Source organism: Thauera propionica (assembly GCF_002245655.1).
GTDB lineage: Bacteria > Pseudomonadota > Gammaproteobacteria > Burkholderiales > Rhodocyclaceae > Thauera > Thauera propionica.
In genome coordinates this window covers 620519-847132 of record NZ_NOIH01000003.1, presented here as the reverse complement: position 1 = coordinate 847132, position 226614 = coordinate 620519, and the positions used below count along the sequence as shown (strand labels likewise).

At 66.3% G+C, this 226614-nt stretch carries 197 protein-coding genes, 1 pseudogene and 1 riboswitch (1 of these 199 running past the window's edge); of the genes and pseudogenes, 106 read left to right on the top strand and 92 right to left on the bottom strand.

Annotated features, from left to right (window positions below):
- Positions 1-57: 57 nt before the first annotated feature.
- Complete coding sequence (locus tag CGK74_RS05220) at positions 58-957, top strand: nidogen-like domain-containing protein (protein WP_240498619.1); 900 nt, start codon at positions 58-60, stop codon at positions 955-957.
- A 146-nt stretch (positions 958-1103) separates the two neighbouring features.
- On the opposite strand, the gene CGK74_RS05215 is transcribed toward CGK74_RS05220, so the two are convergent.
- The 9 genes from CGK74_RS05215 to CGK74_RS05175 form a co-directional block, all read right to left on the bottom strand.
- Positions 1104-1955 carry a ParB/RepB/Spo0J family partition protein gene (locus tag CGK74_RS05215; protein WP_094267396.1) on the bottom strand — a complete coding sequence of 284 codons (852 nt, stop codon included), beginning with the start codon at positions 1953-1955 and terminating at the stop codon, positions 1104-1106.
- A gap of 14 nt (positions 1956-1969) precedes the next feature.
- Positions 1970-2740: a ParA family protein gene (locus CGK74_RS05210; RefSeq protein ID WP_004261854.1), complete on the bottom strand. Its 771-nt coding sequence runs from the start codon at positions 2738-2740 to the stop codon at positions 1970-1972.
- 116 nt (positions 2741-2856) lie between these two features.
- Positions 2857-3510, bottom strand: coding sequence for a 16S rRNA (guanine(527)-N(7))-methyltransferase RsmG (gene rsmG / locus CGK74_RS05205; protein WP_094267395.1), 654 nt, complete (start codon positions 3508-3510; stop codon positions 2857-2859).
- Positions 3507-5438 (bottom strand): tRNA uridine-5-carboxymethylaminomethyl(34) synthesis enzyme MnmG, encoded by a 1932-nt coding sequence (mnmG, locus tag CGK74_RS05200; RefSeq protein WP_094267394.1) that lies wholly within the window; start codon positions 5436-5438, stop codon positions 3507-3509. The genes rsmG and mnmG overlap by 4 nt, the downstream gene beginning before the upstream one ends.
- Positions 5439-5602: 164 nt before the next feature.
- A complete protein-coding gene (locus CGK74_RS05195; RefSeq protein WP_094267393.1) occupies positions 5603-6406 on the bottom strand; it encodes an enoyl-CoA hydratase-related protein in 804 nt (267 codons plus the stop codon).
- 11 nt (positions 6407-6417) lie between these two features.
- Positions 6418-8601, bottom strand: coding sequence for an acetate--CoA ligase family protein (locus CGK74_RS05190; RefSeq protein WP_094267392.1), 2184 nt, complete (start codon positions 8599-8601; stop codon positions 6418-6420).
- 1 nt (position 8602) lies between these two features.
- On the bottom strand, positions 8603-9385 hold the full coding sequence (locus CGK74_RS05185) for an enoyl-CoA hydratase/isomerase family protein (protein ID WP_094267391.1): 783 nt from the start codon (positions 9383-9385) through the stop codon (positions 8603-8605).
- Between the two features lie 191 nt (positions 9386-9576).
- Positions 9577-10548 (bottom strand): TAXI family TRAP transporter solute-binding subunit, encoded by a 972-nt coding sequence (locus CGK74_RS05180; RefSeq protein ID WP_094267390.1) that lies wholly within the window; start codon positions 10546-10548, stop codon positions 9577-9579.
- 77 nt (positions 10549-10625) lie between these two features.
- Positions 10626-11720 (bottom strand): substrate-binding domain-containing protein, encoded by a 1095-nt coding sequence (locus tag CGK74_RS05175; RefSeq protein WP_094267389.1) that lies wholly within the window; start codon positions 11718-11720, stop codon positions 10626-10628.
- Positions 11721-11828: 108 nt separating this feature from the next.
- Between CGK74_RS05175 and CGK74_RS05170 the strand changes: the two genes are divergently transcribed.
- Complete coding sequence (locus CGK74_RS05170) at positions 11829-12656, top strand: ABC transporter substrate-binding protein (protein WP_094267388.1); 828 nt, start codon at positions 11829-11831, stop codon at positions 12654-12656.
- 73 nt (positions 12657-12729) lie between these two features.
- Here the strand turns inward: CGK74_RS05170 and CGK74_RS05165 are convergent, their stop codons facing one another.
- A complete protein-coding gene (locus CGK74_RS05165; protein WP_206186185.1) occupies positions 12730-13197 on the bottom strand; it encodes an Lrp/AsnC family transcriptional regulator in 468 nt (155 codons plus the stop codon).
- A 170-nt stretch (positions 13198-13367) separates the two neighbouring features.
- Between CGK74_RS05165 and leuA the strand changes: the two genes are divergently transcribed.
- The 5 genes from leuA to CGK74_RS05140 all read left to right on the top strand — a co-directional run bounded on the left by leuA (position 13368) and on the right by CGK74_RS05140 (position 19115).
- A complete protein-coding gene (leuA, locus tag CGK74_RS05160) occupies positions 13368-15080 on the top strand; it encodes a 2-isopropylmalate synthase (protein WP_094267386.1) in 1713 nt (570 codons plus the stop codon).
- Positions 15081-15198: 118 nt separating this feature from the next.
- Positions 15199-16011 (top strand): DUF3025 domain-containing protein, encoded by an 813-nt coding sequence (locus CGK74_RS05155; protein WP_094267385.1) that lies wholly within the window; start codon positions 15199-15201, stop codon positions 16009-16011.
- A 19-nt stretch (positions 16012-16030) separates the two neighbouring features.
- The gene (locus CGK74_RS05150; RefSeq protein WP_094267384.1) at positions 16031-17284 is read left to right on the top strand and encodes a transporter substrate-binding domain-containing protein; all 1254 of its coding nucleotides are present in this window, start codon (positions 16031-16033) and stop codon (positions 17282-17284) included.
- Positions 17233-17814, top strand: a complete 582-nt coding sequence (locus tag CGK74_RS05145) for a GGDEF domain-containing protein (RefSeq protein WP_094267383.1) — start codon at positions 17233-17235, stop codon at positions 17812-17814. Before CGK74_RS05150 ends, CGK74_RS05145 begins: the two co-directional genes overlap by 52 nt.
- Positions 17815-17900: 86 nt before the next feature.
- Complete coding sequence (locus CGK74_RS05140; protein ID WP_094267382.1) at positions 17901-19115, top strand: MFS transporter; 1215 nt, start codon at positions 17901-17903, stop codon at positions 19113-19115.
- 31 nt (positions 19116-19146) lie between these two features.
- Here CGK74_RS05140 and CGK74_RS05135 read toward each other — a convergent pair whose 3' ends face one another.
- From CGK74_RS05135 to nirB, 9 genes are all read right to left on the bottom strand, one after another.
- Positions 19147-21597: an EAL domain-containing protein gene (locus tag CGK74_RS05135; protein WP_094267381.1), complete on the bottom strand. Its 2451-nt coding sequence runs from the start codon at positions 21595-21597 to the stop codon at positions 19147-19149.
- A 39-nt stretch (positions 21598-21636) separates the two neighbouring features.
- Positions 21637-22074, bottom strand: coding sequence for a response regulator (locus tag CGK74_RS05130; protein ID WP_094267380.1), 438 nt, complete (start codon positions 22072-22074; stop codon positions 21637-21639).
- Positions 22071-23402, bottom strand: coding sequence for a sensor histidine kinase (locus CGK74_RS05125; RefSeq protein ID WP_165770041.1), 1332 nt, complete (start codon positions 23400-23402; stop codon positions 22071-22073). Before CGK74_RS05125 ends, CGK74_RS05130 begins: the two co-directional genes overlap by 4 nt.
- Positions 23399-25198 (bottom strand): GAF domain-containing protein, encoded by a 1800-nt coding sequence (locus CGK74_RS05120; RefSeq protein ID WP_094267378.1) that lies wholly within the window; start codon positions 25196-25198, stop codon positions 23399-23401. The genes CGK74_RS05125 and CGK74_RS05120 overlap by 4 nt, the downstream gene beginning before the upstream one ends.
- A 92-nt stretch (positions 25199-25290) precedes the next feature.
- Positions 25291-27087, bottom strand: a complete 1797-nt coding sequence (locus CGK74_RS05115) for an ABC transporter transmembrane domain-containing protein (RefSeq protein ID WP_094267377.1) — start codon at positions 27085-27087, stop codon at positions 25291-25293.
- 77 nt (positions 27088-27164) lie between these two features.
- On the bottom strand, positions 27165-28901 hold the full coding sequence (locus tag CGK74_RS05110) for a bifunctional protein-serine/threonine kinase/phosphatase (RefSeq protein WP_094267376.1): 1737 nt from the start codon (positions 28899-28901) through the stop codon (positions 27165-27167).
- Positions 28902-28926: 25 nt separating this feature from the next.
- Positions 28927-29739, bottom strand: coding sequence for a formate/nitrite transporter family protein (locus tag CGK74_RS05105; RefSeq protein WP_094267375.1), 813 nt, complete (start codon positions 29737-29739; stop codon positions 28927-28929).
- A 32-nt stretch (positions 29740-29771) separates the two neighbouring features.
- Complete coding sequence (gene nirD / locus CGK74_RS05100; RefSeq protein WP_094267374.1) at positions 29772-30110, bottom strand: nitrite reductase small subunit NirD; 339 nt, start codon at positions 30108-30110, stop codon at positions 29772-29774.
- 20 nt (positions 30111-30130) lie between these two features.
- Complete coding sequence (gene nirB, locus CGK74_RS05095; RefSeq protein ID WP_094267373.1) at positions 30131-32662, bottom strand: nitrite reductase large subunit NirB; 2532 nt, start codon at positions 32660-32662, stop codon at positions 30131-30133.
- 387 nt (positions 32663-33049) lie between these two features.
- On the opposite strand from nirB, the gene CGK74_RS05090 reads away from it, so the two are divergent.
- The 7 genes from CGK74_RS05090 to CGK74_RS05060 all read left to right on the top strand — a co-directional run bounded on the left by CGK74_RS05090 (position 33050) and on the right by CGK74_RS05060 (position 41959).
- A complete protein-coding gene (locus CGK74_RS05090) occupies positions 33050-33649 on the top strand; it encodes a DUF924 family protein (RefSeq protein ID WP_094267372.1) in 600 nt (199 codons plus the stop codon).
- Between the two features lie 38 nt (positions 33650-33687).
- Entirely contained in the window at positions 33688-34383 is a 696-nt protein-coding gene (locus CGK74_RS05085) for a type 1 glutamine amidotransferase (RefSeq protein WP_094267371.1), read from the top strand.
- 115 nt (positions 34384-34498) lie between these two features.
- Positions 34499-35008 (top strand): LEA/WHy family protein, encoded by a 510-nt coding sequence (locus CGK74_RS05080; protein ID WP_094267370.1) that lies wholly within the window; start codon positions 34499-34501, stop codon positions 35006-35008.
- Between the two features lie 39 nt (positions 35009-35047).
- Complete coding sequence (locus CGK74_RS05075) at positions 35048-36556, top strand: AMP nucleosidase (protein WP_094267369.1); 1509 nt, start codon at positions 35048-35050, stop codon at positions 36554-36556.
- A 41-nt stretch (positions 36557-36597) separates the two neighbouring features.
- Positions 36598-38541 carry a B12-binding domain-containing radical SAM protein gene (locus CGK74_RS05070; protein ID WP_094267368.1) on the top strand — a complete coding sequence of 648 codons (1944 nt, stop codon included), beginning with the start codon at positions 36598-36600 and terminating at the stop codon, positions 38539-38541.
- A gap of 66 nt (positions 38542-38607) precedes the next feature.
- Positions 38608-40257: a DUF342 domain-containing protein gene (locus CGK74_RS05065; protein WP_094267367.1), complete on the top strand. Its 1650-nt coding sequence runs from the start codon at positions 38608-38610 to the stop codon at positions 40255-40257.
- A 376-nt stretch (positions 40258-40633) separates the two neighbouring features.
- Positions 40634-41959: a hemolysin family protein gene (locus CGK74_RS05060; RefSeq protein ID WP_094267366.1), complete on the top strand. Its 1326-nt coding sequence runs from the start codon at positions 40634-40636 to the stop codon at positions 41957-41959.
- 127 nt (positions 41960-42086) lie between these two features.
- On the opposite strand, the gene tpx is transcribed toward CGK74_RS05060, so the two are convergent.
- Both tpx and CGK74_RS05050 read right to left on the bottom strand, forming a co-directional pair.
- Positions 42087-42587: a thiol peroxidase gene (gene tpx / locus CGK74_RS05055; RefSeq protein ID WP_094267365.1), complete on the bottom strand. Its 501-nt coding sequence runs from the start codon at positions 42585-42587 to the stop codon at positions 42087-42089.
- 107 nt (positions 42588-42694) lie between these two features.
- On the bottom strand, positions 42695-43003 hold the full coding sequence (locus CGK74_RS05050; protein WP_094267364.1) for a hypothetical protein: 309 nt from the start codon (positions 43001-43003) through the stop codon (positions 42695-42697).
- A gap of 196 nt (positions 43004-43199) precedes the next feature.
- Between CGK74_RS05050 and CGK74_RS05045 the strand changes: the two genes are divergently transcribed.
- Positions 43200-44429 carry a polysaccharide pyruvyl transferase family protein gene (locus CGK74_RS05045; RefSeq protein ID WP_094267363.1) on the top strand — a complete coding sequence of 410 codons (1230 nt, stop codon included), beginning with the start codon at positions 43200-43202 and terminating at the stop codon, positions 44427-44429.
- Positions 44430-44441: 12 nt separating this feature from the next.
- On the opposite strand, the gene CGK74_RS05040 is transcribed toward CGK74_RS05045, so the two are convergent.
- Positions 44442-50435 carry a CHAT domain-containing protein gene (locus tag CGK74_RS05040; protein WP_094267362.1) on the bottom strand — a complete coding sequence of 1998 codons (5994 nt, stop codon included), beginning with the start codon at positions 50433-50435 and terminating at the stop codon, positions 44442-44444.
- A 142-nt stretch (positions 50436-50577) separates the two neighbouring features.
- Positions 50578-52179 carry a glycoside hydrolase family 19 protein gene (locus CGK74_RS05035; protein WP_094267361.1) on the bottom strand — a complete coding sequence of 534 codons (1602 nt, stop codon included), beginning with the start codon at positions 52177-52179 and terminating at the stop codon, positions 50578-50580.
- Between the two features lie 174 nt (positions 52180-52353).
- A riboswitch (cobalamin riboswitch) is annotated at positions 52354-52575 on the top strand.
- Between the two features lie 186 nt (positions 52576-52761).
- Here CGK74_RS05035 and CGK74_RS05030 point away from each other — a divergent pair.
- From CGK74_RS05030 to cobJ, 10 genes are read left to right on the top strand one after another with little or no spacing between them, the layout of a single operon-like run.
- Positions 52762-53400 (top strand): energy-coupling factor ABC transporter permease, encoded by a 639-nt coding sequence (locus tag CGK74_RS05030; protein WP_094267360.1) that lies wholly within the window; start codon positions 52762-52764, stop codon positions 53398-53400.
- Positions 53400-54227, top strand: a complete 828-nt coding sequence (cobM, locus tag CGK74_RS05025; protein WP_094267359.1) for a precorrin-4 C(11)-methyltransferase — start codon at positions 53400-53402, stop codon at positions 54225-54227. Before CGK74_RS05030 ends, cobM begins: the two co-directional genes overlap by 1 nt.
- On the top strand, positions 54224-55138 hold the full coding sequence (locus CGK74_RS05020; RefSeq protein ID WP_094267358.1) for a sirohydrochlorin chelatase: 915 nt from the start codon (positions 54224-54226) through the stop codon (positions 55136-55138). The genes cobM and CGK74_RS05020 overlap by 4 nt, the downstream gene beginning before the upstream one ends.
- 13 nt (positions 55139-55151) lie before the next feature.
- Positions 55152-55832: a precorrin-8X methylmutase gene (locus CGK74_RS05015; RefSeq protein ID WP_038012063.1), complete on the top strand. Its 681-nt coding sequence runs from the start codon at positions 55152-55154 to the stop codon at positions 55830-55832.
- Between the two features lie 9 nt (positions 55833-55841).
- Positions 55842-57008, top strand: coding sequence for a cobalt-precorrin-5B (C(1))-methyltransferase (locus CGK74_RS05010; protein WP_094267357.1), 1167 nt, complete (start codon positions 55842-55844; stop codon positions 57006-57008).
- A complete protein-coding gene (cbiE, locus tag CGK74_RS05005) occupies positions 57001-58395 on the top strand; it encodes a precorrin-6y C5,15-methyltransferase (decarboxylating) subunit CbiE (RefSeq protein WP_094267356.1) in 1395 nt (464 codons plus the stop codon). The genes CGK74_RS05010 and cbiE overlap by 8 nt, the downstream gene beginning before the upstream one ends.
- Positions 58392-59198 carry a precorrin-2 C(20)-methyltransferase gene (gene cobI / locus CGK74_RS05000; protein WP_004263382.1) on the top strand — a complete coding sequence of 269 codons (807 nt, stop codon included), beginning with the start codon at positions 58392-58394 and terminating at the stop codon, positions 59196-59198. Before cbiE ends, cobI begins: the two co-directional genes overlap by 4 nt.
- Positions 59199-59209: 11 nt before the next feature.
- A complete protein-coding gene (locus CGK74_RS04995) occupies positions 59210-59998 on the top strand; it encodes a cobalamin biosynthesis central domain-containing protein (RefSeq protein ID WP_004263387.1) in 789 nt (262 codons plus the stop codon).
- Positions 59995-60435: a cobalamin biosynthesis protein gene (locus CGK74_RS04990; RefSeq protein ID WP_004263391.1), complete on the top strand. Its 441-nt coding sequence runs from the start codon at positions 59995-59997 to the stop codon at positions 60433-60435. Before CGK74_RS04995 ends, CGK74_RS04990 begins: the two co-directional genes overlap by 4 nt.
- Positions 60432-61439, top strand: a complete 1008-nt coding sequence (cobJ, locus tag CGK74_RS04985) for a precorrin-3B C(17)-methyltransferase (RefSeq protein WP_094267355.1) — start codon at positions 60432-60434, stop codon at positions 61437-61439. The genes CGK74_RS04990 and cobJ overlap by 4 nt, the downstream gene beginning before the upstream one ends.
- 10 nt (positions 61440-61449) lie before the next feature.
- Here cobJ and CGK74_RS04980 read toward each other — a convergent pair whose 3' ends face one another.
- From CGK74_RS04980 to CGK74_RS04970, 3 genes are all read right to left on the bottom strand, one after another.
- Positions 61450-62400, bottom strand: a complete 951-nt coding sequence (locus CGK74_RS04980; protein WP_094267354.1) for an AEC family transporter — start codon at positions 62398-62400, stop codon at positions 61450-61452.
- Positions 62401-62409: 9 nt separating this feature from the next.
- Positions 62410-63345, bottom strand: a complete 936-nt coding sequence (locus tag CGK74_RS04975) for an AEC family transporter (RefSeq protein ID WP_094267353.1) — start codon at positions 63343-63345, stop codon at positions 62410-62412.
- 80 nt (positions 63346-63425) lie between these two features.
- Positions 63426-64580, bottom strand: coding sequence for a glycerate kinase (locus CGK74_RS04970; RefSeq protein ID WP_094267352.1), 1155 nt, complete (start codon positions 64578-64580; stop codon positions 63426-63428).
- A 305-nt stretch (positions 64581-64885) separates the two neighbouring features.
- On the opposite strand from CGK74_RS04970, the gene CGK74_RS04965 reads away from it, so the two are divergent.
- Complete coding sequence (locus CGK74_RS04965; RefSeq protein ID WP_094267351.1) at positions 64886-65104, top strand: glycine zipper 2TM domain-containing protein; 219 nt, start codon at positions 64886-64888, stop codon at positions 65102-65104.
- A gap of 223 nt (positions 65105-65327) precedes the next feature.
- Positions 65328-66668 carry an ISL3-like element ISStma11 family transposase gene (locus CGK74_RS04960; protein ID WP_019183731.1) on the top strand — a complete coding sequence of 447 codons (1341 nt, stop codon included), beginning with the start codon at positions 65328-65330 and terminating at the stop codon, positions 66666-66668.
- An 82-nt stretch (positions 66669-66750) separates the two neighbouring features.
- Here the strand turns inward: CGK74_RS04960 and merA are convergent, their stop codons facing one another.
- Genes merA through merT form a run of 3 tightly spaced genes read right to left on the bottom strand, consistent with a single transcriptional unit; the run spans position 66751 to position 69097 of the window.
- Positions 66751-68445: a mercury(II) reductase gene (gene merA / locus CGK74_RS04955; protein ID WP_094267350.1), complete on the bottom strand. Its 1695-nt coding sequence runs from the start codon at positions 68443-68445 to the stop codon at positions 66751-66753.
- 10 nt (positions 68446-68455) lie between these two features.
- Positions 68456-68734: a mercury resistance system periplasmic binding protein MerP gene (merP, locus tag CGK74_RS04950; protein ID WP_012480190.1), complete on the bottom strand. Its 279-nt coding sequence runs from the start codon at positions 68732-68734 to the stop codon at positions 68456-68458.
- Between the two features lie 12 nt (positions 68735-68746).
- Positions 68747-69097 (bottom strand): mercuric ion transporter MerT, encoded by a 351-nt coding sequence (merT, locus tag CGK74_RS04945; RefSeq protein ID WP_019183730.1) that lies wholly within the window; start codon positions 69095-69097, stop codon positions 68747-68749.
- Between the two features lie 74 nt (positions 69098-69171).
- Here merT and merR point away from each other — a divergent pair, with 74 nt between their 5' ends.
- The gene (merR, locus tag CGK74_RS04940) at positions 69172-69579 is read left to right on the top strand and encodes an Hg(II)-responsive transcriptional regulator (protein ID WP_012480188.1); all 408 of its coding nucleotides are present in this window, start codon (positions 69172-69174) and stop codon (positions 69577-69579) included.
- A gap of 239 nt (positions 69580-69818) precedes the next feature.
- On the opposite strand, the gene chrA is transcribed toward merR, so the two are convergent.
- The gene (gene chrA, locus CGK74_RS04935; protein WP_094267349.1) at positions 69819-71024 is read right to left on the bottom strand and encodes a chromate efflux transporter; all 1206 of its coding nucleotides are present in this window, start codon (positions 71022-71024) and stop codon (positions 69819-69821) included.
- A gap of 248 nt (positions 71025-71272) precedes the next feature.
- Here chrA and CGK74_RS04930 point away from each other — a divergent pair, with 248 nt between their 5' ends.
- Positions 71273-72880: a peptide chain release factor 3 gene (locus tag CGK74_RS04930; RefSeq protein WP_094267348.1), complete on the top strand. Its 1608-nt coding sequence runs from the start codon at positions 71273-71275 to the stop codon at positions 72878-72880.
- 19 nt (positions 72881-72899) lie between these two features.
- Here CGK74_RS04930 and hemG read toward each other — a convergent pair whose 3' ends face one another.
- The 6 genes from hemG to CGK74_RS04900 form a co-directional block, all read right to left on the bottom strand.
- On the bottom strand, positions 72900-73421 hold the full coding sequence (gene hemG / locus CGK74_RS04925) for a menaquinone-dependent protoporphyrinogen IX dehydrogenase (protein WP_094267347.1): 522 nt from the start codon (positions 73419-73421) through the stop codon (positions 72900-72902).
- 2 nt (positions 73422-73423) lie between these two features.
- Complete coding sequence (locus CGK74_RS04920) at positions 73424-73807, bottom strand: hypothetical protein (protein ID WP_094267346.1); 384 nt, start codon at positions 73805-73807, stop codon at positions 73424-73426.
- Positions 73808-73893: 86 nt separating this feature from the next.
- On the bottom strand, positions 73894-74757 hold the full coding sequence (locus CGK74_RS04915; protein WP_094267345.1) for an SPFH domain-containing protein: 864 nt from the start codon (positions 74755-74757) through the stop codon (positions 73894-73896).
- A gap of 25 nt (positions 74758-74782) precedes the next feature.
- On the bottom strand, positions 74783-75238 hold the full coding sequence (locus tag CGK74_RS04910; RefSeq protein ID WP_094267344.1) for an NfeD family protein: 456 nt from the start codon (positions 75236-75238) through the stop codon (positions 74783-74785).
- 337 nt (positions 75239-75575) lie between these two features.
- Positions 75576-76553: a recombination-associated protein RdgC gene (locus CGK74_RS04905; RefSeq protein ID WP_094267343.1), complete on the bottom strand. Its 978-nt coding sequence runs from the start codon at positions 76551-76553 to the stop codon at positions 75576-75578.
- Positions 76554-76623: 70 nt separating this feature from the next.
- Complete coding sequence (locus CGK74_RS04900; RefSeq protein WP_094267454.1) at positions 76624-77097, bottom strand: SRPBCC family protein; 474 nt, start codon at positions 77095-77097, stop codon at positions 76624-76626.
- 58 nt (positions 77098-77155) lie between these two features.
- Between CGK74_RS04900 and CGK74_RS04895 the strand changes: the two genes are divergently transcribed.
- Positions 77156-77890, top strand: coding sequence for a 16S rRNA pseudouridine(516) synthase (locus CGK74_RS04895; RefSeq protein ID WP_094267342.1), 735 nt, complete (start codon positions 77156-77158; stop codon positions 77888-77890).
- Positions 77891-77915: 25 nt separating this feature from the next.
- Here CGK74_RS04895 and CGK74_RS19120 read toward each other — a convergent pair whose 3' ends face one another.
- Positions 77916-78431 (bottom strand): hypothetical protein, encoded by a 516-nt coding sequence (locus tag CGK74_RS19120; protein ID WP_240498618.1) that lies wholly within the window; start codon positions 78429-78431, stop codon positions 77916-77918.
- 827 nt (positions 78432-79258) lie between these two features.
- Here CGK74_RS19120 and earP point away from each other — a divergent pair.
- From earP to CGK74_RS04860, 6 genes are all read left to right on the top strand, one after another.
- Entirely contained in the window at positions 79259-80434 is a 1176-nt protein-coding gene (gene earP / locus CGK74_RS04885; protein WP_094267341.1) for an elongation factor P maturation arginine rhamnosyltransferase EarP, read from the top strand.
- Between the two features lie 65 nt (positions 80435-80499).
- Complete coding sequence (gene efp / locus CGK74_RS04880; protein ID WP_094267340.1) at positions 80500-81057, top strand: elongation factor P; 558 nt, start codon at positions 80500-80502, stop codon at positions 81055-81057.
- A 143-nt stretch (positions 81058-81200) separates the two neighbouring features.
- Positions 81201-81680, top strand: coding sequence for a hypothetical protein (locus CGK74_RS04875; protein WP_240498617.1), 480 nt, complete (start codon positions 81201-81203; stop codon positions 81678-81680).
- Positions 81677-82813: a glutaredoxin family protein gene (locus tag CGK74_RS04870; RefSeq protein ID WP_240498616.1), complete on the top strand. Its 1137-nt coding sequence runs from the start codon at positions 81677-81679 to the stop codon at positions 82811-82813. Before CGK74_RS04875 ends, CGK74_RS04870 begins: the two co-directional genes overlap by 4 nt.
- 100 nt (positions 82814-82913) lie before the next feature.
- On the top strand, positions 82914-88595 hold the full coding sequence (gene uvrA / locus CGK74_RS04865; RefSeq protein WP_094267338.1) for an excinuclease ABC subunit UvrA: 5682 nt from the start codon (positions 82914-82916) through the stop codon (positions 88593-88595).
- 147 nt (positions 88596-88742) lie between these two features.
- On the top strand, positions 88743-89441 hold the full coding sequence (locus CGK74_RS04860) for a cytochrome b/b6 domain-containing protein (RefSeq protein WP_094267337.1): 699 nt from the start codon (positions 88743-88745) through the stop codon (positions 89439-89441).
- A 72-nt stretch (positions 89442-89513) separates the two neighbouring features.
- Here the strand turns inward: CGK74_RS04860 and CGK74_RS04855 are convergent, their stop codons facing one another.
- The gene (locus CGK74_RS04855; RefSeq protein WP_094267336.1) at positions 89514-89966 is read right to left on the bottom strand and encodes a c-type cytochrome; all 453 of its coding nucleotides are present in this window, start codon (positions 89964-89966) and stop codon (positions 89514-89516) included.
- Between the two features lie 275 nt (positions 89967-90241).
- On the opposite strand from CGK74_RS04855, the gene CGK74_RS04850 reads away from it, so the two are divergent.
- Complete coding sequence (locus CGK74_RS04850) at positions 90242-91864, top strand: methyl-accepting chemotaxis protein (protein ID WP_094267335.1); 1623 nt, start codon at positions 90242-90244, stop codon at positions 91862-91864.
- A gap of 54 nt (positions 91865-91918) precedes the next feature.
- On the opposite strand, the gene CGK74_RS04845 is transcribed toward CGK74_RS04850, so the two are convergent.
- The 4 genes and pseudogenes from CGK74_RS04845 to CGK74_RS19115 all read right to left on the bottom strand — a co-directional run bounded on the left by CGK74_RS04845 (position 91919) and on the right by CGK74_RS19115 (position 95659).
- Positions 91919-93388 carry a DegQ family serine endoprotease gene (locus CGK74_RS04845; protein ID WP_094267452.1) on the bottom strand — a complete coding sequence of 490 codons (1470 nt, stop codon included), beginning with the start codon at positions 93386-93388 and terminating at the stop codon, positions 91919-91921.
- 177 nt (positions 93389-93565) lie between these two features.
- The gene (locus tag CGK74_RS04840; RefSeq protein WP_276206039.1) at positions 93566-94960 is read right to left on the bottom strand and encodes a TonB-dependent receptor plug domain-containing protein; all 1395 of its coding nucleotides are present in this window, start codon (positions 94958-94960) and stop codon (positions 93566-93568) included.
- Positions 94961-95197: 237 nt separating this feature from the next.
- Positions 95198-95386 (bottom strand): annotated as a pseudogene (locus CGK74_RS19370) (TonB-dependent receptor plug domain-containing protein); the annotation flags it as partial.
- Positions 95387-95401: 15 nt separating this feature from the next.
- Positions 95402-95659 (bottom strand): hypothetical protein, encoded by a 258-nt coding sequence (locus CGK74_RS19115; RefSeq protein WP_240498614.1) that lies wholly within the window; start codon positions 95657-95659, stop codon positions 95402-95404.
- A gap of 130 nt (positions 95660-95789) precedes the next feature.
- Between CGK74_RS19115 and CGK74_RS04835 the strand changes: the two genes are divergently transcribed.
- Positions 95790-96734, top strand: coding sequence for a hydrogen peroxide-inducible genes activator (locus CGK74_RS04835; protein ID WP_094267334.1), 945 nt, complete (start codon positions 95790-95792; stop codon positions 96732-96734).
- Positions 96735-96820: 86 nt separating this feature from the next.
- Here the strand turns inward: CGK74_RS04835 and CGK74_RS04830 are convergent, their stop codons facing one another.
- The 4 genes from CGK74_RS04830 to CGK74_RS04815 form a co-directional block, all read right to left on the bottom strand.
- The gene (locus tag CGK74_RS04830; RefSeq protein WP_094267333.1) at positions 96821-99403 is read right to left on the bottom strand and encodes a DNA topoisomerase III; all 2583 of its coding nucleotides are present in this window, start codon (positions 99401-99403) and stop codon (positions 96821-96823) included.
- Positions 99404-99515: 112 nt separating this feature from the next.
- The gene (locus CGK74_RS04825) at positions 99516-99986 is read right to left on the bottom strand and encodes a Smg family protein (protein WP_094267332.1); all 471 of its coding nucleotides are present in this window, start codon (positions 99984-99986) and stop codon (positions 99516-99518) included.
- A 76-nt stretch (positions 99987-100062) separates the two neighbouring features.
- Positions 100063-101196: a DNA-processing protein DprA gene (gene dprA, locus CGK74_RS04820; protein WP_420823162.1), complete on the bottom strand. Its 1134-nt coding sequence runs from the start codon at positions 101194-101196 to the stop codon at positions 100063-100065.
- 26 nt (positions 101197-101222) lie between these two features.
- Entirely contained in the window at positions 101223-102251 is a 1029-nt protein-coding gene (locus CGK74_RS04815) for a LysM peptidoglycan-binding domain-containing protein (RefSeq protein ID WP_094267330.1), read from the bottom strand.
- A 174-nt stretch (positions 102252-102425) separates the two neighbouring features.
- On the opposite strand from CGK74_RS04815, the gene def reads away from it, so the two are divergent.
- From def to htpX, 3 genes are read left to right on the top strand one after another with little or no spacing between them, the layout of a single operon-like run.
- Positions 102426-102929 carry a peptide deformylase gene (def, locus tag CGK74_RS04810; RefSeq protein ID WP_094267329.1) on the top strand — a complete coding sequence of 168 codons (504 nt, stop codon included), beginning with the start codon at positions 102426-102428 and terminating at the stop codon, positions 102927-102929.
- The gene (fmt, locus tag CGK74_RS04805) at positions 102929-103888 is read left to right on the top strand and encodes a methionyl-tRNA formyltransferase (RefSeq protein WP_094267328.1); all 960 of its coding nucleotides are present in this window, start codon (positions 102929-102931) and stop codon (positions 103886-103888) included. The genes def and fmt overlap by 1 nt, the downstream gene beginning before the upstream one ends.
- Positions 103889-103948: 60 nt before the next feature.
- Complete coding sequence (gene htpX / locus CGK74_RS04800; protein ID WP_094267327.1) at positions 103949-104794, top strand: zinc metalloprotease HtpX; 846 nt, start codon at positions 103949-103951, stop codon at positions 104792-104794.
- Positions 104795-104885: 91 nt separating this feature from the next.
- Here htpX and mscK read toward each other — a convergent pair whose 3' ends face one another.
- Positions 104886-108203 carry a mechanosensitive channel MscK gene (gene mscK / locus CGK74_RS04795; RefSeq protein WP_094267326.1) on the bottom strand — a complete coding sequence of 1106 codons (3318 nt, stop codon included), beginning with the start codon at positions 108201-108203 and terminating at the stop codon, positions 104886-104888.
- A gap of 205 nt (positions 108204-108408) precedes the next feature.
- On the opposite strand from mscK, the gene CGK74_RS04790 reads away from it, so the two are divergent.
- Entirely contained in the window at positions 108409-110379 is a 1971-nt protein-coding gene (locus CGK74_RS04790) for a tetratricopeptide repeat protein (protein WP_094267325.1), read from the top strand.
- A 14-nt stretch (positions 110380-110393) separates the two neighbouring features.
- On the opposite strand, the gene CGK74_RS04785 is transcribed toward CGK74_RS04790, so the two are convergent.
- Complete coding sequence (locus tag CGK74_RS04785) at positions 110394-111248, bottom strand: LysR family transcriptional regulator (RefSeq protein ID WP_094267324.1); 855 nt, start codon at positions 111246-111248, stop codon at positions 110394-110396.
- A gap of 105 nt (positions 111249-111353) precedes the next feature.
- On the opposite strand from CGK74_RS04785, the gene CGK74_RS04780 reads away from it, so the two are divergent.
- The 4 genes from CGK74_RS04780 (at position 111354) to CGK74_RS04765 (ending at position 116255) form a co-directional block, all read left to right on the top strand.
- Positions 111354-112562, top strand: a complete 1209-nt coding sequence (locus CGK74_RS04780; protein WP_094267323.1) for a YbfB/YjiJ family MFS transporter — start codon at positions 111354-111356, stop codon at positions 112560-112562.
- Positions 112563-112730: 168 nt separating this feature from the next.
- Positions 112731-114971: an NADP-dependent isocitrate dehydrogenase gene (locus CGK74_RS04775; RefSeq protein WP_094267322.1), complete on the top strand. Its 2241-nt coding sequence runs from the start codon at positions 112731-112733 to the stop codon at positions 114969-114971.
- Positions 114972-115152: 181 nt separating this feature from the next.
- On the top strand, positions 115153-115620 hold the full coding sequence (locus tag CGK74_RS04770) for a tellurite resistance TerB family protein (RefSeq protein ID WP_094267321.1): 468 nt from the start codon (positions 115153-115155) through the stop codon (positions 115618-115620).
- A gap of 170 nt (positions 115621-115790) precedes the next feature.
- A complete protein-coding gene (locus CGK74_RS04765) occupies positions 115791-116255 on the top strand; it encodes a bacteriohemerythrin (protein WP_094267320.1) in 465 nt (154 codons plus the stop codon).
- Positions 116256-116279: 24 nt separating this feature from the next.
- Here the strand turns inward: CGK74_RS04765 and CGK74_RS04760 are convergent, their stop codons facing one another.
- Positions 116280-116663, bottom strand: coding sequence for a hypothetical protein (locus CGK74_RS04760; RefSeq protein WP_094267319.1), 384 nt, complete (start codon positions 116661-116663; stop codon positions 116280-116282).
- A 202-nt stretch (positions 116664-116865) separates the two neighbouring features.
- Between CGK74_RS04760 and CGK74_RS04755 the strand changes: the two genes are divergently transcribed.
- Positions 116866-117351: a hypothetical protein gene (locus CGK74_RS04755; protein WP_094267318.1), complete on the top strand. Its 486-nt coding sequence runs from the start codon at positions 116866-116868 to the stop codon at positions 117349-117351.
- 88 nt (positions 117352-117439) lie between these two features.
- Here the strand turns inward: CGK74_RS04755 and gpmI are convergent, their stop codons facing one another.
- From gpmI to CGK74_RS04735, 4 genes are all read right to left on the bottom strand, one after another.
- Complete coding sequence (gpmI, locus tag CGK74_RS04750) at positions 117440-119080, bottom strand: 2,3-bisphosphoglycerate-independent phosphoglycerate mutase (protein ID WP_094267451.1); 1641 nt, start codon at positions 119078-119080, stop codon at positions 117440-117442.
- Positions 119081-119238: 158 nt separating this feature from the next.
- Positions 119239-119760, bottom strand: coding sequence for a YgjP-like metallopeptidase domain-containing protein (locus CGK74_RS04745; RefSeq protein WP_094267317.1), 522 nt, complete (start codon positions 119758-119760; stop codon positions 119239-119241).
- Between the two features lie 40 nt (positions 119761-119800).
- Complete coding sequence (locus CGK74_RS04740; protein WP_094267316.1) at positions 119801-120247, bottom strand: c-type cytochrome; 447 nt, start codon at positions 120245-120247, stop codon at positions 119801-119803.
- Positions 120248-120374: 127 nt separating this feature from the next.
- Positions 120375-121874, bottom strand: coding sequence for a sensor domain-containing diguanylate cyclase (locus tag CGK74_RS04735; RefSeq protein ID WP_240498627.1), 1500 nt, complete (start codon positions 121872-121874; stop codon positions 120375-120377).
- Between the two features lie 206 nt (positions 121875-122080).
- Here CGK74_RS04735 and parA point away from each other — a divergent pair, with 206 nt between their 5' ends.
- Complete coding sequence (parA, locus tag CGK74_RS04730; RefSeq protein WP_094267314.1) at positions 122081-122740, top strand: ParA family partition ATPase; 660 nt, start codon at positions 122081-122083, stop codon at positions 122738-122740.
- 3 nt (positions 122741-122743) lie between these two features.
- Positions 122744-123289 carry a hypothetical protein gene (locus CGK74_RS04725; RefSeq protein WP_094267313.1) on the top strand — a complete coding sequence of 182 codons (546 nt, stop codon included), beginning with the start codon at positions 122744-122746 and terminating at the stop codon, positions 123287-123289.
- On the opposite strand, the gene CGK74_RS04720 is transcribed toward CGK74_RS04725, so the two are convergent.
- The 4 genes from CGK74_RS04720 to CGK74_RS04705 all read right to left on the bottom strand — a co-directional run bounded on the left by CGK74_RS04720 (position 123231) and on the right by CGK74_RS04705 (position 126648).
- On the bottom strand, positions 123231-123965 hold the full coding sequence (locus CGK74_RS04720) for a GNAT family N-acetyltransferase (RefSeq protein ID WP_094267312.1): 735 nt from the start codon (positions 123963-123965) through the stop codon (positions 123231-123233). The genes CGK74_RS04725 and CGK74_RS04720 overlap by 59 nt on opposite strands.
- An 83-nt stretch (positions 123966-124048) precedes the next feature.
- Entirely contained in the window at positions 124049-124750 is a 702-nt protein-coding gene (locus tag CGK74_RS04715; RefSeq protein WP_240498613.1) for a hypothetical protein, read from the bottom strand.
- 75 nt (positions 124751-124825) lie between these two features.
- Positions 124826-125737, bottom strand: coding sequence for a bestrophin family protein (locus CGK74_RS04710; protein ID WP_094267311.1), 912 nt, complete (start codon positions 125735-125737; stop codon positions 124826-124828).
- Entirely contained in the window at positions 125734-126648 is a 915-nt protein-coding gene (locus CGK74_RS04705; RefSeq protein ID WP_094267310.1) for a methylated-DNA--[protein]-cysteine S-methyltransferase, read from the bottom strand. The genes CGK74_RS04710 and CGK74_RS04705 overlap by 4 nt, the downstream gene beginning before the upstream one ends.
- Positions 126649-126845: 197 nt before the next feature.
- Here CGK74_RS04705 and CGK74_RS04700 point away from each other — a divergent pair, with 197 nt between their 5' ends.
- Positions 126846-128792: a hypothetical protein gene (locus CGK74_RS04700; RefSeq protein ID WP_133091775.1), complete on the top strand. Its 1947-nt coding sequence runs from the start codon at positions 126846-126848 to the stop codon at positions 128790-128792.
- A gap of 79 nt (positions 128793-128871) precedes the next feature.
- Here the strand turns inward: CGK74_RS04700 and CGK74_RS04695 are convergent, their stop codons facing one another.
- Positions 128872-130137: an OprD family outer membrane porin gene (locus tag CGK74_RS04695; protein WP_094267308.1), complete on the bottom strand. Its 1266-nt coding sequence runs from the start codon at positions 130135-130137 to the stop codon at positions 128872-128874.
- Between the two features lie 253 nt (positions 130138-130390).
- Here CGK74_RS04695 and CGK74_RS04690 point away from each other — a divergent pair, with 253 nt between their 5' ends.
- The 3 genes from CGK74_RS04690 (at position 130391) to CGK74_RS04680 (ending at position 134469) form a co-directional block, all read left to right on the top strand.
- Complete coding sequence (locus CGK74_RS04690) at positions 130391-131740, top strand: NTP/NDP exchange transporter (protein ID WP_206186177.1); 1350 nt, start codon at positions 130391-130393, stop codon at positions 131738-131740.
- Positions 131741-131775: 35 nt separating this feature from the next.
- The gene (locus CGK74_RS04685; protein WP_094267307.1) at positions 131776-132726 is read left to right on the top strand and encodes an aldo/keto reductase; all 951 of its coding nucleotides are present in this window, start codon (positions 131776-131778) and stop codon (positions 132724-132726) included.
- 132 nt (positions 132727-132858) lie between these two features.
- Positions 132859-134469, top strand: a complete 1611-nt coding sequence (locus CGK74_RS04680) for a diguanylate cyclase (RefSeq protein WP_165770039.1) — start codon at positions 132859-132861, stop codon at positions 134467-134469.
- A gap of 322 nt (positions 134470-134791) precedes the next feature.
- Here the strand turns inward: CGK74_RS04680 and gyrB are convergent, their stop codons facing one another.
- From gyrB to dnaA, 3 genes are all read right to left on the bottom strand, one after another.
- Complete coding sequence (gene gyrB, locus CGK74_RS04675) at positions 134792-137287, bottom strand: DNA topoisomerase (ATP-hydrolyzing) subunit B (protein ID WP_094267448.1); 2496 nt, start codon at positions 137285-137287, stop codon at positions 134792-134794.
- Positions 137288-137348: 61 nt separating this feature from the next.
- On the bottom strand, positions 137349-138458 hold the full coding sequence (dnaN, locus tag CGK74_RS04670) for a DNA polymerase III subunit beta (RefSeq protein ID WP_094267306.1): 1110 nt from the start codon (positions 138456-138458) through the stop codon (positions 137349-137351).
- Positions 138459-138507: 49 nt separating this feature from the next.
- Positions 138508-139980, bottom strand: a complete 1473-nt coding sequence (gene dnaA / locus CGK74_RS04665; protein ID WP_094267305.1) for a chromosomal replication initiator protein DnaA — start codon at positions 139978-139980, stop codon at positions 138508-138510.
- A 279-nt stretch (positions 139981-140259) separates the two neighbouring features.
- Between dnaA and rpmH the strand changes: the two genes are divergently transcribed.
- The 5 genes from rpmH to mnmE are packed head-to-tail and all read left to right on the top strand — an operon-like array spanning position 140260 to position 143979.
- The gene (rpmH, locus tag CGK74_RS04660; RefSeq protein ID WP_002926183.1) at positions 140260-140394 is read left to right on the top strand and encodes a 50S ribosomal protein L34; all 135 of its coding nucleotides are present in this window, start codon (positions 140260-140262) and stop codon (positions 140392-140394) included.
- Positions 140333-140758: a ribonuclease P protein component gene (gene rnpA / locus CGK74_RS04655; protein WP_338056362.1), complete on the top strand. Its 426-nt coding sequence runs from the start codon at positions 140333-140335 to the stop codon at positions 140756-140758. Before rpmH ends, rnpA begins: the two co-directional genes overlap by 62 nt.
- Positions 140755-140964 carry a membrane protein insertion efficiency factor YidD gene (gene yidD, locus CGK74_RS04650; RefSeq protein ID WP_048707180.1) on the top strand — a complete coding sequence of 70 codons (210 nt, stop codon included), beginning with the start codon at positions 140755-140757 and terminating at the stop codon, positions 140962-140964. Before rnpA ends, yidD begins: the two co-directional genes overlap by 4 nt.
- Before the next feature lie 20 nt (positions 140965-140984).
- A complete protein-coding gene (gene yidC / locus CGK74_RS04645; RefSeq protein ID WP_094267303.1) occupies positions 140985-142649 on the top strand; it encodes a membrane protein insertase YidC in 1665 nt (554 codons plus the stop codon).
- A complete protein-coding gene (gene mnmE / locus CGK74_RS04640) occupies positions 142621-143979 on the top strand; it encodes a tRNA uridine-5-carboxymethylaminomethyl(34) synthesis GTPase MnmE (RefSeq protein ID WP_094267302.1) in 1359 nt (452 codons plus the stop codon). The genes yidC and mnmE overlap by 29 nt, the downstream gene beginning before the upstream one ends.
- Positions 143980-144070: 91 nt before the next feature.
- On the opposite strand, the gene CGK74_RS04635 is transcribed toward mnmE, so the two are convergent.
- Positions 144071-145447 (bottom strand): NAD(P)/FAD-dependent oxidoreductase, encoded by a 1377-nt coding sequence (locus tag CGK74_RS04635; RefSeq protein WP_094267301.1) that lies wholly within the window; start codon positions 145445-145447, stop codon positions 144071-144073.
- Between the two features lie 329 nt (positions 145448-145776).
- Between CGK74_RS04635 and CGK74_RS04630 the strand changes: the two genes are divergently transcribed.
- From CGK74_RS04630 to CGK74_RS04580, 12 genes are all read left to right on the top strand, one after another.
- A complete protein-coding gene (locus CGK74_RS04630) occupies positions 145777-146544 on the top strand; it encodes a methyltransferase domain-containing protein (RefSeq protein WP_240498612.1) in 768 nt (255 codons plus the stop codon).
- A 22-nt stretch (positions 146545-146566) separates the two neighbouring features.
- Entirely contained in the window at positions 146567-147337 is a 771-nt protein-coding gene (locus CGK74_RS04625) for a TSUP family transporter (RefSeq protein ID WP_094267299.1), read from the top strand.
- A gap of 116 nt (positions 147338-147453) precedes the next feature.
- Complete coding sequence (gene speD / locus CGK74_RS19015) at positions 147454-147840, top strand: adenosylmethionine decarboxylase (RefSeq protein ID WP_206186176.1); 387 nt, start codon at positions 147454-147456, stop codon at positions 147838-147840.
- 3 nt (positions 147841-147843) lie between these two features.
- On the top strand, positions 147844-148728 hold the full coding sequence (gene speE, locus CGK74_RS04620; RefSeq protein ID WP_206186175.1) for a polyamine aminopropyltransferase: 885 nt from the start codon (positions 147844-147846) through the stop codon (positions 148726-148728).
- A gap of 162 nt (positions 148729-148890) precedes the next feature.
- Positions 148891-150141 (top strand): 16S rRNA (cytosine(967)-C(5))-methyltransferase RsmB, encoded by a 1251-nt coding sequence (gene rsmB / locus CGK74_RS04615; protein WP_094267298.1) that lies wholly within the window; start codon positions 148891-148893, stop codon positions 150139-150141.
- Complete coding sequence (locus CGK74_RS04610) at positions 150092-150703, top strand: DUF4390 domain-containing protein (protein WP_094267297.1); 612 nt, start codon at positions 150092-150094, stop codon at positions 150701-150703. The genes rsmB and CGK74_RS04610 overlap by 50 nt, the downstream gene beginning before the upstream one ends.
- Positions 150700-152820, top strand: coding sequence for a sensor histidine kinase (locus CGK74_RS04605; RefSeq protein WP_094267296.1), 2121 nt, complete (start codon positions 150700-150702; stop codon positions 152818-152820). The genes CGK74_RS04610 and CGK74_RS04605 overlap by 4 nt, the downstream gene beginning before the upstream one ends.
- 5 nt (positions 152821-152825) lie before the next feature.
- Positions 152826-154073 carry a sigma-54-dependent transcriptional regulator gene (locus tag CGK74_RS04600; protein ID WP_094267295.1) on the top strand — a complete coding sequence of 416 codons (1248 nt, stop codon included), beginning with the start codon at positions 152826-152828 and terminating at the stop codon, positions 154071-154073.
- 93 nt (positions 154074-154166) lie between these two features.
- The gene (gene trkA / locus CGK74_RS04595) at positions 154167-155570 is read left to right on the top strand and encodes a Trk system potassium transporter TrkA (protein ID WP_094267294.1); all 1404 of its coding nucleotides are present in this window, start codon (positions 154167-154169) and stop codon (positions 155568-155570) included.
- Positions 155571-155583: 13 nt separating this feature from the next.
- Entirely contained in the window at positions 155584-157041 is a 1458-nt protein-coding gene (locus tag CGK74_RS04590; RefSeq protein WP_094267293.1) for a TrkH family potassium uptake protein, read from the top strand.
- Positions 157042-157142: 101 nt separating this feature from the next.
- Positions 157143-158213, top strand: a complete 1071-nt coding sequence (hemE, locus tag CGK74_RS04585) for a uroporphyrinogen decarboxylase (RefSeq protein ID WP_094267292.1) — start codon at positions 157143-157145, stop codon at positions 158211-158213.
- A 393-nt stretch (positions 158214-158606) separates the two neighbouring features.
- The gene (locus CGK74_RS04580; protein WP_094267291.1) at positions 158607-160784 is read left to right on the top strand and encodes a primosomal protein N'; all 2178 of its coding nucleotides are present in this window, start codon (positions 158607-158609) and stop codon (positions 160782-160784) included.
- Between the two features lie 10 nt (positions 160785-160794).
- Here CGK74_RS04580 and CGK74_RS04575 read toward each other — a convergent pair whose 3' ends face one another.
- From CGK74_RS04575 to CGK74_RS04550, 6 genes are all read right to left on the bottom strand, one after another.
- On the bottom strand, positions 160795-161697 hold the full coding sequence (locus tag CGK74_RS04575; RefSeq protein ID WP_094267290.1) for an ROK family protein: 903 nt from the start codon (positions 161695-161697) through the stop codon (positions 160795-160797).
- Between the two features lie 20 nt (positions 161698-161717).
- Positions 161718-162365: a carbonate dehydratase gene (can, locus tag CGK74_RS04570; RefSeq protein WP_094267289.1), complete on the bottom strand. Its 648-nt coding sequence runs from the start codon at positions 162363-162365 to the stop codon at positions 161718-161720.
- Between the two features lie 124 nt (positions 162366-162489).
- A complete protein-coding gene (locus CGK74_RS04565) occupies positions 162490-163227 on the bottom strand; it encodes a uracil-DNA glycosylase family protein (protein ID WP_094267288.1) in 738 nt (245 codons plus the stop codon).
- A 75-nt stretch (positions 163228-163302) separates the two neighbouring features.
- Complete coding sequence (locus tag CGK74_RS04560) at positions 163303-163626, bottom strand: AzlD domain-containing protein (RefSeq protein ID WP_094267287.1); 324 nt, start codon at positions 163624-163626, stop codon at positions 163303-163305.
- The gene (locus CGK74_RS04555; RefSeq protein ID WP_094267286.1) at positions 163623-164330 is read right to left on the bottom strand and encodes an AzlC family ABC transporter permease; all 708 of its coding nucleotides are present in this window, start codon (positions 164328-164330) and stop codon (positions 163623-163625) included. The genes CGK74_RS04560 and CGK74_RS04555 overlap by 4 nt, the downstream gene beginning before the upstream one ends.
- A gap of 13 nt (positions 164331-164343) precedes the next feature.
- Complete coding sequence (locus tag CGK74_RS04550) at positions 164344-165873, bottom strand: AmpG family muropeptide MFS transporter (RefSeq protein ID WP_206186174.1); 1530 nt, start codon at positions 165871-165873, stop codon at positions 164344-164346.
- Positions 165874-166041: 168 nt separating this feature from the next.
- Between CGK74_RS04550 and CGK74_RS04545 the strand changes: the two genes are divergently transcribed.
- Entirely contained in the window at positions 166042-166359 is a 318-nt protein-coding gene (locus CGK74_RS04545) for a hypothetical protein (protein ID WP_094267284.1), read from the top strand.
- A gap of 55 nt (positions 166360-166414) precedes the next feature.
- Here the strand turns inward: CGK74_RS04545 and metW are convergent, their stop codons facing one another.
- Both metW and metX read right to left on the bottom strand, forming a co-directional pair.
- Complete coding sequence (gene metW / locus CGK74_RS04540; RefSeq protein ID WP_094267283.1) at positions 166415-167005, bottom strand: methionine biosynthesis protein MetW; 591 nt, start codon at positions 167003-167005, stop codon at positions 166415-166417.
- 83 nt (positions 167006-167088) lie between these two features.
- Entirely contained in the window at positions 167089-168216 is a 1128-nt protein-coding gene (metX, locus tag CGK74_RS04535; protein WP_094267447.1) for a homoserine O-succinyltransferase MetX, read from the bottom strand.
- Between the two features lie 197 nt (positions 168217-168413).
- Here metX and thiS point away from each other — a divergent pair, with 197 nt between their 5' ends.
- The 5 genes from thiS to CGK74_RS04510 all read left to right on the top strand — a co-directional run bounded on the left by thiS (position 168414) and on the right by CGK74_RS04510 (position 172789).
- On the top strand, positions 168414-168617 hold the full coding sequence (thiS, locus tag CGK74_RS04530) for a sulfur carrier protein ThiS (protein ID WP_094267282.1): 204 nt from the start codon (positions 168414-168416) through the stop codon (positions 168615-168617).
- A gap of 103 nt (positions 168618-168720) precedes the next feature.
- Positions 168721-169506: a thiazole synthase gene (locus CGK74_RS04525; RefSeq protein WP_094267281.1), complete on the top strand. Its 786-nt coding sequence runs from the start codon at positions 168721-168723 to the stop codon at positions 169504-169506.
- Entirely contained in the window at positions 169503-170261 is a 759-nt protein-coding gene (gene trmB, locus CGK74_RS04520; protein WP_094267280.1) for a tRNA (guanosine(46)-N7)-methyltransferase TrmB, read from the top strand. The genes CGK74_RS04525 and trmB overlap by 4 nt, the downstream gene beginning before the upstream one ends.
- Positions 170262-170274: 13 nt before the next feature.
- Positions 170275-172113, top strand: a complete 1839-nt coding sequence (gene sppA / locus CGK74_RS04515) for a signal peptide peptidase SppA (protein ID WP_094267279.1) — start codon at positions 170275-170277, stop codon at positions 172111-172113.
- 49 nt (positions 172114-172162) lie between these two features.
- Entirely contained in the window at positions 172163-172789 is a 627-nt protein-coding gene (locus CGK74_RS04510) for a YbhB/YbcL family Raf kinase inhibitor-like protein (RefSeq protein ID WP_094267278.1), read from the top strand.
- Between the two features lie 51 nt (positions 172790-172840).
- Here the strand turns inward: CGK74_RS04510 and hemW are convergent, their stop codons facing one another.
- The 5 genes from hemW to CGK74_RS04485 all read right to left on the bottom strand — a co-directional run bounded on the left by hemW (position 172841) and on the right by CGK74_RS04485 (position 177348).
- Complete coding sequence (gene hemW / locus CGK74_RS04505) at positions 172841-174061, bottom strand: radical SAM family heme chaperone HemW (protein WP_094267277.1); 1221 nt, start codon at positions 174059-174061, stop codon at positions 172841-172843.
- 73 nt (positions 174062-174134) lie between these two features.
- A complete protein-coding gene (gene rdgB, locus CGK74_RS04500) occupies positions 174135-174740 on the bottom strand; it encodes an RdgB/HAM1 family non-canonical purine NTP pyrophosphatase (RefSeq protein ID WP_094267276.1) in 606 nt (201 codons plus the stop codon).
- Between the two features lie 2 nt (positions 174741-174742).
- Positions 174743-175462 carry a ribonuclease PH gene (gene rph / locus CGK74_RS04495; RefSeq protein ID WP_094267275.1) on the bottom strand — a complete coding sequence of 240 codons (720 nt, stop codon included), beginning with the start codon at positions 175460-175462 and terminating at the stop codon, positions 174743-174745.
- 9 nt (positions 175463-175471) lie between these two features.
- Entirely contained in the window at positions 175472-176386 is a 915-nt protein-coding gene (locus tag CGK74_RS04490) for a PP2C family protein-serine/threonine phosphatase (RefSeq protein WP_094267274.1), read from the bottom strand.
- 11 nt (positions 176387-176397) lie between these two features.
- On the bottom strand, positions 176398-177348 hold the full coding sequence (locus tag CGK74_RS04485) for a serine/threonine protein kinase (RefSeq protein WP_094267273.1): 951 nt from the start codon (positions 177346-177348) through the stop codon (positions 176398-176400).
- 92 nt (positions 177349-177440) lie between these two features.
- Between CGK74_RS04485 and CGK74_RS04480 the strand changes: the two genes are divergently transcribed.
- From CGK74_RS04480 to CGK74_RS04465, 4 genes are read left to right on the top strand one after another with little or no spacing between them, the layout of a single operon-like run.
- Positions 177441-178307, top strand: coding sequence for a YicC/YloC family endoribonuclease (locus CGK74_RS04480; protein ID WP_094267272.1), 867 nt, complete (start codon positions 177441-177443; stop codon positions 178305-178307).
- An 11-nt stretch (positions 178308-178318) separates the two neighbouring features.
- Positions 178319-178933, top strand: a complete 615-nt coding sequence (gene gmk, locus CGK74_RS04475) for a guanylate kinase (protein WP_094267271.1) — start codon at positions 178319-178321, stop codon at positions 178931-178933.
- A 2-nt stretch (positions 178934-178935) separates the two neighbouring features.
- A complete protein-coding gene (gene rpoZ, locus CGK74_RS04470; protein WP_004257633.1) occupies positions 178936-179151 on the top strand; it encodes a DNA-directed RNA polymerase subunit omega in 216 nt (71 codons plus the stop codon).
- A 22-nt stretch (positions 179152-179173) separates the two neighbouring features.
- Positions 179174-181381: a RelA/SpoT family protein gene (locus tag CGK74_RS04465; RefSeq protein ID WP_094267270.1), complete on the top strand. Its 2208-nt coding sequence runs from the start codon at positions 179174-179176 to the stop codon at positions 181379-181381.
- Between the two features lie 18 nt (positions 181382-181399).
- Here the strand turns inward: CGK74_RS04465 and CGK74_RS04460 are convergent, their stop codons facing one another.
- Positions 181400-183091, bottom strand: a complete 1692-nt coding sequence (locus tag CGK74_RS04460) for a GGDEF domain-containing protein (RefSeq protein ID WP_094267269.1) — start codon at positions 183089-183091, stop codon at positions 181400-181402.
- Positions 183092-183269: 178 nt separating this feature from the next.
- Here CGK74_RS04460 and CGK74_RS04455 point away from each other — a divergent pair, with 178 nt between their 5' ends.
- A complete protein-coding gene (locus tag CGK74_RS04455; protein ID WP_094267268.1) occupies positions 183270-183458 on the top strand; it encodes a DUF3460 family protein in 189 nt (62 codons plus the stop codon).
- 43 nt (positions 183459-183501) lie between these two features.
- Positions 183502-184938 carry an exonuclease domain-containing protein gene (locus CGK74_RS04450; protein ID WP_094267267.1) on the top strand — a complete coding sequence of 479 codons (1437 nt, stop codon included), beginning with the start codon at positions 183502-183504 and terminating at the stop codon, positions 184936-184938.
- A 12-nt stretch (positions 184939-184950) separates the two neighbouring features.
- On the opposite strand, the gene CGK74_RS04445 is transcribed toward CGK74_RS04450, so the two are convergent.
- Positions 184951-185643, bottom strand: a complete 693-nt coding sequence (locus CGK74_RS04445) for a Crp/Fnr family transcriptional regulator (RefSeq protein ID WP_094267266.1) — start codon at positions 185641-185643, stop codon at positions 184951-184953.
- 246 nt (positions 185644-185889) lie between these two features.
- Between CGK74_RS04445 and CGK74_RS04440 the strand changes: the two genes are divergently transcribed.
- The 18 genes from CGK74_RS04440 to ccmI all read left to right on the top strand — a co-directional run bounded on the left by CGK74_RS04440 (position 185890) and on the right by ccmI (position 202178).
- Positions 185890-187800, top strand: a complete 1911-nt coding sequence (locus CGK74_RS04440; protein ID WP_094267265.1) for an ATP-binding protein — start codon at positions 185890-185892, stop codon at positions 187798-187800.
- Positions 187800-188450 (top strand): two-component system response regulator NarL, encoded by a 651-nt coding sequence (gene narL / locus CGK74_RS04435; RefSeq protein WP_094267264.1) that lies wholly within the window; start codon positions 187800-187802, stop codon positions 188448-188450. The genes CGK74_RS04440 and narL overlap by 1 nt, the downstream gene beginning before the upstream one ends.
- A 140-nt stretch (positions 188451-188590) precedes the next feature.
- Positions 188591-189130: a ferredoxin-type protein NapF gene (gene napF, locus CGK74_RS04430; protein ID WP_094267263.1), complete on the top strand. Its 540-nt coding sequence runs from the start codon at positions 188591-188593 to the stop codon at positions 189128-189130.
- Positions 189127-189381 carry a chaperone NapD gene (locus CGK74_RS04425; protein ID WP_094267262.1) on the top strand — a complete coding sequence of 85 codons (255 nt, stop codon included), beginning with the start codon at positions 189127-189129 and terminating at the stop codon, positions 189379-189381. The genes napF and CGK74_RS04425 overlap by 4 nt, the downstream gene beginning before the upstream one ends.
- A gap of 1 nt (position 189382) precedes the next feature.
- On the top strand, positions 189383-191935 hold the full coding sequence (gene napA / locus CGK74_RS04420) for a nitrate reductase catalytic subunit NapA (RefSeq protein ID WP_094267261.1): 2553 nt from the start codon (positions 189383-189385) through the stop codon (positions 191933-191935).
- 70 nt (positions 191936-192005) lie between these two features.
- Entirely contained in the window at positions 192006-192884 is an 879-nt protein-coding gene (gene napG, locus CGK74_RS04415) for a ferredoxin-type protein NapG (protein ID WP_094267260.1), read from the top strand.
- The gene (gene napH, locus CGK74_RS04410; RefSeq protein WP_094267259.1) at positions 192881-193816 is read left to right on the top strand and encodes a quinol dehydrogenase ferredoxin subunit NapH; all 936 of its coding nucleotides are present in this window, start codon (positions 192881-192883) and stop codon (positions 193814-193816) included. The genes napG and napH overlap by 4 nt, the downstream gene beginning before the upstream one ends.
- Positions 193813-194265, top strand: a complete 453-nt coding sequence (locus CGK74_RS04405) for a nitrate reductase cytochrome c-type subunit (protein ID WP_094267258.1) — start codon at positions 193813-193815, stop codon at positions 194263-194265. Before napH ends, CGK74_RS04405 begins: the two co-directional genes overlap by 4 nt.
- A gap of 23 nt (positions 194266-194288) precedes the next feature.
- Positions 194289-194909, top strand: a complete 621-nt coding sequence (locus tag CGK74_RS04400; protein WP_094267257.1) for a NapC/NirT family cytochrome c — start codon at positions 194289-194291, stop codon at positions 194907-194909.
- A gap of 138 nt (positions 194910-195047) precedes the next feature.
- A complete protein-coding gene (gene ccmA / locus CGK74_RS04395) occupies positions 195048-195674 on the top strand; it encodes a cytochrome c biogenesis heme-transporting ATPase CcmA (protein WP_094267256.1) in 627 nt (208 codons plus the stop codon).
- Positions 195668-196336, top strand: coding sequence for a heme exporter protein CcmB (gene ccmB / locus CGK74_RS04390; RefSeq protein ID WP_094267255.1), 669 nt, complete (start codon positions 195668-195670; stop codon positions 196334-196336). The genes ccmA and ccmB overlap by 7 nt, the downstream gene beginning before the upstream one ends.
- Before the next feature lie 62 nt (positions 196337-196398).
- The gene (gene ccmC, locus CGK74_RS04385) at positions 196399-197175 is read left to right on the top strand and encodes a heme ABC transporter permease CcmC (protein ID WP_094267254.1); all 777 of its coding nucleotides are present in this window, start codon (positions 196399-196401) and stop codon (positions 197173-197175) included.
- Entirely contained in the window at positions 197175-197402 is a 228-nt protein-coding gene (gene ccmD / locus CGK74_RS04380; protein ID WP_094267253.1) for a heme exporter protein CcmD, read from the top strand. The genes ccmC and ccmD overlap by 1 nt, the downstream gene beginning before the upstream one ends.
- Positions 197399-197845 carry a cytochrome c maturation protein CcmE gene (ccmE, locus tag CGK74_RS04375; protein WP_038011318.1) on the top strand — a complete coding sequence of 149 codons (447 nt, stop codon included), beginning with the start codon at positions 197399-197401 and terminating at the stop codon, positions 197843-197845. Before ccmD ends, ccmE begins: the two co-directional genes overlap by 4 nt.
- A 1-nt stretch (position 197846) precedes the next feature.
- Positions 197847-199820, top strand: a complete 1974-nt coding sequence (locus CGK74_RS04370; RefSeq protein WP_094267252.1) for a heme lyase CcmF/NrfE family subunit — start codon at positions 197847-197849, stop codon at positions 199818-199820.
- A gap of 18 nt (positions 199821-199838) precedes the next feature.
- A complete protein-coding gene (locus CGK74_RS04365) occupies positions 199839-200432 on the top strand; it encodes a DsbE family thiol:disulfide interchange protein (protein WP_094267251.1) in 594 nt (197 codons plus the stop codon).
- The gene (locus CGK74_RS04360; RefSeq protein ID WP_094267250.1) at positions 200422-200961 is read left to right on the top strand and encodes a cytochrome c-type biogenesis protein; all 540 of its coding nucleotides are present in this window, start codon (positions 200422-200424) and stop codon (positions 200959-200961) included. Before CGK74_RS04365 ends, CGK74_RS04360 begins: the two co-directional genes overlap by 11 nt.
- Positions 200958-202178, top strand: a complete 1221-nt coding sequence (gene ccmI, locus CGK74_RS04355; protein ID WP_094267249.1) for a c-type cytochrome biogenesis protein CcmI — start codon at positions 200958-200960, stop codon at positions 202176-202178. Before CGK74_RS04360 ends, ccmI begins: the two co-directional genes overlap by 4 nt.
- 51 nt (positions 202179-202229) lie before the next feature.
- Here the strand turns inward: ccmI and alr are convergent, their stop codons facing one another.
- Both alr and CGK74_RS04345 read right to left on the bottom strand, forming a co-directional pair.
- The gene (gene alr / locus CGK74_RS04350) at positions 202230-203294 is read right to left on the bottom strand and encodes an alanine racemase (protein ID WP_094267248.1); all 1065 of its coding nucleotides are present in this window, start codon (positions 203292-203294) and stop codon (positions 202230-202232) included.
- Between the two features lie 121 nt (positions 203295-203415).
- A complete protein-coding gene (locus CGK74_RS04345) occupies positions 203416-204726 on the bottom strand; it encodes a D-amino acid dehydrogenase (RefSeq protein ID WP_094267247.1) in 1311 nt (436 codons plus the stop codon).
- Positions 204727-204858: 132 nt separating this feature from the next.
- Here CGK74_RS04345 and CGK74_RS04340 point away from each other — a divergent pair, with 132 nt between their 5' ends.
- Entirely contained in the window at positions 204859-205326 is a 468-nt protein-coding gene (locus tag CGK74_RS04340; protein ID WP_094267246.1) for a winged helix-turn-helix transcriptional regulator, read from the top strand.
- Positions 205327-205521: 195 nt separating this feature from the next.
- Here the strand turns inward: CGK74_RS04340 and ltrA are convergent, their stop codons facing one another.
- The 6 genes from ltrA to CGK74_RS04310 form a co-directional block, all read right to left on the bottom strand.
- Positions 205522-207195: a group II intron reverse transcriptase/maturase gene (gene ltrA / locus CGK74_RS04335; protein WP_094267245.1), complete on the bottom strand. Its 1674-nt coding sequence runs from the start codon at positions 207193-207195 to the stop codon at positions 205522-205524.
- Positions 207196-207524: 329 nt separating this feature from the next.
- The gene (locus CGK74_RS04330) at positions 207525-210065 is read right to left on the bottom strand and encodes a DEAD/DEAH box helicase family protein (RefSeq protein ID WP_038011349.1); all 2541 of its coding nucleotides are present in this window, start codon (positions 210063-210065) and stop codon (positions 207525-207527) included.
- Complete coding sequence (locus CGK74_RS04325; RefSeq protein WP_004257743.1) at positions 210058-211641, bottom strand: Eco57I restriction-modification methylase domain-containing protein; 1584 nt, start codon at positions 211639-211641, stop codon at positions 210058-210060. Before CGK74_RS04325 ends, CGK74_RS04330 begins: the two co-directional genes overlap by 8 nt.
- Positions 211638-212363, bottom strand: coding sequence for an N-6 DNA methylase (locus CGK74_RS04320; protein ID WP_198291503.1), 726 nt, complete (start codon positions 212361-212363; stop codon positions 211638-211640). Before CGK74_RS04320 ends, CGK74_RS04325 begins: the two co-directional genes overlap by 4 nt.
- 354 nt (positions 212364-212717) lie before the next feature.
- A complete protein-coding gene (locus CGK74_RS19455) occupies positions 212718-213065 on the bottom strand; it encodes an HNH endonuclease (RefSeq protein WP_004257749.1) in 348 nt (115 codons plus the stop codon).
- Positions 213066-213648: 583 nt separating this feature from the next.
- Complete coding sequence (locus CGK74_RS04310; protein WP_004257752.1) at positions 213649-213843, bottom strand: hypothetical protein; 195 nt, start codon at positions 213841-213843, stop codon at positions 213649-213651.
- Positions 213844-214066: 223 nt separating this feature from the next.
- On the opposite strand from CGK74_RS04310, the gene CGK74_RS04305 reads away from it, so the two are divergent.
- Together CGK74_RS04305 and CGK74_RS04300 are read left to right on the top strand one after the other, a co-directional pair.
- Positions 214067-214627, top strand: coding sequence for a hypothetical protein (locus CGK74_RS04305; protein WP_133091773.1), 561 nt, complete (start codon positions 214067-214069; stop codon positions 214625-214627).
- Positions 214628-214674: 47 nt separating this feature from the next.
- Positions 214675-215574: a hypothetical protein gene (locus CGK74_RS04300; protein ID WP_094267244.1), complete on the top strand. Its 900-nt coding sequence runs from the start codon at positions 214675-214677 to the stop codon at positions 215572-215574.
- Positions 215575-215613: 39 nt separating this feature from the next.
- Here CGK74_RS04300 and CGK74_RS04295 read toward each other — a convergent pair whose 3' ends face one another.
- The gene (locus tag CGK74_RS04295) at positions 215614-216084 is read right to left on the bottom strand and encodes a hypothetical protein (RefSeq protein WP_083483071.1); all 471 of its coding nucleotides are present in this window, start codon (positions 216082-216084) and stop codon (positions 215614-215616) included.
- Between the two features lie 624 nt (positions 216085-216708).
- Here CGK74_RS04295 and CGK74_RS18735 point away from each other — a divergent pair.
- A complete protein-coding gene (locus CGK74_RS18735; RefSeq protein ID WP_133091772.1) occupies positions 216709-217260 on the top strand; it encodes a hypothetical protein in 552 nt (183 codons plus the stop codon).
- Positions 217261-217288: 28 nt separating this feature from the next.
- Positions 217289-218005 carry a hypothetical protein gene (locus CGK74_RS18730; RefSeq protein WP_165770038.1) on the top strand — a complete coding sequence of 239 codons (717 nt, stop codon included), beginning with the start codon at positions 217289-217291 and terminating at the stop codon, positions 218003-218005.
- A 775-nt stretch (positions 218006-218780) separates the two neighbouring features.
- On the opposite strand, the gene CGK74_RS04285 is transcribed toward CGK74_RS18730, so the two are convergent.
- Positions 218781-219047, bottom strand: coding sequence for a helix-turn-helix domain-containing protein (locus CGK74_RS04285; RefSeq protein ID WP_198291504.1), 267 nt, complete (start codon positions 219045-219047; stop codon positions 218781-218783).
- 164 nt (positions 219048-219211) lie between these two features.
- On the opposite strand from CGK74_RS04285, the gene CGK74_RS04280 reads away from it, so the two are divergent.
- A complete protein-coding gene (locus CGK74_RS04280; protein ID WP_004257807.1) occupies positions 219212-219715 on the top strand; it encodes a hypothetical protein in 504 nt (167 codons plus the stop codon).
- A 117-nt stretch (positions 219716-219832) separates the two neighbouring features.
- Here the strand turns inward: CGK74_RS04280 and CGK74_RS04275 are convergent, their stop codons facing one another.
- The 5 genes in view from CGK74_RS04275 to CGK74_RS04255 are tightly spaced (at most 24 nt apart) and all read right to left on the bottom strand, a layout consistent with a single transcriptional unit that may run on beyond the window.
- Positions 219833-221926, bottom strand: a complete 2094-nt coding sequence (locus CGK74_RS04275) for an ATP-dependent DNA helicase (RefSeq protein ID WP_038011327.1) — start codon at positions 221924-221926, stop codon at positions 219833-219835.
- On the bottom strand, positions 221919-222413 hold the full coding sequence (locus CGK74_RS04270) for a hypothetical protein (protein ID WP_094267242.1): 495 nt from the start codon (positions 222411-222413) through the stop codon (positions 221919-221921). The genes CGK74_RS04275 and CGK74_RS04270 overlap by 8 nt, the downstream gene beginning before the upstream one ends.
- Before the next feature lie 24 nt (positions 222414-222437).
- On the bottom strand, positions 222438-223103 hold the full coding sequence (locus CGK74_RS04265) for a hypothetical protein (RefSeq protein WP_094267241.1): 666 nt from the start codon (positions 223101-223103) through the stop codon (positions 222438-222440).
- Between the two features lie 8 nt (positions 223104-223111).
- Positions 223112-226480: a hypothetical protein gene (locus CGK74_RS04260; protein ID WP_004257821.1), complete on the bottom strand. Its 3369-nt coding sequence runs from the start codon at positions 226478-226480 to the stop codon at positions 223112-223114.
- A protein-coding gene (locus CGK74_RS04255; RefSeq protein ID WP_157354080.1) for a tyrosine-type recombinase/integrase crosses the window boundary here: on the bottom strand, positions 226477-226614 show its end. The gene runs 1020 nt beyond the window's last position; only the last 138 of its 1158 coding nucleotides appear in the window; the start codon falls outside the window, past its right edge; it ends in the stop codon at positions 226477-226479. The genes CGK74_RS04260 and CGK74_RS04255 overlap by 4 nt, the downstream gene beginning before the upstream one ends.

Here is a 226614-nt window from a genome sequence, read left to right as displayed (position 1 = left end):
CCCGCGTGAGGAAAGAAGGTGGGGGATTATTCAGGGGCGACTAAATACTGGAACGGCTTGCACGAGCACGCGTTGCTCAGCGGCTGCCAACATTCGCAAGGGAGAATAAAAATGCTGTCGCAACAAACTTCCATCGGTACGAAGTGGCTGGCTACGGGCACTGTCGCATTGCTTGCCTGCGCCGGCTCCGCACAGGCGGCCGTGACCACTTTCGCGCAATCCGCGCTACAGCCCACCTCCGTTCTCTACACCGACATCATCGGCGGCGGCATCGGTGACGTCGTCGTCATGACCGGTGGCGGCAATGCCAACGGGGCCGGAAATCCGAGCGGTCGCAACGACGACGGTTTTTCGGGCCCGATCAACTTCGGCTTCGACTTCACGTTCTTCGGCACGACCTACTCGAGCTTCTACGCCAACAACAACGGCAACATCAGCTTCGGCGGCGGCAACTCGGCCTACATTCCGAGCGGCCCGATTGGGGCAAGCATTCCGACGATCTCGGCCTGGTTTGGCGACGTTGATACCCGTAACCTCGACAGCGGCGTGCTCCACCTGCGCCAGGACGAGAACCAGACCATCCTGACGTGGTTAAACGTCGGTTATTTCGGTGCCAAGGGCGACAAGCTGAACACTTTCCAGATGATCGTGCGCGGCAACGACTACGCCATTCCCGAAGGCGAGGGCGCAATCGGCTTCTTCTGGCTCGCCATGCCATGGGAGGTCACCGACACCAGCACGACCGCTGCAGTGGGCTTCGGCGACGGTGGCGAGAATGCCGTCGTGCTGGAGGGTTCGAACGCGCCGGGACTGAACACCGTCGTGGCCTTCAAGAAGACCTGGTTCACGACCGACCTCACCCCTGTGGGCCCGAATCCGGTTCCCGAGCCCGGCACGCTGGCCCTGTTGGGCCTGGGTTTGGCCGGCCTGCTGGCGGGTCGTCGCAAGCTGTCCTGATCGTCGCCGAAACCCGCGCCCTCGGTGCGCGGGTTTGTCGAATGAAAAGGCCGACCCTCATGGGTCGGCCTTTTCACGTTAACGGTCCGATCGCACCGGATCGCCAGCCACTCGCAAGCGTGGGCGGCTGCGACCCGCCCTGCGGTTCAGCGCAGCCGGCCGAGCAGGCCGTCGAGCTGATCGAGGCTGCCGAAGCGGATCGAGACCTCGCCGGCGCCCTTCTTGTTCGCCTTGATCTTCACCGAGGCCCCGATGGCGTCCGAGATTTCCTCCTCGAGCCGCAGCAGGTCGCGGTCAGGCTGCGGTGCGGGCTTCTTCTGCCGCGGGTTCAGCAACTGCTGGACCAGACGCTCGGTGTCACGCACCGACAGCTGCTTGGCCGCGACCTGGTTGGCGAGCTGGATCTGGCTCGCGCCATCCAGCGGCAGCAGGGCACGAGCGTGGCCCATGTCGATGTCGCCCGCCATCAGCAGCTCCTGCACCGGTTTGGCGAGGTTGAGCAGGCGCAGCAGGTTGGACGCGGCCGGGCGCGAACGGCCGACGGCGTCGGCGGCCTGTTGGTGGGTCATCTCGAACTCGTCGATCAGGCGCTGGATGCCGCTGGCTTCCTCGAGCGGATTCAGGTCCTCGCGCTGGATGTTCTCGATCAGCGACATCGCCAGCGCGGCCTCGTCGGGGATGTCGCGCACCAGGCAGGGCACCTCGGCCAGGCCGGCGATCTGCGACGCGCGCCAGCGGCGCTCACCCGCAATGATCTCGTAGGCATCGTCGCCCACCGGGCGCACCATGATCGGCTGCATGATGCCTTGCGCCTTTATCGAGGCGGCAAGCTCCTCGAGCGAGCCCGGGTCCATGCGGGTGCGCGGCTGGTACTTGCCCGGCTGCAGCGCGATTGTGGGCAGCATCTGCAGTTCGCCCTTTTCGGCTTCGTCTTCCTGGTTGGCGGCCAGCAGCGCATCGAGTCCGCGGCCGAGGCCCTTGAGTCTGGGTTTGTTCATGGTCTTGTCCGGATTCAGAAGGTCTTGGCGCGCTCGATCATCTCGTGGGCGAAGGCCATGTAGGCCTGGGCGCCCTTGGCGGCCTTGTCGAACACCACGCCCGGGATGCCGTGGCTCGGCGCCTCGGCCAGGCGCACGTTGCGCGGCACGATGGCACGGAACACCTTGTCGCCGAAATGGCCCTCGAGTTGCGCCGAGACCTGTTGCTGCAGAGTCACGCGCGGGTCGAACATCACGCGCAGCAGGCCGATGATCTTGAGGTCGCGATTGAGGTTGGCGTGCACCTTCTTGATGGTGTTCACCAGGTCGGACAGCCCCTCGAGCGCGTAATACTCGCACTGCATCGGGATGATGACGCCGTTGGCGCAGCACAGGCCGTTGAGCGTCAGCATCGACAGCGAGGGCGGGCAGTCGATGAGGACGAAGTCGTAGTCGGCATCGAAGGCGGCCAGCGCATTGCGCAGACGCTTCTCGCGCTGGTCGAGGTTCACTAGTTCGACCTCGGCGCCGGCCAGGTCGCGGTTGGCGGGCAGTACGTCATAGCCGCCGGTCGGCGAGGTGACGCGCACCCCGGCCAGATCGACCAGACCGACCAGCAGGTGGTAGATCGAACTCTTCAGGCTGCGCTTGTCGATGCCGCTGCCCATCGTCGCATTGCCCTGCGGATCGAGATCGATCAGCAGCGTGCGCTGCCCGGCCTGCTGCAGCGCAGCGGCGAGGTTGACGCAGGTGGTGGTCTTGCCCACCCCGCCCTTCTGGTTGGCAACGCAGAAAATCTTGGCCATGGTCGAATCAGGCTATTCCATTTGCAGGGACCGCGCGCATCGCGCGAAACCCGGAGTGTACTTCAATGCGGCGGCGCATCAGCCGGAGTGACGCACATCGTCACCCCCGCGCAGTGTCACGCACGACGGATGACGAGCAGATGACGCTCCGCGTCCAGCCCCGGCACGGTCAGCGCATGGGTCTCCGTCACGGTCCAGCCTGCGGGCAAGGCAGCAACCTCGTCGGCCGGATTGACGCCCTTCATCGCGTACAGTGCGCCACCCTCCGCAACGAGGTGGCCGGACAGGTTCACGAAGTCCGCCAGGCTGGAGAAGGCGCGCGAGATCACGCCGTCAGCCGCGCCGCCGGGCAGGAACTCGGCCTGCACCTGCTCGACGCGCTTGTTGAGGACGCCGAAGTTGCCCAGGCCAAGCTCGATCTTCGCCTGCTGCTGAAAGCTCGCCTTCTTGCCCACGGTCTCGATCGAGGTGACGATCAGCCCGGGATGCACGATGGCCAGCACCACGCCAGGCAGCCCCCCACCGGAGCCTATGTCGGCCAGCCTGTTCACTGCGCCCAGATGCGGCAGCACCGCCAGCGAGTCGAGCAGGTGGTGGGTGATCACCTCCTGCGGATTGCGGATCGCGGTGAGGTTGTAGACCTTGTTCCACTTCAGCAGCAGTTCGCCGAAGGCGAGCAGGCGATCTACGGTTTCCTGCGGCAGGGCGAGGCCGAGCGCGGCAATGCCCTCGGCCAGCTGGCCCGAGTAGGCCTGCAGACGTCCGCTCATGCCGCCGGCCTCCGCACCACCTCATCGCTCGCTGCACCACCGGCCCGGGCCGCCAGGTCGCGGCGCTTGAGCCACACGAGCAGCAACGAGATGGCCGCCGGGGTAACACCCTGGATGCGGCCGGCCTGGCCGACGGTTTCGGGTTTATGCAGGTTCAGCTTCTGCTGCACTTCCTTGGACAGGCCGCGCACCTGCGCGTAGTCCAGATCAACCGGCAGGCGGGTGGCCTCGGCCTGCGCCTGCTTGGCGACTTCCTCCTGCTGGCGGTCGATGTAGCCCTGGTACTTGGCAGCGATCTCGATCTGCTCGATGACCTGCGCATCGGTCTCGCGTTCTTCCGGCGCGCCAGGCAGGCTCATCAGCGATGCGTAGCTGGTCTCGGGCCGGCGCAGCAGCTCGAAGTAGCGCTGCTCGCGCTCGAGCGCCTTGCCGAGCACGCGCTGCTGGTCGTCGGCGGGAATCGCCTCGGGTCGCGCCCACGCGGCCTTCAACTGCGCGGTGCCGCGCTCGATCGCCTCGCGCTTGGCGCAGAAGGCGGCCCAGCGTTCGTCATCAACCAGGCCCAGCTCACGGCCCTTCTCGGTCAGACGCAGGTCGGCGTTGTCCTCGCGCAGGGAGAGGCGGTACTCGGCGCGGGAGGTGAACATGCGGTAGGGCTCGGACACGCCACGGGTGATCAGGTCGTCCACCAGCACGCCGAGGTAGGCCTCGTCGCGGCGCGGGCACCAGGGTTCGCGGCCTTGCACCTGCAGTGCGGCGTTGGCGCCGGCCAGCAGGCCTTGCGCGGCGGCCTCCTCGTAGCCGGTGGTGCCGTTGATCTGGCCAGCGAAGTACAACCCGCCGATCGACTTCGTCTCCAGGCTGGATTTGAGGTTGCGCGGGTCGAAGTAGTCGTACTCGATCGCGTAGCCGGGGCGCAGGATGTGGGCGTTCTCCAGGCCGCGGATGCTGCGCACGATCTCGAGCTGCACGTCGAAGGGCAGCGAGGTGGAGATACCGTTGGGGTAGACCTCGTGCGTTTCCAGCCCTTCGGGCTCGAGGAAGATGTTGTGGCTGTCCTTGTCGGCGAAGCGGTGGATCTTGTCCTCGATCGACGGGCAGTAGCGCGGCCCGACGCCCTCGATCACGCCGGAATACATCGGCGAGCGGTCGAGGTTGGCGCGGATCACGTCGTGGGTGCGTTCGTTGGTGCTGGTCATCCAGCACGGCAGCTGGCGCGGATGCTGTTCGGCTCGGCCCAGGAAGCTGAACACCGGCACCGGATCGTCGCCCGGCTGGATGCTCATCACGGAGAAGTCGATGGTGCGCGCGTCGAGCCGCGGCGGCGTGCCGGTCTTCAGCCGGCCCTGCGGCAGCTTGAGTTCCTTCAGGCGCGCGCCGAGCGAGATCGCCGGCGGATCGCCCGCGCGCCCGGCGGAATAGTGTTGCATCCCGACGTGCACCAGTCCGTTGAGGAAGGTGCCCGCGGTCAGCACCACCGCCTGCGCCTCGAAGCGCAGGCCGATCTGGGTGACCACGCCGGTGACGCGGTCGCCGACCACGGTGAGGTCATCCACCGCCTGCTGGAACAGCCACAGCTTGGGCTGGTTCTCCAGCCGGCGCCGGATCGCCGCCTTGTACAGCACGCGGTCGGCCTGGGCGCGGGTGGCACGCACCGCTGGCCCCTTGGAAGCATTGAGGATGCGGAACTGGATGCCGCCCTCGTCGGTGGCGGCCGCCATCGCGCCGCCGAGCGCATCGACCTCCTTGACCAGATGGCCCTTGCCGATGCCGCCGATCGAGGGGTTGCAGCTCATCGCGCCGAGCGTCTCGATGTTGTGGGTGAGCAGCAGCGTGGCCGCGCCCATGCGCGCCGCGGCGAGCGCGGCCTCGGTCCCGGCGTGACCGCCGCCGACCACGATGACATCGAAACGGGTGGGATAGAGCATGGCGCGCTCCGTGCTGCAATGCGTGAACAAGGGGCGGGATTCTACGCGTTTGACACCCGGCCGACTAGTGCCCGGCCCCGATGTTTCACGGAATTTCACATTTCAAACAGTGGTTTATGCGCTTCATTCCGTTGCCGCCGCAGCGCTGCGGCGGCAACGGCCGATCAGCGCTTCTGCGCCGCCAGCATGCGCTGCACCGCCTCGAGGTGCTCCGGCTCGTTGTGGCACATGCCCTGGAAGGCGGCGCACAGGTCGAGGAAGTCCTTCAGCTCGGTGCGCTGCGCCATCTTCATCAGGCGCTTGGTGAGGCGCAGGGCCTTGGGCGGCTGGGTAGCGAAACGGGCGGCCATGGCCTGGGCGCGCGGCAGCAGCTCGTCGGGCTCGACCACCTCGAGCACGATGCCCAGCGTCTTTGCTTCCTCGGCGCCGACGATGCGGCCGGACAGCGTCAGCTCGAAAGCCTGCTGGTAACCGATCAGGCGCTGCATGAACCAGGCACCGCCGTCGCCGGGGATGATGCCGAGGTTGAGGAAGGTCTCGCCGAACTTCGCCCTGGTCGAGGCGATGCGGATGTCGGCCATGTTGGCGAGGTCGAAACCGGCGCCGATCGCCGGGCCATTGACCGCGGCGATGATCGGCACCTCCACCGCCTGCAGCGCCAGCGGGATGCGCTGGATGCCGCGGCGGTAGCGGGTGGCGACCTCGGCCACGTCGCCGGCGAAGTCGCCGCCGCGTTCAGCCATGTCCTTGACGTTGCCGCCGGAGGAGAAGGCCGCACCGGCGCCGGTCATCACCAGCACCGAAACGTCATCGCAGCGGTTCACCCAGTCGGCCACGGTGCAGATGTCGTCGATCAGCGCAGAGCCGGTCAGCGCGTTGCGCAGGTCGTCGCGGTTGAAGGTCAGCGTGGCGACGCGCTCATCGAGTGTCAGCACGGCGTCGGTGAGGCGAGGCAGGGAAGGGTTCATCGGGCAGTCTCCTAGACGCTCATCATGGCGCGGTTGATGATGATGCGCGCATCGACAACGGCCAGGCCGTCGGGGTACGCGATCACCGGGTTCAGGTCGAGCTCGGACAACTGCGGGTAGGCGCTGACGATGCTCGACACCTTCAGCAGCAGCTCGACCAGCGCGGCCTTGTCCACCGCGGCCTCGCCACGCACACCGGCGAGGATCTTGCGGCCCTTCAACTGATCGACCATGGCCTCGGCATCGAAGCGCGACAACGGGATGGCGCGGAAGGCGACGTCTTCCAGGATCTCGACGAAGATGCCGCCCAGGCCGAACATCAGCACCGGCCCGAAGATCGGGTCGCGCACCACGCCGACGATGACCTCGGCGCCCTTGCGCGCCATCGGCGTCACCAGCACGCCGCGGATGTCGGCATTGGCATCGTAGGCCCGGCAGCTCGTCATGATCTGATCGAAGGCCGTGCGCAGCGCCGCCTCGCCGACCAAGTTGAGCTTCACCCCGCCCGCGTCCGACTTGTGCAGGATGTCCTTGGAGACCACCTTCATCGCCACCGGCTGCTCGCCGAACTGCGCCGCCGCGGCCGCCAGCTCGTCCGCGCTGTGGGCGACGAACTCCTCCGCCACCGCCACACCATGCGCGCGCAACAGGCTCTTGGCCTCGAATTCGTACAGGTCGCGGCCTTCGTTCTGGGCGCGGGCGAACATCGCCAGCATGTCCTCGCGCGGCGCCACGCTCTCCTGCAGCGGCAGGCCGTGCTGGCGCTGCAGGTAGAGCCCGCGCTCGGCCAGGGCCTGCAGCACCTTCACCGCGTGCTCGATCGACGAATACACCGGCAGCCCGGCCTCGTGCAGGCGACGCAGCGCCGGCGGCTTGACCGGCGCGTACAGGCTGTAGATGACCAGCGGCTTGCCGCAGCGGCGGGCGAGTTCGATCATCGCCTCGGCTGCGCGCATCTCGCCGCCCAGCAGGGACTCGGCGAAGCGCGTGTGGTAGCCGCCGAACATGCCGACGAGAAAGACCGCATCGACGTTGTCGTCCTCGGCCACGATCTCCATGCAGCGCGCCAGCACCTCGGGATCGGCATCGGACGTGCCGGCGACGTCGATCGGGTTGGCGAGCGACGCCTGCGCGAACAGGATGTCCGCCAGGCGCTTGCGGGTCGCTTCCGACAGGGTCGCCAGTTCCAGCCCGGCGTCGGACAGGCGGTCCGAGGTGATCGTGGCCTGCCCGCCGCCGTCGGCGATCACCGCCACGCGCTTGCCGCGCGCCTGCTGCATCAGGGCCAGACCTTCGGCCACCGGCAGGATCTGGTCGGAATGGCGCACGACACTGACCCCGACCTGCTTCAACACATCGACCGTCATCTCGTAGCTGCCGGCCAGCGCGCCGGTATGCGAGCTGGCGGCCTTCTTGCCCATCTCGGTGGCGCCCGACTTGTAGACCACCACCGGCTTCACCGGCGTGATTTCGCGCGCCGCCTGCAGGAAGCGCTGGCCGTCGCGGAAGCCCTCGACGTACAGCGTGGCGACACGGGTGTTCTCTTCCTCGCCGAGGTAGCGCAGGTAGTCGTTGAAGCCGATGTCGGTCTGGTTGCCGGGGCCGACATAGGTCGAGAAACCGACGTGGCCGTTGTTTTCCGCCTCCAGCACCAGCGCGAGCAGCATGTTGCCCGACTGCGAGATGAAGCCGATGTCGCCCGGCTTGACGTTGCGCAGGTCGAGAAGGTTCACGTTCTTGTGCAGGTTGAACATGCCCGAGGTGTTGGGGCCGATGATGCGCACACCGCCGGCGCGCGCGGCGTCCAGCACCTGCTGCTCGAGCTTCGCGCCTTCTGGTCCCGTCTCGCGGAAGCCGCTGGCGAGGATCACCGCGCCCTTCACGCCCTTGCGCCCGCACTCGACCATCAGCCCGGGCAGGGTCGCTGCCGGGGTGCAGATCAGCGCCAGGTCGACCGGACCGGGGATGTCGTCGAGCGAGGCGTAGGTCGGCACGCCGAGGATCTCGGGTACCTTGGGGTTGAGCGGGTAGATCCTGCCGCGGTAATTACCCTTGATGAGGCCGACCATCGCCTTGTAGCCGCGCTTGGTGGGGTCGGCGGAGGCGCCGATGATGGCGATCGAATCGGGTGCGAGGAAGTCGTGCAGCGGGCTCTTGTGGATGGCTGGTGTGGATTCGGTGCTGCCTGAAGTCATGTCATTCCCCCTTGAAGACCGGTGCGCGCTTCTCGGCGAACGCGTCGACGCCTTCCTGCCAGTCGCGTGTGGTGCCGACGAACATCATGCCTTCCAGTTCGGCCGTCAGGCAGGCATCCAGCGTGCGCTCGGCCGACAGGTTGAGCTGCTTCTTCGCCAGCCCCATCGAGAACGGCGCCTTGCCCGCCACCTTGCGCGCGAATTCGCGCGCGGCATCGACGAAGCCCTCGTCGGCGAACACGCGGTTGGCCAGCCCGATGCGCACCGCCTCGTCGCCCTTGATCCGTTCGCCGAGAAAAACCAGCTCGCGCGCCTTGGCCAGCCCCACGAGGCGCGGCAGCAGCCAGGTCACGCCGCCGCCTAGGAAGTTGCCGATCGACACCTCGGGCAGGCCGATCTGCGCGCTCTCGGCCATCAGCACGAAATCGGAAGCGATCGCGATCTCCGCCCCGGCCCCCAGCGCGTAACCATTCACCGCAGCGATCACCGGCTTGTCCAGGTGCAGCAGGCGGTGGCAGACGTCCTGTTCGCCCTTCAGGTACTGGCGACGGTCGAAGGCGGTGCGCCCGGCCTTGTGCTCCTTGAGGTCGGCACCGACGCAGAAGGCGCGGCCTTCGCCGCTGATCAGCACGACGCGCGCATCGCGCTCGGCCTCGGCGCGGGTGAGCGCATCGTTGAGTTCGTCGTACAACTGCTGGGTGACTGCGTTCAGACGCTGCGGACGGTTCAGCCGGATCTCGGCAATGCCGTCGCGCAGCTCGTACAGGATGGTTTCGTAATTCATCGCGACTCCCCGGGGGAATTGTTCTTCGGGCCAAAGCAAGGCAGACGGCAAGGGTAGCGCGTTGCGCGCGCAGGCTCATCCGTACCGACCGCGATGCGCGCCCGCCAAAGCACGAGACGGCGGGAGCCTGTGGCCCGCCGCCGTCCCGATACAGTGCATGCGGCCCGCTCCGCAGACCGCATCCGGCGGGCTTACATCCAGCCCTTCTCCTTGTAGTACCTCACCGCGCCGTCGTGCAGCGGCGCCGACAGGCCTTCCTTGATCATCTGCTGCGGATCGAGGTTGGCGAAGGCCGGGTGCAGCTTCTTGAACTCCTCGAAGTTGTCGAACACCGCCTTCACCATGGTGTAGACCACTTCATCCGAGACCCGCGTCGAGCTGACGAAGGTCGCGACCACGCCGAACGTGTTTGTCGGCTCGGGGTTGTTCGCATACAGGCCGCCGGGCACGGTGGCGTGCGCGAAGTAGGGATACTGCGCGATCAGCTTCTCGACGCCCTCGCCGGTCAGCGGCACCAGCTTGGCGCCGCAAGTCGTGGTCGGATCCTGGATATTCGCCGCCGGGTGGCCGACCGTATAGGCGAAGCCGTCGATCTTGTTGTCGCAAAGCGCCGCGCCATGCTCATCCGGCTTGAGCTCCGAGGCGAGCGAGAAATCGCGCGTGCTCATTCCCAGCGCGGGCAGCAGCATTTCCATCGTCGCGCGCTGACCCGAGCCCGGGTTGCCGACGTTGAAGCGCTTGCCCTTGAAGTCCTCCATCTTCGTCGCGCCGGTTTCCTTGCGCGCGAGGATGGTCAGCGGCTCCGGATGCAGCGCGAAAACCGCGCGCAATTCGCCAACCGGACCCGCGTCCTTGAACTGGGCCTCGCCCTTCACCGCATTGAACTGCACATCCGACTGCGCGACGCCGAAGTCGAGTTCGCCGGCCTTGATCGTGTTGACGTTGTAGACCGAGCCCCCGGTGCTCTCCACCGAACAGCGCATCCCGTGCTGGGCACGGTCCTTGTTCACCAGGCGACAGATCGCGCCGCCGGCCGCGTAATACACGCCGGTGACGCCCCCGGTGCCGATGGTGACGAACTGCTGCTGCGCCTGGACCGGTGTGGCACCCAGGGTGCCGATCATGGCGACCGTTGCCGCCAGCGCGGTGAGTTTCTTCTTCATGGCTCCTCCTTTGGAATGGGTCTATACCGACCTCAGAAGGACCATAGCGCGCTACAAACGTTCGTACAAATGTAAATTCACTTCTGCGCCGGCATGCGGAACTGCCACCAGGGCAGCACGCGGCTCATCGACAGCACTTCGCCGCATCGCATCGGCTCATAGCCGGGCAGGGCGTCCAGCCGGCGCTGCCATTCCGCAGTGCGTAGCAGTGCGAGCAGCGCCTGGGTAGCGGGTTGCTCCAGGCTGCTCTTGAGGCAGGCCAGGAAGTAGTTCTCCTCCACGACCGGCACGAAATCCAGCCCGCGCGCGTTCGCGCTAGCCTCGATACCGAAACCGGCGTCCGCCGCGCCGGTCGCCACCGCGTGCGCCACCGCCGCATGCGACTGCTCGGTCCGGTCGTGGCCACGGATCGCGCCGGGCGCGATGCCGGCGTCGGCAAGCAGCTCGTCGAACAGCACCCGCGTGCCCGTGCCCAGCGCGCGGTTGACGAAACGGACATCCGGGTCGGCGAGATCGTGCAGTGAACGCAGGCCGAGCGGGTTGTCGGGCGCCACGATCAGACCCTGCGTGCGGCGCGCGAAACCGATCAGCTTGTGCCGTCCCGGCCGCAACAGCGGCTTGTAGGTGCGCTGCGACAACGAGCCACGTGCGGGCTCGATGCGGGTGTGGAAGCCTGCCATCTCGCAACGCCCCTCGTTGAGCGCACGGATCGCATCGACGCTGCCGGTGAAGCGGATATCCAGATGCAGGCGCTTGCCGCGCGCCTGCTCGCTGAGCGCGGCAAGCGCCTCGTCGTGACTGGCGTAGAAAGTCAGCACGTGCGCCGAGTCGTCGAAGGCCACCGCGAAGGCGCGCTCCAGATCGGCCCGCAGCGCCTCGATCTGCGGCAGCAGCCGCGCCTGCGCCTGACGCTCGGCCCACAGCAGCTTGGCGCCGAAATCGGTCAGGCGCGCCGCCTGGCCCTTCTCCCACAGGATCAGCGGCTGGCCGAACTCCGTATCCCAGCGCTTGAGCTCACCCCACACGTGGCGATACGAGAGACCGAGCTGGCGCGCCGCGGCCGAGATCGAGCCCTGGTCGTTGACGGCCTGCAGCAGGTCGAGCAGGGGATTGCGCACCAGCGCCGGCGCAGCGTCCGCACCCAGGGTGTAGTTGAGGCTGATCCTATGCATTTCTCTTCATATTGATGATGTGGAGCCGCCTGCCTAGATTCTGCGCCATCGCATTGCGCATCGGCCGCGTGCGACACCCCGCCCAGAAGTCCCGAGGAGACACCCCACATGAAGCCTTCCATCCTGTCGCAGGCCCGTAAACATCTGGCCGGCATCGCGGCCACGACCGCCCTGGCCCTGTTGCCGCTGGCGGCCCAGGCGCAATCCATCGTCGTCGCCTCGACCACCTCGACCGAACAATCCGGCCTCTTCGGCCACATTCTGCCGCAGTTCAAGCAAGCCACCGGCATCGACGTGAAGGTCGTCGCGCTCGGCACCGGCCAGGCGCTGGACGTCGGCCGCCGTGGCGATGCCGACGTCGTATTCGTGCATGACGCCGCAGCGGAGCAGAAATTCGTCGACGAAGGCCACGGCATCGAGCACCGCAAGGTCATGTACAACGACTTCGTGCTGGTCGGCCCCAAGGACGATCCGGCCGGCACCCGCGGCAAGGACATCACCGCTGCCCTGCAGAAGCTGGCGGCCAGCAAAGGCAATTTCGTGTCGCGCGGCGACAAGAGCGGCACGCACGCCGCCGAGTTGCGCTACTGGAAGGCCGCCGGCGTGGACAACAAGGGCACGGGCTACAAGGAATGCGGCTGCGGCATGGGTCCGGCGCTCAACATGGCGGCGTCCTCCGCTGCCTACGTGCTCGCCGACCGCGGCACCTGGCTCAGCTTCAAGAACCGCGCCGACCTCGCGGTGCTGGTCGAGGGCGACACCCGCCTCTTCAACCAGTACGGCGTGATGGTCGTCAATCCGGAGCGCCACCCGCATGTGAAGACGGCCGAGGCGCGCAAGTTCGTGGAGTGGGTGGTGTCACCCGCCGGGCAGGACGCGATCGCGTCTTACAAGATCGAAGGGGAGCAGTTGTTCTTCCCGAACGCCGGCAAGTAAGCGCGGCAGACGGCGGAGCGATACGACGGCCGCGGGCGATGCTCGCGGCTGTTTCGTTTCTGCGCGGAGCCGTTCATCCCACCACCGGCAGCGCCGTCTTGTCGATCACCCGCCGCAGCACGAAGCTCGAATGCACCCCGGTCACACCGGGAATGCGGGTGATGCGGTTGAGCAGCAGTTCCTGGTAGCCGTCCATGTCGGCGACGATGACCTTCAGCTGGTAGTCGGCGTCCTGGCCGGTGATCAGCAGGCATTCGAGCACCTGCGGGATCTTCTCGACCTCCGCCTCGAAATGGGCGAAGCGCTCCGGCGTATGGCGGTCCATCGAGATGTGGATCAGGGCCATCAGCGACAGGCCCAGCTTGCGCGCATCGAGCAGGGCGCGATAGCCGACGATGAGCCCGGCGTCCTCCAGCGCGCGCAGCCGGCGCAGGCAGGACGAGGGCGACAGGCTGATGCGGTCGGCGAGGTCCTGGTTGCTGATGCGGCCGTCCTGCTGCAAGAGCTCGAGGAGCTGGCGGTCGTAGCGGTCGAGTTGCATGATCGGGCGGTCCATTCTTTCCAATCGGCAGATTCTTGCACTTCGACACTGCAATGTGAACGTTTCTGCACCAAATCGCCGCATCGCACTGCAACAACGCAATCGTCTGCCGCGACACCCGGCGTAGACTTTCGTCCATCGAATCACGCCATGCCCACGAGGACCGCGCCATGATGTTGCAGAACCCCGCCGCCAAGTACCGCCCCTTCGCCCCGATCGCGCTCGCCGACCGCCAGTGGCCGAACAAGGTCATCGACCGCGCGCCGATCTGGATGAGCACCGACCTGCGCGACGGCAACCAGGCGCTGTTCGAGCCGATGAACGTCGAGCGCAAGATGCGCATGTTCCGCACCGTGTGCGACATCGGCTTCAAGGAGATCGAGGTCGGTTTCCCGTCCGCCTCGCAGACCGACTTCGACTTCGTGCGCACCCTCATCGAGGGCGGCCACATCCCCGCGGACGTCACCATCCAGGTGCTCACCCAGGCGCGCGAGGACCTCATCCGCCGCACGATGGAGTCGGTACGCGGCGCGCCGCGGGCGATCATCCACGTCTATAACGCCACTTCGCCCACCTTCCGCGAGGTCGTGTTCGGCATGGAGAAGCCGCAGGTGGTGGCGCTCGCGGTCTCCGCAGTACGCCTCATCAGGCAGATCGGCGAGCAGATGCGTGCCGAGTGCGGCACCGAGATCCGCCTCGAATACAGCCCCGAGACCTTCTCCGCCACCGAACTCGATTTCGCCAGGGAAGTCTGCGATGCGGTGACCGCCGAGTGGGGCGCGACGCCCGACAACAAGGTCATCATCAACCTCCCCGCCACGGTCGAGGTCGCCACACCCAACGTCTACGCCGACCAGGTCGAGTGGATGCACCGTAACCTCGCGCGCCGCGACGGCGTCGTGCTCTCGCTGCACCCGCACAACGACCGCGGCAGCGGCATCGCCGCCGCCGAGCTCGGCATGATGGCCGGCGCCGACCGCGTCGAAGGCTGCCTGTTCGGCAATGGCGAGCGCACCGGCAACGTCGACATCGTCACCCTCGCCTTGAACATGTACACCCAGGGCGTGTCGCCCGGGCTCGACTTCTCGGACATCAACGCCGTCGCGCGTACCGTCGAGTACTGCAACCAGTTGCCCATCCACCCACGCCACCCCTATGTGGGGGATCTCGTGTTCACGGCCTTCTCCGGCTCCCACCAGGACGCCATCAAGAAGGGATTCGCGGCCCAAAAGGCTGACCAGCCGTGGAACGTGCCCTATCTCCCGATCGACCCCGCCGACGTCGGCCGCAGCTACGACTCGGTGATCCGGGTCAACAGCCAGTCCGGCAAGGGCGGCATCGCCTACCTGCTCGAGACGGAGTACGGCATCGCGATGCCGCGCCGCCTGCAGGTGGAGTTCTCGCGCGAGGTGCAGCAGGTCACCGACGCCACCGGCGGCGAGATGTCGGCGGCGGCGATCTGGGACCTCTTCCGCGCCACCTATCTCGACACCGTCGCGCCGGTGCGCTACGTCGAGCACCACCTGTTCGAACACGGCGCGGCGCAGGGCATCCGCCTCGTGGTCGAGATCGGCGGCACCCGCCACCTGCTCGTCGGCGAGGGCAACGGCCCGATCGACGCTGCGGTCCACGCCTTGCGCAGCGCCGGCATCGACGTGCAGGTGCGCAGCTTCGAGGAGCGCTCGATCAGCGCGAGCGAGGACGGCGGCAACGCCCAGGCCTGCGCCTTCCTCGAGCTGATGCCAACGGCGGGCAACGGCGGCGACCGCTACGGCGTGGGCATCGACGGCAACATCGTCACTGCGTCGATCCGCGCCATCATCAGCGGCGTGAACCGCCTGAGTCCGGCGGTCGAGGTTGCGCCGGCCGCATGCGCCGCCTGACACCCTCTGCGGCGTCCTGCCCGACCGAAGAGCCGGCCCGGGTGGCCGGCTTTTCCTCGTGTGGCGACCCGCGCCACGCCTCTCGCAAGCCTGCCAGGCGACGCGCACAATCGCGCCGATGAAGCTGCCCGACGACGTCCCCACGTCCTTCGCCGCCCACCCGCTGTTCGAACCGATTGCGCCCTGGCTGGCGCGCTTCGCCACGCCCGGCGCACCGACCACGTCCGAGCTCAGCGCGCTGCTCACAGAAGCGGCGCCGGATGCGCGCAGCGGCGGCGGCGCACCGATCCGCTTCGCGCCGCCCACCGGCGAAGCCGACGGCTACGAGGCCCGCATCTTCGCCACCGGCGAAGTCCCCACCCGCCCCGGCGACTGGCACGACTTCTTCAACGCGCTGGCGTGGTGCGCCTGGCCGCGCAGCAAGGCGTGCTGCAACCGCCTGCATCTGGCGGAGATCGGCGCCCGCCGCAAAGCCGGCCTGCCCGGTCGCGGCCCGGTGCGCGACGCCCTAACGCAGTTCGACGAATGCGGCATCGTGGTCGTATCCAGCGACCCGGAGATTCCTGCCCTGCTTGCCGCGCACGAATGGGAGGAAGCCTTCTGGCGAAGGCGTGACGCGCTGCGCACCAGCACGCAGTTCCTCGTCTTCGGCCACGGCACCTGGGACCAGTTGCGCGCGCCCTTCTTCGGCCTGTGTGCGAAAGCGCTCTATCGCGCGGTTCCGCCTGACTGGCACAATCTGGACACCCCCGCACGCCTCGCCGACACCGACGCCTGGCTCGAACGTCATCTGACCGAACGCCATCACAGCCTCAGCCCCCGTGCCTTCTCGCCGCTTCCCCTGCTGGGCATTCCCGGTGTCACGCCGGAGAGCGAATCCGCCGGCTACTACCGCGACACGCGCCAGTTCCGCCCATTGCGGCGGCCCTGAGCGCAGGCACTGCATTCCCATGTTGCGACGCGCCCTAGCCACGCTGGCCCTGCTGATCTGCCCCCTGCCGGCGCTTGCCGACACCGCAGTGGAGCGGACCGCTCCCGTGCGCCTGTGCGTCGACCCCGACTGGCCGCCCTACGAATGGCTGGACGAGACCGGGCACCACCGCGGTATCGCCGCCGACCTCGTGCGCCTCATCGCCAAGCGCGCCGGGCTGAATCTGCAGATCGTGCGCACCGGCACCTGGGACGAAAGCGTGTCGCTGGCACGGACGGGCCAGTGCGACGCGCTGTCCTTCCTCAACCAGACGCCCGAGCGCGACACCTGGCTGCGCTTCACCCAGCCCTACTTCTTCGACCGCAACGTCATCATCACGCGCGCCGAGCACGCCCCCGTCACCGACCTCGGGGCGCTGCCCAAGGGCACGACCGTGGCCCTGCCGACCGCGACCTCGATCATGGAACGCATCGGCCACGACTTCCCCAAGCTGCGCATCCTGCCGGTCGGTTCCGAGACGGAGGCCTTCGGCATGGTCGAGGCGCGCGAGGCCGACCTGACGCTGCGCGCGCTGACCGTGGCAGCCTACACGATCAAGAGCGAGGGCTGGTTCAACCTCAAGATCGCCGGCGAGCTGCCTGACTTCGGCAACCGCATGCGCATCGGTGTCGTCGCCGCCAAGCCCGAACTCGTGCGCGCACTGGACACCGCCATCGCCACGCTGGCTTCGGAAGAGGTCGGCGAGATCGTCAATCGCCATGTCGCGATCGACATGCCCACACGTACGGACTACGCGCTCATCGCAAAGGTCGTCGCCGGCTTCGCCGTATTGCTGCTGCTGGCCTACCTGTGGATCCGCCACCTGGGGCGCCTGAACCGACGGCTGGCGGATCTCGGCGCGCGGCTGCGCGAGGACATCGCCGCGCGCGAGCAGGCCGAGCGCGCCCTGAAGGACAGCGAGCAGCACTACCGCTCGGTCGTCGAGATGGCGCAGGAAGGCATCCTCGTCGTGCAGGACGGGCACGTGACCTACGCCAACCCGGCGTTTTCCGAACTGCTGGGCTACGACAACGACGAGCTGGCACGGATGGATGCCTTCGAATCGCCGATCCTGTCCGAGGACCTGCCACGCGCGCGAACGAACCACCACCGACGGCTGGCGGGCGAAGAAGCGGAGCAACGCTACCCGCTGCGCCTGGTGCACAAGTCGGGTCGCATCCTGTGGGCCGAGACCAGCGGCGTCTGCATCAACTGGAACGGCCGGCCACACTGAACATCGTCAACGACATCACCGCGCGCAAGGCGGCCGAGGACAGCATCCGCCATCTTGCGCACCATGACCCGCTCACCGGCCTGCCCAACCGCGTGCTGCTGCAGGACCGGCTCGAGCGTGCGCTGGCGAGCGCGCAGCGCAACGGCGCCTCGCTGGCCATGCTGTTCATCGACCTCGACGGCTTCAAGCCGGTCAACGACCGCTACGGCCACGACACGGGCGACGCGCTGCTGCAGGCGGTGGCGAAGCGGTTGAACGGCACGCTGCGCCATTCGGACACCGCGGCGCGCATCGGCGGCGACGAGTTCGTGGTGCTGCTGCCCATCCTCGCCGATGCCGGGGATGCCGGGCTGATCGCCGGCAAACTGCGGACCGCGATCGCGAGTCCGTTCGAGATCGACGGCCATCGCATCACGATCTCGGCCAGCATCGGCCTCGCCCTCTACCCGCGGGACGGCGACACCGCAGCCGAGCTGATGCGCACCGCCGACGGCGCGATGTATGCCGAGAAACGCCAACACACGGCCTGACGGTCGTCCCGCGAGCCTCCCCGCGCGCGACGCTGCAGTCGTTTGACCTTATAGTGCGCACCGCGCCTCACCGACTTCTCGCTCCCATGTTCCGCTCGCTCCGCTCCCCCGACGTCCTGATCACCACCCTTGCCGCCGCCGGCATCCTGCTGGTGACGATGGGCGCACGCCAGTCGATGGGCCTCTTCGTCAGCCCGCTCAACAGCGCCACCGGCCTCGGCATCGCCACCATCAGCCTTGCCATGGCGGTCGCGCAGTTCGCCTGGGGCGCGATCCAGCCAGTGGCCGGCGCAGTGGCCGACCGCCATGGCGCCGGCCCGGTGCTGGTGGGCGCGCTCGTGCTGCTCGCGCTGGGCAGCGCGATCACGCCCTTCATGGATTCCGGCCTGGGCCTGGTCGTGACGATCGGGCTGATGTCGGCGATGGGATCCGGCGCGGCCAGCTTCTCGGTGCTGATCGGTGCCGCCGCGCAGCGCATGCCGGCCGAGGCGCGCGGCACGGCCTCGGGCGTCATCAACGCCGGCGGCTCCTTCGGCCAGTTCCTGTTCGCGCCGATCCTGCAGAAGCTGATCCAGACCGTGGGCTGGATGGGCGCGATGTGGGGCATGGCGCTGATGACGCTGGCGGCGCTGCCGCTGATCCGCCGCATGACGCGGCCGGTGGAGAAGCCGGTTCACCACGCCGAGACCGACCACGGCGTCATGCGCGCGATTCGCGACGCGATGAAGGACCGCAGCTACCTGCTGCTGCACCTGGGTTTCTTCACCTGCGGCTTCCACATCGCCTTCCTCGTCACCCACCTGCCGGGCGAAGTGGCACTGTGCGGACTGCCGCCGACGGTGGCGAGCTGGTCACTGGCGATCATCGGCCTGGCCAACATCTTCGGCAGCCTGTACGCCGGGTCCTGCGTCGGTCGCTACCGCAGCAAGTACGTGCTGGCCGCCATGTACGGCTCGCGCGCGCTGCTGGTGGGCTGGTACCTGATGATGCCGTCGTCGGAATGGACCTTCTACCTCTTCGCCGCCGGCCTGGGCTTCACCTGGCTGGCGACGGTGCCGCCCACCGCGGCCATCGTCGGCAAGCTGTTCGGGGTGCGCTACCTCGGCACGCTGTTCGGGCTGACACTTCTGTCGCACCAGATCGGCGGCTTCCTTGGCGCCTGGCTGGGCGGACTGGCGGTGGTCGAGTTCGGCGACTTCAGCTGGATGTGGTACGCCGACATGGCGCTCGCCGCGCTGGCAGCCGTGATCAACTTGCCGATCCGCGAGGCCCCGGTGGAGCGCAAGCTGGCCGCAGCCTGAAGCAGCCGCGCCTGGGGGTCGGATTGCGCGCCTAAGCGGCCTGGAGGAAGGCCTCCATGGCCGCGAACGTCTGGTCGCGCAGGGCGTTCAGCCGCGCCAGCCCGGCACGCGCTTCATCGTTGCGATCGCCCCGGTGCAGGCGCAATAACTCGATGGCCAGCGCATGGACCTCCTGGTGGAGCCGGTCGAGCTCGTTCAGTCGTTCGCTGCCCAGCTCGTAGGGATTGGCCAGCACGCTGTCGAGCCAGCGACCGAAGGCACACTCGTGGGGATCGAGCGCCGGCGGGGCGGCACGCTCGCCGGCCAGGCACTCCTCGATGGCGAGGATCCAGCCGCGGTGTTCGACCGTGGCGTACAGCAGCGGCATCGCATCCGGACCAAGCCGGCGCTGGCGGGTCCAGCTTTCGGGCGGGCGCCAGGCCGCGATCCAGCGCGACAGCAACTCGGGCGCCATTGGCCGCGCAATGCCAAAGCCCTGGGCGCATTCACAGCCGAGCCGCAGCAGCAGCTCGCCGTGCGCTTCGGTCTCGACGCCCTCGGCCACGGCACGACGGCGGAAGGCACGCGCCAGGCCGAGCACGCCGTCGAGGATGGCCAGGTCGTCGGCATCGTGCAGCATGTCGCGCACGAAGCCGCGGTCGATCTTCAGCTCCGCGGCCGGCAGCCGCTTCAGGTAGCTGAGGGATGAATACCCGGTGCCGAAGTCATCGAGCGAGAACCCGATCCCCATGCGCGTGCACGTCGCCATCGTCTCGGCAACATGGTTCATGTCGGCCAGGGCGCTGCTCTCGAGCACCTCGAGCTGCAGCATGTCCGGCGTCACATCGGGATGCAGCGACAGCAACAGGTAGATCCGTTCGGCGAAATCTGACCGCTGCAGGTGATTGGCGGCGATATTGACGCTGACCGGTACGCGCAGGCCCTCTGCCTGCCAGGCGGCAACCTGGCCCAGCGCCGTCTCGATGACCCATTCGCCGAGCTGGACGCCTAGCGCGTGATGCTCGATCACCGGCAGGAAACGGTCGGGCGGCAACAGGCCCTGCTCGGGGTGCTGCCAGCGGATCAGGGCCTCGGCGCCGATCAGTTCGCCGGTGTGCATGTTGACCTTGGGCTGGTAGTGCAGCACGAACTCGCCCCGCACCAGTCCCTGGCGGATGCGTTCCAGGCTCTCGTGGTGGCTGCGCAGGTCATGGTCGTGCTCGGCGTCGAACAGGTGGTAGCGGTCCTTGCCGGCGAGCTTGGCCTGGTACATCGCCTGGTCGGCCTGGCGCAGCAGCTGGTCGGCCTCGACCTCCTCGCGCTGCGGGTAAAGCGTGACGCCGATGCTGCCCGACACCTGCAGCGACTGGCCATTCACCTCCACCGGCTCGGCCACGGTGGCCAGCAGGCGCCGCACCAAAGGCCGGCAGCTGTCGGCATCGGGCAGCTCACCCAGCACGGCGACGAATTCGTCGCCGCCCAGACGGGCGAGCGTGTCGCACTCGCGCATCGCCCTGCGCATGCGGCCTGCCAGCGTCATCAGCAGCTGATCCCCGGCGTCGTGCCCCTGTGTGTCATTGACGGTCTTGAAACCGTCGAGGTCGACATAGACCACGGCCAAGCGCTGGCCACCGCGCTTGGCGCGGGCCATGGCCTGGTGCAGGCGATCGGCAAACAGGACGCGGTTGGGCAGCGCGGTCAGCGCGTCGTAATGCGCGATGCGCTCGAGCTGGCGCTCATGCTCCTTCTGCGTCGTGATGTCGGAGAAAAGCCCGACGAAGTGCCGGATCTCGCCGCGCGCATCGCGCACCGCGCTGACGGTGAGCAGTTCGGCGAACAATTCGCCGCTCTTGCGCCGGTTCCAAACCTCGCCATACCAGTGGCCCTTCTCCAGCAGGCTCTGCCACATCGCGGCATGGAACTCCGGTCCGTGGCGGTCGGACTTGAGCAGGCTGGGCTTGTGCCCGAGCACTTCGTCCCGGGCGTAGCCGGTGATGCGCGTGAACGCCTCGTTGACCTCGACGATGCGGCCGCGCACGTCGGTCACGATGATGCCTTCGCGCGCATGCGTGAACACCGTCGCCGCGAGGCGGGCATCGGCGTCGCGGCGGTGGCGCAGGCGCGCGTAACGGATCGAACGCCGCAGGGTCTCGCTGTCGCCCCCCTTGGGCAGGTAGTCGTCGGCACCCGAGGCGATCGCCAGGCTCGTCGTGGCCGGATCGTCGAGACCGGTCAGCACCACGATCGGCGCCTCGGTCAGCGCGCGGCAGCGCTCCACGGTGACCGGTCCGAACGAGTCCGGCAGGTTCAGGTCCAGGAGCACCACGTCGGGCTGCAGGTCGCCGCCGGCCAGCAGGGCCTTTGCCGCGCGCAGGGAATCGGCGACGTGGATGACGAAGCGCTCGTGCAAGGCATCCAGCAGCTGCCAGCGGATCAGTTCGACATCGCCCGCTTCATCCTCGATCAGCAGGACCTGGGCGGGTGCGAGAGGGGGCGCGTCCATCGGTGGGTTCCGTGAGCGATGCGTGTGCCGGGCGCCTGGTCAGCGTGCGGGAAGCCGGACCATGGTGATCCAGTATTCCCCAATGGCGCGGACCTTGGATATGAATTCATCCACATCGAGCGGCTTGACGATGTAGCCCGCCGCGCCAAGGCTGTAGACGGCGGCGAGGTCGCTTTCGGCGTCGGACGTCGTCAACACCACGACCGGAATCGCGCGCAGTTGCGGATCGGCCTTGACGCGGCGCAGGAACTCGCGCCCATCCATGCGCGGCATGTTGAGGTCGAGCAGGATCACGTCGGGCGCCGGCGCGTCGGCGTGCATGCCTTCGCGCTGCAGGAAGGTGAAGGCCTCGACGCCGTCACCGACATGGTGAAGGCATGCGAGCAGCCGGCCCTCCTCGAAGGCGAGGCGGACGAGATGGGCATCGGCTGGCTCGTCCTCGACCAGCAGCACGTTGAACGAAGGGTTTGCAGTCATTCGTGAGTCCTTGCCGGCAGGTCGAACACGATGCGCGTGCCGCCATCGATGCCATCTTCCACGCGGATGTCGCCCTCGGCAAGCTGAACCAGCCTGCGCGCCAGCGCCAGCCCCATGCCGGTGCCCGGAACGCTGTTGGGCACGAGGCGGGTGAACAGGCCGAACACCTGCTCGCGGTACTCGGGAGCGATGCCGCTGCCGTTGTCGGCAAAGCCGAACTCCACCCGCCCGTCCACGCGCCTCGCGTCGACGCGGATGTGCAGCGGGCGCTCGGGATGACGGTAGCGCAGCGCGTTTTCGAGCAGGATGCCGAACAGCTGCGTCAGCCGTTCGGCCGGAAACGCCACTTCGGGGAGCCCTGGCGCAATGTCGATGGGCACGTCGCCCACGGCTTCGCCGGCGCCGGCGATCGCGCGGCGCAAGGCCTCGTCGCTCGACGCATGGGCGTCACGGTTCGCAACCGATTGCTCCAGAGCCAGGTAGTTCTGGGCATCGCGCACCAGCTCGCTCAGGCGGCGGGCCTGGCTGTCGATGAAGCCGAGGCTGGCGCGGGCGTCCTCGTCGGTCGCTAGCGCCGACCGGGCCTGCAGGCGCTGCGCGAAGCTGACCAGGCGGCGGGCCGGCTCCTGGAAGTGGTGAGCCATCACCTCTCCGAGGCGAGTCAGCTCGGTATTGCGCGCGGCCAGCGCACGCAGAAGGGCCTCACGCTCGCGCTCGAGTGCCCGCCGCCGGCGGATGTTGCGCGCCAGCAGCACGATGACGATCGTCTGCAGCACCAGCGCGGCGACCAGCACCCCGGTCCACGCCCGCCGCGCCGCCTGCGCCTCCTTCACCTGGGCGTCGACGAGCTTTTCGAGTTGTCCCTGGTAGTGCCACAGGTCGCCATCTTCGACCCCGCCCGGCGTCACGTCATGGACGATGGCCAGCAGCACGCGCCGCCCGTCGAGGCCGAACGGGTGGGTGCGCACCTCGACCGTGCGCGGCTCGCCGCTCGCCAGCCGGTGGCGGAACACGAAGTGGTTGCGGCCCTCGCGCTCGGCGAGGGCGATCTCCTCGGCGATCTGTTCCGGCGTGAAGGCATTGATGCGCGAGATGCCCATGCCGCGCATCGCCGCACGCGGATAGCCGTAGAAACGCGCCGCCGCGGGATTGACGTCGATGATGCTGTTCGTGGCCGGATCCACCAGCACCATCTTCGCGCTGTGGCGTTCGAAGACCTCGCTGAAATCCAGCCCGTCCGCATAGGCCGATGGCGTAACCGTCCACAGGATCATGCACAGGCCCCAGGCCGGCAACAGCTTTTTCAGGGCGCGCAGGACGGCGCTCATGGCGCATCTCCCCGCTCGCCCATGGCCGTGGCCGGAAGCTCGAAACAGAAGCGCGCACCGCGGCCCTCGCCGTCCGACTCCACCCAGATGCGTCCGCCGTGACGCTCGACGATCTTGCGGCATACGGCCAGCCCGACGCCCGTGCCCTCGTACTGCTCGCGCGAGTGAAGGCGCTGGAATACCCGGAACAGGCGGTCGAACTGCGCCGGATCGATGCCGATGCCGTTGTCGGCGACGAGAAAGCGCCAGTTTCCATCGCTCTGCGCGGCCCGCACCACGATCTCCGGCTCCCGATCTGGCGCGCGGTACTTGATCGCGTTGCCGATCAGGTTCTGGAATAGCCGGGAGAACTCGTTGCGGCTGGCGTGCAGGCGCGGCCACTCGCCCGCGACCGCGACGTGCGCGTGCGCCGCCGCAATCGCGGGCCCGAGAAAGCGCAGCGCCTCGTCGACCGCCTGCCGGGTGTCGAGCATGGCCATCGGTTCGCCCGTACGGCCGACGCGCGAGTACTCGAGCAGCGACACCAGCATCTGGTCCATGCGCCGCGCGCCCTCGGTCGCAAAGCCCATCATGCGGCGCGTGTCCTCGTCGAGCTGCCCGGCAAGGCGCTTTTCCAGCATCTGCACGTAGCTGTTGACCATGCGCAGCGGCTGGCGGAGGTCGTGCGAAGCGACGTAGGCGAACTGCTCGAGCTCGGCGTTGGAGCGCGCCAGGGCTTCGGTCTTGGCAGCCAGCGCCTCCTGTTCGAGCGCGAGCGCCTTGCTCGTCCGTGCGGCCTGCACCAGCTGGCCGACGGTGACCAGCAGCGGGTCGAGGAACTCGATCAGGCCGCGGTCGTAGCCGCCCGGCCGGTTGGCGATGCCCACCATGGCGAGCAGGCGGCCGTCGTGATGGATGGGCAGGCCCAGGAAGCTCTTCAGGGGCGGGTGGCCCGGCGGCAGGCCGCCGCGGCGCGGGTCGTGCGCCGGATCGTTGGCGATCACCGCTTCGCCGGTGCGCAGCACGGCGCCGAAAAGGTTCTGCGGATTGCGGAACTCCATCGTCGCCAGCACCTCTGCCGCCGCCCCCACCGGCTCGCCCTGCCATTCGAGCTGGCTGATGGCATGCACCTTGAGGTAGGGCGCCTGCTCGTCGGCGCCGAGCACCTCGCCGATGAAGCCGAACGCGCTCTGCGTGAGGCCGAGAATGGCCTCGAGCAGGCTGTCGAAGCTTCGCGAGCGGTCCGTCTCGCGGATGAAGCTGTTCTGCGCGAGGCTGATCGTCTCGGCGAACATCATCTGCCGCTCGAGCTGCTGCCGAAGTTCGATCTCATGCACCCGCAGCAGTTCGTCCTGCACGCAGTCGGCCAGGTCGCGCAGCGATTGCCGCTGTGCATCGTCCAGCTTGCGCTGCCGGGTGTCGATCAGGCACAACGTGCCGACGAGATGATCGCCGCCCACGCGCAGCGGCGCGCCGGCATAGAAGCGGATACCCGGCGCGCCGGTGACGAGCGGGTTGTCGGCGAAGCGCGCATCGAGCAGGGCGTCGGGGATCTCGAGGATCTCCGGGCTGAGGATGGCGTGGCCGCAGAAGGAAATGTCGCGCCCGGTCTGCGTGGCATCGAGCCCCACCCGCGACTTGAACCACTGGCGCTCGGCATCGATCAGCGACACAAGCGCAATGGGCATATCGAACAGACGGGCTGCCAGCCGCGTGAGACGGTCAAAACGCGCCTCCGGCGGCGTGTCGAGCACCGCACAGGCGCGCAGGGCGTCGAGGCGCTGCGACTCGTCATCGGGAATTCGTGGAGGCTGCATGCGCCACAGATCAAGAAGGAAAATCTATGGTGCGATGATTCCGCCTGAGGCGCACCAAGGCAAGCTGCAGTGCAGCGCGCTTGTGCGCTCCATCACGATGACAGTTGCAAATCCGCGAGCCGCGAATACAGGCCGCCGCGCAGGCGCAGGTCGGCAGGCGTGCCGGTCTCGACGATGCGACCTTCCTCCATCACCACGATCCGGTCAACCTGCTGCACCGTGGCCAGGCGGTGGGCGATGATCAGCGTGGTGCGGCCCTGCATCGCAGCCGCCAGGCCCTGCTGCACGAGGATCTCGGACTCGGCGTCGAGGGCGCTGGTGGCCTCGTCCAGCAGCAGCACGTGCGCGCCCTTGAGGATGGCGCGCGCGATCGCGATGCGCTGGCGCTGGCCGCCCGACAGACGGGTGCCGCGCTCGCCGAGGAAGGTCGCATAGCCTTCCGGCAGGCGGGCGATGAACTCGTCGGCCGCCGCCGCACGCGCCGCTGCGACCACCTCGTCGTCGCGCGCGTCCGGGCGGCCGTAGCGGATGTTCTCCAGCGCGCTGGCAGAGAAGATCACCGGGTCCTGCGGCACGATGGCGATGTCACCGCGCAGTTCGTGCAGCGCCAGCGCGCGGATGTCCTGGCCGTTGAGGCGGATGCTGCCGCCCGAGATCTCGTAGTAGCGCAGCAGCAGCTGGAACAGCGTGGTCTTGCCCGCACCCGAGGGTCCCACCAGGGCGACACGCTCGCCCGGCGCGATCTTGAGGCAGACGTCGTCCAGCGCCCTTACGGCGGGCCGCGCCGGGTAGGAGAAGGTGACATGCTCGAAGGCAATCCCCACCTGCGCCGCGCGCAGCGGCGGCTGCGGCACGGCCGCCTCGCGGATGGCGGGTTCGGCATGCAGCAGCTCCAGCAGGCGCTCGGTCGCGCCCCCGGCGCGCATCACGTCGCCCCACACCTCGGCCAGCGTGCCCGCGCCGCCGGCGACCAGCGCCGCGTACAGCACGAAGGCGCCCAGCTCACCCACGCTCAGGCGTCCAGCCTGCACCTGCTGCGCACCGATCCACAGCACGAAGATGATCGTGCCCATCACCGCACCGATGACCAGCGCGGTCAGCAACGCGCGGACCCGCGTACGGCGCACGGCCGTGCGGAAGCTGGTTTCGCTGCGGTCGGCGAAACGCCGTGCCTCGTTGCGCTCCTGGGTGAAGGCCTGCACCGTCGGCATCGCGTTGAGGATCTCGCCCGCCAGCGCCGAGGCGTCGGCGATGCGGTCCTGCGATTCGCGCGACAGCCTGCGCACCCGGCGGCCGATGGCGACGATGGGCAGCGCCAGCAAGGCCATCAGCCCGAAGATGAGGCCGAACAGCTGCACGCTGGTGACCGCCAGCATCACCATGCCACCGACGAACTGGAACAGGCTGCGCAGGCCCATCGACACCGAGCTGCCGACCACGGTCTGGATCAGCGTGGTGTCGCCCGTCAGCCGCGACAGCACTTCGCCGGTCTGCAAGGTCTCGAAGAACTGCGGCGACTGGCCGAGCACGCGCGCATACACCGCGCTGCGCAGGTCGGCCGTCACCCGCTCGCCCACCCACGACACGGTGTAGTAGCGCGCCGCCACCGTCAGCGCCCACAGGGCCGCCAGCGCGAACAGGCCGAGGAACTGGCCGTCGAGGCTGGCCGTGCCGAACAGGCCGCCGCCCGCCTTCACGCCGCTGCCGAAGCCGGAGTCGAGCAGGTCGCGAAAAGCCAGCGGCACCACCAGGATGGTGGCCGACGCCAGGCACAGCAGCACGAAGGCCAGTGCGATGCGGGCGCGGTAGGGCCGCAGGAAGGGCATCAGGCCGCGCAGCGCGGACAGGGGACGAGGAGAGCGGGGACGTTCGGGGCTTTGGCGACGCATGCCCGATTATCGTCCACCGGCGTGGATCTCGTCGCGGGAGATGAGCAGGATCGGCCGGAATCGCAAACCGCAGCGAATCAGGGCGCTACGCTGATGTGGAAAACGAGCGCGACGACCGTCAGCGCGAGCAGGACGGACAGGACCTTCCAGAAGAGCACCGGGTCCCGCTCGACGAGCGGCAGGCGTCTCTGAACCCGCTGAAAGCTCGCGCTTGGCGCCCTGAGATCGTGAATGAACTCGGAAACCGCCTCCTGGCGTTTGCCCGGCATGACATGCAGCGCCTTGCCGATCACCCCGTCAACCCAGGCAGGCAGTTCCGGGCGCAGGTGGCGTAGCGGGACATAGCGCAGTCGCCTCAGGTCGCGCGGCGTCCGGACCCGTGCCGATTCCAGCCCATAAGGAAGCTGGCCGGACAGCATCTGGTACGAGATCGTCGCCAGCGCAAACAAGTCGGCCGAAGGGCTCGCCGTCTCACCGAGCAGGCACTCGGGCGCCATGTACTGAAGCGTGCCGGGCGGCGCCCCCGCATCCGTCATCTCGAGCCCTTCAGTCAATCCTCCAACGCAGACGCTTGCCAGGTCGATCAACTTGACGGTGCCGGCATGATCAATCATCACGTTCTCGGGACGGAGGTCACGATGCAGCATGTCGCGGCTATGCAAGGCCTGCAGGCCTAGCGCGAGTTGCTCGATGATCGGGCGCACCAGATCCAGCGGCGGCGAAGGATGATCGACCATCCACTGCGCGAGCGTCTGCCCCTCGATGTATTCCATCGCGACATACAGTGCTTCACGCCGGCGCGAACCGGGCCAGGCCTTGATGACATGAGGATTATCGACTCGCCTTGCGACCCATTCCTCAAGCACGAAGCTATCGAGGTAGGCATCGTCATCACGAAGGTCGATGGACGGCGTCTTGAGCACAACCGGTCGGCCACTTTCCAGGTCGGTAGCCAGCCACACATGGCTGCGCGCGCTGACTTGCAGTTCGCGCACGATGGCAAAGCCTTCGAACTCCATGCGCGGCGCGAGGAGCTGCGGCAAGACCAAGCCTTCGCGGCGCCGGCGCGACTCCAGACCGTCTCCTTCGGGCAAGGTATCGATGCGCAGCAGTTGCAGGGTTGCATCGTCGCTACCGACCGCTCGCGCATGCTCCACCAGACGAGCTGCCGCGGCATCGAGATCATCCTCGTACTCGGCGATGGCCTGATGGACGCTGACAGCATCGAGTTGCGCACAGGCGCCATCGGTCGCCAGCAGATAGACCTCGCCGACCTCGGCTTCCCAACTGAGGTAGTCAATCTCGACATGGGGCCCGATTCCGAGCGCGCGTGCAAGGTAGGACTCGTCCGCGGCATGGTGGATACGGTGATCCTTGGTCAGTTGCTCCAGAGAGTGCGCATGCAGCCGGTAGATGCGCGAATCGCCGACATGCAACAGGTGGATCTGTCTCCCTTTCAGCACCAGCGCGCTGAAGGTGCAGACATAACCGCGGTCCTTGTCGAAGCGCCCGTCGCTGCGCATCGTCTGCCCATGCAGCCAAGCATTGGTTGCACCCAGAACCCTCTGCGCAGCGCGGCGCACCGTCCAGGCTTCCGAGGTCGCGTAGTAGTCCTCGAGGAAGGCACCGACCGCGGTCTGACTTGCCAAGTGGCTGACCTCGCTCGAACCGATGCCATCGGCAATCGCCAACACGACGCCCTTGGCTGCGAGTTGTGCTCCGGTAGGCAGCACAGCGCCATGGAAGTCCTGATTCGTGCCGTGCTCGCCGGCCAGCGAATGCTGACCGACCGACACTCGTAACGATTCGCGCATCACAGATCCCGATCAGGAGGCCCGCTCAGCCCACCTTGCGCTTTGCCCCGGTCTTGTAGTGTGTGGAATACAAGGTGGCGCCAACAAAGGTCAGACCGCCGACGAGGTTGCCGATGACGGTGGGAATCTCGTTCCAGATCATGTAGTCCATGAACGTGAAGTCACCACCGAGCATCAGACCCGACGGGAACAGATACATGTTGACGATGCTGTGCTCGAAACCCATGTAGAAAAACACCATGATCGGCATCCACATTGCGATCACCTTGCCTGACACGGTGGTCGACATCATTGCCGCGACCACGCCGGTCGACACCATCCAGTTGCACATCACCGCGCGCACGAAAAGGGTCAGCATGCCCGCCGCGCCGTGGGCCGCGTAGCCCACCGTCCGGCCCTCGCCGATGTGGCCGATCTTCTCTCCCACCCCGTTCGGGGGTTCGCTGAAACCGTTGGTGAAGATGATGGCCATGAACAGGGCAACCGTGATCGCACCGGCGAAGTTACCGGTGAAAACGAGCGACCAGTTGCGCCATACGGCGCGCCAAGTTGCACCCGGGCGCTTGTCGAGTACGGCGAGCGGTGCCAGCGTGAATACGCCCGTGAGCAGGTCGAAACCCAGCAGGTAGAGCATGCAGAAACCCACCGGAAACAGTATCGCGCCGATCAGCGGGTTGCCCGTGTTGACCGTCACCGTGACGGCAAAGGCTGCGGCGAGTGCAAGGATGGCGCCGGCCATATAGGAGCGGATCAGGGTGTCGCGGGTGGACATCAGCAGCTTGGATTCGCCGGCATCGATCATCTTGGTGACGAACTCGGCAGGAGCAAGGTAAGCCATTTTGTTTTCTCTTGAAGCGTTTTGGGATTGGTTTAGGCAAGGGCGATCAGCACGTCATCGCCGTTCACCCTGACGTGGTGCGCGCGCACCGAGTGCTCGGGCGCCTCCAGGCATTCGCCGGTGCGCAGGTCGAAGTGGTTCTTGTACAGCGGCGAGGCGACGACGATGTGCTCGCCGAGGTTGCCGACCAGGCCGCGCGACAGCACGCTGGCGCCCGAGCGCGGGTCGATGTTGTCGATGGCATGGATGCCGCTGTCGCCGATGCGGAACACGGCGACGTGGCGGCCCTCGACCAGCGCACACACGCCGGTGCCGGGCAAGATGTCGCCGAGCTTGCACACGGCGGTCCATTTCAGTTCTTCGCTGCTCATGGGGGCGGTCCTCGCGGGGCTCATGCTTCCACCTCGGCGTTTTCGACGATCGGGCGTTCCTCGGCGCGTGCCGGGCGGATCTGTCCGCGCTCCTCGACGAAGACGATGCGCTGGTCGGCGCGCGGGTCGTTGATGAAGGTGCGGAAGCGCTTGCGCACTTCGGGGTCGGTGATCGCGGTCTTCCATTCGCACTGGTAGGTGTCGACCACGTGCTGCATCTGCTGCTCGAGCTCGCTGCAGATGCCCAGCGAATCGTCGATCAGCACGGCCTTCAGGTAGTCGAGGCCGCCTTCCAGGTTGTCGCGCCAGGTGCTGGTGCGCTGCAGGCGGTCGGCGGTGCGCACGTAGAACATCAGGAAGCGGTCGATCAGGCGCACCAGGCCGGCCTTGTCAAGGTCGGCGGCGATCAGCTCGGCGTGGCGCGGCTTCATGCCGCCGTTCCCGCACACGTAGAGGTTCCAGCCGCGCTCGGTCGCAATGATGCCGATGTCCTTGCCCTGGGCCTCGGCGCATTCGCGCGTGCAGCCGGAGACGCCGAACTTGATCTTGTGCGGCGCACGCAGGCCCTTGTAGCGGTTCTCGAGTTCGATCGCCAGGCCCACAGAGTCATCCACGCCATAGCGGCACCAGGTGCTGCCGACGCAGCTCTTGACCGTGCGCAGCGCCTTGCCGTAGGCATGGCCCGACTCGAAGCCGGCGGCGATCAGCTCTTCCCAGATCGCTGGCAGTTGCTCGACGCGGGCGCCGAACAGGTCCACCCGCTGGCCGCCGGTGATCTTGGTGTACAGGCCGTACTTCTTCGCCACCTGGCCGACGGCGATCAGTCCCTCCGGTGTGACCTCGCCGCCGGGCATGCGCGGCACCACCGAATAGGTGCCGTCCTTCTGGATGTTGCCGAGGAAGTAATCGTTGCTGTCCTGCAGGGTGGCAAGCTCGCCCTTGAGCACGAAATCGTTCCAGCACGAGGCGAAGATCGATGCTGCGGTCGGCTTGCAGATGTCGCAGCCCAGGCCCTGGCCGTGGCGCGCGAGCAGGTCCTCGAAACTCCTGATCTCGCCGACGCGGACCAGGTGGTAGAGCTCCTGGCGCGAGTAGGGGAAGTGCTCGCACAGGTGGTTGTTCACCGACAGGCCGAGGCGGGCCATCTCGGCCTTCATCACCTGGGTGACCAGCGGTACGCAGCCGCCACAGGTGGCGCCGGCCTTGGTGCAGGCCTTGATCTCGCCGATGGTGCTTGCGCCTTCGCCGACCGCGGCGCAGATCTGGCCCTTGCTCACGTTGTTGCAGGAGCAGATCTGCGCGCTGTCGGGCAGGGCGTCCGCGCCGAGACCGGGTTTGGCCTTGCCGTCGCTGGAAGGCAGGATCAGGAACTCGGGGTCGGCCGGCAGCGCGATGCGGTTGAGCGCCATCTGCAGCAAGGTGCCGTACTCGTCGGCGTTGCCGACCAGCACCGCGCCGAGCAGGTGCTTGCCGTCGGCGCTGACGACGATCTTCTTGTAGACCTGCTTGCACTCGTCGGCGTAACGGAAGCTGCGGCAGCCCGGCGTCCTGCCGTGAGCGTCACCGATGCTGGCCACATCCACGCCCATCAGCTTGAGCTTGGTGCTCATGTCGGCACCGCCGAACGCGGCCTGGGCGTCACCTGCCAGCTGGCGGGCGGCGATGCGCGCCATCTCGTAGCCCGGCGCCACCAGGCCGAAGGTCTGGTCGCGCCAGGCCGCGCATTCGCCGATGGCGAGGATGGCCGCATCGCTGGTGCGGCAGTGGTCGTCGATCGCGATGCCGCCACGGGCGCCGACGGCCAGCGCGTTCTGGCGCGCCAGTTCGTCGCGCGGACGGATGCCGGCGGAGAACACGATCATGTCGGTCTCCAGGTGGGTACCGTCGGCAAACACCATGCGGTGGCGGGCGCTGCGGCCGTCGGTGATCTCGACCGTGTTGCGTTCGGTGTGCACCTGCACGCCCAGGGCCTCGATCTTGCTGCGCAGGATGCGGCCGCCTTCGTCGTCTACCTGCACCGCCATCAGGCGCGGGGCGAACTCGACGACGTGGGTCTCGAGGCCGAGGTCGCGCAGCGCCTTGGCGCACTCCAGGCCGAGCAGGCCGCCGCCCACCACGACGCCCTTGCGCGAGATCGCGCCGGCCGCCTTCATCGCCTCGAGGTCCTCGATGGTGCGATAGACGAAGCACTGGTCGCGCTCGCTGCCCTTGACCGGCGGCACGAAGGGATAGGACCCCGTGGCCAGCACCAGCTTGTCGTAGGGCAGGGTGACGCCGTCCTGCGTCGTCACCGTGCGTGCGCGGCGGTCGATCGCCGCCGCGCGGCTGCCCAGCCGAAGCGTGAAGCCTGCCTCGGCGAAGAAGCCGGGGGCGACCAGCGAGAGGTCTTCCGCCGTCTTGCCGGCGAAGAATTCGGAGAGGTGCACACGGTCGTAGGCGACCCGCGGCTCCTCGCACAGCACGGTGACCTCCGCACCGGGGGTCTGCAGTTGCCGGAGTTCCTCGAGGAACTTGTGGCCGACCATGCCATGGCCAACGAGAACGATCTTCATGCTGGTATCACTCATTCGGCCCACGAAGGCTGGCGATACCGACGCAGAAGGTCATGGACCGGCGCGAGCATGTAGGCCTCCGCAGAACGCGGTTCGAAAACGGCTGAATTGACCCGAGGGCGCAGGAACAAGCACACCCAACGGTCCCCACCGTCGTTGGCAGAGGCTGCAGTCCGCCGCGTCGTTGCAGCGAACTCGAAAGCGATTAAGCATGTACCGTGCCATGCAATGAGTACGCCGCGACGACCGGTCTCCGGTGAGTCACGGCGCACAGGGGCGCGGTTAACGCACCATAACGGTGCCGGCGATCACCAGGGTGGTGCCGGCGCGCGGCGGAGCCAGCCTGGACTATGCTTCGACAGATTCCCTTCGGCACTGGAGCTCCAAATGGAAACGCCGGACACGATCCACGCCTTCTGGTTCGGTACGCACACCGACGACGACGCGGTGATCGCAAGCCAGTCGGCACTGTGGTGGCGCAAGCAGGCCGAGGTGGATGCCGAGATCCGGCGGCGCTTCGCGCCCTGGGTCGCGCGCGCGGCGAGCGGTGAGCTGGACGGCTGGCTGGCGGACATCCGCGGGCGGCTGGCGCTGATCCTGCTGACCGACCAGTTCCCGCGCAACATCTGGCGTGGCGAAGCGGCAGCCTTCGCCTTCGATGTGCTGGCCCTGCGCTGGGCGAAGGACACCCTGCGGCTGGGCCTGGACGCGGAGCTGGGTGCCGTCGAGCGCGTCTTCGTCTACCTGCCGCTGGAGCATTCGGAAGAACTCGGCGACCAGCGCGAGGCGGTACGGCTGTTCGATCGCCTCGCCGCCAGCGTGCCGGCGCCAAAGCGGCCCAGCTTCGACGGCTATCTCGACTACGCCCGCCGCCACCTCGCCATCATCGAACGCTTCGGGCGTTTCCCCCACCGCAATGCCGCGCTCGGGCGCGAGACCACCGCGGAAGAAACGGCCTTCCTGCAGCAGCCCGGCTCGTCGTTCTGAGCCATACTCGAACCCCCGCCTTCCCGATCCCGCCCGCCATGAAAGCCCACATCCTGCAGCATGTCGCGTTCGAAGACGCCGGCATCATCAACGCCTGGCTGGACGCACACCGCGCCGACGTCGGCGTGACCCGCTTCGACGAGGCTGCCGCGCTGCCCGACCCTGCCGGCCTCGATCTGCTGGTGGTGATGGGCGGGCCGATGAGCGTCAATGACGAGGCGGAACACCCCTGGCTGGTCGCCGAGAAGCGCTTCATCGCCCAGGCCGTGGCGCAGGGCACGGCCGCGCTCGGCATCTGCCTGGGCGCGCAGCTGATCGCCGCGGCACAGGGTGCGCGGGTGTATCGCAACGCGGAGAAGGAAATCGGCTGGTTCGACATCGAGGCGGTCGAGGCGCCGCAGGGCTGCTTTGCCTTCCCGCCGCGGTGCACGGTCATGCACTGGCACGGCGAGACCTTCGACCTGCCGCCTCGTGCCCACCGCCTGGCCGCCAGCGTGGGTTGCGCCAACCAGGCGTTCCAGCTCGGCGAGCGCGTGATCGGCCTGCAGTTCCACCTCGAGATGACGGACGCCAACCTGCGCGCCATCCTCGCCAACTGCCGCGGCGAGTTGCGGCCCGCGCGTTTCGTGCAGACCGAGGCGGAGATCCTCGACGCCGGACCGCAGCATTTCGCCGCCACCCATGCCCTGATGGCGCAGCTGCTGGACTACCTGACGCGACCCACTGCGCGCTGAGCGAAACCCCGTTTCCAGGCTCCAGCGCGCATGTAACTTTCATCGGCAGGGCGGAGAGCGGCCGCGCGCAGGCGTCTACAATGGCGCCAGACCTTCCCCAACCGGAGCGCGCCTCATGCACACGACTTCCCGTTCGCGTCTTTTCGCGCAGTCCCGCACGCTGCTGCAGGCCGTGCTGCTGCTATGCGCGCTGTCGCTGGCCGGCTGCGCCAGCCTGGTCCATCGCGAACCGGTCCGCATCAACGTCGTCGGCCTCGAGCCCCTGCCGGGCCAAGGCATGGAGATGCGCTTCGCGGTGAAGCTGCGGGTGCAGAATCCCAACGAAACCGCGATCGAGTTCGACGGCCTGGCGCTTGAGCTCGACCTCAACGACAAGCCCTTCGCCACCGGCGTCAGCGACCAGCGCGGCAGCGTGCCGCGCTTCGGCGAGGCCCTGGTCAGCATTCCGGTGTCGGTGTCGGCGGTCGCCGTCGTGCGCCAGGCGCTCGGCGTGATGGACGGCAAGGCGGTCGACAACGTGCCCTACACCCTGCGCGGGCGGCTGGCCGGCGGCGTGCTGGGCGGCGTGCGCTTCTCGGACAAGGGCACGCTGAGCCTGCCCGCCGGACTGAAGACGCCGCGCTGAGCCACGCGTACCCTGTCGCACCCGACCCGGCCACAATCCATGCCCCCGTCCGTGAACACCGCGCCCTTCTTCGCCCCCACCCACTTCGACGATGCCGCCGCCGCGCTCGAGCGCGTGCGCGAGATCCACGCCACCAGCATCGATCATCTGCGCGACGCGCTGCAGCGCTACGTGGCCGGCGGTGACATCGGCCGCCATGTGCGCGCCTGCTATCCGCTGGTGCGGGTGCGCACCGACACCGTGGCGCGGGCGGACTCGCGCCTGTCCTACGGCTTCGTCGCCGGACCCGGCGTATTCGAGACCACGCTGACCCGGCCCGACCTGTTCGCCGACTACTACCTCGAGCAGTTCCGCCTGCTGCTGCAGAACCACGGCGTGCCACTGGAAGTCGGCACCAGCACGCAGCCCATCCCGGTGCATTTCGCCCTGGCCGAGGACGACCACCTCGAAGGCCAGCTCGGTCCCGACCGCCGACTGCTGCTGCGCGACCGTTTCGACCTGCCCGACCTTGGCGCGATGGACGACGGCATCGCCAACGGCACCTTCGAACCCGGCCCTGGGGAGCCGCATCCGCTGGCACTGTTCACGGCGCCGCGGGTCGACTACTCGCTGCACCGCCTGCGCCACTACACCGGCACCCGGCCCGAGCACTTCCAGAACTTCATCCTGTTCACCAACTACCAGTTCTACATCGACGAGTTCATCAAGCTCGGCCACGAGCTGATGGCCGACGGCGCCTCCGGCCACGGCTACGAGGCCTTCGTCGAGCCCGGCGACGTCGTCACCCGCCGCAGCGGCCTGCCGCCGGGCGCACGCGACGCGCTGGGCACCGTGCCGCCGCGCCTGCCGCAGATGCCGGCCTATCACCTGGTGCGCGGCGACCGCAGCGGCATCACCATGGTCAACATCGGCGTCGGCCCCGCCAACGCCAAGACCATCACCGATCACATCGCGGTGCTGCGCCCGCATGCGTGGCTGATGCTCGGCCACTGCGCCGGCCTGCGCAACAGCCAGCATCTGGGCGACTACGTGCTCGCCCACGGCTACGTGCGCGAGGACCACGTGCTCGACGAGGAGCTGCCGCTGTGGGTGCCGATCCCCGCGCTGGCCGAGGTGCAACTCGCCCTCGAGGCCGCGGTGGAGGAGATCACTCAGCTGTCCGGCTACGAGCTGAAGCGCGTGCTGCGCACCGGCACCGTCGCCAGCACCGACAACCGCAACTGGGAGCTGCTGCCCTCGCACGGCATGGCCAGCAGCCCGGAACGCCGCTTCAGCCAGAGCCGCGCGGTGGCGCTGGACATGGAATCGGCCACGATCGCCGCAAACGGCTTCCGCTTCCGCGTGCCCTACGGCACCCTGCTGTGCATTAGCGACAAGCCGCTGCACGGCGAGATCAAGCTGCCGGGCATGGCCAACCAGTTCTACCGCGAGCGCGTCGACCAGCACCTGCGCATCGGCATCCGCGCCCTCGAGCGCCTGCGCGAACAGGGCATCGACCGCCTGCACAGCCGCAAGCTGCGCAGCTTCGCCGAGGTGGCGTTCCAGTAGCGCCTGCGGCATCCTCGCGCCCTTCGCCCGAAACACCCGCCATGTCCGCCGCGCAGCCCTCCGCCCGCCCGATCCGCGTGCTCTCCGTCATCCCGCCGATGACGCAGCTCAACACGCCCTACCCGTCCACCGCCTACCTCACCGGCTTCCTGCGCTCGCGCGGTGTCGATGCGGTACAGGAGGACCTGGCGCTGAAGCTGGTGCTGCGCCTGCTCTCGCCCGCCGGCCTCGACGACATCCGCGTCCGCGCCGAGGCGCTGCCGAAGAAGCAGCGCACGCCGCTGGTGCAGGGCTTCATCGAGCACTTCGCGCGCTACCGCTTCACCATCGGCCCGACCATCGCCTTCCTGCAGGGGCGCGACCCGACCATCGCCCATCGCATCGCCAGCCGGACCTTCCTGCCCGAAGGGCCGCGCTTCGATGCGGTCGACGCCTACGTCGATCCCAACGACCCCGACGGCGGCGACCCGCTGGGCTGGGCCTTCGGCGCCCTCGGGCTGGCCGACCGCGCCCGCCACCTGGCGACGCTGTACCTGAACGAGCTCGCCGACATCCTGCGCGACGCGGTCGATGCCCGCTTCGAGTTCGTGCGCTACGCCGAGACGCTGGCCATGAGCCAGCCGACCTTCGAGCCGCTCGCCGCTGCGCTGGCCGCGCCGCCGACCCTGGTCGATGACACCCTGCGCGAGCTCACCCTCCAAGCCATCGCCCGCCACACACCGCAGCTCGTGCTGGTGTCCACGCCCTTCCCCGGCTCGGTGTATGGCGCTTTCCGCATCGCGCAGGCGATCAAGGCAGCGCACCCGGACATCGTCACCGTGCTCGGCGGCGGCTTCGTCAATACCGAGCTGCGCGAGCTGGCCGAGCCGCGCGTGTTCGACTACTTCGACTACGTCACGCTGGACGACGGCGAGCGTCCGCTGCTGGCGCTGCTCGAGCACCTGCAGGGCAAGCGAGGCAGGTCGCGCCTGGTGCGCACCTTCGTGCGCGACCCGGACACGCGAGCCGTGCGCTACATAAACCTCGTCGAGCCCGACGTGCCCTTCGCCGAGGTCGGCACCCCGACCTGGGACGGCCTGCCGCTGGACGGCTACCTGTCGGTGCTCGACATGCTCAACCCCATGCACAGGCTGTGGTCGGACGGGCGCTGGAACAAGCTCACGGTGGCCCACGGCTGCTACTGGAAGAAGTGCAGCTTCTGCGACATCAGCCTGGACTACATCGGCCGCTACGACGGCGCCTCGGCCAGCCTGCTGGTCGACCGCATCGAAGCCATCATCGCCGAGACCGGGCAGACCGGCTTTCACTTCGTCGACGAGGCCGCACCGCCCAAGGCGCTAAAGGCGCTGGCCGAGGAGCTGCTGCGCCGGGGCGTGGCGATCTCGTGGTGGGGCAACATCCGCTTCGAGAAGTCCTTCACCCCCGAGGTCTGCCAGCTGCTGGCCGACAGCGGCTGCATCGCTGTGTCGGGCGGGCTGGAAGTGGCCTCCGACCGCCTGCTCAAGCTGATGAAGAAGGGCGTGTCGGTGGAGCAGGTCGCGCGCGTCACCCACGCCTTCACCGAAGCCGGGGTGCTGGTCCATGCCTACCTGATGTACGGCTTCCCGACGCAGACGGTGCATGACACGGTCGATGCCCTCGAATACGTGCGCCAGCTCTTCGCAGCCGGCTGCATCCAGTCCGGCTTCTTCCACCGCTTCGCGTGCACCGTGCATTCGCCGGTGGGCAAGCACCCCGAGGAATACGGCGTCGAACTGCTGCCGCTCCCGCAGGTGAGCTTCGCCAAGAACGATGTCGGCTTCATCGACCCCACCGGCGTCGACCACGACAGCCTGGGGCGGGCGCTGAACAAGGCGCTGTACAACTACATGCACGGCATCGGGCTCGAAGCGGACGTGCGCGAGTGGTTCGACGAGCGCGTGCCGCGGCCGCGGGTGGCGAAGCACTTCATCTCCCGCGCCCTGGATGCGGCGGTGCACGATTAACGCCGCGCGGCCGGGCTCCTATACTGCGGGCCTTCGAGGCAACCGGGCCGACGCGGCCCCTCCCGGATGGACAACCCGCTGCCGCCCGCGCCGGAACTGAGATTCGCATTCGATGCGCCGACGCAGACGCTGCGCGCGAGCCTCGCACCTGGCAGCCTCGTGCCCCGCATCGACGCCCTGTGGCTGCGCGACCGGCTCGCGGACGCGGGCTATGCGGATTTCAAGCTGCGCCGGAACGCGGTCAAGGCCCTGATCACCCAATACAACGCCGGCGGCACGGTGGTCGAGCTGGAGATCGCGGACTCGATCGACGGCGAACTGCAGATTGCGACTACGCCCGACAGCCTGGAGGCGCGGCTCACGATCACGCCGGCGGAGGGTGGTCGCGCCGTCACCAAGGACGACGTGCTCGAACAGCTCGCCGCCCGCGGCATCTACGAAGGCGTTCGGGTCGAGGAGATCAACCGTGCGATCGCCGCCGGCATCGCGCAGGATCTGGTGATCGCGCGGGGACGCGAACCGGTCGACGGCGAGGACGGCTGGCTCGAATGCCTGCTGCCGGAAACGCGCGCCCGCGTGCCGAACATTCGCCCCAGCGGCCGCACCGACTACCGCGACCTCGGCGAGGTCCAGGTGGTGCATGAAGGCGACGCGCTGATGCGGCGCCACCCGCCCACCACCGGCACGCCCGGGCTCGACGTGACCGGCCGCGCGATCGCACCGCAGCCCGGCCGGGACCAGCGTTTCGCCAGCGGCCTGCGCGGCGTGCGTCCGCATGCCGACGACCCCGACCTGCTGGTGGCGGCCAGCGATGGCCAGCCGGTGCAGGTGCGCGGCGGGATGATGGTGGAACCGATCTACACGGTCGACACCGTCAACATGACGACCGGCAACATCGTGTTCGACGGCACGGTCAAGGTGCGTGGCGACGTCAAGGCCGGCATGCGCATCGAAGCCAGCGGCGACATCGAGATCGGCGGCGTAGTCGAGCCGGCGACGGTGGAGGCGCGCGGCAACATCGTGGTCAAGAACGGCGTGCTCGGTGCCGTCGGCAAGAAGAATCCGGGCAAGCACCGCATCCGCTGCGACGGGAGCTTCTCGGCGACCTATGCCCAACAGGCCCGCATCGAGGCCGGCGACTCGATCTTCATCGACGATCTCGCCATGCAGTGCGAGTTGCACGCAAGAAACCACATCCGCGTCGGCAACACGCGCCGCGGTCATGTCATCGGCGGCACGCTGCGCGCCACCCTGTCGATCCACGCGCGAGTGATCGGCGCCCCGAACCGCATCCGCACCGAACTCGAGATCGGGACTGACAGCGCGCTGTCGCGCGCCTTGCAGGACATGGTGCAGCTGCGTGACGGCAAGGAAAGCCAACTGCTTGAGATCGGCAAGGTCCTCACGCTGTCAGACCGTCAGCCCGGCCGCATCCCGGCCGAGCTGCGCGATCGGGCCGAGCAGACCGCGACGAACCTTTCATTCGAAGTCGAATCCCTGCGCGAAAACGAGGACGAAATGCGTTACCTGCTCGCCCTGGCGAAGCAGGCACGCGTCAACGCGGAACAGGCTCTGCACGAGGGCGTGGTCGTGTCGATGGGCGAGGCCCGGCTTGCGATCCCCGGTCACCGCGGACCGAGCACCGTGCGCCTGGCCGAGCACGGACTCGGTGTTTTCGCGCTCGAGGACGAGGGCAAGCCCGGCAACGAAAGGTGACAATTCCGGGCGCTTGCGGCATGATTATTTTTCCTCAAACAAATCAAGGGTCGGGCGGGGTCAGAAAAGATGACTCCGCGCTATGAGTCGTTGCTCCCTGTCGAACACCAACGAGCCGGTCCGCGCCGAGGATGAATCCTCGCCCGATGCGGATGCCGACTCGCCGGGGCGATCTTGCCCGCCCCCGCCGTCGGCGGCACTGTCCGTCGGCCGTCTGCCTGCGCGTGTCTCTCGTGCACGCGCCATTTCCCTGATGCGATCCCCGCGCACGTGCGTTGCCGTGTGCGCTGAACACCTGTCGCCCACACCCATGCGCGCCGCAACTGCGGGCCCGCAGGTGCGTCCGCACGCCTGAGCCCTGCCACAAATACCCCCAATGGAAATATTCGTACTCATCGCCCTCATCATCCTGAATGGCCTGTTCGCCATGTCTGAGATCGCGCTCGTCACCGCGCGCCGGGCACGGCTGGCCAAGCTCGCCGAGGACGGCGACAACGCCGCGGCGGTCGCCGTCAAGCTCGGCGAGGAACCGACCCGCTTCCTGTCCACGATCCAGATCGGCATCACCTCGATCGGTATCCTCAACGGTATCGTCGGCGAGGCTGCGCTGGCCGGGCCGCTCGCGCAGTGGATGCAGTCGCTCGGCGTCGAGCAGCGGGCCAGCGAGATCGGCTCGACCGTACTCGTCGTTGTCGTCATCACCTACGTGTCGATCGTGATCGGCGAACTGGTACCCAAGCGCATCGGCCAGATCAACCCGGAAGGTATCGCCCGCCTGGTGGCGCGGCCGATGAACATGCTGTCGATCGCCTCGCGCCCCTTCGTCCATCTGTTGTCGAGTTCGACCGCGCTGCTGCTGCGCCTCATGGGTCAGCGGGAAACCAGCGGCCCGAGCGTGACCGAGGAGGAAATCCGCGCCATGCTCGACGAAGGCTCGGAGGCCGGCATCATCGAGAAAAGCGAGCACGAGATGGTGCGTAACGTGTTCCGTCTCGACGAACGCCAGCTCGGCTCGCTGATGGTGCCGCGCTCCGACATCGTGTGGCTCGACGTGAACCGCCCGCTCGACGAGAACCTGGCGCTGATGGCGGACTCGGCCCACTCGCGCTTCCCCGTGTGCCGCGGCGGCCTCGACGAGATCCTCGGCATCATCAGCTCCAAACAGCTCTTCAACCAGACCCTGCGGGGCGCCGAGGTCGACCTGACCGAAGCCCTGCAGGCGCCGATCTACGTGCCCGAATCGCTCACCGGCATGGAATTGCTCGACCAGTTCCGCGCCTCCAGCACGCACATGGTGTTCGTCATCGACGAGTACGGCGAGGTGCTGGGCATGGTCACGCTGCACGATCTGCTCGAGTCGGTGACCGGCGAGTTCCAGACCGACAACGCCGAGGAATCCTGGGCGGTGCAGCGCGAGGACGGCTCCTGGCTGCTCGACGGCCTGATCCCCATCCTCGAACTGAAGGACCGCCTCGACATGAAGGCCGTGCCGGAGGAAGACAAGGGGCGCTACCACACCCTGTCCGGCATGATGATGTGGCTGCTCGGCCGCCTGCCGAGCACCGGCGACATCGCCGTGTGGGAAGACTGGCGCTTCGAGGTAGTGGACCTCGACGGCAAGCGCATCGACAAAGTGCTCGCCAGCCGCGTGCCGGAACCCAGCGGCGAGGAAACCCCGGAGGGCAGCGAGCCCGGCGCCTGAGCCGCTCTCCCCGCGACCAGCCGAAGATGAAAAAACGCCCCGCCGTCCTCCCGGACGCGGGGCGTTTTGCTTTCAGTGCCGTCGCCAGGCCGCCGGTCGCAAACCGGTGCCGGACGACTTCAGTGCCTCACTTAAGCGCGGCGAGCGCGGCGGCGTAGTCCGGCTCGTCCTTGATCTCAGGCACCAGCTGCGAATACACGACCTTGTCGTTCGCATCGACCACCACCACCGCGCGCGCGGTGACGCCGGCCAGCGGGCCGGAGGTGATGGCGACGCCGTAGTCCTGCGCGAAGGCCGGGTTGCGGAAGGTCGACAGCGTCTTCACGTTCTGCAGGCCCTCGGTCTCGCAGAAGCGCTTGGCGGCGAAGGGCAGGTCGGCGGACACGACCAGCACCACGGTGTCGGCCAGACTGCCGGCGTCGGCGTTGAACTTGCGCGTCGAGGTGGCGCACACCGGGGTGTCCAGGCTGGGAACGATGTTCAGCACCTTGCGCTTGCCGGCGAAGGCGTCGAGGCCGACGTCGGCCAGGTCGGCACCGGTCAGCTTGAACGCGGGGGCCTGGTCGCCCGCCTGCGGGAAACGGCCGGCAACGTCGATCGGGTTGCCGCCAAGGGTCACTTTGCTCATGGGTTCTGTCCTCTGTCTCAGGATGGGTGGGGCCGCCATGCTCTTGTCGGCATCGGTCGGCGGATCGTCAGCCTACACCAAGGCATGACATCCGGCGACCGGGACGCTCAGCGCGGCGGCCTGTCCTCGATCTCGACCTCTCGGATCACCTCGCCCTCGATGACCATGCCGCGACCCGTCGGCGGATGTTCGCGCATCTGCTTGCGCAGTGCGCGCGTCTTCCACCACAGGTAGCCCCACGCCACCGCGCCGACGGTGACGACGACGGCGAACAGCACGACCGAGAACATCAGGGCAACGCCGAACACCGCAATGGTGACGAGCACCGTGACGATCTTCTGCAGCAGGCTGGGCGGCGCACCGTCGCCACGGCCGAACTGGTTGAAGAGACTGGAGAACTTCGGATCGCGATACATGAGGGATTCCTGGTAGGGATCGGGGCCTGCAGGCCCTGCGTGCCTGGACGGGTTGCAGGTCAGAGCCCGGACCGGACAAAAGATTCCTGCCCGCGCCTGTTTCAGCATGAAACGACAGCGGCCGACAGTGCACCAGCAAACCCATGCCGATGCAAGCTGCGCTAGTCTCGGAGGCGTTCGAGCCGGAGGCCACGTCATGTCATCGCAGCAACGCCCTGCGCACAGGAACGGGCAGCATCCGGTCCCGCTGATCCTGTTCGGTGCCTTCGACCGCCACAACTTCGGCGACCTTCTGCTCGGCCGCATCGCGGCCCGGACGACAGGACGGGCGGACGCCATCGCCGCAGGCCTCGCGGCGCGCGAGCTGCGCCGCGCCGGCGGCTTTGCGGTGGCGGCGCTCGACGACATCGTGGCGGCACAGGCGGGCGATGCCTTCGACCTGCTGCAGGTCGGTGGCGAGATCCTGGGCTGTTCGCGCTACGAAGCCGCGGTAATGCTGCTCTCAACCGACGAAGCCGCCCACGCGGTCGCCCGCCTCGACCGCGACGCAGCGGCGCGCGAGCACTGGGCGGCAGGCCAGCCCGGCACTGAACGCGAACTGCCTTATGTCGCCTCGCGCGGCGCCTTGCCCGGCGTGCGCCGCATCCTGCATGCAGGCATAGGCGGTGTGGAACTCACGACCCTGCCGGCGACGCTGCGCGACACCGCGCTGGTCCGGCTGCGCGAAGCCGACCGCGTCTGGGTGCGCGATGCAATGACGCAGGACACACTGAGCCAAGCCGGCCTCGACAGCCGGCTCGCGCCCGACCCCGCAGCCCTCGTCGCCCGCCTTTTCTCGGCGCGGATCGCCGCATGTGCCAACGGCGCCCGAGCGACGACCCTGCGGGCACGCTTTCCGCGGGGCTATCTGGCCCTGCAGTTCAGCGCCGATTTCGGCGACGACAGCACCTTGCGCCAGCTCGCCAACGGGGTCGAAACCTTCGCCGCCGCGCGCGGACTCGGCATCGTCGCCTTCTGCGCCGGGCGCGCCCCGTGGCACGACGACCCGGCGATCCACCGGCGCCTGCGCCGCTTCCTCGCCGACCCGCAACGTCTGGTGTCGAGCCCGGCCCGCGGACTGTGGGCGCTGTGCGGGCTGATCGCAGATTCCGCCGCGGTGTGCGCCTCGAGCCTGCATGCGCGCATCGTCGGCGAGGCCTTCGCCCGGCCGGTGGTCACCCTGCTGCGCATGCCCCGGGCCGGGCGCAAGCAGTCGGCCTACGCACGGACCTGGGACCCGGACGGACTGAACCCGCTTGCACTGCCGGATACGGTCGACTCGGCGCTGGCAGCCGCAACTCGCCAGGATCCGGCGCTGCGGGCTCGACACGCCCGACGACTGGCGGACCGCGCCGCCGAAGCCTGGCAATGGCTGCTGGCGCCCTGATGCCGACACACTTCAGTCGGGCAAGGACAGCGCGACCGCGTCCAGCACCTCCGCCTTGCCCGTGTCGCCCCGCTTTGCGCGCAGACGCAGGAAGGCGGCCAGCATCGCCAGTTGCGCACGAACCGAATCGAGCTCGCGCGCCGACGCGGCGACCGTCGCCAGGGCATCGCGGTAAAGGTCGCCCAGCACGGCTTCTGCGCTGCGCCCCTCGGGCAGGCGGCCGCCCGCAAGCCAGGCGGCCACGGTCGCATCGGCCACCATCGCGGCATCCCAGAACACGAAGCTGCGTTCGAAGCGTCGTCGGGCCCGCTCCACGCACGCGAGCGCATCGGCTCCGCCCGTGCTGGCATCCCCCAGGACGGCATCGAGCTGCAGGCGGTTGATGCGCGCCTGCGGGTTCCAGTCCACGGCGCGCGCATCGCCCTCGCCGGCGGCGTAGGCGTCGCGCGCGCGGGACAGGGCTTCACGCACGGCCTGCAGCTCGGGTTCGGGTCCGCGCAGCAGGACCATGGCCTTGCGCTTCCAGGCGCTGCCGAAGATGCCCTGGCGTTCGGCATTGGGGACGGGTGGGGTCTCCGCGCCACGTGCAGCCGTGGCCGGATGCTCGCCGGACAGGGCGGACAGCGCGCCGGCCCGCGCCAGCGCATCGTCGATCAGCGTCGACGCGGCCTCCAGGTCCTGTCCGTCGCCGGGCGCGCTCAGGCGTTCGGCTTCGCGCGCCTCCATGTTGACGAGCTGCTCGATGGCGCTGATCGGCACCAGCCCCTGCGACGAATCCTCGGCAATTGCCCGCAGCAGCGCGGCGCGTGCCGCCGCGAAGCCCGCACCGCCGTACTCGGCATAAAGGCGCCCCTGCGCCTGCAGCACATCGGTGCGTTCCGCCCAGTGCGGCGGCAGCCGGCCCAGGCGGCGTCGCACGCGCTTCTGCAGGGCGGCGAAATCACGCTCGCCGCGGACAGCCGCCGGCAGGCGGGTGTCGAGCCGCAGTTGCTCCAGCCAGTCAAGCAATTGCTCGGGTGCCCGCAGCGGCGTGTCGTCGCGGCTCGCCGGCTCGCCCAGCCGGAGCTGGAAGGCCGGATCGCCGTAGGCCTGGTAGGCGCCCCAGGTATTGCAGTCGGGATAGGTATCGAGCGCCGCACGGCGGGCGGCGAAGACCGCATCCGCGAAGCGTGCGCCGCGAACCGCCATGTGGGTGAAGAAGGTCTCGGCGAAGGTGAGCCCGGCATCGTCGCGGACCTCCCAGCCGGCCGCGACCACGCAGCGCACGCCCATGTCGATCAGCTCGCGCGCGAGACTGGCCGCCAGGCGCTGGCCGGATTCGCCCTCGCCGATCCGGCCGAGGTGGCAGCAACTCAGGAACACCAGGTCGGGCACCGTCTCCATCAGGCCGATCTCGGCGGCAGACAGCAGCAGTCCGTCGGACAGCACGACGCCGCTGCGATAACGCCCGTCGGCGCCGCGCCTGGCGTAGATGCCGTGCGCGGCGATGGCGAGGATGCGGCAGGGGCGGGCGAAGAGGCGGGCGAACACCTCGGGCGCGCGCGAATCCGGTGGCGCATGGCTGACCGTGTAGCCCGCCGCCTCGAGGATGCGGACCACGGCATCGCCTTCGCGCGCAGCGCCCTCCAGGCTGGGCAGGCGATCGGGACGCGGCTTGCCCTCGGCATCGAGGCGCGGCTTCCAGCCGGGACCGCCGAACTGCGCGTGATAGCCCTCGGTGCTGGGGTTGGCGATCACGCACGCGCTGATCGCATCGGTGCGCACGATCTCCCGGCGGAAGCGCGTGGTCATGAACTGGCGCACCATGCGGGTCGTGCGCACCAGGGGTTCGCCATCGGCTTCCAGCAGCTCCCACGGCAGGTTGGCCGTGCGCTCGTCCACCACCAGGATCAGGTTGTTGGCCTTGCGCGCGGCGGCCTTGAACTCCACCGGCACCAGCAGCTGGAACAGCAGATGACCCAGCGCCTGTTCGCCCCGCGCATGGCGTGTGGCGGCAGGGCCGGTGAGCGCCTCGGTGGCGAGCTTCTCGACCAGGCCCGGCTGACGCTGCTGCACCACCGCCTCGGCACGCGCCTTCTCGCCCATGTAGGTGAAACGCAGGCGCTCGGCATGGCGTACCACCGGCGGCGACTCGAGCCCCGGCTGCAGCGCAGCGGCGTCGATCGCCTCGGCACCGCAGCCGTACAGGCTCAGCCAGCGGCGCAGAACATCCGGTGGCAGCGGGTTGCGCAGGCGGGGCGTCCAGCCGTCGGCCGGGCAGTCGCTGTCGTCGCGGTCGGCATCGCCCACCGCCAGGCGCGGCCAATAGTCGGAGAAGGGCGTCACCGTCAGGCGCTGGCGCACGCCTTCGCCGTGGCGAAGTTCGGTGGCGGCCTCGAGTTCGACACCCAGTTGCGCGAGCTCGCCCGCCAGCGCCTGCCCCAGCGTGCTGACGGCATCGGCCGCGGAAATCGCCGCATCGCGATAGAGCTCGACCAGTTCCAGCTCGACGATGCGCCCGGACGGTGCCTTGCGCCCGCCCGCGCCCTGGGCGAAATCGCGGTTGGCGAGCAGCACGCCGCGCACGATCGCCTTCACCGCGTCGCCGACTTCGAGCTGGGCCGCGGAGTTGGTGCCGATCAGCAGGCTGGCCAGACGCAGCGGCAGCGTCCCCTCGCCCCCCGCACCCTGGATGCAGTGCTCCTCGATGCTACGGTCGCAGGCATGCAGCAGGTAGCGCAGCGCCCCGGCGCGCACCGCCTCGGTGACGCCTTCGGCGCCCAGTCGCCCCATCTCGCCCAGGCCGACGACCACCGCGCCGCGCCCTGTACCGCGCAGGCGCTCCTCGCGGCTGCGCGGCATCAGCACGACCGCGGCGCTGCCGAGCTCGGCGGCATGGACGCCCAGGCGCTGGCGGTGGCTCAGCGCGCCGCCCACCAGCCAGCGGTCGATCACGCCCTCGGCGCCGGCGATGGGATCGCCCGCATAGTGGCCGCACAGGATCGGCACCTGCACGAAGCGCAGGTCCATCGCCCGCACCGACACCGCCAGCGTGGCCCGCTTGCGCCGCGGCAAGGGCTGCAGGTGCCCGCCCAGCACACGGCTGACGATCTCGGCGTCGGTCGGGTAGGCAGGCGGCGGCCCGGCGCGATAGCTCAGCAGCGGTGCGTCGAGTTCCTCGCCACGGCTCACCGGCAGGCGGCCGAGGCGAATCGGCGTGCCATTGGCCAGCAGGGAGTCGATCTCGGCGAAGAACTTCGGCGTGCTGGTCAGGCCCATGTGGTCCACCGGCATCATCCAGTAGCGCTCGTCGGGCAGGCCGGGCAGACGGCCGGACTGCCAGGTGACCGAGCCGTCGCCAAACGGCGTGCCGCGCATCACGATGTTCCTGGGCTTGCCGTCCTCGGTGTGAACGAGGATGCCGCAAGGCGTGTTGTCCGCCTGGCCGAAGACGTAGGTGATCCGGTCGGGCGCCTCGGCCACCCACTGCGTGTCGGCCACCTCGCGCCAGAAGTCGACGGCGTCGTCGAGCAGGCCCTGCGCCGGCTTGCCGGCGAGACGACGACCGAACCAGAAGTCGTTGTTGATCGACGCCAGTCCGGGCCAGGTCTCGGCACGGAAGTAGTCCCGTTCCGCCACGCCACCGGTGTCCTCGAAGCCGGGCGCCGGCAGCAGGTGCACCGCGCCGGGGAAGGCGGCGACGATGTCGAGCACCGACTGCAGGCCGTTCTTCATGTCCAGCCGCGCCAGCATGCGGACCGTCTCCGACTGGCCGAGCAGGGTTTCCACGAACAGGTGGGAGCCGTGGTTGGGCGTGCCCAGCATCAGCAGCCGGCCGCCCGGCCGGGCGACGAGGTCGCGCCACAGGGTCTTGTCGGCCGCAAAGGCGGCGCGTACCACCAGCCCGCCCATGCTGTGGGCGAGGATGCGTACCGGCTGGTCCGGATGCTTGCGCAGCGCCTCGCGCAGCACGCCGGCAAGCTCGACGCCCAGCGCACGGATGGGCTGGCGCCAGTCGTAATCGTGGCGGATCACGCGGTGGCTGCCTTCGAGGTGCTCGGCCAGCCGGCCGTAGGCCAGCCCGACGAGCCCCTGCGCACGCACGGCCCGGCGTCCGCCCATCGCGATGCGCGACAGCCGGCCGCGCGCGAGATCGACGGGGTCGAGCCAGATCCGGTCGCCATCGGCCGCGAGATGACTGCCCATGATGCCGGGCAGCAGCACCAGCACCGGCAGGGTGTTGTCGGCGGGCTCCGCCTCGCCGCGACTGGCACGGCCCCCAGCGGGCTCCAGATCCGGCAGCGTGAGCGGCAGCCAGGGCGCGGCCTGCTCCGGCACGTCGTGCGTGAGCCAGCTGCCCAGCGCACCGGGCAGCGGCACGCTGGCGCTCTTCACGTCGTCGCGGAAGTAACGGAAGTGGCTGACCTCCGGGCCCTGCACGTAGATCGCGCGGTGCGGTGCGTCCGCGTCGTCCGCCGCGCGGGCGAGCAGGCCGCCGTACATCGAGTCCGTATCAACTACAAGGTCGTTTCGCGCGCGCTCGAAGAAGGCCCAATCGACGAACATCACGCCGATTCGCTGCAACATCCCGCCGCCTTCGATATCACCGGCGATCACCGCCATCCTGACCTGGGGCGCCAGCGCGGCACGGCCGAGCAGCATGCCCATCGGCGACTCGGGCAGCATGGCCTCGATGCCGGGCACGACCTCGGGCTGCAGGCGCTTGTCGGCGATCTCCAGCACCACGCGCGACAGGAAGGCGAGACCACGGTCGGCAGCCTTCTTCGCCGCTTCGGCGGCGAGCGGCGAAGCCACTGCGCCGGCCACGACGCCGCTGCTCCAGGCGCCGAAGCGGCGCACCAGATTCAGCAGGGTGGAGAGGAAAAGGTCGAGGTTGTCCGACAGCAGGGCGGTGCCGCGCGCCGGCGCGGCCACGCGCACGTAGCGCTCGACCTTGAGGCCCTTGTCGCGCAGCAGTCCGGCCAGGCGGCGCAGCTTGGCCCGCTCGGCCGCTGCCACGGCGGCCCGCTCGCGCGCCGTGCCGACGCGCGCGGTCGGGGCCGGACGCCAAGCCTCGATCAGTTCGTCGAGTTGCGCATCGTCGGGGTCGAGGCACATCAGGTCGCCGACCAGGCCGCCGCGCGAATGCGTGACCAGGCACAGGCGGCTGCCGGCGGGCAGGGTTTCGGCCAGCGTCAGCGCATTGTCGATCGGGCTTTCGGAGAAGGTCCGGTGCTCGAAGCCGAACACCCGTTCGCCGAACGCCGCTTCCAGCACGCCCCATGCGGCACTGCCGGGAAGGTCGCCGAAACCACCGAGGGTGTGGGAACCGGTGCCGTGGATGAACACCAGCAGGCTGCCCGCGCGTGCAGCCTCGTGCAGCCGGGCGTCGTCGGCCGCGTAGCGGTCGCTGTCGTGCAGCACGCCGCCCTTCCAGCGGTAGAGGCCGGGCGCGCCGGCAAGGCGGGCCTCGATGGTCTGCATCAGGGCCTGCGCGCCCTTGCGCGAGGCCCAGGCGGCCGCCCAGTCCTCGGCCTTGCCGGCGAGCAGTTGCCGCAGCCTGTCCTTCGCCTCGATGCTGATCTCGTCTTCGTCGAGGCTCAGTTCCAGCACGCGGCGCCACACCCAGCCCAGCGCACCACGCGCGGTGTCGCGGCTGTCGCGGAAGCCGGCGAAATCGATGCATCCGTCAGCGTCGAGCAACTCGGGACGGGTCCGCGCGAGTTGCTCGGCGAGCGCATCGGCACGCATGAATACCGTCGTGCCGTCAGACGCCTCCAGCGCCAGCAGGCGCGGCCCGGCGTCGAGCCGCTCGGGTGCGGGAGCGTCGGCGCTGCGGCTGACTTCGGCAAGCTCGAGCGTGCGCACGACCTTGAGGCCCGGCACCAGGGCGATGCCGTCGCTGCCGTCGGCACGACTTCCGGCACTGCGCAGCACGCCGGGCAGTGCCGGGACTGCGCTCGCCTCGGCCTGCACGGGCAGCTTCAGCGCAGGCGCACCGCGCCGGGTGGATTGACTGTTGGCCACGATGCTCTCCCTTTCTCGATCCGCGGAGTCCCCACCCGTCGGAGCGACGATCTTCTCATGCCCATGGAATTTTCAGCCAGCGTCGTACCCCGACTGTGCGACGGAGCTGCGGAGCAATCGACCATGCCCCGCCGCAGTCCCCTCACGGGTGGCGCCAGAAGGCGAAGGACTGAAAGCGGCGCCCCGTCCACCAGGCATTGCGCGACACCGCGGCGCGCACGCCGCGACGGCCGGCCATCGACTCGAGCGGCCGCAGCACTTCGCCATCCGCGCGGCGCAAGGCCTCGGCGCCCGGCTGCTCCGGCACGACCAGCGAGACCTGTCCGGCCTGGTCGATGTCACGATGGCGCGCCACGATCACGCAGACCTCGCCCGCATTTGCCGCCGCCTGCAGCAGCGTTGGATCGAGTTCGCGCACCCAGCCGAAGGCGGGGCCGTGGTCGTCGAGCCAGTCGTGGAGCGCATTGATGCCGATCTCGTGCACGGTCTGGCCAAGGACGGGATCGACCGCATCGCCCAGCGTCAGGCGGCGCAGCGCGGTATCGGTCCACCACACGTGCGGCAGATAGACACCGGCCAGGTCGGCGCAGTCGGCAACATAGGCCAAGGCCACACCTCTGCCATCAAGCGGCCGATAGCGGCGATGCACCGGGTTGGTGACATCGAGCCAGTCCAGGATAGCCTGCAGTTCGGCAGCACGCGCCGCAGATGCCCGCGCACGGCGCGCGGGCCGGTCGGCCTCGGCGAGCGGATGGATGCGCCCCTCCGGGCGAGCCCGGCTGGCGGCCGAGAACTCGTCGTGCAGCACCGCGGGCGGCAAGGCGGGAAGCGCCGCCCCGCCCGACATCGCGGCACGTGCGCGGCCGCGGGCGCGCGGCTGCGGCGCGAGTGCGGCAAGATACTGCTCGGCCACCACGCCCTCGCGCATCGTTCCGCCGAGCATCACGCGGACCCGCAGCCAGCCCGCGGCCGACGCCGGCCCGCGCACCTCGACCTCGGTTCCCTGGGCAAGCGAGGCCAGCAAGGTCGCTGGCGACACGCGCGGCGCGGAACGCAGGTTGAGCTGCAGCGGCACGACGCGGTGGGTGGGGGCAAACGGCACCGAGGCCGGGGCGACCGAGCCAGCCAGCCCCAGCTCGCGCAGGGCGTGGCGGCCTTTCTCTAGCAGTTCGCGGCGGTCGGCAAAGCCGTTTAGGCCGCCGTTGATGCGGCGCGTGATCGCCTTCAGGTCATCGATGTCGGCCAGGTCGTTGAGGGCGTTGCGCTCCCAGAAGAACACCGCCGACTGCACGGCCAGTTCGCTTCCCACGCGGTCGGGCTCGGCCACCACGTCCTGTCCGCACCAGCGTGCCAGGGCGCGGTAGTTGTCCTTGCCAGTAAGCTGGATCAGACCCCGGCCGCGGTAGCGGAAGCCGTCCCCGCTGGCTTCGGGCCCGTTGCCCATGCGCCCGCAATACACGCGGTTGCCGATCCGCTCGGGCTTGCGCGCATAGGCCTCGGCCTCGGCACGCGCGGGGAAATAGCGCGGAAAGACCTTCAGCAGACCGTCTGCCGAGTAGTTCAGGTTCTCCTCGGTCAGGCGCAGGCAGCCCGACTCGTGCAGCGTCTGGGCCAGGAAATGAACGACGCGCGGCGCCGTGTCGATGGCATGCCGGGCCATCTCCGCATTGAGCGCCTCGACATAGCGATCGGCATTTGGACCGGTCGCCCCCATGCGGGTCAGCACCTCGCGTGTGATCAACATGCTGCGTCTCCCGAAAAGCGCGCCCCCGCGGCCGTCGGCGCACTTTCACTAAAGCCCAGGCGCGCACGCTATTCAAGACGTGGCGCAGCCCATCGGAATGTCACCTCTACCCTGCGGTCACGCCGCGACCTTCCGCAGCGGCAACTTGCGTATCCCGATCGGTTTCGATTAGTCTGCGCCCGCATTCGATCCGGGTGCCTTGTCATGCAACCGCATGACAGGGTGAAACGGGAAGTCCGGTGACGTCGTCCGCCCCGCGCGTACGACCAGTCCGGCGCAGCCCCCGCTGCTGTAAGCCTGACGACTCCGCCACACGCCACTGAGCCTTGCGCTCGGGAAGGTCGGCGGACGAGGAAGAAGGCAAGCCAGAAGACCGGCCCGATCGAGTTTGGTTGATGTGAGCCCCGGGGTGAGGGTTCGATCCGACTGGTTTTCCGCCGGCTGCCCGCGTGCGCCGGAAGCTCCAGCCGATTCGTATTGCATGCGTCCGCACGTTCTTGGCGAGGCCAGGGTGCGCGCACGTACGCACACTCCGCCTGCGTGGCTCCCATCGTTGATTCAAAGCACTCGTGGGGAGTCATCATGCATATCGAACCGGGCATCCTTTCCGGCGCCAAGATCGCCGCCGCCAACCTCGCCGCCATCGGCCTTGTCGCCGCCCAGGCACCGCAAGTGGTCAAGCGGCCACAGCTCATCCTGCGCACACTGCTCGCGGCGCTGTTCTTCTCGGTCTTCATGCAGAGCTTCCACCTGCCTGCCGGCGCGTCGGAACTGCACTTCATCGGCGCGATGCCGATCTATCTGGCGCTGGGCTTCGTGCCCACGCTGCTCGGCTTCGGCCTCGGCCTGCTGCTGCAGGGCGTAATCTTCGAGCCGGCCGACCTGCTGCATCTGGGCGTCAATTTCCTGTCGCTGGCCATGCCATTGCTTGCGCTGCATCTCGGCCTGGGCCGCAAGCTCGCCGCGGGTGCGGCGACCGAGATCAGGTCGGTGCTCAAGCTCGACGCCGCCTACTACGCCGGCGTTGCAGCGATGGTCGGCTTCTGGCTGTCGATGGGCGAGGTCGCCACACCCTTCGCCGAATGGATGACCTTTGCCGCGGCCTACCTGCCGGTGGTGCTGATCGAGCCGGTGCTGACGGTGGCCGTGGTCAGGCTGCTGCAGTCGCAGGCGCATCGCCCGCTGGTCCAGCTCTGCTTCGCCGTCCCGGCGCGCGGCTGATGGCCGGAATACCCGGCACGGTCTGGTTCGTCGGCGCAGGACCCGGCGACCCGGACCTGATCACCGTGAAGGGCCGCAGCCTGCTCGAGCAGGCCGGAGCGATCCTGTTCGCCGGTTCGCTGGTCGACCGCACGGCCACGCAGTACGCGCCGGCCGACTGCGAGATCCGCGACTCCAGGGACATGACGCTCGAGGCCATGAGCGCCTGGCTGCTCGACGCCTGCGCCCGCCATCACACCGTGGTGCGCCTGCAGACCGGCGACCCCGGCCTGTATGGCGCGCTGGTCGAGATGACCCGCCCGCTGGACGCGGCCGGCATCACCTGGCAGGTCGTGCCGGGGGTGTCCTCGGCGATGGCCTCGGCCGCCGCAGCCGGTGAGACCCTGACCCTGCCGGAAGTGACGCAGACCGTAATTCTCACCCGCGTCGCCGGGCGCACGCCGATGCCGCCGGACGAGGATCTGGCGGCGCTCGCCGCGCACCGCACGACGCTGTGCATCTTCCTGTCGATCACGCTGCTGCACGAGGTGCAGCGCGCGCTGCGCGCCGCCGGCTGGCCGGAAGAGGCGCCCATCGTGGTGGTGCAGAAGGCGAGCTGGCCGGGCGCGGAGAAGATCGTCCGCGGCACGCTGGCCGACATCAAGCGCCGCTGCCAGGACGAGAAGATCGCCAGCCAGGCCATGATCATCGCCAGCCCCGCGCTCGGCGCCCGCCACTGGCCCGACATCGCCCGCTCCAAGCTCTACGACCCGGGCTTCGGCCACCGCTTCCGCAAGGCCTCCGCGCCTGCCACCGAAGCCGGCCTGCCCACCGGAGAATCCGCATGAACGACACCGCCATCCTCCTCGTCGGCCACGGCTCGCGCAATCGCGAGGGCAACAAGGAGATCCTGCATTTCGCCGCCCAGTGGCGCGACCGCCACCCTGGCTGGCGCATCGAGACCTGCTTCATCGAGCACGCCGAGGTCTTGCTCGACGAGGGCCTCGACCGTGCCGCGCTCGGAGCACGGCACGTCGTCACCATTCCCTTCATCCTCAACGCCGCCGGCCACGTCAAGATGGAGCTGCCGGCCGCCATCGAGCGCGCGCGCCAGCGCCACCCCGGCGTCGCCTTCGCCTGCGCCCGCCACCTCGGCATGGGGCGCGAGATCTTCACCGTGCTCAAGGGCCAGCTCGACCGCCTGCTGAAGCAGCTCGACATGCCCGACCCGCGCACCACCGGCGTGGTGCTGCTCGGCCGCGGCTCGTCGGACGCGGGCGCCAACGGCGAGCTGGCCAAGATGGCACGCTGGCTGTTCGAGGACGGCGACCACGAGCTGGTCGACCTCGCCTTCACCGGCGTCACCTGGCCGCGACTCGAAACCGTCGTCCAGCGCCAGGCGCGGCTGGGCATGACGCAGATCTGCGTCGTGCCGGTGTACCTCTTCACCGGGGTGCTGATGGAGCGCATCAAGGCCCAGGTCGCACGCCTGCAGCGCCAGTACCCGCAGATCGCCTTCGCCCTCGGCACGCACTTCGGGTTCGACAAGGGCATCTTCGATCTGCTCGACGCCAAGGTCGGCGGCCAGGAACTGCCCGAGGGCGCGCTGCTGGAGTGCGACGGCTGCAAGTACCGCCTTGCCGCCGAGGCCGAGCATCTGCATGACCACAGCCATACACACGTCCATCACACGGACCACGACCATGGCCATCACCACGGTTCCGTCCATGGCCACGCCCATGAACATGCTCACGCCTGAGGCCGGCGCCGCGATGAACACCAACACCGTCACCGAACAGCTCACCGCCGCCGGCCGCGCGATCGAGCACGACTCCTTCGCCATCATCGACGCGGAGGTCGGCGCCCACGCCTACGGCGCCGGGGAGTGGCCGGTCGTGCGCCGCATGATCCACGCCAACGCCGACTTCGACTTCAACGGCCTCACCGCTTTCCACACGGACGCAGTGGAAGCCGGCCTGGCCGCCATCCTCGGTGGCGGCACGCAGATCGTCGCCGACGTCGAGATGATCTGCGTCGGCCTGTCGGCCTCTCGTCTCGCGCACTTCGGCATGCGCACCCATCAGTTCATCTCCGACACCGACGTCATCGAACGCGCCCGCGCCGAGGACACCACGCGCGCGGTACAGGCGATGCGCAAGGCCCACCGCCTCGGCCTGCTCGACGGCGCCATCGTCGGCATCGGCAACGCACCCACAGCGCTGATCGAGCTGGTGCGGCTGATCCGCGACGAAGGCGTGCGCCCGGCCCTTGTCGTCGGCATGCCGGTCGGCTTCGTGTCGGCGGCCGAATCCAAGGACCTGATGGCAGAGCTCGACGAAGTGCCCTGGATCGTCATCCGTGGCCGCAAGGGAGGCTCGACCCTGGTAGTGGCGGCAATCCACGCCCTCTTGGGGCTGGCCGAGGCCCGCCAGTTGCAGGCCCTGCAGGGCTGAGAACCGGCCATGGCGGCAGGACACGCATTGCCGGATAAGGTGCGCAAGGGCGATGCCAAGCGTGACCGCGGCAACCGCACCGGCTTCTCGACCGGCGCCAACTCGGCCGCCGCCGCCGCCGCGGCCACACTCGGCCTGGTGCAGGGCGAGGTGCCGGACGCGGTGGAGTGCGTCCTGCCCAACATGATGCGCGTGCGCTTTGCAGTCACCGACGGCCATGTCGACGGCGATCATGCCCGTGCGGTGTCGGTCAAGGACGCCGGCGACGACCCGGACGCCACCCATGGCGCCCATCTCACCGCCGACGTGTGCCGCATCCCCGGCGGAGGAGGTTCAGTGATCCTGAAGGGCGGCCCCGGCGTAGGCGTCGTCACCAGGCCCGGCCTTGGGCTGGACGTTGGGGGCCCGGCGATCAACCCGGTACCAAGGCGAAACATCGTCGACAACGTACGCGCGGCAGGCGCCCCCATCCTCGAGGCCGGCGACAGCCTGGAGGTGACCATCTCGGTACCGGGCGGCGAGGAGATGGCGAAGAAGACCCTCAACGCCCGCCTCGGCATCCTCGGCGGCATCAGCATCCTCGGCACCACCGGCATCGTCCGCCCGTATTCGACCGCCGCCTTCCGCGCCAGCGTGATCCAGGCCATCGATGTCGCCGCCAACCAGGGCCAGACCAGCGTCGTGTTCACCACCGGCGGCCGCACCGAGAAATGTGCGATGCGCGAATTTCCGCAACTGGACGAAGCCTGCTTCGTGCAGATGGGCGACTTCGTCAAGGCCGCCTTCACCACCGCGGTCAAACAGGGCATGCAGCACATCATCGTCGGCGCGATGGTCGGCAAGCTCACCAAGATCGCCCAGGGCCTGTCGGTCACGCACGCCTGGCGCGAGGAAGTGGACCGCGAGCTGATCGCCGCCGCCGCCGCCGAGGTCGGTGCGCCGCCCGATCTCGTGGCCGAGATCCGCGCAGCCGAGACCGCCCGCTTCGCCGCCGAACGCCTGGCCGGACTCGGCCTGGCCGCGGCCTTCCACCGCGCGCTGGCCGCGCGCGCCATTCGCAGCCTGCGCCAGCGCTACCCCGGCCCGCACCGGCTCACGGTGCTGGCCTGCAACTTCGAGGGCGTGCCGATCGTGACCGTGAACGAGGCCGACCTGACGGAGCCCACGCATGCCTGAACCTACCGCTCCTGTCTGCAGCATCGTCGGCGTCCTCGACGACGGCTGGGACGGCCTTGGCGCCACGGCGCGCCAGCGCATCGACACCGCTGCCTGCGTCATCGGCGCCGAACGCACGCTGGAACTGATCGCGCCACATGCGCCGGCCGCCCGCCTGCTGAACATGGACGGCGCGCTGAGCCGTGTGCCGGGCTGGATCGAGGAGGTCGCCGGGCAGGGCGGCCACGCCGTGGTGCTCGCCACCGGCGACCCTTTGTGCCACGGCATCGCCGGCTTCCTGATCGGCAAGCTCGACGCCACGCGGGTCGCGGTACTGCCCGCGCCGTCGACACTGCAGCTCGCCTTCGCCCGCCTGAAGAAGCCGTGGCAGGAGGCCCGCTTCGCCTCCTGCCACGGCGCCGATGCCGGCGAATGGCAGGCCGATCCGCTGCAGCCCGGTCCGACGCCGGAACACGGCCTGTACCGATTGATCCGCACTGTCACTGAGCATCCGCTGGTCGCCGCCTTCACCAGCCCGGCCAACAGCCCCGACCGCATCGCCCGCGCCTTGCTGGCGGCCGGCTATGGCGAGCCAGGCAGCGACGAGGACCTGCGCCTGTCGGTGGTCGCCCGCCTGTGCCTGGACGACGAGGCCATCTTCGAGGGACTGAGCCTGCACGAGGCCGCCACCCGGCGTTTTCCGGAGCCCAACATCCTCGTGATCGAACGCTCGCGCTCCCCCGAGCGACGAGACGGGGCGGCAGTGGGCAGGGAGACGGCGACTGCAGCCGACGTCGCGCTCCGCGCCCTGCCCGCGGATACGCCCCTGTTCGGCCTCGACGATCTCGACTACGTGCAGCGCAGCCCCGAGAAGGGCCTGATCACCAAGGTGGAGGCACGCGCGGTGTCGCTCGCCAAGCTGGCGCTGCGTGCCGACAGCCGGGTGTGGGACATCGGCGCCGGTTCCGGTTCGGTCGGCCTCGAAGCAAGCCGCATCGCCCGCCATGGCCACGTGTGGGCGATCGAGAAGAATGCGGGCGATGCCGCCAATGCGCGCGCCAACGCCTGTCGCCTGCGCGCGAGCAACTACAGCCTTCACGAAGGCAAGGCCCCGGCCGGGCTCGACGCCTGGCCCGACCCCGACGCGGTCTTCATTGGCGGCTCGGGCGGCGAACTGGGCGAACTGATCGCCCTGGCGCTTCGCCGGCTCAGAGCCGGCGGCCGGCTGGTGATGAACTTCGTCACCCTCGAGAACCTCGCCACTGCCACGTCCGCACTGGCCGCAAGCGGTGCTGCCTGGGACGTGACCATGCTGTCGGCCGCGCGCAGCCAACCCATCCTCGACATGCACCGGCTCGCTGCGCAGAACCCGGTGTGGATCGTCACCGCCCGCAAGGAAACCGCATGAACGCGCCCACTTTGACCCCCCGTCGTTTCGGCCGCCTGATCGGCGTCTCGCTCGGCCCCGGCGACCCCGACCTCATCACCCGCCGGGGCTGGGCCGCGCTGCAGTCCGGCGCACGCTGGGCCTATCCGGTCAAGCGCGCCGAGGAGTCCTCCTACGCACTGGACATCGCCCGCCGTGGCGGGCTGGCGGTTCCGGACGACGCCGTCGAGCTGGTGTTCCCGATGACACGCGACGCGATCACGCTCGCCAAAGCCTGGGCACGAGCCGCCGCGCAGACGTTGCAGCTGCTGGCCGAAGGCCGCGACCTCGCCTTCCTGGTCGAAGGCGACGCCTCCACCTACTCCACCTTCCGCCACCTGGCGCGCGCCGTACGCGAGCTGGCACCCGAGGTCGAGGTCGACACCATCCCCGGCGTCAGCTCCTTCGCTGCCGCTGCGGCCGTGGCCGACCTCGCGCTGGCCGAAGAGGACGAAACGATGGCGGTGATCCCCGCCGCCTACGGCACCGCCGTCATCGACCACCTGCTCGACGAGTTCGACACCGTGGTGCTGATGAAGGTGAAGCCGCTGCTCGACGAGGTGCTCGACCTGCTCGCACGCCGCGGCCTGCTCGCCAGCAGCTGCTTCGTCGAGAAGGTGGGTGCGCCCAAACAGCGCGTCGTGCATGACGTGGCCAGCCTGCGCGGCGAAAAGGTCAATTACCTGTCGCTGCTGCTGGTGCAGAACCCCAAGCGCCAGCGCGGCGAGCTGCGCCGCGGCTGCCGCAAGCGCGCCGAACAACAGGCTGTAACGGCCGTTTCCTGAGGTCCCTCCCGATGTCTCCACAGACGACCCAACACCTGCCCTTTCCCAACACCCGCATCGCCGTGGTGTCGATCACTCGCCACGGCATCGCGCTGGCCGGCCGCGTCATCGCGGCGCTGCCCGGTGCCACGCTGTTCGCGCCGCAGAAGTTCGGCATCGAGGCCGAAGCCGCCGCCCCCGGCGCGTTCGCCTGTTACGAAGGCAAGGTCGGCGACCAGGTGCCGGCGCTGTTCGCCGGCTTCGACGGCATCGTCGCCATCGTGTCGCTGGGCGCGGTGGTGCGTCTGGTCGCGCCCCACCTGAAGAACAAGGAGACCGACCCCGGCGTGGTGGTGCTCGACGAAGCGGGGCGCTGGGCGATCCCGGTGCTGTCCGGCCACCTCGGCGGCGCCAACGCCATCGCCGGCGTGCTGCAACAGGCAGTAGGCGCCACCCCGGTGCTGACCACCGCATCGGACGCACGCGAGACGCTGGCGGTCGACCTGCTGGGGCGCGAGCTGGGCTGGATCTTCGAGGCCAGCCACGACGAGATCGTGCGCGCCAGCGCCGCAGTAGTGAACGACGAGCCGGTCGCGCTGGTGCAGGAAGCCGGCAGCACCGACTGGTGGTCGCGCCATGCCAACGGCCGCAGCGGCCCGCTGCCGGCCAACATCCAGCGCTTCGAACGGCTGGAAGACGTCGATCCCGAGCGTTTCGGCGCGGTGCTGTGGATCAGCCACCGCCCCTTGCCCGCAAGCTACGCCGGACGCCTCACCGGCAAGCGGGTGATCTACCGTCCCTCCGCGCCGGAGGCGGCGTGAGCGCGGACGGGGGTGCCGGCCGGGCTCTTCAGAGGCTCGCGCTCGGCCTCGGCTGCGACCGCGGCACACCGGCCGCGACCATCGCGCAGGCCATCGACACGGCCCTCGCCAGCATCGGCGCATCGCGCCGCGATGTCGTCACCGTGGCCAGCATCACGCTCAAGGCCGACGAAGCCGGCCTGCTCGAGGCCGTCGCCGCGGCGGGCTGGACGCCACGCTTCTTTCCGCCGCAGCTGCTGGCCGCGGTCGCCGTGCCCAACCCGTCGGAAACGGTGCGCAAATACACCGGCACACCCTCGGTGGCCGAAGCCGCCGCACTGCTTGCCGCCGGAACCGATCTCGCCACCGACCCCGGCGCCCTGCGCGTCGAAAAACACCGGCTGCGCGGCTCCGATGGCCGCAACGCCACCGTCTCCATCGCAAGGATGCCCGCATGAACGCGCCCGACCCCCTCCGCCCCGCCGCTTCCGGCGGCAAGATCATGCTCGTCGGCCTCGGCCCCGGGGCCCACGCGCACCTCACGGCGCGCGCGCGCGCCGCGATCGCCGAAGCCGACACCGTGATCGGCTACGTCACCTACATCCGCCTGGTCGCCGACCTGCTCGAAGGCAAGGAGGTCATCAGGAAGTCGATGACCGAGGAACTGGACCGCGCCATCGAGGCGCTCGAACGCGCGCGCCAGGGCCGCAAGGTCGCGCTGGTGTCCTCGGGCGACGCCGGTGTCTACGGCATGGCCGGTCCCACCTTCGAGGTGCTGTTCCAGGCCGGGTGGACGCCGGACTCGGGCATCGAGGTCGAGATCGTCCCCGGCGCCTCGGCGCTCAACACCTGCGCCGCGTTGGTCGGCGCGCCGCTGACGCACGATTTCTGTGCGATCTCGCTGTCGGACCTGCTCACGCCGTGGCCGACCATCGCCCGCCGCCTGGATGCCGTCGCCTACGCGGATTTCGTCGTCGCCCTCTACAACCCCAAGAGCGGCCGCCGCACCCGCCAGATCGTCGAGGCCCAGCGCCTGTTCCTGCGCCACCGCCGCCCCGACACCCCGGTCGCCATCGTCAAATCGGCCTACCGGCCGAAGCAGCGCATCGAATTCACTACGCTGGCACGCATGGCCGAGGCCGATATCGGCATGCTGACCACCGTGCTGATAGGCAACTCCAACACCTTCGTGCGCGACGGCCTGATGGTGACGCCACGCGGCTACAGCAACAAGTACGAGGTCGCCGCAGGCGAACGCGCCACTCGCGACGGGGAACGGGCGGGCCGCTCGCTGTCGACCGGTCTGGAAGGGTGGCTGCAGGCGATTCGCGCCAGCGGCGTCGATGCAGCGCAACTCGCCGCCGAGTACCGCTTGCCGCAGGACTACATCGCCACCTTGCTGGCGGAACCGGCGGACGAGGCGACAGGCGCAGCCGAAGCACCGCCCGAAGCTGCGGTGTAAGCGCCGTGGCTCAGATCAGCCCGCCGCTGCGCAGCAGCATCACGCCCAGACTCGTCGTCAGCAGCGAGCCGAGGGTCGTCAGCGCGATGATGTTGGCCGCCAGCGCGGCGTTGCCGCCCATCGCGCGCACCATGACGTAGCCGGCCGCGGCCGAGGGCGAGGAGGCCATCAGCATCAGGATGCCGAGCTCGATGCCGCGGAAGCCGAGCGCGACGGCGCCCGTTGTCAGCACCAGCGGCACGAGCACCAGCTTGCCGACCGTCGCCAGCGCGGTGCTGGCGATCTCCGAGCGCAGGCTGCGGAAGTTCAGCGACGCGCCGGTGCACAGCAGCGCCAGCGGCAGCGTCATGTCGGCGACGTATTGCGCCGACTGCAGGGCCAGCGCCGGCAGGCGGATCTCCAGCGCCGACACCGGCAGCGCCAGCAGGATGCCGATGATGAGCGGATTGGTCGCGATGCCGCGCGCGATGCGGCCGGCGCCCTGGCTGCGATGCAGCGAACGGCTGAGGGTGATGACACCGAGGATGTTGACCAGGATCGTCACCAGTCCGAGGTAGAGCGAAGCTGCCGCCAGACCCGCATCGCCGTAGGCATTGACGCAGTAGGCCAGGCCGATGACGCCGAAATTGGAGCGGAAGGCGCCCTGCACCACCACGCCGCGGTCGCGCTCGGGCTGGACGATGTACTTCGCCACCCACTCCAGGGCGAGGTAGATCGCCAGCGTCGCCAGCAGGCCGTAGGCGATCATGCCGGCGTTGGCCGACTCCGCGATGCGCGTGCGCGCGATGCTGATGAAGAGCAAGGTGGGCAGGGCGATGGTGAACACCAGCTTCGAGCCGCCCTCGATGAAACCGTCGGTGAGCATGCCGGTACGGCACAGCAGCACGCCGAGGCCGAGCAGCACGAAGATCGGTCCGGTGACCGAGAAGGAGAAACCCAGGATGGAGAGGAAATCGGTCATCGGCGCGCGTCAGGGTCGCAACAGGAACAGCAGCCCTGACAGCGTGAACACCGACAGCACGGTCGACAGGAACAAAGCCGAGGCGACGGTGGACTGGCAGATGTTGTAGCGCTGGGCGAACAGGTAGGGCGTGATCCCCGCCGGCAGCGCGGCGAGCAGCACGCCGGTCATCACCCACAGCGCCGGCACGTCGAACACCTGGGTCGCGAGCAGCCACACCAGCAGCGGATGCACGAGCGTCTTCAGCGCCACCAGCACCGCCGGCTCGCGCAGGTTGCCGCCCAGGCTGTAGCGCGTCAGCGAAGCCCCGAGCGCGAACAGCGCGCAGGGCGTGGCCGCGCTGCCCAGGCCCTTGGCCACGGCGTCGAGCGGGCCGGGCAGGGCGACACCGGTCAGCGCGAAAGCCAGCCCGCAGGACAGGCCCCAGATGATCGGCGTGCCGAGCACGCCTTTTGCCAGGTTCAGCAGGGTCGCCGCGGTCGATTGCGTGCCGCCGCGCGCAGCCTCGATCAGCGCCGTGGTGGGCGGCAGCATCAACAGGCTGTGGCACGCGATCATGACGAACAGCGGCAGGGCCGCGGACGGGCCGTAGGCGGTCATCACCAGCGGAATGCCGAGCATGCCGGTATTGGAGAAGCCCGCACCGATGCCAAGCACCGCCTGCTCGTCAGTGCGGCGCGCAAACAGCATCCGCCCCGCCACCATCGCGAGACCGAAGACGGCGAACGCGCCGATGTAGTACGACAGCAGGTAGCCCCACGGCATCGCATCGGGCAGTTCGGCCTGCGCGATGGCGCGGAACAGCATCAGCGGCAGCGCGAAGTTGAACACGAACAGCGACAGGCCGCGGTTGGCCGCCTCGTCGAACACGCCGAAGCGCGCCGCGGCGTAGCCGAGGCCGAGCGTGCCGAAGACCGGCAGGATGATGCCGAAAATGATGTCCACGAATGCCCTTCAGTTTCGAGGGCCGATCATCCCATCGGGGGCCGACGACTGGTAGTGGTAGTAATGCGCATTACGCGGTCTCACTGGCGTGTCAGGCCTGACAAGGCACCGATACGCAGGCTCGCGGCGACATTGCGCGCGGTGAGCTCGAGATTGAGCGCGGCGTCCCGCAGGGCGTCGTCCAGCGTACACGGCGTGCTCAGCACGCTGAACACCGCATCGATGCCGTGTTCGTGCACCACGCCGACCTCGGCACCGAGCGAACCGGCAATGCCGATCACCGGCTTGCCGTGGCGCTTGGCCACGCGAGCGACACCGACCGGCGTCTTGCCTTGGATGGTCTGGAAATCGATGCGGCCTTCGCCGGTGATGACGAGGTCGGCATCGCGGACATGGGCGTCGAGCCCAACCGCGGCAGTGACGATCTCGATGCCGGGCTTCAGCGTGGCGCCGAAGAAGGCGAGCATCGCCGCACCCATGCCGCCCGCCGCACCGGCGCCGGGCACCTGCTCGACGGCAACGCCCAGATCGCGCTGAATGATGAGGGCGAGATGCGCCAGATTGGCGTCGAGCGTCTGCACCATGTCCGGCGTCGCCCCTTTCTGCGGACCGAACACTGCCGAAGCGCCGCGCGGGCCGGTGAGCGGGTTATCCACATCGCAGGCCACCTCGATGCGGCACTCGGCCAGGCGCGGGTCAAGCGCGGACAGGTCGATACGCGCCAGCGCCGCCAGCGCACCACCCCCCGGAGGCAGTTCCTGCACGTCAGCATCCAGCAGGCGGGCGCCGAGCGCCTGCACCATGCCGGCGCCGCCGTCGTTGGTTGCGCTACCGCCGATGCCGAGGATGAAGCGGCGCGCGCCGGCGTCGAGCGCGCTGCGGATCAGCTCGCCAGTGCCACGCGAGGTGGTGACGAGCGGATTGCGCCGGACCGGCGGTACCAGCGCCAGGCCGCTGGCCGCGGCCATCTCGATCACCGCCGTTTCGCCATCGCCGGTTAGGCCGTAGAAGGCCTGAACCGGCTCGCCCAGCGGACCGGTCACCGCAACCTCCAGCCTGCGCCCGCGGGTGGCGGCAATCATGGCCTCGACCGTGCCCTCACCGCCATCGGCCACCGGCACCAGCACGTAGTGGGCCTCCGGAAACACCACACGGAAGCCCGCCTCGACCGCTTGCGCGACCTCCAGCGCCGACAGGCTTTCCTTGTATGAATCGGGGGCGATCACGATCTTCATTGCAACGAGCTCCGGACAGGACAACAGGACGAGGGACAGGGCCAATCCGCTGACCCTTGACCCGATTGAGGCTTCAACATGCGTCGAAATGTAATTGCCTTGCAGCAACCTGCAAGCGGCGAGCCTGCGTGAACACCTTGGCCGCGCGCGGTGGGCTGCCGCGACCAGCACATGGTTCCCGATAGAGCACTGTGAAACAACTCGTCACGCTCCTTCGGGATCGCTGGCGCCAAGCCGTGTTCATATCCATGCCAGCCCGTGGAACACAACAGTTCCCGCCCTTGATAAGGCATAAGGAGAACAGCATGAAGATCCAGACCCTGATTCCCGCCCTCCTGATCACCGTGGCCGCAAGCGGCTGTGCCACCTGGGACAACATGTCGTCGCGCGAGAAGAGCGCAGCCACCGGTGCTGCCGTCGGCGGCGTGGCCGGTGCGGTCATCTCCAACGGTGGTGTGCTGGGCACGGTCGGCGGTGCAGCCATCGGTGGCGTCATCGGCGACCAGGTCGGCAAGAACAAGTAAGCAGCAGCAGCTTTCCTCCCCCCGCTCTCCTCATTCGGGGCATCGACGCCGCACGCGGCCGACATGCCCCGTTTTCTATTGGGTATCCGGAATCTGGTGTGGGTTCTGGCTCCTTGGGTCTTTGTAGCTATCACTTTCAAAGAATGGATTTTGGTGTTGGACGGCTGAGCGGATGTGCTAGAGTAAAAGTCGGATTTCAGTGTGGGTTCGCCCAAGGTGCTGAGTGACGGACTTTCTCCAGCTGCGAAGCCTGAAGACGCTTGAAATCCTGACCAGCGAGGACAGTTACGTCGTCAAGGCCGAAGGCGTCAATCAGTGGGTGACCTGCCCGCTGTGCAAGACCGGACGCCTGCATGGTCACGGCTCACAGGAACAGTCGTTTCAGGACACACCGACGCACGGCAAACCCGTCGTGATCTTCATCCAGCGCCGTCGCTATCGCTGTACAAGCTGCACCAAGACCTTGTTTGAGCCTGTGGCGGACCTTGATGGAAAACGCCAAGCCACGGCGCGTCTGGTGCGTTATATCCGCGACCAGTCCTTCTCCAAGACCTTTGCGGCCCTTGCCCGGGAAGTAGCCGTGGACGAAAAGACGGTCCGCCACGTCTTCGACGATTTCATCGAGGAGGTCGAGGCCAAGACCCAGTTCCGGACGCCGCGGGTGCTGGGTATCGACGAGCTCAAGATCATCGGCCAGTACCGGGCCATGATCACCAACGTCGAGCGCAAGACCGTGTTCGATATCCGCCCCAGCCGGGCCAAAGCCGAGTTGATGCCCTATTTCCGCGACCTGCGGGACAAGGACTCGGTCGAGTGGGTGGCGATGGACATGTACCACGTTTATCGGCAGGTGGTGCGCGCCACGCTGCCACAGGCCCGGATCGTGGTCGATCGATTCCATATCCAGCGCATGGCGAACGACGCGCTGGAGAAGCTGCGCAAGCGCATTCGCAAGGATTTGTCCACCCGGCAGCGCCTCAAACTCAAGGACGAGCGGTTCCTGCTGCTCAAGCGGCAGCACGACCTGACAGGGAGAGATATGGACCGGATGCGGGAATGGTTCCAACAGTTCCCGCTCCTAAGCGAAGCCCACGCGCTCAAGGAAGGATTTCTGTCGATCTGGGATCAGAAGACCCGCCCAGCAGCAGAAGCCGCCTGCGCGAAGTGGCAGGCCAATATTCCGACCGAATTGGCGGCCACGTTCAAGGACCTGACCACCGCCGTGCACAACTGGCACGACGAAATCTTCGCCTACTTCGAGCAGCCGATTACCAATGCCTATACTGAGTCAGTCAACCGAGTGGCCAAAGACATGAACCGCATGGGCAGGGGTTACAGCTTCGAGGTGCTTCGGGCGCGCATGCTCTACGACAAGAAGGCGCGCAAGGATGGCTCGGTTATCGAAACCGTGTTGGTCGATGACGACGACCCAATGACCACGGACTTCGTGTTCCAGCGGATGACCACGGCGGCAACGCGCAAGAAGAAGATCACGCGCGTGGTCGAGTACGGCCCCTATCTCCCGACGCTGGCGCGGCTACTCGAAGAGGGGTATTTCGAATAGTCCTCAGCCCATTGTGCAAGAGGCGGCGCTTCAGCCTGAATTTGTGATTCAGCCGATGAAGCATAGGTAAGAGGCCCAGCCACTACCCCGCGCAACAGGACAGTTGCTTTACGTCCTTGGTGAAGGTTTGTGCCGCGAGTTTCAGCCCCTCGACCATCGTCAGGTAGGGGAATAACTGGTCGGCCAACTCTCGCACCGTCATGCGGTTGCGAATCGCCAGTACTGCGGTTTGGATCAGCTCGCCTGCTTCCGGGGCTACCGCTTGCACGCCGATCAGTCGTCCCGAACCGGCCTCCGAAACCAGCTTGATGAAACCGCGCGTGTCGAAGTTGACCAGCGCCCGGGGCACGTTGTCGAGCGTCAGCGTGCGGCTGTCGGTCTCGATACCGTCGTGGTGCGCTTCGGCTTCGCTGTAGCCCACGGTGGCGACCTGCGGGTCGGTGAACACCACCGCCGGCATCGCCGTCAGATCCAGCGTCGCGTTGCCACCCGTCATGTTGATTGCAGCGCGGGTGCCGGCCGCCGCCGCGACGTAGACGAACTGCGGCTGGTCAGTGCAGTCGCCGGCGGCATAGATGTGCGGCACGGTAGTGCGCATCGCGTGGTCGATGGTGATGGCGCCTTGCGCATTGACCACCACACCGGCCGCGTCGAGGTTGAGCGTGCGGGTGTTTGGGGTGCGGCCGGTGGCGAACAACAGCCGGTCGGCATGCAGTTCGCCGCGTTCGGTGGTGAGCACGAATTCCCCATCCTCATAGGCGACCTGGCTGGCCTGGGTGTGGTCCAGCACTTCGATGCCTTCGGCGCGGAACACGGCCGTGATGGCCTCGCCAATGGCGGGGTCTTCGCGAAAGAACAGTGTGCTGCGCGCCAGCATGGTCACCTTGCTGCCCAGCCGGGCAAAGGCCTGCGCGAGTTCGACGGCCACCACCGACGAGCCGATCACGGCCAGCCGATCGGGGATCGTGTCGCTGGCCAGCGCTTCGGTCGACGTCCAGAAGGGCGTGTCTTTCAAGCCCGGGATCGGTGGAATCGCCGGACTGGCCCCGGCGGCGATGAGGCAGCGGTCGAAACTCACCTCGCGCATCCCGTCGTCAGCGGTTGCCACGGTCAGCGTGTGCGCATCCTTGAATCGGGCATCGCCGCGCAGCACGGTGATGGTCGGGGTGCTCGTCAGGATGCCTTCGTACTTGGCGTGGCGCAGTTCATCGACGCGCCCCTGCTGCTGAGCCAGCAAGCGCTTACGCAGAATCTTCGGCGAGGCGGCGGCAATGCCGTCATCGAACGGACTCTCGCGACGCAGATGCGCAATGTGGGCAGCGCGGATCATGATCTTGGACGGCACACATCCGACGTTGACGCAGGTGCCGCCGAGAGTGCTGCGCTCGATCAGCGTCACACGCGCCCCTTGCTCGACGGCCTTCAACGCCGCCGCCATCGCCGCGCCGCCGCTGCCGATCACGGCCACGTGCAGTGCAGCCTCATCGTCCTCGCGCTTTGGTTCGCCGCCCAGCCGCTCTTGTGCATTGTTCAGCAGGTCGCTGGGTTGCCCCGGCGCATCGGCAAGCTGCGCTCGGTAACCGAGTGCGGATACCGCCGCGACCAGCGAGGTCACGTCCGCGGCGGTACCTACGCTGGCCTCAATCTCGGCCCGGCGCTGTGGGTAGGACACTGAGGCCGAACGCACGCCGGGCACCTTTTCCAAGGTCTGCTTGACGTGCTCGGCGCACGACCCGCAGGTCATGCCATCGATGTGCAGCGTGATCGCCTCGGTCATGAGCGTGTGCTCACTTCTTGACGGTAGACGGGTAGCCGGCGTTCTCGGTGGCTTTGGTCAACGCGGCCGGAGTGGTCTTGGCATCGTCGTAGGTTACCACCGCCTCCTTGGGCTCCCAGGTCACCTTGGCCTCGATGACGCCTTCGACCTTGGTCAGCGCCTTCTTGACCGTGATCGGACAGGTGGCGCAGGTCATGCTCGGCACCGACAGCGTGACGGTTTTGGTGGCGGCCCAGGCGGGAGCGCTGAGGGCAACGGTCAGAGCGAGCAATGCGACGAGTTTCTTCATGGCAATCTCCTTTCAGTAGAACAGGGGCATGAGGTAGGGGAACACGAGCGCGATCAGCACCAGGGCGGTGACGATCCAGAAGATCACCTTGTAGGCCGTCCGCACCTGGGGCACGGCGCATGCGTCGTCCGGCGCGCAGGCGCGAGCCGGCCGGAAGATGCGACGCCACGCGAAGAACAGCGCCACGAGCGCCACGCCAATGAAGATCGGCCGGTACGGTTCCAGCGCGGTCAAGTTGCCGATCCAGGCGCCGGAGAAACCCAGCGTGATCAGCACCAGCGGACCGAGGCAGCAGGTCGAGGCGAGGATGGCGGCGAGGCCACCGGCGGCCAGTGCACCGCGGCCGTTGCTGGGGTCTGCCATGTGAGGGATCTCCTTCCGAGACGTTGCGTGATGCGCTAAGGTTACTTCCGTAGTCAAGTACGGAGTCAAGCGCGATGGTGAACGATCCGCAAACACTGACCATCGGGGCTTTCGCCAAGGCCGCTGGGGTCAACGTGGAGACCATCCGGTTCTATCAGCGCAAGGGGTTATTGCCAGAACCAGGTCGGCCCGTCGGCAGTATTCGCCGCTACGGATCGGCGGACGTGGCGCGGGTGCGTTTCGTGAAATCCGCCCAGCGGCTGGGGTTCAACCTGGACGAAGTCGGCCAACTCCTACAGCTTGAGGACGGCACTCACTGCAGCGAAGCCGCCGAGCTGGCTGCGCTCCAGCTCACCGACGTGCGCACCAAGATGGCGGACCTGACGCGAATCGAAGCGGTGCTGTCACGGTTGGTCAACGAGTGCCATGCGCAGCGAGGCACTGTGTCGTGCCCGCTGATCGATTCTCTACACGGGAGCTAGGCGCGTGGCTTAACCCGGTTTTCCGTTCCACTGCGCCTCAAACCCCAGTTCGAGCCGGGGGCAAGGTGACCTGCCACTGATTGTTTCCTTGCACCGACATGCGCCAGACAAAGCCCACACTGAAGGCTAAAAGCGCGTAAGCCTTGCGATACCAGAAACCTACCGAACGAGAGCTGTCAGACAAGAAGGGCTAGTGCGGTCTTCCCACACTAAAATCCGGATACCCTTTCTATTCCGCCTCAGCTCACCGCGCCCAGCACCCCGCTGAGCAGCGCAGTGGCAACGACGACCAGCCACGGCGGCAACTTCCAGAACATCAGCGCCACCAGCGCAAGCAGCGCCAGCGCGAAGTCTGCCGGACCCAGGATCGCGCTCGTCCATACCGGCTGGTAGAGCGCTGCGAGCAGCAGACCGACCACCGCGGCGTTGATCCCCATCAGCGCGGCCTGCATGCGCGCACGGCGACGCAGGCCTTCCCAGAACGGCAGCACGCCGACCACGAGCAGGAAGGCCGGCACGAAGATGGCCGCCAGACACAGCAGGCCGCCGATCCAGCCGGTCGGCACACCCGTCATCGACGCGCCAAGAAAGGCAGCGAAGGTGAACAGCGGACCGGGTACGGCCTGTGCCGCTCCATAACCGGCGAGGAAGGTCTCGTTGTCTACCCAGCCATTGGGCACGACCTCGGCCTGCAGCAGCGGCAGCATCACGTGGCCGCCACCGAACACCAGCGAACCCGAGCGATAGAAGACGTCCATGCGCGCGAGTGCGCTCGAGTCCCACCAGTCCGCCAGCAATGGCAAACCGAACAGGAGGCCGAAGAACAGGGCCAGCGACGCGATTGCCGCCGGGCGCCCGACGCGGATCGGCAGCGGCTCGTGCCCGTCGCTCGCCGCCGGACGAAACCAGGCAAGGCCGACGAGCGCCGCGAGGACGATCACGCCCACCTGTGTCCAAGCCGACGGACTCGCCAGCACGATGCAGCCCGCTGCCGCCATGATGCTGACACGGGACGCATCGGGGCACAGCGTGCGCGCCATGCCCCACACCGCCTGCGCGACGACGGCCACGGCAACGACCTTGAGCCCGTGCAGCACGGCCGGCGACAGCAGGGTGTCCTGCGCCGCGACACCGAACGCGAACAGGATCATCGCGAGGGCCGAAGGCAGGGTGAAGCCCGCCCAGGCCGCCAGCGCCCCCGCATAGCCGGCGCGCGACAGGCCGAGCGCGAGCCCGATCTGGCTGCTCGCCGGCCCGGGCAGGAACTGGCACAGCGCCACCAGGTCCGCGTAGCTGCGCTCGCTGAGCCAGCGCCGGCGTGCGACGAACTCCTCGCGAAAGTAGCCGATATGCGCCACCGGGCCGCCGAAGGAAGTGAGGCCGAGACGCAGGAAGGCCAGGAAGACGGACCAGGCGTTGCGGTCGTCGCGAAAGGATTCGGTCATGAGTGAATGTCTCGCTGCGGCGTCATCGAGCTGCATTATCGGGCATTCCCCATGACGCACGATCGTGCCCAGTGGCTACGGTCGCCGCGCAAGAATGCCCCTGGTGGCGCATCGGCAGGCATTCGACGCACATCCCCGACCGGGCTGCGAACCCCGCAAGGCAGTCCGCTAATTCCTTGATAGAATTGCGCTTGTCCCGCCTTGCCCACCCCTGCGCAGGCGGTTTTTCTTTTTGCCGACGAGTCCTGATGACGACCACCCCCTTCCCGCCCGAACTGCTGCGCGATGTCGAGAAGCGCCGCACCTTCGCCATCATTTCCCACCCCGACGCGGGCAAGACCACGCTGACCGAAAAGTTGCTGCTGTTCGGCGGCGCCATCCAGCTCGCCGGCACGGTGAAGGCGCGCAAGTCCGCCCGCCACGCCACCTCGGACTGGATGGAGGTGGAGAAGCAGCGCGGCATCTCGGTGACCAGCTCGGTGATGCAGTTCGAGTATCAGGGCCACACCATCAACCTGCTCGACACCCCGGGCCACGAGGACTTCTCCGAGGACACCTACCGCGTGCTGACCGCGGTCGACGCCGCGGTGATGGTGATCGATGCCGCCAAGGGCGTGGAAGCGCAGACGATCAAGCTGCTCAACGTCTGCCGCCTGCGCAACACGCCCATCATCACCTTCGTCAACAAGCTCGACCGCGAGGTGCGCGAGCCTTTCGAGCTGCTCGCCGAGATCGAGGACGTGCTCAAGATCACCTGCGCGCCGGTGACCTGGCCGCTAGGCATGGGCAAGGCATTCCGCGGCGTGTATCACCTGCTGCAGCAACAGGTGCTGACCTTCACCCCGGGCGAGGAACGCCGCAGCGACGGCGAGATCATCAAGGGTCTGGACAATCCGGAACTCGACAAGCGCTTCCCGATGGAAGTCGGCCAGTTGCGCGACGACGTCGAGCTCATCGACGGTGCCTCGCCGCCCTTCGACCTCGACGCCTTCCTTGCCGGCCAGCAGACACCGGTGTTCTTCGGTTCGGGTATCAACAACTTCGGTGTGCAGGAGATCCTGCAGTCGCTGATCGACTGGGCGCCGCCGCCGCAGCCCCGCGATGCCGGCAAGCGCATGGTGCAGCCGGCCGAACCGGCATTCACCGGCTTCGTGTTCAAGATCCAGGCCAACATGGATCCGAAGCACCGCGACCGCATCGCCTTCTTCCGCATCTGCTCGGGCCGCTACAGCGCCGGCATGAAGGTGAAGCACGTGCGCGCCGGCCGTGACATGAAGCTCGCCAACGTGCTCACCTTCATGGCCAACGAGCGCGTGATCATGGAGGACGGCGTCGCCGGCGACATCGTCGGCATCCACAACCATGGCCAGCTGCAGATCGGCGACACCCTGACCGAAGGCGAGAACCTCGGCTTCAAGGGCATCCCCTACTTCTCGCCCGAAATGTTCCGTGCGGCCCGCCTGCGCGACCCGCTCAAGTCCAAGCAGTTGCAGAAAGGGCTGCAGGAGCTGGGCGAGGAAGGCGCTATCCAGGTGTTCGAGCTCGAAGGCGGTCAGATGCTGCTGGGCGCAGTCGGTGTGCTGCAGTTCGAGATCGTCGCCCAGCGCCTGAAGGACGAGTACAAGGTCGATGCGATCTTCGAGCCCGCCGACATCCACACCGCGCGCTGGCTGACCTTCCCGGACGACGTTACCCGCCGCAACTTCGAGCGCGAACAGGCGCTGCGCCTGGGCAAGGACATCGACGGCAACCCGGTGTATCTGGCCACCAGCCGCTACAACCTGGAAGTGACGGCCGAGAAGTGGCCCAAAGTGACCTTCCACGCCACGCGCGAGCACGGCGAAGTGCTGGGCTGATCCTCGCGACGGCGGCGCCTCAGGCGATGAGGCGCCGCGCGAAAGCCTCGACCTGCGTCCAGTCGGTGAAGTCGGTGACCGAACGCGGGTCGGTCGGCCCGCCGGTGATCCACATGATCAGGCGGATCATGTTGCGGTCGAACGCGCCGTAGCGCGGATAGTCGATCTTGCCGCCGAACACCTCGACTTGCTGCGGCTGCCAGCGGATCTGGCGCAGGAACTTGCGCACGTAGGGGTTGGTGTCGGCCTGGCGCTTGTGCGGCTTGCGGCCCACGGCATTGACCGAGAAGAAGGCGTTGGGGCGCGCCGCCAGCGCGGCCTGGTGGCGGTCGATGAAGTCCTTCACCGCCGGACGGTGGTGACCATAACGGATGCTGGCGCCGATCACGACACGATCGCAGGCGTCGAGCATCTGCGCGGAGACCTGCCCGACATCGCAAAGATCGACCGCATGCCCTTCGGCCGCGGCGATCGACGCGATCCGTTCGCAGATCTCCCGAGTATGGCCGTCGATGGTCGAGTACGCGATCAGCAGCCGCATGCCTACTTGCCGGTCAGCACGCCCTCGACGACCTTCTTGCCTTCCGAATACAGGGCCACCTGGCCGTCCTCGAACTCGACGTTCATGCAGCCGGTATTACCCTTGAGCTTGCCGTCCAGCCATTCACGGCAGTAGCGCGCCTGGTCGTCCACCCACCAGCGCGCCTTGGCCCCGGTGGTGTCGGTCAGCGTGCCATCGGTACCGAACCTGAGCGTGTAGGCGGACTCGGTGCGCAGATACACGCCGATGAAGGTCGCGCCGCTCAGCATCTGTTCGACTTCGGCCTTGCTGGTGATGAAGTTCTGCGCCAGCGCGCCACCAGCCGTTGCAGACAGTGCCAGCGCCGCCACCAGGGCGCGTCCCGTGTTCCCGAGCTTGAGCTTCATGTTCGTCCTCATTTGCGTACTTTCGGTCGGTTGATGCGGAAGGTCCCGCGATTGTTCATCCACTGCATGTGCCGCTGCCACCACGCTCAGCCGCGTGCGCCCAGGCGGCCAACGAGGCCGCGCAGGGTCTCCTGCAGGTCGGCCGGCATCACCACCACCTTCGAACTGCCGGACTCGCCCAGCTTCTCGAGCGAGGCGATGTACTTCTCGCCCAGCAGGTAGAGCATCGGCGTGGTCTGGTCGCCGATGCTGGCCGTCACGCGGCGGATGGATTCGGCCGAGGCCTCGGCCAGCATCACCTGGGCATTGGCGTCGCGCTTGGCGGACTCCAGCCGGGCCTCGGCTTCGAGGATGGCCGCCTGCTTGGCGCCTTCGGCCTTGGTCACCGCAGCCTTGCGCTCGCGCTCGGCCGCGGCCTGCAGTTCCATCGCCTTCTGCATCGATTGCGATGGCTTGATGTCCTGGATCTCGACCGACTTCACCGTCAGGCCCCAATCCACCGCCTCGTCGGCAATGCTCTCGCGCAACCGCGCCTTGATCTTGTCACGCGACGAAAGCGCCTCGTCCAGTTCCATTTCGCCGACGATCGAGCGCAATGTCGTCATGATCAGGTTGCGGATCGCCTCGGAGAAATCGGTCACGCCATACACCGCCTTGACGGGGTCGGTGACCTTCACGAAGGCGATGGCATTGGTCAGGATCACCGCATTATCGCGGGTGATGACTTCCTGTTCCTGCACGTCGAGGATGATGTCCTTGGTCACCAGCTTGTAGGCGACGTTGTCGAGATAGGGAATCAGGATGTTGAGGCCGGGACGCAAGGTGGCGTGGTACTTGCCCAGGCGCTCCACCACCCATTCCTCGCCTTGCGCCACGAGGCGCACGCCCTTGGCGATGGTGATGACGACAAACACCAGAATGGCGAGCGCAATGGCGAGGCCTTCGGTCATGAGTTCTTCCTTTCGTTTGAATTGATCAGGCCTTCGCCACCTTGACGAAGCTGCCTTCGACGCTGACGACGCGCACGCGCTCGCCGGCTGCAATCGGATTTTCCGCCATGCAAGCCCATTCCTCGGCGCCCAGCACCGGACGCTGGAAACGTACCTTGCCGCGCTGGAACGGGGCGACCGCACTGACCAGCAGGCCCACCTCGCCGATCACCTCGCCAGCCGCGGTGCCGATGAGGGTCTTGTGCTGCGACCTTTTGAACACGCGGAACCACAGCACCGCCATCGCCACCGAGGCGACGACCCAGGCCGAAATCTGCGCGGTCAGCGACAATTCCGGCGCGACCAGCAGCGCAAGCCCGACCAGCAGCGCGCCAAAGCCGAACCAGATGACGAAGAAGGCCGGCACCGCCAGTTCGAGCATCACCAGCCCCAGACCGGCGAGCTCCCAGTGCCACCATTCGATGATCAGCATGTTGTCCATGGCGCGACTTTAGCGCAGCTCGACGACAAAGTTATTTGACGTGTCGCAGAGCGCGGTGGGAAAGCTGTGGCCGCGACAGGGATGAAATTGTGGATAAGCTGACTTCCGGGCAGGAGCGGATTTTTGATCAACAAACGATCCCGGCCTTCAGGGGGCGATATGCACTCGCTTATCCTGAATGCAAATGTTTGTCTTCAAAGCGTAAAACAGACTTATCCACAGAAACACGGGGTACACCATGTTTACTGTTCTTTAAATATATAAAACATGTGTACACCCAGAAGAAAAAAGCGCCGGACGAGGGCCGGCGCTTTCGACAGTGACTCTCAGGCAGACATCAGAACGGCGGATCGTCAGCCAGGGCTTTCGCTTCAGGCTGCGAGGATGCCGCTTCCAGAGGCTTCTGATCACCCGCTGCAACGGCGATCTCGCCGCCCAGGGCCTGCACCACGGCGGGCAGCAGATGCGCCAGTTCGCCAGTCATCAGCGCGAATTCGGCATTGAACAGCGCCTCCGCATCTTCCTTCTCGCCGTCGATCTGGTCGCGGACCACGTCGAGGAAGTCGAGGCGCTTGATCTCGAGCTTCTCGGTCAACACGAAGCTGACGCGGTCGTCAAAGGTCAGTGCCAGACGGGTTGGCAACTTGCCGGCTTCCAGATGGCCCTTCACCTCGTCGCCTTCAAGCGGGTGACGCACGTAGCGCACGGCCGCCTTGTCCTCGCTGACCGAACGCAGCTCGCAGTCCTGGTCGATGGTGAAGCCCGTCGGGGCCTCGCCGCCGGCCAGCCAGTCGGCCATCGCCGACATCGGCGACAGCTCGGTGCGCAGCAGCGTCAAGGGGAAGCTGTCGAGGGTGTGACGCAACTGTTCGAGCATGTCCTCGGCCTTGCTCTGGCTGGCCGCATCGACGACGAGCCAGCCATTGACCGGGTCGATCCAGGCGAACATGCGACGGCGGCGGGTAAAGGCGCGCGGCAGCAGTTCCTGCGTGATCTGTTCGCGCAGTTCCTTCATCTGCTTGCGGCCGAGCTTGTAGCCCTGCTGCTCGGCGAGTTCCTCGGCACGCTCGTCGGCTTCCTGCTTGACCACGGCCGAAGGCAGCAGGCGGTGCTCGAAGCCGAGCGACACCAGCCACTGGTCACCGACCGCATGCACCAGTACGTCATTGTTCAGCGGCGACAGCCAGCCGCGGCTCTCCATGTCCTGGCTGCCGCAGGGATGGAAGGGCTTCTTCGCCAGTTGTTCCTCGAGGCGCTCGGCGCTCATGTCCCACTTGGCGGGCAGGCGATAGATCTGCAGGTTCTTGAACCACATGGGGTGTCTTCCTTGTCGTAAACGAACGCACGCCCGCTGCATCGGCAACGGGCGCGGTCAATGGAGGGGATTACTGCTGCAGACCGCCGGATGCGGCGATCATGCGGATGACGCGAACGGTGTCGACGTCGGACTGGTGGTAGGCGGAACGCACGAAATCGGCATAGCGCGCGTCTTCGCTTCCGCTGGCCTCCGGCAGCGTGGTCTGGTAGCAGAAACGCAGGAACAGCGCGCCGGCCTGCGGCTCCTCGATGCGGATCGTCAGGCTGCCCCCTGCATGCTGCGCGTTTGCCTCGGATTCGAAGCGGATCCAGTCGAGCGGGCTGAAGGTGACGCGGTCGCGCACGACAACGCTGCCGAAGTCGAGGTCGCGCACGAGGCTGCCCTCGCCGCGCTCGACGATGCGGCAGGCCTCGAGGCCCGGCAGGAAGGCGCGGGCATCCTCGGCCCGGCACAGCAGCCCGAACCACAGTTCTTCCCGCGTGAGCGGTTCCTGCAGCGGGTTGGCGAGATCGTTGACCTCGATCAGGTGTTCGAATTTCAAGGGCATCTCCTGGGCAGGCGCGACAGTTTACCCCGTCGACCGGCCGGGCCGGGATACCATGCGCGCCATGCAACTCGAACGACTTCTCCATGCCCAGGGCTTCGGCAGCCGCAAGGAATGCCGCGCCCTGATCCGTGCCGGCCACGTCAGCGTTGCCGGCGTTTCCTGCGAAGACCCCTATGCGGATTTCGACCCCGGCAGCAGCGATGGTTCGGCCGGCCTCGAATTCAGCGTCGGCGACGAGACCTGGCGTTATCGCGCCAAGGCCTACCTGATGCTGCACAAGCCCACAGGCTACGAGTGCTCGCACAAGCCGACCTTCCATCCCTCGGTCTTCACGCTGCTGCCGCAGCAGATGCTGCTGCGCGACGTGCAGTGCGTCGGCAGGCTCGACCAGGACACGACCGGACTGCTGCTGCTGTCGGACGACGGCCAGTTCATCCACCAGTGGAGCTCGGGCAAGAAGCGCACGCCGAAGGTGTATGAGGTGACGCTGAAGCACGCGGTGGGCGAGGACTTCGTCGCACAACTGATCACGGGCGTCGAGCTGCACGATGAGCCGGCGCCCATCGCCGCGGCCGCGTGCGAACTGACGTCCGATACCACCCTGCGCCTGACGATCTGCGAAGGTAAGTACCACCAGGTCAAGCGCATGATCGCCGCGGCGGGCAACCGTGTCGAAGCCCTGCACCGCAGTCGGGTGGGCGGATTGGCGCTGGATCCCGCGCTGGCGCCAGGCGAATGGCGCTGGCTGGAAGCGGCCGACCTGCAGACCCTGGCCGACTACGCCTGATCCAACACGCCGGTCGGGCCGGCGTTCAGAAACGCATTTCCAGGCCGGCCCCGACGGCCCAGCTGCGGTCGCGCTCGCGATCCTCGTGGCTCCGGGGCCAGAAATGGCCGACGATGAACTCCGCCAGCAGCCAGTCGCGATAGACGGGCTGCAGCCACTTCAGGCGGACACCGTATTCGCCTACGTCAGTCTCCGCACCCGTTTCGCCGCTGGCCAGCGCCTCGAGCGACAACAGCTTGGTGTCGCCGAAGGTCTTGAACATCCCGATGCTGCTTGACCATGCGAAGCCGTCGGTTTCCCTGGTGATGGTCGCCGCGTTCTGCCATTTCAGTGCCAGCGACGGCGAGTAGGCGTGCTCGAGGTTGATCGCGGTGGTCGAGCCGAAGCCGTCACTGACACGCCAGAACACGGTTTCGCGGAACTCGGCGCGGTTCGAAGCGGACAGCGCCCATGAACGCAGGTAGCGCGCCTGGGCATAGGGCTTGATGCCGCCCCGCACGCCGATCCTGAGATCGACGTAGTCACGCAGATTGAAACCCAAGCCAAGGAATCCCGTCTGGTCAGCCCTGCGACTCTCACGCAGGAGAGCTGCTCGCGGGTGAAAGCTTCCGGCTGGTCGGAGATCAGTTCGCGTTCGTTCTCCTGGCCAAAGAACACGTAGGCCTTGTCCTTCAGGTTCGGCAGGTCGAAGCGGGCGCGAAAGCGAACGCTGGTGCTGCCGCCATCGTCCTCACGCCTGCTGGCGCGCATGCCGAGTCGCCCATGCGAGACCTTGCCACCGTCGGAAAAGGGCTTGTCGCCGAACCAGTCGTTCACCTCTTCGCCCAACCAGTGTGCTAATTCGCGCACCTTGCGCCGGGTCGTATCGACAAACGCTTCCGATTCGGCGTCCATGGCGGCCCGGTCCATGGAGGGCAATGCGTCGGTTGCATGCCTATGACCATCCTGCAAAGGTGCCGAGGTCGTGCCTGCACAACCTGCAAGTGCAAGAACAAGGGCGAAGTGCCACACATGCCGGCAGGTCATGGCTGCCTCCCTTTGGCCGTTTCTTGTAGCTCCGATTCTACGCCGGTCGATTGGAGCTGCTCCTGCTGGAAGGAGGGGCCAGCCGCTGTCGGCCAGAAGAGGGGGGACGGTTTGTTTGTTCTGTTTTTCTTTTAATTTAAATAATAAAGATGTAAACAGTCGGGCCAAAGCTGTGGATAACTCCGGCATCGCCTTGAGGGATATGGATCGGGTCTCGGTAGAACACCGTGGACAAACCCCGTAAACGGCTGTGTGCCAATTGTCCATCGTTTTTGGCGACAAGCGGATTGTCTGGCTTGTTCACAAGCTTTCCCGCCTTTCTGTCCAGGAATATCCACACCCATGCAGTTCGCTCACCGTTCATCCACGCCCACTTGGGAGATCTTCTGCCAGGTTGTGGATAATTTTGGGGATATTGGTGTCTGCTGGCGACTTGCACGCGATCTTGCTGCGCAGACCGGATCGGATGTGCGTCTGTGGGTGGACGACTGGACGGTGCTGACGCGCATCTGCCCTGCGGCCGGGGGGCTTGATCCGGTGCGGGGCGGAAAGGTCGCCGGTGTCGAGTTGCGCCTTTGGGCCGATCCGTTCCCGCGGGTTGCGGCGGCGGATGTCGTCATCGAGGCCTTTGCCTGCGAGATCCCCGAGATTCACCTGCAGGCGATGGCGGCGCGGTGTCCGGCGCCGGTGTGGATCAACCTCGAATACCTGTCGGCCGAGGACTGGGTGGCCGGCTGCCACGCGATGGCATCCCCGCATCCGCGCCTGCCGCTGGTGAAGCACTTCTTCTTTCCCGGCTTCGATGAGGGCACCGGTGGTCTGCTGCGCGAGCCGGATCTGCTTGCGCGCCGCGATGCCTTCCGCGCCGATGCATCCGGGCGCCGCGACTTTCTCGCGCGCCGTGGCGTGGTCCTGGGCGAGGGCGAGACCTGCGTGTCGCTGTTCGCCTACGAGCAAGCCCGACTGCCCGAGCTGATGCGGGTCTGGGCGCGGGGGCCGCAGCGACTGCGCGTGCTCGTTCCCGAAGGGCGGGTGCTGGGCGACGTGGCGCGTGCCTTGGGTCGTACCGGGCTCGTGGCTGGCGACTGCATCCAAGACGGCAATCTGACCGTGCATGTGCTGCCCTTCACCGACCAGGATGGCTACGACGAGCTGCTGTGGGCCTGCGACCTGAACTTCGTGCGCGGCGAGGATTCCTTCGTGCGCGCACAGTGGGCCGGCGTGCCCTGCGTGTGGCAGATCTACCCACAGGACGACGATGCGCACTTCGACAAGCTCGAGGCCTTCATGGCACGCTACCTTGCCGGTGTGGCCGTGCGCGAGCCGGAAGCGTTCTCTGCCTTCTGGCGAGCGTGGAACGGCCGGGGTGACCCGGCGGCCGCCTGGCCGGCCTTCGCCGCCGCGCTGCCCGAGCTGCATCGTCACGCCGTGCGCTGGTGCGACGACCTGGCCCGGCAATCGGATCTTGTTTCACGCTTGACAAAATTCTCTTCGCACATCCGGGCCGCCGCGGGGTAGAATCCCGCGCCTAAATTTTCAAAGACATGCGGCTCGTGCCGCGTCGATTTCATCCAGGAAACAGCATGAAAACCGCTCAGGAACTCCGCTCCGGCAACGTCATCATGGTCGGCAGCGACCCGCTGGTGGTGCAGAAGGCCGAATACAACAAGTCCGGCCGCAACGCCGCGGTCGTCAAGATGAAGCTCAAGAACCTGCTCACCGGTGCGCCGTCCGAGTCGGTCTACAAGGCTGATGACAAGTTCGAAGTGGTCGTGCTCGACCGCAAGGAAGTGACCTACTCCTACTTCGCCGATCCGATGTACGTGTTCATGGACGCCGACTACGAGCAGTACGAAGTCGAAGCCGAGAACATGACCGACGCGCTGAAGTACCTCGAAGACGGCCTGCAGTGCGAAGTCGTGTTCTACAACGGCAAGGCCATCTCGGTCGAACTGCCGAACAGCGTCGTGCGCGAAGTCATCTACACCGAGCCCGCCGTCAAGGGCGACACCTCGGGCAAGGTCATGAAGCCGGCCAAGATCTCCACGGGTTTCGAGCTGCCGGTGCCGGCTTTCGTCGAAATCGGTGACAAGATCGAAATCGACACCCGTACCGACGAGTACAAGAACCGCGTCAAGTAATCGACGCCGTTCCGCAAACAAAAGGGCCCGCGTGGCCCTTTTGTTTTTTTGAGCGTCGAACCAGGCGTGCCGTGCGCTGTCTTCCTTGGCACAATCCTGTTGTCTCCCGTCAATCCTTTGTCATTTCCGTCATGAAGCCCCTGATGCTCACCCTTGCCGTTCCGGTCCTGATGCTGCTCGCCGGCTGTGCGCCCGAGGTACCCGTTGAAAAGGCGAAAACCGCGGAGAAGGCGGTCGGCGAAGCGGCCGAGGCCGCGCGCGAGGCGCTGGACAAGGCGGGTGAAGCGGTGAAGAAGCTCGGTGAGTCCGGCAGCGCGGCCGCCCAGGCAGTCGTCGAGTCCGCCGCGGAGAAGGTGAAGGAAGGTGCTGAGGTCGCCGGAGAGGCGGTGCGCGAGAATTCGGATGTCGCCCGCGAAGTGACCGATGCCGGTGTGCGGGATGCGAAGGAAGCCGCCGAAGCCGCTGCCCAGCGCATCGCCGAGGCCACGCGCGGCGCAGCGCAGCGCCTGAAGGAAGTGGGCCAGGGCGCCCTCGGCAGCGTAAGGCCGCGCGAGGACGGTGCACCGGTCGAGGACGCCGCGACCGAGGCGGCGGCCGAAGCGAAGCCCGACGGGGTGAAGTGAGTCCAGCCCTGCGCCGGCTGGGCGGCTGGCGTTTCTTCCTTTGCCTGGTGCTGTTGTGGGCGGCGTGCCTGCCGCTTGCGCAGGCTGCGGAGATGCCGGTCCGGGGAGAACTTCAGGTCTTCGTGCGGGAGGGCTGCCCGCACTGCGCGGAAGCCAAGGTTTTTCTCGCCGAACTGGCGCCGACGCGGCCGGACATCCGCATTGTCTATCTGCAGGTGGATCGCGACCGGGCGGCGCGCGATGCGCTGATCGAGATCAGCCGCGCGGCCGGCTCGTGGCCGCCGGGGGTGCCGACCTTCGTCTTTCGCGATCAGGTGCTGGTCGGCTTCGATGATGGCGAGCACCGTGGCAAGGAACTCGTCGCCCTGCTCGGCGAGCCGCCGAAATCGCGCAACACCGTCGAATCCTCGCTGTTCGGCACGCTCAGTGCCAGCGAGATGGGCCTGCCGCTGTTCACCCTCGCGCTGGGCCTGCTCGACGGCTTCAATCCCTGTGCGATGTGGGTCCTGCTGTTCCTGCTGTCGCTGCTGGTGCGGCTGAAGGACAGGCGGCGCATGGCCCTGGTGGCCGGCACCTTCGTGCTCGCGAGCGGCGCGGTCTATTACGCCTTCATGGCGGCGTGGCTCAACGTGTTCCTCTTCGTGGGCATGACGAACGCGCTGCGCATCGGCCTGGCGGCGCTGGCGATGCTGATCGGCTTCATCAACATCAAGGATTTCTTCGCCTTCCGCCGCGGTGTGTCGCTGTCGATCCCCGAGTCGGCGAAGCCCGGCCTCTATGCGCGGGCACGCGTGATCATGAAGGCCGAATCGCTGCCCGCCTCGCTCGCCGCGGTGGCGGTGCTGGCGGTGGTGGTCAATTTCGTCGAGCTGCTGTGCACTGCAGGGCTGCCGGCGATCTATACCGCGGTGCTCACCCAGCATGACCTGTCTGCGCTGGCGCATTACGGCTACCTCGGCCTCTACATCCTCGCCTACATCGCCGACGATGCGCTGATGGTCGGTGCCGCGGTGCTGGCGCTGGGCAGCGGCAAGCTCACCGAGCGCGGCGGGCGCATTCTGAAGCTGCTGTCCGGTGCGGTGATGCTGGCGCTCGGGCTGACGATGCTGCTGCGCCCGCAGTGGCTGATGTAGGCCCCGGATCGTTGCCCGCAGGGGAACCTTTCACCCCTGGACATGAGTCGGATGCCGGTCCGCGCCTAGAATGGCGTCTTGTGTCCGAGCCTCGCCTCCCATGTCTGCCTCCGTCACCCGCTACACCCCGGTCGATGCCCCCGCCCCGATCGCCGACGCCATCCGCATCCGCGGTGCGCGCCAGAACAACCTGCGCAACCTGTCGCTCGACCTGCCGCTGAACCGCCTCACGGTGGTGACCGGCGTGTCCGGTTCGGGGAAGTCCTCGCTGGTGTTCGACACGCTGTATGCCGAGGGCCAGCGGCGCTACGTCGAGACCTTCTCGCCCTACGCGCGCCAGTTCCTCGACCGCATGGACAAGCCGCAGGTCGATCGCATCGAGGGTGTGCCGCCGGCGATCGCGATCGACCAGACAAACCCGGTGCGCACCTCACGCTCGACGGTGGGCACGATGACCGAGCTCGCCGACCACTTCAAACTGTTGTATGCGCGCGCCGCGCACTTGCACTGTCGCTGCTGTGGCAAGTCGGTGCGGCGGGATTCGGCGGTCAGCATCGCTGCCGAGCTGCGCGCGCGCGCGGCCGCCGAGGGCGATCCGCGCCTGGTGGTGTGCTTTCCGGTGCCGGTGCCGTCCAACTTCAGCGAGGCGGAGGTGACCGGCCTGCTCAACGCGCAGGGCTACACCCGCATCCAGGAACGCATCGCCGGTGGCGGCCCCGAGGGGCAGGATGTGCTGCAGGTGGTGCAGGACCGCTTTCGCGCGTCGAACGCCGAGGATGCGCGCCTGGCCGAGGCGCTGGAGGCGGCACTGCATCGTGGTCATGGCCGGGTGTCGGTGTATGCGTCGGGCGAGGGCGTGAAGGCGGAGACAGTGAATGGGACGGAGACGCCGGGCGAGGCGGTGTGGCGCTACTCGTCCGGCCTGCACTGCGCGGACTGCGACATCCACTATTCGGACGCCACACCCGGCCTGTTCTCGTTCAACTCGCCGATCGGCGCCTGCGAGACTTGCCGCGGCTTCGGGCGCGTGATCGGGGTGGATTTCGGCCTGGTGGTGCCGGACGAGTCGAAGACGCTGGCGGAAGGCGCGGTGAAGCCCTGGCAGACCGAGAGCTACCGGGAGTGCCAGGCCGACCTCGAGAAGATGGCGAAGAAATACGGCGTGGCGATGGACATCCCGGTGCGCGACCTGCCGCCCGAGCATCGTCAGTGGCTGTTCGAGGGCGACCCGAAATGGAAGAACTGGGACAGCTCGTGGCCGCGCTACTGGTACGGCGTGCGCCACTTCTTCGACTGGCTCGAGACCAAGGCCTACAAGATGCACATCCGCGTGCTGCTGTCGCGCTACCGCAGCTATACGGAGTGCCCGGCCTGCCACGGGGCGCGGCTGAAGCCGGATGCGCTGCTGTGGCGGCTGCCGGTGGGGGACAAAGGTGTCGCGATCCACGAGCTGATGGCAATGCCGGTCGATCGCATCCGCGACGCCGTTGCCGCGCTGCACATCCCTGGCGCGCCTGACGAAGCCACCGAGCTGGTGCTGGGCGAGATCCGCAGCCGGCTGAACTATCTTGCCGACGTCGGCCTCGGCTACCTGACGCTCGATCGCCAGTCGCGCACCTTGTCGGGTGGCGAGGTGCAGCGCATCAACCTGACCACCGCGCTCGGCACCTCGCTGGTGAACACCCTGTTCGTGCTCGACGAGCCCTCGATCGGCCTGCACCCGCGCGACATCGGCCGCATCCTCGGCGTGATGACACGGCTGCGCGATGCCGGCAACACGCTGGTGGTGGTGGAGCACGACCCGCAGGTGATGGTCGCCGCTGACGAACTGCTCGAGATTGGCCCCGGCCCGGGAGAGCGTGGCGGCAACATCGTCGCGCGCGGCACGCCGGCCGAGATCGCCGCCAACCCGGACTCGGTGACCGGCCCCTGGCTGGCGGGCAGGAAGCGCATCGACGTCGATCGTCCGCCGCGGCCGGTCGATGACGCCACGCCGCGCATGACTCTGGTCGGCGCGCGCCAGCACAACCTGCGCGACCTGACCGTCGGCTTCCCGCTGCAGCGCCTGACCTGCCTGACCGGCGTGTCCGGTTCGGGCAAATCGACCTTGATCCAGGACGTGCTGTTTCCGGCGCTGGCCAAGCATTTCGGCGAGGCATCCGAATCACCGGGCGATTTCGACCGCCTCGAAGGTGTGGATAAGTTGCGCGGTGTGGTCATGGTCGACCAGTCGCCGATCGGCAAGAGTTCGCGTTCCAACCCGGTCAGCTACGTCGGTGCCTGGGACCCGATTCGCAATCTGTTCGCCGCCTTGCCGGAGGCGAAGCAGCGGGGTTACTCCCCCGGTACTTTCAGCTTCAATGCCGGCCACGGCCGCTGTCCGACCTGCACCGGCTCGGGCTTCGAACATGTCGAGATGCAGTTCCTGTCCGACGTCTGGCTACGCTGTCCGGACTGTGACGGCAAGCGCTACCGCCCGGAAGTCCTTGAACTGCAATGGAATGGGCGTTCTGTCGCGGATATTCTGGAACTGACGGTGCATGAGGCGCTGGACGTGTTCCGCGAACACCCGAAGGTGCTCGCCGCCCTGGCGCCGCTGGCGGATGTCGGTCTCGACTATCTGCGCCTCGGCCAGCCCGTGCCGACGCTGTCGGGTGGCGAAGCGCAGCGTCTGAAGCTTGCCGGCCATCTCGCCGAGGCGGCACAGAGGAAGCCTGTACGCAAAGCCAGGGCTGTGGATAACTTTGTTGGCAAATCTGTTGGCAACGCCGAAAACGCGCCCGAACCCGGTCTGCTGTTCCTGTTCGACGAACCCACCACCGGCCTGCACTTCGAGGACGTCGCCAAGCTGCTGGGGGCATTCGACAAGCTGCTGCAGGCCGGCCATTCACTGATCGTCATCGAGCATAACCTCGACGTGATCGCTGCATCCGACTGGATCATCGACCTCGGCCCGGAAGGGGGTGAAGGCGGCGGCGCGGTGGTGATCGAGGGGACGCCGGAGGTCGTGCGCGGGCATGAAAGCTCGCATACCGGCAGGGCATTGCGGGACTACGCGGCGGAACTGGAGAAGACGCGCACGGCGCCGCGGGTCGCCGCCGAGCCGCGGGTGGAATATCGCCCGGTTGCTGCACCGGCGATAGAGATCCGCCATGCACGCGAGCATAACCTGAAGAACGTCAGTCTGCAGATTCCGCGCGACCAGTTCACCGTGATCACCGGCCTGTCTGGCTCGGGCAAGTCCACGCTGGCCTTCGACATCGTGTTCGGCGAGGGGCAGCGCCGTTACCTGGAGTCGCTCAACGCCTACGCGCGCCAGTTCGTCCAGCCGGCCAGCCGACCCGACGTCGACGGCCTGTTCGGCATCCCGCCGACGGTGGCGATCGAGCAGCGCACCAGTCGCGGCGGGCGCAAGAGCACGGTGGCGACGCTGACCGAGATCCACCCCTTCCTGCGCCTGATGTACGTGAAGCTGGGCACGCAGTTCTGCCCCGACTGCGACGTGCCGGTGACGCCGCAGAGCTTCGAGGCCATCGTCGCCCAGGTCCAGCGCGAGCTGCGTGGCGCGTCCATCGAAGTGCTGGCGCCGCTGGTGGTCAACCGCAAGGGCCTGTACACCGACCTCGCCAAGTGGGCGCGCGGCAAGGGCCACGCGCAGCTGCGCGTCGATGGCGAATACCTGCCCACCGCCAAGTGGCCGCGGCTGGACCGCTACAAGGAGCACAACATCGAGCTGCCCACCGGCATGGTGGTGGTGCAGCCGGAGAACGAGGCCACGCTGCGCGAGTTCGTGCGCCAGGCGCTGGACATCGGCAAGGGCGTGATCAAGGTGCTCGAGATCGGCAAGCTCGGCGCGGTGCCGGTCACCTTCTCCACGCTGCGCGCCTGCCCCAACTGCGGCACCGGCTTCCCCGAGCCCGATCCGCGCCTGTTCTCGTACAACGCCAAGCATGGCTGGTGCCCCAAGTGCTACGGCACCGGGCTGAAGACGGCGGCGCGCATCGAGGACCCCGACGCGCTCGACCTCGGCGATGCGGAAGAGGTCATCGTCAGCGACGAGCCCTGCCCCGCCTGCGACGGCGCGCGCCTCAATCCGGTGGCGCGCGCGGTGCGCTTCCGCGACCTCGGCCTGCACCAGCTCGCGGCCCAACCCGTGGACAAGGCTGCCGGCTTCTTCGCCGATCTGGCACTGAACGAGCGTGAAACCGATATCGCGCGCGACCTCGTCAGCGAGATCCGCGGGCGGCTGGCCTTCCTGCAGCACGTCGGCCTCGGCTACCTGGCGCTGGACCGCGCCGCGCCTACGCTGTCCGGGGGAGAGGCGCAGCGCATCCGCCTGGCGGCGCAGCTCGGCTCCAACCTGCGCGGCGTGTGCTACATCCTCGACGAGCCGACGATCGGCCTGCACCCACGCGACAACCGCCTGCTGCTCGACACCCTGGAAGCGCTGCGCGACCGCGGCAATACGCTGCTGGTCGTGGAGCACGACGAGGACACCATCCGCCGCGCCGACCATGTCATCGACCTCGGCCCCGGCGCCGGCGTGCGCGGCGGCCGGGTGGTGGCCGAAGGCCGCATCGACGACCTGCTGGCCGCGCCCGAATCCGCCACCGGCGAATGCTTCCGTCACCCGCTGCAGCATCCGCTGCGACCGCGCCACGCGGTGGCGGACGACCACCCCGCGATCCGCATCGAAGGTGCCAACCTGCACAACCTGCGCGATATTTCGGTGCGCATCCCGCTCGCGCGCCTCATCGTGGTGACGGGCGTGTCCGGCTCGGGCAAGTCCAGCCTGGCGCGCGACGTCATCCACGCCAACCTGCGCGCCCGCCTCGGCGACCCCGAGGCCACCCGCGCCCGCCGACGCGGCCAGGCGCAGCCGGAGGAGGTCGACCAGGCGCTGGTCGGCTGCAAGGGCCTCCACGGCTGGCAGCAGGTCGGCCGCGTGCTGGAAGTCGACCAGACCCCGATCGGCAAGACGCCGCGCTCCTGCCCGGCGACCTACGTTGGTTTCTGGGACGCGATCCGCAAGCTCTTCGCCGACACCTTCGATGCCCGCACCCGCGGCTGGAACGCCTCGCGCTTCTCCTTCAACACCGGCGCCGGCCGTTGCCCGGTGTGTGACGGCGCTGGCCAGACCACCGTCGAGATGAGCTTCCTGCCCGACGTGAAGACACCCTGCGAGGCCTGCGGCGGCGCGCGCTTCAACCCGGAGACGCTGTCGGTGCGCTGGAAGGACAGGACGGTCGCCGAAGTGCTGGCGATGCCAGTGGACGAGGCGGTGAATTTCTTCTCCGCCCACCCCGCCATCGCTCACCCGCTGCAGCTGCTGCAGGACGTCGGCCTCGGCTACCTGACATTGGGCCAGCCCAGCCCGACGCTGTCGGGTGGCGAGGCGCAGCGCATCAAGCTCGTCACCGAACTCGCCAAGGTGCGCCGCCGCCCGGGCGACGCGGAGGACACTGGCGGCGTGCCGCTGCCGGCCGACAAGCACAGCCTGTACGTGCTCGACGAGCCTACCGTGGGCCTGCATATGGCCGACGTCGACAAGCTGATCCACGTGCTGCACCGCCTGACCGACGCCGGCCACACGGTGCTGGTGATCGAGCACGATCTCGACGTGATGGCCGAGGCCGACTGGCTGATCGACCTCGGGCCGGAAGGCGGTGACGGTGGCGGCCAAGTGGTGGCCGAAGGCCCGCCGGAGCTGGCGATGGCGACGGCGGAATCCCATACCGGGCGCCATCTGCGCGAGTTTCTGGCCCAGCGCATGGCGGGATGATGCAGTGCAGCGGAACCCCGGCCCCTGTGTCGGGGTCATCTACGCGGCATGTTTCATCTGCCGTTCAGCGGCGGAAGACCGTCGCAATCATCAGTCGCGATGGGGTGTCGTGAGACTCCCTTTGCGCTTCAACGCAGGAATACCGGAATGAGTACTCGAACAATCAAGGTGTGGGATCTGCCCACGCGCGTCTTCCACTGGCTGCTGGCCTTGCTGGTCGTCGCGGCCTTCGTGACCGGCTGGCTGGGTGGCAACCTGATCGAATGGCATGGCCGCGCGGGCATCGCCATCACGGCGCTGCTGGCCTTCCGCCTGGTGTGGGGCGTCATCGGCTCGACCTACGCCCGCTTTGCCGACTTCGTTCCCGGCCCGGCCCACATCTGGGCCCACATCCGCGGCGAATGGAACGGGTTGGGCCACAACCCCTTCGGCGCCCTCTCGGTTCTGGCCCTGCTCGGAATCCTCCTCTTCCAGGCCGCAAGCGGGCTGGTGGCGAACGACGACATTGCCTTCGAGGGGCCGCTGTATGTGCTGGTCAGCAAGGACACCAGCGACTGGCTCAGCAGCCTGCACCGGCAGAACTTCTGGCCGATCATCGTACTGGTGTCGCTGCACGTGCTGGCGATCCTGTACTACGCCCACGTGAAGAAGGACAACCTGGTGAAGCCGATGATCACCGGGGTCAAGGAAGTGTCGGATCCCGAAGCGAAGCCGGCCCGCGGCGGCGGCCCGGCGGCCTTCGTGATCGCGCTGCTGGTGGCTGTCTTCGTGGCATGGGCGTCGACCGGTGCCTTGCTGCCGCCTCCCCCGCCACCGCCGCCCGCACAGGCGGTGCCCGCCTGGTAGTCGCCGCCCTGCAGGGCGTCCAGATGCAGAAAAGCCGCCATAAGGCGGCTTTCTTCTTTGGCTTGCCGGGGTTCAGTCGGCGCGATACTTGTCGTGACAGGCCTTGCAGGTGGCGCCGGTTTCGCCAAACGCCTTCTGCACCGCAGCCTTGTCGCCGGTGGCAGCCACCTTGGCAAGGTTGGCGGCGGCGGCGTTGAAGTCGGTGGCGAGCTTGCCGACGTCTTCCATGTTCTGGAAGAACTCGGGCTTCACGCGGGTCTTGCGGTCGCCGACGGCCTTGTCGGTGCCCGGACCGTAGAGCGCGCCCATGCCCGAGCCGGCGATGGCGGCGATGGCGTTGGCGGCGGCCTGGACCTGCTGGGCGTTGTACTCGCCCTCGACGTTGGCTTTGATCTTGCCCATGTTCCAGGCCATGAAGCTGTAGCCGGCCTGGCGGTACTTGATCTGGTCTTCGGGCTTGACCTGGGCAGAGGCCGTGCCGGCGAGCGAGAGGGCGAGGATGCCGAGAGCGATGGTTTTCTTCATGTTGACCTCGTGAGCGGGTGAAAAGGTGTTGTCTCTATCGCAGTGACGACGGCGCCGTGGCGCGGTCGTGACCGACTTGCGACAGGGGAAGGCGGGAATTGGTTCAGCCGGTTCAGCCGAATTTATATTAGATATGGATGATATTGCTTTCACATCCATCGTGCCAGACATTGATTGCTGCCAAAACTAAAGAAGCCGCAGCGTGCAGTCGTTAATGGCACGTCAGCCCGGAATGGGCAATCATTCGCCGCTTTTGCGGAGATGGAGAAACAGTAATGCGTCGTCTCGCGGATACCCCGATCTGGGTTCGATTGACCGGAGCCATCTGGCTGATGCTGGTGCTTGCCTGGGGGGGAATGATCGCCTGGGAAACGAAGGCGAGTCGTGACATGGCGATCGCGCAGGCCAAGGACTTCGCCGGCACGGTCAATGAAATGACCATGGCGGGCCTGACCGGCATGATGATCACCGGCACGGTCGGCCAGCGCGATGTCTTCCTCGACCAGATCAAGGAACTGTCGGTCGTCCACGATCTCAAGGTGATCCGCGGCGAAGCGGTGAGCAAGATCTTCGGCCCCGGCACTGCGGGCGAGGTGGCCATGGACGCAGCGGAACGCCAGGCCATGGCCGACGGCAAACCGCTGATGGTTGTTGAGCACAGTGCCGAGCATGGCGATTACCTGCGCGTGGTGATGCCCTCGCTGGCGTCGAAGAACTGGCTCGGCAAGGATTGCATCGCCTGCCATCAGGTGAACGAGGGCACGCCGCTGGGGCTGGTGAGCATGCGAATCTCGCTCGACAAGGCCGAGGCGGCGGTCAGCGAGTTCCGTAACCAGAGCCTGTTGTTTGCTGTCCTGGTCTCTCTGCCACTGCTCGGCTTCGTGTTCCTGTTCATCCGCCGTTTCGTCAGTCGTCCGTTGTCACATCTGGCGGGAAGCCTGTCCGAGATTGCGCAGGGCGAGGGTGATCTCACCCGGCGCCTGGAGAGCCGCGGCGAGGACGAGATCGGGCGCACGGCCGGTTCCTTCAACAACATGATGGGTACGATCGGCGCGCTGGTGCGCCAGGTTGGAAATGCCGCTGGCGCGGTGACCGTGGCGGCGCAGGACCTGGCGAGTGGCGCTGCGGATCTGGCGGTTCGCTCGCACCGCCAGAACGACAGTTCGGTGACGGCGGCAGCGGCCGTTGACGCGATGATGGAGAACGTCACCCATATCGCCGACAGCACGGCCTCGGTGCGTGAACGTTCGCACGAGAGCCTGCAGCGTTCGCGCGAAGGCCAGGCGAGCCTGCAGCGGCTGGTGGAGGGCGTCGGCCAGGTCGAGGCCGCGGTACGCCAGATGGCGGGCACCGTCGGCGACTTCGTCCAGTCCACTGCCGCCATCACGCGCATGACGAGCGAGGTGCGCGAGATCGCCGAGCAGACCAACCTGCTGGCGCTCAATGCGGCGATCGAGGCCGCGCGCGCCGGCGAGCAGGGCCGCGGCTTTGCCGTCGTGGCGGATGAGGTGCGCAAGCTGGCGGAGAAGTCCGCCCGCTCGGCAGGTGAGATCGACGAGATCACGCGTGAGATCGGTAGGCGCTCGGATTCGGTGCAGGGCGCGATCAACAGCGGCCTCGAGCACCTCGAGTCGAGCCGCCGCGTCGCTGACGATGTCGCCCGCGTGCTGGTGACGGCCAATGCGCTGGTGGCCGAGGTGGGCGAAGGCCTGGACCGCATTGCGACCGCGACGGCAGAGCAGCGCCGTTCGAGCGAGTCGGTGACCGCGAGCATCGACGACATCGCCGGCATGGCGCGCGAGAACAACGTTGCGATCGAGCAGACGGTCAATGCGGCGCGCGAACTGGAACAGCTCGCCCGCCGCATGCAGGAATCGGTGGCCCGCTTCCGCGTCTGAGGCGGGGCAGGCCGGTGCCCTGGCGGACCGGCCTGCCTGCCCGGGTCTTGCGGCTTACTCCAGCCGCAGCGGCACGAAGATGCGCGATTCGCCGCGCTGGATCAGCAGCGCGAAGCGCTTGCCCGAGGCTTCGACCAGGCTGCGGAATTGCGCGACGCTGGTGACCGCCTGATTGTTGAGCGCAAGGATGATGTCGCCGCGTTGCAGGCCGGCACGGGCCGCCGGACCATCGACGCCTTCCACCACCAGGCCGCCGCGCAGGCGCAACTGGGCGGCTTCCTGCGAAGTCAGGGCGCGCGCGGTGAGGCCGATGCCGGCATTCACGCTTTCGACCTGGCTCGGCGTCGGCGCGCTGGCGACGTTGTCGGCGGTCAGCTCGTCCAGTGTCGCGACCATGTCGCGGCTGCGGCCGTCGCGCCACACCTCCATGCGGATGCGCGTGCCCGGGCGCTTTTCGCCGATCACGCGCGGCAGGTCGGCCGAATCGCCGATGCGCTTGCCGTCCACCCCCAGCACCACGTCGCCGGCCTGCAGTCCGGCCTTCTCGGCCGCACTGCCCGGCTCCACGCTGGCCACCAGCGCGCCGCGTGCGTCCGGCAACCCGAAGGACTGGGCGAGATCCTTGTCCACGCCCTGGATGGCGATGCCCAGGCGTCCGCGCTGGACGCGGCCGTGGGTGACGAGCTGGTCCTTGACGTTCATCGCCACGTCGATCGGGATCGCGAACGAGATGCCCATGAAGCCGCCGGAGCGCGAGTAGATCTGCGAGTTGATGCCGATGACCTCGCCCGCCAGGTTGAACAGCGGGCCGCCGGAGTTGCCGGGGTTGATCGCGACGTCTGTCTGTATGAAGGGCACGTAGGTCTCGTCCGGCAGGCGGCGCGCCTTGGCCGAGATGATGCCGGCGGTGACGGTGTTGTCGAAGCCGAAGGGCGAGCCCATCGCCACGACCCATTCGCCGACGCGGGCATCGTCCGGCTTGCCGATCTTCACCGCGGGCAGGCCCTTGGCGTCGATCTTGAGCAGCGCGACGTCGGTGCGGCGGTCGATGCCGACCACCTTGGCCTTGAATTCGCGCTTGTCGATCAGCGTCACCGTGACTTCGGACAGCGCCGCATCGCCATCCTCGCCAGCGACGACGTGGGCGTTGGTTAGCACGTAGCCGTCCTGGCTGACGATGAAGCCCGAGCCGATGCCCTGTCGCGCGCGCGGTCCCATGCCCGGCTGGCCAGGGACGCCGGGCATCGGCACACCGAAGCGGCGCAGGAAGTCGTAGAAGGGATCGTTGGCGAAGGGGTTCTGGCCCCCCATCGCCTGTTGCTGTTGCTGGACGACGCTGATGTTGACGACGGCCGGACCCACCTGCTCGACGAGGTCGCCAAAATCGGGCAGTCCGTAGCGGTTGGGTGTGACGAGCGAGGCGCCAGGTGTCGCCTGGGCATGCGCGGCGGGAATGAGTGGCACGCCGGGCAACAGGGCAGCGATGGAAACGGCAAGGGCGGTGGCGAGGAGTGGTTTGCGCATGATCGAGTCCGTAAGATTTTCGATGCCGACAGTGGCGGTGGACGCGGTTTTGCGCATCCTGTTCCCGCTATCGCATTAACACGCCACATGGGGATGACAGGGACACGGATCAAGTGCAGCCGGAAAGTCCGGTGAACGACTTTTCGATCAGGTTGGCGGTGAGATGCGCGAAGCCACTCAGAACGGCAGTTGCAGCGAGACGAAGACCTGTCGTCCGGTCTCGTTCGCAGCCTTGCCCGCGTAGCGTGGCATGGCCTGGAGCGGCTTGTGGGCCAGTTCCTGGTGGGCGCCGAGCAGGTTCGTGGCCGTGACCTGGACCTCGAGCGGCTGTCCGCCGATGCGCAGGCTGCGGCCCAGGCTCCAGTCGAGCGTGGTGTAGGCCGGCACGGTGTAGCGTCGGCCCGGCACGTAGCCTGTGCCGGCCTCGAGCGGGCCCATGTGCAGGACTGTTGCGGCCGAACGCCAGGCGCCGATCTCCTGCAGCCAGGTCAGGCTGGCCGAATAGGGTGCAACGCTGCGGCGTACTGCCGGATCGTCGGCGCGGCGCTGCATGGCCGTGTGCGTTAGCAGCAGGGTGGTGCCGGCCCGTGGGCGAAGTGTCAGCTGGTATTCGATGCCGGTCAGGCGGATCTTGCCCGGCATGTTGGCCCACTGCGTGCCCCCCATGATCTGGTGGATCAGGAAGGGATTGCCGCCCAGCATGTCGCGCAGCGCCTGGCCGGGGACGAAAGGGGCAGGATCTAGCACCGGCGTGCGGCGGATGTAGTCGGTGATGTGCTCGTCGAACACGCGCACGTCGGCCAGTCCGCCCCACGGAAGCGGGCCCAGATAGCCGAGTTCCCAGCTGTCGATCTGTTGCGGCCGGATGTCGGAATTGGGCGTGTGGCGCTGGTTCACCACGCCGAATACATCGGTGCTCACCTGCACGTTGGCCCAACGTTCGTAGAGGGTCGGCTGGCGCCAGGCGCGCGAGTAGCCGACGCGCCAGGCGGTGGCCGGCGCGGGTTGCCAGTTGAGGAACAGGCGTGGGGCAAGACGCAGCTTGTCGTCCTCGATATGCTCGGCCATCGCGCCGGCGTTCCACAGCCATTCGGGTGCCATGCGCCACTCGGCATTGCCGAACAGACGCCATTCCTGTTGCGAGGGCGTGCGGCCGTCCGAGAACAGGAAGGCCGACTCGATGCGGTCCTCGCGCCACTCGGCCCCCCACAGCAGGCGCAGGCCATCGGCGGGGCTGAAGCGATGCTGCAACTCGATGTTGTCGCGCACGCTCCTGCGATTGTTGTCGACGTCGCCACGCAGTTGAGGCAGCAGTGCCAGGAAGTCACAGATCTGGGGGAGCACGCAGTTGGCGCGCGAGTCGACCCGCCATTCGTCGCGCGTCCGCTCGCCGTTGCGATACCAGGACAGCGACCATTCCTCGTCCGCGTTTGGCGTGTGCCGCCAACCGAGGTGCAGCGTGTAGTCGCGCTGTTCGAGGTCGCGCTCACCGCTGCCGTCGAACAGCGTCTCGCGGAAGCCGACGCCGAGCCGGCCGTCGCTATAGGAGGCCGAGAACTGCAGCGCGTTCATCGTATCGAGCGCGAGGTCGCCACGCAGGTTGAAGCGCCGCAGGCGTTGCGTGTCGCGCAGCCCCGACCAGCCGTCGTCGCGCTGTTCCTCTGCGCTCAGGCGCAGGCCAAGTGGCCCGTCATGCAGCACTGCCCGGCCGGCGAGGTCGGCAATGCCGTGGCTGCCGAGCCGCGTCGATACCGAGCTGCCGGTTTCGGTGCCGGTGTGACGGGTGATGATGTTCACCACGCCGAGGAAGGCATTCGAGCCGTAGGTGGCGGAGTTCGAGCCGCGCACGATCTCGATTCGCTCGATGTCCTGCAGCAGGACCGGCAGCGCGCTCCAGTTCGCACCGCCCGAATAGTGCGGGGAATAGACGGAGCGTCCGTCGATCAGCACCTGCATCTGGTTCGGATAGTCAGCACCGAGGCCGTGGTAGGTCACCCACTGCTGGTTGCCGCGCTACTGCGCGACCTGCATGCCGGGCACCAGGCGGAAGAGGCGGGCGAGGTCGCGATAGCCGGTGGCGGCGATCATGTCGGCGTCGATCACCGTCACCGCACCCGGCGAATCCTGCAGCGCCTGCGGCAGGCGCGAGGCGCTGAGCACGACCGGGAGCGACTCGAAGAAGTGCGCTTCGGAATCCATCGCCGCGGCAGTCGTCATCATGCCCGGCGCGGCGAGCAGGACAGCGAGGGCGAGGCGTGGATGGAGCGGCATCGGCGGGCTTGGAATGTGAGTTGGCGCGAGTATACCGGGCGTGATCGGGCCGCGCAGGAAACGGGTGGACGCGGTAACATCGGGCGACGCCCAATTCAGGCTTTGAGCCACGCCCGCTGGGGGCAAGACCATGACCCTGACCGACCTGCGCTATCTCGTCGCCCTCGCCCACGAGCGCCACTTCGGCCGTGCAGCCGAAAGATGTCACGTTTCCCAGCCGACGCTGTCGGTGGCCGTCAAGAAGGTCGAGGACGAGCTTGGTATCCAGCTCTTCGAACGCAGTGCGTCCGAGGTGAAGATCACCGAGACTGGCCGTCGCATCGTGGCGCAGGCTGAGAAGGTGCTGATGGAGGCGAGTCAGATCCAGGAGATCGCCGCCGCCGGCAAGGATCCGCTCGCCGGACCGCTGCGTGTCGGCGTGATCTACACGATCGGCCCCTACCTGCTGCCGCGCCTGATTCCGCGGGTGCACCAGCTGGCGCCGCGCATGCCGCTGATCATCCAGGAGAACTACACCGCCCGCCTGGCCGAGGCGCTCAAGCGCGGCGAACTCGACGTCATCATCATCAGCCTGCCGTTCGAGGAGGTGGGCGTGGTGGCGCAGCCGGTGTATGACGAGCCCTTCCGCGTGCTGATGCCGGCCGATCATCCCTGGACGCATCACCGAGAAGTCGACGCGCAGCAGTTGGCCGAGGACCAGCTGTTGCTGCTCGGTGCCGGGAATTGCTTCCGCGACCAGGTTCTCGAAGTGTGTCCGAGCTGCCGCAACATCGGCGGCCTGCAGCGCACCTTGGAGGGCAGTTCGCTGGAAACGATCCGCCACATGGTGGCGACCGGCCTGGGTGTGACGGTGTTGCCCAGTTCGGCGGCGGACGAGATGGCGTCCAATCCGCTCGTTGCCGTGCGGCCCTTCGCCGAGCCCCAGCCATCGCGCCGCGTCGCGCTGGCGTGGCGGGTAACCTATCCGCGCAGCGGCGCCATCGACGTGTTGCGGCGCGCAATCTTCGACAGTGAGCTGCCCGGGGCGAGGCCGGTGGGCCGGGTGTCGATGCCTGAGGTGGCCACCCGCGCCTGACCCCGCGGCGGCTCAGCCGCAGGCTCCACCCGCCATGAAAAGCAAAAGGGCCGCGAATGCGGCCCTTCTTTCTTGGTCGCCAGCGTTCAGCCGGTCTTGCGCGGGGCGCTGCGTTTCTTCGCCGGGGCCTTGGTGGTCTCGGCGTCGCCTTCAGTCGCGCCCTTCGCGGCAGCCGCCTTGGCGGGGGCTTTTGGTGCCTTGGCCTCGAATTCGAAGCCGACCTTGCCGTCCTTGCCACGCACAAGGAAGGCGGAGAACTTGCGCCGCGTGCGTGCCGACACGAAGCCCTTCAGCAGGTCGGTCTTGCCCTCCGTCAGCAGCTTCGCCATCTGCTCGCGCTCGATCGGCTGCTGCAGAATGATCTTGCCGGAGCGGAAGTCGCAGCTCTTGCCGGGGCCGACCGACTTCTCGCAGACATAGGCCATGCCGTGCTCGAACACCCGGCTAGCACACTTGGGGCATGCACCGATGGATTCCTGCGCGGAGAAGTCGACCGCCTCCGCTTCCTCGCCTTCCTTCGGCTGGCCGAAGTCGAAGGCGGGCTGCTTGTCCTCGTTCAGCACGATGTCGGCATTGAACAGCCGGCCCATCTTGTTGCGGAAACCCAGCAGCGGACCGACCTTACCCTCGCGCAGCAGGGTCTCGATCTCGTGGTACTCGAACTGGCGACCGGCGACGATCTTCCAGGTGCTCCAGTCGCAGCTCTGGCAGGCGAACTTCTTGTAGTTCTCCTTTACCACGCCGCCGCACTTCGGGCAGGGTGTCTGCAGGGTGACGAAGTCGCCGGGCACGGTGTCGGATTCGAAGCGCTTGGCCCGTTCCACGACCTCGCGCGCCATGTCGGCGATTTCCTGCATGAAGGCTTCGCGGCTGAGTTCGCCCCGCTCCATGCGCGACAGCTTGTACTCCCAGCCGCCGGTCAGCTCCGGCGAGGTCAGCGCGGTGACGCCCAGACCCTTCAGCAGCGTGATCAGCGAAAAGGCCTTGGCGCTGGGGATCAGCTCGCGACCTTCGCGGTGGATGTACTGCTCGGTGATCAGGCCTTCGATGATCTGCGCGCGCGTCGCCGGGGTGCCGAGGCCGCGTTCGGCCATCGCCGCGCGCAGTTCCTCGTCGTCCACCATCTTGCCCGCGCCTTCCATTGCCGACAGCAGCGTGGCTTCGTTGAAGCGTGCCGGCGGCTTGGTCTGCAGCGATTTCACCACGATGTCGTCTGTGGACACGGTCTCGCCCTGCTTCACCGCGACCAGCTGCGGACCGCCGCCTTCCTTGGCGTCCCCGGGTTTTCCATCTTTCTCGTCGCTGGCGGCTTCCTTGCCGTACACCGCCAGCCATCCCGGATTGACCAGCACCTTGCCTTCGGTCTTGAAGGCCTCGCCCTCGACACGGGTGATGCGGGTGGTGATCTGGTACTCGGCCGCCGGGTAGAAGACCGCCAGGAAGCGCTTGGTGACCAGGTCGTAGATCTTCTGCTCGGCTTCCGACAGGCTCTTGGGCAGCGTTCCGGTCGGGATGATCGCGAAGTGGTCGGAGATCTTTGCGTTGTTGAAGATGCGCTTGTTCGGCTTCACCCAGCCCTGCTTGACGATCTCGTTGGCGAAAGGCGCGTACTGACCGGGCAGGTTGCGGATGACCTCGTTGACCGTCGGGATGTAGTCCTCGGGCAGCGCGCGGGCGTCGGTACGCGGGTAGGTCAGCACCTTGTGCTTTTCGTACAGGGCCTGCGCCAGTTGCAGGGTGACGCGGGCGGAGAAGCCGAAGCGGCCGTTGGCCTCGCGCTGCAGGCTGGTGAGATCGAACAGCAGCGGCGACAGCTGGGTGGAGGGCTTGGCCTCCTCGGTGACGACGCCCGGCTTGCCCTCGCACCTGGCACGGATGGCCTCGGCCCGGGCCTTGTCCCAGATGCGGAATGCGGTGGCGTGCTCATCACCTTCCGGCTTCCTGAACTTTTCGTCGAACCAGCGCCCGGGATAATGCCCGGCCGCCGCGGCAAAGTCGGCTTCCAGCTCCCAGTAGTCGCGCGGCTTGAACTTGCGGATCTTGTCCTCGCGTTCGACCACCAGGGCCAGTGTCGGCGTCTGCACGCGTCCGACCGTCGTCAGGTGGAAGCCACCGGTCTTGGAGTTGAACGCGGTCATCGCGCGTGTGCCGTTGATGCCGATCAGCCAGTCCGATTCGGCACGGCAGATCGCGGCGTTGCGCAGGCCTTCGACCTCTTGCGCGGCGCGCAGGTGGGCAAAGCCGTCGCGGATGGCCTGCGCGGTCATCGACTGCAGCCACAGGCGCTGCATCGGCTTCTTGGTGCCGGCGTGCTGGGCGATGAAGTTGAAGATCAGCTCACCCTCGCGCCCCGCGTCACACGCGTTGATGAGGCCGGTGACGTCCTTGCGCTTGATCAGCCGGGTCAGCAGCTTGAGCCGGTCCTCGGTCTTCTCGATCGGCCTGACCGCGAAGTGCGGCGGAATGACCGGGAGGTGGGCGAAGGTCCACTTGCCGCGCTTGACCTCGAACTCCTCGGGCACGGCGAGCTCGAGAAGGTGGCCGACGGCCGACGACAGCACGTAGTCGTCCGACTCGTAGTAGTCCTTCTCCTTGGTGAAGCCGCCCAGCGCACGGGCGATGTCCTGTGCGACGGAGGGCTTTTCCGCGATGATCAGTTGCTTGCTCATGCTCTCTGGCGTTGGGGCGGGCTGGCTGGTGCCAGCCTCGGGAGTGGTGGGGCTGAAGCCGCGGATGATAAAGACGCCGCGTCGCGCCTTGCAAGCTGTGCCGATGCCTGCGTCAGTGCAGGGTCGGCGCGTAGTCCCAGTCGTCGTCCTCGCTCAGGAGTTCGTCGACCATCAGGGTGTCGATCGGTCGTTCCTGCTGCCACAGCACCATCAGCACGATGACCTTCAGTCGGTTGAGCGTAATGTTGAAGCCTTCCAGCGCCATGGCGCGCTCGATGATGAGCTCGCGGTGAACGCCTTCGAGTACGCCGGCACTCTCCATCAGGGCGAGGAATCCGCGGCAGTCGGGACTGAGGTGGGCCTGTTCGTCCTCGGAATAGATGCGGATCGAGCCCGCATCCGGTGCGGTGCCGGGGTGGATGTCGCGCGCCACGCGTCGCAGTCCGGCCAGCCATTCCAGCGCTTCGGAGATTTCCTCGTCTTCGAAACCTGCTGCCGACAGCTTACGGGCGAGCAGATCGGACTCCGGGCAGGCGTCGGCGTGGATGTAGCTTTCGAACAGATAGACGAGGATGTCGAACAAATCGGCCTCTCAGGGGAACGGCGGGAAGGCGGCCGGCTACGCGCAGGGCGCACGCGGGCAGGTTGGAGGGCGGTTCTCAGGCGCGCTGGAAGCGTCCGCCCGGCAAGCGGGTCAGGTGTCCGTCCAGCTCCAGCGGCAGCAGAATGGCGTAGAGGGCATCGACCGTCAAGCCGCAACGGACGGACAGCGTGTCGAGGTCGACGGGGTCGTGCCCGACTGCGGCGAGCATTCGAGCCGCTTCGTCGTCGATAGGCAGGCGGGTCTGGGATGGTGCGTCGGCGCGTCGGCTGCTCGCTTCGACTGCTGCGCTGGACGGGGGCGACCAGCCCGGACGCGCACCCAGTTCCTCGACGATGTCTTCCGCCGTTTCAACGAGCTTGGCGCCGTCGCGGATCAGGCGATGACAGCCGCGCGCGAGCGGGGAATGGATCGAGCCGGGGATGGCGAAGACTTCGCGCCCGCACTCGGTGGCCAGGCGCGCGGTGATCAGCGAACCGCTGTTCAGCGCGGCCTCGATCACCAGAACCCCCTGCGCCAGTCCGGCGATGATGCGGTTACGGCGCGGAAAATTGTGCTGCAGCGGCGGCGTGCCGAGCGGAAACTCGCTGACGATGGCGCCACAGGCCGCAATCTCGCGCGCCAGTGCCGCATTGCGGGCGGGGTAGATGCGGTCGATGCCCGTGCCGATGACGGCGATCGTGCGGCCAGCGGCAGGGCCTGCGGCGAGGGCGCCGCGATGCGCGGCTGCGTCGATGCCGGCGGCGAGTCCGCTGACGATGGTGAGGCCGCGGGCAGCGAGGTCGAGCGAAAAGGCCTCGGCGTTGGCCATGCCCTGTGCCGTCGCGCTACGTGCACCGACGACGGCCAGCCCCGGATGCTGCAGAAGGGCCGGATCGCCCTTCACGAAGAGCATGACGGGCGGATCGGGAATCTCGAGGAGACTTCGCGGGTAGGCCTCGTCGGCCAGGGTGAGGACGTGGCTGCCGGGCTCGGCTGCCCAGGCCAGCGCCGGGGCGACGCGATCACCCTCAGGAGGTGCGAGCAGCGCGTCGGCCAGCTTGCCACCGACGACGCCCGCGAGGCTGCTGCGTCCTGCGGCAAAGATGTGCTTCGGAAGTCCGAAGGCCGCAAGCAGGCTGCGCTGCCTTTCCGCGCCCAGTCCGGGCACCGAGGTCAGACGCAGCCAGTCTTCGAGCTCGTCCGCGGCCAAGGGTATGTTTGCAGGGCGCCTGCCGGTCAGGGCTTGCGCGCTGCGTCGCCGATGGTTACCGGGCCATCGGTCTCCATCACCAGCGCATAGGACACGCGGTCGAAGACGCGGAACACGAACACCACGCCGAAGCGCTTCTCGGGCAGGTTGAACACTTCCTTGCCGTCCTCGCCCTTGTACTCGACTGCACCTCGGTTGCGGAACAGCGACAGCACGTGACCGCGCTCGATGCCGTCACGCGCGCCGACGTTAAGCGAGATGACGTTCAGGCGGCCGGTTTCGGTGACGCCGCGGTAGATCGACATCACCCGGCCGTCCACTTCCTGGTCCGGGGCGTGCGGCGCATACGAAAACACGCTCGGGTGCTCGCTTGGCACCATGAGGTCTCCGGTGCCGATCTCCTCGACGGCCGACAGGATCTCGAGGGTGGCGGGCTCGCCGTGCTCGCTCACGCGGGCGGTGCCGAGGTAGTCGGCTTCGTAGGCGATGGTTTCGCGGGTGATCGGATCCAGCAGCGGGCGGGCCGGGCGCAGGATCTGCCAGACTTCGGTATCGGCCTTGACGTTCTTGGCGAACACCGTGTCGCCCGAACCGGTCAGCACGCGGCTGGTTTCGGTCGCGACGATGGTGGCCGCGCCTTCGAGGCGAGCCTGGTCGATCACCAGCGGCTTGTTGAGGAAGGGCTCGATGACATGCAGCGGGATGCTGGGCACAGCGGTGTCGAGTGACTCGTTGTAGATCTGCGGCTGCAGCTTGTCGCTGCCGCCGACGCGGTGGCCGATCGTCAGCCACGGACCGCTGCGGTCGAGCATGATCACCTGCCCCGGATAGATCAGGTGCGGGTTGCGGATCTGGTCGCGGTTGAGGCGCCAGACTTCCGGCCAGCGCCAGGGCTCACGCAGGAAACGGCCAGAAATGTCCCAAAGCGTGTCGCCTTTGACCACGGTGTAGCTGTCGGGTGCGTTGTCGGCGAGCTGCGCACCGGACTGGGCGATCGAGGCACCGCTGAAGAGGGTCGCAATGCCGACGAGTAGAGGGAATATAATTCGGATCATTGATCGCTTCCGGTGGTTGCAGGGCGTACGGATCGAGCTCAGGAACGCCGTCGGCCAGGTTATGTCGAATGCGCAGTGGAACGGGAATCATCCCACCGTACTACTTCAGCACATGCGCATGCATGTGAAATCACTTGAAATTCTGCACTTAAAGGTTTATCGCGGCAAGCATTCATGGCACTTCTACCCATCCTTCGCTATCCCGACCCCCGTCTCCACACGCGTGCCGTACCGGTGGAGCGTGTCGATGATGACATCCGCAAACTCGTCGCTGACATGGCCGAGACCATGTACGAGGCCCCGGGTATCGGCCTCGCGGCCACTCAGGTGAATGTCCACCGGCGTGTCGTCGTGATCGACGTCACCGAGGACAAGTCTGGCCTCATGGCGTTGATCAATCCCGAGATCCTCGAGCGCTCGGGCGAACAGGTGTGCGAGGAAGGCTGCCTGTCCGTACCCGGAATCTACGAGAAGGTGACCCGCGCCGAGCGTGTGAAAGTTCGCGCCCTGGACGAAAATGGTCAATCGCGCGAGATCGAGGCCGATGGCCTGCTGGCGGTTTGCATCCAGCATGAGATCGACCATCTCGACGGCAAGGTCTTCGTCGAATACCTGTCCTCGCTCAAGCTCAGCCGCATCAAGGGCAAGCTGGCGAAGAAAGCGCGCATCACCGCCTGATGGCTGCCGCGCCGCTCCGCGTGGCGTTCGCCGGAACGCCCGAATTCGCCGCCTGTGCGCTGGACGCCATCCTTGCGGCCGGTTACGACGTGCCGCTGGTGCTGACCCAGCCCGACCGCCCTGCCGGTCGCGGCATGAAGCTCACGCCTAGCCCGGTCAAGCAGTTGGCGCTGGCGCGTGGCATCGAGGTCGATCAGCCCGAGAAGCTTCGCACCGACGAGCAGCGGTCGCGCCTCGTCGCGTGTGCGCCCGACCTGCTGGTGGTCGCCGCCTACGGGTTGATCCTGCCCAAGGCCGTGCTCGAACTGCCGCGTTTGGGCTGCATCAACATCCATGCGTCGCTGCTGCCTCGCTGGCGCGGCGCGGCGCCGATCCACCGCGCGATCGAGGCGGGTGATGCCGAGACCGGCATTACCATCATGCAGATGGACGAAGGCCTGGACACCGGAGCGATGCTGCTGACGCGTCGCCTGCCGATCCAGCCGACCGACACCACCGCCAGCCTGCACGACCGCCTGGCCACCCTGGGCGGCGAATGCATCGTGTCGGCCCTGGCCGAACTGGACACTGGGCGCCTGACGCCGGTGCCCCAACCCGCCGAGGGCGTGACCTACGCGGCCAAGATCGGGCGTGCCGAGGCCACGGTCGACTGGACCCGGCCTGCGGTCGAACTGGAACGCGCGATGCGCGCCTTCGACCCCTTCCCCGGGCTGGCCTCCACGCTGCGCGATACGGTCATCAAGTTCTGGTCCGCACAGGTCGTCGACACCCAGGGCGAGCCCGGCACCGTGCTGGCCGCCGACGACGGGGGGGTCCTCGTCGCCTGCGGTCGCGGCGCCTTGCGTTGCACGGTGTTACAGCGCCCGGGCAACAAGCGCTTGCCGGCGGGGGAATTCCTGCGCGGATTTCCGGTCTCTGTCGGCGAACGCTTCGCATCGGGCGAAGCCGGTCCGGCTTGATGCGGGGCGCCTGCGCCCCCATCTGTCGAATCAACCCGCTTCTTTAGGAAGGATCCCGCAATGTTCGGAAACTGGATCAAGACGTCCATCCTGATGGCCGGCATCGTCGCGCTGTTCGGTGCGATGGGCGCGGCCATCGGCGGCCAGCAGGGCATGCTGATCGCGCTCGTCATCGGTGGCGCGATGAATTTCTGGGCCTACTGGTTCTCCGACAAGGCCGTGCTGAAGATGTACAACGCACGCCAGGTCGATGCCAGCACCTCGCCCTACCTGTACAACATGGTGCGCGAGCTGGCGCAGCGTGCCGACCTGCCGATGCCCAAGGTCTACATCATCGACGAGGCGCAGCCCAATGCCTTCGCCACCGGCCGTAACCCTGAGAATGCGGCCGTGGCCGCCACGACCGGCATCATGCGCATGCTGTCCGAGCGCGAGCTGCGCGGCGTGATGGCCCACGAACTGGCGCATGTGAAGAACCGCGACATCCTGATCTCCACGATCTCGGCCACCGTGGCCGGCGCGATCTCGATGCTGGCCAACTTCGGCATGTTCTTTGGCGGCCGCGACGGCGAGGACCGTCCGAACCCCATCGTGTCGATCGCGATGATGATCCTGGCGCCGCTGGCCGGCATGATCATCCAGATGGCGATCAGCCGCACGCGCGAGTTCGGTGCCGACCGCGGCGGTGCGGAGATCTCCGGCGACCCCGAGGCGCTCGCCAGCGCCTTGGCCAAGATCGACGCCTACGCCCGTGGCATCCCGATGCACACCGCGGAGCAGCACCCGGAAACGGCGCAGATGATGATCATGAATCCGCTCTCTGGTGGCGGCCTGCGTGGCCTGTTCTCGACCCATCCGGCGACGCAGGACCGCATCGCCCGCCTGCGCGCGATGATCGGGCGCTGAGCCGCTCGCGACCTGCGGCAGCCGTCGCAAGGGTGAATCGCCCCGCCGCCCGTCCAGGGCCGCGGGGCGATGTCTTTTGGGCGCGAGGGCTTCAGCGGGACGGCGACGCTTCGTCTCCCGCTGCAGGCTCGGCATGGGTGACCGTCTCGAGCCGCGCCTCCTTGCCGTCGATGCTGCGCACATGCACGTCGATCTGGTTAAAGGCGATCTCGATGCCGTGCTCCCTGAACAGGGCATCGATGCGGCGGTTGATCTCGTCGATCGCCATGTTCCGGTCGGCCAGCTCGCGCACGTGGATGCGCAGCTCGTGGTCCAGCGTGCTGGCCCCGAAGGCGAGGAACAGCGCCATCGGCGCGGGCTCCTTCAGCACGCGCGGGTTCTCGTCGGCGATCTGCAGCAGCAGCTTGCGCGTGAGCGCCAGATCGGCGCCGTAGGCAACGCCCACCTTCACCGTCACCCGCGTCACCGTGTCGGTCAAAGACCAGTTGATCAGCTGGCCGGTGACGAAGGTCTTGTTGGGAACGATGATCTCCTTGCGGTCGAAGTCGGTGATCGTGGTGGCGCGGATCTGGATCCGGCTCACCGTGCCCGACAGGTTGCCGATGGTGACGACGTCGCCGATGCGCACCGGGCGCTCGAACAGGATGATCAGGCCGGAGATGAAGTTGGCGAAGATCTCCTGCAGGCCGAAGCCCAGACCCACCGACAGCGCCGCCACCAGCCACTGCAGCTTGTCCCAGCTCACGCCCAGCGTGCCCAGCGTCGCGACGATGCCGACGCCCGCGATGACGTAGGACAGCAGCGTCGTGATGGCGTAGGCGCTGCCTTGCGCCAGCTGCATGCGCGACAGCACGAGCACCTGGAGCAGGCCGGGCAGATTGCTCGCCAGCACGAAAGCGAGCGTGGCGATGACCAGTGCCCCGAGCACGTCGCGCAGGCTGATCGGCACCAGGGTGGCCGCGTCGCCGCTGCCGCTGGCGTATTCGTACAGCGTGATGTTGTCGAGGTAGGCGAAGACCGTGATCAGGTCCGCCCACACGCCGTACAGCCCACCGAGTAGGCCGCCCAGCAGGCCGAGGCGGATCAGCCGCAGCGACTGCTGGCTGACCTTCTCGACGTCGATCACCGGCCGTTCCAGGATCTCGGGGTCGTTTGCGACCTCGAGTCCGGCTTCGCGTTCGGCCGCCTCGCGCCGCTCGACGGCCCGCTTGTGTTCGAGGCGCCGGGCCGTGACCGCCAGGCCGCGTACCGCGGTTGCTTCGGCCAGACGCCAGATGATGAGCACGAACAGCGTGTCGATCAGGCGACCGGTGAGCTTGAGCGCGGTGTAGTAGTAGCCCAGCGCCAGCGCGCCGATCAGCGCCAGCGGCATCAGTGCCAGCGCAATGCCGATCACCACGCGCAAGGGTGAGGGCGCGGCGTCCTGCGGGCGCTGGTGCGACAGCAGGCGGCCCATCAGCCAGGCCATCACGGCGTAGCCGGCGAGCAGGGTCAGCAGGCCGAGCACATCGTTCGCCAGACCCTCGGGTTGATGCTCGGCGATCGCCACCACCAGCACCACGGCCAGCACGACCAGGCCCAGATGGCGCAGTCGGCGATGCAGCGAGCGGATGAGTTCGGGCTGCCATTCGAAATGGCGCTCGGCCACGCCGTTTGGCGACAGCACGCGGTAGGCGGTGTAGAACACCAGCCAGGCCTGCGCCATGTCCAGCAGGCCGATGCTCAGCGCCATGTTCTGTCCGCGGCCATCCATCTGCAGCGCCAGGCCCGCCATCGCCAGCAGCAGGCTGACCGGCAGCGCCAGCAACAGGTTGAGCAGGATGGCCAGCGGTGTGTGGTACTGGGTGTCACGGCGTACGTAGCCGATGTCGGCGTTCAGACTGTCGAGCTTGTCGCGCAACCAGCGCCGGCGCACCAGCAGCACGACCGAGATGAGCAGTACCGGCAGCAGTACGAAGGGGCGCGCCAGCAGGCCTTCCCATAGTTGTTTCGCGACCGCTTGCCAGGGCATGGCGCTGACCTGGCGCTCGAGCGCGGCGGGCAGACCCTTGAGCCAATCGAGGTCGAGCGGGCGGTTGCTGGGCACCCAGAAGATCTGTTCGTCGAGGGTGGCCCGCAGGCGGTCCGCCGTGGCCTGCAACTGGGTCTCGTGAAGTTGCAGGCTGACCGACTCGCTGAGGATGGTGTTGAGTTCGTGGTTCAGACGCTCGAGCAGTTCTGCCCGTGTTTCGAGCAGGGTGCGCAGGGCCTCGCGTTCGCTGTCGTCGGGTGGTGCGGGCTGTCCGGCGAGCAGTGTGTCGAGGTAGGTTGCCGGGCTGCCCAAGGCCTCCCGCTGCTTGTTGAGCTCGAACTGATAGAGGCGGACGTCGGCGATCTGGTTCGTCAACTCGGCATCGACGCTCGGCGTCGGCAGCGCGCGACGTTGCTCGTTGAGGATGCGCGACAGCAGTGGGCTGCCCTGCAGCACGTTGATCTGCTCGGCAATGATGCTGCTGTTGCGGTTGAGGGCATCCAGGCGCTGGCGGGTGTCGAGGTTGCGTCGCTTGAGTTCGGACAGATACTCGGTGGCTCGCAGCAGGTAGGACGACAGCGTCTGGTTGGTGGCGGTCTCGCGCGCCAGCAGGCTGCCGTCGGCAGGGGCAGGGTCGCGGCCGGCGAGCTGCTCCACCGTCTCCAGGGTCTGGGCCCGCCTGCGCTCGCCGATTGCGGCCTGGATGGCCTCCATATTGCGTTCGATCAGGCCCAGCTCGAAGGTAGCCAGGTCGCGTTGCGCCTGTGCCAGCTCCTGCAACTGGCTGCTGCCGGACAGTTCCGCCAGTTGCAGCGCGGCGCGTGCATCGAGTGCATGCCATTCGGCGGCCAGGGCCTCGCGACGTTCGACGCTGAGGGCGCGATTCGCCTCCCGTCCGCTGCGCAGCGCGGACTCGATGGCCTGCATGCGCGTCTGCGTGGCGGCGATCTCGGCCTGGGTGCGTTCGGTGCTGGCGCGCAGGCTCAGCGCGCTCGCCTGGTCGAGTTCGGCACGCCAGCGCGCGAGTTCGGCATTGGCCTGGGCCAGCCGGGTCTCGAGCGCGTCCAGCGTCAGTGTGGCCGGGATCGTGAGCGCTGCGGGCGGATTCGATTGCTGGCGCGCCAGCTTGCCCCGTGCCTCGCTGATGAGTGTGGGCGCCTGGTTGAGCTGCCGGCGCAAATCATCGAGCCGGCGTCGGGCATCGTCAGCCGCAGCGAGCTGGGCCAGCGCCTGCTGCAGGTCCTGCTGCGCAGCGCGCAACTCGGCCTCGGGCAGCTGGCGTTCGGCGAGCGTGTCGAGCCGTGTCTGCAATTCGCTGGCGACGGGACGAGCCGCCGGCTGGGCGAAGGCGATCAGGGGCAGGAGCAGCAGAAGAAGCAGGATGCGCAGGTGATGCATCGGGGCGAGGCCTGGGATGGCAAGTCGGAAGCGTTGGAATGTGCAGTGTACCCATGACGGGCATGTGCGCCAGCGCGCTTTGTGTCCGGGTGTCGCACCGGATTCGCGGCCGTGAAGATCGGGGGCTATGCTCAGGGCAGGAGACGCACCAGGATGAATCCGCCGCAGGAGACGGGCGGGAGCAGTTCGTTGAGGGGAGCGGTTCATGAAGCCTCATGTCTTCGTCGCCATGCCGTTCGGCGTCAAGCCGGGTCACGATGGCTCGCCGATCGACTTCAATCGCATCTACGACGACTATCTCGTCCCCGCGCTCGCGGCGGCGGGGCTGGACGTGTTTCGTGCCGACGAGGAACTCCGTGCCGGGGACATCCGCACCGACATGTTCCAGGAGTTGCTGATCGCCGATCTGGTGGTGGCCGACCTTACGCTCGACAACCCCAACGTCTGGTACGAGCTCGGCGTGCGCCATGCCTTGCGCGCGCGCGGCGTGATCCTGGTGCAGGGGCCGCGGCCGACACAGCCCTTCGACATCTACACCGACCGCAAGCTGCACTATCGGCTGAAGGACGGCATGCCCGACCCGGCGACGCTGGCAGAGGATCGCGAGGCCCTTACCAGCATGGCGGTGGCGACACTGCAGGCCTGGCAGGGGCGCAAGCTCAGCCCGGTGTACAACCTGCTGCCTAACCTGCGGGAGCCCGACTGGAAGACCCTGCTGCTGGCGGAGCGCAACGAATTCAGTGTCGCCTACGAAGAATGGGCGAGCCGCATGGAGGTCGCGCGACAGAAGACCCGTGCGGGTGACATTCTGGTGCTGGCCGAGGAGACGCCGACGCGCGCACTGCGCATCGAGGCCCGCCGGGCGGCAGGGGAAGCGCTGCTGAAGCTGCGCCATTACGATTTTGCCCTCGAGCAGTTCGAGGCGGTTCTCGCACTTGATGCCGAGCACAAGCCCGCGCGTGAGCGGAAAGCCGTTTGCCTCGGCCGCCTCGGGCGTTTCGAGGAGGCGCGCGAATGGGTGCGCCGGCTGACCGAGGAGTACCCGCGCGATTCCGAAGTGTGGGCCTTGTCCGGCCGCGTCGAGAAGGACAGCTGGATGAGCCGCTGGCGGCGCGAGGGTGCTTCCGCGGCCGAGCTGCACGAGGCGGCGGCGTTCGAGGATGCGGCGCTGGCGGATGCGATCGAGCCGTATCGCAAGGCCTTCATCATCGATCCTTCGCACCATTATTCCGGTATCAACGCGCTGACCCTGCAGATGCTGCGCCGCCATCTGGGGGGTGCCGACGAGCCGGTGCTGATCGACAACCTCGTCGGCGGGGTGCTGTGGGCAGCGCTGACGGCGCAGGAGCGCAGCCACAAGGATTACTGGGCCCGCGCAAGCTACGCCGAGTTGTGCCTGCTGGTGAATCCGCTCGACACCGTGCGAAGGGAGTACGGCGCGACTGCGGCGGCGGCCAACGGCGACTGGTTTGCGCTCGACTCCAGCCGCCAGACCCTGTGCCTGCTGCGCGACCTCGAATTCCGCCCGCCCGAGACCGCGGCGGCGCTCGGGATCATCGACCGCGAGGTCGCCCGCAGCACGCCGCCTTTCCAGCCGCGGCGCGTGTTCCTGTTCAGCGGGCACATGATCGATGCCCCCGACCGCGCCAGCCCGCGCTTTCCGCCGGACAAGGAAGCGATCGCAGCACAGGGCATCGCGGCGGCGCTCGATGCGCTCGGTGCCGGCCCGGGTGACCTGGCGCTGGCCCAGGGCGCCAGCGGGGGCGACCTGCTGTTTCTCGAGGCCTGCAAGGCGCGCGGCGTGCGCCTGCAGTTGATGCTGCCCTTCACCGAGCCGGAGTTCATCGAGCGCTCGGTGTCGCCCGCCGCGGACGGTGCGAGTTGGTGCAAGCGTTATTACACCTTGCGTGCCGGGCTGCCGGACGCGCCGCGCATCATGCCGGTCGAACTGGGCCCGCTGCCGAAGACCGGCCGCACGGAGCGGATGAATGCCTACGAGCGCTGCAACCGCTGGCTGCTGAATACGGCGCTGGCCTGGGGTATCGACCGCGTGCACTTCGTCTGCCTGTGGAACGGCGCAAGTGGCGACGGCACGGGCGGCACAGCGCACATGTACGAGGAGGTCAAGCGCCGGACGGGCCGTGTCAGCTGGATCGACACCCGAATGCTGTGGTGATGTGCGGTCCGCATTCAGCGCGCAGCGGCCTGGGTCCGGATGAGGTTCGCGAGCGTTGCCAGGGCCCGCAGTGGCACATCCGACTTCAGCGACACCATGCCTGTCGGCACCAGCCCGATCTCGGGCGGCACGTCGCGCATCTCCAGCCGCGGTGCATGCGCCGACTGCGCGACGATGCGCCGCGGCATCAGCGTCCAGCCCAGGCCGACCGACACGCAGCCGAGGATACCTTCGAGCGTGCCGAACTCCATCGCGTCGGCCTGCGCGTGGCCCAGCGTGCGTTGCAGGGCGATGGCGCGCGCGCGGTAGGCGCAGCCCTCGCGGAACAGGATCAGCGGCGTCAGCACCGGATCGGTGCCGGGGGCGAAGACCTGCACCAATTCCTCGACCACCAGTTCTTCGAACCGTAGTGCCGGGTGCACCACCGGGCCGGCGACGAAGGCACAGTCCAGCTTGTGGGCGAGCACGTGGTCCACCAGCGTTGCGCTGGTGTCGGCACGCACGCGCAGTTCCAGTGCGGGGTGGGTTGTGCGTAGTTCGCTCAGCGCAGGAGGCAGGTAGAGCGCGGCGAAGGTTTCCATCGAACCGATGCGCAGTTCGCCCGCCTCGTCGCCGGCCTGGCGCACGGCAGCGGCGGTCTGGCGTTCGAGGTTCAGCATGCGGCGGGCGTAGTCGAGCAGCACGCGTCCCGCGGGGGCCAGTTCGACGCCGCGGCCCGAGCGGAAGAACAGTTCGGCGCCCAGTTCCTCCTCCAGCCGGCGGATGCGGGCGGTGACGTTGGACTGCACGGTGTTGAGCTTGCGCGAGGCGGCGAGGATGCCGCCTTCATCGACGACGGCTTCGAAGGTACGCAGGGCGAGGAGTTCCATTCGGCTATCTCCAAAACAGAACTGATCGTTCTATAAGATTCGCTTGTATCGATATGGTACGCCGACTATCGTTCAGGAACCATGAGGAAACAGACCACGAACACCATGAACGACCAGATCCAACGCATGAAGGTGCTCGGCGCCGGCATTTTCAGCCTCATCCTCGCGCTGGGGGTCGCGCGCTTCGCCTACACGCCGCTGCTGCCGCTGATGCAGCAGCAGGCTGGCCTGGGGCTGGCCGAGGGCGGCTGGCTGGCCGCGATCAACTATGCCGGCTATCTGTCGGGCGCGCTGATCGCGGCCTCGATCAGCGATCTGGTACTGAAGGACCGCCTGTTCCGCGTCGGCATGGTGGTGGCCGTGCTGACCACGCTGATGATGGGCCTGACCACCAACGTGACGCTGTGGGCGGTGTCGCGCTACTTCGCCGGCCTCTCCAGCGCGGCGGCGATGCTGCTCGGGACCGGGCTGATCCTGAATTGGCTGATCCGCCACAACCACCGCAGCGAGCTGGGCATCCACTTTGCCGGCATCGGCCTGGGCATCGCCGGCTGTGCGGCCGCCGTTGCACTGATGGGGCCGTCGCTCGACTGGCGCACGCAGTGGTTCGTGTTCACCGCCATCGCGTGCGTGCTGCTGGTGCCCGCGCTGGGCTGGCTGCCCGCGCCCGACACCAGTCCGGTGACCAGGAGCGGTGCGCCGATGCACGACAATCCGCCCAGCCCGCTGTTCCTGCGCCTGTTCATGGCGTCCTACTTCTGCGCGGGGGTGGGCTACGTGGTCAGCGCGACCTTCATCGTCGCCATCGTCGATCGCCTGCCAGGCCTGGAAGGGCGCGGCACCTTGAGCTTTCTCGCCATCGGTCTGGCAGCCGCGCCGGCCTGTATCGTGTGGGACTTCGTCGCGCGCCGCACCGGCGAGCTCAACGCGTTGATCCTCGCCGCGGTGCTGCAGATCGTCGGCATCCTGCTGCCTGTGGCGGTGGGCGGACTGGGTGGTGCGATCCTGGGTGCGCTGCTGTTCGGCGGCACCTTCATCGGCATGGTCAGCCTGGTGCTGACGATGGCCGGGCGCTACTACCCGACGCGGCCGGCCAAGATGATGGGCAAGATGACTCTTTCCTATGGCGCCGCGCAGATCATCGGCCCTGCGGTGACCGGCTGGCTGGCGGCGAGCTTCGGCAGCTACGCCGGCGGGCTCTACCTGGCGGCGGGCATGATGGTGCTGGGCGCCCTGCTGCTGTTCATATTGAAGGCGGTCGAGCGGCGCGACACCGCGGCCCGCGCTTCCGACGAGCCGTGCATGCAGGCCTGAGGCGCGCGGCGCGAGATTTACCTTGCGGATTTGACGTTTTCCGGGTGCCGGGGGGCGGCGATGCGTGGTATTTTCCCGCCTGCTGCGAAAGCACGTCCACGTGTCGCGCATGTCGACCGGGAGCCGCCACCGCGTTGGCGCCACAAGACCAGAATCTAGGGGAAAAGAATGGCTGAGGGGAAATCCAAGATCATCTACACGCTCACGGACGAGGCGCCGATGCTGGCGACGTGCGCGTTTCTGCCCATTATCCGTACCTTCACCGAGCCGGCGGGCATCGAGATCGAGAAGGCCGACATCTCGGTCGCCGCGCGCGTGCTGGCCGAGTTTCCGGAGTTCCTGACCGAGGCGCAGCGCGTGCCGGACACGCTGGCCGAACTCGGCCGCCTGACCCTGCTGCCCGACACCAACATCATCAAGCTGCCCAACATCAGTGCATCGGTTGCGCAGCTGAAGGCGTGCATCAAGGAATTGCAGGAAAAGGGTTACGCCGTTCCGAACTACCCGGAGAACCCGACCACCGACGAAGAGAAGGCGCTCAAGGCCCGTTACGGCAAGTGCCTGGGCTCGGCCGTCAATCCGGTGCTGCGTGAAGGCAACTCCGACCGCCGCGCGCCCGCCGCGGTCAAGAACTACGCCAAGAAGCACCCGCATTCGATGGGCGAGTGGAAGCAGTGGTCGCAGACCCACGTCTCGCACATGCACCACGGCGACTTCTACCACGGCGAAAAGTCGATGACGCTCGACAAGGCGCGCGACGTCAAGATGGAGCTGATCACCAATTCGGGCAAGACCATCGTGCTCAAGCCGAAGGTCGCGCTGCTCGATGGCGAGATCATCGACTCGATGTTCATGAGCAAGAAGGCGCTGTGCGAGTTCTACGAGCAGGAGCTCGAGGACTGCCGCAAGGCCGGCATCCTGTTCTCGCTGCACGTGAAGGCGACGATGATGAAGGTCTCGCACCCGATCGTCTTCGGCCACTGCGTCAAGATCTACTACAAGGATGCCTTCGAGAAGCACGGCAAGCTGTTCGACGAGCTCGGAATCAACGTCAACAACGGCATGGTCGATCTGTACGAGAAGATCAAGACCCTGCCCGAGTCCAAGCACGACGAGATCATCCGCGACCTGCACGCCTGCCACGAGCACCGCCCCGAGCTGGCGATGGTTGATTCGGCCAAGGGCATCACCAACTTCCACTCGCCCAACGACATCATCGTCGACGCCTCGATGCCGGCGATGATCCGCCAGGGCGGCAAGATGTGGGGTGCCGACGGCAAGCAGTACGACAGCAAGTGCGTGATGCCGGAGTCGACCTTCGCCCGCATCTACCAGGAGATGATCAACTTCTGCAAATGGCACGGCAACTTCGACCCGCGCACGATGGGCACGGTGCCGAACGTCGGCTTGATGGCGCAGAAGGCGGAAGAGTACGGTTCGCACGACAAGACCTTCGAGATCCCCGAGGCCGGTGTCGCCAACATCACCGACCTCGCCACCGGCGAAGTGTTGCTGACGCAGAACGTCGAAGCCGGCGACATCTGGCGCATGTGCCAGGTCAAGGACGCCCCGATCCGCGACTGGGTCAAGCTGGCCGTTACCCGTGCGCGCAATTCCGGCATGCCGGCGATCTTCTGGCTCGACCCCTATCGCCCGCACGAGAACGAGCTGATCAAGAAGGTGAAGGTCTACCTCAAGGATCACGACACCACCGGCCTCGACATCCAGATCATGTCGCAGGTCCGTGCGATGCGCTTCACGCTCGAGCGTGTGGCCCGCGGCCTGGACACCATTTCGGTGACCGGCAACATCCTGCGCGACTACCTGACCGACCTGTTCCCGATCATGGAACTGGGCACCTCGGCCAAGATGCTGTCGATCGTGCCGCTGATGAACGGTGGCGGCATGTACGAGACCGGCGCCGGCGGTTCGGCGCCCAAGCACGTGCAGCAGCTCACCCAGGAGAACCACCTGCGTTGGGATTCGCTGGGCGAGTTCCTGGCACTGGCGGTGTCGATGGAAGACCTGGGCATCAAGACCGGCAACGCCAAGGCCAAGCTGCTTGCCAAGACGCTGGACGAGGCCACCGGCAAGCTGCTCGACGAGAACAAGTCGCCGTCGCCCAAGACCGGCCAGCTCGACAACCGCGGCAGCCAGTTCTACCTGGCGATGTTCTGGGCCGAGCGCCTGGCCGAGCAGACCGAAGACGCCGAACTGGCGGCGCGGTTCGCGCCGCTCGCCAAGGCACTGCGCGAGAACGAGGCCAAGATCGTCGAGGAACTGACTGTGGTGCAGGGCAAGCCGGCTGACATCGGCGGCTACTACATGGCCGATTCCGAGAAGACCAAGGCCGTGATGCGTCCGAGCGCCACGCTCAATGCCATCCTGAAGGCCGCGCGCGCTGCCTGACGATGGGCCGGGCATGCCCGGCTGAAGCTGGCGGAAGAGCCGGTGCCCTGCAATGGGCACCGGCTTTTTTTCATGGCGCTGGCCCGGCACGTTCATGCCCAGCGTGGGAACTCGCGGCGCACTGCCGCGGACTGAGGGAAGTACGACCTCCCGTTGCAGCCCACCCGCACGTAGCGATCACATGCTCAGAACGCTGAAACAGCTTTTCAATACCCTGACTCCACCGCCGGCCGATCGCGGTGTGCCGGAACATACGCTCCAGCTCGCGGCCGCGGTGCTGCTGATCGAGATGATGCGTGCCGACAACGACTGCCGGCATGAGGAGCGGCAGGCGGCCGTCGATGCACTCGCAGCCAAGTTCGCGCTGGCGGCCGATGAAGTCGCGCGCCTGATGGAGCTTGCCGATGCGACCTCGCGCGACGCGCCGGACCTGTACTCCTTCACCTCGAAGCTCAACCAGGGCTTCAGCCTCGAGCAGAAGGTGAGGATGGTCGAGTACCTGTGGCAGGTGGCCTATGCGGACGGCCAACTGAGCCACCATGAGACGCACCTGATGCTAAAGCTCGGGGACCTGCTCTACATCCCGCGTGGCGATTTCGTGGCGGCCAAGCAGCGGGCGCGTGCGGCGGCCGGGCTCGCTGCGGAGTGAACCGCGCACCGCAGGTTTGCTGCAGCCCCGATTGCCCGTCCTGCGTGCCGCATGGCGCCACATTCGGAAGCGCTTTGATGCATATCAAAATGGCGATCTGACGCCGCCCTTATCCTCGCGGCCTTGGATGCCCGCTCTGGGCAGCTTAGGCATCATGGAGGAAAAGCAGCGTGCCCATTACCTGGAACCCCGAGCTCGATACCGGCATTGACGTGATTGACCAGCAGCATCGACGCATCGTCGATTACATCAATGCCCTTGAAGCGGCCAATGCCACCGGGGATCGGGCTGCGGTCGGACGCACCCTCGACGAGCTTGTCGAATACACGATCTCGCACTTCGCTTTCGAGGAGAGCCTGCAGGAAGAAGCGGGCTACGCCTTCAGCAAGCCGCACAAGCGCGTGCATGAGTTGTTCGTGCGGCGGGTCAACGAGTATGTCGAACGCCACCGACTCGGTGACGATATCGGCGACGAGCTGTTCAAGCTGCTCGCGACCTGGCTGGTCAACCACATCAAGCGTGACGACGGCGACTACGTCGGTGCGGTGAAGGCGAGCATGATCGGCATCATCGCCGAAAAGCGCGAGCGCCAGGACAGCGGCTGGTTCCGCCGCTTCTTCCGCAAGGCGGCCTGACCTCAACTGGCCGCGGCCGGCCGTTCAGGCCGCGCGGCACTCGTTGGCGAGCGGGGTCTGGGTGCGACCGTCGAGCAACAGACCCTTCCACGGCAGATCGATCCACACCAGGCCGCTGGCGACATCCTCGAAGCGCGGCAGGCCGGAATAGGATGGGTCGCGCTCGAGCTGGTAGTGACGCCCCTTCCAGTCGAGCTGTACGCGGTGATTGATCTTGCCCTGTACTTCACGCCGCAGCGCCAGGCGGATGCCTTGCTCGCAGCGGTAGTCGCCGCTGGGCAGGGCGAACTCGAACTGACCGGTCTGGCTGGAGATGCCGCTGTCCGGTTCGACCACTACCGGTGGCTGAACGGCACAGGCAGAGACCAGAAAGGTGACGGCCAGACTGATGGGGATGGCGCGGATCATGGGCTGCGGTCCTTCGAGGCGGGTTGCGCGATTGTAGTTGGATCGTGGCGAGGAGCCGGCGTCTTTGTCCGCCCACCCCGGTAAGGATTCGTTGCAGGCGCATGCGGGCTGGGCTGCGACGCGGCACTTGCACTACCATTCGCTCATCATCATTGAAGCGCACCGTCATGCTGCGTGCGCCAGTCCGTCAGGAGAATCCATCATGAAAGCCCCCATTCTGGTCGCCATGACCGTCCTCGCCACCCTGCTTTCTGGCTGCGGCAAGGACGAGCAGACCTACAAGACCGCCGACGGACAGGTGACGGTGAAACAGGACGGCAAGGCCGTCACCTTTGAGGCCACCGGCCCGGACGGCGCGCGGATCACGGCGGCCGCGGGTGACGAGGGCGTCGCGATTCCGGCCGGCTTCCCGAAGGATGTGCCGATCCTCGATGGCGCGAAGCCGACGGCGGCGATGACGCAGGGGGCGCAGATGATGGTGCACCTGCAGGTGCCGGTCGGCCTTGCCGATGCCGCGAAGTTCTACACCGATGCGCTGAAGGGGCAGGGCTGGGACATCGAGAGCACGATGACCATGAACGAGATGGCCATGCTCACTGCGCGCAAGGACACGCGCGAATGCAGTGTCGCCGTGCTCAAGGAAGGCGACGCGGTGCTGGTGCAGCTGGTGGTTTCGCCGCAGGAGTGAGGTTTCCGGCGTGAGGCGGAAGACGCCTTGAGGATGGCCCGCTGGCCGCGCCGAAGCATCTTCGGGGCGGCCAGCGGTGCCGTGCGGATCACTTCACGGTGAGCACGCTGTCGTCCCACTTCTCGTGCTTCTGCAGCCCGAGCAGGTTGGCGACCGTCGCGGCGATGCTCGACAGGCCGGCGGTGTCGGTCTGCGCGAGGCCCAGTCTGCCGCCGCTGACGTTGTCGTAGAGGATCAGCGGCACCGGGTTCAGCGTATGCGCGGTCTTGGCCTTGAACGAGCCGTCCTTGTTCTGCGCCGGCTGCTTCGTCTTCTTGTCGAGCTCGAACATCTCGTCGGCGTTGCCGTGGTCGGCGGTGATCAGCGCCACGCCGCCGGCGGCATCGATCGCCGGCAGCAGGCGTGACAGGGCGAGGTCCACCGCCTCGATCGCCATGGTCGCGGCGCGGAAGTTACCGGTGTGGCCGACCATGTCGCCGTTGGCGTAGTTGCAGCGCAGCACCTTGTACTGGCCGGACTGCAGCGCGGCGATCATCGCGTCGGTGATCTCGGCGGCCTTCATCCACGGGCGCTGCTCGAAGGGCACGACGTCGCTCGGGACCTCCTGCCAGGTCTCGCCCTCGAACTTGTTCGAGCGGTTGCCGTTCCAGAAGTAGGTGACGTGGCCGAACTTCTGCGTCTCGGAGCAGGCGAACTGCGCCAGGCCCGACTTGCTGAACCACTCGGCCGAGGTGTCCTTGATTGCCGGCGGCGCGACGAGGAAACGCTTGGGCAACTGCAGGTCGCCGTCGTACTGCAGCATGCCGGCGTAGGTCACGCGCGGGGTGCGCACGCGGTCGAACTCGGTGAAGTGTTCCTCGACGAAGGCGCGGGTGATCTCGATCGCGCGGTCGCCGCGGAAGTTGTAGAAGACCACCGAGTCGCCGTCCTCGATGGTGCCGATCGGCTTGCCATTGTCGGCAATGACGAACTCGGGCAGATCCTGGTCGATGGTGCCGGGGTTGCGCTCGCGCAGGCCGTGCACCGCCTCGGTGGCATTCGCGAACTGCGGGCCTTCGCCCAGCACGTGGGTGTGCCAGCCGCGTTCGACCATCGGCCAGTTGGCGTCGTAGCGGTCCATCGTGATGTACTGACGGCCACCACCGGAGGCGATGCGAGCGTCGAAGCCGCCGGTGCTGATGTCCCGCAGGAAGGCTTCGAAGGGGGCGACGTACTCCAGCGCACTGGTCTCGGGCACGTCACGGCCGTCGAGCAGGGCGTGGATGCGCACGGTCTTCACGCCTTCGGCCTTGGCCTGCACGACCATCGCCTTGAGGTGGTCGATGTGGCTGTGTACGTTGCCGTCGGAGAACAGGCCGATGAAGTGGAGCACTCCCCGGCCGGCCTTGGCGCCGGCGACGATCTCCTTCCAGGCCCCGCCCTGCCAGATCGCGCCTTCGGCGATGGCGTTGGCCACCAGTGCCGCGCCCTGCGCATAGACCTGGCCGGCGCCGATCGCGTTGTGGCCGACCTCGGAGTTGCCCATGTCGTCGTCCGACGGCATCCCGACCGCGGTGCCGTGGGCACGCAGGCGGATGTTGGGGTACTGGGCGAACAGGCGGTCCAGCGTCGGCTTGCGCGCGGCGTCGATGGCGCTGCCCACGTCATGCTTCGGGATGCCGTAGCCATCCATGACGATCACGACGACAGGGCCCGGAACGCCGGCGAAGGCGGGGAATTTTTGCAGCATGGTCGCTTCCTGAAGGAAAAATTCGGTGCCGGCGAGGCGGGCACGGGGCACCGCGGCCGGCGAAACCATTATTTTCCTTCAAATCGGGGCTGCAATTACATGGGCGTTTTCAATGGGTACGATCGAGCCCGCCTTGGCCGCGCCTGCCCGCAGCGCGTTCAGCCCGCCCACAGCGGCGTCCCCGCCGCGTCGCGATAGCTCAGATAGGCGCGCAGGTCGAATTCGTACTGGTGGTACTGCGGCTCCATGTGCAGGCACAGCTGGTAGAAGGCCTTGTCGTGCTCACGCACGCGCAGGTGTGCGAGTTCATGCACGACGATCATGCGCAGGAACTCCAGCGGCACCTCACGGAACAGCGTCGACACGCGGATCTCGCGCTTGGCCTGCAGGCGGCTGCCCTGCACGCGCGAGACCGCGGTGTGGGTGCCGAGCGCGTTGCGGATGACATGAAGCTTGCTGTCGAAGCAGACCTTGCTGAGTGGCGGCGCGGCACGCATGTGCTCCGCCTTCAGTGCCTGCACGTAGTCGTAAAGGGCGCCGTCGGAACGTACGCTGTGCGCTTGCGGATAGCGCTTGCGCAGCACCTCGGCGAAGCGGCCCTGGTCGATGAGGGCGAGCACCTGTTCGCGCAGATGCGGCGGGTAGCCGGCGAGGTAGTCGGGGGCAGTCCTGGGTCGCATGGCGGTGTTTCCGGCGGAAACGGTCAGCGGATTCGCCGGCTCACTTCTTGAAATCGTCGTGGCACGATTTGCAGCTTGCGTGGACCTTGTCGTAGGCGGCCTGGACGGCCGTCTTGTCGCGCGTCTGCGCGGCCTGCGCAAGGGCGTCCGTCAGCTCGAAGAAGGCGCTGCGTTCGGCCTCGAACGCCTGCGGGCGGTCCCACACCGCGGCCTTGGCCTTGGTCGGCGGGTAGTTCGTGTCGGGGCCGAAGTGCGTCCACGGCGCATCGCGGCGGCTGACCAGTTCGGCGGCCAGGCGGGCGAACTCGTCGGGCTGGTAGCGGTTGTCGCGCAGCATCTTGCCCATCGGTTCGAAGCTGCGCAGCATGGCCTTGAAAGCATCCTGACGCTGCTTGACCGGCTGTCCGGGGCGGGTGTCTTCCACCGGGCCGCTGCAGGCGGCAAGGGCGAGCGGGATCAGCAGGGCGGGAAGGGCGAATCGTGGCATGGTGTGCTCTTGTTGGTGTCGTGGCGGGTACGGCGTACGCCGGAGGCGTCCGGTGACAATGGAGGCCATGGGCCGGGCGAAGTTCAATCGGGCGGGGCGTTCCGTTCAATTGCGCGTGGCGGTCCGGCTAGGCCGGATCGACCTCGACGCGGTTGCGGCCCTTGCGTTTGGCTTCGTACAGGGCGATGTCGGCCCTGCGGATGAGGTCGGACAGATGCGTCTCGTCGGGCCTCAGCGTCGCGACACCGAAGGACGCGGTGACCGGACGGGGCTGCGCCAGACCGGGCTGCGTGTGGGCTTCGGCAATACACTGACGCAGGGTCTCGGCGACGATCTGCGCCTTTTCGAGATCGGTGTGCGGCATCAGCACGATGAACTCCTCGCCGCCGAAGCGCGCCAGGATGTCGGTGCTGCGCAGGCGGCCGCGGATCACCTGCACCACCGCGTGCAGCACCTTGTCGCCTTCGGGGTGGCCCCATTCGTCATTGATCTTCTTGAAGAAGTCGATATCGAGCACCAGCAGCGAAACGTTTCCGCCATGGCGGCGCGTGCGCTTGAGCTCGAGGTCGGCCAGCACGTCGAACTGGCGGCGGTTGTAGGCGCCGGTGAGCGGGTCGACCGAGGCCTGTGTCTCCAGCCGCGCGGTCAGGTCCTGCAGGGCGCGCATGTTCCGCAGGTTGCGGCGCGAGGCGGCGAGCATCGCCAGCGCGCCGGCGACCAGCACCAGGTTCAGCGCAACCCATAGTGGAATGGCATCCTTCACGCCCGACCACCACAGGCTCAGCATGCGGTCGCGAGTGATCGAGGTGATGACCCACAGCTCGTGATCGGGCAGGTAGGTCCAGGTCTGCCGGCGCAGGGCCTTGTCGAAAGGCGACACGCTCTCGCGCTTGAGTATGCCCGGACTCGAACCGACCGGGGGCAGGTCAGCCGGCAGTTTGACTCTTTCTTCCATGGGGCGGTCGGTCACGATGGGCAGGCGCGTGATGACGTGGCCGTCGGTCTTGATGATACCGAGCCCCGCGCCCTCGACTGCGAGGGCCTCGGCGAGATCGCGGTTGAACACGGAGAGGTCGATGATGGCGACGATGACGCTGTCGAGGCTGCCATCAAGCGCCCGAACCGGGCGGCTCAGGCTGAAGAACCAGCGGTCCGGGTGCGCGCGTGAGGAGCGGACGGGGCCGATGTACAGCCGGCGCAGCGGGTCGTCGCGCAATGCGGTGAAGTACTCGCGGTCGGCGACTTCGGGGGGAGGTCCCTCGCCCGACCAGTGCTGGATCTGTCCGTCCCGTGAAAGCACGAGCAGGTCGAGCAGTTTCGCGTCGAGGGCGCCGAGCCGACGCAGTTCGTCGTTGAGCGCCGGCGTATCCCGCCGCCCGGCGAGGTCGCTCACCACGTATTCGTAAAGGTTCAGCGTCTGCTGTATCTGCGACAGCAGCGCCCGATGCTGCAGTGTCTGGGCCTCGTCACCGCGGACGAGCGCCTCCTTCCGTCCCTCCACGACCTGCTGGACGATCAGGCTGTTGAGGCCGGCGAGGAGGATGACGCAGACAAGGACGATTGCCCGCGGCAGCAGCAGGGAGTCGATCAGCCGGTCGTACCGGCCAGTGCGTGATCTGGACGCCACATTCAACAGGCGCGCGCTCCGCAGGGAGGGTGGGACAAGCACGCTTGGCCCTCGGGGCCGGGTGTGCCGGATGCGGCGCGAGAATACCGGAAATCGCCCCGTCGATGCGACCCGCGCGTGTTTGCGGGAGCCCCGGCCTGACGTGTAACACACCCGCGACGACGCTTGCGATAGCATCTTGCGGTAATACCTATCACGGACGACACATGAGCGCCCCCACGCTGATTGCCCTCGTTTCGCAAAAGGGCGGATCGGGCAAGACCACGGTGGCGATGCAACTGGCCGCCGGCTTGGCCCTGGCCGGCTATCGCGTCGCGCTGGCCGACCTCGACCCGCAGGAAAGCGCCTCGCGCTGGGCCGAATCCGCATCGCCCGAAAGCCCCTTCCCCGCCCAGCTGGTACGCCTGCAGGGCAAGCCCAAGGACATGGCGCGCACGCTGAAGCCCGTCGCCAACAGTGTCGACATGGTGGTGATGGACTGCCCGCCGTCGATCGAGCATCCGCACACGATGAGCGCGCTCGAGCTGTGCGATCTGGCGCTGGTGCCGGTGGTGCCCAGCCCGACCGACCTGTGGGCGACGCGCGGCATCGAGCGCCTGATCCTCGACCGTCAGCAGCAGCGCCCTGCCCTGCGCGGCGCGCTGTTGCCCAACCGCGTGATGCGCACCGCGCTTGCGGGCGATGTGCTCGACGTGCTGCAGGATTTCGAGCTGCGGGTGCTGGACGTCGCGCTGTCGCAGCGCAGTGCCTATGCCCTGAGCGCCGTGCGCGGCACGTCCGTGTTCGGGCTCGGCCGTGCTGCGGCCGCGGCCCAGGAGGAGGTCGAGCAACTGGTCTCGGCCGTACTCGGACTGATCGAGGGATGATTCATGGTTACGACGAAGAACACCCAGTCGCGTCTGCGTGAAGCGCTCAAGCAGGAGGACAGTGCGCTGGCCGACCGCCTGCCGGCACCGGCCAGGGCCTCCGCTTCCAGGTCCGCAGGCCGCAAGGCACCGGCGGCAGCCGCGAAGCCTATCGCAACGACTCGTGCGGCGCCAAAGGCGGCACCGGGAGTAGCGGCGAAGGCTGCAGCACAGCCTGCCAAAGCCCCGCCCGCCGTGCCTGATGACGAAACTCCGCCGGCCAAGGCGGTGAGGGCAGAGGGCGGCAAGAGGGCGAAGGCCGAGAAGGAAAGGCACGACAAGGATAGGCACGGGAAGGTCGCGCGCGATTCGTTCTCGATGCCGGCCAGCGAGCACAAGCGCATCAAGGCGCTGCGCGATGCGCTGGCGCAGGCGGGCTGCGAGGCGAGCAAGTCCGAGGTGCTGCGTGCCGGCGTGGCGCTGCTGGCCAGTCGCGGGCTGGGGGAGATCATCAACCTCGTTGGCGAGTTGCCCAAGGTGCCCAAGGGCAAGCGCGGCAAGAAGCGTTGAGCCCTGCTGCGGGGTGATCGCCGCCCCGTGTGGCACGGCGGGCCGCATTGCGGCACACCTGCGGGCCGGGCAGCAGGCATGCGGGGCCTTCGGGCGCCGGCTCGATCGCCGGTTGTGTCGTGTCGCCGTCCAGCATGCCTTCGATCTCGACCACGGCGCGGCTGTCGGTCGGCTTGAGGCGGAAACCCATGCGCCGTGCCAGCGCGATCATCGACCGGTTGGTGGCGAGTACCCGCCCGTACATGCGTACAAGGCCGCGCCGTCTTGCGCTGTCGACCAGTGCCGCGACCAATCGGCGCGCAATGCCGTGCCCCTGCCACTCGTCGCCCACGACCAGGGCGAACTCGCAACTGCGACCGTCGGCATCGAGGCAGTAGCGGCCGGATGCCACCTCCTGCTCGTCACCCTCGAGTGCCGCGAGCACGATGAACTCGACGCATTCCGTGGGGTTGGGCGAGCAGATGCAGCGCGCTTCGGCCTCCTCGAGGCGGAAGTCGCCGCGCCCGAAGCGGAAGTAGCGCGTGCCGTAGGAGAGGGAGGCGACGAAGCGGAGGGTGCGCTCGACGTCTTCCGGACGCACCGGGCGCAACGTCAGCGCGGTGCCGTCGGCGGTCCGCCAGGCATTGAATGGACGACCTTGCGGGAGGACTGGCGCCGGAACCGGGTGCGCAAGCATGGGCGTTGGCCGTGTGCAGGAAAAACCTGCACATCATGCCGCGCGATTGTTTCCGGATGATGACAGCGGGCGGCTGTGCCGGCTCAGCGCGACTGCCAGGCGGTGATCAGCGCGTCGCGGTGGGCGGCGATCTCGGCGACCTCGACACCGAGCACCGGCCCGGAGATGGTCTGGCCCGAGAAGGTGGCGTTGAGGGTGGCGCCGGCGCGATCGACACGGATCGGCACGAGCCCCTGGTTGGACTGCAGGCGCTGCTGGCGATCCTTTTCGGCGACGATGACGCCGCCATTGGCGAGGTTCAGCGTGGCTGCCAGTTCGGCAGTGGCGCCCGAGCTGAGTCGCGCGATCACGGTGCATTCCACGGTGCGCAGCTCGGACACCATCGCCAGCGCCTTGCGTCGCAGCAGGCGGCGGGTCTCGTCTTCCGAGTTCGGTGTCTTGCCCGCCATCGACTTTGCGAGCGTGTCGAGTTCGGCGTCCGTCAGGTGCGGCGCGGCCGTGACCAGCAGTCCGCGCGGGATGGCCTGCATGCCGAGCTTTGCAGCGTCCAGATGGTAGTGGTGACGCACCAGGGCGATCCCGCTCTTGCCGAGCTGCTTGGCGGATACCGTGGGCATCCCCTGCACCACGGTCGACCCCAGCGCGGCGTGCAGGGCCTTCAGCAGGGCATCGTGCTCCAGCGCCAGCAGGGCGGGAGGAACCTGGAGATCGAAATCGAAGGAGATGCGGGCTTTGACGTTGGCACTGGACATCGCGCGGCGCTCGGGAACGTGGGCTTCACGCATCTTGCGGCCATCGTGCCGTTGGCGCTTGCCGAATACGGCACGGAGTGCGCAAGAATCCCTGCAGCCTTTGGCCGCTCAGCGCAGCACGAAGTCGGCGTCGGGTTGCGGCGCCGGCGGTGGCGTCTCGCCCAGCATTTCGCGCAGGCTGGCGTCGATGCCGGCGACGATGGCGTTGAGGGCCAGGTCGTTGGGCATGGTGCCGAAGGGTTCCTCGATCTCGTCGCTGAGGGCTTCGAGCGCGAAGAAGGTGTAGGACACGAAGGCCACGACCAGCGGTGTCATCATCCCGATCGAATCGACCAGGCCGAAGGGCAGCAGCATGCAGTAGAAGTAGGAACTGCGATGCAGGATTACCGAGTAGGTGAAAGGGAGCGGGGTGTTGGCAATGCGCTCGCAGCCGCCCAGCGCGGCGGACAGGTCGTCCAGCCCGGCTTCCATATGCTGGGCAAGGATCGGTGAAAGCTGGCCGGCCTCGCGTCGTTCCGCAAGCCACTGGCCCAGCCACACCAGGATCAGGGTCGGGGCCGAACGTGCGTCGGCCAGGCGCGAACGGACCTCATCGGGCAGCAGGCCCTCGAGCCCGTTGTCGTTGGGCTGCCGGCGAAGCTGGTTGCGCATCGCGGTGGCGAAGGCCACCAGGCCGAGGACGAAGGCGCGTGACTGGTCGCCGAAGGTGTTGAGTGTCAGTGCCTGCCGCGCGAGGTTGCGGGTGGCGATCAGCACGCTGCCCCACAGCTTGCGCGCCTCCCAGTAGCGGTCGTAGCTGGCGTTGATGCGAAACCCGAGGAAGATCGCCAGCGCCACGCCCATCAGCGAGAAGGGGGCGGCGGTCAGCGTGACCTTCCAGTGGAACAGTTCGCCGTGCACCACGAAGACCGCGCACGACAACAGGAAGACGAAGAGTTGCTGCCAGAAGATGCGGTGAATCAGCGAGCCGCGACGGACGAACAGCAGGTGGATCCAGTGCGGACGGGGACGAACGATCACGGTGAGGGGTGGGGCAAACGGGCAAAGCGGGATTCTGGCAGGTTTTCGCGCCCCTGAAGGGCCTCGTGTGCTGCCGATGCGCGGCTGGCTTCCCAGGCGACCATGGCCGCCTTGCGTTCGCTGCCCCAGCGATACTCGCCGATGTCGCCGCCTTCGCGCAGCACACGGTGGCAGGGGATGAGGAAGCCGATGGCGTTGGCCGCCAGGGCGCTGCCGACGGCGCGTGCGGCACGCGGGCTGCCCGCCTGGCGGGCGAGCTGCCCGTAGCTCAGGACCTGGCCGGGTTCGATACGCAGCAGGGCCTCCCAGACCTTTATCTGGAAATTCGTGCCGCGCAACACCAGATGAATGCGGCCCTGTGTGAGCGTGCGTGGAAAGATCCGCTGCGCCAGCGCGTCGGCCTGCACCGGGTCATGCACGAGCGTGGCCGCGGGCCAGCGCGACCGCAGTGCGTCGAGCAGGCGGGGGTCGGCCGCGGCGCCGAAGGCGAAATGGCACACGCCGCGCGGCGTCCATGCGAGCAGCGCATCGCCGAACGGCGTGGGGGCGAAGCCGTAGCCGATGTCGATGCCGCGGCCGGCGGCGCGGATCTCGCCCGGCGTCATCGCCTCGCAGCTCACCATCAGGTCGTGCAGGCGGCTGGTGCTGCTGAGGCCGGCGGCCTCGGCCACGGTCAGCGTGTCGGCTGCGGCGAGCCGGCCGCGGGCGTACTCCTTGGTCAGGAACTGCAGGAAGCGCTTGGGTGAGATCCCCGCCCATTCGGCGAAGACGCGCTGCAGGTGTTGCGGACTGAGATGCACCGCCGCCGCGACTTCTTCAAGTGTGGGTTGTGCGCGGGCGTGCGCCCGGATGAAGGCGATGGCCTTGGCGACGCGTGCATAGTGACGCGAGGCGTCTTCGACAGGTGGCATGGTCGGCGGTACTCCGGATGGCTGCGCCAGCGTGTGCCTGCAGTATGTCAGCCTGTTGCGGGCGATCAATCCGATTCTTGCGGACCCGAGGATAGAATGGGGACGTAACGCCCATCGACGCAGGGCCGATACCGGATGCATGCGGGTGCGCGATGCAGTGCGCACGGCCCCCGGGGCTCTTCGGACGGAGGCTGGAGATGAAGGCCACTCTCAGAGGTTTAGCCGCCACGGCGGGCAGGTGCGCCCTGCTTGCCCTTGGCGTGGGGTGTGCGGCGGCACACGCGCAGTCCGCGGCGCAGCTCCAGGAACAACTGCGCCAGCTGCAGCAACAGATGGAGGGCGCGGGCCTGCAGCAGTATCGCGACGCGATGCGTCAGCTCGACGAGGCCAACCGCGCGGCGGGGGCGGTGACCGGCACGCGTCCCGCATCCATCCAGCCTGCGGCCACGCCCGATGCCGAGATGGCGCGCCGGCGCGACATCATCAACAGCCAGTATCGCCAGGCGCGGGCCATGCTGGGCAGTCTCCCGGCCGGTTCGGACGGGCCGCAGATCGTCGAAGCCGTGGCCGTCGAGGGGCAGGTGGTGGTGGAGGGCGGTGCGCGCGAGCAGTTCTACAACCAGCTCAAGACGGACCTGCAGTACACCATCAGTGAGGCCTTCGTCGGCAACCTCATGGTGCTGCACAGCTACGATCCGCGCAGCGGCCGCTTCCTGGAGCAGAAGGACTACGAGCTCGAATCGCTGTCGACGGAGATCCGGGTGCCGACGGTGATGGGCAAGCAATGCACGCGCTGGAGTTCGGGTTCGCCGCAGGTGTGCACGCGCTGGGCCAGTTTCTTCAGCCACGAGGTCGATGAGGGCGAACGCTACCCGGCTTTCTCGGCCGAGGTGGTGAATGCGAGCACGCTGGACGAGGGGCGGATCGAGATCGAGGCCAGCGCCGCCCGGATTGACTTTCCCGGCAATGACCACGTGACCCGCCTGACGAGCGGATGTACCGACGCGCGCTGGACACTCAGCCGGGTGGAGTTCGAGACCCTGTTCGAGCGCGGCGAAATCGTGCTGCGCCAGGAGATCGGCCGGTCGGAAGGCCCCGCACCCGGCTGTCGGGCGGGCTCCACCCTGACGCTGTATCTGCGGCTCGCCGGAAAGGCGCCGCCGACGGCGGTGTGCGAGCAGGCGCCGGACGTGCGCATCCAGATCGTCAAGCCCGAGCAGCAGAGCCGCCACGTTTTCAGCGACGAGTACGCGCTGCCGGAGCACTCGAACCGGCTGGCGCTGGAGCTGGAGGCGCGGGTGGAGCCGGCGCGCCTCGCCGATTCGATCGAATGGATCGTGCCCGAGATGCCGGGCTCGACGCGCAGCACCGTGCCGGCATCGGCCTCCCTAACGCCGCGCGGCGCCCGGTTGCAGGTGATCTATCAAGGCCTGCCGGAGGACTACAAGGCCTTCGGCCCCAAGACCGTCACGGCGCGCGTGCAGGTGGGCGCCTGCAGCGTGGAGGACAGTCGCGAGGTGAAGCTCTTCTACCCGCGCGACGCCATGAACAACCCCGAAGGCAAGTACCGCAACTGGTTCTATTACTGGCGGCAGACGCCTGCGGCCTTGCCGATGGGACAGAACGTGCGGCTGGAGTTCGGTGGCACCGCGTTCGACCTGTGCGCCGGTGAACACGTCATGGCCATCTACAAGCCGGACCACCTGTACAAGGCCATCCACATCTGCGACTTAACGGCGAAGCTCGACCGCCAGTTCGCACTGACCGTACCGCGCGTCAGCCGCGGGGATCGCTCAACGCTGGAGACCTACCAGCTTTTCACCTTCACCCACATCGACACCTTCGCGGTCATCGTCCTGCACGAGTTCGCCCACTTCAACCACCACCATACCTGGTGGAGCGGCAAGTCCGACGAGCAACGGGCGCGTGAGGATGTCGACGGCGACGGTGTCCCGGACCGGCTCGAGCACGAGATGGGTTTCGTCGTGCCGAAGTTCCAGACCTTCTGGGGCGATCACGAGGATTTCAGGAACATCAACGGCGACGAGGAGTTCCTGGCGTACGAGACCGCGTATGACTACCCGGTGGGCAAGTTCGACGAGTACGACTGGGGCAAGCCGGGTAAGAACTGGATGGACGACTAGGGCGCCGGGCCGCGTGACCGCAGCCCGGCGTTGGCGCAGGCGGAGCCGGGATCGGCCGGCCTTGCGCCTGCGCTCAGGCTCAGAAGGCGCTGAACGGGTAGTCGACGAAGATGCGGACTTCGTTGCCCGAGGTGTTGTAGTCGCGGGCGTTGTCGGAGACGCGCAATGCCGATGCGCGCAGGCGGACATTCAGGTCCTTGGCCGCGCCGCTCTGCACGGTGTACGACAGCTGGTTGAAGAACTCGCGTTCCTTGCCGTTGCGGGTGGTGCCGGCATCGATGTCGCTGCCGCGCACGTAGGCGACGCGATAGCTCAGGCCCGGGAAGCCGTACTGGGCGAAGTCGACCGCGTAGCTGAGCTGCCAGGAGCGCTCGTCCTTGCCGTTGAAGTCGGACCAGTAGGAGTTGGCCAGCCAGATCGAGCCGCCGCCGTCGCCGATGCCGCCGGCGTTCTGGTAGAAGCCGTAGTCGTAGCCAACGTCGCCGCTGCTGCGCTGATAGGCCAGCGTGAAGGCGTGCGGGCCGGTGGCGTAGGTCGCGGCCAGGCTCCAGATGCGGTTCTTGCTTTCGTTCGCGTCGAATTCCTCGTCGTACTTCGTGCGGTAGCCGTTGAAGTCGAAGGTCAGCGAGTTGCTGGCGATCGGCATCGTGTAGTTCAGGTTCAGGTACTGGCGCTTGAGCACGTCCTCGACGTCGGAGGCGTACACCGAGGCGCTCAGCGCGTCGTTGAACTTGTAGCTGCCGCCGATCACGTCAATGCTCTTCAGCCCGCCACTGTCACGGCCCTCGTCGCTCTTGCGCGACTGGGCGTGGAAGGTGCCGGCGGTCAGCTCGAGGCCGTCGATCTCGGACGAGGTGATCATGGTGCCGGTGTAGCTTTCCGGCAGCAGGCGCGAGTTGTCGTGGTTGAGCACCGGCAGCGACGGGCGCAGGTCGCCGTAGGCGAGCACGGTGTTGGACAGGCGCAGCTTGATCGAGGCGCCGCCCTTGGCGAGGTCGTCATCCACTTCGCCGGTCGTCGGATTCTGGTAGAAGAAGTCGATACCGCCCGCGCCGGCCCGGCCGCGGCCACCATCCAGGCGCACCGCGTAGGCGGCGAAGGCGTCGATGCCGACGCCGATCGTGCCCTGCGTGAAGCCGGAGCTGAAGTTGGCGATGGCGCCCTGGCCCCATTCGGCCTTGTCCTGCCGGCCCTGCTTGTAGTCACGGCTGATGTAGGCGTTGCGCAGCAGCACGTCGAGCGAGCTGTCCTCGACGAAACCCTTGGCATCGGCCTGCCCGGCGGCCAGCGCCGGGCTTGCGCTTGCCAGTCCCAATACGATCAAAGCGGCGAGCTTGTTCGACATGTTGTGTGGTCCTGTAGGTTGATTGTTTTCTGATCGGGCGCGCCTTGCGTGGCGCGTGCGGCGCGGATTCTCGCACTCCTCGGCAGCGGTTGCAGGACGGTGTGGCGGGATTGCATCACTTTGTGTCGGCCGCCCCCGGAGCGCGCGCCCGGACTGGGCCGTCGGGTTGGCGCGCGAACTCGACGCGCGAATGCCGGTCCAGTGGAAACGTGGTGGGGCACCATCCCGCCACCCCTGCGGAGGCCCCCTGCCCTTGAAGACCTGGCTGCAGCGCCTGTTCGATGTCCGCCGCGACGAAGCGCTGCCGGTCTGCCTGGCGGTGCTGTTCTTCTTCTGCGTGCTGGTGGCGCTGATGATCCTGCGTCCGGCGCGCGAGGCGCTCGGCCTGCGTGGTGGTATCGATGCGGTGCGCTGGCTGTTCATGGGTACCGCCGTGGTGGCGCTGCTGGTCAATCCGCTGTTCGGCTGGCTGGTGAGCCGCTTGCCGCGGCTGCAGTTCATCTCCGCGACCTACGCCTTCTTCGCCTGCAGCCTGGTGGGTTTCTTCCTGCTGCTGGTGCTGGCGCCCGAGGCGGTGGGCGTGGTCAGCGGCCAGGTGTTCTACGTGTGGTTCAGTGTCTTCAACCTGTTCGCGACGATGGTGTTCTGGGCGCTGATGGCGGACCGCTTCACGCTCGAGCAGGGCAAGCGCTTCTTCGGCCTGATCGCGGTCGGCGGCACGCTGGGGGCGATCGCCGGGCCGTGGCTGGCCTCGCAGTTGGCCGCCCCGCTGGGTACGCCGGCCTTGCTGCTGATCTCGGCCGGCTTCCTCACGGCCGGTCTGGGGGCGGCATGGGGCATCGCGCGCGTCCGGCCGTTGCCCCCTGCCGCGGCGCAGGGCGATATGGCGACCACGGTAGATGCGCATGCGCCCATCGGCGGCAGCGCCTGGGCGGGTGCGCGGGCGGTGTTTGGCTCGCGCTACCTGCTCGGTATGGCGGCCTACGTGGTGATTCTCGCGGTGATGGCGACCTTCCTCTATTTCACCCGGCTGCAGATGGTGGCCGAGCTGGGCGACGACCTCGACCTGCGCACCACGATGTTCGCGCGCATCGACCTGATCACGCAGGTCGCCACCTTGCTGCTGCAGGCGCTGGTGGCCGGCCGGCTGATGCAGTGGGTGGGGGTACCGGTGACGCTCGCCCTGCTGCCACTGACCACCGCGCTCGGCTTCGTCGGCCTGGCGATGGTCGGCTCGCTGGCGGCGCTGATCGCCTTCGAGGCGAGCTTCCGCGCGGTGCAGCGGGCGCTGATGCGACCGGCGCGCGAGACGCTGTTCACCGTGCTGCGCCGCGAGGAAAAGTACAAGGCGAAGGCCTTCATCGACACCTTCATCTATCGCGGCGGCGACGTGATCGGCGCGCAGCTCGAAGGCCTGCTCGGGCGGCTGGGCATGGGGCTGGCTGCGCTGGCCAGTGTCGCCGTGCCGCTGGCGCTGATGTGGGCCGTGCTGGCGCTGTGGCTGGGGCGCACCCAGCAGAACATGGCCGCCGCCGTGGCCGATTCGCCCGCCGCAGGAAGGGCGGACCGGGCGCGGACCGCCTTGCCGCGGTCCTCACCGTGAAGCCTCGGAACCAGATCCTATTGGAGGAACCCGACATGATCTCCCGCCGTGATTACCTGAAGCTGTGCGTCGCCACCGGCGTCGCGCTCGGCATGAAGAGCGTCCCGTCGCTGGCCGCGGATGCGGACAGGAAGCTGGAACTCATTACCCGCGCCATTCCTGGGTCCGGCGAGCGCCTGCCCGCAGTGGGCCTGGGCAGCTCGGCCACCTTTGCCGAGGTGGCGCGCAGCGAGGATGTCGCAGCCGTGCGCGAGGTGCTGCAGGCGCTGATCGAGCATGGCGGGCGGGTGTTCGACACCGCGCCGTCCTACGGTGCGTCGGAGGCGGTGGCGGGGCGCGTTGCCGCCGATCTCGGCATCACCGACAAGGTGTTCTGGGCGACCAAGCTCAACGTGGCGGGCTGGGGTGGCGGGCGGGCCGACGCCGCGGCGGCGCGGGCGCAACTCGAGACCTCGTTCCAGCGCGTGGGCAAGCCGGTGCTCGACCTGATCCAGGTGCACAACCTCGGCGATGTGCCAACCCAGCTTGGCCTGCTCAAGGACCTGCGTGCCGACAAGCGGGTGCGCTACATCGGGGTCACCACGACCTTCCCGCGCCAGTATGCGGAGCTGGAGCAGATCCTCGCCCGCGAGCCGATCGACTTCATCGGCATCGACTACGCGATCGACAATCGTACGATGGAGGAACGCATCCTGCCGCTTGCGCAGGACCGCGGCGTGGGTGTGCTGGTCTATGCGCCCTTCGGCCGCACGCGGCTGTGGGAGCGCGTGCGCGGCCAGGCGGTGCCCGAGTGGGCAGCGGAGTTCGATGCGCACTCGTGGGCACAGTTCTTCCTCAAGTTCGTGCTGTCGCATCCGGCCGTGACTGCAGCCACGCCGGCGACCAGCAAGGCGCGCCACATGATAGACAACCTGGGCGGCGCGCTGGGTGCGCTGCCGGATGCGGACATGCGGCGGCGGATGATTGCGCTGGTCGAAGGTCTCTGAAGTCTGCCCCGCAACATCCTGTATTTCGTGATAAATGCCTGCAGCGGCGCTTTGCTTGGCGATGCCGCTGGACTGGCTTGTGCCACCTGTTGGGGATGGCCATAATGCGTGATTGCTCGCCTAGCTCATCTCATGTCCAGCCTGCCGCTCACCTCTGTCGAGGACCGACTCTACGTTTTGCGCACCCGCTGGGAGTGCTACGTCGCCGACGGCAGCTTCGAGCACTTCATCGAGTTCGCGGTTGCCATCAACAGCCTGGCCGAGCACTTCAATCGCTTGCGTCTGCCGGGACTGGTGCGGCTCTGCGAAGGCCTTGAGAACGCTGCGCTTGCCAAGCTGGGCGACCAGTCCGGCCACCCGCTGTCGCAGCAGGACACGCTGTCGCTGCAACGCCAGCTGGATACGCTGCTGGGCTCGGTCAGCACGTCGCGTGCGCCGACGCCGGTGCGACGCACCGAGGAGTCTGCGCCGGCCCTGAAGGAGATCGATTGGGTCAAGCCCCGCTCGATCTGGATCGTGGCGGACGCCAACGGGCACGAACTGGGCGACGGCCTCAGCCGCCAGCTGCAGTACTTCGGGTTTCAGGTCTTCCAGCTGTGCTGGGACTGCGCGCTGCCGCAGACCGAGGTTCCGCTCGCCGTGCTGTTCGTGCCCGGCCATGCGGCGACGCAGCCGCAGGAACTGGCCCGCATCGAGCAGATCCGCGCGGCCTGTCCGGCGAGCCAGTTGTTCTTCCTGGGGGTACGGTCCGAGATCGATCCGATCGTGGTGCTGATGCGTGCCGGAATCGATGTGACCATTCCCGCCGAGGAGCAGTCCGCGACGGTGTTGAACCGCATCCTCGATCTGGTGCAGACGCACGAACAGGAGAAGCACAGGGTGCTGGTCGTCGAGGATTCGCGGGTCGCGGCCGCGCTGATCCAGCGCACGCTGGCCGAACACGGCATCGACAGCCAGGCGATCGGTGATCCCGGCACCCTGCTCGAGGCGCTGCAGGGCTACCGTCCGGACCTGGTCCTGATGGACATGCACATGCCGCGCTTCAACGGTGTCGAGGCCACGCGCGTGCTGCGCCAGATGTCGGCCTACCAGTCGATCCCGATCGTTTACCTGTCGGGCGAGTCCGATATCGGCATGCAGGTCGAGGCGTTGCGCCTCGGCGGCGACCAGTTCCTGATCAAGCCCTTCAACCCGGTGCTGCTCGCCGCGGTCGTCAAGACCAAGATTGCCCGCTTCCGCGAAACCCAGCGCTCGAGCCGGGTCGATGGCCTCACCGGCCTGCTCAACCATACCGCCGCCAAGGCGCGCCTGCAGGCCATGGTCGCTTCGGCGGCCGATCCGGCCCGCATCACGGTGGCGATGATCGACATCGACCACTTCAAGTCGATCAACGACACCTACGGCCACCCGGTGGGCGACCAGGTCATCCGCGGCCTCGCCTGGCTGCTGAAGGCCCGCTTGCGCGCCACCGACCTGATCGGCCGCTACGGCGGCGAGGAATTCATCATCGCCCTCCCCGGTGTCGACCCCGAAATGGCGCGAACCGTCATCGACCGCATCCGGACCGACTTCGCCGCGTTGCCGCATGCGTATCCCGGCGGAGCGCTGTACGCCACCTTCAGCGCGGGGATTTCGGTCTATCCAGAGGTCGATGCTGCGGCCGGGCTGACCGAAGCGGCGGACGGTGCGCTGCTGCAGGCGAAGCGCCTGGGGCGGAATCGGGTGGAGTTCGCGGTTGCGTGAGGTTTGGGCGTGGGGCGCAGCGCATAGAACTCGTGCTCCAGCGCGCCCATGAGATCAGGCGCCCGCACGCCAAGCGCTGGAACTGTGGCTGGTGCGGAATGCATCCGAATGATCGTCGTGATTGGTGCGCGAAACTGAGGGGCTGGCTTGTATCCATTTCTGGTTTGAAGGCAGAACCGTCGCGACCCCTCGAACCAGTCATTCGTAGGATGAGTCGGATGTAGAAAGGGCGGGGAACCCTGCCGGATTCGCCCGCCCTTTGCTGGCCGTCTGCCAAAAATTGGCTAGCCATTTGCCAGTTTGTGGTCGCTGCTACAACAGCTCACACGTCGATGTTCTGCGCATACAGCGCGTTGCTCTCGATGAAGGCGCGGCGCGGTTCGACGTTGTCGCCCATCAGCGTGGTGAAGATCTCGTCGGCGGCGATGGCGTCCTCGATCTGCACGCGCAGCAGGCGGCGCACGGCGGGGTCCATGGTGGTTTCCCACAGCTGCTCGGGGTTCATCTCGCCGAGGCCCTTGTAGCGCTGTTTGCTGAGGCCGCGTTCGACCTCTGCCAGCAACCAGGTGATGGCATCCGCGAAGCGGGTGACCGCCTGGCGCTTCTCGCCGCGGCGGATCTCGGCGCCGGGGCCGATGAGGCCGCTGATGGCTTCTGCAGCGTTGCGGATGCTGCGGTAGTCGCCGGACACGAGGAAGTCGTGCTCGACCCAGCCGAACTTGCGGTTGCCGTGGTGCAGGCGCTCGATGGTGAGGCGCCAGCCTTCGGATTCTTCGTGGTATTCGGCGTAGATCTGCAGGCCTTCGGGCAGATGGGGCTGGATACGTTCGGCGGAAGCCCGGGCGGCGGCTTCGTCGTCGAGGCTGACCTGCAGGTCGTGCGCCAGCATGACCTGCAGCACTTCGGGGTCGATGTAGCTGGCCAGGCGCCTGACGACGGCTTCGGCGAGCAGGTAGCTGCGGGCGAGGCCGCCGAGCGCTTCATCGGCGATGGGCGCGGCGCCTTCGCGCGGGGTCAGGCTGGCGCCGTCGAGCGCGAGCTTGAGCAGGTGGCCGTTGAGCTCGTGGTCGTCCTTGATGTAGATCTCGGTCTTGCCGTGCTTGATCTTGTACAGCGGCGGCTGCGCGATGTAGATGTGACCGCGCTCGACCAGCTCGGGCATCTGGCGGTAGAAGAAGGTGAGCAGCAGGGTGCGGATGTGCGCGCCGTCGACGTCGGCGTCGGTCATCAGGATGATGCGGTGGTAGCGCAGCTTCTCGGGCTTGTAGTCGTCCTTGCCGATGCTGGTGCCGAGCGCGGTGATCAGGGTGGCGATCTCCTGACTCTGCAGCAGCTTGTCGAAGCGCGCCTTCTCGACGTTGAGGATCTTGCCCTTGAGCGGCAGGATCGCCTGGAACTTGCGATCGCGGCCTTGCTTGGCCGAGCCGCCTGCAGAGTCACCCTCGACGAGGTAGAGCTCGCACAGCGCGGGGTCCTTTTCCTGGCAGTCGGCGAGCTTGCCGGGCAGGCCGACGCCGTCGAGTACACCCTTGCGGCGCGTCATCTCGCGCGCCTTGCGGGCGGCGTCGCGGGCTCGGGCGGCTTCGACGATCTTGTTGCAGATGGTCCTGGCGTCGATCGGGTTCTCGAGCAGGAAGTCGCCGAGCTTGTTGGCGACGACTTCTTCCACCGCCGGACGCGCTTCCGAGGACACCAGCTTCATCTTGGTCTGGCTGGCGAACTTGGGGTCGGGCATCTTGACCGAGAGCACGCAGGCGAGGCCTTCGCGCATGTCGTCACCGGTGATGTCGACCTTGGCCTTCTTGGCGATCTCGTTTTCTTCGATGTACTTGTTGATGACGCGCGTCATCGCCGCGCGCAGGCCGGTGAGGTGGGTGCCGCCGTCGGCCTGCGGGATATTGTTGGTGTAGCACAGCACCTGTTCCTGGTAGCTGTCGTTCCACTGCATCGCCACTTCGACGGTGAGTTCCGCGTCGTGCCCCTGTCCGGTGGGGATACGGGTGGTGCCCTGGGCGTAGAACACGTTGGGGTGCAGCACCGTCTTGGCGCGGTTGATGTACTCGACGAAGCCCTTCACTCCACCGGCAAAGGCGAAATCTTCTTCCTTGCCGGTGCGCTGGTCGATCAGGCGGATCTTGACGCCGTTGTTCAGGAAGGAGAGCTCGCGCAGGCGCTTGGCGAGGATGTCGTAGTGGTACTCGACGGTGCCGAAGATCTCCTCGTCGGCGAGGTAGTGCACTTTGGTGCCGCGTTTCGTGGTTTCGCCGATGACGCGCGCCGGGCTGACCTCGACGCCGTCGACGACCTCGATGACGCGGTTCTGTGGCTTGCCGCGCTCGAACTCGAGCAGATGGCGCTTGCCGTCGCGGGCGACGGTGACGTGCATCCACTTCGACAGCGCATTGACGCAGGACACGCCCACGCCGTGCAGGCCGCCGGACACCTTGTAGCTGTTCTGGTTGAACTTGCCGCCGGCGTGCAGCACGCACATGACGATCTCGGCCGCCGAGCGCTTGGGTTCGTGCTTGTCGTCCATCTTGACGCCGACCGGGATGCCGCGGCCGTTGTCGGTGACCGAGATGGAGTTGTCGGCGTGGATGGTGATGACGATGTCGTCGCAGTGGCCGGCCAGGGCCTCGTCGATGGAGTTGTCGACGACCTCGAACACCATGTGGTGCAGGCCGGTGCCGTCGGAGGTGTCGCCGATGTACATGCCGGGGCGCTTGCGCACGGCCTCCAGCCCTTCGAGCTGCTGGATGCTGGATTCGTCGTAGTCGTTGCCCCCTTGCGGGGCCGGCGTGTTTTGCGGTTCGGACATGGTCATCTCGGTGATTCGTAAAGAACGGGGTACTGCGGTGAAGCCTTCGCCTTCTGCCGGATCAGATACGCATCGGCATCACGACGTACTTGAACTTGTCGTTGCCCGGCAGCGTGATCAGTGCGCTGGAGTTGCCGTCGTTGAAGCGCCAGTCGACCGTTTCGGAGGAGAGGTTGTTGAGCACGTCGAGCAGGTAGGTGACGTTGAAGCCGATGTCGAGCTTGTCGCCCTGGTAGTCGATCTCCAGCTCTTCGAGCGCCTCTTCCTGCTCCGCGTTGGTCGACACGATCTTGAGCACGCCGTCCTCGAGCACCATGCGCACGCCGCGGAACTTCTCGTTGGTCAGGATCGCGGCGCGCTGCAGCGCGGCCAGCAGCGGCTGGCGGGCGAAGTTGACCAGCTTGGGATGGGCCTGCGGGATCACGCGCTCGTAGTCGGGGAACTTGCCGTCGATGAGCTTGGTGACGAGCTCGATCGGGCCGAAGCGGAACACCGCCTGGTTGCCGGCGAGCACGATCTCCAGCGGGTCGTCGTTGTCGGCGAGCTGGCGGGCGAGCTCGAGCACGGTCTTGCGCGGCAGGATGGCTTCGGTGCGCGGCGTCACCGGCGCCTCGAGGTCGGACGCGGCGTAGGCCAGGCGGTGGCCGTCGGTGGCGACCATGCGCAGTTCGCTGCCGTCGGCGATGATCAGCAGGCCGTTGAGGTAGTAGCGGATGTCCTGCTGCGCCATCGAGTACGACACCTGGGCGAGCTGGCGCTTGAAGGTGCGCTGGCTGACGGTGATGCGTGCGGCGGCCTCGTCGGGCGGCGACAGGCGCGGATAGTCGGCGGCGGGCAGGGTCTGCAGCTGAAAGCGGCTGCGGCCGGCCTTGACGGTGAGGCGCTTGTCGTCGAGCGTGAGGCTGATGTCGCCGCTGTCGGGCAGGGCGCGCAGGATGTCCTGCAGCTTGCGTGCGCCGACGGTGATCGACACGTCTTCGCCGCCGATGTGACCGCCGGTGGTCGTGCGGATCTGGATCTCGATGTCGGTGGCGAGCATCGTGAGCTGATCGCCGCGCTTCTCGATCAGCACGTTGGACAGGATCGGCAGCGTGTGGCGCTTTTCGACGATGCCGGCAACCGACTGCAGCGGGGCCAGGAGCGCATCGCGGGTGGTGGTGAGCAGGAGCATGGCGTCAGGTCAGATCAGGTCGTTGGGTTGATCGAAGGATTGGTCTGGCTCAGCCCCGCAGGACCTGGGTGAGCACGTGGACGTCGTGGTTGAGCTGGTGGTCGCCGAGGCGCAGCTCGGTGATGGTACGGCAGGCGTGCAGGACAGTGGTATGGTCGCGGCCGCCGAAGGCTTCGCCGATGGCCGGCAGCGACATCGGCGTGAGTTCCTTGGCCAGCCACATCGCCACCTGGCGCGGACGTGCGATGACGCGCGTGCGCTTCTTGGAATGCATGTCCGCGACCTTGATCTTGTAGTAGTCGGCCACGGTTTTCTGGATGTGCTCGATCGACAGCTGGCGGTTGTGCGCGTGCAGCAAGTCCTTGAGCGCCTCCTTGGCCACCTCGAGACCGATCTGGCGGCCGTGGAAGCGAGCGTAGGCAACGACCTTGTTGAGCGCGCCTTCGAGTTCGCGCACGTTCGAGCGCAGGTTCTTGGCGATCAGGAAGGCGACGTCGTCATCGACCAGAACGCGCAGCGCCTCGGCCTTCTTCTTGAGGATGGCGACGCGCATCTCGAGCTCGGGCGGCTCGATCTGCACGGTCAGGCCCCAGTCGAAGCGCGAGATCAGGCGGTCTTCCAGGCCCTGGATGTCCTTGGGATAGGTGTCGCAGGTGATGACGATCTGCTTGCGCGCTTCGGTGAGTGCGTTGAAGGCGTGGAAGAACTCTTCCTGCGTCCGGTTCTTGTTATTGAAGAACTGGATGTCGTCGATGATCAGCATGTCGAGCGAGCGGTAGTAGCGCTTGAACGCGTCGAAACTCTTCTGCTGATAGGCGCGCACGACGTCAGCGTAGTAGTCCTCGACGTGCACGTAGCGCACCACTGCGCGCGGGTTGTGCTTGAAGACCGCGTTGCCGATGGCGTGCACCAGGTGGGTCTTGCCGAGGCCGACGCCGCCGTAGACAAACAGCGGGTTGTACGAGGTGCCCGGATTCTGCGCCACCTGCATGGCGGCCGCGCGGGCGAGGTCGTTGGCGCGACCGGTGACCAGAGTGTCGAAGGTGAAGTCGGGGTTGAGGCGGGTCTTTTCGTAGGCCAGTTCGAGACCGGACGCGGCCGCGGCGGGCTCTGATTCGCGGCGGGTGACGACGGCCGGGGCGCGGGCGGCGTGCGGCTGCGCCGCGGTTTCAACGGCAGCCGGCGGTTCGGCAGCGTCGGGCGCACTCGGTGCGGTGTGTGCAGGCGTGGCAGCGGCCGCAGGGGCGGCCGTGGCCGGACGGCTGGCGCGCGTGGCGCTGACGGGCGGCAGTTGCAGTTCGATCTGCAGCGGCCCGCCGGTAAACGTCTCGCCCAGTTCGTGGATGCGGCTCAGGTAGCGCTCGCGAACCCACTGCAGGACGAAGCGATTGGGGGCGATCAGCCGGAACGTGCCATCCTCGCCGGCTTCGGCCCGCAGGGTCTTGATCCAGGTGTTGTATTGCTGCTGGGGCAGCTCCTGTTCAAGGCGCGACAGGCAGAAAGGCCAGAGTTCTTCGGTCACGGCGGTTTCGGAATAAATGTGCGGCAATGTATTCAAGCGGCACGGCGGACACGCTGTGGTGTGCGGCGAACCGGCTTGTGGTGTGTGTTGTCTGAGGGTGCTGCATGGGCGGCCTCTCGACGTCGGCTTGGCGACGTCCGCCTTGACGGCGAGGCTCAAAGAGCCGACATTCTAACCCCGCGGGGGTGACTTATCCACAGGGTGTCCCAAAAATTGTTATTGACAAACATGGGATTATCCATTTAACTCTCGCGTTTGACCTAACACTGGCAGTCGATCATGAAACGCACTTATCAGCCCTCCGTTGTCCGTCGCAAGCGCACCCACGGCTTTCTGGTTCGCATGAAGACCCGTGGCGGCCGTGCGGTCATCCGCGCACGTCGTGCCAAGGGCCGTCATCGCCTCGCCGTCTGAGGTGACGCAGCTCACGAGCGCTGACCAGAGTTTCCGCAGCGCTCACAAATTGCACAAAACGGATGAGTATTCATCCGTTTTTGCTTTTCGGCGTGCCCTACGTGGCCGCTTCTACATGCTTCACTACCGTCCGAACGGCCTCGATACGGCCCGACTCGGCGTGGTGGTCGCCAAGAAGCTCGCCAAGCGCGCCAACACGCGCAACCTGGTCAAGCGCATCGCGCGCGAGTGCTTTCGGCGCAACCGCGAATCGCTGCCCGCGGTCGACATGGTCGTCCGCCTGCACGCGTCCGTCGCCACGGCGACACGCGCAGAGATGAACCAGGACCTGCTCGCTCTGTTCCAAAGGCTGCCCCGGCAATGAAAACCGTCTTGATCGCCCTGTTGCGCTTCTACCGCTACGCGATCAGTCCCATGCTGGGGCGCAATTGCCGTTTTCACCCGACCTGTTCCGAGTACGCGATTGAAGCGGTGCAGCGCCATGGCGCGTTGCGCGGCGGCTGGCTCGCGGCCAAGCGGGTGGGGCGTTGTCACCCTTTCAATCCGGGCGGGTATGATCCCGTTCCCTGACCTGAGATAGAACGAATCCGATGGATCAACGCCGCCTCATCCTCTTTCTGGTCTTCTCCTTCTCGCTGGTGATGCTGTGGGAAGGCTGGATCAAGCACAACAATCCGCAACCGGCGCCGCAGGCGACCGCAGCGGCTGGCGCTGCCGCCACTGCCAATGCCGATGGTTCGGTGCCGACGCCGTCGGCCAGTCTGGGGGCGGGGCAGAGCGCCGTGCCTGGCGAGCAGGCGGCCACGGCCGCCGCGCCGCGCGTGGTGGTCGAGACCGACCTGTTGCGCGCCGAAGTCTCCGCCCTGGGTGGCGACATCGTCCGCCTAGAGCTCAAGCAGCACAGGGCCAGCGGTGAGGCCGATGCCAACTTCGTGCTGCTCGACGACGGCACCACGCGCCACCAGTACGCGGCCCAGTCGGGCCTGATCGGCGAGGGGCTGCCGACGCACAAGACGCTGTTCACGCTGCCTGCCTCCGAGCTGTCGCTGAAGGATGGCGAGGATCGTGTCGTGCTGCGCCTGCAGGCGCCCGAGCAGAACGGGTTGCAGGTGACCAAGGTCATGAGCTTCCAGCGCGGCAGCTACCTGATCGACGTCGCGTACGAGATCCGCAACGGCAGCGACCAGGCAATCACGCCGCACGCCTACTTCCAGCTCACCCGCGACGGCAACCCCGCCGAGCAGGTCGAGGCCTTCGGCGTCACCACCTTCACCGGCCCGGCCGTGTTCACCGATGCCGGCAAGTTCCAGAAGGTGCATTTCGAGGACATCCGGGACGGCGATGCCAAGTTCGTGAAGACTGCCAGTGATGGCTGGGTGGCGATGGTGCAGCACTACTTCGTCAGCGCCTGGCTGCCGGAGCAGGGCACGCAGCGCGAGTACTTTGCCCGTTCCCTGGGCAACAACCTGTACTCGGCAGGCCTCATCATGCCGGTGGCCGCGATAGCGCCGGGCGCCGAGGCCTCCGTCGGCACGCGCCTGTATGCGGGTCCGCAGGAGCAGGACAAGCTCGAAGGCATCGCCCCGGGTCTCGACCTGGTGGTGGACTACGGCTGGCTGACGGTCATCGCCGCGCCGCTGTTCTGGGTGCTGTCGTGGTTCCACAGCCTGACCGGCAACTGGGGCTGGGCGATCATCCTGGTCACGGTGGCGATCAAGGCCGTGTTCTTCCCGCTGTCGGCCGCGAGCTACAAGTCGATGGCCAAGATGCGCGTGCTTGGCCCGCGCCTGCAGCGCATGAAGGAGCTGTACGGCAACGACAAGGCCAAGATGCAGCAGGAGATGATGAATCTCTACCGCACCGAGAAGATCAACCCGCTCGGTGGCTGCCTGCCGATCCTGGTGCAGATCCCGGTGTTCATCGCGCTGTACTGGGTGCTGCTGGGCAGTGTCGAGATGCGCCACGCACCGTGGCTGGGCTGGATCCAGGATCTTTCGGCCAAGGACCCGTACTTCATCCTGCCGGTCATCATGGGCGCGTCGATGCTGATCCAGATGAAGCTGAACCCGACGCCGCCGGATCCGATCCAGGCCAAGGTGATGATGGCGATGCCGATCATCTTCACCTTCATGTTCCTGTGGTTCCCGTCCGGCCTGGTGCTGTACTGGGTTGTCAACAACGTGCTGTCGATCGCCCAGCAGTGGCAGATCACGCGGATGATCGAGAGTGGAAAGGCTGCCGGCAAGAGCGCCTGACACGATCGCTGCCGTCGCGACGGCACCGGGCCGCGGCGGCATCGGTGTCGTCCGTGTCTCGGGCCCCCGTCTAAGCGATTTCGCCACGGCGCTTTGCGGCCGGGAGCCGCTACCGCGCCGGGCCGTGTTTACCGCCTTCCTCGACGCCGCCGGTGCGGCGATCGACGAAGGCATCCTGCTGTACTTTCCCTCCCCGGCCTCCTTTACGGGTGAGGACGTGATCGAGCTGCAGGGCCACGGCGGCCCGGTGGTGATGCGGATGCTGCTCGAGCGCTGTCTGGAGCTGGGCGCCCGCCTGGCCGAACCCGGCGAGTTCACCCGCCGCGCCTTCCTGAACGGCAAGCTGGACCTGGCCCAGGCCGAGAGCGTGGCCGACCTCATCGAGGCTTCGACTGCTGCGGCAGCGCGTTCGGCGGTCCGCTCCCTGTCCGGCCGATTTTCCGAAGAGATCCGTCGCATCGTCGATGCGCTGATCGACCTGCGCATGCTGGTCGAGGCGACGCTGGACTTTCCGGAAGAGGAGATCGAGTTCCTCGAGCGCGCGCGCGCGATGCCGCGGCTCGACGAGATCCGCGAACACCTCGTAGGCGTGCTCGACCGCGCGCGTCAGGGCGCGCTGCTGCGCAGCGGCCTTAATGTGGTGCTCGTGGGCGAACCCAATGTCGGCAAATCCAGCCTGCTCAATCAGCTCGCCGGCGAAGACCGTGCGATCGTGACCGACATTGCCGGCACGACGCGTGATGCGCTGCGCGAGACGATCCAGATCGAGGGCATCCCGCTGCACATCATCGACACCGCCGGCCTGCGCGAGACCGCCGACACGGTCGAGCGCATCGGCATCGAGCGCACCTGGCGTGAGATAGAGCGCGCCGACGTGATTCTGCGGCTGGTTGATGCGAGCGTGGCGACCACGGATGCCGCGCTTGAGGCAATCGATGCCCGCCTGCCGCAAGGCGCTGAGCGTATCACCGTCGCCAACAAGATCGACCTGTGCGGCCTGGTGCCGGGCCGTTCCGAGGAGGGCGGGAAGGTCCGCCTGCAGGTGTCGGCAAGAAGCGGAGACGGCATGGACCTGGTGCGCGCGGAGTTGTTGCGCATCGCTGGCTGGCACGCGCATGGCGAGGATGTCATCCTGGCCCGCGAGCGGCACCTTCACGCCTTGCGTGCAGCGCTGGCGCACGTGGATGAGGCTGCGACGCAGTCGGCGGCCCTCGAGCTGTTTGCGGAGGAATTGCGGCTGGCGCAGGAAAGCCTGGGCGAGATCACCGGCGAGTTCACTGCGGACGACCTGTTGGGGGTCATCTTCTCGCGTTTCTGTATCGGCAAGTGAGGCTGCGCGCTGGCGTGCAGTGTCCGAGACATGAAACAACGCCCGCTGCGTGCGGGCTTTGTCTTTGGGGGCGTTCTGCGGCCGTGTGGACTTATGAGAACATGTCTTCGTAGATCAGCCGTGCCCAGTTGAAGTCCTCCGGAATCGTGGCCGGCGAGCGCTCGTTGAAGTCCAACTGGGTCTGTTCGATGATGCCCTGGTCGTTCACCTTGTAGTCGAACTGCACCGAGATGCCTTCCTGCGGGTTGGTGTTCACCATCATGTAGCAGAGATTGTCCGGCAGGATGTAGCTCGGTTCGCGCCCGGCTTCGCGTTCGGCAATGTAGCGCGCGACGATGCGGGCGTGGCGGTTGGCCACGTGCCCGGCCTTCGGGTAGAAGGCGAACTGCGGCGACACGAAGCCGACCGCATCGCCGATGACATAGACATCCTTGTCGTTGCGGTCGTGCAGGAACAGCGGATCGACATCGGCCCAGCCGCCGGGACGCCCGGAGCCGGGCTGTGGCACGACGCCCGCCTTCCAGGCGAGGTCGCCGGCCTGGTGGGGAGCCATCAGGATGGCGTGATCGAAGTCGAAGTCACCGGCGGCCGTCTTGATGCGCTTGGCGAAGGGATCGACCTCCTCGATGTGTGCGTTGGGCACGTAGGTGATGATGTCCTTGTAGAGTTCCTCGAACGCCGCGCGGAAGCCCGGGCCGATCGGGCGCACGCCGTCCTTGTGGTCGAGGATGATGATGCGGCCCGGAATCTTCTTCTGCCTGAACATCGAAGCGATCAGACAGGCGCGTTCGTAGGGGCTGGGCGGGCAACGCTGTGGCGGCGGGGGCAGGGTCATGACCAGGTCGCCGCCCTTGAAGGACTGTAGCGCGTGCTTCAGGTGGAAGTGTTCCGCGTTGGGGATGTAGGCGGCGGGGAAGCGGGCACGCGTCGCTTCGGCCATGCGCCGGTCGTTGGCGAACCACGCCTCGTAGTTGTAGCGGATGCCCGGAGCAATGATGAGGTAGTCGTAGGGGACACTGCCGGCGGCGGTGACGACCGCCTTGCGATCGCGCTCGATTTCGAGAATCTCGGTCTGGATGAAGCGGTAGCCATACTTTTCTGCAACGCCGAGGTAGTCATGGGTGAGGAACTGTGTGTCCACCGCATCGACCAGCCACTTGTTGCTCATCGGGCAGGAGAAGAAGACCGGGTTGCGTTCGAGCAGCACGACTTCAAGATGGGGCGCGTACTGGCGAAGATACTTGGCAGCGGTGACGCCGCCCCAGCCGCCGCCGCAGATGACGACGCGCGGGCTCTTGCCGCGGGGCGCCAGGGTGTCGGTCGACCGCCCGATCAGGAAGGGCAGGGTGCGTGTGGCGTCGGCCGAAGGCGAGGCGCCTTGGGCGAGCGAGGGTGCCGCGGCGGCAGCCGCGATTCCGCCGGCGGCGGCGAGAAAGCGCCGGCGCGAGTGTGAAGTTTGCTGGGTCATGATTGCTCCCGTTTCGTCAGCCGCCCCGGCGCGGGATGCCGCCGGGGCTTAATGAGCAGGGCGTAAGGGCCTGCCGGTTCGTTGCCGCCCGAGGCGGCGAGGCGGACCGCCGATGTAAAGATCGGCATGGTGGGTCCGGACTGGACCGGCGTGCGGCCGGCGCAGTGCGGTAGGGATGATGCCGTAAGTAGTCGGCCGAGGCGAGGCGTGACGGAGGGTGGGTCGACTGGCACAATGCCGGGACGCCCGGAGCATGATGGCTGTGCGTCGCAGCGTCGTTTGGGTGCCTGGCGTTTGCCAGTCGGTGGCCGGTCTGGATGGAGTTGAAAGTGAGCTGGGAGCCTGAGCGCTACCTGAAGTACGACAATCTGCGCTTGCGTCCGGCGCTTGATCTGCTCGCGCGCGTCACGCACGACAGTCCCAGGCGCGTGGTTGACCTGGGGTGCGGGCCGGGGACAGTCACGACCCTGCTGGCCGAGCGATGGCCGGCTGCCGAGATCACCGGGGTGGATTCGTCCGCCGAGATGTTGGCGCGTGCGGCTTCGGCCTACCCTGATCTGAGGTGGGTCGCTGCGGATATCGCGGACTGGCAGGCAGAAGCGCCTGTCGACCTGATCTTTTCCAATGCCGCGCTACACTGGTTAGATGACCATGAGGCCCTGTTCCCTCGGCTTGCGGCGAACTTCGCAACCGGGGGCGTGCTGGCCGTGCAGATGCCGGCGAACTTCGATGCGCCGTCGCACCGCATCATTCGCGGGCTGGCGAGCAACGCGGGATGGGAGCCGTACCTGGCGGGCGCACGGATGGGATCGGTGATGGCGGTCGAGCGCTACTGGTCGGTGCTGACCTCGCTGTTCGGCAAGGTAGATCTGTGGGAGACGGTTTACTGGCAGCGACTGCAGGGCGAGAACGCCGTGCTGGAGTGGCTGCGCGGCACGACGCTGGTGCCCTACCTGGTACGACTGGATGAGAGGCAGTGCACTGATTTTCTCGCGAAGCTCGGGGACGAGCTGTTGCGCGCGTATCCGCTCCGCGAAGGGGGCGAAGTGTTGTTCCCTTTCAAACGTCTCTTCATGATCGGCTCGGGAACGCGCTGACGTTTCACGTGAAACAATCCTGATGGAAGTCGAGTTTCTTTTCCTGGCGCTAGGGATTGCTGCGCTGTTCGCCGGCTTTGTCGACTCGATCGTCGGTGGCGGAGGGTTGATCCAGTTGCCGGCGCTTTTTACGGCCTACCCGGCTACCGCACCGGCAACGCTTTTCGGGACGAACAAGCTGGCGAGTATCGTCGGCACAACGAGCGCCGCGATCCAGTACAGCCGCAGGGTGGCTATTCCCTGGGCTGTGGCGGGCCCCGGTGCGGCGGCCGCGCTGATCGGTTCGTGGTTTGGCGCGAAGGCGGTGGCCTTCCTGGATCCGGCGATCCTGCGCCCGCTTATCCTGATGTTGCTGGTCCTCGTCGCGATCTACACATTCGTGCGGAAGGATCTGGGCGCGATCTCGACCGAGCCCGCACACGGTGCGCGATCTGCGGGCCTCGCTGTTGGGATTGGCGCGGTGATCGGCTTCTACGACGGCTTCTTTGGGCCGGGTACGGGCAGCTTTCTGATCTTTCTCTTCATTCGCTTTCTCGGCATGGATTTCCTGCGGGCATCCGTTACTGCCAAGATCCTGAATGTTGCGACGAACGTCGCCGCGATTGCGTACTTCGCCGGAAATGTCGAACTGATGTGGAAGCTCGCCGCAGTGATGGCGGCGTGCAACCTGACTGGTTCGGTGGTCGGATCGCGGATGGCAATGCGCCATGGAACCGGCTTCGTGCGCAAGATGTTTCTTGCGGTGGTGAGCGTTCTGATCGCAAAGCTGGCGTACGACACCTTCCTGCGCTGATCTCGATCCCGCTGTGTTTCACGTGGAACATACGTGCGGGTATGTTTGCGGAAATATTACGACCCCCCGGCGTGCTAGAATCGCCCGTCCTATTCATCGTCCCAAGGCATCGGAATATGAACGGACTTCACCTCATTGCGGATCTGTATCGCTGCAACCCCGCCCAGCCTCTGATGATCGAGTGCGAGCGCCTGGAGGCGCTGTGCGTGGAGGAGTGCCGCGCCGCCGGACTGACGCCGCTGGGCGCGTACTTCTATCAGTTCCGGGATGAACGGGGTGAGCCCGCCGGCGTTACGGGTACTGTCGTGCTCGCAGAATCCCATCTGGCCATTCATACCTGGCCGGAAAGTGGTGATGTCACACTTGATGTGTACGTCTGCAACTTCTCGCGCAACAACAGCGATCGGGCCCGTGCAGTGTATGCGCGCGTGATCGAGGCCCTTGAGCCTGAAGATCGCGTAGAGCATCAAGTTGTCCGCGGGCGTCTGCCCGTTGAGGTCTGAACCATGAGCCACCGCTTCGTACTTGCACAGGACGGCGTTCTTGCGGAGCAGTTGAGCGAGGAAGCCGGTTTCTTCTACAGTGCCGGCCGCCTGCTCGAAAAGGGGCGTTCGGAATGGCAGGAGTATGAGGTCTGGGAGACCCCGGTATTTGGTCGGCTGTTCCGCCTCGACGGCTGTTTCATGACCTCTGAGCGTGACGAGTTCTTCTACCATGAGAACCTGATCCATGTGCCCGGTATCGCCCATGCGGGGCTGCGCACGGCCCTGATCGTCGGTGGCGGTGATGGCGGATCGGCGGAGGAACTGCTCAAGTACCAGAGCATCGAGCGCATCGTGATTGCCGAGCTCGACGAGAAGGTGGTGGACATCTCGCGCCGTTATCTCGAAGCGGTGCATCACGGATCGCTCGATGATCCACGGGTCGAGATCCGCATCGGCGACGGCATGAAGTATGTGTCGACAGACGGTCCTGCTGCCGGGGACCGCTATGACCTGATCGTGCTCGACCTGACCGACCCGGTGGGGCCGGCCGAGGCGCTGTACTCGGAGGCATTCTTTCGCGCTTGCCGTGCGTTGCTGGCCGAAGGGGGCGCCTTGAGCCTGCACATCGGCCCGCCGGTATTCCAGCCTGCGCGTGTGCGCGAACTCGTTCAGCGTTTGCGGCGCGTGTTCAGGCTGGTCAGCCCGTATTTTCTCTACATTCCGCTCTACGGCAGCCTGTGGGGTTTGGCGACGGCCTCAGACGCGCTCGATCCGTGTGCCTTGAGTGCCGATGAGGTCGAGCGGCGCCTTGCCGAGCGCCGGATTGCCCGCCTTCAACATTACAATGGCGCCGTTCATTGCGCGCAATTTGCGCTTCCCAACCATCTGCGCGCGTTGCTGGCCTGAGTGCGGCCGGCGACGCGTGCCGCCCGTACCAGGTTCCAAGTGAATTCATCTCCCGCTGCGCCCCGTCGCGCTCACGGCAGTCCACAACAGCGTTCCGCTGCCGGTCGCGACTCGCGGCCGGGCCGCCCTCCGGTTCTTCCCGTCGATAGTCTCGGCTACGCCATGCTGTGTGCGGCCGAGCTGGTCGCCTGCGTGATCGACGGCAGCAACCTGACCGACAGTTTCGAACGCATGCTGGATGCGCGGCCAGGCTGGCCCGACGCTACCCGCGGTGCCGTGCGCGATCTCGCCTGGTCTACGCTGCGCGACTTCGGTCGTGGCGATGCCATCCTCGATCGCCTGCTGCACAGCCAGCCACCGACCCTGATCCGGGCCCTGTTGCTGGTGGCGATCCAGCGCCTGCGCCAGCGTCCCGAGCACGCGCACACGGTGGTCGACCAGGCGGTGCAGGCGGCGGCTACGGCCATGCCCGGCCTGAAGGGTATGGTCAATGGCGTGCTTCGCAACGCGCTGCGCCAGCAGTCCGAATGGGCGAGCTGGATCGGCGCGAACCCCGTGTCGGCCCAGGCGTATCCGGCCTGGTGGATCGAGCGCGTCCGCGCGGGTATGCCGGAGCAGTGGGAGGCGCTGCTCGCGGCAGGCAATCAGCGTCCGCCGATGGCCCTGCGGGTGAACCGGCGGCGTTGCACGCTCGAGGCGGCGCTTGCCGAACTCGCTGCGGCGGGCATCGAGGCAAAGCGCCTGGGCGATGCCACCCTGTTGCTGGCGCAGCCAGTGGCCGTGGCGCGCCTGCCGGGTTATGCCGAGGGCAGGTTGTCGGTGCAGGACGCAGGCGCCCAGCAGGCCGCCCGACTGCTGGCGCCACGGGACGGCGAACGCGTGCTCGACGCTTGCGCCGCGCCGGGCGGAAAGACAGCACATCTGCTGGAATCGGCAGACGTCGAGCTGCTCGCGCTCGAGCTCGACCCGCGGCGTGCGCAGCGCATCCGCGCCAACCTGGACCGCCTCGGCTTGCAGGCCGAGATCCGCGTGGCCGATTGCTGCGATCTGCGCAGCTGGTGGGACGGCCGTCCGTTTGACCGCATCCTCGCCGACGTGCCGTGCTCCGCTTCCGGTGTCGTGCGCCGCCATCCGGACATCAAGTGGTTGCGTCGCGACGAGGATATCGCGGGGTTTGCAACGCAACAGCGTCGCATCGTCGATGCGCTTTGGCAGACGCTGGCGCCGGGTGGCACAATGCTTTATGTGACCTGTTCGGTATTCGAGCAGGAGAATGCGGCGCAGATCGCACGCTTCCTCGATCGCCATGCCGATGCCGAATGCGTACCCATCGACGCTTCCCCCGACTGCCAGTTGCTGCCCGATGCCGAACATGACGGCTTCTACTTTGCCCGGCTCCGCAAGCAGGCTTGATCGCGTGCTGCGCGTCTTCGCGCTGCTCGCGCTCGTGCTCTTTGCCGCGGCCGCGCACGCCAACGAAGCCCGCATCGTGAGTGCCGAGGTCGTCGCGGGCGAGGGCGGTTACGTACTCAACGCCGACATCGATGTCGAACTCAACCCCCGCCTGGCCGACGCGGTGACTCGTGGCGTGTCGCTGTACTTCACCACCGAGCTGCGCATCGAGCGCCCGCGCTGGTACTGGCTCGACGAAGTCGTCGTCGATCGCAGTCTCGATTACCGGCTGTCCTACCACCCGATCACGCGCAGCTATCGTCTGTCGATCGGCAGCTTTCACCAGAGCTTCGACACGCTGGACGCTGCGGTGCGCACGATGCGGCGGGTGCGCAACTGGCAGGTTGCCGAACTCGCTGATCTGACGGCCGGGGTCTCGCACCAGGTCGCGTTGCGCTTCCGGCTCGATACCTCGCAACTGCCCAAACCCTTCCAGGTCACGGCCATCGGCAGCCGCGACTGGAACCTCGGCACCGACTGGGCGACGTGGACTTTCCTGCCTGGCGCGGCGGGCCAGCGATGAAGCGCATCCTCCTCGTCATTGCCGCGGCCCTGGCCGGCATTTCGCTGTTCCTGCTCACCTCTGCGAGCTCCAACACCGAGCTCTTCGCTAGCAGCTATCCCTACCTGCTCGCCTTCAATGGCGTGCTCGCGGTGGTGCTGGGCGGACTGGTGGGCGTGCAGTTGCGCCAGTTGTGGCGCGAGTACCGCACGCGCCAGTTCGGCTCGCGCCTCAAGTACCGGCTGGTGCTGATGTTTGCGGTGATGGGCGTCGTGCCCGGGCTCGTGATCTACGCGGTGTCGCTGCAGTTCGTGGTACGCAGCATCGAGTCGTGGTTCGACGTGCGGGTCGAGTCTGCGCTGGAGGGCGGCATCGCCCTGGGGCAGAACGCTCTCGACTACCTCGTCAGCCAGATGGGCGACAAGGCAGGCGATATGGTGCTGGAGCTCGAAGGCGCGAGCACGGTGTCGGCGGTCATGTTGAACCGGCTGCGTGAGCAGGCGGGGGTTGGCAGCGCCACGGTGATCGCCGCCAATGGCCAGGTGCTTGCCACGGCGGCCGATGCGATGTCGGGGCTGCTGCCCGACCTGCCCAGCGTCACCCAGCTGCGCCAGGCGCGGCAGACGCGGATGTTCCATGCAATCGAGAGCCAGGCTGACGGGCGGCTGGTGATCCGCGTCATCGTGCCGATTCCGCTGCGCACCCTGGCAGGCGAACCGAACCTGCTGCAGCTCACGCAAGCCGTACCGGAGAGCTTCGGCCGTCACGCCGAGGCGGTGCAGGAGGCCTACCGGGAATACCAGCAGCTCACTCTCGGGCGCGAAGGGCTGAACCGCATCTATACCCTCACGCTGACCCTCACCCTGCTGCTCGCATTGCTGACCGCGCTCGCTGCAGCCTTCATCATCGCGCGCCGGCTGGCCGCGCCGCTGCTGATTCTGGCCGAAGGAACGCAGGCGGTGGCGCAGGGCGATTTCAGCCCCCGCCAGGCGCTGCCCGCGCGTGACGAACTGGGCGTGCTGACGCAGTCCTTCAACCGCATGACGCGTCAGCTCGAGGATGCGCGCGCCGCTGCAGAGCGCAACCGTGCAGCCGTCGAGTCGGCGCGGGCCTACCTCGAGAGCGTGCTGGCGAACCTGTCGACCGGCGTGCTGGCCTTTTCCGCCGAGGGCGGCTTGCGCGCGGCCAACCATGGGGCGATGCAGATCCTCGGCGACGAGCTCGTTGGCTTCGAGGACATCACGCTGGCCGAGTGGCCGCGCCTCGAAGGCTTCCGCGATGCCTTGCTCGAAGGCTTCGCCGCCAACGAGGGCGACTGGCAGAGTCAGATCGAGCTGCCGGTCAAGGACAGCACGCCGCTCACGCTGTTGATCCACGGCTCGCGCCTGCCCAAGGGCACCGGGGGTGGCCTGGTGGTGGTGTTCGACGACATCTCGCGACTGGTCGCGGCGCAGCGGACGGCGGCATGGGGCGAGGTCGCCCGGCGGCTGGCCCACGAGATCAAGAACCCCCTGACGCCGATCCAGCTTTCCGCCGAGCGTCTGGCGTTCAAGCTGTCCGACAAACTCGACGACAGCAGCCGCGAGATGCTCGAACGTGGCACCACGACCATCGTCAACCAGGTCGAGGCGATGAAGAACCTGGTCAACGCCTTCCGCGACTACGCGCGCCTGCCGGCGCCGCAGCTGTCGGCGATCGATCTCAACGCCCTGATCCGCGAGATCCTCAACCTCTACGAGAGCTTCGCGTCGCACATCAGGCTCGAGCTGGCGGCCGAACTGCCCCTGGTGCAGGGCGACGCGAGCCAGATCCGGCAGGTCATCCACAACATGCTGCAGAATGCGCAGGATGCGCTCTCGGGCGCCGAGGACGGCGAGGTGAGGGTGATCACGCGGATCGAGGGCGAGCGGGTTGCGCTGCTGTTCCGCGACAATGGGCCGGGCTTTCCAGCTGAGGTGCTGGCGCATGCGTTCGAGCCCTACTTCACGACCAAGTCGCGCGGCACCGGTCTGGGCCTGGCGATGGTGAAGAAGATTGTCGACGAGCACGGTGGCGACGTGCGGCTGGCCAACCGCGATGGCGGCGGAGCGGAAATCCGCATCCGGCTGCGCCTGGCCGAAATGAATGGTAAACACTGAACACGATGGCAAAGATACTGATCGTTGACGACGAAGTCGGCATTCGCGAACTCCTGTCCGAGATCCTTCGCGACGAGGGCTACGACATCCTGCTGGCCGAGAACGCGGGGGCGGCGCGCGCGATGCGCAACGCCGGCCGGCCCGATCTGGTGCTGCTCGACATCTGGATGCCGGACACCGATGGCATCACGCTGCTCAAGGAGTGGGCGGCTAACGGCCAGCTCAACATGCCGGTGGTGATGATGTCGGGCCACGGCACGATCGACACGGCGGTCGAGGCTACCCGTATAGGGGCGATCGACTACCTTGAGAAGCCCATTGCCCTGCAGAAGCTGCTGGCGGCGGTCAAGCGCGGTCTGCAGCGCCCTCAGGCGCCCGGCGCCCCTGCGCCGCTGACCCTGGCTGCGTTTACGCGATCGGTGCCGCTGCGCGAGCTGCGCCGGCGCGTCGAGCAGATCGCGAACAGTTCGCGCGTGCTGCTGCTGCGCGTCGGGACGGGCAGCCTCGCCGAACTCGTCGCCCGCAGCGTGCAGAGTGGCAGCCCGGCATGGCTGGACCTGTCAGCGATCAGCGTGCCGCTCGACATCAATCAGCTGCAGGCGACGCAGGGCGGGGTGCTGTTCGTCGGCGAGCTGGCGCGCCTGTCGCGCGCGCAGCAGAAGAACCTCGCTTTCGCCGTCGAGCGGCTCGACCGCTACGACCTGCGCGTGGTCGTAGCCACCGACCGCAATGCGGAGGGCCTGCTCGCCGAGGGCTGGGAAGAGGCACTGGTGTCGCGCCTGTTCGAGGTGAGCCTGGCGCCGCCCTCGATCGCGGACGTGCGTGACGATCTGCCTGAGCTGGCGAGCCAGATCCTGATGCACCTGGCTGAAGGCGGCGAGGTGCCGCTGCGCCGCTTCTCCACCGCGGCACTCAACCAGTTGCGCAACCTGCCGTGGCCGGGCGGCTACGCAGAGTTGCGCGCGGCGGTGAAGTCCCTGGCCCTGGGGACCCTCGAGGAGGAGATCGGGGCCGCCGATGTACGTCGGCTGCTGCCGCCGGATGCGGCGGCCGGCTCGGTCGGGGTATCCCTCGATCAGCCACTGCGCGAGGCGCGCGAGGCCTTCGAGCGCCTGTATTTCGAGCATCACCTGCGCCTCGAGGGCGGCAACATGACGCGGCTGGCCGAGAAGACCGGCCTGGAGCGGACGCACCTGTACCGCAAGCTCAAGCAGCTGGGTTTGCAGGCGGGGCGCCGCCATGAAGAAGGCTGAGTTGCGGCGGGTGTTGCATTGCAGCAATCGCTGTATCGGGATGTTGCAGGGCGGCGTAGAATCCGGCGCTGAAACGCATCTCGGGAACGCTCGGTGAAGATCATCATTCTCGGCGCCGGCCAGGTCGGCGCGTCGGTCGCGGAAAACCTGGTTTCGGAGGCGAACGACATCACGCTCGTCGATACCAGTGCCGAATACCTCGCGGCCCTGCGCGACCGCCTCGAGGTGCGCACGGTCTGCGGCAACGCCGCCTCGCCCTCGGTGCTGCGCGAAGCCGGCGCCAACGACGCGGACCTGCTGATCGCCGTCACCCAGTCGGACCAGACCAACCTGTGCGCCTGTCGCATCGCCAAGGCGGTGTTCAACCTGCCGACGCGTATCGCCCGCCTGCGTTCGACCGACTACGTCGACCACCCGGAGCTGCTCGACGACGACAACTTTGCCGTCGACTTCTCGATCTGCCCCGAACAGGTCGTCACCGACTACATCAAGCGCCTGATCGCGTTTCCCGAGGCCCTGCAGGTACTGGAGTTCGCCGAGGGTGTCGTCAGCCTGATCTGCGTGCGCGCCTTCGAAGGCGGCCCGCTGGTGGGGCACCCGCTGAAGGCCTTGCGTTTCCACCTGCCGAACGTCGAGGTCCGCATCGCGGCGATCTACCGCAACGGCTTGCCGATCATCCCGCAGGGCGACACGATCATCGTCCCGGGCGACGAGGTGTTCTGCCTCGCGGCCACGGTGCATATCCGCCAGGTCATGCGCGAGCTGCGCCGGTCGGACCGGCCGATGCGCCGCATCATGATAGCCGGAGGCGGCAACATCGGCTTCCGGCTCGCGCAGTCGATCGAGCAGACCTACCACGTCAAGATCCTCGAGGTGAACCGCGACCGTGCAGAGACGCTGGCCACGCAGCTGACGAAGGCGCTCGTGCTGCGCGGGGACTCCACCGACGAGAAGCTGCTCGAGGCCGAGGGCATCGACGAGACCGACCTCTTCGTCGCGCTGACCAACGACGAGGAGGACAACATCATGTCGGCCTCGCTCGCCAAGCGCATGGGCGCGCGCCGCACGCTGGCGCTGATCAATCGCAAGAGCTATGTCGATCTGGTGCAGGGCGGACCGATCGACATCGCCATCTCGCCGGCTCACACCTCGATCGGCACGCTGCTCGCCCATGTGCGCCGCGGCGACGTGGTGGCGGTGCACAGCCTGCGCCGTGGGGCTGCCGAGGCGCTCGAGATCATCGCCCATGGCAGCCGCAAGGATTCGAAGGTGGTGGGGCGTCCGATCGAGGAGATCATGCTGCCCAAGGGCGCGACCATCGGCGCCATCGTGCGCGACGAGAAACGCGAGGACGGGCGCGTGGTGCGACGCGAGGTGATCATGCCGCACCACGATACCGTCATCGAGGAAGACGACCACGTGATCGTGTTCTGCACGCACAAGAACCTCGTGCGCAAGGTCGAGAAGCTGTTCCAGGTCGGCTTCCATTTCCTCTGAGCGGCCATCGTCCATGCGTGCCTACCACCCACCGCTGAACGCGCTCGGCCTGATCATCATGATCTTCGGCCTGCTGATGGGTTTCCCCCTTGCGGTGTCGGTCTGGCTCGACGACGGTGCGACCCTGGCCTACGACCAGGCCATCTTCGGCACCTTCGTCGCCGGCCTGATCCTGTGGACGGTCACCCGTGGCGCGCGGCGCGACCTGAGGGTGCATGACGGCTTCTTCCTGGTGGCCGCCACCTGGGTCGTCCTGCCGCTGTTCGGCGCATTGCCGCTACTGGCCTTCCTGCCCACGCTCAGCTTCACCGATGCGTACTTCGAGGCCGTGTCCGGATTGACCGCGACGGGGGCGACCGTGCTGACCGGACTCGACGACCTGCCGATCTCGATCAACCTGTGGCGCACCTTCATGCACTGGATCGGCGGCATGGGCGTCATCGTGCTGGTGGTAGCGATCCTGCCGCTGCTGGGCATCGGCGGCCGGCAGCTCTACAAGGCCGAGGTGCCGACGCCGATGAAGGACGCCAGCCTCACGCCGCGCATCGCCGAGACGGCGAAGGGGCTGTGGGTGACCTACCTGCTGCTGACGGTGTCCTGCGGCTTTTCGTTATGGTGGGCAGGCCTCGATGGCTGGGATGCCTTGATCCATGCGTTCACGATCACCGGCCTCGGTGGCTTTTCGAGCAAGGACGCGTCGCTCGGTCACTTCAACAACCTCAACGTCGAACTGGTGACGATCACCTTCGCGCTGCTGGCTGGCCTGAACTACGCGACACACTATCTTGCACTGGTGCGCGGTTCGCTGAGGCCCTACATGCGCGATCCGGAGATTCCCTTCTACTTCGGTGTGCTGGTGTTCAGCGTCGCCATGCTGACGGTGTACATGATGTACTGGCAGATCCACGCCGACCTGTTCACGACCTTGCGCAACGTGGCCTTCCACGTCGTGTCGATCTCGACCTCGCTTGGTCTGGCCATCGACGACTACACCACCTGGCCGATGTTCGCGCAGATATGGATCCTGTTCCTCGGCAGCTTCGTCGCCTGTTCCGGCTCGACCGGTGGCGGCATCAAGATGATGCGCGCGATGATCCTGTACAAGCAGGTGCTGCGCGAGATCATCCGTTCGCTGCACCCGCACGCCGTGCGACCGGTGCGCATGGGCAGACAGCCGGTACCCGAGACCATCCTGCACGCGGTGCTCGGCTTCAGCTTCATGTACATGGTGTCGATCGTCAGCCTGACGCTGATCCTGTCGGCCACCGGACTCGAGCTGGTGACCTCCTTCTCCGCCGTGGTGGCCTGTCTGAATAACACCGGCCCCGGCCTCGAGGCGGTGGGGCCTGGGTCGAACTACCAGGCGCTCAGCGTGTTCCACAAGTGGGTGCTGGCGTTCACGATGATCCTCGGCCGGCTCGAGATCTTCACCTTCCTCGTCGTGCTGACGCCGGCATTCTGGCGCCGCTGACCCCCGCGCGGCGCACCGGCTTGATGCGCGACAACCCCATCGCCGTCGCTGACAGGCGATAATCACGCCTTGTGCCTGAACGACTGCCAAGAGGACTCGACGTGAGCCGTCTCAAGAACGATACCTTCCTGCGCGCCCTGCTGCGCCAGCCCACCGAATACACGCCCGTCTGGCTGATGCGTCAGGCCGGCCGCTACCTGCCGGAGTACTGCGAGACGCGCAAGCGCGCCGGCAGCTTCCTGAACCTGTGCAAGAACCCGGCGCTGGCCTGCGAGGTGACGCTGCAGCCGCTGGCACGCTACGACCTCGACGCGGCCATCCTGTTCTCGGACATCCTCACCGTGCCCGACGCCATGGGCCTTGGCCTGTACTTCGCCGAAGGCGAGGGCCCGCGCTTCGAGCGCCCGCTCAAGGACGAGTGGGAGATCCGCAACCTCTCCGCCCCCGATCCGCACGCCGAGCTGCAGTACGTGATGGACGCAGTCAGCGAGATCCGCCGCGCGCTCGACGGCAGCGTGCCGCTGATCGGATTCTCCGGCAGCCCGTGGACCCTGGCCTGCTACATGGTCGAAGGCGGCTCGTCCGACGACTACCGCAAGGTCAAGAGCCTGGCCTACAGCCGCCCCGACCTGATGCACCACATCCTCGAGGTCACGGCGCAGGCGGTGGTGAAGTATCTCAACGCCCAGATCGAGGCCGGCGCGCAGGCCGTGATGGTGTTCGACTCCTGGGGTGGGGTGCTGTCCGAGGCGGCCTACAGGGAATTCTCGCTGCGCTACCTCGAGCAGGTGGTTGCCGGCCTGATCCGCGAGCGCGACGGCCAGCGCGTGCCGAGCATCGTGTTCACCAAGGGCGGCGGCCTCTGGCTCGAGTCGATTGCCGCGATCGGCTGCGATGCGGTCGGCCTCGACTGGACCATGGACATTGGCCGCGCGCGCCGTCTCGTCGGCGACAAGGTCGCGCTGCAGGGCAACCTCGACCCCAACGTGCTGTTCGCTCCGCCCGAGGCCGTCGCCAACGAGACCCGTCGCGTGCTGGATGCGTTCGGCAATCATCCGGGCCACGTCTTCAACCTCGGTCACGGCATCTCGCAGTTCACGCCGCCCGAGAACGTCAGCGTGCTGGTCGATACCGTTCACGAGCACAGCCGCAAGCTGCGCGCACAAGGCTGATACCTGCGCTACCGGCTGTCGTTTTCCGTGGGAGAACGACAGCCGCTGTCAAGCACGAAATTGCGTCCGTAAGGCTTGACTTATACACATCGAGCCGTTCCTGCGAGCCCTAATGCACCGGGATGGCGCATTATGCGATTAAATCAATAAAGTATTGAAAATAAAGGGTTTTGAAATCGCACAATGTTAAGGCAGTGTGACGAAAACCCAGTCTTTGCGCTCGTTTGAGCCCGATGCACCCAGTTTTCCCACAAACTTATCCACAGGATTTGTGGACAAGCGGACCTCCGGTTTCGCCGCCAGATACTTGGCCCGTATTTTCTCGGTTTATTCTCACAAATCGGCGCCAAGATACTGACTGATAAGACTTTTCCTGTACGTCCACGATTCTGCATGACCATTGTCCGCGTCGCCCTCCCGCTGCCCCTGCCGCAAGTGTTTGATTACGCTGCGTCAGATGCGTCGGCTGCCGATATCGGACGCTGTGTGAAAGTTCCGTTCGGACGCGGTGAGCGCAGCGGTCTGATCGTCGCGCTGGATGCCGAGGCGGAGGTCGACCTGGCACGCCTCAAGACGGTGCATCACATTCAGCGCGACGTGCCGCCCCTGCCAGCCGACTGGCTCGAGCTGGTCGCCTTCGTTGCCCGCTACTATCACGCGCCGATCGGCGAGGTCGTCGCCCTGGCCTTGCCGCCCGGCTTGCGCCGCGCCGATGGCGTCAGCGGCGAGGATGAGGACCCGCTGCTCGAGATCGCGCCGGCGGGCCATGCGGCGCTTGGCGCCGCGCGGCGTCCGAGCAAGGCGCTGGCGCTGCTGCAGGCGCTGGCGCAGGACTTGGCGCCGTGGCGGCGCAGCGTGATCCGCGAACGCGAAGGTGGCGAGGCGGTGGGGGAGCTCCTGCGTCGCGGCTGGCTGGGGGTGGCCGTGGACGAGGCACAGCGCCGTGGCACCACTGGCGCCCTGCCGGTGCTGACGGACGAGCAGGACGGCGCAGTGCGGGCCATCCTGCAGACCGGGGAGGGGTTTCGGACCTGGCTGCTGCAGGGCGTGACCGGCAGCGGAAAGACCGAGGTCTATCTGCGCCTGGCCGAGCAGATGCTGTCACGGGGCAGGCAGGTGCTGATGCTGGTGCCCGAGATCGCCCTGACGCCGCAACTCGAGCGCCGCGTCGCGCAGCGCTTCGCCGCCGCCAACGTCGTCAGCCTGCATTCCGGGCTGGCCGACGGCGCCCGATCGCGCGGTTTCGTGCAAGCCCTGAGCGGTCATGCGGACATCGTGCTCGGTACGCGGCTCGCGGTGTTCGCGCCCTTGCCACGCCTGGGGCTGATCCTGGTCGACGAGGAGCACGACGCCTCGTACAAGCAGCAGGAAGGCGTGCGCTATTCGGCGCGCGACGTCGCCGTGTGGCGGGGCCGCCAGCGCGACGTGCCGGTAGTGCTGGGCTCGGCCACGCCCTCGCTCGAGACCTGGTATCACGCCCGGGCCGAGCGCTACGCGCTGCAGGTGCTCAACCAGCGTGCGGTGGCGGCGTCGATGCCCACGGTACGCTGCATCGACGTGCGCCGCCTGAAGCTCGATGAGGGTCTCAGCCCTGGCCTGAAAGCGGCCATCGAGCAGCGCCTGGCACGGGGTGAACAGAGCCTGGTGTTCCTCAACCGCCGCGGCTATGCGCCGGTGCTGTCGTGCCCGTCCTGCGGCTGGGTCAGCCGCTGTCCCCACTGTTCCGCGAACCTCGTCGTGCATCTGGCCGACCGTCGTCTGCGCTGCCATCACTGCGGCTGCGACGGCGGCATCCCGCACGCCTGCCCGAGCTGCGGCAACCAGGACATCCAGCCCTTCGGCCGTGGTACGCAGCGTATCGAGGCGCGTCTTGCCGAACTTTTCCCACAGGCCCGCGTGCTGCGCGTGGACCGCGATGCGGCGCGCACGCGCAAGCAGTGGGAAAGCCTGCTGGCGACGATCGCCGAAGGCGGGGCCGACATCCTGGTCGGCACCCAGATGATGGCGAAGGGCCACGATTTTCCGAAGCTCACGCTGGTCGGTGTGGTCGGGGCCGATGCCTCGCTGCACGCGGCCGACTTCCGCGCGCCAGAGCGCCTTTTCCAGCAGCTGATGCAGGTGGGCGGCAGGGCAGGGCGTGGCACGCTGCCCGGCGAGGTGCTGATCCAGACCGAGTATCCGGCGCACCCGCTGTATCTTCACCTTGCGCGACACGACTTCGATGCCTTTGCGCGCATGGAGCTGCAGGAGCGGCGCAGTGCGGGCTTCCCGCCCTTTACCTATCAGGCCATGCTGCGCGCCGACGCGCCGGCACTTGACGATGCCGTGGAGTTCCTGCGCCATGCCCGCCGGCTGGCCGAGGAGCGCGCCCCCGAGGGCCTGCGCATCTACGATCCGGTGCCGATGCGCATGACCCGGCTGGCCCGCCGCGAGCGCGCCCAACTGCTGCTCGAGGCCGACCAGCGGGGCATGCTGCAGGGCTTCCTGGCCGGCTGGGTGGCGCTCCTGTACTGCCAGCGCACCGCGCGCGAGTTGCGCTGGCAGTTGGACGTCGATCCGCTGGAGGTCTAGCCTTTAGCGCCTATGTCCGGGCCGGCCACAGCCAGGCCGCGCCGCGTACGCCGGACGCATCGCCGTGCGCGGCCGGCAGCAGGCGGGTGGCGACGTGGTCCGAGAACACGGCGTCCTTCCAAAGCCGTGGCACGTTGGCGTACAGGCGCTCGACGCGTGACAGCCCGCCGCCAAGCACGATCACGTCCGGATCGAGCAGGTTGATGACGCCGGCCAGCGCGCGTGCTAGACGCTGTTCATAACTTTGCAGCGTGGCTTCGCAGGCGATATCGCCCTGTGCTGCGCCCGCGACGATTGCGGCCGCGTCGAGCCGACCGCCGTGGCGCCACTGGTGCTCCGCCGCCATGCCCGGCCCGGACAGGTAGGTCTCGATGCAGCCGGCACGACCGCAATAGCAGGCGGGCAGGGGCAGGTCGTCCTCTGCGGGCAGCGGCAGCGGGTTGTGGCCCCATTCACCTGCGATGGCATTGGCGCCGTTGACCAGCCCGCCGCGCACGACGAGTCCGCCACCGACGCCGGTACCGAGGATCACGGCAAACACCACCACCGCACTGGCGCCGGCGCCATCCGTGGCTTCGGACATCGCCAGGCAGTTGGCGTCGTTTGCCAGTCGCAGCGGCCGCTGCAGCAGCGCTTCCAGATCCTGCTGCAGCGGCTGACCGTTTAGGCAGGTGGAATTGGCGTTGCGGATGAGGCCCGTACTCGGCGACAGCGAACCGGGCGTACCGATGCCGACGCTGGCCATGCAGCCGATGGCGTGCTCGGCGTTCCGCACCAGGCCGGCGATCGCCTGCAGCGTTGCGCGGTAGTCCCCCTGCGGGGTCGGCACGCGGCGGCGAAAGCGCTCGACGCCGTCCTCGTCGAGCGCGACGAGTTCGATCTTGGTGCCGCCGAGGTCGATACCGATGCGCATGTCGCGGCCGGTCCTGACCGTCAGGCGATGCGTTCGACCGCGCCGCGGTAGAGCTCCATCGCCTCTTCACGGCTGTTGGCGCTCACGCCGAGGTCACGCACCAGTCCGTCGTTCAGGCTGTAGCACCAGGCATGCACGGTGACACCTTGGCCACGCTGCCAGGCCTCGCGCAACACCGAGGTCTGGCACACGTTCACCACCTGGTGGATGGCGTTGAGTTCGCACATCCGGTCGAGGCGGGCATTGGGGTCGTCGATCTGCGCCAGGCGTTCCTCGTGGCGGTCGCGCACGTCCTGCACGTGGCGCAGCCAGTTGTCGGTGAGGCCGGTGCGGTTGTCGTTGAGCGCCGCCTTGACCCCGCCGCAACCGTAGTGGCCCACGACTAGGATGTGCTTCACGCGCAGCATCTCGACGGCGTAGTGGATGACCGACAGCGCGTTGAGGTCGGTATGCACGACGACGTTGGCGATGTTGCGATGGACGAAGACCTCGCCCGGCGCCAGGCCGATGATCTGGTTGGCGGGCACGCGGCTGTCCGAGCAGCCGATCCACAGGTATTCGGGAGACTGCTGCTTGACCAGGCGCGCGAAGAACTCGGGGTCTTCGGCATGCATGCGCTCGGACCAGGCCTTGTTGTTGCCAAAGAGGTGTTCGATCGTCTGGGCCATGGCCGTTTCTCTGTCTGGAATTGCGTAAAGGCGTAATTATGAATAATTCGCGCGGCAGGCGTAAGCGTGCGGGGAATGCGGTGCCTTACCGGTCCGCCGTGATGGGGTGTGCTCAGCGGCCGGATCAGTCGGGCCAGATGCCCATGTCGACCAGCTGCCGTGTCGCTGCCGCTGCCCAGCCGCGGTTGGCCGCCGGGCTGGCCGGGCTGGGGTGCAGGATGCGGCCGAACTTCACGCTGCCCGCGTCGGCCAGGGCCTCCATGGCACGCTTCTCCGCCCAGTTGCCGATGCCGATCACCCAGTCGGGCTGCAGCGTCGTGATCAGTGTGCGCAGGTGGGCATCGCAGGCTTCGAGCAGCGGACGCTGCTCGGCTGCCGGCAGCCTGTCCGGCGTCAGGTTGCGGCCGCCCTCGAAGAAGGCGAGCGGGCAGTAGTTGGCGACGAAATGCTCGGCGAAGAAGGCCTCGGCCGTGCCAAAACGCTCGCGGAACAGCCCCCACAGGCGCTGGCCGCTGACTTCCGAGCGGCTGCAGGCGAAGCCCTCGACCGGGCGCTTGGGGTTGGTTTCGCGCGGCTGGCCGACCGGGCCTTCCAGCCCCAGCCAGTCGCGCGCGCTGGCGATCTCGCCGAAGGGCACACCGATCTGGGCCATGCCGAAGGGGCCGGGGTTCATGCCGACGAAGACCACGCGCTTGCGCCCGGCGCCGAAGCGTTCGAGGTAGCGGCGATGCACATCCCAGGCATAGTCGAGCGGGTTGTACACGTGGGTGACGGGCGGCGCGAAGCGCATCGCGTCGACGGCGTCGGACAGCTTGCGGGCGGCGTCGATGAGGGCGGAGGCGGTCGGGGTGGCGTCGGTCATGGCGGGGTGCAAGGGGAAGAGGCGTTGGTCATCGGGCCGGGGTCGGCAGTCTAGCGCGACCGGCACGGCTGCCGATCAGAACAGCAGCTTCAGCAGGTAGAGCGCCGCCATGCCCGCCGCAATGGTCGCCAGCACGTTACGCGTGCGCCAGGCGACGATCACGGCCACCAGCGCCGCCCATGGACGCGGTGAGTCGAAGGCGAACTGCACGTCGCCACCGCTGACGAACAAGGCGCTGGCCGTGAGCGCGGCGAAGCTGGCCGGGGCGATGTGGCGGCACAGCGCGTGCAGCCAGGCGGGCAGGCTGCGGCTGGCGAAGAAACCGATCATTGCGTAGCGGTACAGGAAGGTCAGCAAGCCGACGACCATCAGCAATGCGAGCAGTGCCGATGTGCTCATCCCGCGCGCTCCAGGCGGCGCAGCGTCCATACGCCGGCCAGCAGCCCGAGCAGGATCGCCGCGACCAGCCCGAGCTTGTAGGGCAGGGCGGCGAAGGCCAGCGCACCCAGGCCGGCGACCAGCGCCGCAGCCTGGCCGGCACGCTCGCGCAGGAGCAGGGTCAGCAGCGCGATGAAGGTCAGCGGCACGGCGAAATCGAGTTCCCATTCGGCCGGGATCGTCGCGCCGAACAGCAGGCCGGCCGCGGTGGAGAGCTGCCAGCCCGCCCACAAGGTGAAACCGGCGCCGAAGAAGTACCAGTGGCGCAGATCAGGCGCGTCGACCGCTGCGGGCTCGCGGCGCTGGTAACGCAGCACGGCCACCGCGTAGGCCTCGTCGGTCAGCAGGTAGGCCAGCAGCAGGCGCCAGCGTCGCGGCAGGTGGCGCACGTACTCGGCTATCGACGCGCTGTAGAGCACATGGCGCAGGTTGAGCAGGCCGGAGGTGAGTGCGATCGGCAGCGCCCCTGCGCCTGCAGCGAGCATCTGCACGATCACCAGTTGCGCCGCGCCGGCGAACACCACCGCCGAGGCCAGCTGCGCCAGCCACGCCGGCACGCCGGCCGACAGTGCGGCGATGCCGTAGATCATGCCGAACGGGGCCACGCCCAGCAGCAACGGCGCCTCGTCGCGGCAGCCGGCGAGGAATTCGCGGCCCGCGCTCATGCCTGCCCTGCCATCAGTCGTCCACCGCGCCGTCGGCCTGCGGCCGCCCGAGGCGACCGAGCGCGTCCCGCAGCCACCACACCATGACCACGCCGGGTACCGCGACAATGATGGAGAAGATGAAGAAGGCCGGCCAGCCGATGCTTTGCGACAGCACGCCCGACAGCGGGCTGACGTAGATCCGTCCCACCGCGGCGAAGGCCGACAGCATGGCGTAGTGGGTCGCGGTGAAGCGCTGGTTGCACAGCCCCATCAGCAATGCGACGAAGGCCACCGTGCCCATGCCGCCGCTGATGTTCTCGCCGGCGATCACCGTCAGCAGCAGCAGGTCGAGCGCCGCGGGCGCATCCAGCGAAACGAAGCCCCAGTCGAAAGCCGGCACCATCACCGCGCCCCAGGCGCCCCGGCCGAGTTGGGCGAGCAGGTAGAAGCCGAAGTTCGACACCAGCTGCAGCACGCCGAACAGCAGCAGCGAGCGGTAAAGCGCCAGCCGCGTCATGATCAGCCCGCCGATGAAGGCGCCGAGGATGGTGAGCCAGATGCCGATGACCTTGTTGGCGATGCCGACCTCTTCCTGCGAGAAGCCCATGCCCTTGATCAGGAAGGGCGTGGTCAGGCTGCCGGCGAAGGCGTCGCCGAGCTTGTACAGGATGATCAGGGCGAGGAAGGCGGCCGCGCCCTGCTGCGCGAAGTAGCTCGACAGCGAGCGGTTGAGCGTCTCGAAACCCGCACGCTGCGCCGCCCACCACGCCAGCGGCAGGGCGAGCGCGATCTCGGCGAGGACGAACAGCAGCTGGATCCAGCGGTTCGCATCGTCGGGGTCGAGCCCGATCAGGATCAAGGCCTGGCGTGCGATCCAGTAGCCGGCGGCGACGCCGGCGAGCATCGCGGCGAAGCCCAACAGTTCGCGCTTCGGATCCGAGTCGAGCGGCTTCAACGCCGCCGACACGCGCGGCAGTGCCAGCAGCGAAACCGCAGCGCAGGCCGCCATGATCAGCGCCATGGTCTCGTACACCCGCGGCCACGATGCCCACTGCCCGGCCCAGATCAGCGCGATGCCGCCGGACAGGATCATCGCCAGGCGATAGGCGAATACGTGCACCGAGGCGCCGAGGCCGCGTTCGGCCTTCGGCAGCAGGTCGGTGCGGTAGGCGTCCACCACGACGTCCTGCGAGGCCGACAGGAAGGCGATCGCCACTGCGGCGGCGGCGAACAGACCCGGCGTGGCGGTGGGCGACAGCGTTGCCATCCACCACAGCAGCGCCGCCAGTGCGAGCTGCGTCAGCGCCAGCCAGCCGCGGCGGCGGCCGAGCCAGGGCGGCTCGAAGCGGTCCATCAGCGGCGCCCACAGGAATTTGAAGGTGTAGGGCACGCCCACCAGGCCGAAAAAGCCGATGGTGGCCAGATCCACGCCGTCGACCGTCAGCCACGCCTGCATGGCCTGGCCGGTCAGTGCCAGTGGCAGGCCGGAGGCAAAGCCGAGCACCAGGATGGCGAACAGGCGCCAGGCGCGGCCGAAGGCGTTGGGGGGCTGGAAGGACAAGGGGCGTGGGCCGGGAGGCGTTGCGGAGCGGCGCATTATCGCAGATCGGAAAATGGGCTGTCGGGCCGGTCGGCGGTGTACACAATTCGATACGTTGCTTGCGTCCGGCGCCGTCTGCCTGAACAATGCGCCCATTCAGCGTATCCAGCTTCGAGGAGGGAGTCCTTCATGTCCTACACAGTGACCGTGGTGTTCGGTGGCAACCGCGAGTACGAGTTTGCGTTGCACGAATCCGATGTGGCGGGAACGACCAAGGACCAGGCGCGCAGCTGGCTGGCGAAGGAGTTCGAGGAACTGGAATGCACCCCGTCGAACCCGATGGGCAAGGTGCTGGTGCTGGACATGATCCTCAACGTCGCCAAGTACGGCGGCGAAAGCCGCTTCGAGCAGGCGTCCGACTGGGCGAAGCGTTTTGCCGTGATCACCGCTGCCGCGCTCGACCGTCCGGCGATCCGGGTGGATGTGTCCGCCTTCGTCGTCGGCTGATCCTGCCGTTTTCGTATCGGGGCGCCCCGCAGTCGCGGGACGCCCCGATCTGCTTTCAGCGTCCGCGTCCGAGGCGATACACCGCCACGCTGGCGAGGAAGTTGGGTTCCTCCAGGACCAGCTTGCCCTCGTCGAAGGCCAGGCGCTCGCGCACCGCGATGCCGTTCATCTCGCACAGCGCATCGAAGTCGGCGATGGTGAAGAAGCGCACGTTGGGTGTGTTGTACCACTGGTGAGGCAGGCTTTCCGACACCGGCATGTGGCCGTTGAGGATGCTCTGGCGGTGGCGCCAGTAGCCGAAGTTCGGGAAGCTCACCACCGCCTCGCGGCCGACGCGCAGCATCTCGTGCAGGATGCCCTGGGTGTTGTGCATGGCCTGCAGCGACAGGCTCATGATGACGTGGTCGAAGAAGCCGTCCTCTAGCCCCACCAGACCCTTTTCCAGGTCCATCTGGATCACGTTCACGCCGTTCTTCACGCTCGCGAGAAGCTTGTCGGGGTCGTTCTCCACGCCATAGCCCTGAACCTGACGCACCTGCATCAGGTGGCGCAGCAGGTCGCCGTCGCCGCAGCCGAGGTCGAGCACCTTTTCGCCGGGATCGATCCACTGGGTGATTACGTCGTAGTCGTAGCGGTAGGAAGTCATATCAGTATGCGCCGAGCCGTCTCAAGCGTACTGACGCCCCCTTGGGGGGCAGCGAACGCAGTGAGCGTGGGGGTTGTATCAATTTAGACCTCGATGCGGTCGAACCAGGCCGACAGCAGCGCGTGGTAACGCGTTTCGTCGAGCAGGAAGGAGTCGTGGCCGGCCGGGCAGTCGATCTCGGCGTAGCTGACCCTGCGCTTGTTGTGCAGCAGCGCATAGACGATCTCGCGCGAACGCTCGGGCGAGAAGCGCCAGTCGGTGGTGAAGGACACCACCAGGAAGTCGGCGCTGGCGCGGGCCAGCGCGGCGGGCAGGTTACCGCCATACTCGAAGGCGGGGTCGAAGTAGTCCAGCGCCTTGGTCGTCAGCAGGTAGGTGTTGGCGTCGAAGTAGCCGGCGAACTTGTCGCCCTGGTAGCGCAGGTAGGACTCGATCTCGAACTCGACGTCGTAGCTGTAGGTGTTGCGGCCGTGGCGCAGGCTGCGGCCGAATTTCTCCGCCATCGAGTCGTCCGACAGATAGGTGATATGCCCCACCATGCGCGCCAGCTTGAGGCCACGTGCCGGCACCACGCCGTGCTCGTAGTAGTGGCCGCCGTGGAACTCGGGGTCGGTCAGGATCGCCTGGCGGGCGACCTCGTTGAAGGCGATGTTCTGTGCGGTCAGCTTGGGCGCCGCGGCGATCACCGCGACGTGGCCGACGCGCTCGGGGAACTGCAGCGCCCATGACAAGGCCTGCATGCCGCCCAGGCTGCCGCCGACGACGGCGGCGAAGCGCCGTATGCCGAGGCGATCGGCCAGCCGGGCCTGCGACTCGACCCAGTCTTCCACCGTGACGAAGGGAAAGTCGGCGCCCCACAGCTTGCCGGTGGCCGGATTCATCTGGTTGGGACCGGACGAGCCGTAGCAGCCGCCGAGGTTGTTCACGCCGATGACGAAGAACTTGCGTGTATCGAGCGGCTTGCCCGGGCCGACGAGGTTGTCCCACCAGCCGACGTTGTGCGGCGCGTCGGCATAGGTGCCGGCGACGTGGTGCGAACCCGACAGCGCGTGGCACACCAGCACCGCGTTGCTGCGCTCGGCGTTGAGCGTGCCGTAGGTCTCGTAGACGAGGTGGTAGTTGTCCAGCGTACCGCCGCTGCGCAGCGCCAGCGGCTCGGTGAACTCGGCCCGCTGCGGTGCGACCACGCCGACCGATTGGGGTTGGATCATTTTCGTCATCTGCAAAACAAAAAACCCAGTCGGCTGAAGACGCGGACTGGGTGCCCTCGCTTTAGCCGTATTTGTTGAGCGCCCGCAAGCTGTTGATCAAATCGGCGCTAGGTCGGGCGAAGTTAGCGCTCGTGGCGAGAAAAGTCAAACCCTGCGCCGTGATAAGATTTTCGCCCGTAACGTCCGTCCGCACCGCCATGATCCAGGTCATCGTCAACGGCCAGCCCGAAATGCTGGCGCCCGGTCTCACCGTTCTTGGACTGCTCGAGGCGCGCGGCCTCGTCGGCAAGCGTCTGGCGGTCGAGCGCAACGGAGAGATCGTGCCCAAGGCGCGTCACGCCGAGGTGGCGCTGACCGACGGCGACCGGCTCGAGATCGTCGTTGCAGTCGGCGGCGGCTGAACCGCGGGCCGCCGACGCACGGTCTGACAACGCGGCTGCGGCAGAACTTTCCGCACGCAGCCGGTCTTCATCAAAGCATTCCAGAACAGCACAGGCTCACACCATGAACGACCCCCTGGTCATTGCCGGCAAGGCCTACACTTCGCGCCTGCTGGTCGGCACCGGCAAGTACAAGGACTTCGCCGAGACCCGCGAAGCCATCGACGCCAGTGGCGCCGAGATCGTCACCGTCGCCATCCGCCGTACGAACATCGGCCAGAACCCGGGCGAACCCAATCTGCTCGACGTGCTGCCGCCGGAAAGATTCACCATCCTGCCCAATACCGCCGGTTGCTACACCGCCGACGATGCGGTGCGCACGCTGCGTCTGGCGCGCGAACTGCTCGACGGCCACGCGCTGGTCAAGCTGGAAGTGCTCGGCGACCCCAGGAGCCTGTTCCCCAACATGCCCGAGACGCTGAAGGCGGCCGAGACCCTGGTCAAGGACGGCTTCGACGTGATGGTCTACTGCGCCGACGACCCCATCCAGGCAAAGATGCTCGAGGACATCGGCTGCTGCGCGATCATGCCGCTGGCCTCGCTGATCGGCTCCGGTATGGGCATCCTGAATCCCTGGAACCTGCGCCTGATCATCGACAACGCCAAGGTGCCGGTGCTGGTCGATGCCGGCGTGGGCACCGCTTCGGATGCCGCGATCGCAATGGAACTGGGCTGCGACGGCGTGCTGATGAACACGGCGATCGCCGCTGCCGGCAAGCCGGTGATGATGGCGAGCGCGATGCGCAAGGCCGTCGAGGCTGGCCGCGAGGCTTTCCTCGCCGGGCGCATGCCGCGCAAGTTCTACTCGGCCGACCCGAGTTCGCCGACCCAGGGGCTGATCGGTTCATGAGCCACACCAACGATACGCCGCGCGCGCAGGAACCCGTCGCGGGGGTCGAGATCATCGGCCGCGACAGCCCGGAACACCGCTTCTCCAGCCGCAGCATCCGCAGCTTCGTGCTGCGCCAGGGCCGCATGTCCGAGGCGCAGCAGCGCTACCTGGACGACATGCTGCCGAGGATCGGCATCGACTACCGTGTGGCGCCGCTAGACCTCGACGCCGCCTTCGGCCGCAAGGCGCCGAAGATCCTCGAGATCGGCTTCGGCATGGGCGAAACGACGGCCAGGATCGCCGCCGCGATGCCCGACCACGACTTTCTCGGCATCGAGGTGCACACGCCGGGCGTCGGTGCGCTGTGCAAGCTGGTCGCCGAAGGCAATCTCGGCAACCTGCGCATCATGCAGCACGACGCGGTCGAGGTGATGCGCGACATGATCGCAGATGGCGCGCTGGCCGGCGTCCATGTGTTCTTCCCCGATCCCTGGCGCAAGAAGCGTCACTTCAAGCGCCGCATCATCCAGTCCGACTTCGTCGCGCTGATCGCGCAGAAACTCGCCCCCGGTGGCTACCTGCACTGCGCCACCGACTGGGAGGATTACGCGCACTGGATGCTCGAGGTGATCTCCGCCGAACCGCTGCTGGAGAACACCGCCGACGGTTTCGCGCCGCGCCCTGACTACAGGCCGCTGACCAAGTTCGAGAACCGCGGCCTGAAGCTGGGCCATGGCGTGTGGGACCTGGTGTTCCGCCGCCGCGCGGATTGAGGGGAGAGGGCACTTGATCCGGGGTCTGTTCCGCTTCCTCTTCGCCACGCTGCGCCTGTTCGTGCGCACGCTGGACTTCGTCGTGCGCGGGCTGTTCTACGCCATGCTGATCTTCAGCGTCGGCGTGCTCGTGGCCTTCTTCTTCCGTCCTGCGCCGGAGATTCCCGAAGGGGCCGCGCTGCTGCTGCGCCCGACCGGCAGCCTCGTCGAACAGCCGGTGTTCGAGCGTCCGCTGGACCTGCTGGCGGCAGGTGGTGCACCGGCCGGGCAGGCTTCGCTCGGCGACCTGCTCGAGGCGATCCGCGTGGCGAAGGACGATGCGCGCATCAAGGCCCTGATCATCGAAACCGACGAACTGATGGCCGGCGGCATGTCCAAGCTTGCCGAGCTGCGTGCCGCGATCCTCGACTTCAAGGCCTCCGGCAAGCCGGTGCTCGCGCGCGGTGAGCGCTTCACGCAAGGGCAGTACTACCTGGCCACTGTGGCCGACGAGCTGCATCTGTCGCCGGACGGCTTCGTGCTGTTGCATGGCCTGTCGCGCTACGGCACCTACTTCAAGGAGGCGCTCGATTCGCTGGGCGTGAAGGTGCATGTGTTCCGCGTCGGCGAATACAAGTCCTTCTCCGAGCCCTTCACGCGCAAGGACATGTCGGAAGAGGATCGCGAGGCCTCGCGCGACCTGCTCGACGGCCTGTGGACGATGCTGCGCGACGACATCGCCGCCGCGCGCAAGCTCGCGCCGGAAGTGGTCGAGGCTCACGTGCAGAACTATCGCGACGCGCTGGCCGCGGCGGGCGGCGATTCGGCGCTGGCGGCGCGCAATGCCGGTCTGGTCGACCGCTTCAGTACCCGCGACGAGTGGCGGGCGCGGCTGATCGAGCGCGTGGGTGCCGATGGCGGCGGCAAGGACGTGCGCGCAGTCGAGATCGGCGAGTACCTGGCCGTCTTGCGCGGCGCGCGCCACGCACCGGCGGAACAGGTGGCGGTGCTGGTGGCGCAGGGCGCGATCGTCGACGGGCGCGAGCCGGCCGGCGTGGTCGGCGGCGACACCTTCGCCGAGTTGATCCGCGCGGCGCGCGAGGACGATCAGGTCAAGGCCGTGGTGGTGCGCATCGACAGCCCGGGCGGCAGCGCCTGGGCGTCCGAGGTGGTCCGTCGCGAACTCGAGCTGACGCGCGAGGCGGGCAAGCCGGTGATTGCCTCGATGAGTTCGGTGGCGGCTTCGGGCGGCTACTGGATCGCGGCCGGCGCCGACGAGATCTGGGCCGCGCCCTCGACGCTGACCGGTTCGATCGGCATCTTCGCGATGTTCCCCGAGTTCTCGGAGCCGCTGCGGCGCCTGGGTATCGGCGTCGATGGCGTGGCGACCGCGCCGCTGGCCGGGGCGCTCGACCCGCGCCGGCCGCTCAGCCCGGCCGCGGCCGATGCGATGCAGCTCGCCATCGAGCACGGCTACCGGCGCTTCCTCGACGTCGTCGGCAAGGCGCGCGACATGAGCGCGGCCGAGGTCGACGCCGTCGCCCGTGGCCGCGTATGGACCGGCAAGGCCGCCCACGAGCTCGGCCTGGTCGACCAGCTCGGCGGACTCGAGGCCGCGATCGCTGCCGCCGCCATGCGCGCCGGAATCAGCGACTACGAGGTCGTGTGGCCGACGGCGGGCGAGTCCTTGCAGCAGCGCCTGCTGCGCAAGCTGACGGGTTTTGCCGAGGAGTTCGGCATCGACGCCGGCCCGGCCGCGAAACCGTCCGCACTGGTCCGCCTGCTCGCCGAGGTGGAGGCACCGGCTGCCGCGCTGCTGCGCTGGAACGATCCTCAGCACCTGTACATGCATTGCCTGTGCGAGGCGCCGTAAGCGCAGGCGCCGCGCACGCCATCCACCCCACCGTGACGAAGGAGACAGCATGAAACTCACCAGCCAGAGCTTCAATGACGGCGCGCCGATTCCCGGCGAGTTCGCCTTCTGCATCCCCGCCGACGAGGGGCACGTCTGCCTCGGCGCCAACTGCAATCCGCAGCTGTCGTGGTCCGACGTGCCCGCCGGCACGCGGTCCTTCGTCCTGATCTGCCACGACCCCGATGTGCCGAGCCGGGGCGATGACGTGAACCAGGAGGGCCGCACGGTGCCGGCCAGCCTGCCGCGGGTGGATTTCTTCCACTGGGTGGTGGTGGATCTGCCGGCCGAGCTGCGCGCCATCGACGCCGGTCATTTCTCCGGCGAAGTCACGCCTGGCGGCAAGCCTGGCCCGGAAACGGCGCTTGGCGCGCGCCACGGCGTCAATGACTACACGGCGTGGTTCGCCGGCGACGAGTCGATGAAGGGCGACTACCACGGCTACGATGGCCCCTGCCCGCCGTGGAACGATGAGATCGTGCATCACTACGTGTTCACGTTGTACGCGCTGGATGTGCCGCGCTGCGCGGTGGAAGGGCGCTTTACCGGCCCCGACGTGCGCGCGGCGATGGCCGGGCACGTACTCGCCGAGGCGAGGCTCACCGGCACCTACACGCTGAATCCGGCCCTGCGCTGACCCTGGCAGAGGCGCGATGGGCTCCGCGGGGCCCATCGCGGGTGAGCGGTCTCAGTCGTCCAGGAAGACCTGCAGCAGATCGTTGAGAAAGCGCCGCCCCTGCGGGCTCGGCCGGATCTGCCCGTCGCGCATTTCCAGCAGGCCGCGAGCGCGCGCCGCTTCGAGGCGTTCGCCGATGGCCTCGAGCGGCACGCCGGTGCGCGCCGCGAACAGCTTGGCGGGCACGCCGCCAGTCAGTCGCAGTGCGTTCATCATGAATTCGAAGGGCAGTTCCGCCACTGACACCGCGCGCGCCTCCTGCACGAAGTCGCCGCGCGCCGCGCCTTCGAGGTAGCGCGCCGGATGCTTGTGGCGCATCTCGCGGCGGATGCCTTCATGGCTGGACAGCTTGCCGTGTGCCCCGGGGCCGATCCCGAGGTAGTCGCCGAAGGTCCAGTAATTGAGGTTGTGCCGGCTCTGGCCGTGCGGGCGGGCGAAGGCCGAGGTCTCGTAGTGCTCGAAGCCGGCTGCGGCGAGGCGCGATTCGATCGCCTCCTGCATGTCGGCCGCGACGTCGTCGTCGGGCAGCGATGGGGGATCGTGGGCGAAGGGCGTGTTGGGCTCGAGCGTCAGGTGGTAGCAGGACAGGTGCTCGGTGCCGAAGCCGAGCGCGGTCTCGAGGTCGCCCAGCGCCATCGCCGGCGTCTGGCCCGGCAGCGCGTACATCAGGTCGAGATTCACCCGCTCGAAATGCGTGGTGGCGGCCTCGATCGCCCGGCGTGCCTCGTCGCCGCCGTGGATGCGGCCGATCCTCGCCAGCATGGCGTCATCGAAGCTCTGGATGCCCAGCGACAGGCGATTGACGTCAGCGGCGCGGTAGTCGCGGAAGCGTCCGGCTTCGACCGTGCCCGGGTTGGCCTCGAGCGTGATCTCGGCGAGGGGGTCGAGCGGCAGCAGCATGCGGATGCCGGTGAGCAGGGCGTCCAGCGTCTGCGCCGACATCAGGCTCGGTGTGCCGCCACCGATGAAGACGCTGTGCACCCGGCGGCCCCACACCTGCGGCAGGGCGTGCTGCAGGTCGGCGAGCACGGCGTCAAGCCAGGCCTGCTCAGGGATGCCGCCTTCGCGTGGGGCGTGCGAGTTGAAGTCGCAGTAGGGGCACTTGCGCACGCACCACGGAAAATGCACGTACAGCGACAGGGGCGGCGGCGCCTCGAGCTGCGGGCGTTCGGGCAGGGGCAGCGGGCGCGCCGGTGATGCGGCAGGGGTCAGCGGGATGATGCGGCGTGTCACGGCGGGTGGCCCTTGAGGGCGCAGGAGGCGCCAGGCCACAGCATGCGTTCTGCGACCGGCCCGTCCTGCGGTTCTACAGCGGGTGGGATTCGAGGCGGGTGAGCAGGTGCCGCATGGCCGCGCCGCGGTGGCTGAGCGTGTTCTTCAGCGCGGCGTCGAGTTCGGCGGCGGTCTGGCCGAGCTCGGGCAGCCAGAACAGCGGGTCGTAGCCGAAGCCGCCCTCGCCGCGTGCAGCAGGCAGGATCTGGCCGTGCCATTCGCCGTCGGCGATCAGCGGGCGCGGATCGTCGGCATGGCGCACCAGCACGACGACCGAGCAGAAGTAGGCGCGGCGCTGCTCGGGCTCGGGGAAGGCAGCGAGTTCTTCCAGCAACAGGGCGTTGTTGCGCGCGTCGGACTTGGGTTCGCCGGCGAAGCGCGCCGACTGCACGCCGGGTGCGCCGCCCAGCGCCTCGACGCACAATCCCGAGTCGTCGGCGACTGCCGGCAGACCGGTGGCAGCCGCGGCGTGGCGGGCCTTGGCCAGCGCGTTCTCGACGAAGGTGGGGTGGGGCTCTTCGGCCTCGCTCACGCCCAGCGCACTCTGCGGAATCACCTCGATGCCCAGCGGCGCGAGCAGGGCCTGCATCTCGGCCGCCTTCTTGACGTTGTTGCTCGCCAGCACCAGTCGCTTGCTCATGTTCAGCCTCCGTGAACCGCAGCGCGCTGCAGCTCGAACAGGCGACGGATGCCGCTGTCGGCGAGATCGAGCAGGGCGTTCAGTTCGGCGCGCGAGAAGGCCGCGCCCTCGGCTGTCCCCTGAACCTCGATCAGGCCGCCGCCTTCGGTCATGACCACGTTCATGTCGGTGTCGCAGTCCGAATCTTCAGCGTAGTCCAGGTCGAGCACCGGTGCGCCCTTGTGGATGCCGACCGAGACGGCGGCGACGAACTCGCGCATCGGGTTGCGCGGCAGCTTGCCGCTGGTGACGAGCCCCATCAGCGCGTCATGCACCGCGACGCAGGCCCCGGTGATCGAGGCCGTGCGCGTGCCGCCGTCGGCCTGCAGCACGTCGCAGTCGATGATGATCTGGCGTTCGCCCAGCGCTTCCAGGTCGACCACCGCGCGCAGGCTGCGGCCGATGAGGCGCTGGATTTCCTGCGTGCGGCCGCTCTGCTTGCCCTTGGCCGCCTCGCGTACGCCGCGGGTGTGGGTGGCGCGCGGCAGCATGCCGTACTCGGCAGTGAGCCAGCCCTGGCCCTTGCCGCGCAGGAAGGGCGGTACGCTCTCTTCGACGCTGGCAGTGCACAGCACGCGGGTGGCGCCGAACTCGACCAGCACCGAGCCTTCGGCGTGGCACGTGAAGCCGCGGGTGAGGCGGACGGTGCGGAGTTCGTCGGGTTTGCGCTCGCTGGGTCGCATGGGGGGTTCCTATCGCTTGTCGAACTTGTGGATGGCGGCGTTGATTTCGCGGATGGCGCGTTCGATCTCGTCCTCGTCGAGGTCGACGAGCTGGCCGATGCTGCGGCTGCTGAGGTCGATCTCGGTGGTGAAGTGGTTGAGCGCCATGGTCTGCGTCGAGATGACGTCCGGTCCCGCGGTGGACAGGTCGTCATGCCAGGTCATCGCGACCATCGAGAGATTGTCGGCAGTCTCGCCGGCGCGGGCCTCGGCCTGGCTCATCAGGCGCGGCACGGCCACGTTGAGCGGGGTGTCGACCAGGCCGACCAGCAGCGCTTCGTCGCCGAGCGGGCCCCACACGCCGTCGCTGCACAGCACGAAGGTGTCGCCGTCGAGCAGATCCATGCGCGGCGAATACTCGATCTGGGGCGAGTGCGTGCCGCCCAGGCAGGAATAAATGCGGTTGCGCCCCGGGTGATTGGCGGCGTCGTGGGCGCTCAGCAGGCCCTGGTCCATCAGCATCTGCACGCGCGAGTGGTCGCGCGTGCGCGTGTGGATGCGGCCACGCCTCAGCAGGTACAGGCGCGAGTCACCGGCGTGCGCCCAGTAGGCCGTGCCGTCCTGCACGACGCAGGCGACGATGGTGGTGCGCGGCGCCTCTTGCAGGTGACGGTCGAGGGTGTCGTCGAGGATCGCGTGGTGGGCGCCGGTGAGCGCGCGCGACAGGAACAGCGCCGGGTCGTGCAGTGCCGGCTGCGCCTCGCGCTGGAAGGCGTGCGTGATGTACTGCGCCGCGATGTGCGCGGCCAGTTCGCCGTGCAGGTGGCCGCCCATGCCGTCGGCCACCACCATCAGCAGGGAGTCGCGCGAATAGCAGTAGGCGATGCGGTCCTGGTTGGACTGGCGCTGGCCGATGCGGCTTTCCTGGTAGATCGTGAATCGCATGTCGAATTCCTTCAGCCGCGGCCGATGAAGGCCTTGAGTCTGCTGCCGAGATCGGTGAACCAGGGCGTGTGCGGCGCGGTTTCCACTTCGCTCTTGTGTACCAGCGCCTTCTGCAGCGTATAGACGCTCTGCGGGCGCGCAAAGGGGTCGAGCTTCAGGCACCAGTCGATCAGCTCGAGTAGCTGCGGCGAGAAGCGGTCGGACTGGGTCTTGGCCAAGGGCTGAAGCGTGTCCTGTTTGACGCGTTCATCGGCACGCGGCGGCGCGCTGCCGATGATGCAGGTGTAGAGGCTCGCCCCGACGCTGTAGATGTCGCTCCACGGGCCGAGCTGGTCGCGCCGGTCGTACTGCTCGGGCGACGCGAAGCCTGGGGTGTACATCGGCTTGAGGATCGGCTGGTCGTTCATCAGGGTCTGGCGCGAGGCGCCGAAGTCGAGCAGCACCGGTGTGCCGTCGGTACGCAGGTAGATGTTCGACGGCTTGATGTCTAGATGCAGCAGCTTGTGGGCATGGACCTCGCGCAGGCCGTTCAGCAGGCGTGCAAACGCCGTGCGGATGAAGGCCTCGCGGATGTCGCCCCGATGTTTCTGGATGAAGTCGTGCAGCGTGCGGCCGCGTTCGAACTGCATGACCATGTACACCGTGCCGTTGGCGCGAAAGAAGTTGAGCACCCTCACGACATTCGGATGCATCAGCTTGGCGAGCGAACGCCCCTCCTCGAAGAAGCACTTCATGCCGTAGCGGAAGGCCGCCTGATGCTCTTCGGTCACCTGCGGCATGATCTCGCCGTCCTTGCGCAGGGCGAGCGAGTTCGGCAGGTATTCCTTGATGGCGACCGGCGTTCCGGCTTCGTCGTGCGCCAGATAGACGATCGAGAACCCACCGAGCGAAAGCTGGCGGTCGATGCGGTACTGGTCGAGCTGGAAGCCTGCGGGCAGCGCGCAGTTGGCTTGAGGCGGCATCTTCGTGGGCGCTAGAATCCGGGCTTTCCCAGCCTCTTTCCTGAGTGGGACCCGCAGTGTAAACGATCGCGCCGGGTTCCCGGAGACCCCAGATGATCCAGAGCATGACAGGTTTCGCGGTCCAGACCCGCGACCTGGGTGGCGTGAGCGTTCACCTTGAGCTGCGCAGCGTGAATTCGCGCTACCTCGACCTCGGTTTTCGCATCGTGGACGACCTGCGCCAGGCCGAGCCCGCCATCCGCGAACGCATCACCGCCAAGCTCGGCCGCGGCAAGGTGGAATGCCGCCTCAACCTGCAGGCCGGCCACGGCGCGCCGCGCAGCCTGGCGCTGAACGGCGCCTTGGTCGACCAGCTGGCCGATGCCCAGGACACGCTGCGCGCTCGCTTCCCGGATGCGTCGCCGCTGTCCGTCAATGAGCTACTGCGCTGGCCCGGCATGCTCGCCGACGACAGCCTGGGCTTCGACGAACTGCTGCCGCACATCTGCGCGCTGACCGATGCCGCGCTGGTGGAGCTGGTCGCCACCCGCCGCCGCGAGGGCGAGAAGCTGGCCGATGCCATCCGCGAACGCGTCGCCCGCATGCGCGAGCTCGTCGCCACCGCCACGCCGCGCATGCCGGCGGTGGTCGCCGAATACCAGGAGCGCCTGACCGCCAAGCTGCGCGATGCGGTCGCCAGCCTGGACGAAGACCGCATCCGCCAGGAAGTCGCGCTCTACGCCCAGCGCATCGACGTGGCCGAGGAGCTGACGCGCCTGAGCACGCACCTCGACGAGGTCGAGCGCATCCTCAAGGCCGGCGGCGCGGCCGGCAAGCGCCTGGATTTCCTGATGCAGGAGCTGAACCGCGAGGCCAACACCCTGGCATCCAAATCGCCCGCCACCGACATCACCGGCATTGCGATGGAGATGAAGGTGCTGATCGAGCAGATGCGCGAACAAGTGCAGAACATCGAGTAAGGAACGCCGCCATGCCCGGAACCCTCTTCATCGTCACCGCGCCCTCGGGCGCCGGCAAGACGACCCTGGTGCGCGGCCTGCTGCAGCGCGACCCGCGCGTGCAGCTGTCGATCTCCTACACCACGCGCGCGCCTCGTCCCGGCGAGCAGGACGGCCGCGAGTATCACTTCGTCGACGTCCCGACCTTCCGCGCGCTGCGTGATCGCGGCGAATTTCTTGAGTGGGCGGAGGTCCACGGTAACTACTACGCCACGTCCAAGGTGTGGCTGCGGGACCAGATCGCCGCCGGTCGCGACACGCTGCTCGAGATCGACTGGCAGGGCGCGCAGCAGGTACGCAAGTCCTTCTCCGAGGCGGTCGGCGTATTCATCATGCCGCCGTCGATGGAGGAACTGGAGGCGCGCCTGCGCGGCCGCGGCACCGACAGCGACGAGGTGATCAGCCGTCGGCTGCTCGGCGCACGCGGGGAAATGCGCCATGTGGCCGAATTTGACTACGTTATAATCAATAACGAAATCGACGTTGCGCTGGACGATCTGGTCGCAGTGGTGCGTGCTGCCCGCCTGCGTTATCCGAACCAGCATCAGCGTCATCCCGAATTTTTCGACTTTCTCGAACAGGATTGAACATGGCCCGCATCACCGTCGAAGACTGCCTGAAGAAGATTCCGAACCGCTTCCAGCTCACGCTGGCCGCGACCTATCGCGCCCGTCAGCTGACCATCGGCAGCACGCCGCAGATCGACATCGATCCGCACGACAAGGACAAGCCCACCGTGATCGCGCTGCGTGAAGTCGCCGCCGGCAAAGTCGGGCTCGAGATGCTGAACCGCGGTCAGGCCTGAGCCTGGCCATGAGGGGCGACACATGGAAGCAAGCGACATAGGCGCCCCTCGTCCGATCTTCAGCCCGCCCACGTCGAGCGTGCTGTCGCTTGATTTCCAGCAGCTGAAGGCGAAGATCCAGACCTACCTGCGTCCCGAGGACGTGGGGCGGGTCGAGGCGGCCTACTATTTCTCGGCCGATGCGCACGCCGGCCAGTTCCGCGTCAGCGGCGAGCCCTACGTCAGCCATCCGGTCGCGGTGGCCTCGCTGGTCGCCGACTGGCACCTCGACGCGCAGGCGCTGATCGCCGCACTCCTCCACGACGTGATGGAGGACACCCACATCTCCAAGGCGGAGATCGCCGAGCGCTTCGGCAAGGTGTCGGCCGAACTGGTCGACGGGCTGTCCAAGCTCGACAAGATCGAGTTCCGCTCGCACGAGGAGGCGCAGGCGGAGAATTTCCGCAAGATGCTGCTGGCGATGGCGAGCGACCTGCGCGTCATCCTCATCAAGCTGGCGGACCGCCTGCACAACATGCGTACGCTGGGCCACATGCGTCCGGCCAAGCGCCGCCGCATCGCCAACGAAACGCTCGAGATCTACGCGCCGATCGCCAACCGGCTGGGCCTCAACGATCTGTTCCGCGAGTTGCAGGAGCTGTCGTTCAGCAACAAGTACCCGCTGCGCTACCAGGTGCTGGCGCGCGCCATCCGTGCAGCGCGCGGCAACCGCCGCGAGGTGGTCGGCAAGGTGCGCGAGGCGATCGAGGCGCGCCTGCCGCAGTGGGGCATCACCGCCGAGGTGCAGGGGCGCGAGAAGCATCTCTACGGCATCTACCGCAAGATGGTCGAAAAGCGCCTGTCGTTCTCGCAGGTGCTCGACATCTACGGCTTCCGTGTCATCGTGCGCGACGTGCCCGGCTGCTACCTGGCACTGGGTGCGCTGCACTCGATGTACAAGCCGGTGCCGGGCAAGTTCAAGGACTACATCGCCATCCCCAAGGCGAATGGCTACCAGAGCCTGCATACGACGCTGATCGGGCCGTTCGGCACACCGGTCGAGGTGCAAATCCGCACGCGCGAGATGCATCACATCGCCGATTCCGGCGTGGCCTCGCACTGGCTGTACAAGGAAGACGAGAAGACGCTGACCGAGCTGCAGCAGAAGACGCATTCCTGGCTGCAGTCGCTGCTCGAGCTGCAGTCGGCCTCGGGCGAGGCCACCGAGTTCCTCGAGCACGTCAAGATCGACCTGTTCCCGGGCGAGGTCTACGTGTTCTCGCCCAAGGGCACGATCTTCTCGCTGCCCAAAGGCTCGACGCCGGTGGACTTCGCCTATGCGGTGCATACCGACATCGGCAACCGCTGCGTCGCCTGCCGCATCAACGGCGACCTCATGCCGCTGCGCAGCGAACTGCGCAATGGCGACCAGGTCGAGATCATCACCGCCGCGCACGCCAATCCCAATCCGGCCTGGCTGTCCTACGCCCGCACCGGCAAGGCGCGCGCGCAGATCCGCCACTTCATGAAGAACGCCCAGCAGGACGAGTCCGTCGCGCTGGGCGAGCGCCTGCTCAATCAGGCTCTGCGGCCGCACGGGCTCATGCTGGGGCAGATCTCTACTTTCGCCTGGGACCGCTTCCTGCGTGACCGTGGCGTGCGTCACAAGAAGGACATCTTCGCCGACCTCGGCCTGGGCAAGCGCCTGCCCGCCATTGTTGCGCGCCGCCTGGCGCAGGCGCAGGACATGGAGTCGGGCCGGCCCGACGTAGTCAAGCCGAAGCCGGCCGGTGCCATCACGATCCGCGGTTCCGAGGGCATCGCGGTGCAGCTCGCGCGTTGCTGCCATCCGATTCCGGGCGATCCGATCATCGGCACGCTGCGCAAGGGGCAGGGGCTGGAAGTGCATACCCACGACTGCCCGAGCGTCGCCAAGCTGCGTGGCGACCGCGGGCGCTGGGTGGATGTCGAGTGGGAGGCGGGCAACGACGACCGCCTGTTCGATGTCGGCATCCGGGTGCTGACGCGCAACGCGCGTGGCGTGCTGGCGCGGGTGGCGAGCGCCATCGCCGAGGAAGACTGCAACATCCAGAGCGTGCACATGGACAACGAACAGGGTGCCTACACCGCACTCAACTTCACGCTGCAGGTACGCGACCGCATGCATCTGGCGCGCGTGATGCGCGGCGTGCGCCGGGTGCCGGATGTGGTGCGGATCGGCCGCGTGAAGGGCGACGGGCGCGCCGCCTGAAGCTGCCCGGGCGCCGTTTCAGGCGTTCAGGCGCACGGTGTTGCGACCGCCGTTCTTGGCTTCATAGAGCGCCTCGTCAGCCTTCTGCAGCGCCAGTTCCACGGTTTCCCCCGGCTTCACCAGCCGTGCGCCGATGCTCACCGTCAGCGCGCGGCCGCCGGGCAGCGGGCGCGCGGCCTCGGCTTCGGCGCGGATGCGCTCGCTCAGGCTGGCCAGCGTCGTCGTGTCGCACGGCGTCAGCAGCACCAGGAACTCGTCACCGCCCCAGCGTGCGGCGCTGTCATAGGGGCGGATGTGGTCGCGCAGCAGTGCGGCGACCGTCATCAGCGCGCGGTCGCCTTCGGCGTGGCCGAGCTCGTCGTTGATTTCCTTGAAGTAATCGACGTCGATCCAGATGATGCCGAAGGCTTGCCGTTCGCGGGTGCTGCGGCTCACCGCCTCGTCGATCAGCTCGCTCATGCCGCGGCGGTTGATCAGCCCGGTCAGGTCGTCGATCCGCGCCAGGCGGTTCAGGGCTTCGGTGCGTTCCTGGACGCGGCTTTCGAGTTCGACCGTGGTGTTGCGCACGGCGCCGGCCATGGCCTCGAAGTGCTTGATCAGGCGCCCGATCTCGCCCTTGCCCGAAGGCAGGTCGACCGGGCTGAGGTCGCCGTCACGCACGCGCAGGATTGCGCGCTCGAGCGCGCTCACAGGGCGGAACACAAGGCGTTCCAGGGCCAGATGCACGATCACCAGCGTCAGCAGCAGGGCGGCGGCGAACACCAGCGCCGCCATGCCGAGCTGGTTGACGGGCATCACCACGTCGAGATCGAGCAGCGTGATCTCGTACCAGTCGAGCTCGGGCAGGTAGGCGATGCCGGCGAGATGACGCTTGCCGTTGACGAGCACGAAGCGGCTCAGCACGTTCGTCCCGGGCGTGGTGGTCGCGGCGAGTTCGCGCATCATGTCGCGCAGGTGGGTGCGATCTTCCGCGGTATCCAGCAGCAGATCCACGGTCTTCTTGTGCCATTCGGGCTTGGTGATGCTGGCGTAGTCGATCAGGTTGCGGTCCCGGAACAGCTGGATGGCGCCGTTGTGGTCGACGAAGAGGGTGGTGATGCCAGGTGGGGCGACGTCGATGACGTCGCGGATGAAGCCGTCCAGTTCGAGGCCGGTGCCGACGACGCCGAGAATGCGCTCGCCGTCGCGCAGCAGTACGTCGATCCAGAGCTTGGTCACGCCGAGCGCGATGTCGGGATTGACGTTGAGGTGGAAGTCGCGACCCTCGCGCACGATGGTGTAGAACCACGCGTCCGGCGGGTTGTCGGGCTGGAGGTAGTAGCGCAGCGGGTTGGCGGCGAATTCGTTGTGCGCGTTGTTGTGGAAGTAGGCGCCGGAGTCGAGCAGGGCGACGAAGTAGCTGCGATCCTGGAAGTTGCTGCGAAAGCTCTCCATCTCGGCGATCGCCTCGCTGCGCATGCTGGCGTCTTCCGGCGTCTTCGCCCAGCGCCGCAGAACCTGCGAGTCGGCCATCTGGCGTGCAAGCGCGATCTCGCGGGCGATGGGCTGCAGCAGCTTGGCGCTGTCCGAACGTACCTGCACCTCCGCGAGCCGCACGCCCCACTGCTCGATGATGGATTCGGCAATACGCTGGAAAACCGACCATGCCGCCGCCGAGGCGGTCAGGACCAGCAGGGTGGCCAGGAGCAGGAAGCGCGTCTTGAGGTTCATGCGCAGAGCGAGTCGAAGGGATGATTGGGCGCGGCCGCAGTATCGGTGCAGCCTAACATGCGGCCGGCGTGCCGCATGCGTTCTGCGTCACGGAATCCGCAAGGCGATTGCGCGCTGCAGCAGCGGCGCAGGTCGGCGCCTGCTGCTAGAATTGCGGCCACTTTCCGGGGACCCGATCATGGCCATGTACGAATCCGAACACACCAAGTTCATGCGTGAATGGATGGAGAAGCATCCGCAGGAGCGCGTCGAGCAGCAGAAGGGCCGCGCCCTGTGGTGGGACAAGCCGCAGTCGCTCGAGGAGCAGCAGCGCCACCGCGAGGCGCGCGTGCCGGTGAAGCCGTACTACTACGACGCCAACCACTGAGCCTTGCATCGCGACCCTTCGCGCGGCGCCGTGCGCTGACCGCATGAGCCTGCCGCGCCGTCTTGCCTTCATCGATGTCGAGAGCACCGGAGCCCATCCGGTGCGCGACCGCATCACCGAGATCGCCATCCTCCGTGTCGAGGACGGCGTGCTCGTCGAGCGCTGGGAAAGCCTGGTCGACCCCGGGATTCCCATCCCGCCGCTGATCCAGCAGGTGACCGGCATCACCAACGACATGGTGGCCGGCGCGCCCCGCTTCGAGACGCTGGCCGACCAGGTGCAGGCGCTGCTGGCCGACTGCGTTTTCGTTGCCCACAATGCGCGCTTCGATTTCGGCTTCATCAAGAACGCCTTCGATCGTATCGGTCGCGCCTTCGATGCCCGCGTGCTGTGCACGGTCAAGCTGTCGCGGGCGCTGTTTCCCGAACACCATCGCCATGGGCTGGATGCGCTGATCGAGCGTCACGGCCTGCACTGCGGCGCCCGCCACCGGGCCATGGGCGATACCGAGGCGCTGTGGCAGTTCGTACAGATGGCGCAGGCGCAGTTCGCGCCCGATGTGATCGCTCGCGCCGCCGAGCGCGCCATGAAGGCGCCGGCGCAGACCCCCGGCCTGCCCGAGGGGCTGCTCGAGGCGATTCCCGACGTGCCCGGCGTCTATCTGTTTCATGCCGAAGCCGAGGCGCCGCCACCCGGGCGCAGCGACCGCCCGCTGTTCGCCGCCCGTGCCGTCAGCCTGCGTGCGCGGGTCAGGGAACATTTTGCGGCCAGCGTGCGCAAGGGCAAGGATGCCGAGCTGCGCGAACAGGTGCGCCGGGTCGAGTGGGTCGAGACCGCCGGCGAGCTCGACGCGATCCTGCGTGAGGCCGAACTCGTTAAGCGCCTGCGTCCGCCTTTCAACCGCGTGCCCGAAAGCGTGGACGAGGCCTTCGCGCTGCGTCTGTTGGACAACCGCCGCCGTCCGCCGATCTATGAGCGCGTGCCGATCGCCGGCACCGATCCGGCCGGGTGGCAGGGGCTGCATGGCGTGTTCCGCAATCGCCGCGAGGCGGAGAACCTGCTGCGCGAACTGGCCCTGCTGTATCGCCTGTGCCCCCGCCGGCTCGGCCTGGAGTCAGGCACCATCGGGGCCTGCTCGGCCTTCCACGCGAAGCGTTGTGCGGGGGTGTGCGCGCGGCGGGAAAGCGCCGCCGAGCACGATGCCCGCCTGCTTGGCGGCCTGGCGTCGGCCGGCATCAAGCCGTGGCCGTGGCAGGGGGCGATCGTCGTCGCCGAGCGTCATGCCCATTCGGGGCGCGAGGCTTACCACGCATTCGACCAGTGGTGCCATCTCGGCAGCGTCGAACGGCGTGAGGATCTGCCTTCCATCGATCGAACGCGGCGTTTCGATGTAGACACCTGGCGCCTGCTCGGGCGCTGGTTTGCCGCCCCCGCCAACATGGCGGCTGTCGAGCCGCTCGTCCCCGGAGAACCTGGCTGAGGCGTCCCGCGGCTAGTGGGCTGCCGCGCGCCGCAGCTGGCTGAGGTTGTCCAGCATCAGGCCGCGGCGACCCTGCGGGCGCACCAGGCCGTCGCGTACGAAGCGCGACAGCACGCGCGAGAAGGTCTCGGGCGTGAGGTTGAGCTGGGCCGCGATGGTCTGCTTGTCGGACGCGAGGCGGATTTCGGCATGTTCGGCGCCCTGCGGTGCAAGCTGCGCCAGATACTGTGCAACGCGCTGCGTGCTGCTCAGCTGGATGCAGAGCTGCATGTGCAGCATCATCTCGTAGCTGGCGGCCGCGAGCCGGGTGGTCATGGCTTCGCCAAAGCTGGGAACGGCGACCATCGCGTCGCGCACCAGCGCGATGGGCACATGCAGCAGGCGGGTGGTGCGCGCAGCCTGCGCCATCGCCATCGCGGGGCGGCCGAGGAGGGCGGCCTCTTCGCCGAAGGTGTCGCCGGGGCCGGCGATGCGGATCAGCTTCTCGCTGCCCGAGGGTGCCAGGAGAAGGCATTTCACCTCGCCGTCGAGCACCACGTGCATACAGGTGGCGACGTCCTGGGCCTGGATGAGAATCTCGCCACGCTCGGCCCGCACCAAGCGGGACGCGGCGACCATGCGGTGCAGACGTGCGTCGTCGAGCAGATCGAAGGGGGCAATCTGGCTCAGGCTCGGAATGCTGGGAGGGGTTTTTTCTCGTTTCATCGTTCGCTCCTGCGTGCTACACCGGTTGTCAGCGTGGCTGAACTGCAGTCTAGACAGGGCGGCGGCCGGGTCAAAGGCGCCACGCGCGCGCGAGTTGGCGCTCGCCTACCTCCAAAGAGGTATCAGGGTGATTTGCAAGCTATTGTAAACAATGAAAAACATGCCGATTGTCGGCGGCCATGGGGCGATTGCAGGTATAAAGGAGTAGGCCGACAGATACCCCCCGCTGGCCGCTGGAGACTGAAGATGAAGTTCGCGATGCCGCGCCTGCTCGTCAGGCATTCGATCCTGCTGCTGGTGGCGCTCGCCATGCTGGCGCTGGCGCTGATCAGCCTGGCGGGCATGAGTGCGTCGGTGATGGTGGCCGAGAGCGTGCAGGGCAGTGCCAGTGCGATCAACCACGCCGGCAGCCTGCGCCGGCTCACCTACCGCGTTGCAGGGCTGGTGGCGGCCGATGCGCTGAGCGGCCCGCTGTCGCCGCGACGGGTCGAGGCGGCGATCGAGGATTTCGAGCGCGCGCTGGGGCATCCCGAACTGCAGCGCATCGTGCAGCGCGACCCCGGTGGCCTCTTCGCCGCCACCTATCGTGGCGTGGATTCGTCGTGGCGCCAGAGCCTGAGACCGAGCCTGAAAGTCATGGTGCGCGCAGAGCCGTCGACGCCGCCCGAGGAGGTCGAGGCCTTGCTCACCAACGTGGACCGTTTCGTCGACCAGCTCGACACGCTGGTCTTCGTGCTCGAGCAGGACACCGAGGCCCGCATCGAGGACCTGCGCGAGATCCTGGCCGGGGCGATCATCGCCACGCTGGTGGTGATCATCGTGGCCCTCTTCATCCTGCGCCGCTCGCTGCTCAAGCCGCTGGGCGGGCTGCTGGCGGCGACGCGGGCGATTGCCCGTGGCGACTATTCGGCCCGGGTCGAGCACGTCGGCTACGATGAACTCGGCCGCGTCGGCGCCACCTTCAACCTGATGGCGGGCGAGATCTCGCGCCAGTACCAGACCCTCGAGCAACGCGTGGCCGAGAAGACCGCGGAGCTGCAGCGCAGCAACCGCTCGCTGGAGCTGCTCTACCATGCCATCGCCCGCCTGTACCAGACGCCGACCGAGCCGGCGGTGTACGAGGCCACCTTGCGCGACATCGACCATGTCGCTGGCCTGCAGGGCAGCTTCGCCTGCATCGAACCGCGCCAGGAGGGGCCGGCGACGGTGATCGCGTCGACGCTCGGCCCCTGCGTCGAACGCGTTGCGCGCGGCGACCAGGCCTGTGCCGAATGCAGGGCGGTTTCGGTTGCCGGGGCGGAGCTGCGGGGGGAGCAGAAGCTGCTGCGCTTCCCCTTGCGTGACCGCGAGCACCACTACGGCATGCTGCGTCTGGCCCTGCCCGCCGGCGAAGCGCTGGAGGACTGGCAGCGCCAGCTGGTCGAGGCCCTGTCCCGCCACATCGGCATGGCGCTGGGCGCGGCGCGGCGCAGCGAGCAGGAGCGCCTGCTGGCGCTGCAGGAAGAGCGCTCGGTGATCGCGCGCGAGCTGCACGATTCGCTGGCGCAGGCGCTGTCCTACATGAAGATCCAGATGAGCCTGCTGCAGCGCGCCCTGGCCGATCCGGCGCGGCTGGCCGAGGCCGACACCATCCTGGCGGACCTGCGTACCGGGGTGAATGACGCCTACCGCCAGCTGCGCGAGCTGCTGGTGTCCTTCCGTCTCGAGCTGTCGGGCGACCTGGGCGCGCTGCTGCGTGCCGCGGTGGCGGAATACCGCGAACGCGGCGGCGTCGACATCGCGCTCGAGATCCGGCTCTCGGACTGCAGCCTGACGCCGAACCAGGAAGTTCACGTGCTGCAGATCGTGCGTGAGGCGCTGTCGAACATGCTGCGACATGCGATGGCGAGGCACGCGCGCGTGGCCCTGGCCTGCGACGAGGCGGGGCGGGTCACGATCACGGTGGAGGACGATGGCGTGGGTATCGACGACGGACCGGTGGATGGCCGCGACCATCACGGGCTGTCGATCATGCGCGAACGGGCGCGCAGCCTGGGCGGAGAGATCGAGATCACTCGTCGTGGCGAGGGGGGCACCCGTATCAGCGTAAACTTCCAGGCCGTCCATACCCTGCCGGCGCTTGCGGTCGACGCATTCGCCGAAGAAGGAAGCCGTTGATGAACGACACACCCCTCGAATCTGTCCTGATCGTTGACGACCATCCGCTGTTCCGCAAGGGGCTGGCGCAGTTGCTGCAGACGGTGCCCGCGTTTCGCCTCGTCGGCGAGGCGACCTGTGGCGTGGAAGGCATCGAGATGGCGCGCTCGCTGCAGCCCGACCTGGTGCTGCTGGATCTCAACATGCGCGACATGAGCGGACTCGAGGTGCTGCGCCAGCTGCGCCAGATGCGACCCGAGCCGCGGGTGGTGATGATCACGGTGTCGGACCAGGGCGAGGATGTGGTCGCGGCGCTGCGTGGCGGCGTCGACGGCTACCTGCTGAAGGACATGGAGCCCGAGGCGATGGCGGCGGCGCTCGCGGACGTCGCGGCGGGACGGGTGGTGATCCCGCCCGAGCTCAACCTGCTGCTGGCGGCTGCCCTGCGCAGCGAGGCGCGACCGCAGTCCGTGGACGCCGCCGGCCTGACCGAACAGGAGCAGCGCATCCTCGACAGGATTGCCGCCGGCCTGTCGAACAAGATGATCGGCCGCGAGCTCGACATCGCGGAAGGCACGGTCAAGGTCCACGTCAAGCACATCCTGCGCAAGCTCAACCTGCGGTCGCGGGTCGAGGCCGCGGTGTGGGCAGTGGAGCACCTGCGCGGCTGAACCGGCTGCTTTTTTTACCCGGCTTCCTCTCCGCTTGTACCCCCTCTTCTGGTCGCCCGATAGCGGCGACGCGCCGCTTCCATCCTTGACCGCGGTCAATGACCGGGTTGCCGCCATGGGATTCAATGGGCGGCGTACAAATGGGTTCAGGGGCACCTGTGGAATCGGCATCACCTTCTCGTCGGGGCTTTCTGCGCGGCAGGGTCCGTGCAGTGGCGCCCGCCATGCGTCCCCCGTGGGCGCGGGAAGAGCACGATTTCATCTCCTCCTGTACCCGATGCGATATCTGTATCGACGCCTGTCCGACCGCCATTCTGGTCCGGGCCGACGGCGGGTTCCCCGCGGTCGACTTCTCACTCGGTGAGTGCACGTTCTGCGGCGAATGCGTGACGCGTTGCGCGCCGCGCGCCCTGCTGCGCCGCGCGGAAGGCGAGGCGCCCTGGGCGTTGAAAGCCAGTATCGGTCAGGCCTGTCTTGCGGAGGCAGGCGTGGAGTGCCGAGTCTGCGGCGAGAGTTGCCCCACGGGCGCGATCCGTTTCCGCCCGCGCATCGGTGGCGTGGCGTTGCCGCAACTGGATGCCGACACATGTACGGGCTGTGGTGCCTGTTTCGCATCCTGTCCGACGCGGGCCATCGTAGTGAGGGCCGAAAGCGAAGTTCCGACGGAGAGCGAACAATGAAGATTGCAAGTCTGGTTCTGCGGGCCCTGCCTGCGGATTTCCCGGAAATCAAGGAAGCGCTGGCGCGCATCCCGGGGGTCGAGATTCATGGCTCCTCGGAGGAGGTCGGTCGCATCGTGGTCACCGTGGAGGATGGCGAGGGCTGGTCGGTCACCGACTCGATCCTTGCAATCAACCTCGCGCCCAAGGTGCAGGCGGTGACGCTGGCATACGAATACACCGATGACGGTCTCGAATTGACGGAGGCATGAAATGAGTATGAATCGACGCGATTTCATCAAGAACAATGCGATCGCCGCAGCCGCTGCAACGGCCGGCATCGGCATTCCCGTGGTCACCCAGGCGCAGGGCAACGGCGCAGCTGCCGCCGGCACCAAGGTGCGCTGGGACAAGGCGGCCTGTCGCTTCTGCGGCACGGGTTGCTCGGTGTTGGTCGGCGTGCAGAACGGCCGCATCGTTGCCACCCAGGGTGACCCGGATTCGCCGGTCAACCGCGGTCTGAACTGCATCAAGGGCTACTTCCTGTCCAAGATCATGTACGGCGAGGATCGCCTCACCAAGCCGTTGCTGCGCATGAAGAACGGCAAGTACGACAAGAACGGCGAGTTCACGCCGATCTCGTGGGATCAGGCCTTCGACATCATGGAAGAGAAGTGGAAAAAGGCCATCAAGGAGCACGGCGCCGATTCGATCGCCATGTTCGGCTCCGGCCAGTGGACGATCTGGGAAGGCTATGCCGCCGCCAAGCTCTACAAGGCCGGCTTCCGCACCAACAACATTGACCCGAACGCGCGCCACTGCATGGCCTCGGCCGTGGCCGGCTTCATGCGCACCTTCGGCATCGACGAGCCGATGGGCTGCTACGACGACATCGAGAACGCCGACACCTTCGTGTTGTGGGGCTCGAACATGGCCGAGATGCACCCCATCCTGTGGAGTCGCATCACCGACCGTCGCCTGTCCAAGGAAGGCTGCGAGGTCCATGTGTTGTCGACCTTCGAGCATCGTTCTTACGAGCTCGCCGACAACCCGATGATCTTCGTGCCGAACACCGACCTGGCAATCCTGAACTACATCTGCAACTACATCATTCAGAACAAGCGCGTTAATACCGACTTCGTCAATCGCAACGTCAAGTTCAAGATGGGCGAAACGGACATCGGCTTCGGCCTGCGTCCGAACCACGTGCTCGAAGCCAAGGCCACCAGCAATGGCTATCCCGGCGCCGACGGCAAGCCGAAGGGCGACACCGGCGCGGCCAAGGACATCAGCTTCGACGAGTTCGCCAAGTTCGTGTCCGAGTACACCGTCGAGAAGGTGTCCAAGCTGTCGGGCGTGCCGGAAGACCGCCTGAAGAAGATGGCCGAGCAGTATGCCGACCCCAACCGCAAGGTCGTGTCGTTCTGGACCATGGGCTTCAACCAGCACACCCGTGGCACCTGGGTTAACAACATGATCTACAACGTCCACCTGCTGGTGGGCAAGATCTCCGAGCCCGGCAACAGCCCGTTCTCGCTGACCGGTCAGCCCTCGGCCTGCGGCACCGCGCGCGAGGTCGGCACTTTCGCCCACCGTCTGCCGGCCGACATGGTCGTCACCAACCCGATGCACCGCGCACTGACCGAGCAGATCTGGCAGCTGCCCGAAGGCACCATCCCGGGCAAGATCGGCCTGCACGCCGTGGCGCAGAGCCGCGCGCTGAAGGACGGCAAGGTCAAGTGCTACTGGACCACGACCACCAACAACATGCAGGCGGGTCCGAACGTCAATGACGAGATCTACCCGGGCTGGCGCAATCCCGAAGCTTTCGTCGTCGTGTCCGACGTCTATCCGACCGTGTCCGCGCTGTCGGCCGACCTGATCCTGCCCTCGGCGATGTGGGCCGAGAAGGAAGGCGCCTTCGGCAACGCCGAGCGTCGCACCCAGTTCTGGCGCCAGCAGGTGGCTGCACCGGGCGAGGCCAAGTCCGACCTGTGGCAGTACATCCAGTTCGCCAAGCGCTTCAAGGTCGAGGAAGTGTGGCCGGCCGAGCTGATCGCGAAGAAGCCGGAGTACAAGGGCAAGACCCTGTACGACATCCTCTACGCCAACGGCCAGGTGAACAAGTACCCGCTCACCGACGTGGAGACGGCCAACGCCCACGCCTGGAAGGGCTACATGAACGACGAGTCGAAGGAACTCGGCTACTACCTGCAGAAGGGGCTGTTCGAGGAGTACGCCGCATTCGGTCGCGACCATGGCCACGATCTGGCGAACTTCGACGTCTATCACAAGGCGCGCGGCCTGCGCTGGCCGGTGGTCGACAACAAGGAAACCCTGTGGCGCTTCCGCGAGGGCTACGACCCGTACGTGAAGGCGGGCGAGGGCGTGAAGTTCTACGGTCACAAGGACAACAAGGCGGTCGTGTTCGCGCTGCCCTACCAGGATCCGCCCGAGATGCCGGATGCCGAGTTCGACATGTGGCTGTGTACCGGCCGCGTGCTGGAGCACTGGCATACCGGCTCGATGACGCGCCGCGTCCCCGAACTGCACCGCTCGGTGCCGGAAGCCCAGGTCTTCATGCACCCGGACGACGCTCAGAAGCGCGGCTTGCAGCGCGGCATGGCGGTCAAGGTGTCGTCGCGGCGCGGCGAGATCGTCGCCCGTCTCGAGACCCGCGGCCGCAACAAGCCGCCCGTCGGCCTGATCTTCGTGCCCTTCTTCGATGAAGGCCGGCTGGTGAACAAGCTCACGCTCGACGCCACCTGCCCGATCTCGAAAGAGACCGACTACAAGAAGTGTGCGGTCAAGGTGGTGAAGGCCTAATCGACAGGAGGCGTGAGCCCCGCGCCCCGCCGACCGGGGGGACGGCCCCGGGCGCAGGCTCACGACGAACATGAACGACACCGTGAAACCGACCGGACGTACCGCAGCCAGCGCACCGTCGCCGCGTCGCCGCTTCCTCAAGGATGCGGCGGGCGTCGCCGGTGGCGCGGGCCTGCTTGCGCTCGGTGCCGGGATGTACGCGAAGCAGGCGTCGGCGCTGCCGGCCACTGCGATCCGTCCGCCCGGTGCTCTCCCCGAAGGCGACTTCCTTGCGGCTTGCGTGCGCTGCGGCTTGTGCGTGCGCGACTGCCCCTACGACACGCTGAAGCTGGCCGAACTCGGCGACAACGTGGCGACGGGCACGCCGTACTTCGAAGCGCGCAGGATCCCCTGTGAAATGTGCGAGGACATCCCCTGTGTGGTCGCCTGTCCGACCGGTGCGCTCGATCGCGGGCTCACCGACATCGGCAAGGCGAAGATGGGGTTGGCCGTGCTCATCGACCAGGAGAACTGCCTCAACTTCCTCGGCCTGCGCTGCGACGTGTGCTACCGCGTGTGCCCGGTCATCGACAAGGCGATCACGCTCGAGCGCATGCACAACCCGCGCTCCGACCGTCACGCCATGTTGCTGCCGACGGTGCATTCCGAGTACTGCACCGGCTGTGGCAAGTGCGAGAAGGCCTGTGTGCTGCCCGGCGAGTCGGCGATCAAGGTGCTGCCGATCAAGCTGGCGCAGGGCTCCAAGGCGGAGCACTACCTGCGCGGCTGGGAAGAGAAGGAAGCGGCCGGCGGTTCGCTGATCGGCGACCAGGTCGAGCTGCCCGTTCGTGGCCTCGAAGACAAGGCCTACGGCGACACCCGCGTCAAACCGGGGGAAGGTCCGCAGGTCCCTGATTACAAGCCGGCCCAACCCGCCGGCAGTGGTCTTGATTCGGGGTGGAAGCCATGAGCGCGCAGACGACGACCGGCGGCGTGCCGGAACGCAAGGTCCCGCCCACCAGCGTGCGCGGCGCCGCGATGCGCGGCGTGGTGGCGCGCCCCGGGCAGGAAGCGATCGAAGCCAAGGGCTGGTTGCGCGCGCACAAGTGGCTGCTGCTGCGGCGCGCCTCGCAACTGGGCATCCTGGCGCTGTTCCTCGTCGGACCCTGGCTCGGGTGGTGGATCGTGAAGGGCAACCTGTCGTCCAGCCTCACGCTTGGCGTGCTGCCGCTGACCGATCCCTTCCTGATCGCGCAGCAACTGGCCGCGGGTCAGTGGCCGTATCAGGAGGCATTGCTCGGCGGCGGTATCGTGCTGGCCTTCTACCTGCTGTTCGGCGGGCGGCTTTTCTGCTCGTGGGTGTGCCCGGTGAACCTCGTCACCGATGCCGCCGCGTGGCTGCGTCGTCGCCTGGGCTTGAAGGGCGGCAAGGCGCCGGCGGGCAACACCCGCTACTGGCTGCTGGGCTTCGTGCTGGTGATCGCGGCGGCGACCGGTTCGTTGGCTTGGGAGTGGGTGAATCCGGTGTCGATGTTCCACCGCGGGCTGATCTTCGGTTTCGGTCTTGCCTGGGGCATCGTCGGCGGCATCTTCTTCTACGACCTGCTGATCGCGCCGCGCGGCTGGTGCGGCCACCTGTGTCCGCAGGGTGCCTTCTATGCGCTGCTCGGTCGTGCTTCGGTGGTCAAGGTGTCGGCGGACAGGCGCAGTGCCTGCAACGACTGCATGGACTGCTTCGCCGTCTGTCCCGAGCCTCAGGTCATCCGTCCCGCGTTGAAAGGCGTGGGACAGGACCATCCCCTCATTCTGGATGCCGACTGCACCACCTGCGGACGCTGTGTGGATGTATGCGGCAAGGACGTTTTCCGTATTACGACCCGATTCAACAGGAGCGAGTCATGAAAAAACAAACCCGAAATCTGGTGCTCGCGCTCGTCGCCGCAGTCGGCTTCGGCGCCGTGGTGCCGCCGTCGGCGATGGCGCAGGCCGTCAAGAGCATCCGTGGCGCCGACGTGGCCGATCAGGAACTGCAGGTCGGCAACTTCCGCCCGCTGCCCGACCAGGCGCCGATCGATCGCGACTATGTGCAGCAGCCGCCGCTGATCCCGCACAAGGTCGATGGCTACGAAGTCACGATCAACTTCAACAAGTGCATGGATTGCCATGCCTGGAGCCGCTACAAGGAATCGGGCGCGACCAAGGTCAGCCTGACCCACTTCAAGGACCGCGACGGCGGTGAACTGTCGAACATCTCGCCGCGCCGCTACTTCTGCATGCAGTGCCATGTGCCGCAGACCGATGCCAAGCCGCTGGTGGCAAACAAGTTCCAGCGCGCGGAAGGCCTGCGCTGAGGCTTAGATAAACGGGGATCGTCATGACCGACAACAAAAAGAGCCTGATGCAGCGCATTCGCGGTGCCGGCTGGGGCGCCATCGTGCTGCTCTTCGCCGCGGGCGTGATCTTCTGGGGTGGCTTCAACTGGGCCCTGGAGATGACCAACACCGAGAAGTTCTGCATTTCCTGCCACGAGATGGAGGAAAACGTCTTCAAGGAATACCGCAACACCATCCACTACCAGAACCGCACCGGCGTGCGGGCGACCTGCCCGGACTGCCACGTGCCGAAAGAGTGGGGGCCGAAGATGATCCGCAAGATCAAGGCTTCGCGCGAGGTGTACGGCAAGATCATGGGCACCATCAGCACGCCCGAGAAGTTCGCCCATGAACGCCTGCGCCTGGCGCAGAACGAGTGGAGGCGCATGAAGGCGAACAACTCGCAGGAGTGCCGCAACTGCCACAACTACGAGTACTTCGACTACTCGGTGCAGGGCCGCCGTTCCAACCAGATGCACCAGGCGGGCTTCGCCGAAGGCAAGACCTGCATCGACTGCCACAAGGGCATCGCTCACTCGCTGCCGCCGGTCGACCAGAACATCGGCGTCGGTCGCGAAGCCGTCGCGCCTGAAGTGCTGCATCCGCCGGTGCAGCAGCAGTAACACCGCCTGCCGGGACGCCTCAGGGCGGCCCCGGTCGGCCTCACGGACCCCGCCTCTGCCAGCCGGCGGAGCGGGGTCCGCGCCTTTCCGCTCCTTGCGGGATGGCGCGCGCCTGACCCCTGTGGTTCAATCCCGCCCATGCTCGAAGTTGAAGATCTCGCCTGCCTGAAGGGCGATCGCCTGTTGTTTCGCGACCTTGCCCTCCGCCTGCAGGCGGGTGAACTCCTGCGCATCGCCGGCCCCAACGGCGTCGGCAAGACGAGCCTGCTGCGCCTCGTCACCGGCCTGGCACTGCCCGAGGCCGGCGAGATCCGCTGGCGGGGCGAATCGATCAGGCGCGAGCGCGAGGCCTTCCATCGCGAACTGCTGTATCTGGGCCATGCGCCCGCCATCAACGACCTTCTGAGTCCGCTCGAGAACCTGCGCTTTGCCTGTGCCGCGGCTGGCGACGAGGTCGACGCCGACAGCTGCATGCAGGCCTTGGTGCGTATCGGCCTCGAGAACCAGCTCGACTTGCCGGCGCGCGTGCTGTCGCAGGGCCAGCGCCGCCGCGTGAGCCTCGCCCGACTTTTCCTGTCCGGCCGGCGGGCGCTGTGGGTGCTGGACGAACCCTTCACCGCGCTTGACGTGAAGGCCGTCGCTGATCTGGCGCAGGCCCTGTCGGAGCACTGCGCCGCGGGCGGCATGGTGATGCTGACCACGCACCAGGACGCACCCTTCGCGCTCACGCCGCGGGTGCTCGACGTCGGAGCCTACGCATGCTGAGCACCTTCCTCGCCGTGCTGCGCCGCGATCTGCTGCTGGCCTGGCGCGGCCGTGCCGACGTGCTGGTCACGCTGGCCTTCTTCGTCATCGTCGTCTGCCTGTTTCCCTTCGGCGTTGGCGCCGAACCCAACCAGTTGCGCGCGATCGCCCCCGGCGTGCTGTGGGTCGCGGCACTGCTTGCCTGCCTGTTGTCGCTGCACCGATTGTTCGCACAGGACTACGCCGACGGAACCCTGGAGCAGCTTCTCCTGTCTAGCGAACCGGCCGCACTGTGGGTGACGGCGAAGGTGCTCGCCTTCTGGCTCAGCACTGGACTACCGGTGGTGGCCGTGGCGCCCGGTCTTGCGTTGCTGCTTGACCTCGAACAAGGCGCCCTGCCGGTGCTGGTTCTAAGTTTGGCGCTGGGTACGCCGATCCTCGGTTTGCTGGGGGCGGTGGGCGCGGCGCTGACGCTGGGCCTGCGTGGTGGCGGCATGCTGCTGGCCCTGCTGGTGCTGCCGCTGTTCGTGCCGGTACTGATCTTCGGTGCGGGTGCGGTCGAGGCCGAGATGTCCGGCTCCGGCGCCGCAGCGCATCTGCTGTTGCTGGGTGGTGGCCTGGCTGGCGCGCTGGCGCTGGCGCCGTGGGCCTGTGCTGCCGCACTGCGCATCACGACCGATTGACGAATGAATCCTGGGCCGGCTTCAGCTGCCGGCCCGATGTAGAGACGACGAGTAGCCGACGCATGAATGCTCCAGAGCGCAGCCGCAGCCTTTTCCGCTTCGCGGCGCCGCATAATTTCTATCCGCTCGCCGGCCGTCTCGCGCCCTGGTTCGCCGCCGCGGCGCTGATCCTGACATTCGCAGGCCTGTGGCTCGGTTTCTTCGTCGCGCCCACGGATGCCACGCAAGGCCAGGTCTATCGCGTGATCTTCATCCATGTGCCGGCGGCCTGGATGTCGATGTTCATCTATCTGGTTATGGCCTTCTGGTCAGCGGTCGGTCTGGTCATGAACACCCGCCTGTCCTTCGTCATGAGCCAGGCACTGGCGCCCACCGGCGCGATGTTCTGCTTCGTCGCGCTGTGGACCGGTGCGCTGTGGGGCAAGCCCACCTGGGGTGCGTACTGGGTGTGGGATGCCCGCCTGACCTCGCAATTGCTGCTGCTTTTCCTCTATTTCGGTTTCATCGCTCTCACGCGCGCGATCGAGGACCCGCGCCGCGCCGACCGTGCGGGCGCCATCATTGCCCTGGTCGGAGCGGTCAATGTGCCGATCATCTACTTCTCGGTGCAGTGGTGGAACACCCTGCACCAGGGCGCTTCGGTCAGCCTGACCAAGGCGCCGTCGATGGCGACGACGATGCTCGCCGGCATGCTGGTGATGGCGATCGCGGCGTGGATGTACACCATCGCGGTGGTGCTGTGGCGCGCGCGGTCGATGATCCTCGAGCGCGAGCGCCACACCGAGTGGGTCGGCGCGGTGCTCGAGCGAGAAGCGCAGCTCAAGGGAGGGCGTGCCTGATGGCGCAGTGGGAAAGCTGGTCCGCATTCTGGGACATGGGCGGCGCGGCCTTTTTCGTGTGGGGCAGCTACGGCGTCACCTTTGCGCTGATGGCGCTGGAACTCGTGCTGGTGCTGCGGCGTCGGAAGGACACGGTCACGCGGCTGCTGCGCTGGCGGCGTGCGGTTGGCAAGGATTCAGCAAGGAAGGCCGGTGCGTCCGTGCCGGTGATGGAGTCGGAAACATGAAAGCCCGTAGCAAACGTCTGATGCTCGTCGGCGGTGGGGTCGCCCTGCTGGTCGCGGCGGTCGCCCTGGTGCTGAGCGCCTTCCAGCAGAACCTGGTGTTCTTCCACACGCCCAGCGAGGTCGCCGAAGGCAAGGCGCCGACCGGCAAGACCTTCCGCGTCGGCGGCATGGTCGAGGAAGGCTCGATCAAGCGCGAGGCCGACGGTCTCACCGTCAGCTTCGCCATCACGGACACCGCCAAGGTCATTCCGGTGAGCTATCGCGGCACGCTGCCCGATCTGTTCAAGGAGGGCAAGGGCGCGGTGGTGCAGGGCAAGCTCGAGGCCGACGGCACCTTCCGCGCAACCGAGGTGCTTGCCAAGCACGACGAGAACTACATGCCGCCGGAAGCGGCGCATGCGGTGGAACAGGCCAGCAAGGCCGCAGCAACCGTGAGCCAGTGACATGATCCCCGAACTCGGACATTTCGCCCTCGTCCTCGCGCTGGTGCTTGCCGTGGTGCAGGCCGTGGTGCCGATGGTGGGCGCCAGCCGCAACCGCTTCGCCCTGATGGCCGTCGGTCGCCCAGCGGCGCAGGGGCAGTTCTTCTTCATCCTGGTCAGCTACGTCTGCCTGACCTGGGCCTTCATCCAGAGCGACTTCTCGGTGCAACTCGCAGCCAGCAACTCGCACAGTGCCACACCGCTGATGTACAAGATCACGGGCGTGTGGGGCAACCACGAAGGCTCGCTGCTGCTGTGGGCGATGTCGCTGTCGCTGTGGACGGTGGCCGTCACGGTGTTCTCGCGCCATCTGCCCGAGGCCTTCGTTGCCCGCGTGCTGGGCGTGCTGGGCTGGGTCAGCGTCGGTTTCCTGTCCTTCCTGCTCGTCACCTCCAACCCCTTCGACCGCCTCCTGCCGGCGGTGGGCGAAGGCCGTGACCTGAATCCGCTGCTGCAGGACCCGGGCATGATCATCCACCCGCCGCTGCTCTACATGGGCTACGTGGGCTTCTCGGTCGCCTTTGCCTTCGCCATCGCCGCGCTGCTCACCGGTCGCCTCGACGCCGCCTGGGCGCGCTGGTCGCGTCCCTGGACCACGGTGGCCTGGGTGTTCCTCACCGCCGGCATTGCGGTCGGTTCGGGCTGGGCCTACTACGAGCTGGGCTGGGGGGGCTGGTGGTTCTGGGATCCGGTGGAGAACGCCTCCTTCATGCCCTGGCTGCTCGGCACCGCACTGATGCACTCGCTCGCCGTCACCGAAAAGCGCGGTGCCTTCCGCAGCTGGACGGTGCTGCTGGCGATTTCCGCCTTCTCGCTGTCGCTGCTCGGCACCTTCATCGTGCGTTCGGGCGTCATCACCAGCGTGCATGCCTTCGCCACCGATCCCAAGCGCGGCCTGTTCATCCTTGCGCTGCTCGTCATCGTGATCGGTGTGTCGCTGCTGCTGTATGCGTGGCGCGCGCCGAAGCTCGGCGGCGGCGGCAGCTTCAGCCTCGTGTCTCGCGAGACCTCGCTGCTGGGCAACAACGTGCTGCTGTCGGTGGCGTCGGCCTCGGTGCTGCTGGGCACGATGTACCCGCTGTTCCTCGACGCGCTGGGCATGGGCAAGATCTCCGTCGGCCCGCCGTACTTCGAGGCGGTGTTCATCCCGCTGATGACGCCGGTTGTGGTGCTGATGATGTTCGGCCCCTTCCTGCGCTGGAAGGATGACGACCTCACTGCCGCCGTTCGCAAGGTGGCGCCGGCCTTCGTCGCCAGCGTGCTGATCGGCCTGGGTACGGCCTATGCTGTCGATCACGTCACCTGGCGCACGGTGCTGGGCCTGGCGCTGGCCGCCTGGGTGGTGCTGGCCAGCCTGCAGCTGCTGGCCGGGCGTATCACCGAGCGCGCCGGTGCCAGCATGGGCACGCGCCTGCGCTCGATCACCGCGTCGTGGTGGGGCATGTGGCTGGCGCACCTCGGGGTGGGCGTCTTCATCATCGGCGTGACGCTGGTGGGCAGCCTCGATGCCAGCCTCGACGTGAAGATGCAGGACGGCCAGCGTGCTGAACTGGCCGGCTACACCTTCACCTTCCGTGGCGTGCAGGATGCCGACGGCCCCAACTACGACGCCGCGCGCGCCACGATCGACGTTACCCGCGACGACCGTGCGATCGCCACCCTGACGCCCGAGAAGCGCATGTATCTCGCACAGGGCATGCCGATGACCGAGGCCTCTATCGACATCGGTCCGTTCCGCGACGTGTATGTTTCGCTCGGCGAGCAGATCGAGGACGGGACCTGGATCGTCAGCCTGTACTACAAGCCCTTCATCAGCTGGATCTGGCTGGGCTGCACCCTGATGGGCCTGGGTGGCGTGTTCGCTGCTGCCGATCGTCGTTACCGTCGTCTGGCCGCGCGCGACGCGACGGTGGCGGCCAACCAGCGCGTCGCCTGAGCGCGCGAAAGTCCTCACATGAAAGCGAAATTCCTCGTTCCCCTGATCCTCTTCATCGGCCTGGCGGGCTTCCTTGCCTTCGGCCTCACCCTCAACCCGCGCGAGGTGCCTTCGCCGCTGATCGACAAGCCCGCGCCCAACTTCAGCCTCGCCCGGCTCGATGATCCCGCCAGACCGTTCGCGCTGGAGGAGATGAAAGGCCAGGTCTGGCTGCTCAACGTGTGGGCGTCGTGGTGCGTGGCCTGCCGCCAGGAGCATCCGCTGCTGGTGCAGATGGCCCGCCAGAAGATCGTGCCGGTGGTCGGCCTCAACTACAAGGAAGTGCGCGGTGACGGCGCGATCAACGCCCGCGGCATGGCGCTCGAAGCCGAGACCGCGATGGCCATCGAGCGTGCCCGCCGCTGGCTCACCGATCATGGCGACCCCTACGTGCTGTCGGTGCTCGACATCGATGGCCGCGTCGGCATCGATTTCGGCGTGTATGGCGTGCCCGAGACCTTCCTGATCGACACCGAGGGCCGCATCCGCTACAAGCACATCGGCCCGATCACGCCGGAGAGTCTGAAGCAGGTGATCCTGCCCAAGATCGAGGAGATCCGCCGTGCCGGTTGAGCGTTTCCCCAAGGCGCTGCGCGCGCTTGCGCTGGCGGCGCTGCTCGGCGCCACGCCACTGGCAATGGCGCAACAGTCGGTGGCCGATCCCGGCCTGGCGCCGACCGTCGCACCCGATCCCCAGCTCGAATCCGACGTGATGGAGCTGTCGCACAAGCTGCGTTGCCTGGTGTGCCAGAACCAGTCCATCGCCGAGTCCAACGCACCGCTGGCCGTCGACCTGCGCAACCAGGTGCGTGAGCAACTCGCGAGTGGCCGCAGCAAGGACGACGTGGTCGATTACCTCGTCGCCCGCTACGGCGACTTCGTGCTCTACGAGCCGCCCTTCAAGGCCACGACCCTGCTGCTGTGGGGCGGGCCGGTGCTGCTGCTGGTGGGCGGTGCGGGCTGGCTGGCCTACCGCCTGCGCCGCCGTGCAAGCGAAGTCGCCGCCGCAGGCCACCTGAGCGAGGCCGAGCGCCAGCGCGCGCGCGAACTGCTCGCCGGTGCCGCCCAGCCTTCTTCTGAATCTCCGGAGTCCCGTTCGTGACCGCCTTCATCTTCTTTGCCGGCCTGCTGCTGGCCGGTGCCCTGCTTTGGATCCTGCCGCCGCTGTTCGGCGCTGCCGGGCGTGCGCAGCGCGAACAGGCAGCGCAGAGCAGTATGGCGCTGACGGTGTTGCGCGAGCAGCTGGCTGAACTGGACGCCGAGCTGGCCGCGGGCCGTATCGACGCCGCCAGTCATGCCCAGAGCCGGGAGGAACTCGAGCGCCGCGCGCTGGAGGAAGGCGAGGCGGCGGCCGAGCGCGCCCACACGGCCGATGCACGCCCTGAGCGGCGCTGGGCGCTCGGCCTCGGGCTGAGCGTGCCCGTGCTGGCGGTTGCGGGCTATCTGGTGTTCGGCACGCCGGCGGGGCTCGATCCCGCCAATGTTGCCGGCCAGCAAGGCTTTTCGCCGGAAGAGATCGCCGACATGGTGGGCAAGCTCGAAGCCCGCCTGCAGCAGGAACCCGACAACGTCGAAGGCTGGATGATGCTGGCGCGCTCCTACCTGGTGCTGGAGGACTACCCGAAGGCGGCGGCGACCTACGAGAAGCTGTCGAAGATCGCGCCTGAGGAGCCGGACGTCTTTGCCGACTGGGCCGACGTGGTTGCAGCGATGAAGGGCACGGTGGTCGGCGAGGCTGAGGCCTTGCTGCAGAAGGCGCTGGCGATTGCACCGGAGCACCCGAAGGCGCTCGCGCTGGCCGGTACCGCAGCCTACCAGCGTGAGGACTACGCAGCAGCGGCTGCGCACTGGGAGAAGATCCTGGCACGCATCCCGCCCGGCGAGGACGTTGCCCGCGGCATTCGTGCCAGCATCAACGACGCCCGCGCCAAGGCCGGCATGGCGCCGCTGGACGAGGCCGCCGCGGCGCCCGCGGCAAGCTCGGCGCTGAAGCTGTCGGGCCGTCTCGAGGTGGATCCCGCGCTGGCCGAGCGCTTGGCGCCCGACGACGCTGTGTTCGTGTTCGCCCGTAGCGAGGTTGGCGGCCCGCCGCTGGCGGCACTGCGCTTCAAGGGCAGCGAGCTGCCTCGCGACTTCAGCTTCGAGGGTGCGAACCTGATGATGGGCGACGCCGTGTTGCCCGAGCGCGTCGTCATTGGTGCCCGGGTGTCGAAGGGCGGCGATGCCACCGCGCGCAGCGGCGACCTTGAGGGCTTGAGCGAGTCTGTCGCCACCGACGCCAGCGGCGTCAGCGTGCGTATCGACCGCGTCCGCGATTGAGGCGCAGGCGTCCGACGATGATCAGGCGGGCCATGGTGCCCGCTGCTCTGCTCAGTCGCCGGTGTAGCTGAAACGCACCCGCTTCACGTTGCACAACAGTTCGTAGGCGATCGTGCCCGCCGCTGTCGCGATGTGGTTGACCGGCACCTGCCGTCCCCACAGTTCCACCCGGCTGCCGAGGCCGGCGTCGGGATGCCCGGTGAGGTCGATGGTCAGCATGTCCATCGACACGCGCCCGATGAGACATCCCGGCCGGCCGTCGATCGCCACCGGCGTGCCGTCCGGGACGACGCGCGGATAACCATCGGCGTAGCCCATTGCGACCAGGCCCACGCGCGTGCGTCGCTCGGCGACGAAGCGCGCGCCATAGCCGAGCGGTTCGCCGGCGTCGATCTCGCGCACCGCCATCACCGCGCTCTCCAGCGTCATCACCGGCTGCAGGCCGTTGCCTTCGCCCGGCATCGGGTCGGCGCCGTAAAGCAGGATGCCGGGACGCGCCCAGTCGCCGCGTGCCTGCGGCCAGCCTAGGATGGCGCCCGAATTGGACAGGCTGCGGGGGGCCGACAGCCCGGCAGTGGCGGCATTGAAGCGCTCCACCTGGGCCGGGGTGGCGATGACCTCCGGCTCGTCGGCGCGGGCGAAGTGCGTCATCAGCGTGATGTCCGCGACCTTTCCGCTTGCCTGCAGCCGCCGCCAGGCCACCGCGACCGCGTCGCCGACGAAGCCGGCGCGGTTCATGCCGCTGTTCACCTTCAGCCACACGTTCAGCGGCCGTTCGAGCGGCGTGGCTTCGATCATGCGCAGCTGTGCCTCGTGATGCACGACGATCCACAATTCGTGGCGCTCCACCGCGTCCAGCTCAGCGGCATCGAACACGCCTTCGAGCAGCAGGATCGGACGTGTGATACCGGCCTCGCGCAGTTCCAGCGCTTCGTCGAGGAAGGCCACGGCGAAGCCGTCGGCTTCGTTGGCCAGCGCCTGTGCGCAGCGCACGGCACCGTGGCCGTAGGCGTTGGCCTTGACCACGGCGAGGGCGCGGGCGCCATGGCGGGCGCGGGCGAGATGATAGTTGTGCCGCAGCGCGGCAAGGTCGATCAGGGCGCGGGCAGGGCGCATCGTGGGGTTCCGGCAGGGGCGAGGCGCAACATGGTGCGCCGAAGCGGGCGGCGCTGCAATGCACCTGGCACGGCGGTCGGGCCGTCGCGCCCGGTGGGCAGAATGCGATCGCGGCCTGGGTTCAGGCGGGCGACAGGCTCAGCCCGGTCGCCCGCCGCGTCGCCTCGCGGCCATAGCGGCTCAGGGCGAGGTCGTCGTGGCGGATCGCCGGCTGACGGCCGGTGACGAGGTCGGCGACGAGCGCTCCGGCACCGCAGGACATGGTCCAGCCCAGCGTGCCGTGGCCGGTGTTGATGAAGAGCTCGGGGTAGGGCGTGGCGCCGACGATCGGCGTCGAGTCCGGCGTCATCGGCCGCAGGCCGGTCCAGAATTCGGCACGCGGCAGGTCGCCGCCCGTCGGGAACAGGTCGCCCACCACCCGCTCGAGTGTCTGGCGCCGGCGCGGATTCAGGCGCAGGTCATAGCCGCCCAGTTCGGCCATGCCACCGACGCGGATGCGATTGTCGAAGCGCGTCACGGCGACCTTGTAGGTCTCGTCCAGCACTGTCGATTGCGGTGCGCCTTCGGCGTCGACCAGCGGCACCGTCAGCGAATAGCCCTTCACTGGATAGACCGGCAGCTCCAGGCCGAGGCCCGCCGCCATCTGGCGCGAATAGCTGCCCAGCGCGAGCACGTAGCGGTTCGCCGCCAGCACCTGACTGTGTTCGCCTTCACCGACGCGCACCCCGATCACGCCCCCGCCGCCGGTCAGGATCTCGCGGACATCGACACCGAAGCGGAACTCGACGCCGGCCTGGCGGGCGAGCTCGGTCAGCCGGGTGGTGAACAGGTGGCAGTCGCCGGTTTCGTCATTGGGCAATCGGAGGCCACCGGCCAGCGGGCTGCGGCTGCGGGCGAGCGCCGGCTCGACCTGCGGCAGTTCGTCGGCGCCGAGCAGTTCGAAGGGCACGCCGCACTCCCGCAGCACCGCGATGTCGCGCTGCGCCGCGTCGAGCTGGGCCTGGGTGCGGAACAGCTGCAGCGTGCCGCGGCTGCGTTCCTCGTAGGCGATGCCGGTGTCGGCGCGCAGCGTGCGCAGGCAGTCGCGCGCGTACTCGGACAGCCGCATCATGCGTTCCTTGTTCACCGTGTAGCGCTCGGCGCTGCAGTTGGCGAGCATCTGCATCATCCAGCGCAGCTGGAACAGGCTGCCGTCGGCGCGGATGGCGAGCGGGGCGTGGCGCTGGAACAGCCATTTCATCGCCTTCAGCGGAATGCCGGGCGCGGCCCAGGGGGTGGAGTAGCCGGGGGATACCTGGCCGGCGTTGGCGAAGCTGGTCTCCAGTGCGGGGCCGGGCTGGCGCTCCAGCACGGTCACGCGCGCGCCGCGCTGGGCGAGATACCACGCGGTGGTGGTGCCGATGACGCCGCTTCCGAGTACGATCACATGCATGGCTGCCTCTTGCCTGAATGACGTTGGATGTGGGCAGTTTAGGTAAGCATGAGCAGGTGTTTTCACTTATAAATGCTGGCAACGCAGTGAAAATGATGTTCTACACTGCCGATTCCCCTCCGGAATAGCGAAATGCGCGAACTCGACCGAATCGACCGCAAGATCCTCGACCTGCTGCAGAAGGAAGGCCGCCTGTCGATGACCGAACTCGCCCAGCGCGTCGGCTTGTCGGCCACGCCATGTACCGAGCGTGTGCGCCGCCTGGAGCGTGAGGGAGTCATCACCGGCTACCACGCTCGAGTCGATCCGCGCGCGCTCGGACGTCCGCTGCTGGTGTTCGTCGAACTGAAGCTGTCGGCCAAGTCCAACGACACCTTCGACCGCGTGAAGAAGGAGCTGGCCTACGTCCCGGAAGTCATGGAATGCCATCTGGTCTCGGGCGACTTCGACTACCTGATCAAGGCCCGCATCGCCGAAATGAGCGACTACCGCCGCCTGCTCGGCAACATCCTGCTCAAACTGCCATCCGCGACCGAATCGCGCAGCTACGTGGTGATGGAGGAGGTGAAGGAGAGCCTGTACCTGCCGCCGGAGTCCTGAGGCGTAAGGGGGGCGAAAAGCAGAAGGGCCAACCTGTTGGAGGTTGACCCTTCTGCGGTATTCGGCTGGAGCGGGTGAAGGGAATCGAACCCTCGTCATCACGCGGGTAAGGAGGCGGCCTCGCGGCCGCCCCCTCCCCTAAGAACCGTACGTGCAAGTTTCCCCGCATACGGCTCAAGCAACCCATAAGCGCCCCTACCTCATGTGGGAGACGCCGGCAGGGCCGTACAACTTTTCCAGAACATGGTGTTGCATATGGCAGTTCGGATGTAGCAGGACCAGGTTGGTCAGCCTATTCGAACCTCCTTGAGAACGTTTGACGACGTGGTGGAGGTGCCACCCCGTGTCGCGCGTAATCTTTTGGCTGCAGATGGGGCATTCACCCCCTTGCCAAGTCCACAGCCAGCGAAGCTTGCGGCGTCCTTCGAATGTAGCTTCCATCTTTCGGCTTAGCCGTTTGGAGAAGTAGTCATCGTTCGTTGGATCGTATGGGTTTGCCTCCCCTTTCACCTTGGTATGCGGTCGTTTCCGATAGTCGCATAGGTTGGGGAGAAGCTTATCCATTACCGCAAACCGCCAGTCGCGCCCCTTGAGGCACTTGAAATAGCGTGTTTTTATCCATCGCTTTCCCTTTTCAGGGTGACGACGGCACGCCCATCTCCATAGTGCTTGCCAGATTTCGTGGTCGCATCTTGCAAACCTCTGGGATGACATTTGACTTCGGTGATAGTTAGCCCAACCCCTTACAACTGGAGCCAGAGCGTCGATCACGTCAATCTGATGTGCAGCCTTTCGTTCCGCAATCAGGTTTCGGACCTTGTGGAGGAATGTCTTTACGTTCTTCTTCGACGGCTGAGTGATCAGCATGTTTTTGAAGAGTCGTACGTTCCACCCTAAGAAATCGAATCCCTCGGTCACGTGTGTGATCCTGGTCTTCTCTTCTGAGAGCACAAGTCCTCTGGCATGTAAGAATCTCTCTACCAGAGGTTTGACCTTGGTTTCCAGCAACTCGCGGGAGCTGCCGGTGATGACAAAGTCGTCCGCGTATCGCACAAGGTTGATCTTGGCCGCTTGCCTTTCTCGCCGCGTCATCGGCAGCGTTTCAAGCTCACGTTCAAGACCGTCTAGTGCCATATTCGCAAGGACAGGCGAGATGATGCCGCCTTGCGGAGTGCCTGCTTTCGTAGGAAAGAACCGTCCCGTCTCGATGAACCCCGCTTTCAACCACTTCCGGAGGATACCTTTGTCCATGCAGACGTTGGCGATCAACCAGTCGTGACTGATGTTGTCAAAACATCCTTTGATGTCTCCTTCGAGCACCCATTGGGCCGATTTGCTAGGCCTTCCAAGCACTATTCGCACTTGTTCGATGGCGTCGGCTGTTGAGCGCTCCTGGCGGAAGCCGTAGGAGTTGTGGTCTCCGGTTGTTTCGGCAACGGGATCCAGCGCCAAGAGATGCAGCGCTTGCATAGCCCTATCGCGCATGGTGGGTATGCCCAAAGGGCGTTTGCCACCGTTTGCTTTCGGGATGTGGATGCGACGCAGTGGGAGAGGTTTGTACCGCGTGTTGCCTAATGCGATTACTGCTCGCCACTTGTCTTCCGGCGTGTCCCAGGTTTGCTTATCCACTCCTGGAGTTTTCCGGCCTCGATTCTCCGTTACCCTCCGAACTGCCATCGCTTTCGCGCTGCTGGATTTGGTAAGGAGTCTCTGCAGGGCGCGCACTTTCCGCCATTCCCCTGCTTTTGCTGCCTTCGCAATACGTGTCTGCAGCCTCGCGACAACTTGGAACGCTGAGAACCACGGTATGTGGTGCCACGAGTTCCATGCTGTGGAGGCGACATCACAGTCGTTTGAAGCTGCGTCCATATCAACCTCCGGTTGTATGGAGCGGGTGAAGGGAATCGAACCTTTATATTAGGCTCAAAGAGAATCGCAGGTGTGTGTGAGTAGGTTAAGTTCTTTGGTAATACTACGATTTTCGTAAGAGTATAAATATGCATTTGAATGCATATTTATATTTTCAGGTCACGTGCCGTTCCGAAACCGACCGCCGTTGAAGTTGTACGTGGGCGGTCGGTTCCACTCCTGCCTACGTCAGAGCAGTCTCCTCAGCATCGTTCGTACTTGCCCTTGCGGCGCCAGAGAGAATGTCGACCTTCGGCAAGCCACTCCCCAAAGCCATTTCCCTTAATCCATCAATCTTTCGCCACCACCGTGTCGTAAAGACCGTAGTGGGTCAGCCCCTCGTGGCTCTCAATGCCCGTGTAACGAAGCGACGCATCTTCATAGCGACGGAAGGCAAAAACAGCCTGGTTCATCTGCTCGGTGTTGAACACCTTGAGGCGGACGAGCAGATGGAAGTCCTGCACCGTCAGACCGGTGACCGCAAGAAACAAATCCGGCTCCAGCTTGGTGATCACGTCCTGGAGGGTATTCTCGCGAAAGTCTGTGAGGTACATGAACGCCGGAATGCGGGTAGCGAACTTGATCAGCTTTTCCTGCACCAGTTTGCGCTTGGACTTATATTCCTTTTCCTCCTCGGAGAGTTCCTTCTTCTCCACGGCCGACAAATCCTTGTCCTTCGCCTTCTTCTTGAGATCCTTGACTTTGCCGCTTTTGTTGATGATGGTTTCGATGATGTTGTCGCCCAGCGCGCGCCAGCCCTCGATGCGCTCCACAGCGGCCATCGCCTCGGGGTTGTCCATGATGCGCCGGAGCGTGTCGTTATCCACGTTTACCAGCAGGGCACTCTCCCACTTGCGCGCCAGCAGCGTGGCCGAGGTTCCCGCCATCGCGATGTCGAGAATACCGCCCGCGTCGATCTGCGTCATGTTCGCGCCGTCGTAGGCCAGTACGGGTAGGAATGCGACGAGATCCTTGACGGCGTTCTCTGGGTTCGGCTCGTTTGGCGATAGGCCGATGCCGTACTCAGAGAGTTGCCGCAGGGCACGGGTCGGCGCAAAGTCGAACACAAAACAGACCGGCTTGAGGATTTCCTCCTCGTTCGGATTGTCGCCGTTGGGATTCTTGATGGACCAGGGCGATTGCACGCGGAACGCCGCCTGAAAGTAGGTTTCTGGCGACTTGAGGTTGCGCAGCATCAGGATGGACGACCACTGTGGCACGGTCACACCGGTGGTCAGTTTTCCGCAGGAGAGCGTGATGCTCTTGGTCTCAAACCCGCTACCGATTGCCTTGCGTACAGGTGGCAGCGCCTCTAGCCCGATACCCGCCGACGCACCCGCCGCCACGATTGCCGTGTACTCATGCCAGAAGGTGTTGTGCTTTTCTGCCAGCAGATTCGCCATTGCTTGGCAGGCAGCAACACTGGGCAGAAACCAGAATGAATGTTGCAGGTAAGGCAGCAAACGCACGTCGGAATACGGAAACGGCGGCCGCGTACCCATCTTCAGATGCTCGACCGATTTGACCGTGTAGCCGCCGCGAATGATGTCCAGCCACTTCTGCACATCGCTCTTGTGTTTGAAGGTTGCCGCCTTGCCAGACCCCGATGCGTCAAAGAAAGCGTTGAGGTCAAATTCGTCGAACTCCCCGCCGCTCGCAATCGCCAGCAGTTCATCGGGCATCTGGTACGTCAGCAAACGCATTTGCGGCAGTGCGCCGTAAGGGTTCCGTTTCCCTGGATTCGTAGCTGCGAAGGCTTCCTTGGCACGCTGCTCATCGGTATAGGTCCAGTTGAAAATCTGTTCCTCGATGAACTCACCGGTTGCTAGCGCCTTGAAGGGTGTGCCGGAAAGGTATAGATAAGCCCGCGTGGTGATGGGCAAGAACTCCGCTTCTTTCTCCGAGAGCACGGCGAGGTCTTCGTTCATGTCCGTAAGGCCCTCGGCGTATTCGATCTTGGCCTCCTTCTTCGCCACGGACTCCTCTTCACCCTCGAACAGTTCTTTGGCGGTATCACGCCACGCGCCGAAATGGTATTCATCGAACACCACAAGATCCCAGTTCACCGTGTGAAGCCATTCGTTTTTGGCCTTGATGTTGCCAGCAGCATCGCGGCCGAGCAAATCCTGAAACGAACCGAAATAGACGACAGGCTTCTTGCGGTCGATCTGTGTCGGGTCGCTGCCGGACGAGCGAGAAAGGTACTGCCAGCCATTGAAATCCGTATGGGAGTCAAGGTCCGTCTGCCAGGCATCTTCGACCGCGGGCTTGAAGGTAACCACCAGAACACGTTTGGCACCGAGCTTCTTCGCCAGTTGGTAAGAGGTGAACGTCTTGCCAAAACGCATCTTTGCGTTCCATAGGAAACGCGGGGCGGCGTCTTTGTTTTCGGCCCAGATCGACTGGTAATAGTCGAATGTCTTGTCCACGGCATCGGCCTGCTCGCGGCGCATCGGAAAGGTTTCGTGATGCGTCCCCGCGAACCGCTGGCCGCTACGCAACTCGGTCAGCACGGTTTTTACATCATTGACGTTACAGCGCACCCATTCCAATTCTACGTTCGCGAAGCCTTTTCGAACCAGCGCTGCGCGAACTTCATGGTCACTAAAAATGCTGCCGTCTTCGCACTCAGCGAACTCGTCGACTTCGATTCGATAGTTCTTGATAGCAGCCGTCTTAAGCTGCTCGGCGACGCGCTGCTTCACGTCGCGCGTGGTTTGTCCTACCTTGAGAAGCCCCTTGTGCGCAGCGTCGGCAATCGAGTATGCGTAGATACGCGGCCGCGCTTCCGGCTTGGGCGCGAGGATTTCCTCTGTGGTCGGTTTACTCATCTGCATCATTGTCGAGAGTCATCGCCCTGACTTGAGACTCGATATACGCCTGCTCCTGCGTGGTGATCTTATATTTTTCGTAAAGGGCTTCGTCCGTCCAAGTGCGGTCCCACTTCTGGATCGGAACCCAAGTATAAGCAGCGTGTGTCGCATCCTGAGTGATCTTGCGCAAGGACACTAGGAAACGAAAAAATCTGGTAGTGTAATATGATTGAAGACTCTTGGCCGCTTTTTCCGAATCAACGGAAAAGAATAGAAACGACTGGGTACAAACAGAAGGTGATGGCGCGATCAACGGCTTTCCCAAAATCTGATGTGGAATGCCATCGCCCCCATTGTACGCTTTTGCAACAAGAACTTTCCAAGTGTCGATGAGATGCGCGCTCTTGGTAACTTCCTTCCGCCCGATATAGCCGACACTGCGTTTCATCGTGCGAATGTAGTAGAGCGGTAAATCTCCGACACGCTCCGTTTCATGGAAACCGTCGAAATTCGATGTCCACCCAAACTCCTTGTCACGTGCAAGTATCGTGTTGATAGACGGCTCTGAGTGCTTCTGCACTTTTCTCAGAATTGATATGGCGCGGCCATCCCGCACAAAGACGTCGTACTCTCCGAGATTGCGCACCATCGGCCCAACAATCTCACTACCCCGAATAGTCGTGACATTGCAGTCGCTGTTGTGCGCCGCGTCCCACAAAAAGTAGCAGACGCCCGCCTTGACCTCGACCCCCGGAAAAACATCATTTGCTGCCGGATAATCTACGAGTTCGCGCATCCGCCGATCTCCGAGCATCGTTTGCCGGAACTCGCTAAGTCCAAGACCAGAAGCCATCCAGCGGGACGGGATTACCATGGTGAGGAAATGCGGCTCCAGCTTCTTTGCCTGCTCTACGAAATGCTGATAAATCGGCACATCGCGCGTGCCGCCGTCCGAACCAAGCTGATACGGCGGATTGCCAATGATCACGTCGAACCGCATATCCCTTCCAAATAACTCGGCAACCCGAGTTCTGATATCGTCAGTGTGAATGAAGGCATAGGCATGAGTTTCCATGTCTTCGCTTCGGTCATAAGTCGCTTGATTGGCACCGCAAAAGGCGCATTTACCATTCGCCCAAGCGTGCTCGGTACGGTGGAACCAGATATTGCCCGAATCACTGTCGAAGCCCCTGGCGACGGAGTGCTCCCCATTCGCGTGCTTCGAGCAATACACGCTACGGCGTGCCAGCAGGCTAGTGAGATGCGTAATGCCAATCCCAAAGACCTGCTGGGTCAGGATGTGGTTTACGCGCTCTTGAAGGTTCGGGATTACGCGTTCGAGCCCCTTGGTAAGTCGCCGAGTGATTTCCCGAAGGAATACGCCAGACTTAGTGCTCGGATCGAGGAATCTCACCTTCTTATCGGCCCAGATGTTCGCGCCGTCGTGGCCGGCGGCCCAAGCTTCGGCGAGTGTATCCAGCATCCGGTTGGCGAACTCGGGCGGGGTAAATACTTCGTCGTTCGAGAGATTCGCAATGCAAGTCAGCACGTCTGGGTTGCGGCCGCGCAACGTGAAGGAAGCCTTCCCGTTCATGCCTCCCCCTGTGCAGTGTCGCCGGTTGCCAGATTGGCAAGCTCGCGCACGGTCATCGGTGGGTAGGTCTTCATTGGCGTGAAGATTTCATGCTCGGCAAATAGCGAGCCTTGTTCGACATGGTTCGACATGCCCGTGAGGATGTCAAAGCGGAAGTCACGGCGCTGGAACTTGCCTTTTCCGAGGTAACCCCATTCGGCAAAGGTGATCGGTTGTCCATCGCTTGCCAGCATTTTCAGGGCATCGCCATGGACGAGATTCCACGAAAGCACGCAAAACGCCGTTCGGTACAGTTCGTCTGTCGCCTCAATATTCAGGTACTCCGCGAAGATCTCCAACAGGTTCGCGCGGCACTCTGCTATGTTGTCGGCCAGCAGTTCTATACCGTAAATGCACATCAACGCGTACAACCCAAAGTGTCGCCGTTCGAAGTCCGATTTGCCATACTTGAGTTCGACGGTCGCGAGCTTGCGTTGCAGGACCCGAACCAAGAAGTTCCCGCTTCCGCACGCCGGCTCCAGAAAGCGGGAGTCAATGCGCTCCGATTCGTCTTTGACGAGATCGAGCATGGCGTCGACCATCCACGCGGGGGTAAACACCTCCCCATGATCAGCGACGCGTTGTTTTGACTTAACAAGTGTCATGGGCGTAACAGGTTTTAGGTGGTAACGGATCACAACTCTTGCATTATGCCTGACCTCCGCCCGGCGCTGGATGCGCATTGAGCGCCTGCCGTTTGGCGGATATTAGAACGGTAGGACCTTGTCGACTACTTAATTGAAGGTGCCACTCCGCAAATGGTGGCTTCAGGGTCCTGTGCAGCCGTAGGCCGCCAGAAGGCCGCGGGCCGGTTGTGGCCGGACCGTGGCCTTCACTCTCGAGCTCACTGGCCAACTTGGCTGAGCTGACCTGCGAGCGTCTCGACCCAACCCAAAACAGACATTCACCGCCTCGGTGGGCCATCGGCAGGTTTCTGAGCGGAGCTGTCGCAGAGTCACGGCTGTCTTAGAAAACGTCGGACAAAGTTTTCAATCAATGAAGAGGCCCTATCGAATGCTGCGGTTAATAGTCAACCCTCACAGCCCTGCCCGTAGAGGAAGCTTACGAGCCCTACGCCACGCGAAGTATTCCTCTACCGTCTTGGCATGTTTTGCCTGATTGCATGATTCGCAGCAGTAGGTCACGTTATCAATATCGTCACGACCACCTTTGGCTACTGGGGTCATGTGATCCAAGTGCCCCCTTCCACCAAGAGGAGTGTCGCAGTATGCACATCGATCACCAAGCCTAAATCGAAGTTTCTGTAGATCTCTGTCCGTGTATCCTGAGCCGCCCGCCGCATACTCGCGTTCCCGTCTTAACCTAGCTCTCGCCGCAGCCCCCTCTGGATTCGCACTATCGTATGCCTTTACGTGAGCGCGCATACATGCACGGCACTTTCGCCTGAATCCACCACTTGGCGTTTGTCCGAAGTAATCCCTGGTCATCGGGAGAGATTGTCCGCAGTCCTTGCAGGTCTGATATAGCATTTCCTTTTCCTTCTTCTTTTTAGCTTGAGTCGCAACCTAAGCCGAACAAGAGGCAGATCTCTTTCGCACAATGACCTTCGCTCTGGGCGACGTTACTTTCACGTTTTATGCGCTTCTTCAAAACTCACTTAGGCTTAAATGCACTCCCCGGCGCTCGAGGCGTCCAGTTAGTGAAACCGGATTTTCGGTGGGCAAGTTCGATCCTCTCGGTACGCTTACGTGCATAGTGCTCGTCCCACAACTTCACGCGTTCTCGAATCTGCTCGTCAGCCCTCTTCAGCTTCTCCAACTCTCGTCGGCATCTTTCTTCGATGATCTTGAGCGCTACCCGTTCAGCGTCCGATAGATCGAGACACGTTGCCAGCCGTCGCGCCGTATCTGAAAACTGCGTGAGCATGGTGTTCTTCGAGGGGGTGAGAGGTACCACCCGCCCGGATATCCGGCCGCCGGCCTTACTCTTGCTTCCCATATCGCCCCCTCAGTCTAGAAATGACCGCAGTTTCTCGATTGCGGCACGTCGCTGCTCGCGCTGCTCCGGCGTTTCCTTGTCCGCCGCCTTGGCCGTTTGCCGCACGATGTTCGGGGGCAGCACTCCCTTCTCGATCAACCGATCCTGATCTGCCTTAAGATGCGCCGCCATGAGCTGCGCGCGTGTGGGTTCGTCTTTCTGCATACCTACTCTTCCTCCCGCTGCTTCGTGACCGTGGTGGCTAGATTGGCGCCACTTCGGACAGTTGAGCACCATTCAGACTCCTCTACCTCCGCTACCTCGGCACGCCTGCCCGTGTTTCTCAAGCTTTCCTGCATGCCATGGCTTTATTGTCCGACCTAATGCTCTCTCAAGGCGTTGACTGTCGAGTTATGTAAACTATTGAGGCCACACTTGACCAGCTTCGGTGAAGCGCACCTATGATCACGATGCGATGCGATGCGATGCGATGCGCTCCGCCTCAACCGCAACACGCTGGGCATGTGACTTCACCGAGAGCCGGTCGGTCGGCCACCGTATCGAAGCTACAACCCCTTCGCCTACAGTGAAACCTGCTCAGATTCAAGCAAGGAGAAGCCCTGTGAACCTCGATGAACTGGTTGCCAACTACATCAAGCTGCGTGACAAGAAATCCCAGCTCAGAAAGCAGTACGACGAGAAGGTGGTGAAGATCGACGCCGTGATGGACAAAATGGAAGCCATCATCCTCAAGACCTTCCAAAACTCGGGCATCGATTCTGCCCACACCAATGCCGGCACTGCTTACCTTTCAATACGTACAAGCGCGTACGTCACAAATCGAGAAGACTTCTTTACTTGGGTACTCGATGATACTGAAAATCGAATTTCATTTTTTGCAGACCGCGTCAACAAAGCAATGGTCGAGGAGTTCAAGGCTGCCAATGGCAACCTCCCGCCAGGAGTGACCTACAGAAGTGAAGTCACTGTTGGCGTTCGCCGTATATGAGAAATTGATTCTGAAGCACTCTTTATCCCAACAGGGCAAAGAAACCAATGCCGAACATCATTCCTTTCGAGTCTGGCGAAATCCCCTCCTTCCTTGTCGATGCATTTAAGGTGTCATTCGACGATTTTTATAGCAAGAAGCAGGTGTGCATACCCATCATCAGCATCAAAGGCAAGGTTTTCCACGTCAAGCGCGGTGATGAGAAGATCCTCGTTACCAAGCCGGAAAGTGACGGCGAACCTGCCGCGAGCATTGAAGTCATCGTGCTGAAGGCGCACCCCGGTGTCGCCAAGACGTACTACATCAAAGGCGCCGCGAATAACTCGGTCGAAAAGCCAGACTGCTACTCCAACGATGGTGTTGTTCCGGATGCCGACGCAAGATCTCCGCAGGCCAAAAGGTGTGCAGCCTGCCGGCACAACGAGGTAGGGCCGAAGGTCGCCGGAGAAGTTAAGAAAGACAAGGCGTGTACGGACAAGAAGCGTCTTGCACTGGCCCCGGCGGGTCAGATCAACGACGTAATGCTCCTGGACGTTCCGGCAGCTTCGCTGACTAGTTGGGATCTGTACATCGACCTACTGAAGAAACGCGGCGCCTTGCCCCCGGCTGTCATCACTAAGATCGGATTCGACTACACCATGACCTACCCAGCCCTGGTCTTCAAGCCGGTCGGGCTCATCGACGAAGTCATGGCGGCCAAGGTACAAGAGGTGCTGGACTCTGACGTCTTACAGGACGTCTTCGGGGGTGGAAACAATCTTGCTGAAGTCGATAACAGCTTTGAAGTAGATATCCGCTCAGGCAAGGCGACACGCACTCTCAACGATGAAGAGCAGAGTACGGTTTGCGGACCCAATGGGATTACGAAGGCGATCAAGATCGACGAAAGCGATGCAGCAGATCTGGATAAGATGCTCGCGGACCTAGATTTGAGCGACGAAGAGTAAATCGCACTATAAGCGGTTGCAGCACTTCAGACCGGGGCGTCAAGAAGACAAGAACGCTAGGCGCTCATGCGCCCGCGCATCTTGCTCCAGTGGCGAATTGCGGTACCCGAATTGAAGAACCTGGCCAATGTATTCCTTGAGAAAGGCTGCTGCGCTCCCTGCGGACTCGTATTGTGAGACGTGCCGGCATTCGTGAGAGAACACACGTGCATCAGCCCGGGATCCCCATCTCAAGAAGATCCCATAGCCCGTGGTTAGCCCCACCGTATCGGGCCCGAGCAAACCGACTGCCCGCGCAGCGGCATGCAGTTCTGGCTCGGGCGGCTGCGGAAAGGCGTCGAGTTCGAGTATCCGAATGCGTTCTGGATAGCGCACGCCCACATGGTCAGCCAGCGCGAGCTCGCGGTCGTCGAGTGCCTGACCAGTTGCCAAAGCCTGTTGTTCAAGCGTTTCGACCCAGGCGATTGCTGCATTCTGAAATGCAGCGGCGGTCAAGATAGGCGTGCTCATGGATGAAAACCGATTAGACGCCTGCAATTTGCAGGCCGTTGCATTTTAAGCTGTAAGTTTGGATGTAATAACAGAGTTGGACAATGAATTTTCAGACCGTGTAAGAGCACCGTCAGACAGTTCTTCGAGTTCAGCTGACGCTCCAGCGACAGGCTCTTTGGTGTTTTCTCTGGCAGCTTCTGGCCGGACTGAGACCTTCACCATTGATGCGGCAAGGCCGAACGCCCCCGAGCGTCTCGACCCGACCCACAGCGTTCATAGAGGCTTCCGCAAAGCTGCCGATCAGCCGGACGGGTCTCCCGAGAGTTTCGCCTCTCGGAAGCTGCCGCTCGCCACCTCACACACTCGGCCACGACCCGTCACTGGCCACCCAGTCCGGATAGCGGTCATCCGGGCGAGGCGGTATGCTACCGGCCTGTATGCAAGTCGCTCGCATCGACCCTGAAAACTGTTGACTGCGGTTTTTCATGCCTTGTTATTCTGCGTTTCACGTAGTTTCTGCTTCTAAACAGTAACTTGTAGGGCAAGTTATCAAGTATTCCGATGTTGCGCGGACGAAAGTGTCGCCAGAAAACAAAGTTATGGTTCAAGCTTTGTGCACCATCACAATCTAGGGAGGCCGCTATGACAGAAAAAGCAAAGTTCCGCTACTCCGCTCAGGATGGCGTGCTGGAACTTGAGGGGTCAGAAGAATTCGTCACGAAACACTTTGAAAGCCTCACAGACATTGTTCGTGTAATGGCAAGGCACCTAACAGTAGAGCCAAGAGCGGAAGTTCCTCCGACTGCGAGCGAGCAATCATCCGCTGGAACGACGACGCAGCAGAGTGAAGCCTCTGAGGTGGAATCTCTAGCAACCTATCCGTCAGTGTTTTCCGAGATTAACGGAAAGCTTAAAATTGTTGCGGAAATTCCAGGCGCAAGCAAGAAACTCCAGATGACAAATGCTGCCTTGCTCTACTGCTATGGAGCTGCGCTAATGGGGGATGAACAAGTACCCTCAAAGGTAATTCGCGAGATTTGCGAAGAGCATGGCTGTATCGACGGCCCAAATTTCGCCAAGATATTTGATGACAAAACAGTGTTTTTGTCCGATGGCGTGAAGGGTGGAACCAAGCAAATCAAGCTTACTTTCCAGGGGCGCAAGAAGGCAAAGGAACTGCTTGCCAATGCCTAGATCCCAAGTTCAGGCTGTTCTGGAGGGAATGTATCCGAAGGAAATTGTCACACACATCGTCGACTCATTTCTTGAGGTTGAGCAGAACTACCGCCTCGAAAAGTGGAAGACGAGCGAACTTGACGCGGGCCACTTCGTTGAAGCCGTCCGACGTCTAATCGAACATGAACTACAGGGAAGCTATACCCCTTTTTCAACTGCGCTTGGATCATTCAGTCAAGCTGTTCTCGCTCGCTATGAGTCGAGTACTGGCGCAGAAGAGTATCGAATCCTAATTCCGCGTGTTCTATACGCCATGTACTGCGTAAGAAACAAGAGGGGGGTTGGACATATTGCGTCAGTCATCCCTAATAAGCTTGACGCATCATTTATCTTGCACTCATCTAAGTGGGTACTTGGAGAGTTAATTCGTTTGGCGAGTTCTGCGGCGCCAGAAAACGCTAAAGAACTAGTTGATCAAGTACTGTACAAGCAAGTCGATCTTATTTGGGATGATGGCGAAACCTTCATGGTCTTGGATAAGAAGTTAAAAGCGACAGACAAAGCACTGCTGATTTTGTATAGGCAAGGCCGCCTCGCTTCTGAGGATTTGCGCACCAAGATCGATTACAGGAACAAGACAACCTTTAGAAGAATCCTTGAAGAATTACAGAAGCAAAAATTCATTGCAATAACAACGGATGGTTATTGCAAGCTATCTCCACTTGGCAATCAACTTGTGGAAAATCTCATCTTAAAAACATAACGCTACGCTCCAGCGGACCGCCAAAAGCTTCGCTTTTGTCGCCCCCTGAGCTCCACGTTGAGCGGCAGCTTTCTTCAAAGCCCAATGGCGGCATCGGGTCGGCTTGCGACCGACGACTCGTCAGATTCGTCGCCGGAAAGCAGTCGTTGGAGTTTCGCTTCCCCTAAGCTGCCGCTAGCAGACAAGTCGTCTCGACCAAAATTGGTTCCTGGGCTTGCCCCAAAGCCACTGAACGGGCAGGCTGACGCCCAAATCCAGCTTGAGTGCGGCCAAGAGGGAAAAGTGCTCGAAGCATGATGTGCTCATGTGAGCATTGGTTTGTCGCTCATTCGTCAGAGGAGAAGCAATGAGGAAAATGCGGACTACTGCGCGAATCAAGCCTGGCCGCTTTCTCGCGATCCCGCTGATAGCTCTCAAGCGGCCTCATGTCTCGGCAGGCGATCAGGTCGACGTAACGGTAACGGCCCATGGCCGCATCGAGGTAACCAAGGTTCTTACACCAGCCGAGAAACGGATAATCGATTTCCGCGAGCGGCTTCGCGTTGGTAGCCAGCGACGACGCTTTGCGCTCTCGTTGGCAGCAATCCCAAACGCCGGCGAGGACGACGACTTTAGTCGTGTCTAGGGTGAGATTTACCTAGCCTTAAAGAAGGCACGTCAAGGCACGGAGGACCAGGTTCCGTTGAGTGAGTGGGCGGAAAGGCTAATGAGCGCTGCTCAATCGGTTCCTATCAACTCGTGACTGCGCCCCGCCGCGAGCGCCCCTCAACGACTATCATGCTCGCTTGTTGCAGGCATCTTCAAAACGAACAGCAAGCTCGACCAGAGACAAACCGATTGCCTCGCACCACTGTTTAAGTTCAACAATGTCCAGTCGACGCTCGCCGCGTTCGCACTTGCTGATGAACGTCTGTGTCGCGTTTAACCGAGAAGCGAGCTCAACCTGCGTTACCCCAGCAACATCGCGCGTACTCCTTAGAAGCGTCAAAAGCTGCGCATACTGCTCTGTGTGAATGGATTTTTCCATCGGCGTGCCATGCATGGATACGCCGACAGCTTGAAGTCCAAAACAGAATAGTCCAAAATCGGCTATTCAAAACAGAGAACCTGGTTGCGCCTCTTGAGTAAGTGCGCCGACTGGCTTCGCCATGCCTCCCGTTGGCGATAAGGTTGCCTTTTCCTAACATCACCATCACTGGACCTGACATGAAGTCCTTGAGCGACGCGTTGAACATGATGCTGGAAAGCGCCGATAAGTACCGAGACGCGAAGGAAGCTGAAGCGTCTCAGACACAACCCTCCGCTGGCGCCACTGTTGAACACCTCCCTGACGTGGAAAACCTCTCTCCGCTTGAGGTCATCTATCAGTTAAATAAAGAAGATGGCGTTGAGGTTATGGGCGACTCGCGAAGCGTGTTCGCAACTTTTGACCGCGTTACGGAAAAGCTTACTGTTTATGCAAGGCGCCCTGAAATGGTCGATGTCATACCGTACCGTACGGTCAGTATCCTCGCTGCACTCGAATGCGCTAAGGATGAGGGAGCCAGCTTCACCATTTGTGGCTCTGAGGTTATCTGCGCTTTGAAAGACGTTACGGCGCCCGGCTCTTCATACGGAGAAGCGGCGTTGCGTGCTCTCCTGAAACATCAGCGCAAAACAAAGGGCCATAGCTTGGGCTCCGCTTGTCTGCTGGGACTTGACGGAACATGATAGGCCTGCCGTCTTCACCCGTTCGGGCTCGCCCGCGGCTGCGGGCTGCGCTTGCGGGCGGCTCCTTGACCCCTTCCGCTTCGCTTCCTACAGGTGGCTTTTGCAGGATGGCCCTGGTCAAACGGTGAACCCGACCTCTCGTCGACTTGCCCGAGGCGGGGACTTGATGGCGGCGTGCAGGGCCGCCATGTCACCTACGAGCACAACCTGCTCGACGCCGCGGGTCAGCGCCGTGTAAATCAGGGAGTGGTCTAACAGTCGACTCCTGACCAAAGGGATTGCCACCCGGCGGAACTGTGACCCCTGAGCTTTGTGGCATGTAATGGCATACGCCAGATCGATGTCGGCAAGGTCGCCGACCGCCAGGATATGACGGTCGCCCTCGAAGTCAGCCACGAGGACACACTCTTCGGAATGCACCTCGACGACGGTCCCTAGGCTTCCGTTCATCAAACCGCGGTCATAGTCGTTCCGGAGATAGACGATGGGGTCACCCTCTGCGAACGAATACCCGTTAAGACGTGCTCTCCCTGCCGAGAAGCGATGATGGAACGAGGTGTTGAGGTCATTGACGCCTGCTGCGCCATTTTTGACGGAGCCAACGACACGCCAGTCATCGCCCGCCCAGACTCGTGCTAACTCGAATAGCGCGCTAACAATTTCATCGCGTGTGCACCTGATAGCTGACACGCCAGGTCGCGCTCCGCAAAACTCTGCAAGCGCCGGTAATTGATGGTTCCTAATAGCCGCTGCAACCGCGGGTATGCCTGTTGATGCGGCTTGGCGGTGCACCTGGGTAAGATGTTGCTTCGGCACCGCATCGCTGGTGGCAAGCCGGTGAAACGTCAGCCCGAAACCAATGGGCGGCAGCTGCGCCGGGTCGCCAACGAGAAGCAGTCGAGAACCGTCTGGCAACTGCGACAGAATTCGGTAGAGCGTTGGCAGGTCGAGCATCGACGCCTCGTCGACCACCAGCACCGTCCGTGGCGCGAGCTCCAGTTTTCCGGACCGAATTCCAAGCAGAAACTTTGCAATGGTCATTGCAGGCCGGCCCGTAGCCTCACCCATTCGCTTGGCCGCTCGACCAGCAAGTGCCAACTGGAGTATCGACCAGCGATGGGCCTCCAAGACGCGAATGAGGCCCCCAAGCACAGTCGTCTTGCCCACGCCAGCGCCGCCGAGCACCAAGCTGAACTGGCGGTTGGCTGCCATGCGGATAGCCGCCTTCTGCTCGTCGGTGAGCTTGATGCCCTGTAGGCCCTCGTATTCGGCGATTAACGCGTCCGTAGGAGCATCGGAAGGGGCGTGGAATAGGTAGCCCTGGGCAGGAGCCTTCCCCGCAATCATGGCGCGCAGGCGCGCCGCTATGCCCTGCTCTAGCGAGCTCACCCCAACGGGCTGATACCCCTGACCTGGAGACCCGACAATTGCGCCATCCTCCCGTGCCGCAGCGATTGCCTTGGTGCAGTGCTCCCTTCCGACTAGGGAGGTGGCGAGCTTGACTGTCGTGTCGTGCGAAGTCAGCGTGTGGCCGACATTGAGGCGGCTGTAGAGAGCAGCTTCTATCGCGCCAACCAGCCGCCGATGGTCCGTGCGAGCTATGCCCAGCTTCTGAGCCTCGGCATCCACACGGCTCCAACCGGCAACGGCCAGCAGGAGGTACGGGTTTGCGTCAATGGTAGCCTTTGCGGCGTCACCCCAGCACTGAACCAGCTTATCGGCCAAACGAGGCTCGAAGCCCATTTGGTCGAGATAAGAGACCAACTCCATCTCGGTCTTCCGGGCCAACCACCCTTCAACGAGGATGGCCGCGAGGGCGGGAGAAATGACCTTCCTAAGTCGCTCGACGTCGCTAGCCAGCAGAACGTCGCCCAGCCCCTCGCCAAACTCGTCATAGAGCTTGGCAGCCGTTGCCTCCCCGACGCCAGGAAACGACTTCGAACGTGACAGATACCGAACGAGCAGGCGACCCCGAGGGACGACGAATTGGCAGCGAGTCGCCTTGAGCTGCCGACCGTACTGCGGGTGCGATTCGTAGGCGCCATCTATGCGCCAAGTCTCGCCACGCACGGGAACCCGGGAAATAGTTGAGTATGGCGCAACCACTCTAACTCGCTGGCCAGCCTCGTCATCGCCAGAGAAGATTGCGCCGCCCTTACGAGCGTCGTGATACAGCAGCGCGCTGACCGAGAGAGTTACTGCTTCAGGCATCGTTCAGGGGTACGGGCGGGGGAACGCGGCGTCCGGTATCAATCATCATGTCCTGACGGCCGAGTTGCTGCTTGAGGGCCTTTAACTGCCGACGAAGTTCGAAGTTCTCAGCCATCAGCGCTGCATTCTGCTGCTCCAAAGCGCTAACTCGTCGTTCAGCGGCCTGGAGGCGCTTGTTTTCGCTTAACGCGGCGCTCTGGGATGCAGGGGTGGCCGCTTCTGCCGGAGCTTGCACGCAGTCCTGTGGCGTGCTTGCACGCCGTTCCGCCCACGAATCAAGACCACGAGCGGCCTTCGCTTCCTCAATCGTCCGCCGTATGGCCGGGTTCTTGTAAATGCTCTGCTTTGGTATACCGGCGCTTTCAGCGATGGCAGTGACATTCAAGGTGCCGTCACGAGACACAGGGAGTAAGTCAGCTTTCGCCAGGTATGCCTCGACCTTGCGAAGGTAGTCCGCTCCAAGCGCCTTTCCGCTCAGCGTGCCCATGCGATGCCCTCCCCGACTCAATGCCTAGTTGCCAACCTTGGAATTCGCGCGGACCCAGTCGAGAAAGACCCGTGCGATTTCTGGTTCGACGATGACGTTCTTGCGCTTCGAGGCTGCCAGGTCGATGATGCTGCCGCGGTCTGCATCAATACTGACCAAGTCCTTGAAGTGTTCCAGTACCAACCACAAAGCTTTGCAGGCCAGCGCTTTTTCATTTGATAATCGAGAAAGTTCGTCTGCGCTCTCTGAGCGCTGCGTAGTCGAGGATGACAGTGCCGGATGCTCGCTCAGCCTCACCTCAAGGTCCGCTATATAGGCACGCAGGCGGTCGTTGTCGCGCTTTACGTTGCCCAACTCGAGTTCAACGGTATGAATAAGCGCCTGAGCAGCGGGGTCGGATACCTGGACAGCGTCTGTCCTAGACCGTATTGCCATGAAGTTCAGCAACAAGGCCTTGTAGCGCTTGTTCCGAAGCAGAGTGGTGAAGCTGCACGGCCTACCTTCCGCCAACTCGACTTGCTCCGCGACGGCCTTTGCCAAGTCGGTGACGTATTCGAACTTGGCTCGAGTTTTTCGCAGTGACGCGAGGTATCGGACGATTATTTGTTCTCGCTCCGCTACGACTTTGTCCTGATAGCCTTTGAACGGGTTCGTTGAGCACTTCTTCGTTTTCGTCGCAGCGGGCAACATTGGCTTCCTCATGCCACCACCTTCGGTAGCAACTTGAGTGGCCGGCTCGGAATCGAGTCGAGGTAAGAATCATCAGACTCGAGCATCTCCTTCAGGTCGTCCAGCGTGAGGTGGTGAGCTTCCACGATTGACCTTAACAGCCCTAGACATTCTGCCCCGGGATTGGCAGACGGCTCCAACTTCAAGGCAGCCCGAATGTTCCCCGTGTTCAATAGCAACTGTCGCCGCAGCAAATCGAACCGCGCCCGGATTTGCGGGCTTTCGAGCATCGGGAAGGCTTCACTCTCCTGCAGTCGGGCCAACACGTACTCGGTCGTGTCGGTTGGAAACAACGCTCGGCTGAGGTGCCTTTCTATGATTTCCGGCTCTTGAACATGCCAAGACTTCGTGCTTTTCCCGGCAGCAATTCGTTGGCGCATCACCTCGAGCACCTCGGCTGCCATCTGCCATGCAGCCAAGTCTTCAGCAAGGACATCACGGTTTTGCTCCAATGCGTCAAGCTCGTCGGCAGTGAAATCATCCGCGTCCTCTGCGGCTGCAATCCGCGCCTCAATCTCCGCTAACCCCTCAAGAACCTGTCGTATCCTTGCAGTGATGGCAGGGAGATGGTCTACAGAGCGCACAGCAAAGTGGCAGGGAGCACACCGTTTCCACCCCTTGAGTTGGGCCACCACCTCAGGTGGGCACTGGTTACCGTAAGGACAGATTTCGGTCTTGTTCTCGACCGCGCCGACTGCTCTGGTATCTCTCAGCACATCAAGGCCTGTCTTGCTCTCCTCCCCAAAGCTCAAACTGATACAGCCGTAAGCCGTAATCGTCTCATCGACGTTGGCCTTCAGGCTCTTCGACAAATTTGAGTTGACGTCATCCGCCTTGATGTAGGGACTTCTCTGCCCCGGGGCGGCACGCAGCATCGCCTCATAGCCCTGTTCATAGCCCCTCTGCCGCAGCGCCAAATTCTGCCGTTGCTGCTCTGCGTAGGTCTCTTCCTCGTCAGGAACGACATAGTGATAGACGGTAGCCTCAGTTTGTCCCGTCCAGTGTCGTCCAATGAGGTCCGCCGGAAGAATGCCAATAGCATGGGAAACAACGCTAACACGGGCGCTGTGCGGAGTGATGTCAGACTTTATGGAGACTTCACAAATCCGTGATTGGCTGCTCCCGTATTCACGCAGCTTCTCATCCATGCATGGGTCGCCGTACGCCACTCCAGGGGGCAAGAAGCGAATCAATCGAACCCCCTTTACCCCAACTGTGCCCAGAAGGCCCTGAAGGCCGCTTAGCAGCCGGCTCCAGCACGACGAGTAGAACTTGTCCGTATGTGGTCGCCCGTCAGGCGAGTGCGAAAACAATGGGAAAAAGCTTCCCCACTTACTTTCCGGATTGTTGTTGTAATAGACCTTCTTACTGAACCCGGGCTCATCAATCAACTCTCGCCACGCCCGCTGCTGCCTGAGAACTTCAATGACTCTGAAATTGACGAACGACTTCCAAGCCTTCGACTTCGTCTTGTCGGTATTGACATGAAGCTCCGAAAACTCCCGACCGCCAGGCCTATCATCAACATGCTGGTCGAACGCCAGACTATCGAGCCACTGAATATGGTTGTGTCGCAAGCCGGTGTAGAGCGAAACGATAATCTGATGCAGAGGATGCGGATGTGGAACCTTGGCTACATGCCCGCTCTTCAGCCGCCTTGCTTCGGCGTAGAAAACATTGGGAATCAACCTCAAGGGGAATGCCTTGCCCTGATGGAAAACCACGGGGATGAATCCGAAGACGTCTTGGCGCTCAAAGCAATCTATGATTGTCCGACGTGAACTGAGGCCAACGATGTCATTGCCGCTAAGTTCCCCGGCTACCGCCCGTTCTAGCAGGACGGCCGAAAGGGTCGCCAATGCTTCTATGTAGGACAGAAATAGCTTGAAGACACGCCGCGGAATGGGCCGCTTGTTTGTTCCAGTGGATTTTGTGAGAGCGGGGTAGTCATGCGTGTGAAGCGGCTGGCGAAAATCTTTGGCGCCAGGTAAGGAATCGCTGTACCGCTCAATAAATGCGAACAGTTGCGCGACTTGCTTGAGGAAACCGTAATGGGTACTAGCGCCCCATCCTCGGATTCGAGCGACTGAGTCAAGGAAATCAACAAAGGACATCGGCCGCAAATTACCATCGAGCAACCCCAAATCAGAAACAAAGACCGCCGATGTTAGCTTTGCTGGCATCGAAGGAAACTCATACTCAAAATCTGGGTTTTCGGCATACCAGTAAGGGAGGTAACCGAAGAGGTAGATGTTCAGGTATCCGAGAGCAGCAGTACGCTGTCTCTTGTTCTCCATCCGAACCTTGCGCAGGAACGTGCGTTCTATGCCAATCCAGGTTTCTGCGTTCGCCTTCAGGTTGAACTCCAACCCGGGAAGCCGTTCCACCCTCGCCAACGCCTCCGGTGCCATGGCAGCAGGGCTTAGCGCGGCTGCTTGCTCGACGAGGTTGGCGTTTCCCTTGCCGAGCGCGCTTCCGACACCCTCAAGCATTCTCGTCGGTCGCGTGTTCACGAGTACCGCGCGCCAGCCCGCGGCATTCACTGGCGAAGCATCGCCGTATTTGCGCTCTAGCAGGTCGGCAAGCAGCAGCATGCCAAGGTCACTGTGGCCGGAGAACTCCGTTTCGTCGTTGGAGGCCTTTAGCGCCAGCATGTCTTCGTAGTTGACGTCGGCTGGCTCAAGCCACCCTCCAGCGATAATGAGCCGCTGACTCATCCAGACAAGGCGCTCGCGCTGTTTCGAGTTGTAGGTGTTGAACACATCTTCGGTCTGCTGCGCACCCTCGCGGTAGTCCAATGAACGAATAAACCGCAACAGTTCAGGCAAGTGCTCTAGCGGGCATAACTCACGCTTCCCGACAGTGGCGCCTTTGTAGCCGAGGTCCAAACCCCGCGGCCATTGAAACGAGAATGGCAGGACTATCGCCCGGCGGATGTGCAAAGCAATCAGGAAGGTTGAAAAGCCCCTGCGCAGCGGCGGAAGGTACGATTTGCGATACACGCTCTTGCCGCTACTCGTCACGAACGGGCTTCGCGTCACCGCTGCGTACAGATTGGGCGAGCAATGGCCAACGTTGGTGCTGACGAAGGCGAAGACGTCCCTCACATACTGTTCGTCGAAGTGCGCTCCACCTTCTCGCAGTATGAATCTCTCAATATGCGCTGGCAGTGCGGCCTCGAGGTGGCTCTTCGTCGTAACCGCGGATAGGTCGAGGTCTTGGAGTTCATACGCTTGTAGCACCCACTTACTGGCATCGCTGAGGGCTGCCACAACACTTTTGTGCAGTTCCTCACCAGTTTGGAGAAAAACGAGTTCGCTCTTCGTCGTGTTAATCATGCTGCTTGACTTTCGTTCTCTTCCAACTGAGCTTCCACCTCGGCGAGTCGAGACAACAAGGCCGCACGTTTGAGTTCATTGACTGAGCGCACTTTGCCGTTGCCGAACAGCATCATGTTCGCGTACTTCAGTTC

What these genes read in the sequence shown, in the direction of transcription:
- dnaN (WP_094267306.1), bottom strand. Translation starts at nt 138,458, where the DNA reads ATGCTCCTGCTCACCACCACCCGCGATGCGCTCCTGGCCCCGCTGCAG.
- CGK74_RS05120 (WP_094267378.1), bottom strand. Translation starts at nt 25,198, where the DNA reads ATGCAGCCTCCACGAATTCCCGATGACGAGTCGCAGCGCCTCGACGCC.
- cobJ (WP_094267355.1), top strand. Translation starts at nt 60,432, where the DNA reads ATGAACGCGCCCGACCCCCTCCGCCCCGCCGCTTCCGGCGGCAAGATC.
- CGK74_RS05185 (WP_094267391.1), bottom strand. Translation starts at nt 9,385, where the DNA reads ATGAATTACGAAACCATCCTGTACGAGCTGCGCGACGGCATTGCCGAG.
- napF (WP_094267263.1), top strand. Translation starts at nt 188,591, where the DNA reads ATGGGTTCAGGGGCACCTGTGGAATCGGCATCACCTTCTCGTCGGGGC.
- rpmH (WP_002926183.1), top strand. Translation starts at nt 140,260, where the DNA reads ATGAAACGCACTTATCAGCCCTCCGTTGTCCGTCGCAAGCGCACCCAC.
- CGK74_RS05050 (WP_094267364.1), bottom strand. Translation starts at nt 43,003, where the DNA reads ATGTATCGCGATCCGAAGTTCTCCAGTCTCTTCAACCAGTTCGGCCGT.
- CGK74_RS04830 (WP_094267333.1), bottom strand. Translation starts at nt 99,403, where the DNA reads ATGAGCAAGCAACTGATCATCGCGGAAAAGCCCTCCGTCGCACAGGAC.
- CGK74_RS04610 (WP_094267297.1), top strand. Translation starts at nt 150,092, where the DNA reads ATGCCGAACATGACGGCTTCTACTTTGCCCGGCTCCGCAAGCAGGCTT.
- CGK74_RS04910 (WP_094267344.1), bottom strand. Translation starts at nt 75,238, where the DNA reads ATGGACAACATGCTGATCATCGAATGGTGGCACTGGGAGCTCGCCGGT.
- CGK74_RS04740 (WP_094267316.1), bottom strand. Translation starts at nt 120,247, where the DNA reads ATGCCACGATTCGCCCTTCCCGCCCTGCTGATCCCGCTCGCCCTTGCC.
- efp (WP_094267340.1), top strand. Translation starts at nt 80,500, where the DNA reads ATGAAAACCGCTCAGGAACTCCGCTCCGGCAACGTCATCATGGTCGGC.
- CGK74_RS04760 (WP_094267319.1), bottom strand. Translation starts at nt 116,663, where the DNA reads ATGATCCGCGCCATCCCCATCAGTCTGGCCGTCACCTTTCTGGTCTCT.
- CGK74_RS04905 (WP_094267343.1), bottom strand. Translation starts at nt 76,553, where the DNA reads ATGTGGTTCAAGAACCTGCAGATCTATCGCCTGCCCGCCAAGTGGGAC.
- gmk (WP_094267271.1), top strand. Translation starts at nt 178,319, where the DNA reads ATGCCCGGAACCCTCTTCATCGTCACCGCGCCCTCGGGCGCCGGCAAG.
- CGK74_RS05035 (WP_094267361.1), bottom strand. Translation starts at nt 52,179, where the DNA reads ATGTTGATCACACGCGAGGTGCTGACCCGCATGGGGGCGACCGGTCCA.
- trmB (WP_094267280.1), top strand. Translation starts at nt 169,503, where the DNA reads ATGAGCCACACCAACGATACGCCGCGCGCGCAGGAACCCGTCGCGGGG.
- CGK74_RS05020 (WP_094267358.1), top strand. Translation starts at nt 54,224, where the DNA reads ATGAACGACACCGCCATCCTCCTCGTCGGCCACGGCTCGCGCAATCGC.
- CGK74_RS05140 (WP_094267382.1), top strand. Translation starts at nt 17,901, where the DNA reads ATGTTCCGCTCGCTCCGCTCCCCCGACGTCCTGATCACCACCCTTGCC.
- CGK74_RS04855 (WP_094267336.1), bottom strand. Translation starts at nt 89,966, where the DNA reads ATGAAGAAAACCATCGCTCTCGGCATCCTCGCCCTCTCGCTCGCCGGC.
- CGK74_RS04770 (WP_094267321.1), top strand. Translation starts at nt 115,153, where the DNA reads ATGCTCAGAACGCTGAAACAGCTTTTCAATACCCTGACTCCACCGCCG.
- earP (WP_094267341.1), top strand. Translation starts at nt 79,259, where the DNA reads ATGCAGTTCGCTCACCGTTCATCCACGCCCACTTGGGAGATCTTCTGC.
- CGK74_RS04485 (WP_094267273.1), bottom strand. Translation starts at nt 177,348, where the DNA reads ATGCCGCCTCAAGCCAACTGCGCGCTGCCCGCAGGCTTCCAGCTCGAC.
- ccmA (WP_094267256.1), top strand. Translation starts at nt 195,048, where the DNA reads ATGCTCGAAGTTGAAGATCTCGCCTGCCTGAAGGGCGATCGCCTGTTG.
- ccmB (WP_094267255.1), top strand. Translation starts at nt 195,668, where the DNA reads ATGCTGAGCACCTTCCTCGCCGTGCTGCGCCGCGATCTGCTGCTGGCC.
- CGK74_RS04345 (WP_094267247.1), bottom strand. Translation starts at nt 204,726, where the DNA reads ATGCATGTGATCGTACTCGGAAGCGGCGTCATCGGCACCACCACCGCG.
- CGK74_RS04455 (WP_094267268.1), top strand. Translation starts at nt 183,270, where the DNA reads ATGGCCATGTACGAATCCGAACACACCAAGTTCATGCGTGAATGGATG.
- CGK74_RS05215 (WP_094267396.1), bottom strand. Translation starts at nt 1,955, where the DNA reads ATGAACAAACCCAGACTCAAGGGCCTCGGCCGCGGACTCGATGCGCTG.
- CGK74_RS04370 (WP_094267252.1), top strand. Translation starts at nt 197,847, where the DNA reads ATGATCCCCGAACTCGGACATTTCGCCCTCGTCCTCGCGCTGGTGCTT.
- metX (WP_094267447.1), bottom strand. Translation starts at nt 168,216, where the DNA reads ATGATCCAACCCCAATCGGTCGGCGTGGTCGCACCGCAGCGGGCCGAG.
- CGK74_RS04850 (WP_094267335.1), top strand. Translation starts at nt 90,242, where the DNA reads ATGCGTCGTCTCGCGGATACCCCGATCTGGGTTCGATTGACCGGAGCC.
- gyrB (WP_094267448.1), bottom strand. Translation starts at nt 137,287, where the DNA reads ATGTCCGAACCGCAAAACACGCCGGCCCCGCAAGGGGGCAACGACTAC.
- CGK74_RS04560 (WP_094267287.1), bottom strand. Translation starts at nt 163,626, where the DNA reads ATGAGCACATCGGCACTGCTCGCATTGCTGATGGTCGTCGGCTTGCTG.
- CGK74_RS04715 (WP_240498613.1), bottom strand. Translation starts at nt 124,750, where the DNA reads ATGCGTGAAGCCCACGTTCCCGAGCGCCGCGCGATGTCCAGTGCCAAC.
- CGK74_RS05110 (WP_094267376.1), bottom strand. Translation starts at nt 28,901, where the DNA reads ATGCGCGAATCGTTACGAGTGTCGGTCGGTCAGCATTCGCTGGCCGGC.
- cobI (WP_004263382.1), top strand. Translation starts at nt 58,392, where the DNA reads ATGAACGCGCCCACTTTGACCCCCCGTCGTTTCGGCCGCCTGATCGGC.
- CGK74_RS04815 (WP_094267330.1), bottom strand. Translation starts at nt 102,251, where the DNA reads ATGATCCGAATTATATTCCCTCTACTCGTCGGCATTGCGACCCTCTTC.
- CGK74_RS04555 (WP_094267286.1), bottom strand. Translation starts at nt 164,330, where the DNA reads ATGAGCGCGGGCCGCGAATTCCTCGCCGGCTGCCGCGACGAGGCGCCG.
- CGK74_RS18735 (WP_133091772.1), top strand. Translation starts at nt 216,709, where the DNA reads ATGACAGAAAAAGCAAAGTTCCGCTACTCCGCTCAGGATGGCGTGCTG.
- CGK74_RS04930 (WP_094267348.1), top strand. Translation starts at nt 71,273, where the DNA reads ATGACGACCACCCCCTTCCCGCCCGAACTGCTGCGCGATGTCGAGAAG.
- uvrA (WP_094267338.1), top strand. Translation starts at nt 82,914, where the DNA reads ATGTCTGCCTCCGTCACCCGCTACACCCCGGTCGATGCCCCCGCCCCG.
- CGK74_RS04970 (WP_094267352.1), bottom strand. Translation starts at nt 64,580, where the DNA reads ATGAAGATCGTGATCGCCCCCGATTCATACAAGGAAAGCCTGTCGGCG.
- CGK74_RS05190 (WP_094267392.1), bottom strand. Translation starts at nt 8,601, where the DNA reads ATGACTTCAGGCAGCACCGAATCCACACCAGCCATCCACAAGAGCCCG.
- CGK74_RS05105 (WP_094267375.1), bottom strand. Translation starts at nt 29,739, where the DNA reads ATGGCTTACCTTGCTCCTGCCGAGTTCGTCACCAAGATGATCGATGCC.
- rpoZ (WP_004257633.1), top strand. Translation starts at nt 178,936, where the DNA reads ATGGCCCGCATCACCGTCGAAGACTGCCTGAAGAAGATTCCGAACCGC.
- CGK74_RS04980 (WP_094267354.1), bottom strand. Translation starts at nt 62,400, where the DNA reads ATGACCGATTTCCTCTCCATCCTGGGTTTCTCCTTCTCGGTCACCGGA.
- CGK74_RS04510 (WP_094267278.1), top strand. Translation starts at nt 172,163, where the DNA reads ATGAAACTCACCAGCCAGAGCTTCAATGACGGCGCGCCGATTCCCGGC.
- mnmG (WP_094267394.1), bottom strand. Translation starts at nt 5,438, where the DNA reads ATGCTCTATCCCACCCGTTTCGATGTCATCGTGGTCGGCGGCGGTCAC.
- CGK74_RS05030 (WP_094267360.1), top strand. Translation starts at nt 52,762, where the DNA reads ATGCATATCGAACCGGGCATCCTTTCCGGCGCCAAGATCGCCGCCGCC.
- CGK74_RS04330 (WP_038011349.1), bottom strand. Translation starts at nt 210,065, where the DNA reads ATGAGTAAACCGACCACAGAGGAAATCCTCGCGCCCAAGCCGGAAGCG.
- CGK74_RS05010 (WP_094267357.1), top strand. Translation starts at nt 55,842, where the DNA reads ATGGCGGCAGGACACGCATTGCCGGATAAGGTGCGCAAGGGCGATGCC.
- CGK74_RS04545 (WP_094267284.1), top strand. Translation starts at nt 166,042, where the DNA reads ATGTCCTACACAGTGACCGTGGTGTTCGGTGGCAACCGCGAGTACGAG.
- CGK74_RS04310 (WP_004257752.1), bottom strand. Translation starts at nt 213,843, where the DNA reads ATGCAGAAAGACGAACCCACACGCGCGCAGCTCATGGCGGCGCATCTT.
- ltrA (WP_094267245.1), bottom strand. Translation starts at nt 207,195, where the DNA reads ATGGACGCAGCTTCAAACGACTGTGATGTCGCCTCCACAGCATGGAAC.
- CGK74_RS04460 (WP_094267269.1), bottom strand. Translation starts at nt 183,091, where the DNA reads ATGAACCTCAAGACGCGCTTCCTGCTCCTGGCCACCCTGCTGGTCCTG.
- CGK74_RS04440 (WP_094267265.1), top strand. Translation starts at nt 185,890, where the DNA reads ATGAAGTTCGCGATGCCGCGCCTGCTCGTCAGGCATTCGATCCTGCTG.
- cobM (WP_094267359.1), top strand. Translation starts at nt 53,400, where the DNA reads ATGGCCGGAATACCCGGCACGGTCTGGTTCGTCGGCGCAGGACCCGGC.
- rdgB (WP_094267276.1), bottom strand. Translation starts at nt 174,740, where the DNA reads ATGAGCAAGCGACTGGTGCTGGCGAGCAACAACGTCAAGAAGGCGGCC.
- alr (WP_094267248.1), bottom strand. Translation starts at nt 203,294, where the DNA reads ATGCGCCCTGCCCGCGCCCTGATCGACCTTGCCGCGCTGCGGCACAAC.
- CGK74_RS05075 (WP_094267369.1), top strand. Translation starts at nt 35,048, where the DNA reads ATGCCCCCGTCCGTGAACACCGCGCCCTTCTTCGCCCCCACCCACTTC.
- CGK74_RS04580 (WP_094267291.1), top strand. Translation starts at nt 158,607, where the DNA reads ATGACCATTGTCCGCGTCGCCCTCCCGCTGCCCCTGCCGCAAGTGTTT.
- CGK74_RS04285 (WP_198291504.1), bottom strand. Translation starts at nt 219,047, where the DNA reads ATGCATGGCACGCCGATGGAAAAATCCATTCACACAGAGCAGTATGCG.
- CGK74_RS04785 (WP_094267324.1), bottom strand. Translation starts at nt 111,248, where the DNA reads ATGGAACTCCTCGCCCTGCGTACCTTCGAAGCCGTCGTCGATGAAGGC.
- CGK74_RS05170 (WP_094267388.1), top strand. Translation starts at nt 11,829, where the DNA reads ATGAAGCCTTCCATCCTGTCGCAGGCCCGTAAACATCTGGCCGGCATC.
- napH (WP_094267259.1), top strand. Translation starts at nt 192,881, where the DNA reads ATGAGCGCGCAGACGACGACCGGCGGCGTGCCGGAACGCAAGGTCCCG.
- CGK74_RS04995 (WP_004263387.1), top strand. Translation starts at nt 59,210, where the DNA reads ATGTCTCCACAGACGACCCAACACCTGCCCTTTCCCAACACCCGCATC.
- CGK74_RS04895 (WP_094267342.1), top strand. Translation starts at nt 77,156, where the DNA reads ATGCGCGCCATGCAACTCGAACGACTTCTCCATGCCCAGGGCTTCGGC.
- CGK74_RS05175 (WP_094267389.1), bottom strand. Translation starts at nt 11,720, where the DNA reads ATGCATAGGATCAGCCTCAACTACACCCTGGGTGCGGACGCTGCGCCG.
- CGK74_RS04400 (WP_094267257.1), top strand. Translation starts at nt 194,289, where the DNA reads ATGACCGACAACAAAAAGAGCCTGATGCAGCGCATTCGCGGTGCCGGC.
- CGK74_RS04845 (WP_094267452.1), bottom strand. Translation starts at nt 93,388, where the DNA reads ATGCGCAAACCACTCCTCGCCACCGCCCTTGCCGTTTCCATCGCTGCC.
- CGK74_RS04450 (WP_094267267.1), top strand. Translation starts at nt 183,502, where the DNA reads ATGAGCCTGCCGCGCCGTCTTGCCTTCATCGATGTCGAGAGCACCGGA.
- leuA (WP_094267386.1), top strand. Translation starts at nt 13,368, where the DNA reads ATGATGTTGCAGAACCCCGCCGCCAAGTACCGCCCCTTCGCCCCGATC.
- def (WP_094267329.1), top strand. Translation starts at nt 102,426, where the DNA reads ATGGCACTTCTACCCATCCTTCGCTATCCCGACCCCCGTCTCCACACG.
- thiS (WP_094267282.1), top strand. Translation starts at nt 168,414, where the DNA reads ATGATCCAGGTCATCGTCAACGGCCAGCCCGAAATGCTGGCGCCCGGT.
- CGK74_RS05080 (WP_094267370.1), top strand. Translation starts at nt 34,499, where the DNA reads ATGCACACGACTTCCCGTTCGCGTCTTTTCGCGCAGTCCCGCACGCTG.
- CGK74_RS04275 (WP_038011327.1), bottom strand. Translation starts at nt 221,926, where the DNA reads ATGCCTGAAGCAGTAACTCTCTCGGTCAGCGCGCTGCTGTATCACGAC.
- CGK74_RS04600 (WP_094267295.1), top strand. Translation starts at nt 152,826, where the DNA reads ATGGCAAAGATACTGATCGTTGACGACGAAGTCGGCATTCGCGAACTC.
- merP (WP_012480190.1), bottom strand. Translation starts at nt 68,734, where the DNA reads ATGAAGAAACTCGTCGCATTGCTCGCTCTGACCGTTGCCCTCAGCGCT.
- CGK74_RS04755 (WP_094267318.1), top strand. Translation starts at nt 116,866, where the DNA reads ATGAAAGCCCCCATTCTGGTCGCCATGACCGTCCTCGCCACCCTGCTT.
- CGK74_RS04525 (WP_094267281.1), top strand. Translation starts at nt 168,721, where the DNA reads ATGAACGACCCCCTGGTCATTGCCGGCAAGGCCTACACTTCGCGCCTG.
- CGK74_RS19455 (WP_004257749.1), bottom strand. Translation starts at nt 213,065, where the DNA reads ATGCGCGCTCACGTAAAGGCATACGATAGTGCGAATCCAGAGGGGGCT.
- CGK74_RS04320 (WP_198291503.1), bottom strand. Translation starts at nt 212,363, where the DNA reads ATGCGCATCCAGCGCCGGGCGGAGGTCAGGCATAATGCAAGAGTTGTG.
- CGK74_RS04445 (WP_094267266.1), bottom strand. Translation starts at nt 185,643, where the DNA reads ATGAAACGAGAAAAAACCCCTCCCAGCATTCCGAGCCTGAGCCAGATT.
- CGK74_RS04480 (WP_094267272.1), top strand. Translation starts at nt 177,441, where the DNA reads ATGATCCAGAGCATGACAGGTTTCGCGGTCCAGACCCGCGACCTGGGT.
- cbiE (WP_094267356.1), top strand. Translation starts at nt 57,001, where the DNA reads ATGCCTGAACCTACCGCTCCTGTCTGCAGCATCGTCGGCGTCCTCGAC.
- CGK74_RS04860 (WP_094267337.1), top strand. Translation starts at nt 88,743, where the DNA reads ATGAGTACTCGAACAATCAAGGTGTGGGATCTGCCCACGCGCGTCTTC.
- rsmG (WP_094267395.1), bottom strand. Translation starts at nt 3,510, where the DNA reads ATGAGCGGACGTCTGCAGGCCTACTCGGGCCAGCTGGCCGAGGGCATT.
- CGK74_RS04835 (WP_094267334.1), top strand. Translation starts at nt 95,790, where the DNA reads ATGACCCTGACCGACCTGCGCTATCTCGTCGCCCTCGCCCACGAGCGC.
- CGK74_RS04635 (WP_094267301.1), bottom strand. Translation starts at nt 145,447, where the DNA reads ATGACCCAGCAAACTTCACACTCGCGCCGGCGCTTTCTCGCCGCCGCC.
- speD (WP_206186176.1), top strand. Translation starts at nt 147,454, where the DNA reads ATGAACGGACTTCACCTCATTGCGGATCTGTATCGCTGCAACCCCGCC.
- ccmD (WP_094267253.1), top strand. Translation starts at nt 197,175, where the DNA reads ATGGCGCAGTGGGAAAGCTGGTCCGCATTCTGGGACATGGGCGGCGCG.
- CGK74_RS04915 (WP_094267345.1), bottom strand. Translation starts at nt 74,757, where the DNA reads ATGACCGAAGGCCTCGCCATTGCGCTCGCCATTCTGGTGTTTGTCGTC.
- CGK74_RS04775 (WP_094267322.1), top strand. Translation starts at nt 112,731, where the DNA reads ATGGCTGAGGGGAAATCCAAGATCATCTACACGCTCACGGACGAGGCG.
- CGK74_RS04325 (WP_004257743.1), bottom strand. Translation starts at nt 211,641, where the DNA reads ATGAACGGGAAGGCTTCCTTCACGTTGCGCGGCCGCAACCCAGACGTG.
- CGK74_RS04280 (WP_004257807.1), top strand. Translation starts at nt 219,212, where the DNA reads ATGAAGTCCTTGAGCGACGCGTTGAACATGATGCTGGAAAGCGCCGAT.
- rsmB (WP_094267298.1), top strand. Translation starts at nt 148,891, where the DNA reads ATGCTGTGTGCGGCCGAGCTGGTCGCCTGCGTGATCGACGGCAGCAAC.
- CGK74_RS05060 (WP_094267366.1), top strand. Translation starts at nt 40,634, where the DNA reads ATGGAAATATTCGTACTCATCGCCCTCATCATCCTGAATGGCCTGTTC.
- ccmC (WP_094267254.1), top strand. Translation starts at nt 196,399, where the DNA reads ATGAATGCTCCAGAGCGCAGCCGCAGCCTTTTCCGCTTCGCGGCGCCG.
- CGK74_RS04625 (WP_094267299.1), top strand. Translation starts at nt 146,567, where the DNA reads ATGGAAGTCGAGTTTCTTTTCCTGGCGCTAGGGATTGCTGCGCTGTTC.
- CGK74_RS04590 (WP_094267293.1), top strand. Translation starts at nt 155,584, where the DNA reads ATGCGTGCCTACCACCCACCGCTGAACGCGCTCGGCCTGATCATCATG.
- CGK74_RS04745 (WP_094267317.1), bottom strand. Translation starts at nt 119,760, where the DNA reads ATGCGACCCAGGACTGCCCCCGACTACCTCGCCGGCTACCCGCCGCAT.
- nirB (WP_094267373.1), bottom strand. Translation starts at nt 32,662, where the DNA reads ATGAAGATCGTTCTCGTTGGCCATGGCATGGTCGGCCACAAGTTCCTC.
- merA (WP_094267350.1), bottom strand. Translation starts at nt 68,445, where the DNA reads ATGACCGAGGCGATCACGCTGCACATCGATGGCATGACCTGCGGGTCG.
- CGK74_RS05115 (WP_094267377.1), bottom strand. Translation starts at nt 27,087, where the DNA reads ATGCGTCGCCAAAGCCCCGAACGTCCCCGCTCTCCTCGTCCCCTGTCC.
- fmt (WP_094267328.1), top strand. Translation starts at nt 102,929, where the DNA reads ATGGCTGCCGCGCCGCTCCGCGTGGCGTTCGCCGGAACGCCCGAATTC.
- CGK74_RS04405 (WP_094267258.1), top strand. Translation starts at nt 193,813, where the DNA reads ATGAAAAAACAAACCCGAAATCTGGTGCTCGCGCTCGTCGCCGCAGTC.
- htpX (WP_094267327.1), top strand. Translation starts at nt 103,949, where the DNA reads ATGTTCGGAAACTGGATCAAGACGTCCATCCTGATGGCCGGCATCGTC.
- CGK74_RS05135 (WP_094267381.1), bottom strand. Translation starts at nt 21,597, where the DNA reads ATGGACGCGCCCCCTCTCGCACCCGCCCAGGTCCTGCTGATCGAGGAT.
- merT (WP_019183730.1), bottom strand. Translation starts at nt 69,097, where the DNA reads ATGGCAGACCCCAGCAACGGCCGCGGTGCACTGGCCGCCGGTGGCCTC.
- CGK74_RS05180 (WP_094267390.1), bottom strand. Translation starts at nt 10,548, where the DNA reads ATGAAGAAGAAACTCACCGCGCTGGCGGCAACGGTCGCCATGATCGGC.
- yidD (WP_048707180.1), top strand. Translation starts at nt 140,755, where the DNA reads ATGAAAACCGTCTTGATCGCCCTGTTGCGCTTCTACCGCTACGCGATC.
- CGK74_RS18730 (WP_165770038.1), top strand. Translation starts at nt 217,289, where the DNA reads ATGTATCCGAAGGAAATTGTCACACACATCGTCGACTCATTTCTTGAG.
- CGK74_RS04680 (WP_165770039.1), top strand. Translation starts at nt 132,859, where the DNA reads ATGTCCAGCCTGCCGCTCACCTCTGTCGAGGACCGACTCTACGTTTTG.
- CGK74_RS05015 (WP_038012063.1), top strand. Translation starts at nt 55,152, where the DNA reads ATGAACACCAACACCGTCACCGAACAGCTCACCGCCGCCGGCCGCGCG.
- CGK74_RS04965 (WP_094267351.1), top strand. Translation starts at nt 64,886, where the DNA reads ATGAAGATCCAGACCCTGATTCCCGCCCTCCTGATCACCGTGGCCGCA.
- CGK74_RS04605 (WP_094267296.1), top strand. Translation starts at nt 150,700, where the DNA reads ATGAAGCGCATCCTCCTCGTCATTGCCGCGGCCCTGGCCGGCATTTCG.
- hemG (WP_094267347.1), bottom strand. Translation starts at nt 73,421, where the DNA reads ATGCGGCTGCTGATCGCGTACTCGACCATCGACGGCCATACTCGGGAG.
- speE (WP_206186175.1), top strand. Translation starts at nt 147,844, where the DNA reads ATGAGCCACCGCTTCGTACTTGCACAGGACGGCGTTCTTGCGGAGCAG.
- chrA (WP_094267349.1), bottom strand. Translation starts at nt 71,024, where the DNA reads ATGACCGAATCCTTTCGCGACGACCGCAACGCCTGGTCCGTCTTCCTG.
- CGK74_RS04695 (WP_094267308.1), bottom strand. Translation starts at nt 130,137, where the DNA reads ATGTCGAACAAGCTCGCCGCTTTGATCGTATTGGGACTGGCAAGCGCA.
- can (WP_094267289.1), bottom strand. Translation starts at nt 162,365, where the DNA reads ATGGCCCAGACGATCGAACACCTCTTTGGCAACAACAAGGCCTGGTCC.
- tpx (WP_094267365.1), bottom strand. Translation starts at nt 42,587, where the DNA reads ATGAGCAAAGTGACCCTTGGCGGCAACCCGATCGACGTTGCCGGCCGT.
- CGK74_RS04365 (WP_094267251.1), top strand. Translation starts at nt 199,839, where the DNA reads ATGAAAGCGAAATTCCTCGTTCCCCTGATCCTCTTCATCGGCCTGGCG.
- CGK74_RS04490 (WP_094267274.1), bottom strand. Translation starts at nt 176,386, where the DNA reads ATGCGATTCACGATCTACCAGGAAAGCCGCATCGGCCAGCGCCAGTCC.
- CGK74_RS05085 (WP_094267371.1), top strand. Translation starts at nt 33,688, where the DNA reads ATGAAAGCCCACATCCTGCAGCATGTCGCGTTCGAAGACGCCGGCATC.
- CGK74_RS04575 (WP_094267290.1), bottom strand. Translation starts at nt 161,697, where the DNA reads ATGCGCATCGGTATCGACCTCGGCGGCACCAAGATCGAACTCGTCGCG.
- CGK74_RS04295 (WP_083483071.1), bottom strand. Translation starts at nt 216,084, where the DNA reads ATGAGCACGCCTATCTTGACCGCCGCTGCATTTCAGAATGCAGCAATC.
- nirD (WP_094267374.1), bottom strand. Translation starts at nt 30,110, where the DNA reads ATGAGCAGCGAAGAACTGAAATGGACCGCCGTGTGCAAGCTCGGCGAC.
- CGK74_RS04780 (WP_094267323.1), top strand. Translation starts at nt 111,354, where the DNA reads ATGAACGACCAGATCCAACGCATGAAGGTGCTCGGCGCCGGCATTTTC.
- CGK74_RS05155 (WP_094267385.1), top strand. Translation starts at nt 15,199, where the DNA reads ATGAAGCTGCCCGACGACGTCCCCACGTCCTTCGCCGCCCACCCGCTG.
- mscK (WP_094267326.1), bottom strand. Translation starts at nt 108,203, where the DNA reads ATGCATCACCTGCGCATCCTGCTTCTTCTGCTGCTCCTGCCCCTGATC.
- CGK74_RS04300 (WP_094267244.1), top strand. Translation starts at nt 214,675, where the DNA reads ATGCCGAACATCATTCCTTTCGAGTCTGGCGAAATCCCCTCCTTCCTT.
- metW (WP_094267283.1), bottom strand. Translation starts at nt 167,005, where the DNA reads ATGACTTCCTACCGCTACGACTACGACGTAATCACCCAGTGGATCGAT.
- CGK74_RS05070 (WP_094267368.1), top strand. Translation starts at nt 36,598, where the DNA reads ATGTCCGCCGCGCAGCCCTCCGCCCGCCCGATCCGCGTGCTCTCCGTC.
- ccmE (WP_038011318.1), top strand. Translation starts at nt 197,399, where the DNA reads ATGAAAGCCCGTAGCAAACGTCTGATGCTCGTCGGCGGTGGGGTCGCC.
- CGK74_RS04725 (WP_094267313.1), top strand. Translation starts at nt 122,744, where the DNA reads ATGGTTACGACGAAGAACACCCAGTCGCGTCTGCGTGAAGCGCTCAAG.
- CGK74_RS19115 (WP_240498614.1), bottom strand. Translation starts at nt 95,659, where the DNA reads ATGCCGCTCCATCCACGCCTCGCCCTCGCTGTCCTGCTCGCCGCGCCG.
- CGK74_RS05130 (WP_094267380.1), bottom strand. Translation starts at nt 22,074, where the DNA reads ATGACTGCAAACCCTTCGTTCAACGTGCTGCTGGTCGAGGACGAGCCA.
- CGK74_RS05090 (WP_094267372.1), top strand. Translation starts at nt 33,050, where the DNA reads ATGGAAACGCCGGACACGATCCACGCCTTCTGGTTCGGTACGCACACC.
- CGK74_RS05125 (WP_165770041.1), bottom strand. Translation starts at nt 23,402, where the DNA reads ATGAGCGCCGTCCTGCGCGCCCTGAAAAAGCTGTTGCCGGCCTGGGGC.
- narL (WP_094267264.1), top strand. Translation starts at nt 187,800, where the DNA reads ATGAACGACACACCCCTCGAATCTGTCCTGATCGTTGACGACCATCCG.
- CGK74_RS04705 (WP_094267310.1), bottom strand. Translation starts at nt 126,648, where the DNA reads ATGCCACCTGTCGAAGACGCCTCGCGTCACTATGCACGCGTCGCCAAG.
- CGK74_RS04840 (WP_276206039.1), bottom strand. Translation starts at nt 94,960, where the DNA reads ATGAACGCGCTGCAGTTCTCGGCCTCCTATAGCGACGGCCGGCTCGGC.
- CGK74_RS04790 (WP_094267325.1), top strand. Translation starts at nt 108,409, where the DNA reads ATGAAGCCTCATGTCTTCGTCGCCATGCCGTTCGGCGTCAAGCCGGGT.
- gpmI (WP_094267451.1), bottom strand. Translation starts at nt 119,080, where the DNA reads ATGCTGCAAAAATTCCCCGCCTTCGCCGGCGTTCCGGGCCCTGTCGTC.
- CGK74_RS04265 (WP_094267241.1), bottom strand. Translation starts at nt 223,103, where the DNA reads ATGTTGCCCGCTGCGACGAAAACGAAGAAGTGCTCAACGAACCCGTTC.
- merR (WP_012480188.1), top strand. Translation starts at nt 69,172, where the DNA reads ATGGTGAACGATCCGCAAACACTGACCATCGGGGCTTTCGCCAAGGCC.
- CGK74_RS04700 (WP_133091775.1), top strand. Translation starts at nt 126,846, where the DNA reads ATGAAGGCCACTCTCAGAGGTTTAGCCGCCACGGCGGGCAGGTGCGCC.
- CGK74_RS04425 (WP_094267262.1), top strand. Translation starts at nt 189,127, where the DNA reads ATGAAGATTGCAAGTCTGGTTCTGCGGGCCCTGCCTGCGGATTTCCCG.
- yidC (WP_094267303.1), top strand. Translation starts at nt 140,985, where the DNA reads ATGGATCAACGCCGCCTCATCCTCTTTCTGGTCTTCTCCTTCTCGCTG.
- CGK74_RS04920 (WP_094267346.1), bottom strand. Translation starts at nt 73,807, where the DNA reads ATGAAGCTCAAGCTCGGGAACACGGGACGCGCCCTGGTGGCGGCGCTG.
- CGK74_RS04720 (WP_094267312.1), bottom strand. Translation starts at nt 123,965, where the DNA reads ATGCTTGCGCACCCGGTTCCGGCGCCAGTCCTCCCGCAAGGTCGTCCA.
- CGK74_RS04270 (WP_094267242.1), bottom strand. Translation starts at nt 222,413, where the DNA reads ATGGGCACGCTGAGCGGAAAGGCGCTTGGAGCGGACTACCTTCGCAAG.
- napG (WP_094267260.1), top strand. Translation starts at nt 192,006, where the DNA reads ATGAACGACACCGTGAAACCGACCGGACGTACCGCAGCCAGCGCACCG.
- CGK74_RS04685 (WP_094267307.1), top strand. Translation starts at nt 131,776, where the DNA reads ATGATCTCCCGCCGTGATTACCTGAAGCTGTGCGTCGCCACCGGCGTC.
- CGK74_RS04340 (WP_094267246.1), top strand. Translation starts at nt 204,859, where the DNA reads ATGCGCGAACTCGACCGAATCGACCGCAAGATCCTCGACCTGCTGCAG.
- CGK74_RS05195 (WP_094267393.1), bottom strand. Translation starts at nt 6,406, where the DNA reads ATGAACCCTTCCCTGCCTCGCCTCACCGACGCCGTGCTGACACTCGAT.
- CGK74_RS05045 (WP_094267363.1), top strand. Translation starts at nt 43,200, where the DNA reads ATGTCATCGCAGCAACGCCCTGCGCACAGGAACGGGCAGCATCCGGTC.
- CGK74_RS05210 (WP_004261854.1), bottom strand. Translation starts at nt 2,740, where the DNA reads ATGGCCAAGATTTTCTGCGTTGCCAACCAGAAGGGCGGGGTGGGCAAG.
- parA (WP_094267314.1), top strand. Translation starts at nt 122,081, where the DNA reads ATGAGCGCCCCCACGCTGATTGCCCTCGTTTCGCAAAAGGGCGGATCG.
- CGK74_RS05150 (WP_094267384.1), top strand. Translation starts at nt 16,031, where the DNA reads ATGTTGCGACGCGCCCTAGCCACGCTGGCCCTGCTGATCTGCCCCCTG.
- CGK74_RS05165 (WP_206186185.1), bottom strand. Translation starts at nt 13,197, where the DNA reads ATGCAACTCGACCGCTACGACCGCCAGCTCCTCGAGCTCTTGCAGCAG.
- CGK74_RS04465 (WP_094267270.1), top strand. Translation starts at nt 179,174, where the DNA reads ATGGAAGCAAGCGACATAGGCGCCCCTCGTCCGATCTTCAGCCCGCCC.
- napA (WP_094267261.1), top strand. Translation starts at nt 189,383, where the DNA reads ATGAGTATGAATCGACGCGATTTCATCAAGAACAATGCGATCGCCGCA.
- CGK74_RS04565 (WP_094267288.1), bottom strand. Translation starts at nt 163,227, where the DNA reads ATGACCGACGCCACCCCGACCGCCTCCGCCCTCATCGACGCCGCCCGC.
- rph (WP_094267275.1), bottom strand. Translation starts at nt 175,462, where the DNA reads ATGCGACCCAGCGAGCGCAAACCCGACGAACTCCGCACCGTCCGCCTC.
- CGK74_RS05065 (WP_094267367.1), top strand. Translation starts at nt 38,608, where the DNA reads ATGGACAACCCGCTGCCGCCCGCGCCGGAACTGAGATTCGCATTCGAT.
- CGK74_RS04875 (WP_240498617.1), top strand. Translation starts at nt 81,201, where the DNA reads ATGCTCACCCTTGCCGTTCCGGTCCTGATGCTGCTCGCCGGCTGTGCG.
- CGK74_RS04260 (WP_004257821.1), bottom strand. Translation starts at nt 226,480, where the DNA reads ATGATTAACACGACGAAGAGCGAACTCGTTTTTCTCCAAACTGGTGAG.